The sequence below is a fragment of the Paludisphaera borealis genome, assembly GCF_001956985.1.
GTDB lineage: Bacteria > Planctomycetota > Planctomycetia > Isosphaerales > Isosphaeraceae > Paludisphaera > Paludisphaera borealis.
The window spans coordinates 4,893,790-5,124,475 of the sequence record NZ_CP019082.1 but is presented as its reverse complement, the minus strand read 5'-3'; the positions used below and the strand labels follow the sequence as shown (position 1 = coordinate 5,124,475).

172 protein-coding genes and 3 pseudogenes (1 of these 175 cut by a window edge) are annotated in these 230,686 nt (G+C 66.7%); 80 read left to right on the top strand and 95 right to left on the bottom strand.

Going from position 1 to position 230,686, the window contains the following annotated elements:
• Together BSF38_RS19725 and BSF38_RS19720 are read left to right on the top strand one after the other, a co-directional pair.
• Nucleotides 1-1,088, top strand: the 3' portion of a protein-coding gene (locus BSF38_RS19725; RefSeq protein WP_076348501.1) for a peptidylprolyl isomerase. It extends 265 nt beyond the left edge of the window; 1,088 of the gene's 1,353 nt are visible here — the last part of the coding sequence; its start codon lies off the left edge, out of view; the stop codon is at nucleotides 1,086-1,088.
• A 155-nt stretch (nucleotides 1,089-1,243) separates the two neighbouring features.
• On the top strand, nucleotides 1,244-1,999 hold the full coding sequence (locus tag BSF38_RS19720) for a DUF6655 family protein (protein WP_076348499.1): 756 nt from the start codon (nucleotides 1,244-1,246) through the stop codon (nucleotides 1,997-1,999).
• A 65-nt stretch (nucleotides 2,000-2,064) separates the two neighbouring features.
• Here the strand turns inward: BSF38_RS19720 and BSF38_RS19715 are convergent, their stop codons facing one another.
• The 4 genes from BSF38_RS19715 to BSF38_RS19700 form a co-directional block, all read right to left on the bottom strand.
• A complete protein-coding gene (locus BSF38_RS19715; RefSeq protein ID WP_083713102.1) occupies nucleotides 2,065-3,015 on the bottom strand; it encodes an antibiotic biosynthesis monooxygenase in 951 nt (316 codons plus the stop codon).
• Nucleotides 3,012-5,744, bottom strand: a complete 2,733-nt coding sequence (locus tag BSF38_RS19710; RefSeq protein WP_076348495.1) for a molybdopterin-dependent oxidoreductase — start codon at nucleotides 5,742-5,744, stop codon at nucleotides 3,012-3,014. The genes BSF38_RS19715 and BSF38_RS19710 overlap by 4 nt, the downstream gene beginning before the upstream one ends.
• A gap of 23 nt (nucleotides 5,745-5,767) precedes the next feature.
• Complete coding sequence (locus tag BSF38_RS19705; protein ID WP_076348493.1) at nucleotides 5,768-6,592, bottom strand: FAD binding domain-containing protein; 825 nt, start codon at nucleotides 6,590-6,592, stop codon at nucleotides 5,768-5,770.
• A gap of 370 nt (nucleotides 6,593-6,962) precedes the next feature.
• Nucleotides 6,963-7,922, bottom strand: a complete 960-nt coding sequence (locus tag BSF38_RS19700) for a carbonic anhydrase (RefSeq protein WP_083713101.1) — start codon at nucleotides 7,920-7,922, stop codon at nucleotides 6,963-6,965.
• Between the two features lie 366 nt (nucleotides 7,923-8,288).
• Between BSF38_RS19700 and BSF38_RS19695 the strand changes: the two genes are divergently transcribed.
• On the top strand, nucleotides 8,289-9,500 hold the full coding sequence (locus tag BSF38_RS19695; RefSeq protein WP_083713100.1) for an FG-GAP repeat domain-containing protein: 1,212 nt from the start codon (nucleotides 8,289-8,291) through the stop codon (nucleotides 9,498-9,500).
• Nucleotides 9,501-9,550: 50 nt separating this feature from the next.
• Here the strand turns inward: BSF38_RS19695 and BSF38_RS19690 are convergent, their stop codons facing one another.
• On the bottom strand, nucleotides 9,551-10,300 hold the full coding sequence (locus BSF38_RS19690; protein ID WP_076348491.1) for a hypothetical protein: 750 nt from the start codon (nucleotides 10,298-10,300) through the stop codon (nucleotides 9,551-9,553).
• Between the two features lie 456 nt (nucleotides 10,301-10,756).
• On the opposite strand from BSF38_RS19690, the gene BSF38_RS19685 reads away from it, so the two are divergent.
• The 4 genes from BSF38_RS19685 to BSF38_RS19670 all read left to right on the top strand — a co-directional run bounded on the left by BSF38_RS19685 (nucleotide 10,757) and on the right by BSF38_RS19670 (nucleotide 15,758).
• A complete protein-coding gene (locus tag BSF38_RS19685) occupies nucleotides 10,757-11,527 on the top strand; it encodes an ABC transporter ATP-binding protein (RefSeq protein WP_076348489.1) in 771 nt (256 codons plus the stop codon).
• The gene (locus BSF38_RS19680) at nucleotides 11,524-13,374 is read left to right on the top strand and encodes a gas vesicle protein GvpG (RefSeq protein WP_076348487.1); all 1,851 of its coding nucleotides are present in this window, start codon (nucleotides 11,524-11,526) and stop codon (nucleotides 13,372-13,374) included. Before BSF38_RS19685 ends, BSF38_RS19680 begins: the two co-directional genes overlap by 4 nt.
• Before the next feature lie 362 nt (nucleotides 13,375-13,736).
• Entirely contained in the window at nucleotides 13,737-14,717 is a 981-nt protein-coding gene (locus tag BSF38_RS19675; RefSeq protein WP_076348485.1) for an aldo/keto reductase, read from the top strand.
• 102 nt (nucleotides 14,718-14,819) lie between these two features.
• The gene (locus BSF38_RS19670; RefSeq protein WP_076348483.1) at nucleotides 14,820-15,758 is read left to right on the top strand and encodes an aldo/keto reductase; all 939 of its coding nucleotides are present in this window, start codon (nucleotides 14,820-14,822) and stop codon (nucleotides 15,756-15,758) included.
• Nucleotides 15,759-15,823: 65 nt separating this feature from the next.
• Here the strand turns inward: BSF38_RS19670 and BSF38_RS19665 are convergent, their stop codons facing one another.
• Both BSF38_RS19665 and BSF38_RS19660 read right to left on the bottom strand, forming a co-directional pair.
• Nucleotides 15,824-17,551 carry a CRTAC1 family protein gene (locus BSF38_RS19665; RefSeq protein WP_076348481.1) on the bottom strand — a complete coding sequence of 576 codons (1,728 nt, stop codon included), beginning with the start codon at nucleotides 17,549-17,551 and terminating at the stop codon, nucleotides 15,824-15,826.
• A gap of 36 nt (nucleotides 17,552-17,587) precedes the next feature.
• Nucleotides 17,588-18,124 (bottom strand): LUC7 domain-containing protein, encoded by a 537-nt coding sequence (locus tag BSF38_RS19660; protein WP_076348479.1) that lies wholly within the window; start codon nucleotides 18,122-18,124, stop codon nucleotides 17,588-17,590.
• A gap of 323 nt (nucleotides 18,125-18,447) precedes the next feature.
• On the opposite strand from BSF38_RS19660, the gene BSF38_RS19655 reads away from it, so the two are divergent.
• The 5 genes from BSF38_RS19655 (at nucleotide 18,448) to BSF38_RS19635 (ending at nucleotide 21,473) form a co-directional block, all read left to right on the top strand.
• Nucleotides 18,448-18,885, top strand: a complete 438-nt coding sequence (locus tag BSF38_RS19655; RefSeq protein WP_076348477.1) for an SRPBCC family protein — start codon at nucleotides 18,448-18,450, stop codon at nucleotides 18,883-18,885.
• An 89-nt stretch (nucleotides 18,886-18,974) separates the two neighbouring features.
• Nucleotides 18,975-19,433: a DUF1569 domain-containing protein gene (locus tag BSF38_RS19650; RefSeq protein ID WP_076348475.1), complete on the top strand. Its 459-nt coding sequence runs from the start codon at nucleotides 18,975-18,977 to the stop codon at nucleotides 19,431-19,433.
• A 44-nt stretch (nucleotides 19,434-19,477) separates the two neighbouring features.
• A complete protein-coding gene (locus BSF38_RS19645; protein WP_076348473.1) occupies nucleotides 19,478-19,657 on the top strand; it encodes a hypothetical protein in 180 nt (59 codons plus the stop codon).
• Between the two features lie 103 nt (nucleotides 19,658-19,760).
• Nucleotides 19,761-20,291 carry an adenine phosphoribosyltransferase gene (locus tag BSF38_RS19640; protein ID WP_076348471.1) on the top strand — a complete coding sequence of 177 codons (531 nt, stop codon included), beginning with the start codon at nucleotides 19,761-19,763 and terminating at the stop codon, nucleotides 20,289-20,291.
• A 60-nt stretch (nucleotides 20,292-20,351) separates the two neighbouring features.
• The gene (locus BSF38_RS19635) at nucleotides 20,352-21,473 is read left to right on the top strand and encodes a pyridoxal phosphate-dependent aminotransferase (protein WP_076348469.1); all 1,122 of its coding nucleotides are present in this window, start codon (nucleotides 20,352-20,354) and stop codon (nucleotides 21,471-21,473) included.
• A 207-nt stretch (nucleotides 21,474-21,680) separates the two neighbouring features.
• Here BSF38_RS19635 and BSF38_RS19630 read toward each other — a convergent pair whose 3' ends face one another.
• Both BSF38_RS19630 and BSF38_RS19625 read right to left on the bottom strand, forming a co-directional pair.
• Entirely contained in the window at nucleotides 21,681-22,652 is a 972-nt protein-coding gene (locus tag BSF38_RS19630) for a PIN domain-containing protein (RefSeq protein ID WP_076348467.1), read from the bottom strand.
• Nucleotides 22,653-23,759, bottom strand: coding sequence for a DUF4917 family protein (locus BSF38_RS19625; protein WP_076348465.1), 1,107 nt, complete (start codon nucleotides 23,757-23,759; stop codon nucleotides 22,653-22,655).
• Nucleotides 23,760-23,862: 103 nt separating this feature from the next.
• Between BSF38_RS19625 and BSF38_RS19620 the strand changes: the two genes are divergently transcribed.
• Nucleotides 23,863-24,708: an IS5 family transposase gene (locus BSF38_RS19620; RefSeq protein ID WP_076342952.1), complete on the top strand. Its 846-nt coding sequence runs from the start codon at nucleotides 23,863-23,865 to the stop codon at nucleotides 24,706-24,708.
• Nucleotides 24,709-24,892: 184 nt separating this feature from the next.
• On the opposite strand, the gene BSF38_RS19615 is transcribed toward BSF38_RS19620, so the two are convergent.
• Nucleotides 24,893-26,068: a type I restriction enzyme HsdR N-terminal domain-containing protein gene (locus BSF38_RS19615; protein WP_145952241.1), complete on the bottom strand. Its 1,176-nt coding sequence runs from the start codon at nucleotides 26,066-26,068 to the stop codon at nucleotides 24,893-24,895.
• A gap of 262 nt (nucleotides 26,069-26,330) precedes the next feature.
• Here BSF38_RS19615 and BSF38_RS19610 point away from each other — a divergent pair, with 262 nt between their 5' ends.
• A complete protein-coding gene (locus BSF38_RS19610; protein WP_237170527.1) occupies nucleotides 26,331-27,530 on the top strand; it encodes an acetyltransferase domain-containing protein in 1,200 nt (399 codons plus the stop codon).
• 84 nt (nucleotides 27,531-27,614) lie between these two features.
• Here the strand turns inward: BSF38_RS19610 and BSF38_RS19605 are convergent, their stop codons facing one another.
• The 5 genes from BSF38_RS19605 to BSF38_RS30830 all read right to left on the bottom strand — a co-directional run bounded on the left by BSF38_RS19605 (nucleotide 27,615) and on the right by BSF38_RS30830 (nucleotide 33,091).
• Nucleotides 27,615-29,234 carry a TAXI family TRAP transporter solute-binding subunit gene (locus BSF38_RS19605; RefSeq protein WP_076348459.1) on the bottom strand — a complete coding sequence of 540 codons (1,620 nt, stop codon included), beginning with the start codon at nucleotides 29,232-29,234 and terminating at the stop codon, nucleotides 27,615-27,617.
• A 478-nt stretch (nucleotides 29,235-29,712) separates the two neighbouring features.
• Complete coding sequence (locus BSF38_RS19600; protein WP_076348457.1) at nucleotides 29,713-29,904, bottom strand: hypothetical protein; 192 nt, start codon at nucleotides 29,902-29,904, stop codon at nucleotides 29,713-29,715.
• A gap of 457 nt (nucleotides 29,905-30,361) precedes the next feature.
• Nucleotides 30,362-31,186 (bottom strand): MOSC domain-containing protein, encoded by an 825-nt coding sequence (locus BSF38_RS19595; protein ID WP_076348455.1) that lies wholly within the window; start codon nucleotides 31,184-31,186, stop codon nucleotides 30,362-30,364.
• A 655-nt stretch (nucleotides 31,187-31,841) separates the two neighbouring features.
• On the bottom strand, nucleotides 31,842-32,669 hold the full coding sequence (locus BSF38_RS19590) for an FkbM family methyltransferase (protein WP_076348453.1): 828 nt from the start codon (nucleotides 32,667-32,669) through the stop codon (nucleotides 31,842-31,844).
• The gene (locus tag BSF38_RS30830; RefSeq protein ID WP_145952240.1) at nucleotides 32,666-33,091 is read right to left on the bottom strand and encodes a hypothetical protein; all 426 of its coding nucleotides are present in this window, start codon (nucleotides 33,089-33,091) and stop codon (nucleotides 32,666-32,668) included. The genes BSF38_RS19590 and BSF38_RS30830 overlap by 4 nt, the downstream gene beginning before the upstream one ends.
• Before the next feature lie 225 nt (nucleotides 33,092-33,316).
• Here BSF38_RS30830 and BSF38_RS19580 point away from each other — a divergent pair, with 225 nt between their 5' ends.
• Together BSF38_RS19580 and BSF38_RS19575 are read left to right on the top strand one after the other, a co-directional pair.
• Nucleotides 33,317-33,991, top strand: coding sequence for a sugar transferase (locus BSF38_RS19580; protein ID WP_083713099.1), 675 nt, complete (start codon nucleotides 33,317-33,319; stop codon nucleotides 33,989-33,991).
• Nucleotides 33,992-34,162: 171 nt separating this feature from the next.
• Complete coding sequence (locus tag BSF38_RS19575; protein WP_076348449.1) at nucleotides 34,163-36,034, top strand: tetratricopeptide repeat-containing sulfotransferase family protein; 1,872 nt, start codon at nucleotides 34,163-34,165, stop codon at nucleotides 36,032-36,034.
• Here BSF38_RS19575 and BSF38_RS19570 read toward each other — a convergent pair.
• The 9 genes from BSF38_RS19570 to BSF38_RS30825 form a co-directional block, all read right to left on the bottom strand.
• Nucleotides 36,019-36,825 carry a hypothetical protein gene (locus BSF38_RS19570; RefSeq protein WP_076348447.1) on the bottom strand — a complete coding sequence of 269 codons (807 nt, stop codon included), beginning with the start codon at nucleotides 36,823-36,825 and terminating at the stop codon, nucleotides 36,019-36,021. The genes BSF38_RS19575 and BSF38_RS19570 overlap by 16 nt on opposite strands.
• A 408-nt stretch (nucleotides 36,826-37,233) precedes the next feature.
• The gene (locus tag BSF38_RS19565; protein ID WP_076348445.1) at nucleotides 37,234-37,686 is read right to left on the bottom strand and encodes a hypothetical protein; all 453 of its coding nucleotides are present in this window, start codon (nucleotides 37,684-37,686) and stop codon (nucleotides 37,234-37,236) included.
• A gap of 210 nt (nucleotides 37,687-37,896) precedes the next feature.
• Complete coding sequence (locus BSF38_RS19560) at nucleotides 37,897-39,576, bottom strand: RNA polymerase sigma factor (RefSeq protein ID WP_083713098.1); 1,680 nt, start codon at nucleotides 39,574-39,576, stop codon at nucleotides 37,897-37,899.
• 233 nt (nucleotides 39,577-39,809) lie between these two features.
• Nucleotides 39,810-41,192 carry a GntP family permease gene (locus BSF38_RS19555; RefSeq protein WP_076348441.1) on the bottom strand — a complete coding sequence of 461 codons (1,383 nt, stop codon included), beginning with the start codon at nucleotides 41,190-41,192 and terminating at the stop codon, nucleotides 39,810-39,812.
• Between the two features lie 161 nt (nucleotides 41,193-41,353).
• On the bottom strand, nucleotides 41,354-41,575 hold the full coding sequence (locus BSF38_RS19550) for a hypothetical protein (protein ID WP_076348439.1): 222 nt from the start codon (nucleotides 41,573-41,575) through the stop codon (nucleotides 41,354-41,356).
• 70 nt (nucleotides 41,576-41,645) lie between these two features.
• A complete protein-coding gene (locus BSF38_RS19545; RefSeq protein ID WP_076348437.1) occupies nucleotides 41,646-42,689 on the bottom strand; it encodes a DUF1559 domain-containing protein in 1,044 nt (347 codons plus the stop codon).
• Between the two features lie 548 nt (nucleotides 42,690-43,237).
• A complete protein-coding gene (gene clpX / locus BSF38_RS19540) occupies nucleotides 43,238-44,605 on the bottom strand; it encodes an ATP-dependent Clp protease ATP-binding subunit ClpX (RefSeq protein WP_076351157.1) in 1,368 nt (455 codons plus the stop codon).
• Nucleotides 44,606-45,073: 468 nt separating this feature from the next.
• Nucleotides 45,074-46,174: an A/G-specific adenine glycosylase gene (mutY, locus tag BSF38_RS19535; protein ID WP_076348435.1), complete on the bottom strand. Its 1,101-nt coding sequence runs from the start codon at nucleotides 46,172-46,174 to the stop codon at nucleotides 45,074-45,076.
• A gap of 64 nt (nucleotides 46,175-46,238) precedes the next feature.
• Nucleotides 46,239-46,460, bottom strand: coding sequence for a hypothetical protein (locus BSF38_RS30825; RefSeq protein WP_145952239.1), 222 nt, complete (start codon nucleotides 46,458-46,460; stop codon nucleotides 46,239-46,241).
• A gap of 107 nt (nucleotides 46,461-46,567) precedes the next feature.
• On the opposite strand from BSF38_RS30825, the gene BSF38_RS19530 reads away from it, so the two are divergent.
• Both BSF38_RS19530 and BSF38_RS19525 read left to right on the top strand, forming a co-directional pair.
• Nucleotides 46,568-46,954: a hypothetical protein gene (locus BSF38_RS19530; protein ID WP_076348433.1), complete on the top strand. Its 387-nt coding sequence runs from the start codon at nucleotides 46,568-46,570 to the stop codon at nucleotides 46,952-46,954.
• A 93-nt stretch (nucleotides 46,955-47,047) separates the two neighbouring features.
• Nucleotides 47,048-47,914: a sigma-70 family RNA polymerase sigma factor gene (locus tag BSF38_RS19525; RefSeq protein ID WP_168189420.1), complete on the top strand. Its 867-nt coding sequence runs from the start codon at nucleotides 47,048-47,050 to the stop codon at nucleotides 47,912-47,914.
• 16 nt (nucleotides 47,915-47,930) lie between these two features.
• On the opposite strand, the gene BSF38_RS19520 is transcribed toward BSF38_RS19525, so the two are convergent.
• The 6 genes from BSF38_RS19520 to BSF38_RS19495 form a co-directional block, all read right to left on the bottom strand.
• Complete coding sequence (locus BSF38_RS19520) at nucleotides 47,931-49,112, bottom strand: DegT/DnrJ/EryC1/StrS family aminotransferase (RefSeq protein ID WP_076348430.1); 1,182 nt, start codon at nucleotides 49,110-49,112, stop codon at nucleotides 47,931-47,933.
• Nucleotides 49,113-49,286: 174 nt separating this feature from the next.
• Nucleotides 49,287-49,754: a sirohydrochlorin chelatase gene (locus BSF38_RS19515; protein ID WP_076348428.1), complete on the bottom strand. Its 468-nt coding sequence runs from the start codon at nucleotides 49,752-49,754 to the stop codon at nucleotides 49,287-49,289.
• Nucleotides 49,755-49,788: 34 nt separating this feature from the next.
• Nucleotides 49,789-51,420, bottom strand: coding sequence for an RNA polymerase sigma factor (locus tag BSF38_RS19510; RefSeq protein ID WP_076348426.1), 1,632 nt, complete (start codon nucleotides 51,418-51,420; stop codon nucleotides 49,789-49,791).
• Nucleotides 51,421-51,543: 123 nt separating this feature from the next.
• The gene (locus BSF38_RS19505; protein ID WP_076348424.1) at nucleotides 51,544-52,140 is read right to left on the bottom strand and encodes a hypothetical protein; all 597 of its coding nucleotides are present in this window, start codon (nucleotides 52,138-52,140) and stop codon (nucleotides 51,544-51,546) included.
• A gap of 39 nt (nucleotides 52,141-52,179) precedes the next feature.
• Complete coding sequence (locus BSF38_RS19500; protein ID WP_076348422.1) at nucleotides 52,180-53,364, bottom strand: FG-GAP repeat domain-containing protein; 1,185 nt, start codon at nucleotides 53,362-53,364, stop codon at nucleotides 52,180-52,182.
• Between the two features lie 28 nt (nucleotides 53,365-53,392).
• The gene (locus BSF38_RS19495) at nucleotides 53,393-54,268 is read right to left on the bottom strand and encodes a hypothetical protein (RefSeq protein WP_076351155.1); all 876 of its coding nucleotides are present in this window, start codon (nucleotides 54,266-54,268) and stop codon (nucleotides 53,393-53,395) included.
• A gap of 43 nt (nucleotides 54,269-54,311) precedes the next feature.
• On the opposite strand from BSF38_RS19495, the gene BSF38_RS19490 reads away from it, so the two are divergent.
• The 3 genes from BSF38_RS19490 to BSF38_RS19475 all read left to right on the top strand — a co-directional run bounded on the left by BSF38_RS19490 (nucleotide 54,312) and on the right by BSF38_RS19475 (nucleotide 57,897).
• Nucleotides 54,312-54,896 (top strand): VanZ family protein, encoded by a 585-nt coding sequence (locus BSF38_RS19490; protein ID WP_083713095.1) that lies wholly within the window; start codon nucleotides 54,312-54,314, stop codon nucleotides 54,894-54,896.
• Nucleotides 54,897-55,722: 826 nt separating this feature from the next.
• Entirely contained in the window at nucleotides 55,723-57,165 is a 1,443-nt protein-coding gene (gene tnpC, locus BSF38_RS19480; RefSeq protein ID WP_076342953.1) for an IS66 family transposase, read from the top strand.
• A gap of 168 nt (nucleotides 57,166-57,333) precedes the next feature.
• A complete protein-coding gene (locus BSF38_RS19475; RefSeq protein WP_076348416.1) occupies nucleotides 57,334-57,897 on the top strand; it encodes a hypothetical protein in 564 nt (187 codons plus the stop codon).
• A gap of 37 nt (nucleotides 57,898-57,934) precedes the next feature.
• On the opposite strand, the gene BSF38_RS19470 is transcribed toward BSF38_RS19475, so the two are convergent.
• Nucleotides 57,935-59,308: a DUF1501 domain-containing protein gene (locus BSF38_RS19470; RefSeq protein ID WP_076351153.1), complete on the bottom strand. Its 1,374-nt coding sequence runs from the start codon at nucleotides 59,306-59,308 to the stop codon at nucleotides 57,935-57,937.
• A gap of 254 nt (nucleotides 59,309-59,562) precedes the next feature.
• On the opposite strand from BSF38_RS19470, the gene BSF38_RS19465 reads away from it, so the two are divergent.
• Nucleotides 59,563-60,696 carry a mandelate racemase/muconate lactonizing enzyme family protein gene (locus tag BSF38_RS19465; RefSeq protein WP_076348414.1) on the top strand — a complete coding sequence of 378 codons (1,134 nt, stop codon included), beginning with the start codon at nucleotides 59,563-59,565 and terminating at the stop codon, nucleotides 60,694-60,696.
• 16 nt (nucleotides 60,697-60,712) lie between these two features.
• On the opposite strand, the gene BSF38_RS19460 is transcribed toward BSF38_RS19465, so the two are convergent.
• The 7 genes from BSF38_RS19460 to BSF38_RS19430 all read right to left on the bottom strand — a co-directional run bounded on the left by BSF38_RS19460 (nucleotide 60,713) and on the right by BSF38_RS19430 (nucleotide 70,442).
• Nucleotides 60,713-61,678, bottom strand: coding sequence for a sugar phosphate isomerase/epimerase family protein (locus BSF38_RS19460; RefSeq protein ID WP_145952238.1), 966 nt, complete (start codon nucleotides 61,676-61,678; stop codon nucleotides 60,713-60,715).
• Nucleotides 61,679-61,718: 40 nt separating this feature from the next.
• The gene (locus BSF38_RS19455) at nucleotides 61,719-62,996 is read right to left on the bottom strand and encodes a Gfo/Idh/MocA family protein (RefSeq protein ID WP_076348410.1); all 1,278 of its coding nucleotides are present in this window, start codon (nucleotides 62,994-62,996) and stop codon (nucleotides 61,719-61,721) included.
• Nucleotides 62,993-63,817, bottom strand: coding sequence for a 3-keto-disaccharide hydrolase (locus BSF38_RS19450; protein ID WP_076348408.1), 825 nt, complete (start codon nucleotides 63,815-63,817; stop codon nucleotides 62,993-62,995). The genes BSF38_RS19455 and BSF38_RS19450 overlap by 4 nt, the downstream gene beginning before the upstream one ends.
• Before the next feature lie 20 nt (nucleotides 63,818-63,837).
• On the bottom strand, nucleotides 63,838-65,205 hold the full coding sequence (locus BSF38_RS19445; protein WP_076348406.1) for a DUF1501 domain-containing protein: 1,368 nt from the start codon (nucleotides 65,203-65,205) through the stop codon (nucleotides 63,838-63,840).
• A gap of 24 nt (nucleotides 65,206-65,229) precedes the next feature.
• Nucleotides 65,230-67,728, bottom strand: coding sequence for a PSD1 and planctomycete cytochrome C domain-containing protein (locus tag BSF38_RS19440; protein WP_076348404.1), 2,499 nt, complete (start codon nucleotides 67,726-67,728; stop codon nucleotides 65,230-65,232).
• A 115-nt stretch (nucleotides 67,729-67,843) separates the two neighbouring features.
• Nucleotides 67,844-69,178 (bottom strand): DUF1501 domain-containing protein, encoded by a 1,335-nt coding sequence (locus BSF38_RS19435; RefSeq protein WP_076348402.1) that lies wholly within the window; start codon nucleotides 69,176-69,178, stop codon nucleotides 67,844-67,846.
• Between the two features lie 313 nt (nucleotides 69,179-69,491).
• A complete protein-coding gene (locus tag BSF38_RS19430) occupies nucleotides 69,492-70,442 on the bottom strand; it encodes a hypothetical protein (protein WP_145952237.1) in 951 nt (316 codons plus the stop codon).
• 1,146 nt (nucleotides 70,443-71,588) lie between these two features.
• Here BSF38_RS19430 and BSF38_RS32460 point away from each other — a divergent pair.
• The 18 genes and pseudogenes from BSF38_RS32460 to BSF38_RS19345 all read left to right on the top strand — a co-directional run bounded on the left by BSF38_RS32460 (nucleotide 71,589) and on the right by BSF38_RS19345 (nucleotide 109,871).
• Nucleotides 71,589-80,933, top strand: coding sequence for a hypothetical protein (locus BSF38_RS32460; protein ID WP_168189419.1), 9,345 nt, complete (start codon nucleotides 71,589-71,591; stop codon nucleotides 80,931-80,933).
• A gap of 173 nt (nucleotides 80,934-81,106) precedes the next feature.
• A pseudogene (locus BSF38_RS32770) lies at nucleotides 81,107-85,738 on the top strand (beta-ketoacyl synthase N-terminal-like domain-containing protein); the annotation flags it as partial.
• Between the two features lie 1,188 nt (nucleotides 85,739-86,926).
• Nucleotides 86,927-87,061, top strand: a pseudogene (locus tag BSF38_RS32765) (phosphopantetheine-binding protein); the annotation flags it as partial.
• A complete protein-coding gene (locus tag BSF38_RS32760) occupies nucleotides 87,050-89,794 on the top strand; it encodes an SDR family NAD(P)-dependent oxidoreductase (RefSeq protein ID WP_476703905.1) in 2,745 nt (914 codons plus the stop codon). The pseudogene BSF38_RS32765 and the gene BSF38_RS32760, both read left to right, overlap by 12 nt.
• Before the next feature lie 56 nt (nucleotides 89,795-89,850).
• Entirely contained in the window at nucleotides 89,851-95,064 is a 5,214-nt protein-coding gene (locus tag BSF38_RS19410) for a type I polyketide synthase (RefSeq protein ID WP_076348396.1), read from the top strand.
• Between the two features lie 25 nt (nucleotides 95,065-95,089).
• Nucleotides 95,090-95,395, top strand: coding sequence for an acyl carrier protein (locus tag BSF38_RS19405; protein WP_076348394.1), 306 nt, complete (start codon nucleotides 95,090-95,092; stop codon nucleotides 95,393-95,395).
• On the top strand, nucleotides 95,395-97,011 hold the full coding sequence (locus BSF38_RS19400) for an alkaline phosphatase family protein (protein ID WP_076348392.1): 1,617 nt from the start codon (nucleotides 95,395-95,397) through the stop codon (nucleotides 97,009-97,011). Before BSF38_RS19405 ends, BSF38_RS19400 begins: the two co-directional genes overlap by 1 nt.
• Before the next feature lie 17 nt (nucleotides 97,012-97,028).
• Entirely contained in the window at nucleotides 97,029-97,907 is an 879-nt protein-coding gene (locus BSF38_RS19395) for an alpha/beta fold hydrolase (protein ID WP_076348390.1), read from the top strand.
• 11 nt (nucleotides 97,908-97,918) lie between these two features.
• A complete protein-coding gene (locus tag BSF38_RS19390) occupies nucleotides 97,919-98,893 on the top strand; it encodes an SDR family oxidoreductase (RefSeq protein ID WP_076348388.1) in 975 nt (324 codons plus the stop codon).
• Between the two features lie 9 nt (nucleotides 98,894-98,902).
• Nucleotides 98,903-100,231 (top strand): glycosyltransferase, encoded by a 1,329-nt coding sequence (locus BSF38_RS19385; protein WP_076348386.1) that lies wholly within the window; start codon nucleotides 98,903-98,905, stop codon nucleotides 100,229-100,231.
• Nucleotides 100,232-100,258: 27 nt separating this feature from the next.
• Nucleotides 100,259-101,137, top strand: a complete 879-nt coding sequence (locus BSF38_RS19380) for an FkbM family methyltransferase (RefSeq protein ID WP_076348384.1) — start codon at nucleotides 100,259-100,261, stop codon at nucleotides 101,135-101,137.
• A gap of 56 nt (nucleotides 101,138-101,193) precedes the next feature.
• Complete coding sequence (locus BSF38_RS19375) at nucleotides 101,194-102,180, top strand: FkbM family methyltransferase (RefSeq protein WP_076348382.1); 987 nt, start codon at nucleotides 101,194-101,196, stop codon at nucleotides 102,178-102,180.
• Nucleotides 102,181-102,279: 99 nt separating this feature from the next.
• On the top strand, nucleotides 102,280-104,646 hold the full coding sequence (locus tag BSF38_RS19370; protein ID WP_076348380.1) for a hypothetical protein: 2,367 nt from the start codon (nucleotides 102,280-102,282) through the stop codon (nucleotides 104,644-104,646).
• Between the two features lie 412 nt (nucleotides 104,647-105,058).
• Nucleotides 105,059-105,727, top strand: a complete 669-nt coding sequence (locus BSF38_RS19365; protein WP_237170526.1) for a hypothetical protein — start codon at nucleotides 105,059-105,061, stop codon at nucleotides 105,725-105,727.
• 27 nt (nucleotides 105,728-105,754) lie between these two features.
• Nucleotides 105,755-107,038, top strand: a complete 1,284-nt coding sequence (locus tag BSF38_RS19360) for an efflux RND transporter periplasmic adaptor subunit (protein ID WP_083713085.1) — start codon at nucleotides 105,755-105,757, stop codon at nucleotides 107,036-107,038.
• Nucleotides 107,035-107,775, top strand: a complete 741-nt coding sequence (locus BSF38_RS19355) for an ABC transporter ATP-binding protein (protein WP_076348376.1) — start codon at nucleotides 107,035-107,037, stop codon at nucleotides 107,773-107,775. Before BSF38_RS19360 ends, BSF38_RS19355 begins: the two co-directional genes overlap by 4 nt.
• 10 nt (nucleotides 107,776-107,785) lie before the next feature.
• A complete protein-coding gene (locus BSF38_RS19350; protein WP_237170525.1) occupies nucleotides 107,786-109,000 on the top strand; it encodes an ABC transporter permease in 1,215 nt (404 codons plus the stop codon).
• A gap of 13 nt (nucleotides 109,001-109,013) precedes the next feature.
• The gene (locus tag BSF38_RS19345; protein ID WP_076348372.1) at nucleotides 109,014-109,871 is read left to right on the top strand and encodes an FkbM family methyltransferase; all 858 of its coding nucleotides are present in this window, start codon (nucleotides 109,014-109,016) and stop codon (nucleotides 109,869-109,871) included.
• A 33-nt stretch (nucleotides 109,872-109,904) separates the two neighbouring features.
• Here the strand turns inward: BSF38_RS19345 and BSF38_RS19340 are convergent, their stop codons facing one another.
• The 5 genes from BSF38_RS19340 to BSF38_RS19320 all read right to left on the bottom strand — a co-directional run bounded on the left by BSF38_RS19340 (nucleotide 109,905) and on the right by BSF38_RS19320 (nucleotide 115,391).
• Nucleotides 109,905-110,594 (bottom strand): HAD-IA family hydrolase, encoded by a 690-nt coding sequence (locus tag BSF38_RS19340; protein WP_210405623.1) that lies wholly within the window; start codon nucleotides 110,592-110,594, stop codon nucleotides 109,905-109,907.
• A gap of 37 nt (nucleotides 110,595-110,631) precedes the next feature.
• The gene (locus BSF38_RS19335; protein ID WP_076348370.1) at nucleotides 110,632-112,212 is read right to left on the bottom strand and encodes an alpha/beta hydrolase-fold protein; all 1,581 of its coding nucleotides are present in this window, start codon (nucleotides 112,210-112,212) and stop codon (nucleotides 110,632-110,634) included.
• Between the two features lie 66 nt (nucleotides 112,213-112,278).
• On the bottom strand, nucleotides 112,279-112,866 hold the full coding sequence (locus BSF38_RS19330; protein ID WP_076348368.1) for a hypothetical protein: 588 nt from the start codon (nucleotides 112,864-112,866) through the stop codon (nucleotides 112,279-112,281).
• Nucleotides 112,867-112,891: 25 nt separating this feature from the next.
• The gene (locus BSF38_RS19325) at nucleotides 112,892-114,487 is read right to left on the bottom strand and encodes an extracellular solute-binding protein (RefSeq protein ID WP_076348366.1); all 1,596 of its coding nucleotides are present in this window, start codon (nucleotides 114,485-114,487) and stop codon (nucleotides 112,892-112,894) included.
• Between the two features lie 217 nt (nucleotides 114,488-114,704).
• Nucleotides 114,705-115,391, bottom strand: coding sequence for a hypothetical protein (locus tag BSF38_RS19320; protein ID WP_076348364.1), 687 nt, complete (start codon nucleotides 115,389-115,391; stop codon nucleotides 114,705-114,707).
• An 806-nt stretch (nucleotides 115,392-116,197) separates the two neighbouring features.
• Here BSF38_RS19320 and BSF38_RS19315 point away from each other — a divergent pair.
• The 3 genes from BSF38_RS19315 (at nucleotide 116,198) to mgtE (ending at nucleotide 120,477) form a co-directional block, all read left to right on the top strand.
• Nucleotides 116,198-117,571 (top strand): dipeptidase, encoded by a 1,374-nt coding sequence (locus BSF38_RS19315; protein WP_076348362.1) that lies wholly within the window; start codon nucleotides 116,198-116,200, stop codon nucleotides 117,569-117,571.
• A 142-nt stretch (nucleotides 117,572-117,713) separates the two neighbouring features.
• Nucleotides 117,714-119,000, top strand: a complete 1,287-nt coding sequence (serS, locus tag BSF38_RS19310; RefSeq protein WP_076348360.1) for a serine--tRNA ligase — start codon at nucleotides 117,714-117,716, stop codon at nucleotides 118,998-119,000.
• 103 nt (nucleotides 119,001-119,103) lie between these two features.
• Nucleotides 119,104-120,477, top strand: a complete 1,374-nt coding sequence (gene mgtE, locus BSF38_RS19305) for a magnesium transporter (RefSeq protein ID WP_076348358.1) — start codon at nucleotides 119,104-119,106, stop codon at nucleotides 120,475-120,477.
• Between the two features lie 67 nt (nucleotides 120,478-120,544).
• On the opposite strand, the gene BSF38_RS19300 is transcribed toward mgtE, so the two are convergent.
• The 3 genes from BSF38_RS19300 to BSF38_RS19290 all read right to left on the bottom strand — a co-directional run bounded on the left by BSF38_RS19300 (nucleotide 120,545) and on the right by BSF38_RS19290 (nucleotide 123,122).
• Nucleotides 120,545-121,480 (bottom strand): hypothetical protein, encoded by a 936-nt coding sequence (locus BSF38_RS19300; protein ID WP_076348356.1) that lies wholly within the window; start codon nucleotides 121,478-121,480, stop codon nucleotides 120,545-120,547.
• Between the two features lie 27 nt (nucleotides 121,481-121,507).
• On the bottom strand, nucleotides 121,508-122,644 hold the full coding sequence (locus BSF38_RS19295) for a hypothetical protein (RefSeq protein ID WP_076348354.1): 1,137 nt from the start codon (nucleotides 122,642-122,644) through the stop codon (nucleotides 121,508-121,510).
• A gap of 73 nt (nucleotides 122,645-122,717) precedes the next feature.
• Nucleotides 122,718-123,122, bottom strand: a complete 405-nt coding sequence (locus tag BSF38_RS19290) for a BlaI/MecI/CopY family transcriptional regulator (protein WP_076348352.1) — start codon at nucleotides 123,120-123,122, stop codon at nucleotides 122,718-122,720.
• A 331-nt stretch (nucleotides 123,123-123,453) separates the two neighbouring features.
• Between BSF38_RS19290 and BSF38_RS30030 the strand changes: the two genes are divergently transcribed.
• Both BSF38_RS30030 and BSF38_RS19280 read left to right on the top strand, forming a co-directional pair.
• Nucleotides 123,454-124,005, top strand: coding sequence for a hypothetical protein (locus BSF38_RS30030; RefSeq protein ID WP_145952234.1), 552 nt, complete (start codon nucleotides 123,454-123,456; stop codon nucleotides 124,003-124,005).
• A 274-nt stretch (nucleotides 124,006-124,279) separates the two neighbouring features.
• Entirely contained in the window at nucleotides 124,280-125,539 is a 1,260-nt protein-coding gene (locus BSF38_RS19280; protein ID WP_076348350.1) for a M48 family metallopeptidase, read from the top strand.
• A gap of 39 nt (nucleotides 125,540-125,578) precedes the next feature.
• Here the strand turns inward: BSF38_RS19280 and BSF38_RS19275 are convergent, their stop codons facing one another.
• A complete protein-coding gene (locus tag BSF38_RS19275; protein WP_076348348.1) occupies nucleotides 125,579-126,457 on the bottom strand; it encodes a DUF1559 domain-containing protein in 879 nt (292 codons plus the stop codon).
• 96 nt (nucleotides 126,458-126,553) lie between these two features.
• Nucleotides 126,554-127,561, bottom strand: coding sequence for a D-2-hydroxyacid dehydrogenase (locus BSF38_RS19270; RefSeq protein WP_076348346.1), 1,008 nt, complete (start codon nucleotides 127,559-127,561; stop codon nucleotides 126,554-126,556).
• Nucleotides 127,562-127,695: 134 nt separating this feature from the next.
• Between BSF38_RS19270 and BSF38_RS19265 the strand changes: the two genes are divergently transcribed.
• Entirely contained in the window at nucleotides 127,696-128,181 is a 486-nt protein-coding gene (locus BSF38_RS19265; RefSeq protein WP_076348344.1) for a ferritin, read from the top strand.
• A 1-nt stretch (nucleotide 128,182) separates the two neighbouring features.
• On the opposite strand, the gene BSF38_RS19260 is transcribed toward BSF38_RS19265, so the two are convergent.
• The 4 genes from BSF38_RS19260 to BSF38_RS19245 all read right to left on the bottom strand — a co-directional run bounded on the left by BSF38_RS19260 (nucleotide 128,183) and on the right by BSF38_RS19245 (nucleotide 133,637).
• The gene (locus BSF38_RS19260) at nucleotides 128,183-129,352 is read right to left on the bottom strand and encodes a glycosyltransferase family protein (RefSeq protein ID WP_076348342.1); all 1,170 of its coding nucleotides are present in this window, start codon (nucleotides 129,350-129,352) and stop codon (nucleotides 128,183-128,185) included.
• Nucleotides 129,353-129,442: 90 nt separating this feature from the next.
• Nucleotides 129,443-130,552, bottom strand: coding sequence for a DMT family transporter (locus tag BSF38_RS19255; RefSeq protein WP_076348340.1), 1,110 nt, complete (start codon nucleotides 130,550-130,552; stop codon nucleotides 129,443-129,445).
• Between the two features lie 147 nt (nucleotides 130,553-130,699).
• Complete coding sequence (locus BSF38_RS19250; RefSeq protein WP_076348338.1) at nucleotides 130,700-132,016, bottom strand: putative sugar nucleotidyl transferase; 1,317 nt, start codon at nucleotides 132,014-132,016, stop codon at nucleotides 130,700-130,702.
• Nucleotides 132,017-132,299: 283 nt separating this feature from the next.
• Nucleotides 132,300-133,637 carry a DUF5009 domain-containing protein gene (locus BSF38_RS19245; RefSeq protein ID WP_145952233.1) on the bottom strand — a complete coding sequence of 446 codons (1,338 nt, stop codon included), beginning with the start codon at nucleotides 133,635-133,637 and terminating at the stop codon, nucleotides 132,300-132,302.
• Nucleotides 133,638-133,944: 307 nt separating this feature from the next.
• On the opposite strand from BSF38_RS19245, the gene BSF38_RS19240 reads away from it, so the two are divergent.
• Complete coding sequence (locus BSF38_RS19240) at nucleotides 133,945-135,705, top strand: FAD-dependent oxidoreductase (RefSeq protein ID WP_076348334.1); 1,761 nt, start codon at nucleotides 133,945-133,947, stop codon at nucleotides 135,703-135,705.
• A gap of 79 nt (nucleotides 135,706-135,784) precedes the next feature.
• On the opposite strand, the gene BSF38_RS31420 is transcribed toward BSF38_RS19240, so the two are convergent.
• The 8 genes from BSF38_RS31420 to BSF38_RS19200 all read right to left on the bottom strand — a co-directional run bounded on the left by BSF38_RS31420 (nucleotide 135,785) and on the right by BSF38_RS19200 (nucleotide 143,424).
• Nucleotides 135,785-135,961, bottom strand: coding sequence for a hypothetical protein (locus tag BSF38_RS31420; protein ID WP_168189417.1), 177 nt, complete (start codon nucleotides 135,959-135,961; stop codon nucleotides 135,785-135,787).
• A gap of 68 nt (nucleotides 135,962-136,029) precedes the next feature.
• Nucleotides 136,030-137,055: a DUF1559 domain-containing protein gene (locus tag BSF38_RS19230; RefSeq protein WP_076348330.1), complete on the bottom strand. Its 1,026-nt coding sequence runs from the start codon at nucleotides 137,053-137,055 to the stop codon at nucleotides 136,030-136,032.
• A 222-nt stretch (nucleotides 137,056-137,277) separates the two neighbouring features.
• Nucleotides 137,278-138,597, bottom strand: a complete 1,320-nt coding sequence (locus BSF38_RS19225; RefSeq protein WP_076348328.1) for a sensor histidine kinase — start codon at nucleotides 138,595-138,597, stop codon at nucleotides 137,278-137,280.
• Nucleotides 138,594-139,337, bottom strand: a complete 744-nt coding sequence (locus BSF38_RS19220) for a response regulator transcription factor (protein WP_099092002.1) — start codon at nucleotides 139,335-139,337, stop codon at nucleotides 138,594-138,596. The genes BSF38_RS19225 and BSF38_RS19220 overlap by 4 nt, the downstream gene beginning before the upstream one ends.
• Nucleotides 139,338-139,344: 7 nt before the next feature.
• Complete coding sequence (locus BSF38_RS19215) at nucleotides 139,345-140,019, bottom strand: DUF4956 domain-containing protein (protein WP_076348326.1); 675 nt, start codon at nucleotides 140,017-140,019, stop codon at nucleotides 139,345-139,347.
• A gap of 115 nt (nucleotides 140,020-140,134) precedes the next feature.
• A complete protein-coding gene (locus tag BSF38_RS19210; protein WP_145952232.1) occupies nucleotides 140,135-142,333 on the bottom strand; it encodes a CotH kinase family protein in 2,199 nt (732 codons plus the stop codon).
• 122 nt (nucleotides 142,334-142,455) lie between these two features.
• Entirely contained in the window at nucleotides 142,456-142,950 is a 495-nt protein-coding gene (locus BSF38_RS19205; RefSeq protein ID WP_076348324.1) for a thiol-disulfide oxidoreductase DCC family protein, read from the bottom strand.
• Between the two features lie 60 nt (nucleotides 142,951-143,010).
• Entirely contained in the window at nucleotides 143,011-143,424 is a 414-nt protein-coding gene (locus tag BSF38_RS19200) for a hypothetical protein (protein ID WP_076348322.1), read from the bottom strand.
• 201 nt (nucleotides 143,425-143,625) lie between these two features.
• On the opposite strand from BSF38_RS19200, the gene BSF38_RS19195 reads away from it, so the two are divergent.
• The 4 genes from BSF38_RS19195 to BSF38_RS31740 all read left to right on the top strand — a co-directional run bounded on the left by BSF38_RS19195 (nucleotide 143,626) and on the right by BSF38_RS31740 (nucleotide 148,019).
• A complete protein-coding gene (locus BSF38_RS19195) occupies nucleotides 143,626-144,249 on the top strand; it encodes a sigma-70 family RNA polymerase sigma factor (RefSeq protein ID WP_076348320.1) in 624 nt (207 codons plus the stop codon).
• A gap of 22 nt (nucleotides 144,250-144,271) precedes the next feature.
• The gene (locus BSF38_RS19190) at nucleotides 144,272-145,942 is read left to right on the top strand and encodes a serine/threonine-protein kinase (RefSeq protein WP_083713082.1); all 1,671 of its coding nucleotides are present in this window, start codon (nucleotides 144,272-144,274) and stop codon (nucleotides 145,940-145,942) included.
• A 63-nt stretch (nucleotides 145,943-146,005) separates the two neighbouring features.
• Nucleotides 146,006-147,355, top strand: a complete 1,350-nt coding sequence (locus BSF38_RS19185) for a hypothetical protein (RefSeq protein ID WP_145952231.1) — start codon at nucleotides 146,006-146,008, stop codon at nucleotides 147,353-147,355.
• 169 nt (nucleotides 147,356-147,524) lie between these two features.
• Nucleotides 147,525-148,019 (top strand): hypothetical protein, encoded by a 495-nt coding sequence (locus BSF38_RS31740; RefSeq protein ID WP_210405622.1) that lies wholly within the window; start codon nucleotides 147,525-147,527, stop codon nucleotides 148,017-148,019.
• 724 nt (nucleotides 148,020-148,743) lie between these two features.
• On the opposite strand, the gene BSF38_RS19175 is transcribed toward BSF38_RS31740, so the two are convergent.
• The 9 genes from BSF38_RS19175 to BSF38_RS19135 form a co-directional block, all read right to left on the bottom strand.
• On the bottom strand, nucleotides 148,744-150,210 hold the full coding sequence (locus BSF38_RS19175; RefSeq protein ID WP_076348314.1) for a DUF1501 domain-containing protein: 1,467 nt from the start codon (nucleotides 150,208-150,210) through the stop codon (nucleotides 148,744-148,746).
• Between the two features lie 22 nt (nucleotides 150,211-150,232).
• On the bottom strand, nucleotides 150,233-151,657 hold the full coding sequence (locus tag BSF38_RS19170) for a DUF1501 domain-containing protein (protein WP_076348312.1): 1,425 nt from the start codon (nucleotides 151,655-151,657) through the stop codon (nucleotides 150,233-150,235).
• Nucleotides 151,658-151,666: 9 nt separating this feature from the next.
• Nucleotides 151,667-153,823 carry a PSD1 and planctomycete cytochrome C domain-containing protein gene (locus BSF38_RS19165; RefSeq protein ID WP_076351135.1) on the bottom strand — a complete coding sequence of 719 codons (2,157 nt, stop codon included), beginning with the start codon at nucleotides 153,821-153,823 and terminating at the stop codon, nucleotides 151,667-151,669.
• 159 nt (nucleotides 153,824-153,982) lie between these two features.
• Nucleotides 153,983-154,633 (bottom strand): DUF6624 domain-containing protein, encoded by a 651-nt coding sequence (locus BSF38_RS19160; RefSeq protein WP_076348310.1) that lies wholly within the window; start codon nucleotides 154,631-154,633, stop codon nucleotides 153,983-153,985.
• A 154-nt stretch (nucleotides 154,634-154,787) separates the two neighbouring features.
• Complete coding sequence (locus BSF38_RS19155) at nucleotides 154,788-156,305, bottom strand: anti-sigma factor family protein (protein ID WP_076348308.1); 1,518 nt, start codon at nucleotides 156,303-156,305, stop codon at nucleotides 154,788-154,790.
• Complete coding sequence (locus tag BSF38_RS19150; protein ID WP_076348306.1) at nucleotides 156,302-156,883, bottom strand: RNA polymerase sigma factor; 582 nt, start codon at nucleotides 156,881-156,883, stop codon at nucleotides 156,302-156,304. Before BSF38_RS19150 ends, BSF38_RS19155 begins: the two co-directional genes overlap by 4 nt.
• Before the next feature lie 120 nt (nucleotides 156,884-157,003).
• The gene (locus BSF38_RS19145; RefSeq protein ID WP_076348304.1) at nucleotides 157,004-157,774 is read right to left on the bottom strand and encodes a DUF4058 family protein; all 771 of its coding nucleotides are present in this window, start codon (nucleotides 157,772-157,774) and stop codon (nucleotides 157,004-157,006) included.
• Nucleotides 157,775-158,044: 270 nt separating this feature from the next.
• Nucleotides 158,045-158,485 carry a hypothetical protein gene (locus tag BSF38_RS19140; RefSeq protein ID WP_076348302.1) on the bottom strand — a complete coding sequence of 147 codons (441 nt, stop codon included), beginning with the start codon at nucleotides 158,483-158,485 and terminating at the stop codon, nucleotides 158,045-158,047.
• A 576-nt stretch (nucleotides 158,486-159,061) separates the two neighbouring features.
• Nucleotides 159,062-159,547: a metallophosphoesterase family protein gene (locus BSF38_RS19135; RefSeq protein WP_076348300.1), complete on the bottom strand. Its 486-nt coding sequence runs from the start codon at nucleotides 159,545-159,547 to the stop codon at nucleotides 159,062-159,064.
• 388 nt (nucleotides 159,548-159,935) lie between these two features.
• Between BSF38_RS19135 and BSF38_RS19130 the strand changes: the two genes are divergently transcribed.
• The gene (locus BSF38_RS19130) at nucleotides 159,936-160,208 is read left to right on the top strand and encodes a hypothetical protein (protein ID WP_076348298.1); all 273 of its coding nucleotides are present in this window, start codon (nucleotides 159,936-159,938) and stop codon (nucleotides 160,206-160,208) included.
• Between the two features lie 171 nt (nucleotides 160,209-160,379).
• On the opposite strand, the gene BSF38_RS19125 is transcribed toward BSF38_RS19130, so the two are convergent.
• A complete protein-coding gene (locus tag BSF38_RS19125) occupies nucleotides 160,380-162,077 on the bottom strand; it encodes an L-lactate permease (RefSeq protein WP_076348296.1) in 1,698 nt (565 codons plus the stop codon).
• 291 nt (nucleotides 162,078-162,368) lie between these two features.
• Here BSF38_RS19125 and hpf point away from each other — a divergent pair, with 291 nt between their 5' ends.
• The 8 genes from hpf to hemL all read left to right on the top strand — a co-directional run bounded on the left by hpf (nucleotide 162,369) and on the right by hemL (nucleotide 172,570).
• Complete coding sequence (gene hpf / locus BSF38_RS19120) at nucleotides 162,369-162,725, top strand: ribosome hibernation-promoting factor, HPF/YfiA family (RefSeq protein WP_076348294.1); 357 nt, start codon at nucleotides 162,369-162,371, stop codon at nucleotides 162,723-162,725.
• 190 nt (nucleotides 162,726-162,915) lie between these two features.
• Nucleotides 162,916-163,386 (top strand): PTS sugar transporter subunit IIA, encoded by a 471-nt coding sequence (locus BSF38_RS19115; RefSeq protein ID WP_076348292.1) that lies wholly within the window; start codon nucleotides 162,916-162,918, stop codon nucleotides 163,384-163,386.
• Nucleotides 163,387-163,587: 201 nt separating this feature from the next.
• Complete coding sequence (locus tag BSF38_RS19110; protein WP_076348290.1) at nucleotides 163,588-163,920, top strand: HPr family phosphocarrier protein; 333 nt, start codon at nucleotides 163,588-163,590, stop codon at nucleotides 163,918-163,920.
• Nucleotides 163,917-165,887, top strand: coding sequence for a phosphoenolpyruvate--protein phosphotransferase (gene ptsP / locus BSF38_RS19105; protein ID WP_237170523.1), 1,971 nt, complete (start codon nucleotides 163,917-163,919; stop codon nucleotides 165,885-165,887). The genes BSF38_RS19110 and ptsP overlap by 4 nt, the downstream gene beginning before the upstream one ends.
• A gap of 337 nt (nucleotides 165,888-166,224) precedes the next feature.
• On the top strand, nucleotides 166,225-166,872 hold the full coding sequence (locus tag BSF38_RS19100) for a TIGR03936 family radical SAM-associated protein (RefSeq protein WP_076348288.1): 648 nt from the start codon (nucleotides 166,225-166,227) through the stop codon (nucleotides 166,870-166,872).
• A gap of 91 nt (nucleotides 166,873-166,963) precedes the next feature.
• Nucleotides 166,964-170,143, top strand: a complete 3,180-nt coding sequence (locus tag BSF38_RS31735) for an Rne/Rng family ribonuclease (RefSeq protein WP_210405621.1) — start codon at nucleotides 166,964-166,966, stop codon at nucleotides 170,141-170,143.
• Between the two features lie 83 nt (nucleotides 170,144-170,226).
• On the top strand, nucleotides 170,227-171,231 hold the full coding sequence (gene hemB, locus BSF38_RS19090) for a porphobilinogen synthase (protein WP_076348286.1): 1,005 nt from the start codon (nucleotides 170,227-170,229) through the stop codon (nucleotides 171,229-171,231).
• A 7-nt stretch (nucleotides 171,232-171,238) separates the two neighbouring features.
• Nucleotides 171,239-172,570, top strand: coding sequence for a glutamate-1-semialdehyde 2,1-aminomutase (gene hemL / locus BSF38_RS19085; protein ID WP_076348284.1), 1,332 nt, complete (start codon nucleotides 171,239-171,241; stop codon nucleotides 172,568-172,570).
• A gap of 14 nt (nucleotides 172,571-172,584) precedes the next feature.
• Here hemL and BSF38_RS19080 read toward each other — a convergent pair whose 3' ends face one another.
• Nucleotides 172,585-174,150: an ArnT family glycosyltransferase gene (locus tag BSF38_RS19080; RefSeq protein ID WP_168189416.1), complete on the bottom strand. Its 1,566-nt coding sequence runs from the start codon at nucleotides 174,148-174,150 to the stop codon at nucleotides 172,585-172,587.
• A 130-nt stretch (nucleotides 174,151-174,280) separates the two neighbouring features.
• Entirely contained in the window at nucleotides 174,281-175,264 is a 984-nt protein-coding gene (locus BSF38_RS19075) for a sigma-70 family RNA polymerase sigma factor (RefSeq protein ID WP_076348282.1), read from the bottom strand.
• Nucleotides 175,265-175,891: 627 nt separating this feature from the next.
• Here BSF38_RS19075 and BSF38_RS19070 point away from each other — a divergent pair.
• The gene (locus BSF38_RS19070) at nucleotides 175,892-176,491 is read left to right on the top strand and encodes an RNA polymerase sigma factor (protein ID WP_076351129.1); all 600 of its coding nucleotides are present in this window, start codon (nucleotides 175,892-175,894) and stop codon (nucleotides 176,489-176,491) included.
• Nucleotides 176,482-177,924 (top strand): annotated as a pseudogene (locus BSF38_RS32700) (protein kinase domain-containing protein); the annotation flags it as partial. The gene BSF38_RS19070 and the pseudogene BSF38_RS32700, both read left to right, overlap by 10 nt.
• 1,902 nt (nucleotides 177,925-179,826) lie before the next feature.
• Here BSF38_RS32700 and BSF38_RS19060 read toward each other — a convergent pair.
• Complete coding sequence (locus BSF38_RS19060; RefSeq protein ID WP_076348278.1) at nucleotides 179,827-180,537, bottom strand: PSP1 C-terminal domain-containing protein; 711 nt, start codon at nucleotides 180,535-180,537, stop codon at nucleotides 179,827-179,829.
• A gap of 236 nt (nucleotides 180,538-180,773) precedes the next feature.
• Between BSF38_RS19060 and BSF38_RS19055 the strand changes: the two genes are divergently transcribed.
• Nucleotides 180,774-182,936 (top strand): heavy metal translocating P-type ATPase, encoded by a 2,163-nt coding sequence (locus BSF38_RS19055; protein ID WP_076348276.1) that lies wholly within the window; start codon nucleotides 180,774-180,776, stop codon nucleotides 182,934-182,936.
• A 150-nt stretch (nucleotides 182,937-183,086) separates the two neighbouring features.
• On the opposite strand, the gene BSF38_RS19050 is transcribed toward BSF38_RS19055, so the two are convergent.
• Complete coding sequence (locus BSF38_RS19050; RefSeq protein WP_168189415.1) at nucleotides 183,087-183,968, bottom strand: alpha/beta fold hydrolase; 882 nt, start codon at nucleotides 183,966-183,968, stop codon at nucleotides 183,087-183,089.
• Nucleotides 183,969-184,000: 32 nt separating this feature from the next.
• Nucleotides 184,001-185,170 (bottom strand): aldose 1-epimerase family protein, encoded by a 1,170-nt coding sequence (locus tag BSF38_RS19045; protein WP_076348272.1) that lies wholly within the window; start codon nucleotides 185,168-185,170, stop codon nucleotides 184,001-184,003.
• 682 nt (nucleotides 185,171-185,852) lie between these two features.
• Between BSF38_RS19045 and BSF38_RS19040 the strand changes: the two genes are divergently transcribed.
• Nucleotides 185,853-186,215, top strand: coding sequence for a hypothetical protein (locus BSF38_RS19040; protein ID WP_076348270.1), 363 nt, complete (start codon nucleotides 185,853-185,855; stop codon nucleotides 186,213-186,215).
• 248 nt (nucleotides 186,216-186,463) lie between these two features.
• Nucleotides 186,464-187,498, top strand: a complete 1,035-nt coding sequence (locus BSF38_RS19035) for a DUF3500 domain-containing protein (protein WP_076348268.1) — start codon at nucleotides 186,464-186,466, stop codon at nucleotides 187,496-187,498.
• A gap of 445 nt (nucleotides 187,499-187,943) precedes the next feature.
• Here BSF38_RS19035 and BSF38_RS19030 read toward each other — a convergent pair whose 3' ends face one another.
• The 3 genes from BSF38_RS19030 to BSF38_RS19020 all read right to left on the bottom strand — a co-directional run bounded on the left by BSF38_RS19030 (nucleotide 187,944) and on the right by BSF38_RS19020 (nucleotide 192,037).
• On the bottom strand, nucleotides 187,944-188,429 hold the full coding sequence (locus BSF38_RS19030) for a hypothetical protein (protein ID WP_076348266.1): 486 nt from the start codon (nucleotides 188,427-188,429) through the stop codon (nucleotides 187,944-187,946).
• A gap of 124 nt (nucleotides 188,430-188,553) precedes the next feature.
• On the bottom strand, nucleotides 188,554-190,527 hold the full coding sequence (locus tag BSF38_RS19025) for a hybrid sensor histidine kinase/response regulator (protein ID WP_076348264.1): 1,974 nt from the start codon (nucleotides 190,525-190,527) through the stop codon (nucleotides 188,554-188,556).
• The gene (locus BSF38_RS19020) at nucleotides 190,520-192,037 is read right to left on the bottom strand and encodes an ATPase domain-containing protein (RefSeq protein ID WP_076348262.1); all 1,518 of its coding nucleotides are present in this window, start codon (nucleotides 192,035-192,037) and stop codon (nucleotides 190,520-190,522) included. The genes BSF38_RS19025 and BSF38_RS19020 overlap by 8 nt, the downstream gene beginning before the upstream one ends.
• Before the next feature lie 252 nt (nucleotides 192,038-192,289).
• Between BSF38_RS19020 and BSF38_RS19015 the strand changes: the two genes are divergently transcribed.
• The gene (locus BSF38_RS19015; RefSeq protein ID WP_076348260.1) at nucleotides 192,290-193,315 is read left to right on the top strand and encodes a YybH family protein; all 1,026 of its coding nucleotides are present in this window, start codon (nucleotides 192,290-192,292) and stop codon (nucleotides 193,313-193,315) included.
• 284 nt (nucleotides 193,316-193,599) lie between these two features.
• Nucleotides 193,600-195,723, top strand: a complete 2,124-nt coding sequence (locus BSF38_RS30400) for a tetratricopeptide repeat protein (RefSeq protein ID WP_145952230.1) — start codon at nucleotides 193,600-193,602, stop codon at nucleotides 195,721-195,723.
• A 26-nt stretch (nucleotides 195,724-195,749) separates the two neighbouring features.
• Here BSF38_RS30400 and BSF38_RS19005 read toward each other — a convergent pair whose 3' ends face one another.
• On the bottom strand, nucleotides 195,750-196,673 hold the full coding sequence (locus BSF38_RS19005; RefSeq protein ID WP_168189414.1) for an alpha/beta hydrolase: 924 nt from the start codon (nucleotides 196,671-196,673) through the stop codon (nucleotides 195,750-195,752).
• 368 nt (nucleotides 196,674-197,041) lie between these two features.
• Here BSF38_RS19005 and BSF38_RS19000 point away from each other — a divergent pair, with 368 nt between their 5' ends.
• Nucleotides 197,042-197,494 (top strand): hypothetical protein, encoded by a 453-nt coding sequence (locus tag BSF38_RS19000; protein ID WP_076348258.1) that lies wholly within the window; start codon nucleotides 197,042-197,044, stop codon nucleotides 197,492-197,494.
• A 139-nt stretch (nucleotides 197,495-197,633) separates the two neighbouring features.
• Nucleotides 197,634-197,873 (top strand): hypothetical protein, encoded by a 240-nt coding sequence (locus BSF38_RS18995; RefSeq protein ID WP_076348256.1) that lies wholly within the window; start codon nucleotides 197,634-197,636, stop codon nucleotides 197,871-197,873.
• Between the two features lie 194 nt (nucleotides 197,874-198,067).
• Here BSF38_RS18995 and BSF38_RS18990 read toward each other — a convergent pair whose 3' ends face one another.
• Nucleotides 198,068-201,040: a vitamin B12-dependent ribonucleotide reductase gene (locus BSF38_RS18990; protein WP_237170522.1), complete on the bottom strand. Its 2,973-nt coding sequence runs from the start codon at nucleotides 201,038-201,040 to the stop codon at nucleotides 198,068-198,070.
• A 577-nt stretch (nucleotides 201,041-201,617) separates the two neighbouring features.
• Nucleotides 201,618-201,935: a 50S ribosomal protein L21 gene (gene rplU / locus BSF38_RS18985; RefSeq protein WP_076348252.1), complete on the bottom strand. Its 318-nt coding sequence runs from the start codon at nucleotides 201,933-201,935 to the stop codon at nucleotides 201,618-201,620.
• Between the two features lie 846 nt (nucleotides 201,936-202,781).
• On the opposite strand from rplU, the gene BSF38_RS18975 reads away from it, so the two are divergent.
• The gene (locus tag BSF38_RS18975; RefSeq protein ID WP_145952229.1) at nucleotides 202,782-203,948 is read left to right on the top strand and encodes a hypothetical protein; all 1,167 of its coding nucleotides are present in this window, start codon (nucleotides 202,782-202,784) and stop codon (nucleotides 203,946-203,948) included.
• A gap of 39 nt (nucleotides 203,949-203,987) precedes the next feature.
• Here the strand turns inward: BSF38_RS18975 and BSF38_RS18970 are convergent, their stop codons facing one another.
• From BSF38_RS18970 to BSF38_RS18955, 4 genes are all read right to left on the bottom strand, one after another.
• Nucleotides 203,988-205,400 (bottom strand): TlpA disulfide reductase family protein, encoded by a 1,413-nt coding sequence (locus tag BSF38_RS18970; protein WP_076348246.1) that lies wholly within the window; start codon nucleotides 205,398-205,400, stop codon nucleotides 203,988-203,990.
• A 260-nt stretch (nucleotides 205,401-205,660) separates the two neighbouring features.
• The gene (locus BSF38_RS18965) at nucleotides 205,661-206,173 is read right to left on the bottom strand and encodes a PEP-CTERM sorting domain-containing protein (RefSeq protein WP_145952228.1); all 513 of its coding nucleotides are present in this window, start codon (nucleotides 206,171-206,173) and stop codon (nucleotides 205,661-205,663) included.
• A gap of 561 nt (nucleotides 206,174-206,734) precedes the next feature.
• Entirely contained in the window at nucleotides 206,735-207,973 is a 1,239-nt protein-coding gene (locus BSF38_RS18960) for a bifunctional 3,4-dihydroxy-2-butanone-4-phosphate synthase/GTP cyclohydrolase II (RefSeq protein WP_076348242.1), read from the bottom strand.
• A gap of 127 nt (nucleotides 207,974-208,100) precedes the next feature.
• A complete protein-coding gene (locus BSF38_RS18955; RefSeq protein WP_076348240.1) occupies nucleotides 208,101-208,838 on the bottom strand; it encodes a 3-keto-disaccharide hydrolase in 738 nt (245 codons plus the stop codon).
• A 223-nt stretch (nucleotides 208,839-209,061) separates the two neighbouring features.
• Here BSF38_RS18955 and BSF38_RS18950 point away from each other — a divergent pair, with 223 nt between their 5' ends.
• From BSF38_RS18950 to BSF38_RS18935, 4 genes are all read left to right on the top strand, one after another.
• Complete coding sequence (locus BSF38_RS18950; RefSeq protein ID WP_076348238.1) at nucleotides 209,062-209,691, top strand: hypothetical protein; 630 nt, start codon at nucleotides 209,062-209,064, stop codon at nucleotides 209,689-209,691.
• 31 nt (nucleotides 209,692-209,722) lie between these two features.
• Nucleotides 209,723-210,406: a hypothetical protein gene (locus BSF38_RS18945; RefSeq protein ID WP_237170521.1), complete on the top strand. Its 684-nt coding sequence runs from the start codon at nucleotides 209,723-209,725 to the stop codon at nucleotides 210,404-210,406.
• Between the two features lie 135 nt (nucleotides 210,407-210,541).
• Nucleotides 210,542-211,000 (top strand): BlaI/MecI/CopY family transcriptional regulator, encoded by a 459-nt coding sequence (locus BSF38_RS18940; protein ID WP_076348236.1) that lies wholly within the window; start codon nucleotides 210,542-210,544, stop codon nucleotides 210,998-211,000.
• Nucleotides 210,964-212,862 (top strand): M56 family metallopeptidase, encoded by a 1,899-nt coding sequence (locus BSF38_RS18935; RefSeq protein ID WP_076348234.1) that lies wholly within the window; start codon nucleotides 210,964-210,966, stop codon nucleotides 212,860-212,862. Before BSF38_RS18940 ends, BSF38_RS18935 begins: the two co-directional genes overlap by 37 nt.
• A 57-nt stretch (nucleotides 212,863-212,919) precedes the next feature.
• Here BSF38_RS18935 and BSF38_RS18930 read toward each other — a convergent pair whose 3' ends face one another.
• Entirely contained in the window at nucleotides 212,920-213,375 is a 456-nt protein-coding gene (locus BSF38_RS18930) for a pyridoxamine 5'-phosphate oxidase family protein (RefSeq protein ID WP_076348232.1), read from the bottom strand.
• 229 nt (nucleotides 213,376-213,604) lie between these two features.
• On the opposite strand from BSF38_RS18930, the gene BSF38_RS18925 reads away from it, so the two are divergent.
• The 5 genes from BSF38_RS18925 (at nucleotide 213,605) to BSF38_RS18905 (ending at nucleotide 217,840) form a co-directional block, all read left to right on the top strand.
• Entirely contained in the window at nucleotides 213,605-213,901 is a 297-nt protein-coding gene (locus BSF38_RS18925) for a YgaP family membrane protein (RefSeq protein ID WP_076348230.1), read from the top strand.
• A 226-nt stretch (nucleotides 213,902-214,127) separates the two neighbouring features.
• Entirely contained in the window at nucleotides 214,128-214,493 is a 366-nt protein-coding gene (locus tag BSF38_RS18920) for a hypothetical protein (RefSeq protein ID WP_076351123.1), read from the top strand.
• 119 nt (nucleotides 214,494-214,612) lie between these two features.
• Nucleotides 214,613-215,608 carry a GTPase gene (locus tag BSF38_RS18915; protein ID WP_076348228.1) on the top strand — a complete coding sequence of 332 codons (996 nt, stop codon included), beginning with the start codon at nucleotides 214,613-214,615 and terminating at the stop codon, nucleotides 215,606-215,608.
• 107 nt (nucleotides 215,609-215,715) lie between these two features.
• Nucleotides 215,716-216,558: a response regulator gene (locus BSF38_RS18910; RefSeq protein WP_076348226.1), complete on the top strand. Its 843-nt coding sequence runs from the start codon at nucleotides 215,716-215,718 to the stop codon at nucleotides 216,556-216,558.
• 49 nt (nucleotides 216,559-216,607) lie between these two features.
• Complete coding sequence (locus BSF38_RS18905; RefSeq protein ID WP_237170520.1) at nucleotides 216,608-217,840, top strand: sensor histidine kinase; 1,233 nt, start codon at nucleotides 216,608-216,610, stop codon at nucleotides 217,838-217,840.
• 39 nt (nucleotides 217,841-217,879) lie between these two features.
• On the opposite strand, the gene BSF38_RS18900 is transcribed toward BSF38_RS18905, so the two are convergent.
• The 9 genes from BSF38_RS18900 to BSF38_RS18860 all read right to left on the bottom strand — a co-directional run bounded on the left by BSF38_RS18900 (nucleotide 217,880) and on the right by BSF38_RS18860 (nucleotide 228,994).
• Nucleotides 217,880-218,578, bottom strand: coding sequence for a response regulator (locus BSF38_RS18900; RefSeq protein WP_076348224.1), 699 nt, complete (start codon nucleotides 218,576-218,578; stop codon nucleotides 217,880-217,882).
• A 40-nt stretch (nucleotides 218,579-218,618) separates the two neighbouring features.
• Nucleotides 218,619-221,309: a sensor histidine kinase gene (locus tag BSF38_RS18895; protein WP_076348222.1), complete on the bottom strand. Its 2,691-nt coding sequence runs from the start codon at nucleotides 221,307-221,309 to the stop codon at nucleotides 218,619-218,621.
• The gene (gene kdpC / locus BSF38_RS18890; protein WP_076348220.1) at nucleotides 221,306-221,899 is read right to left on the bottom strand and encodes a potassium-transporting ATPase subunit KdpC; all 594 of its coding nucleotides are present in this window, start codon (nucleotides 221,897-221,899) and stop codon (nucleotides 221,306-221,308) included. Before kdpC ends, BSF38_RS18895 begins: the two co-directional genes overlap by 4 nt.
• Before the next feature lie 17 nt (nucleotides 221,900-221,916).
• Entirely contained in the window at nucleotides 221,917-223,989 is a 2,073-nt protein-coding gene (gene kdpB, locus BSF38_RS18885) for a potassium-transporting ATPase subunit KdpB (RefSeq protein ID WP_076348218.1), read from the bottom strand.
• A 44-nt stretch (nucleotides 223,990-224,033) separates the two neighbouring features.
• A complete protein-coding gene (gene kdpA / locus BSF38_RS18880) occupies nucleotides 224,034-225,809 on the bottom strand; it encodes a potassium-transporting ATPase subunit KdpA (RefSeq protein WP_076348216.1) in 1,776 nt (591 codons plus the stop codon).
• Complete coding sequence (gene kdpF, locus BSF38_RS30800) at nucleotides 225,806-225,898, bottom strand: K(+)-transporting ATPase subunit F (protein ID WP_076348214.1); 93 nt, start codon at nucleotides 225,896-225,898, stop codon at nucleotides 225,806-225,808. Before kdpF ends, kdpA begins: the two co-directional genes overlap by 4 nt.
• Before the next feature lie 566 nt (nucleotides 225,899-226,464).
• Nucleotides 226,465-226,965, bottom strand: coding sequence for a hypothetical protein (locus tag BSF38_RS18870; RefSeq protein ID WP_145952227.1), 501 nt, complete (start codon nucleotides 226,963-226,965; stop codon nucleotides 226,465-226,467).
• Between the two features lie 72 nt (nucleotides 226,966-227,037).
• Nucleotides 227,038-227,745: a hypothetical protein gene (locus tag BSF38_RS18865; protein WP_145952226.1), complete on the bottom strand. Its 708-nt coding sequence runs from the start codon at nucleotides 227,743-227,745 to the stop codon at nucleotides 227,038-227,040.
• Nucleotides 227,746-227,965: 220 nt separating this feature from the next.
• Complete coding sequence (locus tag BSF38_RS18860) at nucleotides 227,966-228,994, bottom strand: DUF1570 domain-containing protein (RefSeq protein WP_076348208.1); 1,029 nt, start codon at nucleotides 228,992-228,994, stop codon at nucleotides 227,966-227,968.
• 327 nt (nucleotides 228,995-229,321) lie between these two features.
• On the opposite strand from BSF38_RS18860, the gene BSF38_RS18855 reads away from it, so the two are divergent.
• Nucleotides 229,322-230,377 carry a DUF1559 domain-containing protein gene (locus BSF38_RS18855; RefSeq protein ID WP_076348206.1) on the top strand — a complete coding sequence of 352 codons (1,056 nt, stop codon included), beginning with the start codon at nucleotides 229,322-229,324 and terminating at the stop codon, nucleotides 230,375-230,377.
• Nucleotides 230,378-230,686: the final 309 nt, after the last annotated feature.

Here is a 230,686-nt window from a genome sequence, read left to right as displayed (position 1 = left end):
AGCAGCTCGCCGACGAGTGCGTCGCCCGCAAGGGCAAGGAGATCCTCGAGACCCTGATCAACCGCCAGATCATCGATCAGGCCCTCAAGGCGCGGAAGCTCGACATCACCGCCGCCGAGATCGACGCCGAGATCGACAACGTGGCCAGTCGCTTCGGCATCGGCCGCGAAGCCTGGCTGCGGACGCTCGACAAGGAGCGCGGGATCAGCCCGCTTCAGTACGCCCGCGACATCATCTACCCGGCCCTGGCCCTGCGCAAACTGAGCACCGGCCTCGTCCAGGTCACGCCCGACGACCTCAAGAAGGCCTTCGAGGCGCAGTACGGCGACAAGCTCCGCTGCCGGATCATCATGGTCGACAAGATCACCAAGGCCCAGGACATCTGGGAAGCGCTCCGCAAGAACCCCGGCGGGTTCGAAAAGATCGCGCAGGAGCAGTCGATGGACCTGGGCACCCGCTCGCTCGGCGGCCTCCTGTCCGAGCCGATCACCCGCCACGCGCACCCCGAGAACGTCGCCGACGCCGCGTTCCAGCAGCTCGTCGACGGCGACCCCAACGACAAGGACCCCAAGCACAAGCCCAAGAACGGCGAGGTCACCGGCCCGATCCAGGCCAGCGAGTCGACCTGGGTCCTGCTGCGCCGCGAAGACCTCATCCCGGCCATCGCCAACGTCTCGCTGAAGGATGAGAACATCCGCAAAAAGACGTATGAGATCATCTACGAGGTGAAGCTCAAGGAGCAGATGGGCGTCGTCTTCGAGCAGTTGATCAAGCAGGCCGCGATCGAGAACAAGCTCGTCGGCTCGATCCAGATGGCCAACGAGGAGAACGATCCCGACTTCCGGGTCGACAAAGACGTCAAGCTGATGAGCAACGCGGCCGACGGCGTCCCGGCCTCCGACGGCAAGGCTCAGGCGGCCGCTGCGGCCGGCACGGCCCCCGCCAAGGCGAAGCTCCCTCGGCCCGCCGCCCTCTCATCCGACGCCGGCGCCCAGTTCGACAAGGGCCACCTGACCCCGGCCAAGGCCCCGGCCGCTCCGGCCGCGAACCCCGCCGCCGTGACCCCGACGCCGGGCTCGCCCAACTGAGCGAGCCGCCCCGACTCGATCCAGACCAGACGCCTCCCCTGGCGAGCGCGGGCGAACCCCCGCGCTCGCCGCGCGGGAGGCGCCCTCGGCTGGCGGGCTGGCTTGTCGTTCGTCCCTGGTCGTCCGTGTTCCTCTCAAGGCGGTAGTCGAAGCGTATGAACACGTCCGCCCCCCGATTTCGGTCGTCGTCCCTTGTGGGCCTTTGCATCGCGATGGCGGCCGCCGCGACCGGCTGCGGCACCACCAAGACGTCTGGCACCGTGCGCACCGGGACCGAGCAGCTCTTGCTCACCAACGCCTGGGACACCGCCCTGACGAAGATCGACTTCCGCCCGCTGACCGGCGTCCCGGTCTACCTCGACACCACCAACGCGACGGCCGTCGACCAGGGCTGGGTCGTCTCCAGCCTCAAGGAAGCGATGCTCAAGCAAGGGGTCTTGCTCCGCGCCAAGCCCGAGCAGGCCCAGTGGATCGTCGAGGCCCGCATCGGCGCGTACGGGACCGACGCCTCCAGCTTTCTGCTGGGCATCCCCCAGACCACCATCCCGCCAAGCTTCACGGGCGTTCCCACCGGCACCATCCCCGAGATCTCGCTGGTCAAGAAAAGCGACCAGAAGGCCGTCGCCAAGCTGGCTCTTTTCGCTTACGACCGAACCTCCGGCCAGCTCGTCTGGACTTCGGGCACGTCGCAGGCGAAGTCCAACGCCAAGGACGTGTACGTCGGCGGCGTCGGACCGATCCAGAGCGGCTCGATCTACCGCAGCCCCGAGTTCATCGGCATGCAGCTCCCCCTCGTCGGCGGGGCCTCCCCCGCGCTCGCGACCGACAAGCCCCGCGACGCCGCCGACGTCGCCGCCTCCCCCCTCGCCCCCTCCGCCGCCGCCAGCGACGCCCAGTCGTTCGCCCCCTGAGCCTCGGCTCGGCCGTCGACCACGCCGACGGCGAGGCCATGTCGAAAGCAACCGGCTCCTCGCGCCTAGCCGGAGTGCCACTTGAAAAGCCATACGAAGAATAGGATTTCGACGGCGAAGAGCGCGGCGAGGATCGCCAGGCCGATCGCGGTTGCGCGATCGCTCCGTTTCAAGTCCGTGAACAGCCACCAATCGAAGTTCCGAACAAGGAACGGCATCGTCAGAAAGCTCGTCGCCGCCACGCTCAACACGTTGCCGATAAAGACGCCCAGTGCTGGAACCAGGCCGGCGAGCAAGGGGTTCAGGTAAAGGAGTTCGAGCGCGACGACCGGATACAGGCCGAGGAGCACGAGCAGGGCCGTCATCCAGTCCGGCGGTCCCTTCCCTGTTTCGGGGTTGATTCGCACCCAGCCGGGGAAGGACGTCGCGAGCCGCAGCAACTCCTCGCCTTCGACGAACGCCTCGGCCTCCTTGAGCATGGCGGACCGTTCCGGAGCCGCCATCCACGCGTTCAGCTGCTCGGCCGTCTGGAACCGCAACATCGTGATCCAGTGGAAACCGCCGGGCGCCGGCGGCTGAAGATACGTTCCTTGATAACCCGGATAACGCGCCTGGGCTTGCTGCATCCGGGCGGCCCACTCGCGGTAGCCGTCCTCCATGCCGGGCTTGATTTGCGAGAAGATGACCTGCGTGACCGTCGTCCCGGGCCGCTCCGCGTCGAGAGATTCCGTCTGCATCACCTCGCCGAGGCCGCCGCCGATCGTCAAGGGCGTGAGTTCCGCCAGAATCGCCGCGCGTTCGCCGGATTGCTGCCACGCGGTGACGTGTTCCTTGGAATCGAAGTTCAGCAGGATCGTCCACGTGTCGTCGTGCTCTCCCGGCGGCAAGACGTCGCTGCTGTTGAAGCCCGGAAATGCGGCGACCACCGCGTCATACCGGCCTTTCCATGCGGCGAAGGCGTCCTCGGCGCCGGGACGGATTCTTGCAGTGGCGATCATGACGGCCGGTGAACTCATGGTGCGTCCGAGTCTCTTGGCGATTCCGCCAGACCTGAGAAAATCCGGTCGGCGCTCAGGGGGAGGCTGTGAAAGCGAACGCCCGACGCGTCGGCGAGCGCGTTACCCATGGCGGCGCTGACGGGAATGATGGGCGTCTCGCCGATCGGCTTTGCGCCGAGGGGACCGAAGCGATCGTGGGTCTCGACGAAGACGACCTCGGATCGGGGGATGTCGGCGAAGGCGGGGATGCGGTAATTCCGGAAGGTGGAATTCACGACGACGCCCGATGCGTCGATCACCATCCGCTCGAAAAGGGTCGTCCCGATCCCCTGGGCGATCCCCCCCTCAACCTGTCCCCTCGCCTGCATGGGGTTGATGATCTTGCCGGCGTCGACGGCTTGCACGCTTTGCAAGATCCGGATTTCGCCCGTGACGCGATGCACGGCGATCCGAAAACCATGCGCCTGAAAGACCGTGGAACGGGGAGAGCCGTACGCCTTGCGCGCGACGTGGAGTTTGTCTCGCAGCGGCGCCGCCTCGAAGAGTTGTCGCAGCGTGAGCGACCGATCGCCGCATCGCACGTGCTCGTCGTCGAGGCGACATCGCTCGACGGGCTCGTTCGAGATCGTGCTGGCCGCTTCAAGGAGGCTCTCCCGCAGCGCCTCGGCGGCCCTCTCGACCGCCAATGTCGCCACGCTGATGCCGGCGCTGGCGAAGGTGCCCGTGTCGTAGGGGGTCAGATCCGTGTCGGAGAAATCCATGGCGACGGCCGCCGCTCGCGTGTTCAAGACGGCGGCCGCGACCTGCCGCTGCGCATTGCGGATGCCGTTGCCGAATTCCGCGGAACCCACCGCGAGGTGGTAAGTCCCCTGGGATTTCAGCGACATATGGGCTTCCGTGCGGTGCTCCGAAGGGGCGGAGGTGTCCTGCGCGTGGATGGCGACGCCGCGCCCTTCCAGCCATTCGTCGCCGTAGGGTTTCTGCTCGCCCCGACCGCTCGCGAGCGCCTGCTCGACGAGATCAAGGCACTGATCCAGCCCGTAGCTGCCGATCACGCTGTCGTGCGGAGTCGGCCAGATGCTATGGACGGGATCGCGCGCCTGTATCATGTTCCTGCGCCGCATCGTGAATGGGTCGACGCCCAGCTTGCGGCCCAGTTCGTCGATGGCCGACTCGATGGCGAAGGCCGATTGCGTCGCCCCGTATCCCCGAAAGGCGCCCGAGGGGGGCGTGTTCGTGTAGACCGCATAGCCGGTCCCTTTCTTGTTGGGGCATCGGTAGGTGGCCATCGACGAACTCATCGACGCGCCAAGGACCTCGCCGCCGTGATTGCCGTAGGCTCCCGTGTTGGACACGGTATGGATCTGCATCGCCGTGAGGACGCCGTCCCGCTTCGCCCCCAGCTTGATCGTGATCTTCATCGGATGACGCGAGACCGACGAGGTGAACTCCTCGGACCGCGTGAATTCCCACTTCACCGGGCGGCCGGTCTTCAGCGCGGCCAGGACGCACAAGTCCTCGCTCAGCAGCTCCTGCTTGCCGCCGAACCCGCCGCCGACGTGCTCGGAAAAGACGCGGATCTGGTGGGGAAACATCTGGAACAGATAAGCGAGTTTAAGCTTGACGAGGTGAGGCGCCTGGGTGCTGGTGCGGACGTGGACGCGGCCGTCCTCGGCGCGCCAGGCGATCGAACCGTGGGTCTCCATGTGCGCGTGCTGGATCTTGGGCATCGAGAACGTGCCTTCATACACGGCGTCCGCCTCGGCGAATCCCCGGGCCACGTCACCGACCTCGGCCTCGATTTTCCGGAACACGTTATGCGCGGCGTCCTCGATCCGCGATTCGACGTTCTTGTCGCCGTGGAGATGCGGTGCGTCGGGGAGCATCGCTTCATCGGCGTCGAAGACGGCCGGGAGCGGCTCGTAGTCGATCTCCACCAGCCGGCAGCCGAGTTCCGCGGCGGCTTCGGTTTCGGCGACCACGGCGGCGACCCGCTGACCGACGTGGCGGGCGACGTCGTCGAGCATGTAGGTGTCGTTGGGATCGACGCTGAAGTCGTCGTGCGTGGCGGTCGTGAACGCACGCCTCGGGACGTCCTCCCAGGTGAAAACCGCGTGAACCCCCGGAACGGCGAGCGCCTTGTCCTTGCGGACGGCCGTGATCCGTGCGTGGGCATGCGGCGAGCGGACGACCTTGAGGTGAAGCATCCCGTCCATCGCGACGTCCATCGTGTAGCGCGCCTCGCCGGTGACGATCGCCTCGCCCTTCGGATTGGCGAGGCTGGCTCCGCAGGCCTGACCGGCCTTGTCCTCAGCGACGGAAGCGACGCCCCGAACGGCGTCCTCGATCGAGTGATAGCCGGTGCAGCGGCAGAGGTTCCCCTTGAGATGGAACGGGAGGTCCGTCTTCTGCTCGTCGGAGAGGCTCGCCGACGTCATAATCATCCCCGCGGCGCAAAAGCCGCACTGGAACGCCTGGGCGTCGAGAAACGCCTGCTGCATCGGATGGAGTCCGCCGTCGATGGCAAGCCCCTGAAGCGTGGTCACTTCGCGGCCCTCGGCCCGGAAGGCGGGGACGAGGCAACTGTGGACCGGCTTGCCGTCGAGCCAGACCGTGCATGCGCCGCAATCGCCGGCGTCACACCCTTTCTTGACTCCAAACCAGCCAAGGTCCCGCACAAACGTCCGCAAGCACTGACCGGGACGAGGTTCCGCCGCGAATGCTTTGCCGTTGATTCGATAGCTCATGGCGGTTTCCCGGTTCGATGACTTTAGAGGGAGAGTTCCGCGCGGATCTGTTCCCCGAAGTAGTGCGTCAGGTGCTTGCGGTGAGCCGGTGATCCGTGCACGTCGTCGAGGTAGAGACGGAACGGCGCGGCGGCGTCGATCGCGCGTTTCAACTCCTCCGCGTCCGGCATGCCTTCAAAGCGGAGTTGAACCGGTCGGAGCGTGGCGGCGGTGATGGTGAGCAGGAATTCGCCGTGCGCGGGGCACCGCGTGCCGATGAGCAGCGCCTCGGATCGGCCGAGGTGCGTGAGCGCGAACCGTCGGAAGGCGAACTTTTTGCGGAGCGCGTGAGCGGGAAGGAAGATCGATCGCAATAATTCGCCGGGGGCGAGGATATTCTGGTGGTCGCCCGTCACGAAATCGACGACGGCCGCCCGACGCGGTTCGCCGCCGCGCGGCCAGAGCGTGCAAACGCCCTCGAGCGCGGCCGTGAGCGAAATCATCGGACCGGCCGGCAGCGACATGCAGATGTTTCCACCCACCGTCGCCTCGTTCCAGATCTTGAACGAGGAAAGAAAGGACCTGCAACACTGGCGGAACAGCGGGGCCGCCGTCCAGTCGGCCGGCGCTTCGGCGACGAACTGATCGAGTTCCACGACCCGGCACGTGGAGGCGATCTCCAAACCCTTCTCCGAAGATCGGAGCGAGGGCCAGTTCATCGACTCCAGATCGATCAGCGTGTGGACGTCGGGCTGTGGCTCCGAAAACAGCCAGGTCCCTCCGGCAAGCCATGCGAATCCGGCTTCCCAGGAGGCGATCTCCTCCGCGCGAGCGGGGCGGCGAACTTGTTCTACGGCGTGCAGGTCCATCAATGAAAGCCACTAAATAAGGGCCTAATACTCATGACTCCGACGCACCAAACCACTCGTTGGGCGTGCCTCAACGGGGACGGGCTGACGGCGAATGCTCCGATTGGAGTCGGCGAGCGCCGTGAACGAATTCCGCCTGTCAAGATATAGAACATGGTGGGCGAGACGTGAACTGGGCGGGCTCGGAATCAAGCGATCGCGTCGAGCGGATGTCCCTCGCCGACGTTCCACCATCGGATTGCTCGCGGGCCATAGCCCTACCAAAGGGAGGCCGAATACAAACCATCATGAGGCCCGGGGTCCCCACGGCGTCATGATGGTTTGTATTTCGTTCCCCGATCGTCCCGCAGGTTGTCCCACGACCTGTCGATCAGGACGTGGCGTCGTCCAACTCCGTGGCATGGAGCGCGTCTTCGGCTTGCCCGTCTGCAATCGAGTGCTTATGGCCGTGGCGAGGAACACTGCTCGGCCTGAGGATCTCCGCCATCTGGACGGCGAGGGCTTGAAATTCCTTGGGGTTGGAGGGCGCCAGGACGAGCTGGACGTTCTCGTCGGAGCGAGGCGCGGTCGGGTCCACCGGCATGCAGACCTGGTGGTTGCGGATGTTGTGGACCCCGTACAGCACCTCGACCTCCCACTGGCCGTTGCGCTCCACTTCCTGCCGGAGGCCGAACGCCGCCTGGGCGGCGTTGATGCAGACGGCCGACTCGATCAAGGCTTCCCGGTATCCGGGCACTTCGCGGGCCCCGGGCCCCCAGACCTCCTTCAACCCGTTCGCCGCCTCCCGGACCGCCACGAAGATGCGCTGGGTGAGCGAGCGGAGCATCGGGGAGAGGGACTTCGACCAGAACTTCAGCGGACGAAGATAGGCGTCGACCGCCCCCGTGACGGCTCCGCAGCCGCTGTGGCCGAGCACCACGACGACGCGCACGCTATGGCTCAGGTCGGTCAGCGCGAAGTCGACGCTCCCCTGGCAGACGTCGCCCATGACGTTGCCGGCCACACGGATCACGAAGAGGTCGTTGAACCCTTGCCCGAACAGCATCTCGGTCGGAACCCGCGCGTCGGAGCATCCGACCACCACCGCGAACGGCGACTGCGTGGGCATCTCGCCGTGGGTCCGAGGCATCCCCACCTCAAGGCCGTTGCAGGACACGATGTACCGCGGCTCGCCCTGAGAGGGGGTGCCGGTGCGGCAGCTCTCCATCCACTTCGAGAACATCCGGTTCCCGTCCTCCAGGACGCGCCGGGCCACTTCCGCGTCGTGGGGCAGAGGCTTGGCCGAGGGGTTCTTCGGGTCAAACCTGTAAATATAATCGATCGTATTCATCTATCATCCTCGACGAGACGAGATTTTTCGCAGGCGTCCCGCATGGCCGGCCGACACGCGGGAGGGGCCGGGGCCGGCCGCCGCCTCGACGACACGGCAAGCCCTTCTTAAATGATCCTACATGCCCCTCCCGACCGCAAGCCACGCCCCGTCTGCTGGCGGCGGCGGCACGGGCCGGGACGCTTCGTTTCACGGAACCGCCGCTCGCGTCCTCCCTCCGCCTCGCCCCCGTTTCTCCGCCCCGCGCATCTTGGGAAGCGCTCGCTGCCCACTGGCATCCCGCGCAACTCGGAGTATCTTCTTAGGAATTCACCTCCCAGCGAGGGAGGCCCGTTCACCTTCAGGACCCGCCGGGGATACATCACCATGAGCGTGCGAAACTGGGCTGCCATCCTCGGCGCATCGGCGATCCTCTTGACCTCGGCCCGCGCCTCGGAGCCGGGAGCGGGCGGGCGAATCTCCTGGAAGAAGACGACGATTGAGGGGAAGTTCCGATCCGAGGGCGTCGCGACGGCCGACGTGAACAAGGACGGCAAGCTCGACGTCCTCATCGGCGACTCGTGGTATGAAGCCCCGTCGTGGGTCAAGCACGACATCCGCAAGCCCGGCGATTACGGCGACGGCCTGCGGTCGTACAGCGAGTGCATGACCTGCTGGGCCGACGACGTCGACCGCGACGGCTGGCCCGACCAGATCGTCATCGGCTTTCCGGGCGGCGCCGCGGCCTGGTACGAAAACCCCAAGGGGAAGGACGGCCACTGGGCGCGTCACGAGATCGCGCCGAGCGCCTGCAACGAGACGCCGCTGTACACCGACCTCTTCGGCGACGGGCGTCGCGTGCTGGTCATGGGCTCGCAGCCGAAGGGCAAGCAGGACGAGGGGCGGATGGCCTGGTTCACCCCCGGCTCCGACCCCAAGCAACCCTGGGAGATGCACCCGATCAGCGAGGGCAAGGGAGGCCCCGGCACCCAGCAGTTCGCGCATGGGCTCGGCGTCGGCGACCTCAACGGCGACGGCCGCAAGGACGTGATCTGCACCGGCGGTTGGTGGGAACAGCCCGAGTCGAACAAGACCGGAACCTGGGCCTTCCACCCCGCCCAGCTCGGCGACGCGGTGGCCGACATGATCGCCTACGACGTGAACGGCGACGGCAAGGCGGACGTCATCGCCAGCTCGGCGCACCGGTTCGGCATCTGGTGGTTCGAGCAGGGAGCGACGAAGGACGGCTCGCCGACCTTCACCCGCCACGACCTGTTCCCCGACCTCGTCTCGGAGACGCACGCCCTGATCGCCGCCGACATCGACGGCGACGGCCTGAAGGATTTCGTCACGGGGAAGCGGTTCTGGTCCCACGGCCGGAGTGAGGCGGGCTCCGACAAGCCCGCCCGCCTCTACTGGTTCAAAGCCTCGAAGGGGACCGACGGCAAGACCAGCTTCCAGCCAGTCGAGATCGACGACCAGAGCGGCATCGGCACCCAGTTCGAGGTCCTCGACTTCAACGGCGACAAGCTGCTCGACGTCGTCACCTCGAACAAGAAGGGCGTGTTCCTCTTCGAACAGGTCCGCGCGAAGGAGTGACAAACTGAGGAGAACGAGCCAATCCGTCGACTCCTCTTCCTCCCCGAAGCTCAGATCCAGAGCCACGGGGCGACGTAAAGGGCGATCCGCCTCGCCATGAACTTCCACCGCCCCGACTCCTCCATGTAGTTCTTGTTGTCGAAGCCGCGGATGCCGTCGATGTAGGGGATCTGGCGGAACCGGGGGACGATCTTGTAGTGTCGCCCGGCCTCGTCGATCACGCGCCAGAATTCCTCCTCGGGCGAGCCGGCGCCGGCGTCCTGGCGGAGCCGAGGGGCCAGGCCCTTGAGAACGCCCTCGTATCCCACGCCGGTCCAGGCCAGGAGGTACATATCCGCCCAGCGGGATGGGTAGTTCCGCATGTTGCAGTAGAGGTCGAAGGTCTCCGGCCGCTTGGCGATGATCCGAGGGAGGTTCCTCACCAGATACCGCCCGGTCATCTTCCAGATGATCCGGTCGCCGCCGCGGAGGGTCTCTGAGCGCTCGGTGGCGTGATCGATGGTCCTGAACTCGCTGTAGGCGCGCCCGTATTCGGGCGGGAAGTCCTGGCCGAAGAAGGAGATCAATTCCACCCGATCCGCGGCCCCCGCTTCGCGCGCCAGGCGTTCGAGGTCGGTGAGGTCCGAGGCGGAATTCTCGACGAGGACGATCTTGTCCAGGGGCCGACCGAGCAGGCCGAGGTAGAAGCGGAAGGCCCTCGCATAATCCGCCCGGCGCTGGTCGGGATCGAGTCGCGAGAGGGCAGGAATCCCCTTCCGCGAGTTGATCGTAGCGGTCAACAGGAGAATATTCTGGCTCATGACGGGACGTCTCGCTCCGGGACCCGGTCGCCTCGCCGGTCGCTGTCCAGCGACGCCGCGTTGATCCGCGAACGCCCATCGGGAGATGGCGCATCATGTCCCCAGGCCGGGTATTGGGGAACGCGGTCGCTCGGCTCGAACTTCGGCACACACTATTTACATAGGCCACGACGGAAATCGGGGGCCGGACTTTGTTCCTGGTTCTTGTTGGCGCGGAAGGACGCGGTCGCTCCTCATTTTCGACGTGGTTTCATGACGAATCGTCCGCGCCGGCTCGTGGGAGCGCCGCGCCCCAATTGGGGGCTGGGCGTGCGTGCGGACGTCCCTTCCCGCCATGGGCTCCTCCGCTTCGCCAGGGACGCCCACTCACGCCGCCGCGATGTGATGGCATGGTCGGCTCGGGTCTGATATGGTCATGTCGCCCATGACCCCATCATCTTCCGGCGAGAGACGTCGATGACCCTGGCGATCGAGACGCACGAGCTGACGCGTTACTTCAACGACTTCCGCGCGGTGGACGGCATCGATCTGGCCGTCGAACGTGGGACCGTTTACGGGTTCCTGGGGCCCAACGGCGCGGGGAAGTCGACCACGATCAAGATGCTCACGGGGCTGCTCGCCCCTTCCGGCGGCCGGATGAGCGTGTTGGGCCGCGACATGCTCGACTCGCGCCAGGCGTTGGAGGCGAAGCGTCGCGTGGGGGTCATCCCGGAAGACCTGGCGTTGTTCGACAATCTGACCGCCCGGGAATACCTCACCTTCGTCGGACGCATCCACTTGATGCCGAAGGAGACCATCCGGAACCGCAGCGACGAACTCCTCTCCGTCCTGGACCTCCAAGGCGAGGAGAAGAAGCTCACGCTGGAGTACTCGCACGGCATGAAGAAGAAGCTGGCGATGGCCGCGGCGCTGCTGCCGAACCCCGACCTGCTGTTCCTCGACGAGCCGTTCGAGGGGGTCGACGCGGTGACCTCCAGCGTCATTCGCGACCTGCTCGCCGGGTTCGTGGCGCGAGGGTCGACGGTCTTCCTGACGTCGCACGTGCTGGAGATCGTCGAGCGGCTCTGCACCCACGTCGGCATCATCGTGAAGGGGCGGCTGGTCGAGCAATCGTCGCTGAACGACCTCCGTCAGGGGGCGACTCTGGAAGAGTGCTTCCTGAAGGCGGCGGGGGCGGACCAAGTCGCGACCCGCAAGCTCGACTGGCTTGAGGGGGTGTCGTCGTGAACTGGCGTCATTTCCAGGCCTTCGTCTGGCTGCGCTGGCGGCTGACCGCCAACCATTGGCGACGCGCGGGCAAGCTCAACGCAGTCCTGATGGCCGCCGTCGTCGTCCTGACCCTCGTCATGGCCGTCCCCCTGTTCATCGGCTCCTTCGCGCTCGGTTTGTATGCGATCCCGAAGGCCACGCCGGACCAGCTCATGTACGTTTGGGACGGGCTGATCGTCGGATTCCTGAGCTTCTGGGCGATCGGAGTGCTCGTCGAGTTGCAGCGGAACGAGGACCTGCCGCTCTCGAAATTCCTCCACCTGCCGGTCTCGGTCAACGCGGCGTTCTTGATCAACTACCTCAGCTCGCTGCTCCGCTTGACCATCGTCGTTTTCGTCCCCGCGATGGCCGGGTACGCGCTGGCCCTTGTTTACGTCAAGGGCGTGTCGCAATTGCCGGTCGTCCCGGCGCTGGCGGCCTTCCTGCTGATGGTCACGGCGCCGACGTATCTGTTCCAGGGATGGCTGGCATCGCTCGTGAGCAATCCCCGCCGCCGCCGGACCGTGGTGGTGGCGGCGACGATGGTCTTCGTGCTCATCTTCCAGTTGCCGAACCTGCTGAACCTCTACATCCCGCGTATGTCTCGCATGACTCTGCGGGAGTCCTCCCGGTCGATAGCGCAGATGCAGGCGGAGCAGGCCTCGCTGGGGAAGTCTCTCGAGGCGGGAGAGATCAGCATCGAGGAGTTCAAGCGGCGAAGCGAAGAGGCTCTCGACACCTTCAAGAACGAGACTCAGCGGCTGTCCGCCGAGGGACCGCAGCAAATCGCGAGGATCGTCGGCATCGCCAACACGGCGCTGCCCGTGGGATGGCTGGCGCTGGGCGTCAAATCCGCGGCGGAGGGCCGAATCGCGCCTTCCCTCCTCGGCCTGGCGGGCATGTCGCTGATCGGCGCGGGGAGCCTCTGGCGGGCGTATCGCTCGACGGTCCGCCAGTATCAGGGGCAGGCTTCGAGTCGCAAGAGCCGGGCGCCGGTGAAGCCGGCGTCGCCTGTCGGAAAGCCCGGAAACCGGTTGCTCGAACTGACTCTCCCCGGCCTCTCGGAGCCGGCTTCGGCCATCGCGCTGGGCGGGTTCCGGTCGTTGCTGCGGTCGCCCGAGGCGAAGATGTCGCTGCTCTCCCCGCTGATCATGGGCGGGGTGTTCGGCTCGATGCTGCTCAATGGACGCCAGGGCATGCCGGAGCTGTCCAGTCCGCTGCTCGGCGTCGCGGCGATCGCCTGCGTGCTCTTCGGAATGGCGCAGCTCATGGTCAATCAGTTCGGCATCGACCGGGACGGCTTCCGCGTTTTCGTGCTGTGCGCCGCGCCCCGGCGGGACATCCTCCTGGGCAAGAACCTGGCGATCGCCCCGGTGGCCGTCGTACTCACGGCGATCATGCTGACCGCCGTGCAGATCCTCCGCCCGATGCGGCTCGATCACGCCCTGTCGATGATCCCGCAGTTCATCTCGATGTATCTGATGTTCTGCTTCATGGCCAACCTGTTCTCGATCTACGTGCCGGTCTACCTCGCCCCGGGCACCTTGAAGCCCGCCAACCCGAAGGTGACCACCGTGCTGCTTCAGGTCGCGATGTTCCTCCTCGTCTTCCCCCTCTGCCAGTCGCTGACGCTGATCCCCCTGGCCGCCGAATCGGTGTTGAACGTGTTCGGTCTGGCCGGACGCGTGCCCGTATGTCTGCTCCTGTCTCTGGCCCAGTGCGCGGCGGCCCTCCTCCTCTACCGCAGCTCGCTGGACTGGCTGGGCGACCAGCTCCAGGAGCGTGAGCAGCGGATACTTGAGACCGTGACGAACCGAGCCCTCTGAGCTGATCCGAACAGGGACGGTCAGGGTTCACGAACCGTGATCGTTCGATCCGCTTCGACTTGAACGAGGGTCGTTTGCGGCCTCCAGGCCATCAGCTTCGAGCCGCGGGAGATCGACGATCAAAGCAGCGTCGACACCCAGTCCGAGGTCCTCTTCCTGAAGCAGGCGGCGCTTCGGCCATCCGGGGCGAAGCGGTCTTGCCGACCGCCCGACCGCCCCGGTCTCGCCGGTTTCTATTTGCACACGAGGCGGACGTTGATTAATGTTCGTTCAGAAAGACGGGGCGTGGCCCCGGACGACGAGGTCGACGCTCAGCCAGGAATTTCCGGCGAAAGAGGCCACTCGACACGAGGAGGAAGCACATGGAGTCGCGACGACTCGGCAAGCAGGGATTGATCGTCTCCGCGCTGGGACTCGGCTGCATGGGAATGAGCGACGCCTACGGGCCCGCCGACGAAGCCGAATCCATCGCGACCATCCACCGGGCCCTGGAACTGGGGATTAATCTCTTCGACACGTCGGACGCCTACGGTCCATACACAAACGAGGAGCTGGTCGGCAGGGCGATCCGCGACCGTCGCGACCAGGTGAGCGTGGCCACGAAGTTCGGCTTCGTGGGCGGCACGGATGGTAGGGGGGGAGGGAGCATCGACGGCCGGCCGGAGCACGTGCGCGAGGCCTGCGACGGCTCGCTCCAGCGCTTGGGGGTCGATCACATCGACCTCTACTACTTGCACCGCGTCGATCCAGCCGTCCCCATCGAGGAGACCGTCGGCGCGATGGCGGAGTTGGTGCGACAGGGGAAGGTGCGGTACATCGGCCTGTGCGAGGCCGCAGCCGCGACCATACGTCGCGCGCATGCCGTACACCCGATCTCCGCCCTGCAGACCGAGTATTCGCTGTGGAGCCGCGACCCCGAGGACGAGGTGCTTCCTACCGTCCGGGAATTGGGCATCGGCTTCGTCGCGTACAGCCCGCTCGGCCGCGGCTTCCTCACCGGCCAGTTGCGCCGCTTCGAGGACCTGCCGGAAAACGACTGGCGGCGCCACAGGCCGCGATTCCAGGGAGAAAACTTCCAGAAGAACCTGGAGCTCGTGGATCGGGTGAAGGAGATCGCCGCCACGAAGCAGGTGACGCCGGCCCAGTTGGCCCTCGCGTGGCTTTTGGCCCAGGAGGGCGTCGTTCCCATCCCGGGCACCAAGCGCCGCAAGAACCTGGAGGAGAACGTGGCCGCGCTCGGGATCGCCCTGACGCGCGAGGACCTGGAACGGATCGACGAGGCGGCGCCGAAAGGCGCGGCCAGCGGGGAACGGTACGAGGACATGAGCGTGGTGAATCGCTGAACCGATCGTCCCTGCCACTCTTTCCGTACTGAAGTCGGCGGCCTCACTCGACCCCAGTCACTGACGAGACGGCGGCGGAATGATATTCGGAGGGGTGAACCAATGGTAGAGAGCGACGACCTTCGCTTTACGAGGATGGCCCTCAACAATGGATCCGGCGCCATCCCCGCCCTCGGCTTCGGCACGCTGATTCCCGACCCCGTGGCAACCAAAACCGCGACCAAGGCGGCGCTGGAGGCGGGATTTCGCCAGCTCGACGCTTCGGAACGCTACCGGAATGAAAAGGAGGTCGGCGAAGCGATCCAGGAGGTGTTCAAGGCGGGGAAGATCAAGCGGGAGGAAGTGTTCATCGCCACGAAGCTATGGAACAACAATCACCGCCCTGAACGCGTCAAACCCGCCTTCGAGGCCAGTCTGAGAAGACTCCAACTCGACTATGTCGATCTCTATCTCATCCACACGCCCTTTGCTTTCCAACCCGGAGACGAGCAGGACCCGAGGGACGCGAACGGCGATGTGATTTATGACAAAGGCGTGACATTGCTAGACACATGGAGGGCGTTGGAGGGGCTGGTGGACGAGGGCAGATGCAAGGCCATCGGATTGTCCGACGTCAGCCTGGCCCAGACGAAAGAGATCTTTGAAGCGGGGAGGATCAAGCCTGCAGTCGTTCACGTCGAATCCCATCCATATCTCCCGCAATGGGACCTCTTGGACTATTGCAGGCAGAACGGCGTCGTGTTGCAAGCGTTCGCGGCGCTGGGGCATAGCAGCAAGCCCAATTTGCTGGAAGATCCGGTCATCACCGCTATCGCCAAGCGAGTCGACAAGACCCCGGCGCAGGTGCTGCTCGCCTGGGCCATCCAGCGCGGGACGGCCCTGCTGACCACCTCGAAGACCCCCAGTCGGATCAAGGAGAACTTTGAAGTCTCCACCCTTCCTGAAGAAGCCGTGCAGGAGATCAGCGAAGGAATCAAGTCGCGGGTCAGGTTTAATTCCGTAGTGGAGACCGGCGTTCCCGGATTCATCCCCAGAGGATAGGGAGCGTGTAAACCACGCCGTCCTGGCGGATGGCTGCGGCTATGAATTGATCCCAGCAGCGATGATCAAGGCTCACGAACCGTGACCGTTCGGTCCGCTTCGACGTGATCGAGGACCGTCTTGCGGCCGCCGGGCCAGACGATTTCGACGTGGTCGACGGTCGCGGAAGGGCCGAGGCCGCAGTGGAGTTCCAGGGCGTTCTGCGATTGGTGGGATGAGCCGCTGCGGATTTCCCGATGCTGGGCCTTGCCGCCGGCCGTGAATATCGCTCGGGTTCCGATGGCGGGGCTGCCGTGGCGGTTGAGCAGGCGCAGCTTCAGCCAGTGTCCCGATCGGGGGGTGTCGTTGCGGAGGAGGAGCGGCGGCGCGTCCATCGCGGTGACGAGGAGGTCGAGATCGCCGTCGTCGTCGTAATCGCCGACTGCGAGCCCGCGGCCGGAGACCGCGATCTGCATCCCGGGGCCGGCGTCGCGCGAGACGTCGGTGAGTCGGCCCTTGTCGTTGCGGAGCAGGAAGGGGAGCTGGCGATACGACTCGTTCAACTCCGGGGCCTGGTCGACCTGGGGGTAGATGTGGCCGTTGGCGATGACGACGTCGACGTCGGCGTCGTGGTCGGCGTCGAAGAAGGCGCATCCCCATTTCAGGGCCTGGTAGGTGATTGCCTTGAGGCCGATGGAGGCCGAAACGTCGCGGAAGGCGAGGTCGCCGTCGTTGTGGTAGATCGAGGCCGAATCCTGGGCGAACGTGGTAACGAGGACGTCGGGGCGGCCGTCGCCGTCGAAATCGGCCGCGTCGACGCCCATGCCGGCCTGCGCCACGCCGTTGCCGTTGACGCCGGCGCCGCTCCACGCGCCGATCTCGGTGAACGTGCCGTCGCCGTTGTTGCGATAGAGGAAATTGGGGTTCGAATCGTTGGCGACGAAGACGTCGACGTCGCCGTCGAAATCGAGGTCGGAGGCGAGCACGCCGAGGCCGTACGATTCGGCCGTGTCGGTCATCCCGGCCTCATCGGTCGCGTCGCGGAACGTGCCGTCGCCGTTGTTGCGGTAGAAGCGGTCGCGGCCGCCTCGCATGCCGAACGGGCCGGAAAGCACCTTCACCTTCTCGCGCCAGACGGTGGTGCGGCGGGCCGAGAGGACGTCGTCCATGGTCGCGTCGATGTAGTTGGCGACGTACAGATCGAGGTCGCCGTCGCCGTCGGAATCGAAGAAGGCCGACCCCGCGCCCCAGCCCGGATCGGCGACGCCGGCCTTCTCCGCGACCTGCTCGAACGTGCCGTCGCCGCGATTGCGGTACAGGCGGTTGGGGCCGAAGTTGGTCACGTAAAGGTCGACCCGGCCGTCGCCGTCGTAATCGGCCGCCGAGACGCCGCAGCCCCAGCTCTCGTCGCAAACCCCGGCCTTGTCGGTCACGTCCTCGAACGTGCCGTCGCCCTTATTGCGATAAAGGGCGTTGCGCCCCTTGAGCCGAACCCGCGACGGCTGCTCGTCGAGGGCCCAGGCGTTGACGAGGTAGACGTCCAGCCGGCCGTCACCGTCGTAGTCGATGAACGCGCCCCCCGTACCGACCGACTCAAGAATGTGGTCCTTGTCGGGGCCGCCGCAATAAAGAACTCTCTTGAGCCCGGCGCTCTCGGCGACGTCGACGAACTGAGGAATGACCGGTCCCGGCGGGGCGGGCGGCGGCGCATCCAGAACCGATCGCGGGACCGGTTCGATCGGGGCGTTGGGCTTGGTGCATGAGAGAAGCGCGGACGATAAGGCCGCCGCCAGGATCAATCGCAAACGGAGCATGAGCGGTTCCTCATCCCGGCGGCGGGGCCGGTCGGCTTACTCGGGGGCGATCGCGGCTTCGAAGCGGCGGGCGAGTTCGGCGCCTAGCTCGTCCAGCTCGCCGACCGTCGCGTTCGCGCCCGCGCGGCCGATCTTGGACGCCAGGTCGAGAAGCCCCTTCTTCTCCTTATTGGTGACGAACAGGTAGTCCGACTTGGTCTCGACGTCGGTGTTGTGCGTGTGGCCGGCCTTGGCCAGGCGCTGGCGGACCGCCTGAATTCGCTTGTCGCCTTCGTTGCCGATGTTCGTGACCTCGGCGGCCGACGCCTCCAGGTGCCCGACGCGCCCCTGGGCGTCGCGGGCGGCGGCTTTCAGGTGTCCCTGGGCCGCGCTGTGGTAGCCGATCAAGACGCTCTTGACCAGCTCGTCCTCCGTCGCCTCGATCGCGATGATCGCCGTGGCGAGGTGCTCATAGGTCGAGGCGGCGACCTGGGCCGCGGTGTCGGCCTTCGGGGCGGTGGCCTGCTGCGACCGCGCGGCCTGGTAGCCGAGCATGCACACGCAGAGCACCGCGGTCGGAATGAACGTTCGCATGGGCCGGATCCTTGTCGAGAGAAGGGAGGATGAAATCGTTCCGAGCGGTCGTCGCGGCGGCCAGGTCCTCCCTGGCGACATTGGAAAACGCGTCGACACGGCTCGGCATGTCCGCGAGCCTCCGGCGTCGTTTTTGAATTCAGTGGATTCCCCGCCTCGCGATCCTTCAGAACAGGTTAGTCCCGTTGCCAGAGGGGCACAAGGCGCTCGCCGAGTCGGCGCGAGGCGTGGGATGAAGCGCCGAGCGACCGGATGCGTCGGCGACGCCTTTGGTGGTATAATCGCGCGTTGCTCGTCCAAAAGCAGCCTTCAAGGAGCCCTGGATGACGACTTTCTCGACGAAGCGAGCGATCCCTGCCAGCCCGTCCTCCGTCTTCGCCGCTTTTCAGAATCCCGATCGCCTCGCAAGATGGTGGGGCCCCCATGGTTTCACCAACACATTCGAGACCTTTGAGTTCCAACCGGGCGGCAAGTGGGTCTTTTCCATGCACGGCCCCGATGGAAAGACTTATCCCAACGAATCCATGTTCGTCTCAATCGTCCCGAACAGCGAAATCGTCATTCGGCACGTCTGCCAGCCGCATTTTCAACTCACGATCACCTTGCAAGAACATCCTGCCGGCACGCTCTTGGCATGGGAACAGGCGTTTGACGACGATTCCGTCGCCAATGCGATTCGCCACATCGTCGAAACCGCGAACGAGCAAAACCTCGACCGCCTGTGCGCCGAAGTCCAATCCGACGCTCTGTCCGCTTCCTGACGGATGCCGGCCGCCGTGCAACCGGCCCGACAAAGTCGCGCCAGTCCCTACACCCCGTTGAACGGCTGCCCGCCTGAGAGGACCTCTCCATGACCCCGGGACGAAGAACCATCCGTTACGGAAGCCTTGACGAAGTCATGCCCGACGTCGAGCGGCTGCTGGAAGGCCACACGACGGTCGGCGCCTGGTCGCTGGCCCAGATTTGCCGCCACCTGGCCACCGTCGCCCGCCGCGTGGTCGACATGCCCGCCTCAACCCCCAGCGATCCGTCGCAATGGGTCGGCGAGGATAAGAAACGGCAGGTGCTTGAATCGGGTGCCATCCCCGAAGGCTTGCCCGGGCCGCCGGAAATCATGCCCTTGGAAACGCTCGACGCACGCGAGGAGGCCGAGGGGCTCCGGCAGGCCATCGCCCATTACCGGGCCTCGGCGGGCCCGGTGATCCCCCACCGCCTGTTCGGCCCGCTGACCAAGGCGGAATGGGACAGGTTGCAGCTCATCCACCTGGCCCATCACCTGAGCTTCGCCGTGCCGACCTCCCCGAAGTGAGGTGCCGACGCGCAAGATCGACCATCGAAACAACGGCGACGCACATGCTGGACGACGACCGCCGCCGGGAGTTCGCGAGGGTCGTCGGCCGGCGCGAGGACGAAATCAACGCCTGGCTCGACAGCTTGGGGAACAGCCGCGACTGGCCGGAGGCGGGCGACCAGTTCATGTATCTGGTCAAGGCGTCGACCGAAGCGGCGTGCGAGTTCCACGAGGAGGAGTAACGCCGACCGTTCATCGACTGGACACGCGGCGTATCATGATTCATAGTGGACGCTCCGAGCCCGTCGGGGTGGTTCGCCGCTCGTTCCCTGGAGTTCCTTGCTCATGTCAGCGTCCGCGTCTATCGACGTCCGCGACTGGATCCGCGACATCCCCGATTTCCCCAAGCCGGGCGTCCTGTTCAAGGACATCACGCCGCTTTTGAGCAATCCGGACGCCTTCCGGACCTCGATCGACCAGCTTGAAGAGCAGTTCCGCGACCGGGGGGTCGACGTCATCGCCGCGGCCGAGGCGCGCGGGTTCATCTTCGGCGCGCCGCTGGCCGTCCGGATGAACGCCGGCTTCGTGCCGATCCGCAAACCGGGCAAGCTCCCCTACGCCACGATCGCCCAGGAATACGCGCTCGAATACGGCAACGATCGGCTCGAAATCCACTCCGACGCCCTCGCGCCCGGCCGCCGCGTCCTCCTGATCGACGACGTGCTGGCCACCGGCGGCACCATGCGCGCCTGCTGCGATCTGGTGAACTCGACCGGCGCCGAGCTGATCGCCTGCGCCTTCATCATCGAGCTGTCGTTCCTGGGCGGACGCGCCAAGCTCGAACCCTCCGAAGTCTTCAGCCTCATCACGTACTGATACTGATACTCATACGAATCATACCGGCCGACCAGGCCGACGACGCAAAGGAATCGGATCGTGGACGACCGCTGGATCGCCGAACGGATGTCGCGGATCGACGCTTCGGGCATCCGCAAGGCCTTCGAGATGGCCAAGGCGATGAAGAACCCGATCAACTTCTCGATCGGGCTGCCCGACTTCGACGTCGCCGACCCCGTCAAGGAAGCCGCCTACGAGGCCATCCGCGCGGGCCGCAACCAGTACTCGGTCACCCAGGGGGTCCCCGAGCTGCGGTCGAAGATCCAGGAGGCCGTCGACGCCACGTTCCACCACGCCGACCGCCAGGTGATGGTGACCTCGGGGACCGCCGGCGGCCTGCTGCTGGCCGTCAGCGCCGTGGTCGACCCCGGCGACGAGGTGATCGTCTTCGATCCGTACTTCGTTATGTACAACCACCAGGTGACGCTGGTCGGCGGCAAGACGGTGTTGATCGACACCTACCCCGACTTCCGCATCCGGGCCGAGGACGTCGCCCAGGCGATCACGCCGAAGACCAAGGCGGTGATCGTCAACAGCCCGGTGAACCCGACGGGCGTCGTCGCCACGGCCGAGGAAATGCAAAAGCTCGCCCTGCTCTGCAAGGAGAAGAACGTCCTGCTGATCAGCGACGAGGTGTACCGGGCCTTCTGCTTCGACCGGCCGTTCTCGACGCCGGCCGAGTGGAACGAGGACGTGCTGGTCGTCGACGCCTTCAGCAAGTCGTACGGCATGACCGGCTGGCGGTTGGGCTTCGCCCACGGCCCGACCCGGCTGATCCAGGAGATGGCCAAGCTCCAGCAGTTCAGCTTCGTCTGCGCCCCCACGCCGTTCCAGCACGCCGGCGTCAAGGCGCTCGATCAGGATTTAACCCCGCACGTCGAAGCCTACCGCCGCAAGCGCGACCTCGTCGTCGCCGCCCTGTCCGAAGGTTACGACCTCCCCTACCCCGAAGGCGCCTTCTACGCCTTCCCCCGCGCCCCCTGGGGAACCGCGTCCGAATTCGTCGCCGAAGCCATCCGCCGCGAACTCCTCATCATCCCCGGCAACGTCTTCTCCCGCCGCGACACCCACTTCCGCATCTCCTACGCGGTTGGTGACGACACCCTGAAGCGCGGGCTGGAAGTGCTTCGCGATTTGGCCAGGCACTGCGAGCGCAGTTGACCACGGGTGAGGGTATGCCCTCAGATGAGAACCCCGTGACGATTTACCGCAAACCGGGGTACAAGCACATGGAATACTCAATCGCCACACGCATTTAGGAATAGTCCTAATACCAGGCTAACCAAATCAATGGGGTCGGAGGATATTACAACGGTGACTCAACATGATCTTCGTCTCCATCCCTCGCGCTCTCGGCTTGGTTACAGTTCAGCCCGCCTTTAAAGATGTGCTGAAGTATTCGTCGTACTTTCCCTTAGTCTCCGCATCCAAGCAATCCAGCGCCCCTCCGATCAATTTGCCCATCAGAAGCTTAATGTCCGCATCCTTGCCAATCCAATAGACCTGCTCGTTCCTGGTCGCGACTTCAGCGATTTCATTGATCTGAGAACTCGTGAAGTCACTGTATTTGGATAGGCTGTTGAGAACTCTGCGCGTCGTCTTGAACGTTCCACTCTTGCTCAATTCATCGATAAGCAGTTCCTTCTCCAACTCGGTTGCCAGCTGGATGTGCGGATACCTCTCTTTGAAGAAAGTCGAGAGCCTGCGGTAGTATCGGACCTCGCTTTCCTTTGCGTGCTTCCATTCATATGCGAGGAATGGCGAGAAGGCAGTGTCACTACCTTTCTCGCGAAAATCCTTGTCTTCGGCGATCATATAGAGATCCTCCTTCGATGGGACGACTTCCAATAAGCATTCCCAATTAATCGCATCGCCATGCGAGTTGTCTTTGCCGGGCGGGTTGCCCCGTATAACACGCATGCGGGCAGCTGCTAGGGCCACCTCACTGACGGCTACATTCTCGGCCTTCGCAAACAAATCGCTGATAATGCCGTCGGCCTTCAGCTTCCACCGTCGATAATCTCTCTCCAATTTCTGAAGGATGCGTCCCTTCGCCTGCTCATAAGCGTCGATTGCATCTCGCAGGACCCTGTAATCCTCCTCATAGGCATGGAAGATTTGAGGAAACCCCTTGTCCAAACCCTCTTTCTTGAACTTACTGATCGCGTCGGCGAACTTCACCTCTCGATTGCGGCGGAACTCGAACCGTACCTGATCGGGCACATGAAGCGTCACTTGCTTCCGTTCAATCAGAACACCCAGCTTCCGCAGTTCCTCGAGTTCATCGCTCGAATAGTGATAAAAGGAGAGCCAGATGTTCGAGTCGAGAAAGAGATGCAATCAGCACACTCCTGTCTGAATCTTTTCGGCGACACGTAGGCTGTCGGCTCCCAACGGATGGGTCGTCGAGTCGAAGAAATAGAGCTCATAGTGATCCGCCAACTCCCGGCGGAGCCTCACCTTCTGGGCAATGATCTGAGTCTCGTCTTCCCAGGGAACCATGGAAAATGCAATAACTCGTCGAATCGTGTTGCCGCGATGACGTTTCTGGTCGTATCGCCTCCATTTCTTCATCGCTTCGACCAAGTGTTGGTCGTACTGCTCGCTGAGCGCATGGCCGAAGACTACCAGTGAGCCTCTATGCTTTGAGAATTTCTCATACGCGAACGATAAATACTCGTTCCTGACGATCGCTGAGTGCTTGTCTTTGTGAGTCCCTTCACTTATAAACAATGGAATCGCCTCACCCTGCACGTCGAATTGGTTGAGCAAATTCCCCGCCTCGCCACCGATGATCTTGAATGTTCCTCGCGGCTCCTTGCGAAGATGAAGCCCGCCGTGCAGGTAGAACACCTTGGTTGTCTTGTCGTCCCACTCGTCAGTGTCGCCGAGGTCGAACCAGTTGCGTTCGTCCTTATCGTCACTCACCCAGAAGAAATCTTTGAAGGCGCGAGGATTGTCCATCATAGCCCAGTAGAGCATTAGGTCGTAATTTGTCGAATACACGTAACCGAATTCCTTTAAGGCCTCGGACACTGTTTTTTTTCGTTCGTCATCGAATTGGTCGTAGGGAGCGTGAACAGACTTTACAGCGGAGATGAGGCAGTGCTTAATTCTTGAGTAACTCTTCCGTAGATCCCCGATGTCCTCCTGCGGTTTGTTGAAGACTTTCCAAACCTTACCAGCCATGACAATCGCGGATAGCACAGCTTCGAAGTTGACAGTACCGAGCTGATCGAACACCCGCTGGTCATACCCCTCAAGGTGAGACTCCCTAGATGGATCACACGCGATCGAGAAGAGCGTCGAATAGCGGAATTTGTGCCAGATGGCCGTGCTAGCCCCGTTGCCTATTAGGATGCCACGCCTGTTGTAATCAACGTGGGGAGGAAGCAGTTTTTCGATTTCCGACCAGGTTCTAAGACTGCTATTTTCGTGAAGCGGCATGATTCCTCCAATAACTAAGAGGCTATCCCGTAATTCTAGAAGATCGTAAACTCTTGTCCTCCCAGGAGGTTCGCAGGATTCATCGCCGCAGGAGCACCGTTCGATGCGTAAGCCCTACCCGTCCGACCTGACCGACGAACAGTGGGCGATCGTCGAGCCCTTGATCCCCGTTCCCCAGGTCGGACGGCCCCGGACCAACGACATGCGGGAGGTGCTCAATGCCATCCTCTACCTCAACCGCTCGGGGTGCCAGTGGGATATGCTGCCGCACGACCTGCCGGCCAAGAGCACCGTCTACAACCACTTCGCCCAGTGGCGGGACGACGGCACATGGCAACTCATCCTGGACGCCCTGCGCCGCCAGGTCCGCACGACGGCCGGGCGGGAGCCGTCCCCAAGCGCCGGGAGCATCGACAGCCAGACGGTCAAGGGGACCGAGACAGGGGGCGAACGGGGCTACGACGGCGGCAAGAAGCTGACCGGCGTGAAACGACATATCATCGTGGATACGCTGGGGTTGCTGCTGGTCGTGGCGGTCTCGGCGGCGTCCGCCGACGACGGGACGCACGCCCCCCAGGTGCTGGGGCGGCTGACGGCCGAGCATCGAAGCCGGTTGGCGTTGGTCTGGGGCGACGGCAAGTATCGCAACCACCACCTCGACGGCTGGCTGGCGGAGGCCTCGGCCGGGTACAGGATCGAGGTCGTGGAGCGGCCGCCGGGAAGCCAAGGGTTTGTGAAGCTGCCGAGGCGCTGGGTGGTGGAGCGGACGTTCGCCTGGCTGGGGCGGCATCGGCGACACAGTCGGAATTACGAGCACCACGCCGAGAGCAGCGAGTCGATGATCCGCATCAGCTCTATTCATCGCATGCTCAAGTTCTTGAAGCCCGATCGCTCAAGGCCGGCGATCCCGTTCAAGTACCATAAAAACCAGGACATCATTACGGGATAGCCTCTAAGACGAGCCCGCGGGCTACGGCCAAATGCTTGCTTGAGCATATACGATCATCGCCAAGGTCAATGATAGTGTTCTAAAGCAAGGGCCGCCACGGAATCGGCTTGAGTAATCAACTATTCTGTAATCGTCGATTAATACAGAAGAAGACTTGCTGGGTTCTCAGGCTCGGACTTTGGTTTTATTCGCCCTGACTCACTGACTCGGCTGTGCTTAAATTTGGTTGAGTCTGGCTTTCTGGTGCATCTGGATCGGTACCGTCGTCGCCTTTGGAATGGATTGCCCTTTGTGAATCCCAGGTGGCGCGGAGGACGTCTCCGAGGCGCTCGATCTCGCTGGCGGCGGCGAGGGTGATACAGGTCCAGCCGGCTTGGGGCGAGTTGGTGACGAATCCGGGGGCCATGGGCTGGACCTGGTCCAATGGCAGGGGGACCCAGACGGTCGGGCGCTTGCGGCCGAGGTAGAGGCGGCACATCACCCAGGTGTAGCGTTCGGCGAGGTGGATCTTGAAGTACGACACCGTGTCTTCGTAGGCGACGGGGCGGCTGGGGCCGAGGTGTCGCCGGACGATCTCGAATGCGGCCAGCTCCTCCTGGGTCGTTTCGATCCGGCTGGATTCCGAGCCCTCGGCGGCGGCCTGGTTGTCGGATCGGGCGGGGTTTTCGAGCACGGCGGTAAGGGTGCGCTGTCGCGCCCACTCGTTGATCGCGTTGGAGAGGACCGGCTTCCAGTCGTCCACGACCTTGTCGCTGATGCGGCGGGTTTCGATGTTGGCGATGGCGAGCTTGACGAATTCACTGGCGGGCTCGAGCAGGCGGTTCAGCTCGGACACGAGCAGGTTCTGCGCCCGCTTCCGTTCGGCGAACGTCCGGATGAGCTGCGTGTTGTACTGCGCCTTCTGGATGAGCGTCAGGAAGTCGAACGGCGGCTGCTCGTCGGTGAGGACGTCCCATTTGACGAACGGCTCCTTGTCCATGATGTTCGGGTTCACCACGTCCGTGAAGAACCGCCATTGGACACCGTTGGTCAGGATTCCCAGCCTCGCCTCGGGCGCCTTGGCGAAGTAGTCGGCGAGCTGCTCGTCGTAGCTGCCGAGCCGCTTGCCGACTTCCTTGGCCTCGACGAAGAAGATCGGCCGGGTCGCCTGGAAGAACGCCCAGTCGATCGGCTTCACCGAGCGATTCGCGCCGAAATCGACCCGGTACTCGGGGACGCATTCGCGCGGGTCGGTCAGGTCGTAGCCCAGGAGGGTGAGCAAGGGCCCGACCAGGCTTTGCTTCGTCGCCTGCTCGTTTCCACGAACGTGCTCCGCAAGCTCCTGGACGCGCTTGACGTACTGCTGCAACGCTTCTCGCATGGCCTTCTCCGGCGAAGTGTTCACCAATCGGCGATGATTGGCGCCATCCATAGCATGCCAGTACCAGGAGCGAGCCGCCAGCGAGTAACTTCGGATTCATGCTTTTTTTCACGGAAACCGGTTGCTCATTGCGCAAATGAATCCCCTACGGTTGATTGGCGCACAGGTTGAGTGTTGGCTTTGGCGGTTTCCATCGAGTATGTTGCTGATCTGGCTTTGCGGGGCTGCTCCCCAGGGCCTTGACTCTGGTGCGGGTGATTCGATGGCTCAAGCGATCTCCGACGTCCCGCGCGTCCGTACCGGGTCCAGGCTCGAAGGCGTGGACTTGCTGCGCGGGCTGGTCATGGTCGTCATGGTCCTCGACCACACGCGGGACTACTTCGGGGACGGATCGATCAGCCCGACCGACCTGAGCAAGGCCGGCGCGGGGCTTTTCTTCACGCGCTGGGTCACGCATTTTTGCGCCCCGACGTTCGCCCTGCTCGCGGGAGTGGGCGCCCGGCTCGCCGGGGAGCGGGGTCTAGATTCCGGGGCGCTCGCGCGATTCCTGCTGACGCGGGGGCTCTGGCTGATCTTCCTGGAGCAGACGGTCGAGAAATTCGGGCTGTTGTTCCGGCTCAACCCGAGCCTCTTGCTCGGCATCGTCCTCTGGTCGATCGGCGGGTCGTTCGTGCTGCTCTCGGCCTTCGTGGCGGCCCGCGTCCCGGCGCGGTTCGTGGGCGCCCTGGGTCTGGTCGTCATCGCCTGCCACAACCTGTTTGACCTCGTCCCTCCCGACGTCGGCGGACTGTTGCGGCCACTCGTGAACTTCCTCCTGAGGCCGGGGATGACCGAGCTGCCGGGAGGCATGACCGTCTTCATCGGCTACCCGCTGATCCCGTGGTTCGCGGTCGTCGCGGTCGGCTACTGGCTCGGTGGCGTCTACGGCCTGGAGCCTCGCCGACGCCGGGCGGTGCTCCTGACGTTCGGCCTGGCGGCGATCGGGCTTTTCGCGGCCCTGCGAACATCAAACGTATACGGCGATCCGCGCCCGTGGCCGTCTGAGGCGGACGGGCTGACGACCGTGCTTTCGTTCGTGAACTGCACGAAGTACCCGCCGTCGTTGCTCTACCTGCTCATGACGCTCGGCCCCGCGCTGGTGGCGCTGTCGGCGTTCGACGGGGGAATCGGAGCCATCGGAAAGCCGCTCGCGACGCTGGGACGGGTGCCGCTGTTCTACTACCTGCTCCAGTGGTACGTCATCCACGGCCTGGCCGTCGCCGTGGCGTTCGCGCGAGGGGAACCGATCGGCTGGCTGTTCGTCGACTCCTTCCCCGTCCAGCCCCCCCTCTCGTCGTCGTTCGGCCTCCCCGCCGTCTACGGATGGTGGCTCGTCGCGCTGGTCATCCTGTACTTCCCCTGCGCGTGGTTCGACCGATACAAGCGCCTCCACCGCGAATCGACCTGGCTGAGTTACCTGTGACATCCAGGCAAGGTCTCTGAGACTCTGGATGAGAGCGACGTTTCCGTCATTCCGAGCCTGCAGGAGGTGGATCGGCAGGAGACTTCAGCGGCCGAAGCAATCAAGGCAGTATTCCTTGATTTTGGCATAAGAGTCCTCAGCGATTTTTCCTTCGGCCAGGTCTCTCACGGCTCGATCGTGGAGATCCAGAACTCGCACGCCGAGCGAGCAGTACTCTTTGATTTTCTCGCATGCGTCTTTATTGATTCGCCCATGAGCGAAGTCGCTGATCACAAGATCGTGCAGCGAATTGATCTGAGTGATCGCATCCGGGAAGGACGCCGCCCCAGGTTGACGGATGTCCTCAAGGACGATGGCGCCGACCAGCGCCCTCACCTGGGAGACGACTCGACGGCTTCTCGTGAGGCTCTTCTTCTCGCGCATCAGCGACGTGATGTAGACGATCTGGCCGATGATCAACCCCATTGAACCTATGATGAGCGGTGAGGAGCTTAACGCCGGCGGAGGTCCTCCTTTATGGAAGGCGAAGGAGGCGTCATGCATCGGGTAGAAGAATTTCTGGTCGGCGGGGGGACGAGGCGGCAGCTTCACGACGTCTCCCATGCGCAAATCATCGTAGAGACCGTGGAGGATGGCGGCGACGACGCCGTCGGCCATGTTGCTTGAGCACGCGAGGATCGTCTGCGTCTTCACCGTAGTGATCCCCAACGAGTGATTAGGAGTCGTGGTTTCAGCGGTTCCCCTCCGTCCCACACCTCCGACCAGGAAGCCCCCCCACGGCAGCGTCGTAACCTCGGCGTAAGGCAGCGCCTGGGCGATCGCCGGCGCCAAGTCGACGTTCAGTAGATGAAGTTCGTGCGGTTCGATGGGCGTTGCCTCATCCATAACTGCGCGGAGATCCTCGGACGACGTGAGCAGGAACACCACGTCGAGACGCCCGCTCTTCAGGTCGTCGAGTTGATCACGCAGCGGGTAGGGATCTATTTCGATGAGCCGCGCGTCGTCTTTTTTGCAGTCGCTTAATACTCCGTAAGTGCGGAGGATCTCGCACGCTATCTCGTTTTGGACGCCACGGCCGGCATGGAACTTCGCCGTGGGTGGAAGATCTTCGATCTGCTTGAACTTCGGCTCGCCGTTCTCAGTCGACCCAACGATGACGTAGAGATACGAATCGTACAAATCGGCGATGGCCCGGACGTTGAGCCGCTCGAGCTTGGATGCGCCCGAGGGTCGAATTCCATCCTGGACGATGATCAAAGCACTGGGATCCTCGTCGAGCCTATGAAGGCGGGCCTCGGTCGTGCGGACGTCGGCTCGCGGGCGCCTGGAGTCGTTTGGCATGCCAGAAGCTTCATCCTTCTGAGCGACATTGACGAACCACTTGGGAAGCTGGTACCAGAGCTTCTCGCCCTGATACCCTTTCCTCTCGAAGAGCGACGCCATCAAAGTAGGGACTCTCGAAGCAGCTCCTTTTTCTGGGAACGCCGAGCCTAGAATCTCCTCCAGCTTCGCGCCGAGCTTCCCTGTCTGCGAGTCGATCGGGCCGGCATAGATTTTGACGACGGACGCCAGGTTGTCGTAAAAGCAAACGTGGCCGAGCAGGACGATCGCCGCGAGCAGGATGTAGAGCCGCATCTGACGCATGAAGATGGGAACAAATGCCATTTGGCGCAGAAGCCACTTTTCTTCTGACTGATGCGCCACGCGGTCGTCATCCCATGCCAGCCTCCAAGTGAGGCGGACTTGAGCCCCGAACTGCCGAAGTTTCGTCCAGAACCCTGATCTCTCATCAGCCGTCGGTTGGGCGCCTGGCTCGCTCTTGACTTACTCCGCTCGGTTGCTGAAGCCGTCGATGACGCCGACGGCTTGCCACATTAGGAATGCTTCATCCGACTGGTGGTCCACCTGACCGCCAGATCGCCCAATCGACGATGGCCCCCGAGGCAAACACCATGAGCAGCCACGAATCAATCGTCGAGACTCAAATGAAGCTCGTAGTCAGGGTTCCTGCACGCCGCCCAAATCATCCGTCTAGTCTTGCCGCGGAGGCAGAACAACATTTTCGTACTGAGTTCGTACTGAGGCTGACCCGTCCTGACATTAATGAACACCATCTTTGTTTGACTGAAGTGAGCTAGGAGATCGTTCGGCCTCTAAAACGGGAGATTGCCGAGCGAAACGATCACGCCGCCAGGTTCGAGTTAAAGGAAAGCGCAAATTGATCCGGCGGCAGGGTGGCGTGCGAGGCGGGCACCGCAGCCGCCATCACCTGGGCTTGGGGAGTTTGCTGGTAAGTCACCTGGGCGAAGCCGCTCAGCTCGGCCGCCACGAGCGCCAGGCCAGCCCCAAACGAGAGTCGCTTCCGGTAGAACATCGTAAGACCTCCAAAAGACAGAGGTAATAAAGAGCGACCCTTCGGCCGCGATGATCAGAATCCCACCGCTCTTGATACAATCTCACCTGTTTCCGATTATTACAACGCCTTGCTCCGCCCACAAGCGATTTTTGTCATTCCGACGCTACTTTTGAGTAACAAAAAGGCACTTCCATATCCAAAACCGCCTAGCCGGCATTAAATTTAATTCACAAACAGGTTTGCTCCCCCACCATTATCGCCATAGTGCGTTTATTGTCCGCGAGGACGAATTCGCCCCACATGGCGAACGGGTGCCATTCCGAAACCCTGTCGGCCTTATTAGGGAAACCAGGCGACGGGATCGACGCCGGCGCAATCGTGGTCGCCAAAGGACGAACAGTCGGCCAGGAACCACGACATCGACGGTCGCGAAGCCTGCGTGGGCCGCGACGGACGGACTTCCGACTCCAGAACGCTAGAGCAGACTGACGGCGTCTCCCACGGCGGTCGTTCCGGCTTGGACGATGGAGGCGTAGACGCCGGCGTTTCCGGCGTTCTTCTGGACGATGGTGCGGAGGATGGCGGGGTCTTTGGGGAGGTCGGCCTGGGGGAGCGTGGTCATGACGCATCGGGGGCATGGGGAGTCGATGCGGAGGAGGACGGCGCCGATCTGGAGGGTCCGGCCGATCCAGGCGTGCTCGGCGAAGCCGTCGATCCCTTCGGCGGGCTCGATCACGAGGTTCGGGCGGAACCGCCGGACGTCGAAACGGCTGTCGGGCGCGAGGGCCTGAAAACGGTTGAGCGTGGCGGTTGTGATGAGGTGGATCATCGCGCCGTCGAAGAACGACCCCGGCGGAAACTCGAATTCAAACGCCTCGTCCGGAGCGGGGAGCCATTCGTGGTCGGGCCAGTAGCCTTCGGCGATCGCTCCCTCGAAGGCCGACCGCGCCAGCCGCACGGGGCGGCCGACGGCGTCGGACAGCCGCGCATCCACGTCGGCCTGGTCCGTGGTCAACACGTCGCCGCCCGGCAGGGTGATCCGAACCGGAGGCGGCGACGAGGCGTCGCCGGACGGCCCCACGATCGCCGCGCGGAACTCGAAAAGGTTGGGCCACCGCCTGGGATTCTTGGCGCTGGCCACCTTGCCGGTTTCGAGATCGACCAGGGCGTAAGCCCGATCCCCTCGCAGGCCGCGCTCAGTCACTTCCGCGACGTCCAGTTCCTCACCGATCATCGACTTGATCGGATAGCGACGCATCGACCCGACACGTCCAACGACAGTCGCTTGCGCATTTGCCATCTGGATGTTCCTTTGCTACAGCCTGTTTCCCCACGAAAAGGATCGTGAATCGGCCGTGCCGCAACGTCCAGGATAACCAAAGGCCGGGCGTCTGGCGCGATTTACTGTTGGGTTGCACACGTGGCGATGGCTCTATTCCCTTCTCGCCGCGCGGGGAGAAGATCCCCCGAAGGGCAATAAGTGTTCGGCACGAGATTTGAGATGGCGTTGGAAGCGAACCGATTTTTAGCCGGCCTCTGTGAGGCCGGTCCCATGCCGATCTGGAGTGTGACGGCTTGCCGCCGCGCGTAACACGCGGCCCATCCGGAAAAACCCCCGCACTCCAATAGAGGAGGTGGGAGGCCGATCCGGTCCCAAGGCGCGCGTGCCGGGGTCACAGCCCCAACTACAACCATGCAGGCGGTCCCAAAGCGCGCGATCGACTTCGAGCTTCTGCGAGCGAATGTCGAGCCGAACACGATTGCCCCGAAGGAGAGGATTCGGGGACTTCGATCACCTCGGCCTTCGAAAATCCCCGTGATTCCCCCCCTCATCCGGTCGTTCCGACTGCGTTCTCCCTCAAGGGAGAACGCATGACCGCGACAGCATGTTGTAATAGCTGTATGCAACCCAAACGGAAGTCGCGCTAATGGCACCAATGGCCGCGCGGCGACGCTCAGGCGATCCCGGCTCCATTCTTCCGCGACGCCCGTTCTTCGCGCTGGATTCGAGGCGCGGGTTCGTCGGCGAACGGCGGAGCCCGGAAGACGAAGCTGGCGTTGCTCTGAGGGTCGGCGAAAGCGCCCAGGTCGTCGTCGATCGGCTCGGGGTCGAGGAGGTAGCCGCAGTCTTCGAGGAGGGCGAGCACGTCGTCGCGGGGGACGTCGCGATGGATCTCCAGAACGACCTTGGGCCGGTGGGTTTCCAGCAGCGAGCGCATGCCGCGCAGGGCGTCAAGCTCCATGCCCTGGACGTCGATCTTGATCCCGTGGACGACCGGATCGTCGCCGGCGACGCCGTCCCAGATCGCGTCGAGGCCGACGGCGGTGATCACGATCATCTCGACGTGGCCGTCGGCCGGCAGTTGCGAGTCGATCATGCCGCGCTCGGTCGCGAACCGCGAGACGGTGGGCCGGGGGGCGTCGGACAGCGCGAACGGCAGGCAGACGAGCTGGTCGAGCCGGTTGGCGCGGCCGGTCCCTTCAAGGCAGGCCGCGGTGGCCAGCGCGGGCTCGAACGCGAAGACCCGGCCGTTCGGCCCGACGGCCCGGCACATGGCGAGGCTGGTGTAGCCGCAGTTGGCGCCGACGTCGAGCCAGGTCTCGCCCGCCCGGGCGTTGTCCAGCAGCCAGTTGGTCAGCTTCCGCTCGGTGTAACCGAGGATCGCCGCCGGGTAGTCGTGCCACGAGGTCACGATCCGCATGCCGCGAAGCGGGCCGCTGAAGATCCGGTGGGCCGAGGCGCGGCGGGGGAGCATTCGCCTGACGAGCGACTTCGCGTTCATAGATGACGACTCCTGGGAGCGGGTGTATCGAGATCCATCTCAAAGCGAGAGCGGCGCGACGGCGCAAGGCATTTCTCTTCGACGTGGCAATCCATCGCGCGTTGGATCGCCTCGTTCACGACGTCGTGGCAGCGGGGCCAGTCGTGGGACGAAGCGGCGTATGAGGCGAAGAACGCGACGAAGACGCCGCGCTCGGACGCGAGGTCGAGGTCGACCTTGCGGCTCGGGATCTCGGGGTCCCGCCGACGTCGCAACACCGGTTCCCAGCGCGCGAGCCGTCGGCCCGCGCTGGAAACGACGCCGTCGCCGCTCGATGCAACGCGGTCCAAGCCTGAAACGCGCGCCGAACGTGATGGAGCGGCAAAGGTGCGCACGCAATCATCCTTGATCGAAGGTGCATCCATCCTGAGGTCGGCCCACACTATGGCACAGCGTCGAGCGGAACGTCAAGGCGGGAAGGATCGAAAACGGTGGACGCGAGATCGAGAGAGCGGGCGCGCGCCGGAGTTCGTGGCGGAAGCCATTGACGCGGTCGCAAGTCTGCGGTACGACCTCCTGCGCAGCCCTGCCGACATGCATTAAACAGCGTTAATCTCAGCCCTGGAAGAATTTGCATCCGAGCCACATAACCATTCAGGGACATGCGAATGTCATCAATAGAATTTCCGCTCGTCGGCCCGCACACGGCCGCTAGGTTCGACGATCTCCTGAGCCGGCCGGTGAAGCGGTTGATGGACATGGCCGGGGCGGCGCTGGGATTGATCCTCCTGTCACCCGTCCTGTTATTGGTTGCGATCCTGGTGCGGCTCGACACTCCCGGGCCGGCCGTCTTCCGCCAGCAACGGATGGGCCGGGGCGGGCGTCTCTTCTGGTGCCTGAAGTTCCGCTCGATGACGGTCGACGCCGACGAACTCCTGGGCCAACTCGAAAGTCGTAATGAGTCGCCCGACGGCGTCATGTTCCAGATGAAGGACGACCCCCGGGTCACTCGGGTGGGCCGATTCCTTCGCCGCTCCAGCCTGGACGAACTGCCCCAGCTCTGGAACATCCTGCGAGGCGAAATGAGCCTGATCGGGCCCCGCCCGCTCTCTCTTCCCGAGTGCCGGAAGCTGGCGAGCCTCGATCCCGAGCCCTTCCGGACGCGGCTCGCGGTCCTGCCCGGCCTCACCGGTCTGGCCCAGGTCTCCGGCCGGCGCGACCTCTCGTCGCTCCGAACCCTCGAACTCGATCGTCGATACGTCCGCGAGTGGTCGCTGGGAATGGACCTGACGATCCTCGCGCGCACCGTCGTCGTCGTGCTAAGCCGCGACGGAGTCGATTGAAGCCCTTCCGCCTCCCCGCGAAACGCCCCGTTCTCCTCGCGCGTTTTGTAGGATAGTCTCACCCGGTCATCGCGGGTTGTCGCTTAATGGGGAATACAAGCCGCAACGGCGCGATTCGGACCGGCGGCGCGTTCGCGAGGCTTCCACGGTTCTTGCCAATGGGTGCGAGCCATGCCAGTCGACCTGAGCGACGCCCTGCTGCAACACGGGTTGGGCCATCTCGATCGAGCCGCCCAAGACTACCAGGCGGCGCTGGACGAAGATCCCGATCGGCCCGATGCGCTCTATCTGCTGGGCCTGGTGGCGCTTCAACGCGGCGACCCGTCGCGGGCCTTCACGCTGATGGGCAAGGCGGTCGCCTTCCGTCCCGAAGAGGCGGATTATCACGCGGGGCTCGCCGAGGTCCACCGGGCTCTTGGCCAGTTTGACCACGCCGTCGCCTGTTGCCGGGAAGCCGCGCGGCTCCGGCCCGACAGCCCAGAGCACCTCGGCAACCTGGGGGCGATCCTGGTCGACCGAGGGGAGGTCGACGCCGCCGTCGGCTGCTTCCGCGAGGCGCTTCGGCTCCGTCCCGAATTCGTCGCCGCCCACAACAATCTGGGCAACGCCCTGCTGATCCAGGGGGACGCGACGGCCGCGCTCGATCATTTCCGGATCGCCGCGCGGCTCGATCCGGAGTCGGGCGAGCCTCACCTCAATCTCGGGGCGATCCTCATGGGCCGGGGAGAGTTGAAGGAGTCGCTCGTCCATTGCCGGGAGGCGGTCCGCCTCCGTCCCGACCTGCTCGCGGCCCGAATCCACCTCGGCAACGTCCTCCTGATGCTCGGCCGGCTCGACGAGGCCGAGGCCTGCTTCCGCGAGGTGATCCGACTCCGCCCCGATCTGGCCGCCGCCCACGCCAACCTCGCCGGGATTCTGGAACAGCGCGGCGATTTCGAGCAAGCGATGGAGTCGCTCCGCGCGACCTTGCGGCATGCGCCTCGACACGCCGGGGCGCTCGCCCTGCTGGCGACTCGATTGCGCGGCAAACTCCCCGACGCCGACCGGGCCGTGATCGAGGGGCTGCTGGCCGACCCGGGCCTCCCGCCGGATCAACGCTGGCCGCTTCAGTTCGGGCTTGGCCAGGTGCTCGACGCCCAAGGCGAGTTCGAGCGCGCCGCCGGGGTCGCCGCCGAGGCCAACGCATTGCAACGGGCCGATCTCAACAGGCGGGGGCTTGGCTATGATCCCGGAGCCTTCAAGGCGTTCGTCGATCCGTTGCTCTCGTCCTTCACGCCCGCGTTCTTCGCGAAGGTCCGGGGGTGGGGTTTGGAGTCGGACCGGCCGGTCTTCGTCGTGGGCCTCCCTCGGTCTGGCACGACCCTGATCGAGCAGATCCTCGCGAGCCATCCGCGCGTGTTCGGGGCCGGCGAGCTGAGGCTGGCGAAACAGACATTCAAGGCGATGACCGAGGCGACGGGCCGCGCCGGAAACCTCCAGGAATGCCTGGACGGCCTCGGGCGCGACGCGTTGAACCTGCTCGCCCGCCGACATCTCGACAAGCTGGCGGCCTTGAACGGGTCGGCCGACCGGATCGTGGACAAGATGCCGGAGAACTACCTGTACCTGGGCCTGATCGCCGCGCTGTTCCCGAACGCGAAGTTGATCCATTGCCGGCGCGACCTGCGCGACACCGCCGTGTCGTGCTGGATGACCAACTTCGGGCAGGTTCGGTGGGCCTGCGACCTAGAGCACATCGCGGCGCGGGCGGCCGAATACCGGCGCGTCATGGACCACTGGCGCCGCGCGCTGCCGACCCCGATCTTCGAGGTCGACTACGAAGCGGTCGTCGCCGATCTGGAAGCGACGTCGCGGACCCTGGTCGATTGGTGCGGCCTGGAATGGAACCCCGCGTGCCTGGACTTCCACACGACCCGTCGTTCCGTGCAGACCGTGAGCGTCGCCCAGGTGCGCCTCCCGATCTATCACAGCTCGGTGGGTCGTTGGAAGAACTACGAGCCGTCGCTCTCCTCATTGTTCGCGAAACTCTATTGCGACGAGTAAGCGACCGACCGGGCCGACGACGTTTGCCCGGCCGCCTGCTTCATCAGTTCCGCACGAACCTTGGGGATGAGCATCACGACATGGAAGGCGAGCAGCAGGCAGAGGAAAATGCCCGCGATGATTCCGACCGCGTAGCCCGACGAGAAGCTCCCGACCAACGCGGCTGACATGATGAGCGCCGGGAAGACCTTCTGGCTATGCTCCTTGAGCTTCGAGCGGTCGCGGATCGTCGCCAGATAGATGGAGGCCGCCAGAACGAGGTAGAAGGCGTTGCAGCTCATCGACGTCCCGATCCGCCACGGAGGGAAGAACGCGACGACCGCAACGATGCAGCCGATGAGCGAGACCGCCAGCATCGCGGTGTGTCGCGGGTTCCAGACCAACGGGTTGGTGAACGGCCCGACCGAGCTGAGGAGGACGAGCGATCCCCAGTAAGCCAGGGTCGCGCCCGCCGCCATGAATCCAAAGGCCTGCTCGCGCGCCCAGTCTCCGGTGGCGTGCACGATCTCGCGAGTGAAGGGCGAGTTGCGTCGCGGTTCGCCGCGCGCGTCGCGGCCGCCCGACTCCAGTACATAGTTGTATTCGCCTGTCCGGATGATGTTCCGGCCCATCCTCCAGAGGCCGTACCCCGCCCCCAGGCACAACGCCGCGATGAACAGACGCTGGAGCAATTCCACGAAGAACGACCGGCGCGGGAGCACCTTCACCACGGCGGCCGAATCTCCGGCCGAATCTGCCGGCGGCGGCGATTCGTGGCGCGGGCTCGTCCCGCTCTTCCGCCGCTTGCTCATGAGTCATTCCTGCTCTATTCGCTCGTGGAGCCTGACGGAGAACCGATTCGCACGAGCTCTCCGAGTCGATCGCGCCTGGCCTATTCCGGCGACACCTCCACCAATCCCCAGTGATTGGCGGCGTCCACAGTTTGCCAGCTTCGGCGTCAGGATGCGAGGGAGGCGTCGATTCGAAGCGTCCCAGGTCGCTCCCAGGGTGCGTCTTGCCAATCCCCGGAATTTCAGGCCCGCGTCCGGCGTTTGAGCGGTTTGCGTTTGGATTGCACACGTGGGGGCGTCCCTTGTGGGCGGTCGATCGGCGTCGGCGACTGCGGCGACCCCCGCAATTCGGGCGCCCACAAGGGACGCCCCTACAGTAATGCGGTCTTTCGGACACCCCGGCTGTGCGCAACTCAAAGGTGAACCGCTCTAGAACGCCCCGATCTTCTTCCTCGCCTCTCCCGCGGAAGTTCGGCAGTCGACGTCTGGGCCGACGACGATTTCGAGTTCCTTGACCGGCTCGGGAGCCGCGGGAGAGGAAAGCTCGGGAGCCCCGCTGAGCCGGCCGTACTCATCCCAGGCGGTGAGGACTCGACCTCGGCCGTTCTCGAGCGTGAAGACCTCGCGATAGAGCTCGACTCCGGCTTGATGCATGGTCAGAAGATGATCGCCCGGCGGCAGTTCGCAGCTCACGGGGTGTTCCCAGGGGCGATCGACGGTGAACCGGAATTCGTCGATCCGGATCTCCACATCCGGCACGCCGACGTGGACGATCACCTCGGATTCCTCGCGAACCGCTCCGCTCGACGCCTGCCAGGCGAGCAAGACCGTGAGCGCGGCGGCCCCCGTCCACTTCGCCACATGGATCAGCAACTTGATCACGGCTGTCTCCCTTACTTCTGGAGGAACGGTTCTCATCGAACGACGGCTCCGGGGACGCCGCGCACAGCGCGCGGAGGCCCCGGGTCTCGACGGATCGAGACATGCCAACAACCTGGGTCGAAGCGCGCCGGGGCGCGGCGGAGCGGCGCGAACCGAGATCCACGAATCAGGACGACCGGAATGAGAACGCCATCGCTTCCGGGGAGGAGATCAGCGAGGGCCGTCGAGGATCAGCTCGCCGATCGTTCGGGCGTCGAAACCCTTGAATACGCCCTGGTAGGGGGCCCAGGAATACCACGACGCGAGCTTGCGGTCGCGGTCGCGGTCCACGAGGACCACGTCGAGCCCCAGCCGTTTACCGGGCTCCAGCCGTGACGGTCGATCGGGGTAGTGATCGAACGGCTGGACGGCCCATTCGTAGGTCGTAATTCCATTTTCGTGTCGGCGAGTCTTCATCTTCGTCTTGGTCTTGGACGTATCACCATAAAGGAGCGCGGGATTGGCCATCTCGGCATTGTTGTATGCGGGCGCTTCGCCGGGCAGACCCACGTACTGGATCACGGGCATGATCGCGGCGTCCAGAACGCCAGGAACCACGGACGCCGGGGAGGAGTCGTTCTGATCGCTGAGCATGCCTTGGAGGTAGATTTCGGTCGCGTCCGAACTGACTTGACTCTTGCCGCTGACGACGACGTCGGCGTCGTGAGTTTGGACGGCCACGTAGATCAGGGACGTCTCACGGTCGTACCCCACCATGAAGTAGGAGTCGGGGTCTTCGTCGAATTCGCCGCCTCCCGGGTCGTAATCGCCGGACCCCTGAAGCCGATGCTCGATTTTGTACTTTTGCATGTTGCTCGGCCAATCGTCGAGCGAGCCATCGATCGTGATGCCGCGAAGCGGGAAGGCGATCGCGGAGGGAGAGCGGCTGGGGGTCGTGTCTTGGCTCGTGGGAGGCGTATCGCCCTGAGGAGGCTTGGGGGCGTCGACGGCCGAGAGGACGGACGTGGCGATCCGGGGGCCCAGGTCGCTGTAGGCCGCCGTCGCCAGCACTCCCGCCCCGGCGCCGATCATCGCGAACGCAGCCAGGCTGATCCGGGCGGCGACGGCCGATTTCAGGATCATGAGACGCGGGATCGACGTCGCCGTGACGGCCGCCAGGGCCGTCGTGACGGAGCTTGGAGCGGTCGCCAACCGGCAGACCTGGTCGACGAGCGGGGTCATGGCCGCCGCGGATTCTCGCGAGGAGAGGGCGGCCGCCAGAACGCTCGCCCCCGGGGCGACCCCCCGCCTGACCAGCCGGGTCCGGAGTTGTTCCTTGGCGCGAGAGAGACGGCTCTCCACGGTTCCAACCGGGCAGCCCAGGCGATGGGCCACTTCCTGATGCCTCATCCCCTCAAGGTGACAGAGGACCAACGGAAGCCGGTAGTGCTCCGGCAGGCGGTGGATTTCTTCGTCGATGATCGCCCGAAGTTCGGCCTGCTCATGGTCGTGCGCCTGCTGGTAGGGTCGGTTGTACGACCGCTGCTCCACCACGAGGCGACGGGCCGCGGCGCTCTTGGCCTTTCTTGCGACCCGATTCGCCACGCCGTGGAGCCATCCGCCCAGCAATTCGCGATTGCGAAGGCCCCGGGCTTTCTTCACAAGGATCATGAACGTGGCCTGAAAGGCGTCGTCGGCCGCGGCCGGGTCGTCCAGAATCCGTCGGCAGACAGACAGGACCATCGGCCCGTGACGGATCACGAGCGCTCGAAACGCGGCCTCGCTCCCCTCGCCCGGGATCAAGAATCGCGCCACGAGCTGACCGTCGTCGACCCCGCCCGTGGCCCCGAGTTGAAACAGGGTCTCGACGTCCCTCGCGATCTTTCCCAATCCCCGAATCGGCATTCCCATGCTCCTGGATCCTGAACCTCCCGATCCTTGCCCTACTCTGCCGCGAACCCCGGAAAACCTTCCACGAATTTTCTCAAACCGCCGGCAGCCCTGTAGACGGCAGTTCGCGTTTCTTATTCGGGGATTCGCGATTTGGAGGAAAAGAGCACGGAGAAACTGCGCATCCCCTGCCTTCGGAGGTCCTCCAGGCAATCTGGGCGACTTCGCGCCGGGTGGGTTCGCGGACGCCGGATTCAGGCCCAGGCGGTGGCCGCGGCGGCGAGCGCGAAGACGGTGGACGTCTTGAGGAGCGTGATGGCGAAGATGTCGGGGTAGGATTGGCGGTGGGTCAGCCCGGTGATCGCCAGCAGGGTGATGACCGCGCCGTTGTGCGGGAGGGTGTCCATGCCGCCGGAGGCCATCGAGGCGATCCGGTGGAGCCACTCGGGGCTGATCCCCTGCGCCTTGGCCGCTTCCAGGTAATGCGCTCCCATCACCTCGAGAGCGATCGACAGGCCACCCGAGGCGGAGCCGGTGATCCCGGAGAGGATGTTCACCGCCACCGCTTCCGAGATCAGCACCGACTGACTCAGGCCGAGCACGCCGTTGCGGATGACTTGAAAACCTGGCAGGGTCTTGATGACCGAGCCGTAGCCGACTTCCGACGCGGTGTTGAAGATCGCCAGCAAGGCGCCCGAGGTCGCCGCCGTCAGCGAGACCGTGAGCGAGCCCCGAAGCCGCCGCGCGTTGAGCGCGAGCGTGGCCGTGATCCCGATGCCGAGGGCCGTGATCAGGGCCCAGGTCGGCGAGGCCGTCCGCACGTTGATCGTTGGAAACGTGCTTCGGAGGACGTCTTCGGAGTACCAGCCGGCGATCGACCACGACGTCCGGCTGGCGACGAAGTTGGCGGCCAGCACCAAGAGCAACGGCAAGACCGCCACGGGGAGACTCGGCAGGTCGAGGTCGGGCTTCGGTTCGGGCTCGTTCGCGTGGCCGGCGCCATAACCTTCGCCGGCCGACGCGGCCGACGCGCGCCGGCGGTCAAGCCAGATCAGGCCGCCGATCAGGATCACGGCCCCGCCCAGGCAGCCGAGCACCGGGGCGGCATAGGCGTCGGTGCCGAAGGTCCGCGTCGGGATCAGGTTTTGGATCTGCGGCGAGCCCGGCAGCGCGTCCATCGTCAGCGTGAACGCCCCCAAGGCGATCGCGCCGGGGAGGAGTCGCTTGGGAATCCCGGCCGCCTTGAACAGGGCCGCGCCGAACGGGTAGACGGCGAACGCCACCACGAAGAGCGAGACCCCGCCGTACGTCAGCACGGCGCAGGCGAGCACCACGGCCGGGATGGCGCGCCGCGAGCCGAACGCGCGGACGATCGCCCGAGCGATCGAGGCCGCCGCGCCCCCCGCTTCCATCAGCTTTCCGAAGATCGCCCCGAGCAAGAAGACGGGGAAAAACGCTCGAACGTAATCGGCCGCGCCGTTCATGAACGAATCAGTATACCCCGGCAGGATCGGAACCCCCGACAAGGCCAAGGCTGCCGCCGCGCAGATCGGCGCGAAGACGATGACCGGCAAGCCCCGGTAGGCGATCGCCATCAGCAAGACCAGCGAAAACACGATCGCTGCGACGCCCAGCATCCTACTCCCTCGTCTTGATGAGCCCGATCGCGTTGGGCTTCACGAAGGCGCGGCCCACGACCCCGGCGACTCGGAGAGCATAGTCCGCCGCCAGCGGCCCCACAAGCCGTCTCCCCCCGGCGGAGGAGACGGCCGCAGTCGCATCGACCGAGACGCCTTCGTCAATGCTTGGGGATGGGGGGCGGCCCACCCAACCCAGTGGGAACCTTGCTCTTGGCCGCCTTCTTCGACTTCGCCGGCTTCATCAGGTCGTCGGTCGGCGCTTTGGGAGGCGCCCCCGAGATGCCTTCCGACGACTCGAGGCCCGCCGTGCTGCCGCCGCAGCCGGACGCGATGACGAGCGCCAGGCCCACGATCCCGCATCGAAACTTGGTCGTTCGCATGAAAAAATTTCTCCTCGACGCCGCCCCGCGCGAGGTCGGCGAGCCGGCGTCCGGGAAGCTTCGGATCGAATCAATACGCGTCGGCGCTCACGACTTCGCCGCCGTTGCGGCTGGCGAGCGCCCACCAGGTCTGCATGTTCACCGAATCCTTGACGAACCGGACCGAGCCGTCGGCGAAGCCCATGTTGACGCCGCCCGAATGGTGGCTGTTGGCCGTCGGCGCCGCGTGGATCGTGCTGGGGTCGGGCCCGTAACCACTGCACGACGTTTTATTCGGCGTGTTCCAGTGAACATAGGTCGTGTTGGCCGATTCGTAGGGCATGTTCTGCGTGTAGCTCCAGCCGAAGACCCAGGTCCCCGCCGAAGGCGTCGTGTTGGGCAGCGAGTTGCAGCCCTGAATGAAGTCGAGGGCGAGCTGGGTGCCGTTGGGAGCGTTCGGCGCCCCCGAGGTGAAGCCCGGGACGGCGTAATAGCCCTTTTTGCTCTGGTTCGAGCTCAGCAGGATGACGGGGTTGCCGTTGAGCCCGCCGGTGTGCTCGCTCAGGAGAGCTGTGTTTGACGTGCCGTCGGTGATCGATGCGATCGTGATCGGACCGCCCCCGGTGGGGTACCATAAGTTCGGCACCGCCGGCACGATCACGCCGTTCCAGAACTGCATCGGCACCGGCCCGCCCAGGTTGCCCGCGTAAGTCGACGTCGCCCAGTAACCGCTGGGCCGGACGGTCGTGTCGTCCGATGGGCACAGGAACACGCTCGGTTGCACGATTCCGGCCGTCGTGTTCGCCATGTCGTTCATGTACAGGTTGAAATTGATCGTGTTGAAGACCGTGCCTTGCTCGAGGCCTCCGAGGATCGACGCCATCCAGCCGGTATACCCCGGCCCCCACCCGCAGCTCGGGCAGTTCTGCATCGACATCAGCGGTAGTACGTCATTCGACGAGATGTAATTGTGGACCGCCAAACCGATCTGCTTCATGTTGTTCACGCACTGCGCACGCCGGGCCGCCTCGCGCGCGGACTGGACGGCTGGTAACAGCAGCGCAATGAGCACCGCGATGATCGCGATGACCACCAACAACTCGATTAAAGTAAAGGCGCGACGCGGCTTCGCCATGGGCGATACTCCCCTGACTCGATCTGGTACGACGGGCCTTCCATGAAGACCCAATGAAGAGGGCACGATACGGAGAACCCTAATTCAATAACACACGCCATGCAAGACATTCGCCGCGCAATCAAGGGAAAACCAGGAACTCTTAAGCCGCCTGGCGCTGCGGGCTGCTCCGGAAATCGCCTGTGGGACGATCGGGGAGCGAAATACAAGCCATCATGACGCCGTGGAAACACCCGGCCTCATGAAAATGGGGAGGTGACCGGGTTTGGGTGGCTGTGGCAGAAATGCCACAGCAACGAGGGCCGAGGCGTCTCTCCTGGGGTATCGCTTCGCTCCACCATAGCCATTCAGTCGTACTCGGCATTGAGACGAGGGGGTGCCCCCAACCGTCCGAGTGACGCAGGTCCACGGAGTTCGTGGCGCTAACCAAGGTGGGTCGTGGCGAAGGCTCGCAAGCGCGCGGCAGCCCACGGGTCGCCGTCGCGGGGAGCGAGGCGAGCCGGGGCGGCGCATTGGTTTGGCTCGGTTCGGCGGTCAGCCGAACTAGCTCAGGCGCTTTCTTTCTTCCGGTCGGGCTTGGTGGGGGTGAGCGGGACGGGGGCGGCGTCGAAGAGGTTCTTCTCTTTGCGGACGATCTCGCCGGTGACGACGAACTTGCCCTTGTCCTTGGCGGGTCGGTCGGGCAGCTCGAACATGATGTCGAGCATGATCTCCTCGACTATCGAGCGGAGGCCGCGGGCGCCGGTGTCTTTGGCTTTGGCCTTCTTGGCGATCTCCTGGAGGGCGTCGGGCGTGAACTCGACGTCGGCGCCTTCCATGTCGAAGAACCGCTTGTATTGCTTCACGAGCGCGTTGCGGGGCTCGGTCATGATTTGCACGAGCGCGCTCTCGTCGAGCGGCATCAGCGGGCAGATGACCGGCAGGCGGCCGATGAACTCGGGGATCATGCCGAATTCGAGGAGGTCGTCGGACGTGACCTTGCCCAGCAGTTCGCCCAGGTCGGTGTGCTGCTCGATCTGGGTCTGGCTGCCGAAGCCGATGGTCTTGCGGCCGACGCGGCGGGCGATGATGTTTTCGAGGCCGACGAACGTGCCGCCGCAGATGAACAGGATGTTGCTGGTGTCCATCTGGATGTACTGTTGCTCGGGATGCTTGCGGCCCCCCTGCGGCGGGACGTTGGCGACGGTCCCTTCGAGCATCTTCAAGAGGGCCTGCTGGACCCCTTCGCCCGAGACGTCGCGGGTGATCGAGACGTTGTGGGTCGTCTTGCCGATCTTGTCGATCTCGTCGATGTAGATGATCCCCCGCTGCGCGGCTTCGAGGTCGAAGTCGGCGGCGTGGAGCAGCTTGAGGAGGATGTTCTCGACGTCCTCGCCGACGTAGCCGGCCTCGGTCAGCGTGGTGGCGTCGCCGATGGCGAACGGCACGTTGAGGATGCGGGCGAGGGTCCGGGCCAGCAGGGTCTTGCCGCAGCCGGTCGGTCCGATCAAGAGGATGTTCGACTTGTCGAGTTCGATCTCCTGGTCCGGCTCTTCGCCATGGACCAGCCGCTTGTAATGGTTGTGCAGGGCGACCGAGAGGACCTTCTTGGCGCGGTCCTGGCCGATCACATAGGCGTCGAGCTGGGTCTTGATCTCGCGAGGGGTGGGGATGTCGGTGAACAGGGTCTTGGGAACCCCGCGACGGCGACGCTCTTGGTCGAGGATCGACTGGCAGAGCTCGATGCACTCGCCGCAGATATACACGTCGCCGGGGCCTTCGACAAGCGGGCCGACGTCGCGAAAGCTCTTGCGGCAGAAGGAGCAGTAGGCGTTCTTCTTGGTGCTCCCCGACGAGCCGGAGGTGAGGCCCCCGCCCCCTCCTCGCTTGCCACCGCTTCCCGAGCCCCCTCCCGTGACGTCTTTACCTGACGGCATGCCAAGCCCTTTCATCCCTAGCCGGGGACCGGGTCCGCGTATCGTGACCGACCCGGATCGTTGCCATGAAGTGAGTACGCCCGCTGATCATCGCAATCGCCGCCGGCGTGGCGCGGCACCTCGGAACGGGAGGGTCGAGACGGACGAACCGACGCCCGAAGTGAAGTTCAGGGCGATCCGAACCCGTGTCGGCGTCCGCCGACGGCCCGTGACCATCCGTTGTCAGGGCGGACCATGAAAGGTCCGTTCATCGATTTCAGATCGTGAACGGCTCACCTGCGTTTCCCAAACGCGCCCTTCCCGGCTCATTCTTATTCTAGAGCACCCTTCCAGTCCTAGCAAGTCCGCTCGCGAAGTCGAACTTCCGGCGCGACACACCCACGCAGGTACTGCGGGTTGGAACGCCAGGCTCTCTTGAATCGGCTGGCGCACAAGATTCATCCCGCTTACGCAAACCCCGCGTAAGCCTCATTCAAGACCCCAGGCGGCCGGATTCTCGGCGACGGCCGACGCCAGCCGCCTTCCCGCCGAGCTGAGCGTGAGTTCGGTAAGCCCCTGAGGCTCGATCCACCGCGCTTCCGAGAAACCTGGCCCGGGCTTCGGCTCCCCGGTCGTCGCGGTCGCGTTGTAGACCTCAAGCGCCACCCTGTGCTTGGTGACGCTGTAGGTCAGCGTCCTGGCCAGACCGCCTGATCGAACGCGAATTCCCGTCAACCGGCGGACGCCTTCGGCCAGGTCGACGGGTTCGCCAAACGAGCGGCCCGCAGGGTCGGCACCCTCGCGGTGAATCGTCGGAAACTCCCAGAAGCCGGCCCAAAGGCCCGGCGCTTGCCGACGAACCACCAGCACCCGCCCTTGGCTCGCGACCACGGCGCAGGCTTCCGACACCGCGAGCGGCGCGGGGCGCGGCCCGACCTTCGGCAGTTCGTCCTGAAGCCCCCGCCGCTTCGCCTCGCACTGCGCCGACAGCGGACAGACCAGACATCGAGGCGACCTGGAAGTGCAAACGAGCGCCCCAAGTTCCATGAGCCCCTGGTTGAACTCGCCCGCGTGGCGCGGGGGGACGAGGCGGGCGGCGGCCTCCCACAACCGGGACTTCGTCGCGGCGGCTTTCAGGTCGCCGTCCCAGGCGAGGAGTCGCGCCAGCACGCGCTGGGAGTTGGCTTCGAGGATCGGTTCGGGACGGTCGAACGCCTGCGAGAGGATCGCCCCGGCCATGTACCGGCCGACCCCCGGCAAGGCCAGGACGGCCGCCGGATCGTCGGGCATGACGCCGCCGTGCGACTCGACGACCATCCGGGCCGCGGCGTGAAGCTGGCGGGCCCGGCGGTAATACCCCAGCCCTTCCCACGCCTTGACCACCTCGTCCTCCTCGGCCCTCGCCAGCGCCTCGAAGTCGGGAAAGGCTCGGAGAAATCGCTCGAAGTACGGGATCACGGCCGTCACCGTCGTCTGCACCAGCATCACTTCCGAAACCAAGATCCGATACGGGTCGCGATCGACCCGCCAGGGCAAATCGCGCTTCGCCTCGCCATACCAGGCGAGCAGCCGAAGCCGCACCGCTTTCACCCAATCCTCGCCATCATCTCTTTCCACAAAATCACGCCTTTCCGCCTTACCCAATCAACCCTGCTTAAACCGTCTGATCCCATGAAAAATCCGCCGCGTTTCCCGACTTGGTTTCAACAAAACCGTCAACTCGCGACATTGTTGCATTAGCAGGACAGAGACCATAGAACACGCAGTTTAAAAAGACGCCCACGTTTCCCCAAAATTCCCAATTTGGCCAGTTGACTTCCTCAACCCATGCACCATATTTCGTTGCCGGGATAAACAAGCCTAAAATATCCTTCACCAGAAATCAACATCCCTTATAAGGGAATTTCCCGGTTCGTCCCGTTTACGGCCGGAGATCTTCGGACGTACGACGGCGGGCCACGATTCCTTTCACGGAGAGTTCCAATGCTTCAAGAGACGGTTTCGCGTTCGAACATCGCTCTGGCCGACGCGACGGCGAGGGAACGCTGCGGGTCATGCATTCGGGCGGCCGGCGTGATGGGGACCCTTTCCAGTTTCGAGCTGGCGGAGCGGCTTGTCCAGGTCTGGATTCGGAGCGACCAGCATCTGAGGACGCTCGACGACTTGAACGACAAGCTGGCCGTCGCCCGGCGCTACCTGGCTTCGGCGACCCCGCACCGGGCGCTCGCAGGGGCGTACCTGGAGCGGCTGCGAGACAAGCGGACCCGGTGCCTGGCCCATTTGCGATCGGAGCGCCGGACGGCGTTGGCGCTCATGAAGGAGAGTGACGAGCGAGCGACCGGCGGCCGTCGCCGGGCCTGCGGCGCGTAGAGCCGGCCGAGTTCGCCCACTTCCAATGATGATCGTCCCGCAACCGCCATGGTTGAATTGAGCCTTCACCCGAACCTGACGACGAGGTGGACCGTGAACGATGCGATGCGACGCAGCCCGTTCTCTCAGCGACAAGAGAAGACCGGATTTTCAGACCGGACCAATCCGTGCCGGCCGCCGCAACCCCGGGACGCCGAGCGCTCGCCGGGCCGGTGCGCCGACGCCTCGTACCCCGCGAAGTGTGATCCCCGAAAACCGAGGACGCCGCTGAACGACGACCAGCGCGGTTTGACGGTGCGCTACCTGCCGCTGGCCCAGATCCTGGCACGGCGGACGGCCCGAAGCTGGCCCGCCGGCAGCGACGAATTCCAGTCGGCGGCCTTCCTCGCCCTGGTGGAAGCGGCCCAGGCGTTCGACCCGTCGCGGAACGTCGACTTCGCGACCTACGCCCGGCACCGAATTCGAGGCGCCCTGCTCGATGTCCAGCGCGAGCTGTTCGCCAGAGGCTGGCGGGGAAAGGCCGATCGCATCCCTCGGTTCCAATCGCTCAGAGCCGACTCCGAAACCAAAGGCCGGGTGGTCGGCGTCCAGGCCGAGGAGCCGGTCGGCACCGATCTGGAAGCGGCCGACGCGATCGAGACCTGGCTTAAAAAGCTCCCCGCACGGCACGCGACGGCCTTCCGCCATCTCTACCTCGACGGCAAGACGGTTGAGGAAGCCGCCGCCCTGGCCGGCTGCTCGAAGGGGGCGATGTCGCGCCTGCACCGCGAAACGCTGACCTGGTTCCACCAGGCCGGGAGGCGATCGACGACCACGATGAAGCCCGAGCGCAAGCCGTACGCCAGACCAGAACCGACCGCGGCCGTTCCAGCGAACCGTCGCGATCGGATTCCGGCCTCTTGGTCGTCGCGGTCGAACTCGACGGCTCAGCCGCGCGCCTTCCTCGGCGTCGCGGGCTGAGGCCGGGTCGATCCGATCAGGCGGCCCGGTGGTCAGTGGACAGCGACGCGTAAGCGTGCTCGTGGAGGAATTTCCGCATCGAGCCGACGACGTACCGCTGTTCTTCCTCGGACAGCTCGGGGTAGATCGGCAGGGCGATCGTCTCGCGGGCGGCGGCCTCGGAGTTGGGGAAGTCGCCGAGCTTGTAGCCGAGCGACGCGAAGCAGACCTGGAGGTGGAGCGGGATCGGGTAGTAGATCTCGGTCCCGATCCGGCGTCCGACCAGGAACTCGCGGAATTCGTCGCGGATCGAGCCCGGGACGCGGACGACGAACTGGTTGTAGACGTGGAAGTTGCCCGGCCGCTCGACGGGAAGCTTGACCAGCTCATCGAGCCCGTGCGAGGCGAACAAGCTGCGGTAGCGGTCGGCGACCTCGCGGCGGGCGGTCGTCCAATCGTCGAGGTGGCGAAGCTTGACCCGGAGCACGGCCGCTTGCAGAGCGTCGAGCCGCGAGTTCAGGCCGACCTCGTGGTGATGGTACTTCGGCTCCATGCCGTGGACCCGCAGCCGGGCCATGCGATGGGCCAGGACCGGATCGTCGGTGCTGACCATGCCGCCGTCGCCGAACCCGCCGAGGTTCTTCGAAGGATAGAAGCTGAATGCGGCCGCCGTCCCCAGCGTGCCGGCCCGAGCGCCGTGATACGCGGCCCCGATCGCCTGCGCCGCGTCTTCGAGCACCATCAGGCCGTGGCGATCGGCGATCTCGCGGATCGGCGCCATGTCGGCAGTTTGGCCGTACAGGTGGACCGGGATGATCGCCCGGGTGCGCGGGGTGATCGCGGCTTCGATCTTGGCCGGGTCGATATTGTACGTGTCGGGCTCGATGTCGACGAACACGGGCCGGGCGCCGGTGCGCCAGATCGAACCGCCGGTGGCGAAGAAGGTGTAGGGCGTGGTGACGACCTCTTCGCCGGGGGCCAGGTCGATGGCCATCAGCGGCAGCAGCAGGGCGTCGGTGCCGGACGCACAGCCGACAGAGTGGGCCGCGCCGACGTATTCGCTGATCTCGGCTTCCAGGCTGCTAACCTCGGGGCCCATCACGAAGCCCTGGGTCTCCAGGACCTGCCGGACGACCGGCTCGATCTCGTCGCGGATCGTCTGATACTGGGCGCGCAGATTCAGGGCCGGCACATTGACCGGTTCATAGGGAACGGACATGAACAGTCACTCCTTCGACGCTCTAGGCAATCGTGCCCTGGGGCACGCGCGTGCGAAATGCACTCGAGGTAGCGTCTCCCTCCTTGGAGTAGATCGGCCTGAAGCTTCTAGCCCTTCCATGAATTTCTGTCAATGCCGCCCCAAGGCCCACCATGCGTGCCAGGACCGAATCACTCAGCCCGACCCTTCCATCCGGTCTCCCATCGGCCGATAGCGGTCGGCGTTTTCTAGAGCCGAGGCCGTGACGGCGCCGACATTACGGCCGATCTCGTCGATCCGAACCTCGACCAGTTGATCGAGCAGCGGGTGCGGACCCAGCGGCGCGCCGAGCAAAAATTCGACTTTGGGATGCGCCACGGCGAGCGCGTCGCGCGCCGCCGTCAGATCGCGGAGCAGATGAACTCCGGCCGACAGGAAATATGGGATCAAGAGCACCCGCCTCGCCCCCCGGGCCACGCACCGCCCCCCCCCGGTCGGAATGTCGGGCTCGGCCAGCTCCAAAAAGCAAGCCTCGACGATCGCATGACGTCCCGTTTCCGACAGCCGCGCGGCCATCGCGTGCAAGTCGTCATTCGCCGGCTGATGCCGGCTGCCGTGGGCGATCAAAAGGATGGTAGTCGAATCGTCGGGGGGGGCGTTCAAGAGTCACCTCGTTTACTCATGATTCGGCGCTGGGTCAGCTTTTAGGCTCATCTCGTCCAGGTGTTCCATCTTGGACTGGAATCTGTGGAGCTGAATTCTGTGGCTCGGCCTTCATGAGCTCTTCCTCTAGCGCTTCCATCTCGGACTGGAGCACCTTGAGCTGGCCTCTCATTTTCATCATCCGGACCTTATTCGGATTCAGGAATTGAAGCCTCTTCGGCGCGCCCTTGATTGTAGCTAGCTCGGCAGGCGCGATGGGCGGCGGAAAGGAATCGAGGTCCATTCCGGGTTCTGGGACGAAGATGCCACTGCTCGTGCTCACGGTGAACCTTCCGAGAGGCCCCGTCTCGACCGCCTCGACGACCCGTTGGGAAGTTCGCGTTTGGGCCCCGTTTACGACGGCGCGGACGTTCGCGAGCAGCGAGGCAACTTGTTTGTGAGTCTCCTCGGTGTGTCGCACGATGAGCGAGATGCTCAGGAAAAAGGGCGTGATGGTTCCGATTCGGCGTTTCGGCCCGCCATCCTTTCTTTGTCCAAGCCCGAGGCTCGCGCTCATGTCCTTGCCGGCAGAGTCGTGGACCTCCCAAGTTCCCGGCGCGATGGTCTCTTCGATCAATTTGATGACGGGCAGAAGGTCGAAACCGGCGGCGGGGCTCGGCCCAGGCTTTCCGCCCTGTTGCCGATCCGGGGGGGCCGAGCGGATGACCAAGTCGCCCACGTAATACGTTTGTGCGACGGTCTGCGGTTCCTCCGGCTCGGCCACGTACGTCCTGCCGCCGACTACGATCTTATCCTGGTCTCCCGCCGCCTGCTGGTACGCCTGCGCGGCGCCAACCGCGACGACGCCGCCCAGCGGCAGCGCCACCGACAACGCAACCAACGCCTTCTTGAGGTTCATCATCCTGACGACTCCGTTCGCGAGGGAAAGTAAGGAAGCCGAGACGACGCCCGCCTCGGGCCAACGGACATGGGAACTCGCCACAAGCCGCATCGTCAGATCGATGAGCCGGAGCGGCGGGTCGACCGATTTCGACGAGAACAGGACTTCGAGCGGGGCGACGGACGGCGCAACTCCCCGGATCGAGAGCCGGCGATGCAGCAGTGATCGGGCGCGGGCCAAGCGGCTGCGGACGGTCCCCACGGGGCATCCCAGACGCTCGGCGGCGCGCTCGTGGGTCAGGCCTTCGAGGTAGCAACAGACGACCGGCCGACGGAGGCGTTCGGGGAGCCGGTTCAGTTCCTCGTGCAGCGCGAGGGCGTTTGAATTCGCATCTGAATCCGTCGACGCCGCCGCTTCCAGTCCGTCGGTCGTCTTCATCTTGTTCAGGCGGATCCGATTCGCCCGGGCGCGGGCGGCCACGCGGTACGCCACCGTCGACATCCACGGGCCGAGCGATTCGCCGACGCGCAGCCGGGGAGGCTTGCGGACGAGCACGAGGAACGTCGCCTGGAAGGCGTCCTCGACGTCGCGCGGGTCGTGCAGCAGCTTGCGACCGAGGTTCAGTACGAGCCGGCCGTACCGCGTCAAAAGCACTTCGAAAGCCGCGTCGTCGCGCCGCCTCGCGAATTCGTCGAGCAGTTCGCGGTCCGAGGCCGCCGACAGCGTCCCCGACTCAAACAGCCTCGTAAATTGACGCAGCGCGACGCCCTGGAATCCTCGTCTCATCGCGTTTGATGCCCTCCTCGTGATACGTCACCGAAGAGTCTATACGCGAAGCCTCGATTCCAATCGCGCGGAGTCGAGAAAATCGTCCGGCTCGCCGGGCCGGAGCCCCTCAGGCCGAGTTGATTAAAACAGCCAGGGGGCGATATCGAGGACGCGACGCGTCAGGTACGCCAGAATCCAGAGGAGTCCGAGGCCGAGGCAAAGCCGCTCGAACCCGTTGGACGATCTTCGACCCACCCCGGTCAAGGCGAGGGTCAGCCAGGCGGCGGTGATCGCGACGACCGAGCACTCGACCGCGACTGGCGCGGCTATATCCATGTAGACGGGCCAATATCGCCCCGGCATGGAGCGGTATTGCTGGGAGAACCGGAACAGCACGGAAAGAGTTTGCAGAGCCGCGAAGCCGAGGCCCGTCGCCGTCGCGAGCACAGCCGAGGCGCCGTACGAACGGCTGAACTCGCGGCCCTGAGTTCGACTTCGGATTACCACGAGCGGCGCGAGCACCACCGTCCCCAGAATCAACGCGACCACGGCCCCATGATGGAGGATTGCAAACCAGCCCCAGCCGGCGGCACCGGCCTGTTCGCTCAATTTGACGAGAGTCGGCGAGCCGACGACCATCACCGCGACCAAAGCGACCAGCGTCCAGATGTAGAACGGCCTCAAGCCCTGCCGCGTCGGCCGCTGATCCGACTTGAGATCGCGCGATTCGTCGAGCATTTCATCCCCCTCCCGCCAGCGTGATCGTCATCCGGTTCTCTACCGCGATCGATACAGGACGATGTTGTGCGTCGAGCCGCCGATCGTGACGACGTCGGGCTTGCCATCGCCGTCGACGTCGCCGCCGCGCAAGTCCTGGGGGGCGACGGCCTGATCGACGATCGTGCGGCGCCAAGATTGGGAGTCGGCGTTGTAGTCATACAACGCCACGCGATGGTCCTTGCCGCGATGGCCGGCGAGGACTTCATCCTGGCCGTCGCCGTTGAGATCGGCGACCCAGAGGGCGTGGCCGTCGGCGAGGGTGTCGTCGAGGACCGTGCGCGGGCCGAATTCGAGGTCTCCGGTCGACTTCCGGGGCCAGACCACGACGTCGGTCCCGTGCCACGGCTCGACGGTCGCCAGGAACGTCCGGCCGTCCTTGAACTTGCCGCGATGAATCTCGCTCCCCCCGCGCTTGGGACGATCGCCGGCCGCGCCGGGGACGAGGTCGCGCGCGACGGCCTTGTCGTTGCTGGCCTCGATCAGCGTCACGCCCTGGTTGTTCGCCGCCAGGACGACGGGCCGCTTGATCTCGTCGAACGACGGCAGGATCTCGATGGCGTGTGTCACCGGGCGGTTCGCCAGTGGGCGGAGCCGCCATTTGGCGGGGTCGCGGACGTCGACCGAAGTGAAGGCGACGATCTGAGCGGGATCTTCGTAGACGGGCGGTTTCGCCGCCGGGCCGAAAATCGGCGCGACAAGCAGGTCGAGCTTGCCGTCGCCGTCGAGATCGCCCCAGCGGAGCCGGTGGATACTGTTGAGATCGGTGATGGGAGTGATCTTCCAGGGATCGTCGAGCCCCTCCCCTTGCGACGCCAGCAAGAGCTTGCCGCGCCGCGGCTGGTTCATCTCGAAGTCGTAGGCGACGGCGATCTCGGCCTTGCCGTCGCCATCGAGGTCGGCCGTCGCGCTGCTGATGATCCCCGGCGAGTGCCGCTTGTCGGTGACGATCCGCTTCTTCCAGTTCGGGTTCTCGTACCAGGCGCAGACATCGCCTCCCAGCCCAATGACGTCGAGCTTGCCGTCGCCGTTGACGTCGGCCGTTTCGACCTGATACCCGCCAGGGAAATCGGCGTCGATCACGATCCGCTCGAATTCGAAAGCCCGAGGCGCGTCGGCCTCGCCCGCGACAAGTCGGCCGGCGATCGCGAACACCCAGTACGCCGCGATGATGGTTTTCTTCACGATGATCGGTCCTCTCCGTCGTTCGTTATTACGGCTCGGCGCGCTTGGCGGTCCAGCCGGCGGGGATGCCGGCGGTGTTTTCGGGCTTGACCATGACCTGGTTGAGGTCGACGTCCTGGCTGATATCGTTCTCGGCGAGCTTGATACGGTTTTCGAGCTGGGCGACCTTCAGTTCGAGCAAGACGATGCGGGCTTCAAGTTCGTCGGGCCGGCGCGCGCGGGGGACCTCGGGATAGCCGAGCTGGCGTTGTAGGGCCGAGAACAGGTACATGGGGTCGCGGCCCCGGTTGGCCCGCGCGATCTTCCCTTCCCGTTCGCCGAACAGAGCCGGATACTTGGGCTCGAAGTCCGGCTTGAGCCGGCGTCGTTCCTTCACGAAATAGGCTGAGCGGACGAAGATCAGGTCGGCGAAATCGACGTCGCCGAGCCGGGTCTGAAGCGTCAAGATGTAATCGCGCCAGTCTTCGTCGTAGAGCGGGTCCTGAGCCATCGCCGCAAGCCCTTTGGTGTAGCCCAGCCGGTTCCGCGACAGCGACTCGAATTGATAAATGAACAGGCCGGCGAGCGACGGCCCCTTCGCCTTGTAATCGGCCTCGCGTTCGAGGACCAAGAGCGCCTGGTCCATCGCGAACCGGCTGAGGTCCGTCTCGGCCTGGCTGACCACGTGCGTCTGGAACGCGGTGAAGTAATGGTCGATCCGCGCCATGGCCGGCGACATCAGGCCCGAGACCTTGCTCTCGGTGTGAAGGAAGCCCACCGCCAGCGGGAGCTTGGTCGTCGACAGCAACTCCTCGCCGATCCGCGCGAGGATCTCCTGCGACGGCAGCCCGTCGGCCAGCCGCTCGCGGAACGCGTGGAAGAAATACGCCTGCTCGATGAATTCCTCGCGATCGAGCACCGGCATCTTCGACTCCGCGTTTGTACTATGATTCCGAAAGACGGCGACGATGCGTCCGTCCCGCATCAACGATCGTAACACCAAAACGCCCGGGAGGCACGCCTTGGTCCGGTCGCTGTCGATCGCCGCCTTCTCGACGTACCTGTTCCTGCTCCTGGCGATGGTCTGGGCGCACCAGCACCCGGGCTACCGGCCGGTCGAGCATCGCTACAACCTCGCGCCGTTCCGGAGCATCATCCGCGACGTCCCGAGCGGCGGGCGCGGGCTCTGGCTCAACATCATCGGCAACGTCGTCGTCTTCACGCCAATCGGCCTGGCGGTCCGGGCCTTCCGAGGCCCGCGATCGCTCATCCCGGCCGCGTTCGCATCCGCCGCGCTGAGCGCGCTCATCGAGATCGTCCAGTTCCAGTCGGGCCGACGCTACAGCGACGTCGACGACGTCATCCTGAACACCCTCGGCGGCGTCCTAGGCTACGCCGCGGCGGTCGCGATCGTGAGCCTCCACAACTCATGGAGACGACTCGTCACGCGCCGGCCGACGGGTTCCGAGGCCGGCTCGCCCTCGTCCAACCTTCGACGCATTTGTCGATCGATCTGCCCCTTTGCTTCGAAAGACAAACCGAGACTGAACTAGAGATCCCTCTTGACACCGCGCCCACGCACTTGCATTCTAAAAAAACACAAACCAGAGACCGACGTCACAAAAAGCATGTTTTCTCGCCTTTTGCGCCAACGCGTTCTTCTCGCTCAAGTCTGAATAGCACCATGTTGGAGTTGGTCTGGGGCGACGGGAAATATCGCAACAACCACCTCGACGACTGGGTGGCGGAGTCCCGTGCCGGGTACAGGATCGAAGTCGTGGAGCCGCCGCCGGGGAGTTAAGGGTTCGTGAAGCTGCCGAGGCGTTGGGTGGTGGAGCGGACGTTCGCCTGGCTGGGCCGGCATCGGCAAGACAGCCGGAATTACGAGTACTACACCGAGAGCTGCGAGTCGATGATCCGCATCAGCTCCATTCACCGCATGCTCAAGTTGTTGAAGCCCGTTCGATCAAGGCCGTCGATCCCGTTTAAACACCGTAAAAAATCAGGAAATCATTATGGGATAGCCTCCAAGCCATCTGTGGAAGCTTACTGTGGCGTACAAGTTTGCTACTCCATCGAACGGATGCGACAACCCAACGGGCGACGTGCTCGCGCCTGCCCCGAATGGCACCAAGTTTTTCACCACTTCCCCCCCCTAAAGCCCTAAAGATTTCTAATCTTTTGGTCCATCGGTTTGGCAATTGTGCGGCCTGCCGCGGCGGACTGCACTCCTTTCATAGTCGCGGATTCGGCCCCGATCAGACTTGTAATCACGATTGCTCGTGGAATGCGGATTCGATTGGTCCCAGTGGATTCGCACGCCGTAAGCGGTCACGGCCTGGTATTGAACTTTGCCGTTGAGGGCGCTATACCGTCGTAATGACGAACGCGCCGCCGATCCCCGAGGAGCTTTGGAGTAAAGTGCCGCCTGACGCGCAGGCGGCCGTCGCCGCCGTGTTTCTGGCGACACAGCGGCGGATCGACGTTCTGGAGCGGCGGATCGCCGATCTCGAGGCGCGGCTGAACCAGAACTCGACCAACTCGTCGAAGCCGCCGTCGTCGGACCCGATCGGGGTGAAGCGGAAGCCGCCGGCGCCGCCGTCGCGACGCAAGCGGGGCGGACAGCCCGGGCATCGCAGGGCGGTCCGGCCGCTGGTTCCGCCGGAGCAGCTCGACTCGTCGACCGACTGCAAGCCGACGTCGTGCCGGCGGTGCAAGGGGCCGCTCGACGGCGTCGATCCGGCGCCGTTGGTCCATCAGGTCGCCGAAATCCCCCGGTTCGATCCGTGGGTGGATCAGTATCGGTTGCATCGTCTGACCTGCCCCGGCTGCGGCGCGTCGACTTGCGGCACGCTCCCCGAGGGGGGCTCCGCGAGTTGTTTCGGCCCGCGGCTCCAGGCGGTGCTGGCGACCCTGGCCGGGGCCTATCGGCTGAGCAAGCGGCAGATCCGCCAGTTGGCCGGCGACTTGCTGGGGCTGTCGATCTCCACCGGCATGATCGCCAAGTTGGAGCGGCGGTCGGCCCTCGCCCTGGCCGAACCCCACCGCGAACTGGCCGCGGCGGTCCACGAGGCGGCCGTGGTCAACGTCGACGAGACCGGCTGGCGCGAGCAAGGCCGTCGGGCCTGGCTGTGGGCGGCGACGACCCCGACCGCCACGGTCTTCGCGATCGCCGCGAACCGCTCCGGCGAGGTCGCCCGAAGCCTGCTCGGCGACAGGCCGGACCGGACCGTCGGCAGCGACCGCTTCAGCGCGTACAACTGGATCGCCGCGGCGGACCGGCAACTGTGCTGGAGCCATCTCCGCCGCGATTTCCAGGCGATGATCGACCGCGGCGGGGTCGGCGCGAAGTTCGGCGGCCGGCTGCTGGGGTTGTCGAACCGGCTGTTCCGGATCCATCGCAAGGCGCGCGACGGACTGCTCGGCGGAGCGACATATCAAAAAGCGATCGGCGGTCTGGAACGGCTGGTCCACGCGACGCTGGAGGCCGGCGCGCGGTGCGCGAGCGAGCGGGCGGCCGGTACGTGCTCGGAGCTGTTGCGGCTGGAAGCCGGGCTGTGGAACTTCGCGCGGCGGCCGGGCGTCGAGCCGACCAACAACGTCTCGGAACGCGCGGTGCGTCACGCCGTGATCTGGCGACGGATCAGCGGCGGGACCGCCAGCGCTTCGGGGAGTCGGTTCGTCGAGCGGATGCTGACGGTCGTCGCCACCTGCCGACGACAAGGCCGCAACGTGCTCGACTATCTGACCTCCGCCTTCCAGGCCCATCGCGCGGCCCTCGCCGTCCCATCGCTGACCCCGCCCTCAGTCGGCTCGTGCTGATTCAACAGCGCCGACCCGTGAACGGTTACCGCACGCCTATGATTACGCGGGAATTTGGTCGAACCCAGCCGAAAGGAGCGGTTGGCGTTGCACAACAATATCGATCGCCCCCGCTCACTCGATTCGCGGACTTCGTGAACACGACGCCCCCTTTTTCGGGATAGAATCATGATGGCGATGCATGTCAAGAAGTCGGGTCTCTTGATCGGCGTGTGCGTGCTCAGCGCGCTGACAGCCTCGCGGCTCATGGCCCGCAAGCACCAGGAACCGCGGGACGCCTCCCAGCCCGCTTTTACGAAGAAGGGGGCGGTGAACGGCTTGCCAGACGCAATCCCTGAGGGGGCGATCCCCGTCACGTTCACGGCCGAGTTCAAGATGAGCGATATGACCGTCACCGGGGGGGCGGGACAGTTCGGCGTCGACGCGGAAGTGGAGTACCACGACTCGCGAGACGGCACGTCGTACATGTGGTCCCTGTTCGTCATGGATCACGTCGACTCGAAAATCCTCTCTCGCATCGACTACCAGGAGCAAATCTTCTCGGCCCCGGCCAAGGGCGAGCCCCTCAAGGCGAGATTCCAGGAGATCGTCCCCTTCCGTCCGGGGACCTACAACGTCGCGGTCCAACTGTCCGAGGTGACGGGGCTGGAAGACGTGTCCGTGCTGAAGAACCCGGATCGGGCGGCCGCCTGCTCTCTCGCGACGGACGTCAAGGAAGTGACCGTCGAGTAAGGGCGTCGAACCCGGCCCCGCCGCCGCTCTTCGCGATTCAGCCGACCAGTTCCCGGATCGGCTCGCCCTTGTCGAGCAGGTAGACGGGGCGGCCGGCCCGGTCTTCGAAGGTGATGGAGCGGGCGTCGATGCCGAGGTGGTGGTAGACGGTCGCGGCGACGTCCTGCGGGTCGATGGGGCGGTCGACCACGTGCTCCCCGCGCTCGCTGCTGCGGCCCACGACCTGGCCCATCTTCATCGATCCGCAGCCCATAAGAACGCTGAAGGCGTTGCCCCAGTGGTCGCGGCCTGCGTCCTTGTTCATCCGAGGCGTCCGGCCGAACTCTCCCATCGCCACGACCAGGGTCGAGTCGTACAGGCCGCGCACGATCAGGTCGTCGATCAGGGCGCCGATCGCGCGGTCCAGGGGCGGGATGAGCTTGCGGGCCCCATCCTCGGTCGTGAGTTGCGGGGCTGTGCCGTGGTGGTCCCAGGGAACGCAGTTGACCGTCACGAACGGCGTGCCCGCCTCGACCAGGCGGCGGGCCAGAAGAGCGCTCTGGCCGAAGGTGTGGCGGCCGTACTTGTCGCGCAGCCTCGGATCCTCGGCGGAGATGTCGAAGGCCTTCGCCACGCTCCGGCCGGTGAGCATGCTGAAGGCGCGCTCGTGGTAGGCGTCCAGGTCGCGGAGCTTCGTGTCGGCGTCGAGACGGACCTGGTCCATGGCCGCCAGCATCCGGCGGCGATCCTCCAGGCGGTCGAGCGTCACGCCTTTGGGCAGTGACAGGTTCCGGACCCGATACTTCGGGTCGTTAGGGTCGGACTCGACGACGAACGGGTTGGAGCCGCCCCCGAGATAGGACGCGTAGTGGAACAGGTTGTCGGTCCCGCCCCGCAGGTTCGGGACGGCCACGTACGAAGGCATCCCCGAGCCGCTGTCCGGCGTGAGCCGGGCCACCGCCGAGCCGATCGACGGCCGGCGCTGGACGGTGTTGTCCGGCGCGTTGAAGGCCGGGCCCTCGTAGCCGGTGAGCATCCAGTGGTTGCCCTTGGTATGGTCGCCCGTGCCGTGGTTGACCGTGCGAAGGACCGCCAGCTTGTCCATCCGCCTCGCCTGCTCGGGCATCAGCTCGCCGAGGTGGACGCCCGGCAGGCTCGTGCCGATGGCGCCGAAAGGCCCGCGGAAGCCGCTGGAGGCGTCCGGTTTCGGATCCCAGGTCTCCATGTGGCCCGGTCCGCCGCTGAGCCAGATCAGGATGACGCTCCGCCGGGCGCCTGCGCCTGGGCCGGCACCGCGACCCGCCGCCTGGGCCCGGAGCCGGAAGAACTCGGGCAACGCGAGCCCGCCAAGGCCAAGCGTCCCGACCTGGAGGAAGCTCCTCCTCGTTAGACCGTCGCAATCGCGTGCCGACTCACCGGGAATCTTGAGCATCGCGCGCTCCATTCCACCTGGCCTTGATTCAACCCTTGTCAATTTCTTCGGCTGTCGACCGCTTGTCAAGGCCGAGCCGATCCGGGACGGTAAGCCACGCGCCCGGCTCGGGGGTATCGACGGCGCGCCTCTCTGCGTATCCTTTACCGATGCGTCCGGCCCGGGGATCACCCGGCCGAAGGAATTGCTTCCACGCCCCGGGAAATCACCGACTACCCGACGGGCGCCATCGGATCTGCGAGAGGTTTGCCATCGTGAAGATCACGTCGATCGAAGTCTGTCCGCTCACCGGCGCCACCGTCGACGGCGGCTGGCCACAGGGGCACGAGCCGCAGGAGAACCTGCACACGCTGGTGTTGCTCCGGACGGACGAAGGACTGGAAGGGTACGGGAGCTGCTTCACCTCCGGCCGACTCGTGGCCGGAGCGGTCGAACTCCTCTGGCCGCTGCTGCGCGGCGAGTCGGCCGTCGAGCCCGAGCGCGTGTCGGAAACGCTCCGCCAGGCGAATTTCTGGCAGGGGCGCGGCGGCTCCGTCGAGCACGCGATCAGCGGGATCGACATCGCCCTCTGGGACCTGATGGGCAAGGCCTGCGGCCAGCCGATCTCCCGGCTGCTCGGAGGCGACTATCGGACGAGCATCCGGCCCTACGGCTCGATCCTCTTCGACGAGCCCGAACCCCTGAGCCGGAAGCTTGAGGCGGTCGTCGGGCGCGGGTTCCGGTCGATCAAGCTCGGGTGGCGGCCGTTCGGACGCCGGAATCGGGCGTTCGACGAGCTGCTGGTGAAGACGGCCCGCGCGACCGTGGGCTACTCCGTGGAGCTGATGGTCGACGCCGGGGGCAGCGAGCAGTTCTGGCCGCACGGGGTGAACTGGGCCCGGAACACGGCGGCGATGCTCGCAAACTATGGAATCGTCTGGTTCGAGGAGCCGCTGCCGCCGGACGACCTCGAAGGGTACATCGAGCTGACCCGCACGTCGCCGGTGCCGATCGCCGGCGGCGAGGTGCTGACGCGCCGGCAGTCGTTCCGGCCCTGGATCGAGCGGCGGGCGGTGGACATCCTCCAGCCCGACTGCACGAAGAACGGCGGCCTGAGCGAGTCGCGGCGGATCGCCTGGCTCGCCGCCGATCACAACGTGCAGGTCGTCCCGCACGGCTGGAACACGGCGGTGGGCCTGGCGGCCGACCTCCAGTTCTCGGCGGCGATCCCGGTCGCCCGCTACGTCGAGTACCTGACGCCGTCCGCTTATATGGACGAGCTGACGACCGAGCCGTTCCGCCTCGACGCCGAGGGCAAGCTGACGATCCCGTCGGGCCCCGGCCTCGGCATCACGATCGATCCCGAAAAACTGAAGCGGTTCTGCCCGGAGCGGGTCACGTTCCGCTGAGCCCGCGCCTCGCCGATCAGGCCTGGAGTCCCTGGATCACCACTTCCAGGAACTCGCGGGCCCGGCGAGCCAGGGCGTCGACGCCTTCAGGGTCCGAAGGAGGACGGATCAGCGGAGCGGAGATGTTTTCGCAGCACAAGGGTAGGTCGCGACCGGTGAAGGCCACGAGCGACAGCAGCTTGTAATGGTCGATCTCGCCGAAGCCGGGGCCGCAGTCCTGATCCTTCGGGAAGTTCCGGTGGTCCTTGATGCAAAAGCTCCGGACCTCCCCGGCGCAGGCGCGGAGGTCGGGGATCGGATCGACGTCCAGGTAATCCATCACGTTGCCGGCGTCGTAGTTGACCCGAACGCCTGGGTCGGCCACCTCGCGAACGATCTCGGCGCAGGCGGCCCCGGTGCCCGTCTCGCCGCCGTGCTGCTTGACGACGATCGTCACCCCGTGGTCGCGCGCGATCGGGCCGAGCCGGCGGAACCGCTCGACCCAGAGCCGGCGGTTGCCCCCCCTGGTATGGCCGAAGGTGAGCACCTGAGGCACGCCCCCCGCCTCCGCCTGGAGGATGCGGGCCTTCAAGACGTCCTCGCCGTCGGTCGCCTCGGGATAGACCTCCGAGAACATCATCAGCGGCTCCAGGCCCATGTCGCGGCACCGCCGTCCCAGCTCCTTCGCCCGGCCTGGCGGTGCATCGGCGGCGAGGATCGGCGCTTCCCCGCCGGCCTCCTGGTGCGTCGTGCCCCAGGCGACGTATCGATAGCCCGCCCCCTGGATCCCGCCGAGCGCCCGCTGGAGCGGGAACCGCGCGTACGGCAGGGTCATGCAGGCGATCTGAAACCGGGTCGGCCGGCCCCGATCGGCAGGGGACTTCGAGCCGTCCTCCTTGGCGCCGGCCGTCCGGACAGCCCCCGCCACGACCCCGGCGGCCGCGATCCGTAGCCAGGCGCGGCGGTCGAGAGAATGAAGGCGGATTCTGGGATTGAGCGTCACCACATCGCCTCCAGTTGCGTTCCAAACGGGCGTCGTTCCCTCAAACGAAGGGGGTCTGCCCCGGGACGGCGATCCGGCAGACAGGGGGCGCGACGTCCCAATCGTACCGCGTCGGGCTGAGGTCTTCCCGGGAATTCAGGGCCATCTCCCAGGTAACTTCCTGGCCGGTGTAGGCGGCCATGCGGCCCATGATCGCCAGCAGGGTGCTCCTGGCCATGTACTCGCCGTTGTTCACGGGACGGCCGTCGCGGACGCTGGCGAACAGCACGTCGTGTTCGGTCTGGTACATTGCGTTCGTCGGCCCTTCGAAGACCCACTCCCCCCCCTCCGACCGGATTCTCATGCCCTTGCGGCGCTCGGCGAAATCGGCGCGCCCGCGAGTCCCGATCGCCCGGGCGCTCATGTCGTTCTTGCAACCCGGCTGCTGCCGGCAATTGCTGATGAGTACCGCGCCGTCGGCGTACTGGTAGGTGACCGAGAAATGGTCGTAGATCTGGCCGTACTCGGGACCGGTGAGCGCCTGGCGCCCTCCCATGCCGACGGCCGAGACGGGATACTGGTTCTTCATCGCCCAGGCGCAGACGTCGAGGTAGTGGACGTGCTGCTCGACGTTGAAGTCGCCCGAAAGCCAGGTGAAGTTGTACCAATTCTTCATTTGATAATACATCTCGGTCCAGCCGGGCTGCTTCGGCTTGCTCCAACGGCCGCTCCGATAGTCGTTGGCCAGCAGCGTGACCACTTCGCCGATGGCTCCGTCGTGGATGCGCCGGACCGTCTCGCGAAAGCCGTCGTCGTACCGAAGGCAGAGGCCGGAGACGACCGAGAGTCGCTTGGCCTTCGCCCGCTCGCAGGTCTCCAGCACCGAGCGGACGCCGGGGGCGTCGACGGCCACGGGCTTCTCGGCGAAAACGTGGACTCCGGCGTCCACCGCCGCTCGTAGGTGCTGAGGTCGGAAATGCGGCGGCGTGCAAAGCAGGATCAGATCGACGCCGCTCTCCAGGAGCCGCTTGTACGCGTCGAAGCCGACGAACCGCTTCTCGGGCCGGACGTCGACCCGGCCGCCGATCTTCTCGTCGGCCTTCAGCAGCTCCAGGCTCGCGTCCAGCCGGTCCTGAAAGGCGTCGGCCATGCCGACGAGCCGTGCGCCGGAGTCGGCGGCGAGCGCCTGCGAGGCCGCCCCCGTGCCGCGGTCGCCGCAGCCGACCAGGCCGACTCGAATGACGTCGTTGCCCGCCGCGTGCGCGTTCGGCATCGCTCCCAACGTCCCGGCGACGGCGGCGGCCTGGAAGAATTCCCGACGGGAGCGTCTCGGCGTCATGACGGGCCCTTTCCCGGTTCGACGGCGTGGAGTTCAAACGTGCGCACGAACAGCTCGAAACCCTCGGATTGGAGCAGGATCTTGCCGGCCGCGGGGGAGGCGTCGTAGGCTCGGTTGACCACGACGCCGTTGACACGGACGGTGATCCGGCCCCCGACGCATTCGGATTCGACCTTGGTCCACTCGCCCGGCGGGCTCTCCACGTCGTCCTTGCCGCGCGTGTCGAGCAGCTCGCGGAACTCCGGATCGTGCTTCGACCACCAGAGCTGGCCGTGGGTGAAGGTCCGCGGGGCGCCGCCGTCCTTCCAGCGCGGGCGGTTATCGGGACCGAGAACGACGTCGCTGGTGAGTCGCACGGGGATCGGTCCGCCCGCCGAATCCAGGCCAGGGATGACGATCAAGTCGCCGACGCACCCCTGGGCGAGCTGGCACTCGATCGACGCCATCCACGTCCCGCCGGCGCCGCCGTCGGGTCCAGTCGCGTGCAGGAGCAGGCCCGAGTTGCGAACGGAAGCGCCGTCGTCGTCCGTCCGCGAGCCCCACTTGTATTCGACGACCACGCGGTAATCCCGGTACGCCTTCTCGGTGGCCAGGTAGCCGAATCCGTCGCCGGTGATATGGAGCAGGCCGTCGGTCACGCGGAAGACCCTGCGCGGGTCGTCCCGCTTCGTGTCTTTGAGCCAGGTGGTGAGCCCGGTCAGGTCCTTGCCGTTGAACAGGCGTACGACCCTGTCCGGCCGCGCCGCCTCGCCCGGCGGCTCGTCGCCTCGGAGACCGCCGGGCGCAAAGGCCAGGACGGTCGCGGCGAAGACGAGCGCCATTCGCAATCGATCCGGCCCGGTCATGCGATTACCTGCTTCATGACGTTCCCGTGAACGTCGGTCAGGCGGAAGTCGCGGCCCGAATAGCGGTAAGTCAGGCGCGTGTGGTCAAGGCCCATCAGGTGGAGGATCGTGGCGTGGAAGTCGTGGACGTGGACGGGGTCCTCGGCCGGGGCGTCGCCGTACTCGTCGGAGACGCCGAAGCTGAAGCCGCCTTTCACGCCTCCGCCGGCCAGGAAGCAGGTGAAGCAGCGGCTGTGATGTCCCCGGCCGCGCGGGGTCAGGTCCTGCCAGGGGGTGCGGCCGAACTCCGAGCAGCCGACGATGAGCGTCTCGTCGAACAGTCCCCGTTGCTTCAGGTCGGCGACCAGCGCGGCGATCGGCTGGTCGACGTTGCGCGCCAGAGAGACATGGTCGTCGATGTTATTGTGGCTGTCCCAGTTCGTATTCGAGCCGACGTCGAACAGCTCGACCACCCGCACGCCCCGTTCGATCAGCCGGCGGGCGGTCAGGCACTGAGCGGCGAACGAGCTGGGGGCGTCGGCCGACGCGCCGTAGAGATCGAGCGTCGGGCGCGATTCGCGGCCGAGGTCGAACGCCTCGGGGGCCTCGCGCATCAGGCCGTAGGCGGTGTCGAAGGTCGTCATCCGCGACGCGAGGAGCTGGTCGGCGTCGTGGGCCGACAGGTGGGCCTGGTTCAGATCGCGAAGCATCCGCGCTTCCAGATCGCGCCGCGAGACCGAAGGCACGGGGCTCCTCACGTCGGGCAACGGGTCGGGGCCGGGGACGACCCGCACGCCCTTGTGATAGCCGGGCAGGAAGTTCGCGTCCCAGACCTGAAAGCCGTTGTACGGCTCCTTGGCCGCGAGCACGACGAACGACGGCAGGTTGGTGTTGAGCGTTCCCAGGCCGTAGCTGATCCACGAGCCGAGGCTCGGCAGCGGGATCGTCACCGAGCCGGTGTGCATGCCCAGGGTCGCCGCCGAGTGCCCGGCCGAGTCGCCGTGAACGGTGTGCAGGAAGCAAAACTCGTCGACGACCCCGCCGACGTGCTCGAACAATTCGCTCACCATCTTCCCGGACTCGCCGCGCGGGCGGAACCGGTAGGGCGAGGCCAGCACCTTGTTCTTGCCGACCGTCTTGTCATGGTCGCGCTGGAGCTTCGGCTTGTAGTCGAACGTGTCGAGATGCGAGAGCCCGCCCGTCATGAAGAAGACGATCATATGCTTCGCCTTCGCCGGGAAGTGGCCCGGGAGCGGCGCCAGCGGGTGGCCCGCGCTCGCCGCGGCGGCGATCGAGAGCCGGCGATGGAGCCCCAGCCCCCCGGCCGCCGCCAGCGCCGAACCTCGGCGGAGCAACGTGCGGCGATTCAGCGATCCATCCGTCATGTTTCGACCCTCGGAGATCGTCGGTCAATCGACGTAGAGGAACTCGTTCGAGGCGAGCAGGGCCCGGGTCAGACCGGCCCAGGCTTCCCCCTCGCGGCGATCGGTGGGCAGGCCCTCGTCGGCGAGGCTCCGCTCGTAATCGCGCAAAAACGCCTCCGCCCGGTCGCGTTCGGCACCCGTCGGCGGCCTGCCGAACGCCTGAGAGTAGGCCAGGCGGAGACGGGCCGAAGCGTCGGATTCGGCCGCGAGCAAGCGCCCGGCGAACCGCCGCGCCTGGTCGTGCACGAACGGGTTGTTCACCATGTAGAGCGCCTGCAGCGACACCGTGGAGCGATCCCGCACGGCTGTCGTCACGCTCGTGTCGGGCCCGTTGAAGAGGGCGAGATACGGGTGCGGGTGAAGCCGCTGCACCATCAGGTAAATACTCCGGTGCTCTGAGGGATAGACCGCCTTGAACTGGTGGTGGGCGGAGAAGGCCCAGGTCCCCTCGGCCGGGAACGGATGGGGCCCCGGCCGGTCGATCCGGAGGTTGCCTCCCAGGGCGAGCAGGCCGTCGCGCAGGGCCTCGGCGTCGAGCGGCCGGCGGTCGAACCGCCAGTACCAGGCGTTGCCGGTGTCGATCGCCGCGTTCTCCGAGTCGTGCTTCGAGGCGAGTCGGTATGTCTCCGACAGCATGATCCGCCGGTGCATCGCCTTGATCGACCAGCCCGACGCCACGAAGTCGGCGGCCAGCCAATCCAGCAGTTCGGGGTGGGTCGGCGGGGTGCCGCGAAGCCCGAAGTCCGAGGGCGTCGGAACGATCGCCTTGCCGAAATGATGCTGCCAGATCCGGTTGACCATCACCCGCGCGACCAGAGGGCGGGGCCGGCCCTCGGTCAGCCAGCGCGCCAGCGCGGGCCGGCCGCTCCCGGTCGGGGGCAGGTCGATGGTCCCGGCCGGATCGAACACCTTCGGAACGCCCCGAGGAACCAGGTCGCCGAGCTTCTGGGGATCGCCGCCGATCTGCAACTTCACGTTGGTCGGCCCGCCGTCGCGGACGGCGTAGGCACGCGGGGCCAGGGCCGTCGGGCCCCCCTGCTCCAGCCGCTTGATCTCAGCTTGAAGTCGTTGGAGCTGGCTTTCGCGCCGGCGGGCGGCCTTCGCCAGTTCGGCCTTCGCCGCCTCGGCCTCTCTGGCTGCGACAGCTCGATCGGTCGGCCCGGCGGCACCGGCGACGAACTCGGACACGGCGGCCGTCAGGGCCAGATCGCGCACCTTCGTCGCAGCCTCGCCGCGGGATTCGGCCTCGTCGAGGCGAGCCTGGAGCCGGGCGAGCTCTTCGCCATACTGCTTCTTGTAGTCCTGCAACTGGTCGGGCGCGACCAGGGGCGCGAACTCGCTCGGCTTGTGGTCCTCTTCCGATCCGGCGAACGGATACTTGGTGCCGGCGAAGAAGCCGTACAGGGCGTAGTAGTCGCGGGCCGTGATCGGGTCGTACTTGTGGTCGTGGCACCGGGCGCACCGCAGCGACAGGCCCAACACGACCTGGCCGGTCGTGTTCAGAGTGTCCTCGATGATCTGGTGGGGGTCTTCGAGTTTCACCGTGCCGAACCGCTTGGACTGGGCGAGGAACCCGGTGGCGATCACGCGGCGGGCGTAGTCGTCGGGAGGGCCGTCGGCGGCCAATACGTCGCCGGCGAGCTGCTCGTGGAGGAAGCGATCGTACGGGACGTCGGCGTTGAAGGCGTCGATCACGTAGTCCCGGTAGAGGTACGCCTCGCGGATCGGGTAGTCGGAATTGTCGCCGGCGGTGTCGGCGTATCGGGCGAGGTCGAGCCAGTCGCGGCCCCAGCGCTCGCCGTAGTGGGGCGAGGCGAGCAGCTCGTCGACCAGGCGCTCGTAGGCGTCGGGACGCTCGTCGGCCGCGAACGCCTCGACCCGTTCGGGCTCGGGCGGCAGGCCGATCAGATCGAAGGACGCCCGCCGAATCAACGTGCGACGGTCAGCCCGCGCGACGGGGTGAACGCCCTGGGCTCGGCACCCCGCGGCGACAAGCCGATCGATCGGGGAGGAGGCCCAGCCGGTCGGGTCCTCGGGGGGCGTGATGGGCCGGAGCGGCTCGAAGGCCCAGTGGGCCTGACCCTCGATCGGCCGGGACGCGGCGGACTCGGGCCAGGGCGCGCCGGCGGCGATCCAGGCGGCCAGGTCGTCCTGGACGGCACGGGGCAAGGGCCCGGAGGGGGGCATCTTGAGATCTTCATCGGCGTGGCGGATCGCCCGGAGCAGCGAGCCGCCGTCCGGGTCGCCCGGGACGACGGCCGGGCCGCTCTCGCCCCCGTCGAGCAGAGCCTGCCGCGAATCGACGCGGAGGCCGCCGCTAGCCTTCTTCTGGCCGTGGCATTTCACGCATTGGCCGGCGATCACCGGCCGCACGCGAAGTTCGAAGAAGTTCTCCGACGCCCCCTCGGGGGAGTCGGCGCGGGTCGTCGTCCAGCCCTGGGCCAGAACCATCGACAACAACAGGCTGAGGATCGTCCGGTTCATGTCGCGCACCTCCGCATCCACGCCGGGGGAGAGACCGGATGTTGAACAATGCTTCAACGAACATACCATCGGCGAGGCCGCGACGGAAGCCCGAGCCGAGGGTTCGCCGACGGCGTCAGGCCCGGGTCAATTCGGGGATCGGGCTGCCTTCGGGCAGCGCGAGCACCGGTCGGCCGGTCCGGTCATTGATCACGAGGCTTTCGGCGTCGATTCCCAGGTGCCGGTAGATCGTCGCCAGGAAGTCGCGCACGCCGACGCGCCGGCGCGTCACATCGGCGCCGTGCGGGTCGGTCGCGCCGACGACCTGGCCGCCGGGGATTCCGCCCCCGCTCATCAGCAGCGAGACGGCGCGGGGCCAGTGATCGCGGCCCGGCTGCTTCACTCCGGAGGCCGAATCCTTGTCATAGCTGATCTTCGGCGTGCGGCCGAACTCGCCGGTCACCACCACCAGCACGCGGCGGTCGAGCCCCCGCGCGTGAACGTCCTCGATCAGGGCGCTGACCGCCTGGTCGAAATACTGGCACCGCGTCTTCATCGCGTCGAAGACGTGGTGGTTCACGGCGTGGTCGTCCCAGTTTCCGATCCGGCCGCAGAGGGGGCCGTCCAGGCTCGTCGCGACGAGGTCGACGCCCGCCTCGACCAGCCGCCGCGCCAGCAGGCAACGCTGGCCCCAGGTGTTGCGGCCGTAGCGGTCACGAAGCCGGGGGTCTTCCTTGTCGAGATCGAAGGCTCGCCGCGCCTCCGGGCCGGTCGTGAGCGCGAACGCCTGCCGCTGGAACGAGTCGAAGGCCTGCGACTGAGCCGGGTCGTCCATCGCGCGGAGGAGGCCGTCGAAGCCCGTCGCGAGCCCTTTCCTTCGCTCCAGCCGGGCGATCTCGGCCGGATCGGCGAGTCCGATCCCGGGGACCGAGAACCCAGGCGCGTTGGGATCGCCGTACACGCCGAACGGCTCGAAGGCCGGGCCGAGATAGGCCGATCCGAGGTAAGGGATCGGATTGACGCCGACGTACGAGGGGACCCGTCGGCTCGGGTCGGACCTCGCCCGGTGCGCGATGCACATCAGGTCGGGGTGGTCGGGCTTGAGCTTGAGCGTCTGCTCCGGGTGCCCCGTGAACATCTGCTGGTTGCCCTGCTGATGGCAGAAGCCCGAGTGCGACAGCGAACGCAGGATCGTAAATTTGTCGGCCACCGCCGCATGGAGCGGCAAGAGTTCGCTGATGCGTACTCCCTCGGCCTTCGTGGCGATCGACCCGAACGGGCCGCGAATTTCGGCCGGCGCGTCGGGCTTCGGGTCGTAGGACTCCAGGTGGCTCGCCCCGCCCTGGAGCCAGACCACGATCAACGCGGTCCGCTCGCCGGTCGAAGGCGTCCCCGCCCGCGCCCTCATCGCGAGGAGCTGCGGCAGTGAAAGGCCGGCCAGGCCCGTTCGCAAGAACTCGCGACGTCGCATGAGGCTCGCTCCGCTCCGCCGAAGCCCGATCGCGTTCGGAAGAGAGCTGCATGTTAAACAATTGATTGCTCTGGGCCAAGGGACGTGAGCCGTTTCTCGAAGCGAGCGCGACAGCCCCTTCGCCGAGCACGCGACGCCGCTCGTACCGAGGGTCGGCCACGCTGTCGCCGGAGCAGACCGACGCAGCCCATGACGTCCCCGGCGACGTCTACCGCGAGCAGGATGCAGCCGCGTCACGGACTGTTGAGGCCGGCTCGTCGACCTGAGCATCGGCGAACGTCGTCGCTGGTTCGGTCGCGACCGCTGCAGTCCATCACCGGCGACGACGCGTGGCGGCCAGGACGCCCAGGGCTCCGAACGAGAGCATGAGGCAACCGCCGGGTTCCGGAATGGGGGTGATAAACCCGTGAGTGACGCCGTTTACGGTATAGCTCCCCACCAAATGGCCGTAATCGTTTATGTCCGAGATGTAGGTCGAAGAACTCCCCGGTATGACGAAACTCGTGACCGCGCCATCGGGGTCCCGCACGAAGCCGGTGGCGATCGTCACGAACCCGCTGCTGGTGAAGAAGCTTACGACGGAGTATCCGACGGCCTGGCCATCGTTGTTGGTGCCGCCCCCGAACGTCGACATGCTCTGTGGGACGTCGAAGGTGGTGAAACTGCCGTCGGCGGCGCGGACGTAGCCGTGAAACGCCAGCCCGTCGAAGTAGAACCCCGAGACCTGGCCTTGATCGTTGATGCCCTGCGCATACGTCCATGAGGCTCCGGGCACGTCGAAGGTGGAAAAGGTCCCGTCGACGCCGCGGATGAAACCATGGAAGTCGAAGACGCCGCTGAGCGAGTACGTGCCGGCGATCTGTCCGAGGTCGTTGACGGCGCTGCCGTACGTCGAGGCGGCCCCGGGCACGAAGAAGGTGGTGATCGTCCCGTCGACGCCGCGCTCGTACGCCTGGAATCCCAGCCCGGTGTCGTAGTAGCCGACGACGACCCCGCCGTCATTAATTCCATTTCCATATGTTGACATGCTTCCCGCCACGTCGAACCCGCTGATCGCGCCGTCCGCCAGACGTATGAAGGCGTGCGAGGTAGCGCCGACAGCGTAAGTCCCGACCGAAACCCCCAGATTGTTCAGGCCGGCGACGCTGGTCGACGTGCCGCCCGGTACGTCGACGGTCGCGTACGAGCCGCCTCGCACGTCGTTCGTCGCGAAAACCACCGAGAAGAGCAACACTCCATTCACGACCAATCCGATTCGTCTCATCGACGATTCTCCATACGAGCCCGCGTCGGCGGGCCCGCTCCAAAGGCGTCGCTCACACAGGATGAATTCACCGTCAGGCATTCTTTGAAGCCGAAAAGAGACGGAGCTGCGACGCCGATGGAAACCTTGATGTGCAGCCCTCGGGTCCCCACGACCCTCTGCGGCCAGGTTCGGAAGCGCCTGTCAGACCACAGGCGCGCGACCCGCAAGCCGCGTTTCACGATCCGAGCGGGAAACGCCGCCCTTGCGACCTCACATGCACGGTTGTGACCGACATGCTCCGTGTCAATAGGCTGCCGTCCCGAACGACGAGCAACCCAAGCTCATGGCGACGCAGCAAAAAACATTTTAATCTTCATCGACACGACTTGGTTGGCACAAGTCGATCAGCCGGCGCGTCTCCGACGAACCAACGCCGCACACACGCCGCTTAAATCGATATGTTTCCCGCCAGGCTACGGCCGAGCACTAGATTCAATGCGAAGCTCAGGCAAAACAAAACCTCCAATAGCCACCATAAGCCGCCGATCAACCGCCAACCGCCAAGCTATATTTCGCCATATAGCCAACGAAGCCATGGAGACACCTCACGCAAATTTGTATTTGATTGTTATATTTCATCCGCTTTGAATGTTGCGAAAAATAAACATGGACTTGGAACAAAAAGGGGGATTTTGCTTGACTCGCCTCACGCCCGACGATTTACTGTGCCCATTGAACATGCTGGTCCCTTAGACCTACTCGTTCATTAGACATTCTATTTCTTTAATCCTGCAGTGTTCTTGGATATGCTGTCGCCTTGAATCGACTGTCTCGTTGACGGCGACCTGTTCACACCGGTCGAAGCCGTCGCGATGAATGTTCGTATTCACACTTTGTGACGCATCGCCGCGAGCCCTCTCTCGCACTCCTGCGGGCTGCGGCGGCCCTTGCAGAGCCAAACGCTGGTTTCTCGGGCCAGGACGCCCATTCCTCGCCGCACGCACGCGGGGCCTCTTGATCTGTTCTCACGACGATCAACCGAGCGAAGCGCACGGTCGCGCACGCGCTCCGTCTGCATCTTGCTAACCGATCCAGGGAAGGCGAGCGTCGCCAGACGAGCAGCGGTTCGGCCGGTGTCGGCCGAGGTCACCAGGAGATTCACCCATGTCCCGCTCCGTTACGCAGCGATGGTTGGGCAGCTCGTTGAAGACTCGTGAACGCAGTCGTCGTCGGAATCGCGCCCGGGCGGCGATCGGCTTCAGGCCGATCGTGCTCGGCCTCGAGGATCGGACGTTGCTGTCGACGCTCATCGTCACGAACGATTCGGACAATGGGCCGGGATCGTTGCGGGGCGAGATCGCAGCCGCGGCCTCGGGAGACACGATCACGTTCGACAACTCGCTGGTCGGCCACACCATCACGCTGACGACCGGCGAGCTGGCGATCTCCCGAAACCTGTCCATCATCGGCCCGGGCTCGAATCGCCTGACGATCAGCGCGGCCCTGAATTCCAGGGTTTTCGACGTAACGCCCACGCAGGGCGCCCAGCTCAACGTGGCGATCGCGGGCCTGACGGTCACCCTCGGTCGGGCGACGAACAGCTCTCCGCATGGGAGTCAAGGCGGGGGGATCTATGCCAGTTCCGCCAATCTCAGCCTGACGGATGTGATCCTCGCATCGAACGAGGTCAAGGGGTCGCCAGGCTCGATCGGCGCCGCTGGGATCAACGGCGTCAACGGCGTCAGCAATACGAACGGCAACGGGACGGATGGGACCAACGGCGCGAGCGGCGGCTCGGGGGGCTCCGGCAGCAGCGCGGTCGGCGGCGGGATCTACCTCGTGGGCGGGAACTTGTCGCTGACCAACAGCACGGTGACGTCGAATGCGGCGTTCGGCGGCCCGGGCGGCGACGGCGGAGCAGGCGGAGCAGGAGGAGCAGGCGGCAATGGCTCGCTGACGCTGACCACGGCCGGATCAGGCGGAAACGGCGGAAACGCGGGAAACGGCGCCAACGCAGGATCCGGCGGAGCCGGCGGCGCTGGGATCGGGGGTGGGATCTACTTCGCGGGAGGGACGCTCACGGTCTCCCTGACCCTTGTGACGTCGAACCAGGCGGTCGGCGGCCCGGGCGGGCGCGGGGGCGTCGGCGGCGCGGGCGGAGCCGGAGGCAACGGTTCGCTCTCGGCGAACATCGCCGACAAGAGCGGGGACAGCCAGGGCGGCAACGGCGGCGACGCGGGCAGCGGGGGCGCGGGGGGAGCCGGGGGTGGCGGCGGCGCGGGCTTGGGCGGCGGGATCTACGTCGCCAGCGGGAACCTCGCGGTCGGCGGGAGCATCGTATCCGCTGATCAAGCCCTAGGCGGCTCCGGTGGACAGGGCGGGAATGCGGGCAATGGAGGGAGCGGCGGTTCGGGGACGCGGTTCGAGGTCGTCTTCTCGTTCTCTGTGAACACTTCCTTCGCCGTTCCGGTCAACGGAGCGGGCGGCAACGGCGGAAGCGGCGGCGACGGCGGGGCCGGCGGAGCCGGCGGAGCCGCCGCCGGCGGCGGGATCTATTCGGTCGGCGGCTCCGTCGTCATCGCCAAATCCCAATTGACCGCCGATCAAGCCGTCGCCGGAGCCGGCGGCGGCGCGGGCTCCGGCGGCAACGCCGGGGCCGGCGGTGGAGGGCTGGATTTCTCGTTGACCGTCAATGTGGCCGTGAACGTCAATATCAGCGTGGGGGCCAGCGCCGATCAGGTCTGCGACCTCTTCGTCGCGGCCGACGGCGTCCAGGAGATCATCAGCAGAGAGACGGGCGAGGTATGCACCGCGTGCAACTCGTCGTTCGACTTCGCCGTTCTGTCCGCGAACCAGAGCGGAAAGGGAGGCAACGGCGGCAACGGCGGCAACGGCGGAGCCGGTGGACTCGGCGGAGGCGCCGACGGAGGAGCCGTCTACGTAGCGAGCAGCGAGTCCAACACCAGCCTCGTCTCGATCACCGACACGACGATCGCCTCGGCACAGGCCCTTGCGGGCGCCGGAGGCGCCGCGGGCAACGCCGGCTCCGGCGGGGCCGGAGGATTCGGCGCCCAGATCCTCGACACGATCACCATCACGGTCGATGTGAACGTGAAAATCACAGTCGTCGTGGATTTTTGCCTCTTCGTGCCCGTCGGGACCCATGTGGAGACCAACGTCACCACGACCACGAAGATCACGGACAACCCTGTCATCGACGGCGTCGGCGGCCTCGGCGGCAGCGCGGGGACCGGTGGACAGGGAGGCGACGGCGGCGACGCTCGGGGCGGCGCGGTCTTCACATCGGGACGGGGCGTCAACTTCGCGGGAGACCAGGTGAGCGCATCCCAAGCCGTCGGCGGGCTCGCGGGTGCCGGCGGTGACGGCGGCTCGGCGGCGAACGCCGGGCTGACCGTGCTCAACTTCAAGACCCTTTCCGTCGGCAATGGAGGCGCGGGCGGCGATGGGGGCGTCGGCGGCGACGCCCTCGGCGGCGGGCTCTACGCCGTGAACGGCCCTCTCGCCGTCTCCAACAGCACGATCGCTACGTCCTCGGCCCTGGCCGCCGCCGGAGGGGCTGGCGGGGGCGGAGGCGCCGGCAACTTCGCCGTCAACAGTGGCACCTCGGCCGCCGACGGAGCGAATGGAGGCGCCGGCGGTCGAGGCGCCGGCGGCGGGATCTTCTACTCCGGGGCCCTGCTCTCGATCGGCGGATCGACGCTCTCCAATAACGCCGCGACGGGGGGCGCCGGCGGCGCCGGCGGCGTGGGCGGCTCAGGCGGCACCGTGCTGATCTTCGACGGCTCGACCCAACTCGTCAAGAACGGAGCCGGCGGTACCGGCGCGTCCGGCGGCGACGGGCTCGGCGGCGGCCTCTTCAACGGCGCCACGTCCGCGACGGTGTCGGCCAGCACCTTCCAGGCGAACACCGCGACGGGCGGCACCGGCGGTTCAGGGGGCGGAGGCGGAGGCTTCGGCCTCCTCCTTAACACTTCGCCCCAGCCCGTCCCGATCAACCCCGGCGTCCAGTCCGGCGTCGGTGGCGACGGCGGGGCCGGCGGACTCGGCGCGGGCGGCGGAATCTACAACGCCGGGAGTTTCCGCCTTCCCGGTTCGCTGGTCCTCGCCTTGCCCGTCACACTGACCGGCGACGCCGCGGTCGGCGGCGCCGGCGGCGCGGGAGGCGCAGGTGGAGCGCTCAATATCAAGGTGAATGCGGGAGCGGCCAACGGTTCCAATGGCGGCCTGGGCGGCGCGGGCGGCGCGGGTCTCGGCGGCGGCCTCTTCAATCCCGGTTCGCTGGTCACCTTCTCATCGGCGGTCGGCCCGGGCACAGCCGCGGCCGCGGCTTCGACGCCCGCGATCTTCACGCTTACCGGCAACACCGCGACCGGCGGCGCTGGCGGCACCGGCGGGGCGGCGAGTTTCATCGGAGGCGTCGTCGTCGGCGCATCGGCGAACGTCTTGGGCGCTACGGGCGGCATGGGCGGAGACGGCGGCGCGGGCCAGGGCGGCGGCATCTGGAACACGACCAATGGCTTCTCGCTCCCGGCTTCCTCCGTCGTGACGACCAATGCGGCGAACGGCGGCGCCGGCGGGTCCGGCGGGTCCGGCGGCCTGCTGAGCAGCATCTCGACGACCCCCGCCAATCAGAGCCCCGGGACCCTCGTAACGGGCGGGGCCGGCGGACTCGGCGGACTCGGCGGCGCGGGTCAGGGAGGCGCCCTCTACAACCTCGGCAACAATCTCCAGATCCTGGCCCTGACCGGCGCAACCGGCAACACCGCGACCGGCGGCGCGGGGGGCTCGGGCGGCCCGGGAAGCTTGATCGGCAGCTTGCTGGGGACGCCCTTCGTGATCGCCGTCGGCGGTCCAGGAGGCGCCGGGAATACCGGCGGCGACGGCGACGGCGGCTTCATCTTCAATACGGGTGCGAACCTGCTCGTCCAGTTGAGCGAGTTGAGCGGAAACGCGGCGACCGGCGGGGCCGGCGGCGCGGGGGGCGCGGGCAGCCTCGTCGCCAGCCTCATCAGCATCCCGTTCAGCAGCGGCGTCGGCGGGGCCGGCGGGAACGGCAGCGCCGGCGGAGATGGCTCCGGAGGAGCCGTCTACAATTCGGGAAGGGGCCTCCAGATCATATCCAGCACCCTGGCGAACGACACGGCGACCGGCGGAGCCGGCGGAGCCGGCGGACTCGGCGGCACGGGCGCGATCATCAACATGGGCAATGTGCCTGTCGGGTTCATCCTCGGCAGCGCCAACGCGGGCCCCGGCGGGAACGGCGGCGGCGGCGGCGACGGGCTCGGCGGCGCGCTCTTCAACTCAGCTTTGGGCCTGGTCGTGAATAGCGGCCTGTTCACGGGAGACAAGGCAGCCGGCGGGGCGGGCGGCTCCGGCGGGCTCGGCGGCTTCGGCGGCTCGATCACCATCCTCGCACAGACGGGAAACGCGTCAGGCGGCAGCGCCAACGGCGGCGGCGGCGGATCCGGCGGCAACGGCGGCAACGGCCAGGGAGGCGCGATCTACAACGTGGCGGACGGCGCGTTCATCCTGAACAGTCCCCTCAACACCAACTCGGCGACCGGCGGCGCGGGCGGCTCCGGCGGGCTCGGCGGCTTCGGCGGCGCGATCAGCGTCACGGCGTATCGCGGCAATGCCGCAGGCGGCGACGCCAATGGCGGCGATGGCGGTTCCGGCGGGCTCGGCGGCGGCGGCCAGGGCGGCGCCCTTTACAACACTGGCGCCAACCTGATCTACAACATCTCGGTTCCGTCCTCGGGAATCCCAAGCCCGATCAGCCAGCCGGTTCCCGGCGCGGGATTCAACCCGTCCAACCTCAACTTCCTGATCGGCAACACGGCGACCGGTGGCGCGGGAGGAAGCGGCGGCGGCGGCGGAGCCGGCGGAACTCTGGGCGTCCAGTCGTTCACCGGAAGCATCAGCCGCGGCGCTTCCAACGGTGGCAACGGCGGCTTCGGCGGCTGGGGCGGGTTCGCCCTCGGCGGCGCCATCTACAACACCGGGGCGAACTTCACGGTCTCCGCGTTCACCCCACTGGGGAGCGGCCCGGTGCCAGCGCCGGGGAGCCTCGGGTCCCTCATCCAGTTGAATCTCCTGAACGGCAACGCGGCTGCCGGAGGCGCGGGGGGAGTGGGCGGCAGCGGAGGGAACAACGGTTCCTTGACCTTCATCGGGACCGAGGCCAACGGGCCGGTCGGGGGTGACGGCGGAGGAGGAGGCAACGGCGGCTCGGGCGGCGGCGGGGCGATCTACAACACCGGTTCGTCTTTCTCCGTGCTGGGCTTCTCCTCCCTGACGACCACCCCGACCCTCGACTTCTGGACGCCGATCGCGGTCGCCCAGGGATTGGCGTCCGCCGCGTTCTTCACCATCCAGTTCAACATGTTGGACGACAACTCCGCCACGGGAGGCGTGGGCGGCGGCGGCGGCGGCGGCGGCGGCAACGGCGGGCTTACCGCCTCGGGCGGAAATGCGAACGGCAGCAACCTTCACGGCGGCAACGGCGGCGGCGGCGGTTGGGGCGGGTACGCCTTCGGCGGCGCCATCGACAACATCGGCGACAGTTTCACCGTCGCGGCGTTCAGCACTCTCGCCGGCGGCCGAAGCGCGGGCTCGACCGCCGCGCAGGCCACGGCGTCCCCCAGCCCACTGACGTTCTTGAGCGTGGGGCTCAGGTCGCTCTCCGGAAATAAGGCGACCGGCGGAATCGGCGGGGCCGGCGGGTCCGGCGGGGCCAACGGCGGCGCGACCGCGAGCCTGGGCAACGCCGACGGCGGGGTCGGGGGCTACGGCGGCTACGGCGGCTACGGCGGCGGCGCGTCTGGTGGTGCCATTCACAATTTCGCCAACAACTTCCTTGAAGCCGTCTTCAGCACGACGCCGTGGTCTGGCGGCGGGACCGGGGGCGGCCTGGCCGTCACGACCCCGCTCATCGACCTCTTTTCGCTCTCCATCAACGTGACCGACCTGTCCGACAACTCGGCCAACGGCGGAGCCGGCGGTGCCGGGGGTGGTGGCGGCGGCAACGGCGGCGTCGGCGTGATCGGCCAGGCTCGTGGCGGCCTCGGCGGCAACGGCGGCGGCGGCGGATGGGGCGGTGCCGGATCTGGTGGAGCGATCGAGAACACCGGCGCGAGCTTCCACTCCCTGCTCTTCAGCGCCGTGGACGCGACGCTCAACTCGCAGTCGTCGGTCCAGAAGCTCTATGTGCACTTCCCGAGCCTGAACGTCCGGAACCTCTCCGGCGACACGGCCAACGGCGGAGCCGGCGGAATCGGCGGGGCCGGCGGCGGTAACGGCGGCGTCTACCTTCAGAACCCCGGTACGCCGAACCCCGGCCCACCGATCTCACTGAACACGCCGGGCGGCCTCGGCGGCGCCGGCGGCTCGGGCGGACGCGGTGGAGACGCCTCCGGAGGCGCGATCGACAACACCGGCGACGGCTTCCTGGTCGCGGTCTTCAGCACCGTGATGAATTCGTCGAGTAACACGGGGGGCGGCACGACGCTCGGCCCCGAAATCTTCATCGACTCCCTGAGCATCGTCCTCACGACGTTGTCTGACAACTCGGCCAACGGCGGGGCCGGCGGAGCCGGCGGGCTGGGCGGCGGCAACGGCGGCCTGACCTTGACCACCCTCCACGCGAACGGCGGAGTCGGCGGCGACGGCGGTTCTGGCGGCAACGGCGGCAATGCCGCGGGCGGCGCCATCAACAACAGCGGCAACGGCTTCATCGTCTCCAAGTTCAGCACCCTGGCCGTCGGAACGTACACGACGCCTCGTCTGAACATCTCGATCGTCACGGCGAGCATCACCATCCGGGAACTCTCCGGCGACAAGGCCAACGGCGGAGCCGGGGGCGCGGGAGGCAACGGTGGGGGCAACGGCGGCGCGGGCGACGCCGACGGCGGGACCGGCGGCAACGGAGGAGCCGGCGGTAACGGCGGCGCGGCCATCGGTGGGGCCATCCGGAACGGCGGCAACAACGACGACAACGGCGAGGGAACCTCACAGTCCGCCGGCGGCGACGGATTTACGATCGCCGATTTCAGCTCGATCACCATGGTCAAGTCTGGGGGCGTGGTCGTCGCCGGGCAGGTCGCCAGCCCGCCTTACAGCCCGCTGTTCAACGTCTCGGTCGCCAATCTGAACCTCTCGGACACGAATCTCGTAAGTGATTCGGCGACCGGCGGTGCCGGCGGAAACGGCGGCTTGGGCGGCGGCAACGGCGGCCAGAATCTGGGCGCCGGCAACGCGAACGGCGGAGTCGGGGGCGGCGGCGGAAACGCTGGCTCCGGCGGCGACGCCTCCGGCGGAGCCATCGACAACACGGGCAACAGCTTCATCATCTCCAAGTTCAGCACCCTGACCAATGCGGTCCCCACCGAGATCATCGGCGTCGCCAATATCGTTCCGGTCTCCATCAACCAGAGGGTCAACCTGAACATCAGCCTTGGGCTGCTTACCGACGACTCGGCCGTCGGCGGCGCCGGAGGGACAGGCGGGACAGGCGGCGGCAACGGCGGAGTCACGGCGGGCAACGACGCCAATGGCGGTACGGGGGGCAACGGCGGCGACGCAGGCGCAGGCGGATCGGCCCAGGGAGGCGCGATCTACAATCACCCTGTGGTCGACGTCACTCCGTTGAGCATCGTGGTCGGCGACGTCGTCACGGCGGTCGCCAGCGGCAACTCGGTCAATCCCTTCTACACGGCGGTCTTCAACATCGCAGCGCGGTTCGACGCCCTTTCCCGCGATTCGGCGATCGGCGGCACCGGCGGCAAGGGTGGTCTGGGAGGCGGCAACGGCGGCCAGACCGGCGCGGGCAACGCCAACGGCGGCATGGGAGGAAACGGCGGCGCGGGTGGCGACGGCGGCAACGCGATCGGCGGCGTGCTGGACAACACAGCCGCCAACTTCGTGATACCGGCCTATTACAAGCTGCTCGGCAACCGGGCGACCGGCGGAATCGGCGGCGACGGTGGCAATCACGGCGGAAACGGCGGCTTCACCTTCTTCACCGGCCACAGCGACCCTGGAATCGGGGGGAACGGCGGTTCCGGCGGAAACGGCGGAAACGCGCTCGGCGGAGCGATCTACAACCAGGGCACCGGCTTCTCGATCGGGACGCAGGCGGCGTTCACGAACGACCAGGCCAACGGCGGAAACGGCGGCGTGGGCGGCCAGGGCGGAGCTTTCTGCGGCGATACGCGCATTCGCGGCGACGGTGGAAACGGCGGAAACGGCGGCGCAGCCGGGGGAGGCGCGATCGCCAACCAGGGCAACAACTTCACCATCGCGGCCCCCAGCTCATTCACGAGCGACCAGGCCAACGGCGGGGCCGGAGGCAAGGGAGGCGACGGCGGACCTTCGCCCCAGGGTGGGACCAACGGCGGAAACGGCGGAAACGGCGGCTCCGCTAGCGGCGGCGCGATCCTGAACTCGTCCTTCAACTTCAACGCGTCCACTATCAGCTTCCTCTTCGACAACGTGACCGGCGGCAACGGCGGAAACGGCGGCCGGGGCTTCGGCAGCGGCGTCGACGGAAACGGCGGAAACGGCGGCGACGCCCTGGGCGCCGCGGTCGCCTCGTTGGGCTCGATGACGCTCGCGGGGGGCTCGATTTCGCTCGGCAACGCCAACGCCGGCAGCGGCGGCAGCGGCTGGGCCGGGGGCAACGGCGGCGCGGCGATTGGCGGCGGCATCTTCGCGGCCGGCCTTCGCGAGTCCGGCGGCCTGAGCCTGAGCAAGTTCACGATCAACTTCAACGGCGCCCGAGGCGGCGCGGGGGGCAACGGCACGATCAAGACTGGAGGCGCGGGGGGGCGCTCGACCGGCGGAGGCGTCGCGATCCTGTCGGGCGTGGCGACGATCGACGCCACGACCGTGAGCAGCAACTCGGCGCTCGGCGGCTCGGGAGGAACCGGCGGGCCGGGCGCGGCCGGCGGCGCGGGCGGCGGCGCGACCGGCGGCGGCATCGCTTCGGGCGGGACGACCACGATCACCGGCAGCACCGTCTCCGCCAACCTGGCGCAAAGCGGCAACGGCGGAAACGCGGCCACCGGCGGGACCGGCGGCAACGGCGGCGACGCCCTCGGCGGCGGCATTGCGGTGACCGCCGGGACCCTGACGTTCTCGGGCGGCTCCGTCGTCTCCAACACGGCCCGCGCCGGCAACGGCGGCAGCGTGGGCCTCAAGGGGATCGGCGGCAACGGCGGCAACGCCTTCGGCGGCGGCATTTACGTCGCCGCCAACGCCCTGCTCAACCTGCTCAACGCGGTGATCGGCGGGTTCTTCGCCGGCAACTCGGCCGTCGGCGGGTCCGCCGGTTCCGGAGGCTTCCTGGGCACGAACGGGCAGAACGGCCAAGGCGTCGGCGGCGGCCTCTACCTCACCACCCCCGGGTCGACGAAGCACAACACGACGGTCAGTTTCAACGCCGCGTCCACGAGCGACAACGACATCCACGGGCCGATCACCGACGTATGAGGTGCTGATCCTGTAATGACACGTTATCTCCACATTTTCCAGTTGGTCTTGCTGACCTGGGACGTTCCGTCCCCCCGCGTCCGCGTCTATCGGCCGGCCCGGGGGGATAGGGAGGTCGGGCTACTAATCGAGAGGCGAGGACGTTGAAGAAGAGCGGACCGGACTTCGATTGGATGGTTCTGACGCCCGGGGGATTCCCGGACCCGTCGCTGGCGATCGCCGGCAGTCGGGCCGGGGCCGTCGGGGTGCTCAATCTCGAATTCGTCGAGGCTTCGGAGCCCGCGCTGGCGGCGTTGGCGCGCCTGGCGACGCTTGGAAAAGGCCGGCTTGGCGTTCTCCTGGATGGAGGCGCGGACGGCCTGCTGCGGGCGATCCTGACGCAGCTTCCTGCCGGTCTGGACACGATCCTGCTCACCGCCTCCGCCATCGATCGTCTGAAGCACCTCGTGGGGCTGATCCACGAAGCCGGTTTGAAAGCCTTCCTGGTTGCGACCGGGCTGGAGGAAGCTGTCGCGGGGCAGGATGCAAAGGTCGACGCGATCATCGCGAAAGGAAATGAAGCCGGAGGCTGGGTGGGCGAGGAGACGATCTTCGTCTTGCTCCAGCGTCTGATCCCTCGACTGAGCGTCCCGGTGTGGGCGCAGGGAGGCGTCGGCCCATGCACGGCCGCCGCTTGCCAGATCGCCGGCGCCGCGGGCGCCGTCCTCGACAACCAGCTCCTCCTCACCAAGGAATCGCCCATCTCCGATCGGATGCGGGCACGGCTCCGCGTGATGGACGGAAGCGAAACGATCTGCCTGGGAAGCGGCTTCGGGGCGGGGTTCCGGGCCTACTCTCGGCCGGATTTGCCGACCGCCGTCGAACTGCGACGACTGGAAGCCACGGCCCTGCTCGCGGTGCAGCCGGTGGTGGCGGTGCGTCACGCCTGGCGAGCCGCGATCCGACGACGGGTCGACTGGCAAACACCCGAGACGTCCCTCCTCGCCTTGGGGCAGGACGCGGCGTTCGCCGCCGGCCTGGCGCGGAGATTCGGCACGGTCGGCGGCGTCCTGGCCGGACTGGCGGAGGCGATCCGCGAGCCGCTGTCGGGAGGAATCAAAGAAGCCGGCCCATTCGCCGAGGGTTCGCCGCTGGCCCGGTCGCACGGGACGAGGTTCCCGATCGTCCAGGGACCGATGACTCGGGTCAGCGACCGGGCGGAGTTCGCCGCCGCGGTCGCGGAAGCCGGCGCCCTGCCCTTCTTGGCGCTGGCGCTGATGCGCGCCCCCGAGGCGCGTTCGCTTTTGGAGGAGACGCGCCGTCGCCTGGGCGACCGGCCCTGGGGAGTGGGCATCCTCGGCTTCGTGCCGCAGGAGCTGCGAGCCCAGCAGCTCGAGGTCGTCCGCGCCTACCGGCCTCCCTTCGCCTTGATCGCGGGCGGCCGACCCGACCAGTCGAAGGTTCTGGATGAGGAGGGCGTCCCGACCTACCTTCACGTCCCATCGCCGGGACTGCTCCGGATGTTCCTCAAGGAAGGCGCTCATCGCTTCGTCTTCGAAGGACGAGAGTGCGGAGGACATGTCGGGCCGAGGACCAGTTTCGTCCTCTGGGAAAGCATGATTGAGGTCCTCTCCGAGCACCTGACGCCCGGCGTCGACGCCTCCGCGTACCATGTACTGTTCGCCGGCGGCGTACACGACGGGCTCTCGGCCGCTATGGTCGCCTCACTTGCGGCCCCCCTGATACGGCGAGAAGTCCGCGTCGGCGTGCTCCTGGGCACGGCCTACCTCTTCACCCACGAGGCGGTCCAGACCGGCGCGATCGTCGCCGGCTTTCAACAGGCGGCCCTCTCTTGCGAAAGCACGGTTTTGCTTGAAAGCGGTCCGGGGCATGCGACCCGATGCGTGTCGTCCCCCTTCGTCGCGGATTTCGCCGGCGAGAAACGACGCCTGCTCGGGCATGGCCTGCCTCCCGAAGAGCTGCGTCATAACCTGGAGGCGCTGAATATCGGGCGGCTGCGGGTCGCGTCGAAGGGCGTCGACCACAACCCCTGTTTCGGCGAGGATGCCGCCGCGAGCAAGCTCGTCGAATTGGGGCCCGAGGCTCAGTGGGCGCGCGGGATGTACATGATCGGACAGGTCGCCGGGCTGCGAGACGGCCTCTGCACGCTGGCTGAGCTTCACGAGGACGTCTCGGCCGGGAGCACCCGACGCTTGAAGTCGTCCGTGCGACCTCTCGTGGCCTCCGAGTCGCCTTCCCCGTCTCCCGCCGCAATCGCGATCGTCGGAATGGCCTGCATCCTACCCGGCGCTCCCGACCTGAAGACGTTCTGGTCGAACATCCTCAACAAGGTCGATGCGATCACGGAAGTGCCCGCCGACCGCTGGGATTGGCACCGGTATTTCGATGCGTCACGGTCAGCGCGTGACAAGATTTACTCGCGCTGGGGCGGGTTCATCGGTGATGTCGCGTTCGACCCCGCGGTCTTCGGAATGCCTCCCAGCTCGCTCCGCTCGATCGAGCCGTTCCAGCTCCTGGCCTTGGCCGTCGTGCGGTCCGCTCTCGAAGACGCCGGTTATCTCGACCGGCCGTTTCCCCGTGAGCGCACTTCGGTGATCCTCGGGGCGGGCGGCGGAGGAGCCGACCTGACCGCCGGGTACATGGTCCGTTCCAGCCTGCCCGATCTATTCAACGGGGAAGCGGCCGCCGTCGCCGAGCGACTCGGCGACCGCCTGCCGGAGTGGACGGAGGATTCGTTTCCCGGAATCCTGATGAACGTCGCCGCGGGACGCGTCGCGAATCGGTTCAATCTGGGGGGGGTGAACTATACGGTGGACGCCGCATGCGCGTCGTCGCTCGCCGCGGTCTATCTGGCCGTGCGCGACCTCGAGGCGCGCACCAGCGACGTGGCGATAGTGGGTGGGGTCGACGCCATCCAGAATCCCTTCGCCTTCCTCTGTTTCAGCAAGACGCAGGCGCTCTCGCCCAACGGCCGCTGCCGCACGTTCGACGCCGAAGGTGACGGGATCGCCATCAGCGAGGGTTTCGCCGCCGTCATCCTCAAGAGGTTGGACGACGCCGAGCGCGACGGCGATCGGATCTACGCGGTCATCCGGGGAGCCGGCGGGTCGAGCGACGGCCGCGACCGCAGCATGACGGCCCCTCGCCCCGAAGGCCAGGTCCGGGCCCTCCGACGGGCTTACGCCCAGGCCGGGTACTCGCCCGCGACCGTAGGGCTGATCGAGGCCCATGGGACCGGCACGGTGGCCGGCGATCTGGCCGAGATCAAAGCCCTCACGGCGTTCTTCGGCGACGCCGGCGCGGCTCGGCAGGGGTGCGCGGTCGGTTCGATCAAATCGATGATCGGACATACCAAGGCCACCGCGGGAGTGGCCGGACTGATCAAGGCTTCACTCGCGCTCAGCCACCACGTGCTTCCTCCGACGTTGGGAGTCAGCCTCCCCAACCCGAAAGCGAACTTCCCAGAGAGCCCGTTCTACGTCAACACCGAACCGCGCCCCTGGATCCACGCGGAGCGTCCGGAGCCTCGCAGGGCCGGGGTCAGCGCCTTCGGCTTCGGGGGCACGAACTTTCACATCGCCCTGGAAGAATACACGGCGGGTTTCCTCGCCGATCGCGGCGTGACGCGAGACCCCTGGCCGGCCGAACTCTTCATCTGGCGCAGCCGATCGCGGGCGACGCTCATCGAAACGATCTCCCAACTCGCCACGTCCCTGAAGGCTGGAGCCCGCCCTCACATGGGCGACCTGGCCTGTGCGCTGGCCCGCGCGGCGGAAGGGGCGGGGGTCGGCGGCCCATCGCTTTCGGTCGTAGCGACCTCCCTGGAGGATCTCGCCGAAAAACTGACCGCAGCGCGGGACCTCATCGGCGCCGGCGTCGAGCGCTGCCACGACTCGCGCGGCATCCATTTCTCGGAGCGGCCCCTGGCGATCGACGGCCGGATCGCGTTCCTGTTCCCCGGCCAGGGCTCGCAGTACGTGAACATGACGCGAGATCTGGCCGTGGCGTTCGAGGAGGTGCGGGAGTGTTTCGAACTCGCGGACCGCACCCTGACCGCCGAGCTGGGATGTCCGCTCAGCCGCTGGATTTTCCCGCCGCCGGTCTTCAGTTCGGATGAAGAGAAGCAGCTCCAGACCGCGCTGACGGAAACGCACATCGCGCAGCCGGCCCTCGCGGCTACGGACCTAGCCGTTCTTCGCTTGCTCCACCGGATGGGGATCGAGCCCGATATGGCGGCGGGCCACAGCTTCGGCGAGTTCGTCGCCCTGTGCGCGGCGGGCTGCCTGAGCGAATCCGACCTACTGGAGATCGCGGCGGCGCGAGGGCGTTTCATCCGCGACTGCACGACCGATGAGAGCGGAGCGATGGCGGCGGTCGTCGCCTCTCCTGAGGAGTTGCAGCCGCTGTTGCTGACCGCCCCCGGCCTGACGCTCGCCAACCTCAACGCCCCCCGGCAGACCGTCGTCGCCGGGACGCGGGCCGCCGTGGAGAAGGCGATGGAATGGTGCCGGTCTCGTGGGTTGCAAGCCCGTCGGCTGCCCGTCGCGTGCGCCTTCCACTCCCCGCTGGTCGCCCCGGCGCAGCAGCGACTTTCCGAGCGGATTCGCCGGCTTGCCTTCGCCGCTCCTCGGATTCCGGTCTACTCGAACACCACGGCCGCTCCCTATCCGGATAATTCTTCCGCCGTCGCCGACCTGCTGTCCGAACATCTGGTCCGCCCCGTTGGATTCGTGCGCCAAGTTGAGTCGATGTACGGCTCCGGCGCCCGCCTGTTCGTAGAGGTGGGGCCGCGCCAGGTCCTGAGCGGACTCGTCGGCCAGATCCTCGACGATCGCCCTCACGTCTGCGCCTCGTTCGATCGCCCCGGCGGGGACGGCATCGTGCTCTTGCTCCACGGTCTCGCGGCCTTAACGTCCGAGGGGGTCTCGATCCGGGACGACGGCCTCTTCCAGGGCCGGTCGATCCGCCCGCTCGAGCTCTCGAAGCTGACCGAGGGGATCGACCCCGTGCAGTATTCGCCGACGACCTGGCTCGTCAACGGCGGTCGGGCTCGTCCCGTCTACCGCAAGGGGGGCGAGACCGGGACGCCGGCGCCGCCGTCGCGGTTCAGCGTGATCGACGGCCGCAAGCCGCCGGCCGCGCCGTCCGCCGAGACGGTCGTCGCGCGAGGACCATCCCCCTCCCCCGCAACGAGGGGGGGGAATGGTCACCAGCCTCGTGAGGTCCTGCCGGAGGCTCTGCCTTCGGGAGCGGCCCACCAAGTGCGGACGCCGTCTCAGAACGACGTGCTGAACGGCGAGGGCGTCACCTGGGGCGGACCGGGCGCTCGCGCCCGCCGCCCGATTCATCGAGGATCAGCAGACGAGGGAGGGTCCATGACTCGATCAACCGTCCAGAGCCCGCGCTTCACCGGGGCGGCGCCACCGCCGCCCTACTCGGTGGCGGCTCAACCACAAGATTCCCCGGCCGCATCCCAGCCGCCGGCCCCGCCCGTTCCAAACGGGCACGGCTCGGTGGACCTGGCGCGACAATTCCAGCAGGTCATGATGCGGTTCCTCCAGACCCAAGAAAACGTGATGCACGACCTGCTCGTGTTCATCGGGTCTCAGGGGACGCCCTCCGCGGCCGCGACCGCCGGGCCACGACCTTACGGGGGCGAGGCGAACGGGAACGTCGCCGCGGCCTTCGACGGGGTGAGTATCGCGGCGACGGCGATCCCGACGGCTCACGCAGGCTTCGTCGACGAAGTTGCAACGACCCCCGCGCCGGTCTCTTCTCCGGTCGGCCAAGTCGTCTCCTCGCATCCGTACGAGCCCACGAGCCTGACGGAACCGGTGCTCCCAGAGGCCCCGATGACGACGGACGGCGGGTGGAACAAGTCGGCCCCACTCAACGGGATCGAGCACGGTCCGTCAGCTCCGCCGGTCACGGCCGGCCGGATCGCCGAGTGTTCCCCCGATCGTCGGCAGATCACGGAGCGGCTCTTGGGCATCGTCAGTGAGCGAACCGGGTATCCCGAGGAGATGTTGAGTCTCGACGCGGATCTGGAGGCTGACCTGGGGATCGATTCGATCAAGCGGGTCGAGATCGCCGGCACCCTCGTCCGTTCGCTGGCGATGCCCGAGGGCCGATCGCCTGACATCGAGAAGCTGACCGTGAGTCGGAGTCTCCGCGAGGTCATCGATCATCTGGATTCCTTCATCCATCAGGCTGGCGAGGGTGAACGAGAGGCGACGGAGGACGATCATCGCCCTTTTGACGAAGCGCGGACCGGGCATGGCGTCGGCCGGTTCGCGCTCAAGTCGGTCGTCGCACCGCCCATAGCGGCGACGGCCGACCTGGCCCGCGGCGGTCCCGTCGTCATCGTGGACGACGAGACCGGCGTGGGACGACGCCTGGCGAGCCTCCTGAGCGACCAAGAACGTCACGTAGTCCGGATCGTTTCAGGAGCCGGCGCGCCGACCAACGAATCCGGCGTCGTGACGGCTGACCTGCGGCGTCCCGACGAGGTGGCCCGGCTGGTCGGCGAGCTGCACGATCACGGGCCCGTGGCTGCCCTGATCCACCTCTCGGCGCTCCGGACCGACGTCCCAGCAGCCGAGGCTGGTCTGACGTCCCTCTACCTGATGTCTCGGGCCCTGGGGCCGGACCTGGAACGCGCGGCGGCCAACGGCGGCGGCGCGGTCCTGGCTGCCTCGAGGATGGGCGGCTCCTTCGCCGTGGACGGTCCCGCTCAGCATTTCTCTCCTGAAGCCGGCGGCCTCGCCGGCTTCCTCAAGTCACTTGCCCACGAGCGCCCGACGGTTCGCATCAAATCGGTCGATCTTCCGCCGGCGGAGCCGGACGTCGTCGCGGACTGGCTGCTGGCCGAGCTGATGGCGAACGACCGTCTGGTCGAGGTCGGATACCGCGACGGCCGTCGGTCGACGCTTGAGCTGGCCTCCACGCCACTCCTCTCCAGGAACGTCGACCTTCCGCTCGACGAAGACTCGGTCGTCCTCGTGACCGGCGGCGCCCGCGGGATCACCGCCAGGGCTGCGTTCAGCCTGGCGGAGGCCGTTCCTTGCACCTTCGTCGTGGTCGGCCGCACACCGCCGCCCGCCGGGCCGGAGCCCGCCGAAACAGCCGGGATCGAAGAGCCGAAGGCGCTTAAGCGGGCGATCATGGAGCAGCTTCGCGCGACGGGGAAGCCGGTCGCTTTGGCGTCGGTCGAAGAGCGATACCGCCGGCTCCTCCTCGAGCGCGAAGTCCGCACGAATCTCGATCGACTCCGGCGGACCGGCGCCCGGGTCGATTACGCCGCTTGCAACGTGCGCGACGCGGAGGCGTTCGGGTCGCTCATCGACGAGATCTATCGGGTCCACGGCCGAATCGACGGGGTTATTCACGGGGCCGGCGTCATCGAAGACCGGCTGGTCAAGGACAAATCTCCCGAATCGTTCGACCGCGTGATGGAGTCCAAGGCGGGAAGCGCCGTGGTCCTCGGCGCACGTCTGCAGCTCGACTCACTGCGGTTCCTCGTCTTCTTCAGCTCGGTCTCCGGAAGGTTCGGCAATCGCGGCCAGGCGGACTACGCGGCCGCCAGCGAAGTGCTCAACAAGCTCGCCCAGGACCTTGACCGGAGCAGCCCGGGTCGCATCGTCTCGATCAACTGGGGGCCCTGGCTTGAAACCGGGATGGTCTCGCCGGAGGTTCAGCGTCAGTTCGCCGAGCGCGGCGTCGCGCTCATCCCCCCCGCCTTGGGCTGTCGCTTCCTGCTGGACGAGCTGCGATTCGGCCACAAGGGGGATGTGGAGGTCCTCATCGGCGGGGCCGAGGGGCCTTCGGCGGCCGCTCCGGAGGCGTCCGTGCCAGGGCGCAACGACGGGCCGTGGACCGAGACGGTGAACAGCCCGTTGCTCATGGCCGCCGGCGTTCTGTCGCGAGGCGAGGGCCTGGTCGAACTTGTGCGTCCCATCGACCTGGAGATCGATCTCTACCTGAGGGATCACCGCCTTGATGGTCGACCTGTCTTCCCGTTCGCGATGGCCATGGAGCTCATGGCCGAGGTCGCCGCGTCGGGGTGGCCGGACCTGGACCTGCTGGCGATCGGCGACATCCAGCTTCACCGAGGCGTCGTACTCGATGGTAAGAAGGAAGATGTTCGGGTCGTCGCCCGCCTCCGCCCCGCCCCCGACCCGCGGAAGGACGACCCCGGCTCGGATCGCACCCTGGACGTCGCGATCCTGAACGCGGGGAATCCCGATCGGGTCCATTATCGAGCCTCGGTCCATCTGGGTCGCCGGGCGAGGAACCATGCTGGAACCGCTCGCCCTGGGTTCATCGCCGACCCGAGCCTGCTCGAAGGAGGTGGGTTGAATACGATTCGGGTCGAAGAAGCCTACAGAGATTGGCTCTTCCACGGCCCGCTCTTCCAGGGGATCGCCTCCATCGAAGCGATCGGCCCCAAGGGGGCGCGGGCGATCCTCCGGCCCTCTTCGCCCCGCGCGTGTCTGCGCGGCGAGCCGCCCGGGGAATGGCTGATCGATCCGATCCTGGTGGACAGCGCCCTCCAAATGCAGGTCCTCTGGGCGCGGCTCCACTGGGACGTGACCTTGCTGCCCGCGAGGATCGCGGAATACCGACTCTTCGGTCCGGGAATCGCGACGCCCGCGGCGAGGCCGCCGGGACCGTCCGGAAACGGCGGCGACCCGTATGGGATTCGCTACGAGCTGCGGATCAGCTCGGAGAGCCAGGTCCCGACCTGCCATGCCGATCACTACTTCTTGAGTCTAGATGGTCGCCTCCTGGGGGTGCTGACGGGAGTGGAGGGGACGGGGAGCAAGGCGCTGAACCGGCTGGCGGGCACCTGTCATCGTTGAGGGCGGCCCCGGCGCGTATAAGCGGATTCGCGAAACGATCTGGGAGTGACACCACCATGTTCGATCTAAGCTCGAACGACTCCGACCGGACGACGGGTCGAACCGAATTCAACCGCAGGTCGAGGCTCTCGCCACATAAACACATGCCCAGAGACGGACAAGCGGCCTCGAACGCCGTGGCCATCATCGGTATGTCATGCCTCTTCCCGGGCGCCGAGGGGCTCGACGCATTCTGGCGGAACATCCTGGGGAAGGTCGATGCGGTGACGGACCCGCCGCCGGAGGCCCGCGAGACGGGACAGTATTTCGACCCCGACTCGCACGAGGGCGACCGGGTGTACTGCAAGCGAGGCGGATATCTCGGCTCGTTGGCGGCGTTCGATCCGTTGTCTCATGGGATTCCGCCCGTCGCCGTCGGCGGCGAGCCCGACCAATGGCTGTCGCTCCAACTGGCCCGCGACGCGCTGGCCGACGCCGGCTGCCTTCGAATGGATGAGGCAGTGCGGCGGAAGACGGCGGTGATCCTCGGCAAGGGGACCTATCTGAACGGGGGCAACGCGATCGCCGTCCAGCACGGCCTGGTCGTGAACCAGACGCTGGAAATCCTCAAGACGCTGCGCCCGGAGTACACTGACGACCAGATTGAGGCCCTCCGTCGCGAGCTGAAGCAAGCCCTGCCGCCGTTCAACCCGGAGACGATGCCGGGGCTGGTCCCGAACATCATCGTCGGGCGGATCGCCAATCGGCTCGATCTGATGGGCCCCACCTACACCGTCGACGCAGCCTGCGCGTCGTCCCTGATCGCGGTCCAGCAGGCCATGCGTTGCCTGGTGAGCGGGGAATGCGACGTAGCCCTTGCGGGCGGTTCCCAGGTCTGGATCCCGATGCCGACGCTCAGCATCTTCTGCCAGCTCGGGGCCCTGTCCCGAACCCAGCGGATTCGTCCGTTCGACGAGGAGGCCGACGGCACGCTGCTGGGAGAGGGGATCGGGATGATCGTGCTGAAGCGCCTGCGGGATGCGGAGCGAGACCAGGATCGCATCTATGCGGTGATCCGGGGGGTGGGGGTCGCGAGCGATGGTCGGGGCCTCAGCGTGATGGCGCCCCGCGTCGAGGGAGAAGAGTTGGCCCTCCGGCGCGCCTACGAAGCGGCCGGCGTATCACCCCGGACGGTCGGCCTGATCGAGGCCCACGGCACCGGCACGCCCGTAGGAGACGTGGTGGAACTACAGGCGCTGACCCGGGTCTTCGGAACTCGGGAGGGAGACCTGCCCCGGTGCGCGCTGGGGACGGTCAAGTCGATGATCAGCCACACCATTCCCGCAGCCGGGGTGGCCGGGATCATCAAGACGGCCCTCTCGCTCTACCACAAGATCCTGCCGCCGACGCTCCACTGCGAGAGGCCGAATCCGAAGCTGGAACTGGAACAGACCCCCTTCTATCTCAACTCCGAGACGCGGCCCTGGATTCAGGGCAGCCTCGAACCACGCCGGGCAGGCGTCAACGCCTTCGGCTTCGGCGGCATCAACGCGCACGCCGTTCTGGAGGAGCACAGCGACCCTCTCCGGGCCGCATCGTCCGATCCGGCCGCAAAGGATCTCTCCAACCATCTGCCGGCCTGGGACAGCGAGGTCTGCCTCCTGGGGGCCGAGTCGCCGGCGGAGCTGCTTGAGGAAGTGCAACGGCTGGCGCGGCGGCTTGATTCCGCCGGGGACGTCGCGGCCGGGACGATTCGTCTCGCCGACCTCGCGTTCACGCTCAATCAGGATCTGATGACCTCGGGCGCGGCCGCCCCGTGCCGGCTGGCCTTGGTGGCCAGCTCAATGCCCGACCTGCGGGAGAAGCTCGACCGGGCGGCCAAAAAGTTGGCGACGGCCGGCGGCTGCCGCCAGATCCGGGACGTCTCGGGCGTTTACTTCGCCGCCGAGCCGCTGGCGCGTGAGGGAAAGCTCGCGTTCCTCTTCCCCGGGGAGGGCTCGCAGTACCCGAACATGCTGGCCGACCTCTGCCTCCACTTCCCGGAGGTCCGGGAATGCTTCGACCAGATCGATCGCGTCTACTTCGATCACCCGCGAGGCTACGTCCCCAGCGATCACATCTTCCCAAGGCCGGCATCCTCGCGAAGCGGTGAGATCCGGGTGGAGGAGCGGCTCTGGGAGATCGCCGGCGCCGTCGAGGCCGTCCTGACGGCCAATCAGGCCGAGTTGACCCTGATGTCGGGGCTGGGACTTCGACCCGACGTCATCGTCGGGCACAGCACCGGAGAGTTCTCGGCCCTCCGCGCGGCTGGCATCTTCGATCCGGACAAGGAGGAGTTCTTCGAGCTGAGTTTGAAGCTCTATCAGAATTATGAAGAGGCTTCCCGAGTCGGCCTGCCCCGGGCCGTGCTGCTCGCGGTCGGAGCCGATCGCGAGCGCGTCGAGGCGATCGCACGCGAGGCCGAGGGCGAGATTTACGTGGCCATGGACAACTGCCCCCACCAGGCCGTCCTCGTCGGCGGGAACGAGGTCTCTGATCGGGCGCTGGCGATCGTCCGCAAGCAAGGATTCCTCTCCGAGCAACTCAATTTCGACCGCGCCTACCACACGCCTCTGTTCGCCCCCTACGTCGACCACCTGCGACAGATCTTCGAGGAGGCGCAGATCCGTCCCGCTCGCGTCCCAATCTATTCGTGCACGACGGCGGCGCCTTACCCGGACGACCCCGCCGCCATTCGCAAGCTCATGGTCGACCACTGGCTGCTTCCGGTCGAGTTTCGCCGAACGATCGAGACCCTCTACGACGACGGGGTGCGAATCTTCGTCGAGGTCGGCCCTCGCGGCAATCTGAGTTCGTTCGTCGACGACATCCTCCGAGGGCGGCGATTCTGCGCCGTGCCGGCGAACGTCCAGCGACGCTCGGGGATCATGCAGCTCAACCATCTCGTCGCGATTCTCACTGCTCACGGGGTGGACATGGACCTGAGATACCTTTACCGCAGGCGGCACGTTAAACGAGTCGACCTCGACAGTTCGTCGGCCGCCGCGTCCCAGCCGCCGTCGCGAGCCCCGATGAAGCTCACCACCGGCTTCCCGGCCATGCGGGTTTCCGCCGAGTTCGCGAGTCGGCTGCGGGCTGACGCTCCCGTTCCTCGAAACCAGCCGCTCTCCACTCCGCGCCGCTTGCAGGATGCTGGGGCGGCCATCGACGAGCCGTCCGCAAGCATCGGTGAATGCCCTGCTCCGGAGCGAGCGGCGTCGTCCGTTCCGATCCACACCAACGGCCATGCTCCCGTTTCCCCGTCGAAGCCTGTTGTGCCGTCTCAAGCCTCCAACGGCTCGATGGGCTCCCCGATGATCCAGGACTTCCTGCGGACGATGAACGAGTACCTCGTCGTTCAGGATCGCGTCATGCAAGACGGTCTCGGCTCGGGCGATCGCACCGCCGTCGAGCCCGAGCCCTCGACGCGGACGACGACGCCCGACCGCTCCCCCAAAAAGTCGCCGTTCCCGCTGCTCGGCGAAGTCGTCTCCGGGAAGACCCGAGAGGAGCTGATCGCCCGGCGCGTGTTCGACCCCGCGATCGACTTCTACCTGCGCGACCACACGCTCGGCCGCGACGTCTCCCGCACCGACCCGGATCTGCTGGCGCTGCCCGTCATGCCCCTGACGATGAGCATGGAAGTCATGGCCGAGGCCGCATCCTTCCTGGCACCGGGCCGGAAGGTCGTTGGATTTCGCAATCTCCGGGCCTTCCGCTGGATCGCTTTCGACGAAGGCCCGCAGGAGCTGCAAGTGACCGCCCGCCGCCAGCCGGGAGACTTCGACCGGGTCGCGGTCCAGATCCGGAACCTCACCGAAGACCGCCGGGGGGATTCGCCGCCCGCCAGCCCGGCGATCGAGGCGAGCGTGATGCTTGCGGATTCGTACCCGCCGAGGCCTCCCGGAGAGTCGACCGCCCCTCGGGACGGCCGACCGTCGCGGCTGCGTCCCGAGCGGCTGTACTCGGACGTCATGTTCCACGGACCGTCATGGCAGGGGGTCGCTTCCATCGAGCGAGTCGCCGACGACGGCTCGCTCGCAAGGCTGCGAGTCCTCCCCTTCGACGGCCTACTCGACGGCCGACCAAACCCCGATTTCGTCCTCGATCCGATGCTGCTCGACGCGGCCGGCCAGGTGATCGGCTTCTGGACGGCGGAGCATCTGACGACCGGCAAGGTGATCTTCCCATCGGGCCTGGAGTCGCTCGAGATTTACGGCCCGAACCTCGCGCCAGGCGCGATGCCCATGTGCGAGGCGACGATCCGGCTGGAGGGGGACCGGCGGCTTCGATCCGACATCGAGATCGTCGCTCGCGACGGCCTCCTCCTTCGACTCGCCGGATGGGAGGACTGGCGATTCGATCTGCCGGCGACGTTCCACCCGCTCATCCTGCCAACCCGAGGCGACATCTCCGAGCCGTGGCCCGATCCGGTCGAATCCTTTCCCAGTCCCCGGTTTTTCGCCTGTCGCCGGCTCTGCACGAGCCTTCCGGCCGACCTCGGCTTATGGCGCCGCGTGTGGGCGCATCAGGTGCTCAGTCGGGCCGAACGCGAAGAGTTTCGCCGGATGGCCGCCCCGGAGATCCGGCAGCTCGAATGGCTGGTCGGGCGGACCGCGGCGAAGGAAGCCGCGCGGGATTTACTCCGCTCCCACCTGGGGCTGGAACCGCCTCTCGCCGACATTGAGATTCGCCAGGACGAGCGGGGCCGCCTGATGGTCGACGGAGCCTGGGCGGGTGAGCTGAACGGCGATCTCGTCGTCTCGATCTCACTCGACGCGCACCTGGCGGTCGCCCTGGCCGGGCTCCTGCCCGCTCCGGTGGAACTCGAATGCGACGGCGGGTCGTACGTGGGAATCCACACCGAGTCATCACGGGCTCGCCGTGAGGAGGCCGGCGAGCCGGTTCTGTCGGAAGCGGAGCTGCGACTGCTACGGGATCGGCCGCTCGACCGCCTCGAAGAATGGTGGTTTCGCTGCCAGTGCGCCAAGAAGGCGGTTGCGAACGCTCTCGGAGAGCGGACGACGGACGCGTTATGGTCCATCTCCATCGCCGGCGTAGCGCCGGAGATGGAGGCGGTCTTCGTCCGGCTGACCGATCGGCTGGCTAAGGCCCATCCGAGGCTCGCGGCCGCGCCGCTCGTCGTCTTCACCTCCGTTCACGACCGCTCGGTCGTGGCGACGACATTGTGCCAAGGCGCCGGCTCGGCGGACGTGCTGGCGGTTGCGGGGACGGACCGAGAGATCGGATAACGGTCGAAGGACCAGAGGAGCGATCATGACGTTTACCCATAAGCAAGTTCTCGAAGAAGTGCTCAGCCTCATGACCGAGCTCTCAGGGGATTGGGAATACTCGGACGAGATCACGGCGGAGACGCGCCTCCTGGGCGATCTCGCGATGGACTCGCTCGATCTGGTGATCCTCGGCTCGGAGCTTCAGGAGCGGTACGGACAGCTCCCGTTCTCCGAGTTCCTAGCCGAGCTGGGGAAGCAGGAAGCGGATCAGAGGGACGTCACCATCGGCGAGCTGGTGGACCTGATCTGCGGGCAGCAGAGGGCGACGGCGCCCGGAGGCGTGGTGTGATGGCGAAGACGATCCTGATCGGGCTCGACGGGGCGACGTTCACCGTACTCGATCCCTTGATGGCTGGCGGCGTCATGCCCTTTCTCCGCGACCTCGTCGCCGAGGGAGTCCGAGCGACCCTGCGCTCGGTCATCCCTCCGCTTACGCCGCCGGCCTGGACGTCGCTGATGACCGGAAAGCGGCCGGGCGAACACGGCGTCTTCGACTTCTTCCAGAAGGAGACGCCGAACAGCCGGTACTTCCGGTTCACCACGTCGCACGACGTCCAGGCCGCCACGATCTGGTCGATGGCCGGCGAATGCGGCCTGCGAAGCAACGTGCTGAACTTCCCCCTCATGTTCCCGCCGCCGGCGCTCAACGGCTGCTTGGTGCCGGGCGGATGGATGCCCTGGCGACAGCTTCGGCTGGGTTGCCGGCCGGCGGCCCTCTTCGATCGCTTAAAGGAGCTCCCTTCCTTCAACCCGCGCGAGCTGTCCCACGACATGGCGCTCGAGGAGAAGGTGCTCGAGGGGTGCGCCGCCGAGGAATACCTCGATTGGATCATGCTTCACACGCGTCGAGAGCGGCGCTGGACCGAGATCTTCCTTTACCTCATGCGGGAGGAGCCCGCGGACTTCAGCGCGATCCTCTTCGACGGCGTGGACAAGCTTCAACATCTCTGCTGGCGGTTTCTCGACCCGTCGCTCGCGCCGGAGCGACCGACGCCATGGGAGCATGAAGTCCAATCGGCGTGCGAGAATTACTTCCGCGAGCTCGACGGGTTGATCGCCGAAATCGTCTCCAGCGCCGGGCCCGGCGCGACCGTCGTTTTCGCGTCCGATCACGGATTCGGGCCGACCTCCGACATCTTCTACATCAACACCTGGCTCGAACGGCAGGGCCGTCTGGCCTGGGCCGGCGATCGGGGCGCGCGGCCGGACGCGACGCACCAGGTCGGCATCAATCAGATCGCCCGCCACGTCTTCGAGATGGACTGGGAACGGACGACGGCCTACGGCGCCACGCCGAGCAGCCAGGGAATCCATATCGTCCGGCCCACGTCGGACGGAACCGTGGGCGTGCCGGCCGAAGCCTACGATCGGGTCCGCGACGAGCTGGTGGAGGGATTAATGGGTCTCCGTCATCCCGAGACCGGCCGTCCTGTGGTGGCCGAGGTCTGGGCGCGCGACGACGTCTTCGCCGGCCCGTTCGAACCCTGGGCCCCGGACTTGACCGTCCGACTGGAAGGCGACGCCGTGGTCTCCATCCTCCGGTCGGACTCCGTCATGGGTCGGCGACCCGAGCCCGCGGGCACCCACCGCCCGGAGGGCGTCTTCCTGGCGAGAGGGCCGGGCGTCCATCGCGGCGCGTCCGTCGCGGAGCTTTCGCTGCTGGACGTCGCACCCTTCGTGCTCCACAGCTTGGGGATGCCAATCCCCGACGACCTCTCCGGACGCCTCCCTCTCCAAGCGCTCGAAGCGGGATCGTCGCCGAGGCGAGTCGTGAAAGCGACCGGAGTCCGCACCCCCGTCGCGGCGGTCATGGCACCCGAGCCGATGGGCGCGGACGCCGCCCTCGACGCGGAAGAAGAGCAACTGGTCCTGAAGCGACTGTCGGCCCTCGGATACCTGGAATAAACGGCTGGGAGGATGGAATGCCAAAAGCGACCCTTCAAAGCGGTCTGAAACTCCATTATCAGCGCACCGGCCGGGGCCCTGATCTTGTGATGATCCACGGCCTCACCGGCAACCTGGCCGTGTGGCACCTGAAGATCGTCCCGATGCTCGCGGACCACTTCCGGATCTTGACCTACGATCTTCGAGGCCACGGCTACAGCGACATGCCCCCCTCTGGCTACACCGCCACAGACATGGCCGCGGACCTGGAAGGTCTTCTGGATGACTTGGGGATCGAGCAGGCGAACCTCGTGGGGCACAGTTACGGCGCGGACATCGCGCTCTATTACGCCTTTCGAAATCCAAGCCGCGTCCTTCAGGTCGGAGCCGTCGAGGCCGCGCTGCCGGCCTTGATCCACCTCCGCACCCGAGAAGATTGGGTGGGGTGGACCTACTGGGTCGAGGTGCTGGAACGGTCGGGCGTCACGGTACCGCCGGAGCATCGTTGCGACCTTGAATATATGGTCCGGCTCAGCATGAGCCTGCCCAAAAAGTGGGGACCCCTTCGAGGCCTGCCGCGCAATCCCGAGAAATTCCTGCGCGTCCTGGACTCGACCCCGCTGACCAGCGATTACGAAGTAGTCGGCGACCTGACCCTCGAGAACATTCCCCGCGTCGAGGCTCCAGTCCACCTGATCTACGCCGAGGGGTCGGCGTTCCTCGGGAGCCACGACTACCTGCTCGAGCACTTGCCCAACGCCCGGTCGGTGATGCTCCCCTCGTCTGAGTGGGGCCATTTCGGGCCGCTCGAACAGCCCGAGGCTGTCGTGGGCCACTTGATCGAATCCTTGGCCCCGCCTTCGGCGGCGGAGGACGGTCGCGTCGCCATCCCTCGCCCAGCGCAGTTGAGAGCATAAGGAGCCCGCGCATGGACAACGTCTTGGTTACCGGCAGTTCGACGGGCTTGGGGCTTGAGACAGCCCTATACCTCGCCAGGCGCGGCTTCAGGGTCTTCGCGGGAGTCCGCGACCTCGGACATCGGCCGACCGTGCTCGAGGCGGCTGGGGAACGCGGCGTCGAGCTCACCGTCGTCCAGCTCGACGTGACCGACTCCCAGAGCGTCGACCGAGCGGTCGAGACAATCGTCGAGTCGGGAGGCGGCGTCTACGGGCTCGTCAACAACGCCGGCATCGGACTGCGCGGGTGCTTCGAGGATCTCCAGATGTGCGAAATCCGCGACGTCTTCGAGGCCAATGTGTTCGGCACGATGAACGTGACACGCCGGGTCCTCCCTCATATGCGAGCCGCCGGGCGAGGCCGGATCGTGACGATCTCCTCAGTCGGCGGCCGGATCGCGACCTTCGGCCTGAGCGCGTATATTTCCACCAAGTTCGCCCAGGAAGGATTCGGCGAGGCGCTCGCCCTCGAGGTCCAGCCGTTCGGCATCCGTTCGATCCTGATCGAACCGGGGATCATCAAGACCTCGCGGTGGTCGGTCAATCGGGGAAACGCCGCCCACGCGCTCGATCCCGCGAGCCCCTATCACGCGATGTTCGTGAATCACGAGGCGCTGGCCGACCGTTTCGTGGAGACGCGCAAGACCAGGCCGCACCACGTGGCGAAGGCCGTGCACCGCGCGTTGACGAGCCGATGGCCTCGGATGCGATACGTCGTCGGACGGCCCGCTTCGGTCGCCATCGCCCTGCGCGGGCTGATGCCCGACCGGGTCTTCGACTGGCTCTATTTTGGAACGTTGCTCCGGCATATCAAGAACGACCAGGCGGCCGGGCCCGCCGCACATCCCCGCGACCCGGAGCTAGGCGCCTCCGTCGCCGCGTCGCGTAACCGGGCCGCGTCAGGGGCCATGGCCGAGGCGACTTACGACCAGATTGAATCGGAGTAGGAGGGCGACATGGCTCGTTACTTGTTCACCGTATGGCCGTTCGTGGGTCATATCAACCCATTCATGAGCGTCGCCAGGGCGCTGAAGGCGCGGGGGCACGAGGTGGCCTTCTACAGCAGCGAGAGCACGCGGGCCACGATCGAGCCCCAGGGCGTCGTCCTGTTCCCGTTCAATCACCTGCGAGAAGCCCCCATCTGGGAGGCGGTCCAGGCGGCCGAGACGAGAGCGACGCTTGGGTGGCACTCGCCCCGCCTATTGATCCGCGCGTTCCGCGACTGGCTGGCCGGGACGCTCCCCGAACAGGTCGCCGACATTCAGGAGATCATCGAGGAGTGGCGGCCCGACGTCGTCGTGACCGAGACGGGGATGTGGGGGCCGATCGTGATCCTCGGCGAGACGTCGCCCGTGCCGGTGGCGATCCTGACGACGCTGATGGGCTGCCTCATCCCCGGCCCCGACGCCCCACCGGGGGGCCCGGGACTGCCATCGCCTCGGACTTTTCGCACCCGCCTGCTGGCAAAGGCCGTGACGAAGCTCGGCGACGTTCTGGCCGTCGGCGTCCGCCGGCACGTCAACATGATTCGCGCGTCGCACGGGCTGGCGCCGATGGAAAGCTCGGTGAACGCGCACATGGCGAGGCTGCCGCTCTACCTGATCCCAAGCGTGCGCGAGATCGACTACGACCGCCGCGACCTCCCGCCGAGCGTCCACTACGTCGGGCCTTGCGTGTGGAACAAGGCCGACGGCGCGCCCGCCCCCGCGTGGCTGGACCAACTCCCGACCGACGAGCCGTGGGTGCACGTCACCGAGGGCACGGCGCATTATCAAGATCCGGTCGTGCTCCGCGCCGCGGCCAGGGGGCTAGCGAACCTCCCCATGCAGGCCATCCTGACCACCGGCTCTCAGCGCGATCCGGACGAGCTCGGCCTCGGCCCGATCGCCCCGAACATCCGCGTCGAACGGTGGGTCAGTCACAGCGACTTGCTCCCTCGTTGCTCGGTCCTGGTGACGACGGGGGGGGCCGGCACCGTATTGACCGCGCTCCAGCTCGGCGTGCCCCTCATCATCGTGCCCACGCACTGGGACAAGCCGGACAACGCCCGGCGCGTCGTGGAGGCCGGCGCCAGCCTGAGGCTCACGCCGCGCCGTTGCACGCCGGCCGGCCTCCGCGCCGCCGTCGAGCGCGTCCTGAACGAGCCGAGCTTCCGCCTCAACGCCCGTCGGATCGCCCGGATCATGGCCGACCATCCCGGCCCAGTTGGGGCCGCCGAATTGCTGGAATCTCTCGCGATGCGGTCGTCGACCGCGAGCGAGCGGGCGGAGACCCTCGCCCACTAACCCTCTCCCTCGATGAGGAGAATCGTGATGAAGATTCGCATGCCCAACGGGATGGTGATTCACGGTCACAGTCGGGGCGAGGCGCGCCTGCTCTTCGACGAGATCTTCAACAAGCAAGTCTATGTCAGGAACGGCATTGAACTCCAAGAAGGAGACGTCGTCGTGGACGTCGGGGCGAACCTGGGGCTGTTTTCTCTCTTTCTGGGCGAGACCCTGCGGGACGTCACTCTTTACGCCTTCGAGCCCGTTCCCGACATCTTCGAATCCCTGCGCCTCAATACGAGCCGCCTGGAAGGAAGAATCGTCCTGCGGAACGCGGGCCTTTCGGACCGGGAGGGCCAGGCGGTTTTCACCTATTACCCGCACCTTCCTTGCTTCTCGACATCGTGCCCCGACCGCCTGGAGAAACGCTGGGCGGACCTGAGAGACATTCTGATCCGCATGGGCGACCAGAGAGCCGGAGGCGGCGGACGCCTGCGAGAAGCGCGCGAGAAGGTCCGTTCGTGGGGAGTGAGCGGGCTGCTCTATTACGCCTCCCGGAAGAAAGATCGCGTCTGTACGCTCACCCGACTCTCGAAGACCATCTCCGACCACGGAATCGACAGAATCGACCTGCTCAAGGTTGACGTGGAGGGGAGCGAGTGGGACGTCCTGCGAGGAGTCGACGAGGCGGACTGGAGGAAGATCAAGCAGTTGGTCGTGGAGGTGCACGACGTGGAGTCGGGGGCGGAAGGCATGTCGGAGTGGCTCGAAGACCGGGGCTATCAGGTCGCGATCGACCACACCAACGAGGACCGTCGATCCCCGGTGTCCCTGCTCTATGCCCGACGTCGAAAACCGGGGGCCGGCTCCTCAGCCCGATCGTCCCAGGCGCTCGTCCAGCCAGGCGGCCCGGTGGCGGTCTAGCTGACGGTTCAATCGGTCCGGAGCTTTCACCCCGAGGACGAGAGGAGTCGATCGCGATGCAACGCAAGTCTCCGAAGACCATGCTGCCCAACGGCCTGGCGGCGCACGGGGCGACGCCCAATACCGTGCGACTCTATCAACTGATCCTCGATTATTTCCATTACGGAGTCGCCTTCGTTCCCGGCATGACGGTCGTCGACGTCGGAGCGAACATCGGACTGTTCTCGCTGGAGGTGCTCCAGCGGTGCGGGGGCGACGTCAACCTGATCGCTCTCGAACCCGGGCCGCTCGCCTACGCGGACCTCGAGCGCAATCTTCGCGAACACTTCCCGACGTCACCGGCCAGGCCCCTGCGCTGCGCCCTTTCCGACCATCCCGGTGAGGCGGTCTTCTACGACCGTCCACTCGCCTCCGCTCTCTCATCCCTCGAACCGGGCGGCCTGACGGATCGTCGACAACTCGTCCAATCCTTGCTGAGGCCCGACCCGCCGGCTGACTTCCAGTCGATCACCCCCCGATGGCTGAAGCGGTTGCCACGGCCGATCGCAAGCCAGGCCCTCGACTGGCTCATCCGAAGGGTCGAGTCGAAAGTCGTGCCGGCACCGTGCAGGTTGAAGACGCTTTCCCAGATCATCGCCGAGGAGTCGATTACCCGGGTCGATTTCCTAAAGGTCGACGTCGAGGGGGCGGAACTGAAAGTGCTCGGCGGCGTCGTCCCGGCCGATTGGCCCAAAATCGAGGCCTTGGCGGTCGAGGTCCACGACATCGACGATCGCGTCGAGGGCGTGCGCCGGATGCTCGAAGACGCCGGATTCGCGCGGATCGAGGTCGGGCAGGAGTGGCTGTTCGAGTCAAGCAACGTCTACATGGTTTTCGCCGGCAGGGAGCGCCCCGACGCGTCGGCGTCGAGGGATTTCCATTCCGCGGCCTCGCCGGTCGCGGTCGGCTCGATCGATCGACGCCGCCACGCGCGTCCGAGCGACCCCGAGACTCTGACGGCCCATACCTCCGATCGTCGGGGCGATGGAGGCCCTGTTCGTTGAATCGTACTCCACGGTGGAGTACGAGCGCTTCGCGTTTCGTCCCAGCAGAGCGAGTCGGCCGCGGATCGCGGCAGGACTAGGCGACCCGAGGAGTTTGCGATGCCACTTCTTTCCCGTCCGATCGGCTCATATCGGTCATTTCCATCTCGTCGGATCTGGGGTCTCGCGGCCGTCGCGCTGCTCCTGCTTACCCGGGCCAGTCCTGGTCAGATCGCCCAGTCGGGATTCAAGCAGATCAGTCTCCCCGGGTTCGGAGATCGCCACAACAGCTACTCCTGGTCGATGAAATGGTTCAATGGAAACCTGTACATCGGAACGAACCGGGATTTCCAGTGCGTTGAAAACGCGACGATCGCCTTTTACTACCCGATCGTCATTCCGCTCCAGGCGATCTTCGCGGAGCCCGACGTCCCCTGCCCCTCGAATCCCGCGGACCTCGACCTGCGGGCGGAGATCTGGCGGTTCTCTCCGAGCAACGGGCAATGGACGAGGATCTACCAGTCGGATTTCGTGCCCGGCACGACCGTGGCTCGCGACATCGGGTATCGCGACATGGTCGTCTATCAAGAGGCGGATGGGACCGAGGCTCTCTACATCGTCGGCTGCACGGCCCGAGAATTCACTCCAGGAATGCCGCCGCCGCGGATTCTCCGCATGACGATCGCCAACGACCCCGTCACAGGGCAGCCCGGCGAGGTCTTCGAGGCGATCCCCCAGGACCCCGGGACATTCATGGGCGACACGAAGGCCGTTACGTTTCGCGCCACGGCCGTCTACAACAATCGACTGTACGTCTCGGCCAGCCTCGGACTGACTGGAAACGGCTCCGTCCTGGAGTCGTCGAATCCTCGACTGGGGAACAACAGCTTCCGCCAGGTCACTCCGTCGCAGCTTCAAGTTTATGAGATGTCCGTCTTCAACAACTCGCTGTATTTTGGTGCGGGCGATCAATCGACCGGCTATTCCGTGTGGAAGACGAACGCCTCGGGGAATTTACCCTACACGATAACCCCGGTCGTGACCGGCGGGGCGGGCCGCGGGCCGATCATGACGTCGGTCGTCAGCATGTATCCCTTCCAGGGCAGGCTCTACGTGGGGAGCGCCGGTTGGTATTCGACGCTGCTCCCCTCTTCCGAGCTGATTCGAATCAACCCCAATGACTCCTGGGAGCTCATCTCCGGAAACATCCGACTGACGTCCAACGGGCTCGTGTTCCCGCTCAGCGGCCTGGGCGATGGTTTCGGCAACCCGTTCAACGCGCACATCTGGCGGCTGGAAGAGCACCAGGGGGTGCTTTACGCGGGGACGAACGACGACAGTTGGGCGCTGCGGTTCACACCGTTGGCGCCCTTCTTCCGCTCCGAGTTCGGGTTCGACATCTTCGCGAGCCCGAACGGCGTCGCCTGGTCGCCGATCACCCGCAACGGCCTGGGCGACATGTACAACTTCGGCCTCAGGACGTTCGCTTCGACACCGGTCGGCCTGTTCGTCGGGACCGTCAACTACGTCCAGGGCACGGAAGTTTGGCTGGGCGGTTCGGTCGCGTCAACTGCGGCGAGCGCAGCCGTTGCGATGAGCGGCGCTGCGGCGGCGGAAGTAATGTCGCCCGAGCCGATCAGACGACGAAGGTCCTCGCGTTCGGCTCCGCAGCAGGCGACCCCCGGAACCGTGGCGACGGGAGGATCGCAGCCCGCACCGTCGACCAACCAGCTCAGCGGGGGCGACGGCGTGCCTCACTCTCCTCTGCTTCCCGAAGGACTGGAAGTGGAGAGTCACGGCAAGAACGCCCTCGTCTCCTGGAGCCCTCAGCCGGAAGCCGCCCTGTACCATGTCTTCCGCTCGACCTATCGGAAAACCGATCTCGGCTTCCTGCTGGGCATTGGAGCCGAGGCCGAAGGCCAAGAGGATCCGTTGCGACCGGGCGAAGCGCCGGGCGTCTTCTCGGTCCCCGGGCCTTACGTGGAGATCGGGACCGCCACAAAACCGCTCTTCGATGATCGCAACATCGTCAAGAAGGGGGCGTACGCCTATTACGTGCAGGCCGAGGACCGGAAGGGGAAATTGTCCCCTCCTTCGAATATCAAGATGATCCCGGATCTCGGCCCTCCGGCCACGTTCGAGCGAATCCGGACGGAACTGATCGACTTCATCCTCGCCGACAAGGCGCGGGCGATGGAGAGAGCCGGGCTGCTGGACCTCCTGGATCAGAGCCGGACCGCGGCGGCCGGGAAAGACCTCGCCACCGCCAAGGCGCGATTGAACGAAGTTCAGCAAAGGTTGACGCGACTCCGGGAAAGCAGCCCGGCGGCCCCCCCCGCCAGCCCCCTGAACATCCTGATCGCCAGGCTCGCCAGGCGGATCGACCTGAGCCTCACCGGAGTCCTGCCGGGCGACGACCTGACTCGTGAGGAAGGCGCCTCTCAGGACCGAGCGAGGCCGCGCGTCGCCCCGGAGAGGACGCGATGACCGGGGCGACCCCGCCCCTCGGCGCGGACGTCGGTTGAAGGCCGGATCAAGTGTGCTGGACGAGCGACCGCCGGACTTCGGAGATCAAGTCGTGCCATCGTTTAGGGATCGACGTGAGGCCATGGCCGAACTCCGAAACGGCGAGCCGAATCCTGGGGCCGTTGCCGTCGCCGACTTATCGGTCGGGGTGGAAACTCACGCCGCCTCGGCAGTCGGCGTGCCGGACCGGAACAGCCTACAGGTGGCCGTCCCTGACCTGACGATCGGTCTCGGCGGATCGTCGGGGGAATCCGTCCGTGAGACCGGAGCGGCTTGCGACTCCGAGTCGTTCTTCGAGCCGACCGAACGGCCCCGAACGGTCGGCGGCCTCGAGTCCCGTCGATCCGCCCGGTCCATGAAGCGAGTCGGACCGATGCTCGTCCTGTGGGCGGTCCTCATCATCGACCTCCAGGGAGCGCTCTGGCTCTCGGGGGTGAAAACCTTGGCGTTGCAACAGGCCGTGGAGCAGGGGGTCGCTCGCGCCGAGTCGCGCACCGTCGGCGAGATGGCCGACAATCAGATCCATAAGGCGATCCGGGACCAGCGCGCCACGCTGAGATTCTGGACGATCCTGGCCCTGATCGGCGACTTCGTCGTCGAACCGTTGGCGCCGGCCGTCAGGGCCCTCGTGGTGGCGACTCTCCTGAGCGCCCTGGCCGCCTTGGCCGGCCGCCCGATCGGATTCCGCCTCGCCCTGGACGAATGCGCCGCCGTACAGGGCTACTGGGTGCTGGGCCTGGCACTGCAGACGACGCTGGTGTTCGCCCTCCGGACATCCGAAGTCGACGCCTCGATGGCGTTGTTGCTCCCCTCGGGGACGTACCGAGCCGCGCCCTGGGTCGCCTGGCGTCAGGCCGACGCCTTCGCGCTCCTCGGCTGGTCCTCCTTGATCCTCGGCGGCTGGCGCCGAGGTCAGGCCAATCTCGCGACCGCAACCGCGGCCTGCTCGGTCGTGGCGGCGGTCGAAGCGGCGATTCGAATTGGATTGACACTCATCACCGGTGCAGCAATGCGTCTCATATTGATGCCCGGTCGTTTCTAGGGCGGGATCGACGCTCGGGAGGAGCGAATGCTTCGGTTCATAGCATGGCTTGGATTGGTCGGCTCCCTCATAGCCGCCGTGACTATCGCCAAGATCCACCGTGATCCCGGATCGATCGTGGTCGACTGGCGGGTCGTCAAGGAACCACCGATCGAGGTGCGGGTCGAGTCGCCGTCGCGAGGCCGGATCGCCCGCAAGATCACCGCGCCCGGGGTCGTCGAGCCGGTCGAAGAGGTGAAAATCGGCTCCCAGATGCTGGGGCGGGTCGTCGCGGTCAACGTCAAGGAAGGCGACGTCGTCAAGGCGAGCGACGTGCTCGTGAAGCTCGACGACACCGACTCCAACGCTCGGCTTCTCTCCTCCCAGGCCCGATTCGATCGGCTCCGCGCGGCGATCACTCAGGCCGAGGACGACCTGGCGAAGGCCAACCGCGACGAGGCTCAGCACGGGCGGCTCGCCGGCAGGGGATATTCGACGCCGACGGAGTTGGCCGACGCCCGGACGCACGTTCACAAAGCCGAGGCCGCGCTCCAGATGAGCCGGCGCGAGTTGCTTGAGAGCGAGGCCCTGAAGACGATCAGTCTTGAGGAAGTGAAACGCACCGAGATCCGGGCCCCCATCGACGGGGTCGTGGCCGGTCTGTCGGTCCGGGTCGGCGAGGTGGTGATCGCAGGAACGATGAACCTGCCGGGGACCATCATGATGACGATCACCGATCCGACTCGCATGCGGGTGAGCGCCGACGTCGAGGAATCCGACATCCCCTTGGTGCAACCTGGCCAGGCGTCGCACGTCTACCTCCAGTCCGACGGGCGCACCGCGTTCGAGGGGGTCGTCGAGAAGATCACCGCGAAGGGAAGGAAGTCTGGCGAGTCGGTCGGCTTCGAGACCCAAGTCCGGGTCGACCACCCTCCCCCTTCCCTACGCGCCGGCATGTCGGCCACGGTCGAGATCGAGGTGAGCCGAACGGCCGATGCGCTGGGGGTCCCCTCCCACGCCGTGGTGCATCGCAGGCGCAAGGATCTCCCCAACACGCCCGCCGTGCGCGCCTGGGCCGAGCGGAACACTCGTTCGCCGGGCGAGAGGGCGCGCGACGCGGAATCGCGCTACGTCAAGGTCGCCTTCGTGGTCGAGGGAGGAGTGGCTCGCGCCCGGCCTGTCGAGCTGGGGCTCACTGACGAATTCCGCGTGGAGATCCTCGCGGGCGTAACAGCCGGAGAGCAGGTCGTCGTCGCGCCCTTCCGCGCCCTCGACCAGCTCACGGACGGTCAATCCGTGCACGTTGTGAGCGACGCCGAGGACTCGTTATGACGCCCTCTCCCGAGCCGGTCATCCACCTCGAACAGATTACCAAGGAATACCGGATGGGCGAGGAGACCGTCCGAGCCCTCCGGGGGGTCGACCTGCGCATCGCCCCGAACGAGCTGATCGCGATCATGGGCCCTTCGGGGTCGGGCAAGTCGACTCTCATGAACATCCTGGGGTGTCTCGACACGCCCAACTCGGGACGCTACTGGCTGGAAGGCCACGACGTCGCCAGGCTCTCGCAGTCGCAACTCGCACGGGTCCGGGGCGATCGGATCGGGTTCGTCTTCCAGACCTTCGAACTGTTGCCCCGCCAATCCGCCCTGCGCAACGTCGAGCTTCCGTTGATCTATGCCGGCGCCAGGGATCGTCGCGAGCGGGCCGTCGAGGCCCTCAGGCGGGTCGGTCTGGGCGATAGGATGGAGCACCGGCCAGCGCAGTTGTCGGGCGGCCAGCGCCAGCGCGTCGCGATAGCACGGGCTCTCGTCCACCGCCCGTCGATCCTCCTCGCGGACGAGCCCACAGGGAACCTCGACACCCAGACCGGCGACCAGATCCTCCGGCTCTTCACCGCCCTGCACGCCCAGGGGCAGACGATCGTGATCGTGACCCACGAGCCCGACGTCGCCGCGCGCTGCCGTCGCGTGGTGCGGGTCCGCGACGGCCGGGTCGAGTTCGATGCGGCGAACGTCGGCCCGGCGCTCGAACGCCCCCGAGCCCACGTATTCAGTCTTCAACCATAGAAGAACCATCATGTTTATGTTCAAGAACTTCCCGATCGCCATGGAACAGCTCTGGGCCAGCAAGTCGAGATCGCTGCTGACAATGGTCGGGATGGTCATCGCCGTCGCGTCCACGATCACCGTGGTCAGCGTGGTCCTGGGATTCTCCCGCTACGTGGCCGAGTTCCTGAAAGGGTGGGGCACCAACGCGGTCTGGGTCGCGCCCGAGCGTCCGGCCGGCGAGGCGGGGCGGACGCTCGGGCGCGCCGAACTCGACATCCGCGACGTCGAGAGCGTCAAAGAACGGTGCGAGGCCCTGCGCCTGGTCTCGCCCAACACCCGGCAAAGCGCGGTCTCCGTCCGGTACGGCAGGGACGAGGTGAATGCGCCTCTGGAAGGGGTGTCGGTCGAGTATCACGCGATCCGGAAGTTCGAGGTCGAGACCGGGCGGCCGTTCGCCGTGGTCGACATCGAACAGTCGCACCAGGTCTGCCTCGTCGGCCACGAGGTCCTGCGCAAGCTCAGCGTCGACGAGGAATTGGTCGGGCAGTCGCTCCTGCTGGACGGCCGCCGGTTCCAGGTCATCGGCATCCTGAAGGAGAAAGGGGCGCTCATCGGCACGAGTCAGGACGATCTCGTCCTGGTCCCCTACACGATGGCGTTGAAGATGTACCCCTCGCAACGGCGGAAATTGGCCTTCGTGGCGACGGCGACCTCCGAGGATCAGGTGCCCGAGGCCCGGGCCCAGATCACCAACCTCCTCCGACGACGCCACGGCCTGGAGGCGCACCAGCCGAACGACTTCAGCATCAGGACCCAGGACGAGATCCTCGAGGCGTTCAACGCCATCAGCCTGGCGGCCACCGCGATGCTGGCTGGGATCGTCGGCATTTCGTTGCTCGTCAGCGGCATCGGGATCATGAACATGATGCTCGTCAGCGTCACGGAGCGGACCCGAGAGATCGGTTTGCGAAAAGCCGTCGGGGCGGGCCGGCGCGACATCCTGGCGCAGTTCCTGGCCGAGGCCGTGACGCTGAGCATCCTCGGCGGAGGCATCGGAGTCGCGCTCGGATTCTGCCTCTGCGCCCTGGCGAGCCAGCACCCGAAGATGGTCGACGTGGTCGTGCCGTGGTGGGCGGTCGCCCTGGGATTCGGGATCTCGGCCGGTACGGGAACGGTCTTCGGCCTGCTCCCCGCCGTCAAGGCCGCTCTGCTCAATCCCATCGACGCCCTGCGTCACGAATAGGAGGAGGATCGAGATGAAAGTTCGCCTGCCCAACGGCCTGAGCATCTATGCACCCAACAGGATCGATGCCAGGTTCTTGTATCACGAGATCTTCGTGCAGAATTGTTACCTCCGACGTGGCATCGAGCTCGGCGAAGGTGCGACAGTCTTCGACGTGGGGGCGAACATCGGGATGTTCGACGTGTTCCTCGCGCAGGTCGTGCGGGACTTCACCCTCTACGCCTTCGAACCCATCCCCGAGACCTTCGACCTGCTACGGCTGAACACCAATCGCTTCGCCGACAAGGCCAAACTCTTCAACATGGGCCTCTCCGACCACGCCGGTGAGGCGACCTTCACCCGGTATCCCCGGGCCTCCGCCCTGGCCACCTGCTCTCCTGGCCACATTCCAAAGCTGCGGGCCGCCCGCAACGACTTCGTCGCGAGAAGACGTCCCCAGCAAGCCGGAGATATCGGACGACGAGTCGGCGAATGGCCTCGATCGGTCCTCGCGAAGATGCTCGACTTCTATTTTTTCTCGGGGGAAGAGACGGTCCAATGCCAACTACAAACAATAAGTCACATCATAAACCTGCATAGTGTCGAGTCGATCGACTTGCTCAAGATCGACGTCGAGAACAGCGAGTGGGAAGTGCTGGAAGGAGTGAGCGAAGCGGACTGGGGCAAGATCAAGCAGGTTGTGCTGGAGGTTCACGACATCGACGGCCGATTGCAGCGCATCCTCAAGCGTCTCGATCAGCATGGCTTCGAGGTCGTCGCCGACCAGGAAGAGTGGAGCAGCGGCTTCGGCATCTTCAACGTCTACGCCAGGCAGCGCGCCGCCCCGGTCGGCTCATGTCGGACGCAGGGCGGACGACGCGACGCCGAGTAGCGCCGAGGTCTCAAATACGCGGCTGGTTCTGATTTAGTCGAGCACGTCGAACGGCGCAGCCTCCAGATTCGCGGCCGTCCAGTCGGCGCCGGCGGCCATGAGGAATTCGGCGGCGAATGAGGTCGTCAGGCCCAGGCACCGCGCGCCAGCGGCCCGAGCGGCGGCGACGCCCGAGACGGCGTCTTCGACCACCAAGCAGGCGCGCGGGTCGAGGCCCAGGCGGCGGGCGGCTTCGAGGAAGATGTCGGGGGCTGGTTTCTTGTTGATCACATCCTCGCCGACGACGATGGCCTGGAAGCTCGACGCCGGCAGGTGGATCTCCTTGAGGTTCCCCTCGACCTTCATCCGGTCGGCGCTCGACGCGACGGCCGTCTTCAGGCCCCGGCGGCGGCACTCGGTCAGGAACCGCTCGACGCCGGGCAACGCTTCGAGTCGGCCGGCGATCAGGTCGAGGTAGATCGCGTACGTCCGCACCTTGTCGCGGGGCATGTCGAGCGTCACGCCCCGCGCTTCGGCCACACCGCCGAGGAACCGGTCTTCGCCCGTGCCGATGAACGGCCGGAACTCTTCCGGGATGACCGTGACGCCCTTCTCGGCGAACATTTTCACCGCCGCCGCCGCGATGAACGGCTCCGATTCGAGCAGAACGCCGTCCATGTCGAAGATCACCCCGGCGATCGGGAACGCCGAGGTCTTCGGCCCAGTCGAATCGGAATCGGTCACGCGTGAAACTCCGTCATGCCAACGAACACATAAGCGATCAACGATCCTTGAGCAGCGGCGCGACGGCGGCTTTCATGCCTTGATCGATCCGCTCGGCGAGGTCGGCGTTGAGGATGTTGCTGTGGTCCTTGTCGGGGATGATCTCGATGTCGGCGTCGCTGCCGAGCTTCGCCTGCGACTCCTTGAGGAGCTTGACGGCGCCGTCGAGGTAGAAGGTGTCGAGCGAGCCGGTGATGACGTGGAGCTTGCCGGCGAGCTTGGGCTTGAGGGTCGGCCAGTTGCGTTCGAGGACGAGCCGGATGTCGTAGGCTTCCCAGGTCTTGGCCGTCTCGGGGTCGATCACGCCGGTCTTGCGATCCCAGAGCTTGCGCGGCTGGCCGTCGACGGCCTTAGGGCTGAAAACGGCCTCGAACGAGCCGAGCTGGCCGCCGTAACCCATCACGGCTTCCATCTTCGAGAAGCTGTCGTAGAACAGGAACGGCTTCGTCCCCATCCGGGCGACGGGCCGGCGCTCGCCTTGCGGGTCGCGGAAAGCGTTCTCGCCGGATCGATAGAGGTCGATCCGCTGAAAGTCGCGGAAATCGACCGGGTCGGGGCTGGTCGACCACACGCCGCCAAACGTGTCGGGATACGTCACCTGGAGCCAGAGGCTGCTCCAGCCGCCCGACGAGTGGCCGTTGAGCAGCCGCGCGCGGGGGTCGGCGATCAGCGGGAAGGTCTTTTCTAGGTACGGAATGAACTCCTCGATCAGCGCTTTACCGCGCGGACCGTTGTTGGCGCTGTCGGCGAAGACGTGGTGGCCGGTCCCGCAATCGGCGTTGAGCACGATGCGGACCATGTCGTTGGCGAAGTTCATCCCGGGCGATTGTAGATATCGGGGAGCCGAGTGGTGGTCGCCGCCGAAGCCGGTGATCGTGTACACCGTCGGCAGCTTGCCCGTGGTCGGAGCCTTGGGAAGTATCACCGCGGCCTGATGCTTGATCGGCCGGCCGAAAAAGGCCGAGAGGATCGGGCTGGGGCACTCCGCTAGTTTGATCCGGTCGGTCTCCTGAAAAGGCTTCGGCGGCACGATCTGGTCGACAGTCAACTTGATCGAATCGGAGGCTTTCGCCGGTGACGTGAACTCGACGATCGGCCCGAACAGGTTCCCTTCGCCCGTGCCGATCTCGGCCGTATCGGGATTGAGCCGCACGACGGCCTGAGCGCGGTAGGCGCCGGCTTCAAGCTGGCTGAGAGGCGCGGGGAAGCCGTCCGATTCGGCGTCGATGTGAACCGAATCGCCGGGCTTCCAGTCCTTGACGTCGCGAGCGAAGAACGGCTCGGGGCGGAACCAGTTCGGCCCGGTCCTCGGGTCGACTTTCGATCCCTGCCGCCCGAGCATCACATAGACCCGCGCGGAGATCGACTTGCCCTCGGCTACCTTCGCCGGGTAGTCGACCGAGAATTCGATCCCCGAAAGGGCCTGCACCACCTTCGAAGCTTCGGCCTTCCTGGAAGCCTCCGGGGGGGCGACCTGCGCCCAGACTGGCGCCGCGCACAAAGCCGTCAACAGGGCGGCGCCCAGGAGGCTCGCTCCGAGGCGTGGGTTCCAGGCTCGTTCGTCGCGATCGTGAATCATGGGGACCGTCTCGCTCGGGTTTCGGGAAGTAAGGCGGACCGGGGACGTTGTCGACGCGTCCCAGTTTCACCCGCCGGCCAGCTCGGGAACAGGGAGCAGAGGGTGATCGGCGAGGATCGAGGCGATCGACAACGGGGCGACGGGCTCGAAGAACCGCGAGGCCAACCGCGCCGAACTCATGACGCATTCTTTCTCGATGACATAATAAATATTGTACTGCTCGATCATCGCGTTGAGCGGCTGGAGGTCGTGCTTGGCGACCTGCCGCAGCCAGCGGTCGTTGAAGCGTTGGACGCTGGCGACGAGGTCGCGGGCGATCGTCCGCCGCTGACGCGTCGGCGCGGCGGATGCGGCCCATTGCGGCGGGTCGGCCTGGCTCAGGGTCCAGAGGACGTCGATCGAGGCGCGGAAGGCGTCGTTCCCGTCGTCGGGGCCGACGGCCGCGCGCGACCACTGGCGGAGGCGGACGTGGACCATGTCGAGCATCCCGGCGCGTTGCAGGCGGCAGCGGTTGTGCAGACCGCTCAGGGCGTACTCCATGTCTTGCCCCCGGCGCGCGAACGCGGGGGCGTCGAACATGCCCATCAGCTCCCGAACGTCGCGGTCGGTCGCGAGGTTCGGGCCCGGGTCGTCGGCGGCTTCTCGTTCGCTCATGGGATTCACGCGCCCGACCGCATCGTCACTTGCCCCGGTCCGGCGGCTGGGGGAGGGTCGCCAGGGTGTTGAGGCTGCGACGGTAGTGCCAGAGCTGGCGCTTCGGACCGAGCGCCTGAGTTCGGGCCGACCAGGCCGCCGCGACTTCGTGGAGGGCCGCCTCGGGCGCTTTGCCGCCGAGGGCCGTGGCCCGGCCTTTCGATAGGTCGTCGAGATAGCCTTCCGCCTGGGGAATGCGGAGCCCGGGAAGCACCCGCAGGGCCATCAGGCTCTGGCTGACCGCGTCGGACCAGAGCCGGGCGTCGACGTCCGGGGCGGAGGTCGGGTCGGGCGGCCCCTGCCCCATCTGGCTCGATCGGACCGGCGCCATCGGGAAGTCGCGCTCGGCGCGGAGCCGGGTGGAGACGTCGGGCCCCGCCAGGTAGCGGACCAGGTCGAGCGCGGCGGCCTTCTTGGCGGTTTCCAGCCCGCCGCGCACGCCGATCAGCCAGCCGCCGCCGACCGGCAGATAGGCCGGCTTGTTGAGGGATTCGGCGGTCTCCCAGACCTTGCGAAGTGGCTCATACACCCGCTCCGAGCCCGGCAGCGCCGCGACGCCGATCGGCTTGCCCTCCGCGTTCGCCCAGTCGCCGGCCCGCTCGGCCCGGTCGATAAGGAGAGCCGCCTTGCCCTCGCGGAATGCCTTGCGGGCGGCGGCCGCGTCGAACGATTCGGCCCCCGGCGGCCCTAGGGTCTTCCACGAGGCGACGGCACCGAGCGCCTCGACGAATGGCGGCGAGTCGACTCGCGGAGTCATATCGTCGGCGTCGAACAGGAACGAGTACTGGTCGCGGTGCTGGCCCAGACCGGCCGCCCGGGCCAGGAACGTGGCGTCGGCGACCCCTTCGGCGTCGGTGCCCAGGGGGGCGGCCAGGCCGAAGTCGGGCTTGCCGTCGCCGTTCCAGTCGCGCCCCTGAAAGAACCGCGCCAAGACGTCGAGCTGAGCCCAGGTCTTGGGGGCTTCGAGCGTCAGCCCTTGCTCCCTCGCCGCTTTCTGGTTGGCCGCCGAGGTGAAGGCGTCGCGGCGATAGGCCAGCACCAGGACGGTCCCGCCCAGGGGTAGCGCATACCGTTCGGTCCCGTACTTGGCGATCTGATCGCGGAAGACCGGTGCCAGGTCGTCGTTCTTGAACGTGTCCTCGGGCGTCTCGTCGGTCGACTCGTTGCGGGCGTTGGGCCTCGATGGGTCGGTTTTCGGCGCGGGAGGGAGCACGACGGCGTTGGGGATCTTGTCCAGGAGTTCGCGATCAACGAGTTCGCCGAACGCCTGACCGGGGAAGACGATCAGGTCGACGTCGCCGATGGTCGCGAGGTCGCGGATCGGGTCCAAGGCGATCGTCAACTCGGCCTGGCGCGAGGCCGCCCACTCGCCGCGGGCGGCCGTGACGCCCGCCAGGATGGCCGGATCGCCGACGACGCCGAGGTTCAGCTTCACCCCCGGGAAGGTCGGGGGACCGACCGGTTTCTCGGCCTCCGGCGTCGAACAGCCGGCGAACTGGCCGACCGTCAAGGCGACCAACACCCACCACGCCCAGGCCGACCGGCCGCAATCACAGACGCTCCATGCACCCCGCAACCGCATTCCAAGTCTCCACGTTCCAGGCGACCGCCCCCGGCCGAACTTCCCGACGGCAGGCCGGCGCGACGTGGAATTCATGGTACGTGACGCCGGCTCCCCGGGTCAAACGCCGAGGACGATAGAGCGACGCGCAAAAAAGAACGGGGCGGCATCAAAATGATGCGTCGCCCCGTGCGATAAGGGGGAGTCGATCCTCGGCGCCCAGCGTGCGGACTCAGGTTCAGTGGTCGTCGATTCCCAGCCGGTAGAGCAGCTCGTCGAACTCGTCGCGGTGCTCGTCGTCGGTCGAGTGCAGGTGCTCGGCCTCGGAGATGAACTTGAGCGTGTCGTCGCGACGGAGGCCGTACTGCTTGAGGATCTCCTCGAACGGATCGAGGTCGTGGGCGTAGACGAAGAGGAGCTTGTGCTCGTCGAACTGGACTTCCATCGGCCCGCCCGGGTTGAGGGCGGCGAGGCCGGTGCAGCCGTCGTTCATCAAGAGCGACTCGTAGTCGTAAAGCGTGCTCTTGAGAATGACCGTGTCCATGTGCTCGCGGTACATGTCGGAGTGTGAGCCGGGCTCGGAGTCGTGGCTTGACTCCATGACGACGTCGACCACCTCGCCGAGCGGGTCGAGCAGGTCCATGAAGACGTCGAACAGGCGGTCGGCCGACACCGAGGCGGCGAGCACCGGCATTTTGTTGCCGGACTCGGGGTCGCAGTAAACGTCGCGACGGTAACCCTCGCGAGGGATGACGTCGAGACCGATCGACGGCCGCACGGCCTCGGTCAGTGAGAAGCTTCCGTAGCGTCCGACGCGGAGATGGGCGTCAAGCTGTTCCTGGCTCAAGTCGTCGAAACTGGTGCGGGGCATGCGAGTAGGATTGTTACGAAGCACACGCTCAAGGAAGCGCTGGATAAAGCTCATTGGAAAGGACCCCTCCTATACCGCATCGAACAAAGGGAATGTTTCGCTGAACGTCCTCGGCTGCCGCGCCAAGCGGTCTCGGGTTTCAAGGCCCGAGCCAAACCATCCCAGGAATCCGCTTGACACCGCGCCCAAAGGGAGCCGAAACCCACCCCGGGGACGGTCGCCTTTCCATTGGCAACGCTTCACTCGCCGCACTAGTTCAATATACCATGCGTGACACGCGTTTTTCGCCCAAGCCGCCGCTCTTACTGAAACGCCTCTCGGGCTACAATCGACCCACGCCGACAACTCCTCAAATCCTCCCTGACCGCTCCGCCAACCCCAATTCCTTCAGCCGTGCGGGTTGCTACTGCAATTTCGATACCACCCTCATGAATCGGCTTCGGAAAACCGTCGCCCGGCCTCTTTCCACAGAAACTTGAGTCAAGTTTTGGAAAATATGGGCTCTGCCGGAGAGAAGTCAACCGTACAAGAAGGGAGGAATCATTTTGTAATCCTTGCCGGTGCTGATACAAGTCCGGCGCTTCAAAACTACGCGTTGTGGTGACGCGAGACAACTTGCACTCGCGACCCCTCCCGGTCAGCGTCCCCTTGCCGGAGATAACGGCCCGGCCGCCTGGGGTGTGACGACCGTTGAGAAGGTTCACCGAAGCCGTTTCCGGCGAGCGACGATAGAGGCGTCGCTCCGTCGTAAGGGGGGTGTTATACTGGACGTTTCGCCCAGCGAGATGCATGCGGGCGCGACGGTTCAACCTCGGCTCAGCCGCGCGGCGCGGCGTGAGGATCGGGAAAGGTGGTCGTTCATGGGTCGGGATCGGATCGACGCATATCTGGAAGCACATCGCGGTGATTTCGAGGAACAGCTCAAGGAACTTATCCGGATACCCAGCGTCAGCGCCCAGCCGGACCACGACGCCGACACCCGGCTCGCCGCCCAGTTCGTCCACGACGACCTCGCCGCCATGGGCCTGAACGCCCAGATCATCCCGACCAAGCGACACCCGATCGTCTACGCCGAATGGCTGGGGGCCAAGGGGAAGCCGACGGTCCTGATCTACGGCCATTACGACGTTCAGCCTCCCGAGCCGCTCGAACCCTGGAACTCGCCGCCGTTCGAACCGACCGTTCGCGACGGCAACCTCTATGCGCGCGGGGCCACCGACGATAAGGGGCAAATGTTCACCCACCTGAAGGCCGTCGAAGCCTGGCTCAAGGCCGAGGGCTCGCTGCCGGTGAACGTCAAGTTCCTGATCGAGGGCGAAGAAGAGATCGGCGGGGCCAACCTGGAGACCTACGTCGCCGAGAACCACGCGAAGCTCGCCTGCGACTACGCCGTGATCTCCGACAGCAGCCAGTTCGCGCCCGGCATGCCGGCGATCACCTACGGCCTGAAGGGCCTGGCCTACTTCGAGATCCACGTCCAGGGGGCGAATCGCGACCTGCACTCGGGAACCTACGGCGGCGCGGTGGCCAATCCGCTCAACGCGCTGGCGACGATCCTCGCCAGCCTGAAAGGTCCCGACGGCAAGATCGCCATCCCTGGATTTTACGACGCCGTCAAGCCGCTCGAAGACTGGGAACGCGCTGAGTTCAAGAAGCTGCCGTTCTCGGAGGCCGAATTCCAGGCCGACCTGAATGTCGGCGAACTCGTCGGCGAGGCCGGCTACACGACTCTTGAACGCAAGTGGGCCCGGCCCACCTGCGACGTCAACGGCATCTGGGGAGGCTACGCGGGGGCCGGGCCCAAGACGGTCCTCCCCTGCAAGGCGGGCGCGAAGTTCAGCTTCCGGCTCGTCCCCGATCAGGACCCCAAGACGGTCGAGGCCCTGCTCCGCAAGCATCTTGAAGCGGTCAAGCCGCCAGGCGTGACGGTCGAGCTGAACGTCTCGCAGGGCGCGCCGGCGGTCCTGGTGAACGTCGACAGTCCAGGCGTCCACGCCGCCGCCCGGGCCATCGAGCAGGGCTTCGGGGTCAAGCCCGTATTCATCCGCGAAGGGGGCTCGATCCCGGTCGTCGGCCTGCTCAAGCGCAACCTGAACATCGACACGCTGCTCCTGGGATGGGGGCAGAACGACGACAACCTGCACGGCCCCAACGAGAAGTTCTCGCTGGCCGACTTCCATCGAGGGATCAAGTCCAGCGCGTACCTCCTTGAGGAGCTGGCCCGGCCGTCGTGATCCGTCGGCCCGACGCCGCGCATCTCGGCACGACCCAAGACGACCCGATCTTCGATTCCGACCCGCCCACGAGGCGACGCACCGTGAGCCCCGGTCGTTCCCCGGCCCAAAAGGCCGCCGGGGCTCGTTCAAGGAAACCGCCATGCTCGACCTGAAATACGTCATCGCCAACATCGACGCGGTCCGACAGAACTGCCGCAACCGCAACGTCCCGGCCGACGTGCTCGACGACATCGACCGGATCGCCGATCTTGAAGCCGACCGCAAGCAGGTACTCTCCGCCGTCGAGGACGTCCGCCGCCGCCAGAACGAGGTGGCCCAGTCGACCGGCAAGGAGAAAGACCCCGCGCGGCGGTCCGAGCTGATCGAGGTCGGCAAGCGGCTCAAGACCGACGTCGTCGACCAGGAGGAGCAGCTCCGCCGGCTCGACGACGAGATCAAGCAGCGGCTGCGGCGCATCCCCAACCTGACCCATCCCAGCGCCCCGGTCGGCCAGACCGAGGACGACAGCGTCGAAATCCGCAAGGTCGGCGCCCCGCGCGCCTTCGACTTCCCGGTCAAGGACCACGTCGAGCTGGGCAAGAGCCTCGACCTGATCGACTTCGAGACCGGCGGCAAGGTCGCCGGCGCCGGGTTCTACTACCTCAAGAACGACGCCGTGCTGCTCGACCTGGCGCTCCAGCAGTTCGCGCTCCGAAAATTGATCGATCGCGGATTCACGCCCATCACCACACCCGACCTCGCCCGTAATAGTATCCTGGAGGGAGTCGGCTTCACGCCTCGCGGCGAGGAGACCCAGGTCTATTCGATCGAGGATAGCGACCTCAGCCTGGTCGGCACCGCGGAGATCACGCTCGGGGGCATGCTCGCCGACGAGCTGCTCGACGAGTCGGCGCTGCCGATCAAGTACGTCGGTCTGTCGCACTGTTTCCGGACCGAGGCGGGTGCCGCCGGCCGGGCGAGCCGGGGGCTCTACCGGGTCCACCAGTTCACCAAGGTCGAGATGTTCGCGTTCTCGACCCCGGAGCAGTCGGACGACATCCATAAGGAGATGCTGGCGATCGAAGAGGAGATCTTCCAGACGCTCGGGATTCCGTACGTCGTGCTCGACATCGCCACCGGCGACCTGGGGGGGCCGGCGTACCGCAAGTTCGACCTCGAAGCCTGGATGCCGGGACGCGGCGAGCATGGCGAATACGGCGAGGTCACCAGCACGTCGGATTGCACCGATTACCAGGCCCGAAGGCTCAACATCCGGTATCGGCCGACCGGGCAGAAGGGGACGCGGTTCGTGCACACGCTCAACGGCACGGCCGTCGCCGTCAGCCGGGCCTTGATCGCGGTGATCGAGAACTACCAGCGCGCCGACGGCCGGATCGACGTCCCCGAGGCGCTTCGCCCCTGGATCGGCAAGGACGTCATCGGCTGATCGCGGTCGAGTCGCGATCCAGAAACGCCGAAGTTTGGAACCAACGGAGTATTGTACTCATGCCGTCGCGTCTCGCGGGTGCGGGTGAAACGGAGGGGGTCTTATGCGAAATCCGCTGCTGGTGCCCGACCTCCGCGAACTGATCCAGGGGGGTGAAGTCCACGCGCTCCGCGATTTCATCTCCGACCAGCACCCCGGGCGCGTGGCGGAGCTGATCGAGGATCTCGACGACCACGACGGCGACGCCTTTTTCGGCGTCCTCGAGGCCCGAGACCGAGCCGAAGTCCTCAGCTACCTCGACATCGACAAGCAGAACCGGCTGGTCGAGGCGATGCCGCCGCAGGCCGCTGCCGAGCTGCTCCGCCTGATGTCGCACGACGAGCGCGCGGCCCTGGTCAATCGACTCGACGAGGATTTCGTCGACGAGGTCCTGCCGAACCTGGCCCAGGCCGAGCGCGACGACATCCGCAGACTGACCAGCTACGAGCCCAGCACCGCCGGCGCGGTGATGACGACCGACTACGTCACCCTGCCCCCGCACATCACGGTCCGCGAGGCCCTTGAAAAGCTCCGGCACGAGGCGCCCGACCGCGAGACGATCTATTACACCTACGTCGTCGACCACAACCGGCGGCTGATCGGATTCGTCTCGCTGAAGCGGTTGATCCTGGCGCGGCGGTCGGCGGTGATCGAAGAGATCATGCAGCGCGACGTGATCTTCGGCCGGGTCGACGAGGATCAGGAATCGGTCGCCCGCCAGATCGACAAGTACGACCTCCTGGCCCTGCCGATCATCGACGCCGACGACCGGCTGGTCGGCATCGTCACCCATGACGACGCCATGGACATCCTCCGCCAGGAGCAGACCGAGGACATCCTCAAGTTCGGCGGCGTCTCCCCCGACCCCGAAGCGGATACCGCGCCCTACTGGCAGAGCAGCGTCCTCTCGGTGGTCCGCCGCCGCATCAAGTGGCTGTTGCTCTTGTTCCTGGCCGAGAACTTCACCTTTCCCGTGCTCGAATACTTTCAATGGGTCACCGAGCCGAAACGATACCCCGACCTCGCATTGTTCGTTCCTCTCTTGATCGGCACGGGGGGCAACGCGGGCAGCCAGACCGTCAGCACGGTGATCCGAGGGCTGGCGCTCGGCGAGATCAAGTTGCACAAATCGGGGCGCGTCCTGCTGCGAGAATTGCTCACGGGCGTCTGCCTGGGCCTCATCCTGGGGACGATCGGAATCGCCTACGCCCATCTGTGGCGCGGTCAGCCATGGGGCGTGTCCAGCGTCCTCGGGCTCTCGCTTTTCGGCATTTGCGTTTGGGCCAACACGATCGGAGCGATCGTGCCGCTCACCGCCCGCCGCTTCAAGATCGACCCCGCCGTGATCTCCGCCCCGTTCATCACGACCCTGGTCGACGCCACGGGACTGGTGCTCTACTTCACCATCGCCATCGTCCTGTTGGGCCTGACCCGCTGAGAACGCGCGTCTGATCGCTTGCGCCCGCGTCCCCCACGACGGCCGACCCGACGAACGTCGAGGACACTCAGGAATTCGCGTAGATCCGGCCCGGACGGCCGCCGGTGGCCCATCGAGGGCGGCGACGGAACCAGTAGAGGTCCATCGCGTGGGCGTGGTAGGTCAGGCCGAGCATCCGCAAGAGGACCATTCCGGTGTACAGGAAGAACACCCAGAACGCCCAGAGAGCCACGGCTTCCATCCACATCTTGGGCATTCGAAACAGCAGGCTGTAAACGCTGAGGCATGTCAGCAGCACGGCGACGGTGGTTGCCGCGCACGGCAGGAGGTACGCCCAGCCGATGCGACGGACCGCGGCGACGACCGTGACGGGGTTGGCCGCGGTGATCGTTTCATGCATCAACGAGGCGGCGAGGGCCATCTGCGTGAACCCGACGCCTAAAAACAGCAGTAGGCCGAACACCGAGAGGGTCGGCCAGTCGATCGCGCCGAAGTAGTTCCAGAACACCACCGCCGGCAGCCCGCCGACGACCGTGCCCATCAAGAACGCCCAGATCCAGCGGGCGATCCCCTCGGAAATGTCCTCGGGCGACAGCTCGGGCCAGTGCGGATGGTCGTTCTCGCCCATCGCACTGGCCACCAGGATGCGCCCAAGGAAAATCAACAGGTAGCTGACGACCGTCCCGAAGCTGAACAGCAGCGGGATGAACACCGGCACCACCACCAGCCCGAGCGCCCAGTCGCTCTTGGTCATCGGCTCAAGCACGGCGATGAAGTCGAACACCGGCAGCGACAGCAGCCAGAGCACCGGCGGAAAGAGCACCATCAGCCCCAGCCCGGGGCCGTCCGAGAGCGGATACAACAGGCACTCGAGCAGCCCGGGGCTCGTCCGGGGGTGCTTCCAGCGCAGCGATGCGTACGACTCGTGGTCGTCCTTCGAATGTTGCACCAGAAGCAGCGAATCGCCGGCTCCCGGATCATACCAACGCTTTGGTCGCGACATGGTCAGCCCTTGCCCGTCAAGCGTCCATCAAGAAGGGGAACGACCGCTCCCGCGAAACCAGTCCAGCGCGCGTGCGTTGCGATGATATTCGAGTCCCAGCAGGTGCATCGCCGTCAGGGCTGCGTAAAACGCGACGCCCCAGAAGATCAGCCACGACCCGATCGCCAGGAACGGATTCGAGATGTGCAGGATCATCACGAGAAACCCGCCGACCAACGTCGCGGCGACCACCGTGAACGCGAAGGGGCGCAAGAAGCTCAGACCCGTCCGCCAGACCGCCAGGCCGACCGTGACCGGATTGGCCGCGAGCAGGTCGTCGAACAGGAGCAAGGCCACGAACGACACCTGCGCGTAGAACGCGCCGGCCGCCAGCATGGCTCCGAAGGCGATCCAGTCCAAGGTTTGCGGCTCCTCGCAAGAACTCAGCAACATCCAGGCGGGCACTCCACCCACCAAGAACCCCGCCAGCAAAACCCAGGCCCATCGGATGACGGTCCGTACGAGCTCCCAGAGATCCAGGTCCGGCCAGCGCGGGTGTCGTACGTCTCCCGTCGCGCTCGACAGGAAAACTTGGTTCAGATACGCGAGGGTGTAGCCGGAGACGATGATCAGACCCATCAGCGACGGGATCAGGAACTTGACCGGCGGACCGATCGCCCCCGTCTCGCCGCCGACCACGGCGCTCAGGTACTCGAACGTCGGCAGCGCGATCAACCACCACATTATCGGGAAGATCACGAGAAAGGCCAACCCATTCGCGTCCCAGAACGGATACAGGAGGCCGTTCCAGAAGCCCGATTCCGACGGCTCGGGCCGGCGAACAAGCCCTTCCCACTCCTCAAGCCGCTCGATCAGGCCGACCGGCTTCTTGTTCTTGCGGCGCTTGACGTCGGCGCTTCGCGACTGGTTATCGGGTGGAACGCCGCGATCCGGCGTGCGCGTGACCGGCGCATCCATCACGTGATAGACGAGCGGGCTCGCCGAGGAAGGCGTGGGCGCGTCGGCCGATCGAGGGACGGTCGGCTCGGGCTCCGGGGTGGAGGCGGAACCGTGAGGAATCTGCAGAACGGCCCCGCACGCCGGACATTTACCGACGCGCCCGGGCGTCGCGCCGTGGGCGCTGATCCGCTTGCCGCAACGGCAGACCAGGACGGTCACGGCCATTGGGCTTCGGTCCTCGAATAAAGAGCGTTGGGCCGTCGATACGGGGAGGTCGGTCGGCGACCGATCGGACTGGTCAGCCGTTCTTCTTCTTAGGCTTGCCGGCGGACATCTGATCGAGAACGTCGCGGACTTCCATCGCCTGGTTGGCGTCGAGCGGGTGCGACTTGAGGAGATGAAGCACGAGCAGCCCCGGCTCACCCTGGTAGAGCTTGTCGACCAAGCTGCTGACGCGCCGCTGGCGGACTTCCTGAGAGCTGATCGTCGGGCGATAGACGAAGGCGAGTTCGGAACGGTCGCTATCAACCAATCCCTTGGTTTCGAGGCGGTCGAGCAGGGTCGCCACGGTGGCGTACGACCACTGTCGGCCCGCCGCGCGGAGGGTCTCCAAGGATTCGCGAACCGTGGCCTGGCCGCGTTCCCAAAGGACTTTGAGAACGTCGAGTTCGGAGTCGGGTATGGTGGGGGGGCGTTTAGCCATCGGAAGTCGTCTCTAATGGCGAGAAGGGTTCGAGCTGGAGGTGCCTGCGCGGCAGCGAACTCAACGCCTTTTCAATGACAAGGCGGTATTCAAAAAGCGCTCTCGGCCGCGCTGACAGACCGTATCCTAAGACAACTGTCTCACAAGGTCAATCCCCTCACGGGATTTCCCTTAAAAAGAATCGCCGGCGCGACGTACCGAATCGCACCTTGCAGCCCTTATAATATACAGTGAGAAGCGAACACTCTCCGTAACCTTCGCGCGGCGGCTTGTCGTCGAGCGGGTGCGGAACGGCGTGAACTGGGATTCAGCAGGAGCAGGAGCACAGTCTATGAAACGGCATGTACGGTTGGCGTCACTTCTTGCCTTGCCCATGGCCCTGGCCGCCTGGGGATGCAGCGGCGATCAGGTTGAGTCGGGCGTGGACTCGACCGGCAAGGGCCTTCAGAAGGCCGGCGACAAGGTCGAAAGCGCCAGCCACAAGCTGGGCGACAAGGTCAAGGAAGCCGGCGAGGGGGGCAAGCTCGAAGGCGCGGCCGCGGCCACCGGCCATGCTCTCGACAAGGCCGGCGAGGCGACTGGCAAGGTCATCGGCAAGGCTGGAGAGAAGATCAGCGACGTCGCCCCCACGGTCGGCAACGCCGTCGAAAAGGCCGGCGAGAAGATCAAGGACGTCGAGCACAAGGTCGGCGACAAGTTCAAGGACCTCAAGGAGAAGGCCGGCGAGAAGCTCAACGAGCTCAAGGGCAAGACCAGCGACGCCGTGAAATCCGGCGCCGACAAGGTCGAGGAAGGTGCCAAGAGCGCCGCCGACAAAGCCAAGGACGCCGTCGAGAGCGCCGCGGACAAGGCCAAGGACGCCGTCGACGCGCCCAAGTCCTGAATCCTTGGATCTGATCCCGGCGGGCGGCGAGCGTCAAGGCCGTCGCCCATCGGGGAAGGATCGGCGTCGACGACGCGACGGGCGGGCTGGACGGCTCGCCCGTTCTTTTTCGCATCGAGTCCGATTTCAGGTCGCCGTCGAGCCTCGTTCTCGCGGTCGCCAGGGCGTCGCCACTTGAACTCCGAAATCGATCGGAGATACAGTGACGGTTCGAAGGCTCGACCTCACAACGATTCGGGCCGGGGATGAACCGTTGGGTACGCGGAGACCGGCGATGGGTCGTGCTCAGGCGGGAGTCTCGCGGGAATTGCAGTGTCCCGACTGCGCGGCGGGTCTGGAGCCGGTCGATTCGGTCGTGGATGCGGACGAGCCCTCGCGGTTCACGTGCCCGCTCTGCCGCGGCGTCTTCCGGGTCGAGCGCGTGCGGCCCGAGCCGTCCCGAAAACCCGGGCCGTCGCACCTGGCGCCGCCCCTCGCCCCCTCGCCCGTCGGCTCGCTCAAGCTTGTGTGGCGGGCGCTGGTGTTGTGGATCCTCGAAAAGCTGTTCTGGTCGGTCAACCTCGTCGGCGCGATCGTCTTTTTACTCCTCGGCGGCTTCGTGCCGGTGCTCGGCGGCTGGCTCCGCAACGAGGTCGAGAGCTGGGCCGACGTCGTCGAGACCCTCGGGGGCGTCTGGTTCCGGAGCGAGACGAACGACCCCGACGCCGACCTGGGGCCGGTGCTCGCGCGGGTGGACGCCCCCTTGCTGTTCGCGGCGATCGACGTGGTGTCGCGGCGGCTTGGGGTCAAGCCTCCCGGCCAGGTGCGGCTGACGTACTTGCCGTGCTGCGGCGTGGTCGCCTGGCGGCGGTCGCAGGCTCTCTTGATCGGTCTACCGTTACTCCGCGTTCTCACGCAGGCCGAGCTGCGCGCGATCCTCGCCCACGAGCTGGCGCACCTGGCCTGCGGAGACGCCACCCGCGCAGCGCGGCTGGCCCGGTTCGTGCAAGGCCTCGAACTGGCCGTCGAGCATCGGGCCGACCGCCTGTACGGCCCCCTCGGCGCCTGGGCGCGGTACTGTCTGCACGAGGCCTCTTGGCTGATCGAGCCCGTCGCCTGGGGACAGGAAGCGCGGGCCGACCGCCTGGCGGCCCTGATCGCCGGCGGCGGCGCGGCGGCCTCGGCCCTGGTCAAGGTCGCGATGGTTCAGCCGCTGTTTCGCGAGGTTCTCGAATACTACGACCCGGTCTCGGCCGAGACCAACCTCTACGCGTTCTTCCGCATCTTCTGGTTCCGCCTGCCCGCCGAGATTCGCTCGGCCATGCGGATGCGCATCCTCACCACCAATACCGGAGGCCGCGACCCGGCCCACCCCCCTCTGCCCGACCGCCTGGCCTTGCTCCAGTCCTACCCCGACCATGTCAGCACCAACGGCGACGGCCAGCCGGCCAACACGTTCCTCGGCGACCTCGAAATCTTCGAACAGATGCTCCACAACCGACTCTTCGCCATCAACTCGGTCGAGCCGTCGGTCTTCCACCGCGCTTGCTCCTGAGACGAGGCGAGGCGGGGAGAGCGACTTCGGGCGGCGACGTCAGTACGAGTCGTTCTTGATGATCTCGTGGCCGTCTCGGGTGATCAGGGCGTACCAGGTGAGGCGGTCGATGGTGTCGCGGATCGGCTTGACCGAGCCGTCGCAGAAGGCGAAGTTGACCTGGCCGGGGTGGTACGATCCGGTGACGATCATCCGGTTGCTGGGCGAGTCGGCCGACAAGGGCGACGGTGCGACGTCGAATTCGCTGCCGGCGTAGCCGCCGACGTTCCAGCCCTGGCTGTCGCGCTTCTCGCCGAACAGGATCGTGTTCGACATGCCGTCGCGGACGTCCTGGGCGCGCAGGCAGGTGGTCGGCCCCCGCAGCGTCATGACCCGGACGGTCACCATCACCCCGCGGTACGACGACTTGGCCTGGTCGAAATCCTTGCCGAGAATCGTCCGGCTGCCTCCCCAATTGGCCGCGTAATGGCTGCGGGCGAACGCCGACCCGGCCGGATAGTTCGTCCCGTCCGATTTGACGACCAGCTCCGACGGATTCAGATCGGTCGCCAGGGGATTCTGCTGGCAGAGCAACGTCGAGAGCTTCGTCCCGACCACCGTGCTGTTGACGAGGGCGTAGTTCTCCACCAGGAAGTTGTACGAGTTGTACATCTGCCGCTGCTCGAGTTCGGGGAGCAAAAGCGCGAAGCAGCTCTGGTTCACCCCGTGCCCGGCGCCCGCCACGGCGCTCATGGGATAGACGGTGTGAGCGCCGAGATAGCTCGCCGCCGCCAGACCGAGCTGCTTGAGATTGTTGATGCAATGGGTCCGTCGGGCCGCCGCGCGGGCCGATTGCACGGCGGGCGTCAGGAGGGCGATCAGTACTCCAATGATGGCGATGACGACCAGGAGCTCGATCAGAGTGAACGCCTTCCGCATGGCACCCTCCGAAGCTTGAGTCGTGAGCCGGCCGCGCCGGGCGGCGCTGGCCATCGATACATACCTACCTATTTTAAGTGTAGGCCTGTGACAGGCTCAAAACCAGAGCGCCTTGTCGACCACGTTCAAAAGCGGCTCATTACGAACGAACCGGCGGACGTTGTCGACGAGCAAGGCCCGGTGCCGCTCGGCGACGACCGGGGAATAGCCGGCGGTGTGCGGGGTGAGGATCACGTTGGGGAAGCTCCACAGCGGGTGCCCCGGGGGCAGCGGCTCGACCTCGTAGACGTCGAGCGCCGCGCCGGCGAGCGAGCCGGCGCGCAGGGCCGCAACCAGGGCGTCAAGCACGACGATCGCCCCCCGGCCGACGTTGATGAGATAGGTCGACGGTCGAAGCGCCGCCAGAATCTTCGCGTCGAACAGCCCCTCAGTCTCGGGCGTGTGCGGCGCGGCGATGACCGCGAAATCGCTCCAGGTCAGCAGGTCTTCGAGCCCGTTCAGGCCGTCGACCCGGTCCACGCCCGACGGCGGCGAGACCCGATCGGGGAAGCGGTCGACTCCCCGAACGGTCATGCCGAAGGCCAACGCCCGCCGCGCGACTTCGCAGCCGATGCCCCCCATGCCGATCACGCCCATCGTGGCGCGCGGCAGGTAGATCGTCGCCCGGTCCATGGCGTTGACCACGCCCGGCCCCGACGCGAAGTCGACCCGGGCCGACTCGCCCCCCTCGGGCTCGTACCGCCGCTCGATCCGCCGCTCGACGTATGTATGCAGGTTGCGGGCGAAGCACAGCACATAGCCCATCACCTGGTCGGCGATCACGTCGCCGAACAGGCCCCGGGTGTTCGTCAGCACGCACGGATGGGCGGCCAGGGCGGGGAACAGATAATGTTCCAGGCTCGCCGTGAACGACTGCACCCAGCGGAGCCGGTCGGCCCGGGCGAGCATCGCCGGCGTGATCTTGCCGAGGAACCCGTCGACCCCCGGCATGGCGGCTTGCGCCTCCGACGACGACACCGCGTTGATCCACTCGGCCTCGGGGGCGGCCGACCGCAGCGCCTCCAGGCGATCGGCGTCGACCGCCGGATGAACGACCAGCTTCATGTGTTTCTCCCCTCGCCCCGGATCGGTCCCACAGGTAAGATGACGAATTGGTCCCAGAAAGAGGGAGTTTGGATGGGATTCGCCCATTCCGACTGAGAGCCACGATACCACGATCGCCCGATGGAGGGGCCTCAATGCTAATCAGCGAGAAAATCAACGCCGAGTTCAACCGCCAGATCGGACACGAGCTGGGCAACGCCAACCAGTACCTCGCCATCGCGACTTACTTCGAGCAGGACGGGCTCTTCGGCCTGGCCAAGATCTACTACAAGCAGTCGGACGAAGAGCGCGACCACGCGATGAAGTTCGTGAAGTTCCTGATCGACGCCGGCGGAACGGCGAAGATCCCGGCGATCGCCGAGCCCAAGAACGGGTTCGATTCGGCCGTCGACGCGGCCCAGCTCGCTTACGATTCCGAGGTCAAGACGACGAAGCAGATCTACGACCTGGTGGCGCTGGCGACCGAGGAGAAGAGCTATATCGCGCTCAACTTCCTCCAGTGGTTCCTCTCCGAGCAGCTCGAAGAGGTTTCCAGTGCCGAGACCCGGCTGTCGGTGATCCGCCGCGCCGGCCCGAGCGTCCTGATGGTCGAGGCCTACCTCGCCCACGAAGGCGTTTAATCTAAGCCGAATCCGCTCGTCGCGCGGGCGTCCCGGCCGGCCGGCAGACTTCGGTCAGTCGGCGGGCGACCGTCGCCGCGCCGTCGACCGGATAGGGGGACTTCAGCGGCTCGACCTGGAAGGCTCGATCGAGCGCCCGGTCGAGCCGCATGCCGGCGAAGTCGCGCGACGAGAGAGGTACTCCGCCCCCCCAGGCGCGGAGGGCGCGGTCGAGCGCCCGGTATTCGGAGAATCCCTGGCGCGGCGGGTAGAGGATCGGCCGGCCATGAGCCATCGCCTCGCTGACCGTGCCGTAGCCGGCCTTGGCCACGACCGCGTCGGTCGAGGCGATCAGATCGCCCCCCGACCATTCGCTCGCCGACACCAGATGCAGGTTGGCCGGCGTTCCCACCGGGGCCGCGTGATAGCCGACGAAATGCACCCCGCGCCGGGCGTACGAACCGAGCCGTTCCCAGTCGAGGTCGTCCTGGCCGTATCGGCCGATGTAGAAGTAGACGAGCTTCTCGGCCTCCCCCAGGCCCAGCAGTTTCCGAAGCTCCTTCGAGCGGTCGCGGCCGGGATTGGCGACCAGACCGACGTCGATCTGGTTCGGCAGCCAGCTCATCTTGAGCGCCGGCTCGGCCCGAAACACGCCTTCGGCCTGGCGATACGCCTCGCGGTAGTCGGCGACCAGGCGCTTCGCATCGGCACTCGCCGACCGCGCGTAGGGCTCGTAAATGTCGTACCAGGTGAAGTTGGCGAGCAAGAACCCCGGCACCCCCGCGCGGCGGGCCGCGACCAACGGGAGCGGCGGCGCGTCGCAGAGCACGGCCCCGGCGTTCGCGGCTTGAAGGTAGGCGACGTCGTCGTCGAGCCGGAACAACGCCTTATTATGCACGCGCAAGGCGCGTTCGAGGGTCGCCGCCGCGTCGGTCGCGCCGCTGCCTCCGGCGGGGTTGACGGCTCCGGCGTCGGAGGCGTGCGGCACAAGCTCGGCCGGCCGGAGCAGCCGCTCGCGCCAGTTCGGGAACAGGTCGGGATGCGACCGGATCACGACCGGGACATCGACCGGCACCTGGTTGATCACCGCCACCGTGCGGTTGAGATGGCCGAAGCCGTGGCTCGTCACATGCACGATCAACGCGCCCCCGGCCTGCTTCGCCCGGGGGTCCGCACTCTGCCTCTTCGCCATCGCGTCATCCTGATCAAGCCGTCACTCACCATGATCGAGAAAAGCGCAAGCAAATCTCGTCCTCTGACAGGAAGGCAAGATACCGCGCCTTCAATCGATCGGGCAAGCCGCCGGGGCTTCGCCCGCCAGCGACGTGCGCGGGGTGGTACGCCGCGAGGCCGGCGCGGGGCGGCTGGTCCAGATCACGCCGCCGAGAGTCAGCAAGCCGCCGACCACCAGGGCCGGCGAGAGGGCTTCGTGGAACAGCCAGACGCCCCAGACCACGGTCAACACCGGCGCGACGTTGCTGAAGGTCGCAACCTGGCTGGCGTCGAGGCGGCGGAGCGACAGGTTCTGGAGCGCCAGGTTCAAGGGGGTGAAGAACCCGGCCAGGACGATCAGACTGATCCAGGCGGACGGAGTCGCCAGCTTGAGCATCGACGGCCACTGCGTCGCGGTCGCCAGCGCGATCGGGATCTGGAGGAAGAAGCCGAACAGGAACGTGCCGGCCAGAACCGGCATCGCGCCGTGGCGGAGGACTAATGGCCGGCTCAGGGCCACATACGCCCCCCACGAGATCACCGCGCCGATGAGGAGGAGGTCCGAGAGCATCACCGCCCTCGTCTGCTCAAGCGACGACGATTCGCCCCCCAGCAGGTTGCCGACGCCGATCACCACGACCCCGCTGATGCTCACAAGAATTCCGCCGAGCCGACTGAGGTCGAGCCGTTCATGCCCGAGCCGCCAGGCCAGGACCCAGACGACCAGGGGGACCATCGCGTAGAACAGCCCAACGTGCGCGTTCGTCCCCAGCCGAGCGGCGTTTAGAAAAAACCACTGGTTGATCGGCACGCAGAAGGCCGCGACCACCGCCAGCCGCCGCCAGTCGTGGCGCACCAGCTCCTTCAAGGGGTTGAGGCCCCCGATGAACGGAATCAGGCACAGACCCGCGAAGCCGAATCGCAAGAGCGGCACCAGCCCGACCGGAAGCTGCCTGACGACCAGCATGGCCAGGGGCGACGTCGTCGACCCGACGAGGATCATGATCCCCAGGTAAATGTACCCGCGCAGGTCGGGAGCGTGCGACGCGTGGAGTGCGGGAGCCGCTGCCGCCGGCTCGCTCAAGGCTTTCGACGGCTGCGCGGTTTTGCGCCGGTCGTCGATCTTCGCATGGGACGCATCCTGAATTCCTGGCTCCGCTTGCGCGACTAGCGTTGGCATCGGGGTTCTCAATGGGCGGGCATCGTTGCGACGGCAGTATTCCCAATCGTAGAGCGCTCGGCAAGTGGCGTGAACGCTTTTCCCTGGGAATCCGCCTTTAAGAGCCGCCCTTGATGGACTCGGCCCGGGCCGGCCGGGTTCGGAACCTCACCGCGAATTCGCCTGGGCGATCGGCCAGAGGTCGTGACGCCGCTCCCGCGTCCGCTGGAAGGCGCGCTCCCGCTCCAGGCGGGTCTGCTCGTACAGGCCGCGATAGAGCTGTTCCTCGTGCTCGTCGAAGACCTTTCCGCGCCTCGACATGACGATCCGGGCCGTGGCGAACAGCTCGTCGATCGTGAACCCCGGCTCGACGCGGCCGTACAGGACGGCCGTGAACGACGGCACGTGCTTGGGCAAGAGCAAGCCGGCCGGCAGCACGTTGCACATCACGCCGATCGCCGTGCCGGTGTTGAGCATCGAGCCCATGCCGGTCCGCGTGTGGTCGCCGATGTAGCAGCCGACCTTCGCCTGCCCGGTGGCGATCGGATCGCCCTGCAACGGCACCATCACCTCGCCGTAGTCGTTGCGAAGGTCGCTGTTCGACGTGATCGCGCCCAGATTCACCCACTCGCCGACGTAGGCGTGGCCCAGAAAGCCTTCGTGGTACTTGTTCGAGTGCCCCTGGACGATCGACGCCTCCACCTCGCCGCCGATCCGGCAGTTGGGGCCGATCGAGACCGCGCCCCGGATGTTCGCCCGGAAGAGCTGCGAGTCGGGGCCGATGTAGCACGGCCCCTCGACCCGGGTGAACGGCTGGACCCAGACGCCCGCGCCGATGATGATCGGTCCGTTGGTCGTGTCGAAGACCGTGTACGGGTCGATCCGGGTGGTCTCATGAATCCAGAGCCGATTCGACGGCCCGACCAGAGCGAGCGAGGCGAGCTGGCGGTTGCTGACGGCGAGCCGCCCGCTGGTCGCGAAGTCGCGCTCGATGTGGGCCGCGTTCCGGGCCACGAGGTCCCAGGGACGACCGATCCACTCGCCGCCGACCTCCTCGTTGGGGTAGCGCGACGCCATCTTCTCGAACCAGTCGTCGACGCCGTTCAGTTCCAGCGACACCACATCGTCGGGGCCCGCGTAGACGAACGCCGGCTGGCCGTCGCACAGCCCGACCCAGGGGACGCTGGCGTCGGGCGCCTCGAAACCCAGCGGCGGAACCCAGCGGCCGCACGCCGCCACCACCGGCCCGCGCGCCAGCCAGTCGCGATCGTTAAGCACCACGTGGGGGTCGCGCCGGCTCTGCACCGCCGTCAAGTGGTTGCGGATCAACGCCCCCCGCCGGTTCGGCCCCGTCCCGACCCCGAAGGCGCGGGCGATCTTGGCCCCCAGCGTCGAGCAACCGAGCCAAAGCTCGTACACGGGCCGGGTGAGAGTCAGCGGTTCGAGTCCGGCTACGGCGAGATCCTCGACCAGGCAAAGACGCATTGTTGCACCCCCAATCCGTGCGGTCCCCGTGCGCATCAATCCTCGGCGCGATCACTTCGCAATCAGCCAGCCAACCACGCACGCATAGCGCAAGCCGATTCCGCGGGTCGCCTGATTCTACTCTGGGTCATTTTTTTCAGATAGTCAGGTCGGACCAACTCTTTCCCGTCCTATCGACGTCCACGACGAATCAGAAAGTCGACGCTTCGCGGGAATATTACGTCGGTGAGATATCAAAGTCCAAACGATCTGATCGTCGGAGAACGACGGGTTCAATCCGTGCTCACAGCCGCACCCGAAGTCCCAGGCGGGCGAGCAGCCCGGTCAGGGCGCAGACGACCACCGCCATGGCGAACGAGCCGGCGACGACGACCGCCGGGTTGTGTGATCCTTGGTATCCCAGGAGGGCGTCGCCGAGGCCCGAGGCGGAGACGGCCCCGATGACGATCGGATGGAGGAAGTAGGCGACCAGCGGGTTGGCGCCGGCCGGGCGGACGAGGATCGACCACGCGCGCCAGCCGGCGACGTCGATCACGAGGTACAGCGCCAGCCAGACCGCCGCGGCCAGGGCCGCCGACCAGAGGCACCATGTCGGGGTCGCGGCGATCTTGTTGATCCCCTCGAACGTGTCGGTCGCGAATCCGGCGATCAGCAGGCCGACCACGAAGGTCGACGTCCACGTGACCCGTTCGTCGGGCGCCGCCACGTCGCTGTCGCGGCGGAGGATCGAGCCGAGCAGGCAGCCGGCCATCGTGATCGCCGCCAGCGAGCCCGTCGCATCGCCGAGCCCGACGTATTGATTGAGAGAATCGACGCCGTGACTCAGGCTCTGCAGCAGAGGCAGCAGCGGCCCCAGCCACGCCTTGCGCTCCAGATGCGCGAACAGGCCGCCGTGATTCATGGCGAGGTGGAGCAGGATTAGCACCCCGATCGAGCCGGCCAGCCACTCGCGACGCCGGCCCAGCCAGAGGGTCAAAAGCGCGACCGTCAGGTAGGCCCAGCCGATCAGGCCGAGGATTCCCCACCATTCGGTTCTCATCCAGACCCAGCCCTCGACCGGGCCGTAAAACGGCAAGCTTGTATCGACCGGCTTGCGGCGGAAGATCGCCAGCAGAATCAAGAGCCCGACGACGCCGACCGCCTTCAACGCCAGGAACAACGTCCGCTTCGTCCCTGTTTCTTTGGGAACGCTCGACCAGGCCAGAAGGATCGCGATGAACGCGAGCAGGCTCCACTGCGAGCCGCCGAGGCCTTGGTGCTCGTCACTGTTCATCCCGATCACGCCCAGAAGCAAGAGCGCGGCCGTGCGAATCACGATATGACCGACCTGCCCTCTGACGGACGCGCCGGCCGCGAACGCACGTTCGAAGGCCAGCGGGATCGACACGCCGACGATGAACAGAAACCACGGAAAGACCACGTCGGCCAGCGTCATGCCGTCGGCCGACGGCGGCTCGATGTGGTGCATCCACGACGGGGCGGCCGGCCCCAGGTCGTTGACGAAGACCATCAGCAGGATCGTCAACCCCCGCAGCGCGTCGACCGAGTCGACCCGGCGGTTGGTCGGCACGGCCCGCGGCTCGATGGGTGGACCATCGATCGGATCGGCTAGGTACGTCACGTCGTCCTCGGTCACGGTTGAATCGGATTCTCAGATCAACACTCGCGAGCGAACGCCACGAGGCTACTCGCGCGCGAGCTTTTTCTGCAAGCATCCCGGAAACTCGATTCGGCCGGATTCCCCCGAGCGCCCCATGCCGTAGAGCCGCCTATCGATTAATGAATTAGGCTTCACAACCCATTCCATTTTAGTGAGATCCGTCGCAAGACGCGTCTCGACCAAGAAGATCGGCGGGTGATAGACTCGCGAAGGGGATTCACGGCGCGGATCCAACGGAAGTTCGACGCGGACCATCGAGGAGAAGGGCATGCGACGACGAGGGTTTCTCGGAGCGGGGTTGGCGGGGCTGGCGGGGCTGGCGGCCTCGGGAGAGTGGCACGGCGCCCGGGCGGCGGGGGAGGAGGTCTTCCGGGATTTCGACGTCGTGATCGCCGGCGGAACCACGGCGGCGTTCGCGGCGGCCGTGGCGGCGGCGGAGAGCGGCGCGAGGACCTGCCTGATCGAGCCGACCGACTGGGTCGGCGGCCAGCTCACTGCCAGCGCCGTGTCGGCGATCGACGAGGCCTGGCACAAGGTCAAGGACAAGAAGACGGGCGCCGAGTACGACGTCGCCGCGATCGCCCGCGACCGCGTGAACATGACTCCGAACTTCCGCGCGATGCTCGACGCCACAGGCAACCCCGGCAAGGGCTGGGTCAGCAACTACTGCTTCGAGCCCCGGAACTTCCTCGACCAGCACCTGCTCCCCCTCGAACGGTCGCTGGTCGCGAAGGGGACGCTCGTCGTCTTCCGCGACACGGTGGTCAAGCGGGTCGAGGCCGACGCGGGCAAGGGGCTCGTGACCGCGATCGTCGCCGTCCGGCGAACGCCGAGGCCGGGAGTCGCTCAAGCGGGCTACGACCGGCATTTGTCGCAAGACCTCGCCGACTGGTACAGCCCCGAGCCGTCCGATCGGTTCGCGAAGTCGGTGCTCCGGTTCGAGGCCGGCAAGGGCCGCCACGTCGTCTTCATCGACGCGACCGAGTGGGGCGAGCTGCTCGTGCTGGCCGGCTCGCCGTACCTCCAGGGGGTCGAGTCCGAGGACGGCGGCCGCTTGGGCGACGACCGTTGCGGGCAGTCGACCGTGTTCGACTTCGTCCAGCGGCTAAACGCCGGACCGGTCGACGAGCCCCCGGGGCCCGAGGGGGTCGGCGGCTTCGGCTTCGACGAGTTCCACGGCCAGGGCGACGCCTGGAACCAGGTCTGGACCTATCGCCGGATCAAGAGCGCCAAGGGGGGCGGGGCGGCGGCCGTGGGAGACCTCTGCCTGCAAAACTGGGGGTATTCGGCCAAGCTGAAGGCCGGCGGCAACGACTATCCGTTCGGCTACCTGTTCCTCTCCCGCGCCGAGACCGACGCCCAGGGCGGCGACTGGCGGGGCGGCGTCGACCTCGCCGTCATGGCCGCCGCCGAGCAGCGGGCGCTCGGCTGGCATGATTGGTTCAAGGCCCACGCGCCGGAGGGGATCGACCCTCGCCAGGTGACGCTCGACCGCGACGCGCTCGGCACCGGCCACGGCCTCGCGAAGATGCCGTACATTCGCGACACCCGCCGCTCGGTGGGCCTCGACGGCTTCGTGCTCAAGGGGGGCGACCTCGCCGGCTCGGCCGGCAAGAAGACGGGCCGGCGGTTCTTCGACCGCGTCGCCCTGGGGGCGTATCCGTCGGACGTCCATCCGCTTTCGACCTGCGCGATGCCGGCCTACATCGTCGCCGCCCACGATACCTTGCCGTTCTACATCCCGTTTCGCGCCCTGACCAACGAGCGGTTCGGCAACCTGCTCGCGGCCGGCAAGACGATGGCGCAAAGCTTCCTGGCCAACGCGGCGACCCGGCTCCACCCGATCGAATGGTCGAGCGGCACGGCGGCGGGCGTCGCCGCCGCCGACATGGCGAGAAACGGCCGCTCCTCGCTTGACGAGATCGGCCGGATTGAGGAACTCCAGGCTCTCGTCCGCCGCAAGACCCCGACCGAGTGGACGATCGACGGCAAGACCTACCCCGGCACTGGCACAGGCGGCGGAGCCTGACCGCCGCAACGAAAACGGGCGAGGCGAGGGATTCGCCCCTCGCCTCGCCCGGCGTACTCGATCGGCGGTCGCGGTCGCGTCAATGCTTCTTGGCGGCCTTCGACGTCTTCGGCGCCTTGGGCGCCTCGGGTCCGCTGGTGGGGACGCCTGGAGGCTTCGGGCCTTCCGAGCCGGAGGCGGGCGCGGAGGAGTCGCCGCAGCCGACGATCCCGCTGGTGAATGTGGCGAGCACGGCGATGAGGACGAACTTGCGCATCGGGGCGGTTCCTTCTTTCGCTTTCATGTGACGGCCTGATGGAATGAAATCGACGCGGGGCGGCCGGCTCACATGGCGTCGGCGCTGATGACCTCGCCACCGTGCGTCGTGCTCAGGGCACGCCAGGTCGGCAGCGAGATCGAATCCTTGATGTAGTGGACGCTGCCGTCGGCGTAGACGGAGTTCACGCCCCCCGGGTGGCGGCTGCGCGCGGCGTACGTGTCGCCGTTAATGCCCGGCGTGGTGTCGCCGGGGTAGGCCGGCGGCGAGGCGGTGCGGAACTTGCACGGCGGGTTGTTGCTGTACGGGTAGGCGCAATACGTCGCGTCGTTGAGCAGGTCGGGCTGCTTGGAATTCGGCGCGAGGTAGGTGGCGAAGCCGCTCGACGAGCCGTACTGGATGAAGCCGCGCAGGTCGAACTGACTGCCGTTGCTCTGGCCCTGGATCACTTCGGCAAGAAGCATCGTGTTGCTCGTGCCGTCGGTGATGCTCGCAACGCCGTAGGTCCCCGCGAACGACTGCACCGGGGCCGTGCCGACGGCGATCCACGCGAACGGGGCGCCGCCGAAGACCACGCCGTTGTAAGACGTGCAACAGTAGGGGCTCGACGCCGTGATCTGGAACAGGCCGGTTCCGGTGTTGCCGTAGTTGGCCGCGTAGTTTCCCGCGGTGACGCCGCCGATCGGCGCCGTCGCCTGGTCGCTCGGGCACTGGAACGCGGCGAGCCGGATCGTCGTGGCCGTCGAGTTCGCCACATCAAGATAGCCGAGCTGCGGCGTGGTGATGTTCGACCCCATGAAGTTGAACGCGTTGAAAACCGAGCCCTGCTCCAAGAACGGTAGCGAATAGTGATACCAGGTTCCCCAGCCGACGTAGCGAGCGCCCGGAGGGAACGTGCCCAGAGCGTCGTGATAAGTCGACATCGCCAGGCCGAGTTGCTTGAGGTTGTTGGTGCACTGGATGCGGCGGGCCGCCTCGCGGGCCGACTGCACCGCCGGCAGCAAGAGCGCGATCAAAACCGCGATGATCGCGATCACAACCAAAAGCTCGATCAACGTGAACGCTGCGCGCACGGAAGCACGACGACGTGCCATGACGCCTCCCTGTGAAAATCTCGGATCAACGAAGAAGAGAAACAAGCAACTACGGAGAGGATGAGCGCAAGGAGTCAGGTTGAAGGGGGCGACCGGATCGCGTGATGATCACGCGAGGAAGCGCGGACCCCTCAACTCCTAACGATTTCATTTTCATCAAACCTCCATGAATCCCGCAAGACCAGTTGCAGGCACGCAAGGAGGCCAGGCTCGGACGAATTCTTACGGAGATGAATCACGGTCTGTGACGACGGGCAGTCGAATATTGACTTGGAGCCCCGGGTGGGCGTTGGCAGCGGCGATGGTGCCGTCGTGGAGGCGCACGGCGCGTTCGGCGATGGCCAGGCCCAGGCCGACGCCGCCGCTCGATCGGCTGCGGTCCCCCTCGATCCGGAAGAACGGCTTGAAAACGGCGGTCAGGGCGTCGTCGGGGACGCCGGGGCCGTGGTCGCGGATCGTGATCGTCGCGGTCGAGCCGTCGGAGCGAAGGTCGATCTCGACGGGCATGTCGGCGGGCGAGTGGCGGACGGCGTTGCGGAGCACGTTCTCGACGGCCCGTCGGACCAATTCGAGGTCGCCCAGGATCGTGGCGGGAGCGGCGATGCGGAGTTCCAGGCGGCACCTCTTGGCGTCTGCCTCGACGGCGCAGTCGTCGACCAGCGACCGCAGCAGGTCGTGCAGCGGGACCTCGTCGCGGCCGCGCGACGCCGCGTCTTCCTCGGCGGAGTTGAGCCGGAGCAACTCGTCGACGAGGCTGGAGAGCCGGTCGGTCTCGCGCTTGATCCGATCCATGGCTTTCTGGCAGTCGCCGCCGTCGCGGCCCAGGCGGACGGCCAGGCCGAGCCGGGTCAACGGCGACCGCAGCTCGTGCGAGACGTCCTGGATCAGCCGCCGCTCGGCGGCCATCAGCGACTCGATCCGCTGCGCCATCAGGTCGAACGCGCGGGCCAGCTCGCCGATCTCGTCGCGGCGCTGCGAGCCGATCCGGGTCGACAGCTCGCCCCGGCCGAAGCGGTCGACCGCCCGCCGCAAGCTCAACAACGGACGCGCCAGGTGGACCGCCAGGGCGTAGAGGAGTCCCAGCACCGGCACGATGATCCAGAGGTAGTACGGCAGCGTCGTCGTCCACCGCGGCGGCCGAGGAATGAGGACGAGCAGGCGGGGGCCGTCGTCAATCGCCAGCTTGGTCGCCTGGCCGCCGTTGGCGCGAGGCGCGGGGGGATGAGGGGGGTTCGATGCTCGGGCCAGATCGTCCGAGCGGTCGCGGCCGTCGACCAGATCGACCCCGTTGCGGTCGACCAGATGGTGTTCGACCCGGAAGTCCTCGTTGAGCGTCCTCAGGTACGCCGCGAGCCGATCAGGGCCGCCGTCGGCGAGAGCCCTTCTCGCCCCTTCAAGCTGGAGGCTCATCAGCCCGTTGATGAACCCGCGACGCCCCGGATGTGGCTCCTCCAGATACGAGAACGTGGCGATGAATCCGACCAGCGAGAGGACCGACACGCCGACGGCCCAGAGCACGAGTTTGGCGTAGATCGACCTCATCGCTCGGCCTCGCCCGACGGACCGGCGCGGAACAGGTAGCCGGTTCCCCGAACCGTGAGGATGCGCGTTCCGTACGCGCCCAGCTTCTTGCGGAGCCGGCTGACGTGGACGTCGATGGCGCGGTCGAACGGCGAGCTGCGGCGGCGGTAGAGCGCGGCGGTCAGCTCGTCGCGGGTGATGATCCGGCCGGCGGAGCGAATGAGGAATTCGAGGATGTCGTACTCGATCGTCGTCACCGGCACGATCTCGCCTTCTCGCCAGACCTCGCGGGCCGAGGGGATGAGCCGGATGCCGTCCACTTCCAACCGATCGACGGCCTGCGCCGGCCGGCCCGAGCGCCGGAGCACGGCCCGCGCGCGGGCGAGCAGTTCGTCGGGGTCGAACGGCTTCGGCACGTAGTCGTCGGCCCCCGCGCCGAGTCCCGCGAGCCGGTCGGCCTTGGCGGTGCGGGCCGACAGCATGATGACCGGAACCTGGCTCTGCCGCCGCACCAGCCGAAGCACCTCGAAGCCGTCCAGGCCCGGCAGCATCCCGTCGAGCAAGACCAGGTCGTGCCGGCCCTCCAGCGCCAGGCTCAGGCCGCGGCGGCCGTCGTCCGCCGATTCCAGACGCACGCCCTGGCCGGCGAAGAACTCGCGGAGCAGCTCGCAAAGCTCGACGTCGTCGTCGATGAGCAAGATCGAGACCCCCTGGGCGAGGGGCTCTTTCTCGGCGGCGGGAGTCGTTTCGTGCGTCATCATCTCGTCCTCAATCGGCGCGGCGCAGCTCCACGCTCTCAACTCCTTCCAGCGAATTCAAGTCGGCCACGACCTGCGCCGGGGCCAGGCCGGGCCGGAGGCGGATGCGGTAGACCAAATCGAGCGAGACGCCCTGCCGCGCCGTTCCGGCCGAGACCAGCGACGACCGCGAGACGACCGCCGCCACGGCTTGCTCAGCCACGGCCTGGGCCCCCGGCGTCAGGGCGACGCGAATCGTGAGCACGCAGTCGGTCGCGCGCCAGTCGCCCCCCTGCCGATGCGGCCAGAGGAAGCACGACGCCACGCCGACGATCCCCAAGCCCACGAGCGCCACGGCGAGATTGTTGGCGCCCGCGGCCATGCCGACGACCACCGCCAGGATCACGAACGCCGTGTCCTGCGTATCCTTGACCACGGTCCGAAACCGGACGACCGACAAGGCGCCGACCAGGCTGAACGCCCGCGCCACGTTGTCGCCGATGACCTGGGTCGCCATCGCGATCGCCACGGCCAACAGCACCAGCGTCGTCAGGAACGTCGTCTGGACGAGTTGTCCCCGACGCGCCCAGCGGTAGATCCCCGACACCGCCACGCCGAGCACCAGCGCCGCCCCGATCCGCCACGCCAGCAGCGACGGAGCCGACGCCTGACCGTTCGACAACGACGCACCGAGCCATTCCGGCATTCAAAATCTCCTTGTATCAGTGCGGTTCGCCGTTGAAATACGAGCCCGACGCGCGACGAGGTTCACATGGGGATTCACTCGCTGGCGCTTCGGGCTCGTACGTCGTCTCTGTCGTTCACTTCGGCTCGTCGGCCTTGGCTTTCTTGATCTCCGCGTTGTCGAGCAGAGCGCGCCTGCGGCCGTCGGCGAACGCCTTCAGGCTCAGTTCGCGACGTCCTCGACCGGGGCCGGCTCCGGGTGCGGGCGCAGGCTCGTCGGCCTCGGCCACCGATTTCTGGAACGCGGCGAGGGACGACAGCTTGCGCGTGTCGGCCTCGATCTCCTTCTCGATCAGCGCCCGATAGCGTTCGACGATCGGCCCGAGCGTCTTCCAGTCGAGCCAGGTCTCGGCGATCGTCTTGACATGGCTAAGATAACGAGCCTTCAACGCGGGCACGGCCAGCAGCTTGCTTCGAAGCGGGGTACGCTCGTTGTCGAGCCCGACCAGCGGATCAAGATCGACCCCCGCGGCCCCCATGCCGCCAGGACCGCCAGGACGCCCGCCAGGACCACCGCCGGGACCGCCGGGGCCGAAGCCAGGACCACCAGGACCGCCGCCGGGGCGTCCACCCCGCCCGCCACGCCCACCGGGGCCTCCTGGAGGGCCGAACATCATGGCGGGCTGGAAGGTCTCGTTCATGTCGTGTGGCACGACGTGGAACTTGCCTTTGGGATCTCGGTAAATGCTGTAGTCGCTGGCGCGTGTCCAGTAGCCGTCGCCGTTGACGAGCACGTTCTCGACGGCCAGAAACCAGAGCACGCCGTCGACGTCGAGGATCGGACCCAGAGCGGCTTCCAGCTTGTCGGGCGGAGTCTGATTGAGAGTCCGGCACAGATCGATGAGGGCCTTCCAGTCGTCCTTACCCTTCCCCTTGACGCTGGGCGATTTCAGCTCGAACCGGCTTTCATACTCCTTGAGGTCGTCGCCAAGGTAGCGAAGCCCGCCGTCGGCGCCGGGGTTGCCCGGAACCTTCCAACGCGCGCCCTTATCGGTCCCGAAGTTCTCGGCGAGGAATTGCTTGTCGAACTGCTGGACGTTGGTGTACAGCCCCCAGCTCTCGCCGTCGATAACGACCCGGACGAAGTTGGCCTTGGGCGTCGGTAGGTAGTTACGGGCGATCTCGGAATAGAGAATCGTATGCAGGAAACTCGAATCCTCATGCGCGTTGAGGAGGTTGAGCGTCTTGTAGCCGTCGAGCTTCTGGTCCGGGTTCACGAAGTCGAGCGAGACGTTCAACGACCGTTTGTGCCCTTCTTTGACGGTGAAGAACGACGACATGCCGCGGAAGTGGACGCCCACGCCCGGCAGCTTGCGGCCGTCGACGGTGAGCGTGGCCGGAATCTCGACGTCGGATTTATAGAAGTCGGCCATCTCCCCCTCCCACCCCTTGTCGTCGAAGTCCAGGAACAGGGTGCGGACGATGGTCGGGTCGTAAAGCGGCTTGCCGGAGTACGTCGCGACGTCGCCGGGCGCGATGCGTGGACCGGGCTTCACGGGCTCTTCCTTACCGCCGCCGAATCCCGGAGGAGGGCCGAAGCCGCGACGGCCGCCGCCAGCGGCCTTGTCCTTCTTCAACGACTCGCGGGCCGCCACCCGCTCGGCCAGGTTCAAGCGGCCGTCGCCGTCCTTGTCGAACGCCTTGACGAGCTTCTTCTCCTTGCCTCCCGGACCTCCCGGACCGCCGAAGCCCGGCGGCGGGCCCATCCGCTGGCTCATGGCCTTCGCCAGCGCGTCGGCGTCGAGCCCGCCTTTCTTGTCCGCGTCGGCGTCGCGGACGAATTTCTCAGCGGCCTTGGCGGCCTCCTCGGGCGAGAGTCGGCCGTCCTTGTTCGCGTCGGCGGCCTCGACGATCCCCGGCGCCATGAACGTCCCCGGTCCGAACTCGTCGGACGGTTCTTCAGGACCGAAGCCCGGAGGAGGCGGCGGCATCCGCCGATTCACCGCGCGGCCGAGCGCGTCGGCGTCGATCGAGCCCTTCTTGTCCTTGTCGGCGTCGCGAATGAACTTCTCGGCGGCCTTGCCGGCTTCCTCGGGCGAGAGCTTGCCGTCCTCGTCGGCGTCGGCCTCCTTGACCACCGTCGGCGCCAGGAACATGCCGGGGCCGAAGCCGGGACCGCCGAAGCCGGGAGGCCCGCCGGGGCCCGGCGGCGGCCCTTGTGCCAGCGCCGGAGACGCCTCGAAGGCGCCCGGATCGTCGATCACGCCGATGGCGGCGAGGCCGATCAGCACCCCCGCGATCACCAACAGAAAAATCCCCAGAGTCGTTCTCGGCATGGCGGCACCTGAGAAAGGATTGCGACGCAACGTCGTTCCACGGTTTCGGTCGTCACGCTGATTGTAAAGAAGCGATGAAGGCAGAACTGTAACAGAATGTAACCGTCGCCCCCCCGACCGCGTCAGGGGCTCGCGTCGATTTCGACGAACCCGCGCGGAGACGAGCCGGCGGTGGAATCAAAGACGTCGGACGGCGTCCGGGCGCACGACGGCGCGTGGACGTGGCCGAGCGTGTCGGCGATCTCGACCTCGCTGGCGAGGCTCAACCACCGCGAGATCCGCGGCCGCTGCCGCGAGAGGAGCGCGAACCCTTCCCGGGCGAGCGGCCGGAGCAGCGGATGCGCCAGGCGCACGGCCCATTCGCGATACTCCTCCAGCGCGTACAGGCACATGATCCAGGCGTTCTCATTACGATAAACCGCGCCGTCGTCGCCGACGACCACCAGCTCTTGCTTGGGCTCGTCCGGCCGGCTGAGGCCCGGGAACAGCCGCGCGGCCGTGTCCGACCCGGCCGGGATGAAACGGAGCGGCAGAAACGCCGGCTGCTGGATGATCCAGCGCCGGGCCCAACTGCAAAGGCCGCAGTCAGCGTCGTAAAGAACATAAAGTTTCTCCATCGGGATGTCTCCAAGTGGGCGGCCGACCGGTCGACGGCCGCCCTGGCCGGGGGTGATTGTTCAGTCGAGCGCGACGACGGCCGGGTCCGGCGTGATGAACTGCTCGGCCCGTACTGGGGGCTTCTGGTTCTTCAACAGCGCCCGACGCCGCATCCGGGCGAAGACGTAGAGGTTGAAAAAGTGCATCGCTCCCAGGAATAGCAGGACGCAACCCACCTTGGTGCTGATCGTCTCGATGGCGCCGGCGAGGTCGACCGGGCGGTCGCCGTACTTCAGGGCCAGCGCGACGTAGCCGACGTTGAGCAGGTAAAACCCGACGACGAGCAAATTGTTCACGGCGTCGGCCACTTCCACGTTTTGGTGGAACGTGTCGATGAGAAACACTCGACCGTTGCGGGCCAGGGTCCGGGCGACCCAGACCGTCACGGTCACGCTGATGAACAGGTACGCGAGATAGGCTTGAACGGTGTACATTGCGATCTCCTTCGAGGATGTCGGCCATTTGAATCGTCGATTGGCACGCGACAAACTCTCAACCGCAGGGAGAGGTCCGGGATTAACAGGACAGCTCAAGTTTGTGGCTGGCCTCTGTGAGGCCGGTCCTACGCCGAGTGGCGGAAGGCCGCTATACTGGCGGGGTGAGACCGCAGCTCTTCCCGACCGAGGTAGTCGACGATGTGGCCGGACGCGATCGAGACGCAGCGGCTCCTGGAGCAGGTCGAGCGGGCCGACCCCTGCGCGGTCGACGAGCTGTGGGAGCGTCACCGCCCTGCCCTCCGGCGGATGATCGACGCCCGCCTCGACCGCACGCTCGGCCGGCGGGTCGACGCCAGCGACGTCGTGCAGGACGTGCTCTTGCGAGCCAGCCAGCGGCTGGGCGACTACCTCCGCGACCCCCGCATGCCGTTCCATCTCTGGCTCCGTCAAATCGCGCGCGATCATGTGATCGACGCCCATCGCCGCCACCGGGGCGCGGATAAGCGCAGCCTCGACCGCGAGCGGCCCGCCGTGGCGTTTGCCGACCGCTCGTCCTTCGAACTGGCCGCTGACCTGAGAGACCCCGCGCTCACCCCGGCGGCCGAGGCCCTGCGCGACGAGCTGAGGAAGCGGTTCCGCGAGGCGATCGACCTCCTCGACGACGCGGATCGCGAGATCATCCTCCTCCGCCACTTCGAGCAGCTCGCCAACGGCGAGGCCGCGCAGGTGCTGGGGTTGAGCGAGGCCGCGACGGGCATGCGGCACCTCCGGGCCCTCCGGCGGCTTCGCGGAATCCTCGGCGAAGCCCCTTCCCTCTGCTGACCGCCCCGGCGAGAACTCCTCCATGACCCAGCCCGAACGCCCCCGGTCTTCCGCGATCGAGCCGCCGCCCATCGACGACGCCGACGCTGCGCTCCTGGTCGGGCTGATCGATTCACTCTGCGCCGCCGCGCGACAGGGCGAGGAGCCGGACGTCGAGACCCTCGCCCAGAGTCACCCGCGCATCGCCGACGAGCTGCGGTCGCTCTGGGCGACGATCTGGGTCGCCGAGACGCTCGCCTTCGCCGACCGACCCGAACCACGAATTGAGGAAGTCGACGACCATGATGAGTTGGGCCGCTTCGGGGAGTACCTGCTGCTCGACGAGCTGGGCCAGGGGGGCATGGGGGTCGTGTTTCGCGCCCGCGAGCCGGGTCGAGATCGGATCGTGGCGCTGAAGCGGCTGCTGCGCGGGCTGGGCTCGTCGCCGCGCGACGTCGAGCGGTTCCGCGCCGAGGCGACGGCCGCGTCGCACCTCGCACATCCGCACATCGTGCCGGTGTTCCGGGTGGGCGACCACGCGGGCCAGCCGTACTTCACGATGCAGTACGTCGAGGGGACGACCCTGGCGAGCCGGCTGGCGGAAGGCCCGATGCCCGAGTCCGAGGCGGCCCGGCTCTTGGTTCCCATCTGCCGGGCGATCCAATACGCGCACGAGCAAGGCGTCCTCCATCGAGATCTGAAGCCGTCGAACATCCTCCTCGATCGCGGCGGCCACCCCTACGTCAGCGATTTCGGCCTGGCCAAGCGGCTCGATCTCGACGGCGATCTTTCGCTCACGCCCACCGGCGCGATCCTGGGGACGCCGGGCTACATGCCTCCGGAGCAAGCTCGCGACGCGCGGCGGACGCCGCTCGGGCCGGCGTGCGACGTGTACAGCCTGGGGGCGATCCTCTACCAGATGCTGACGGGGCGGCCGCCGTTCCAGGCCGCCAGCCCGATCGAGACCATCCTGTTGGTCCTCGAACACGACCCGGTCCCGCCGCGCGTGCTGAACCCCGGCGTGAGCCCGGACCTGGAGATGATCGCGCTGCGATGCCTCCAGAAGCAGCCCGAGCTGCGCTACCCGACCGCCGGGGCCCTCGCCGACGACCTCGAAGCGTTCCTCCGCGACGAGCCCGTGAGCGCCCGTTCGATGAGCCTCCGCGCCCTGGCGAGCCGCCTCCTGGGCGAGAGCCACCACGCGGCCGTCCTCGAGAACTGGGGCCAACTCTGGATCTACCACAGCGTCGCCCTGCTCTTCTTCTTCGGCGTGACCAACGCCCTGCACCTGGCCGGCGTGACGGATCGCCTACCCTACGTGTTGCTGTTCACCGTGGGCCTGGGCGCGTGGGCCGCGTTCTTCTGGAGCCTCCGCAGGAAGGGAGGGCCGATCAGCTTCGTCGAGCGCCAGCTCGCCCATATCTGGGGCTCGGGAATCGTCGCGATCAACCTGGTCTTCCTCGTCGAATGGCTCCTCGGCCTGCCGGTCCTCTCGCTCTCGCCGATGATCGCCGTGACCAACGGCATGCTGTTCATGACCAAGGCCGGCATCCTCTCGGGCTTCTACTACTTCCAGGCCGCCGCCGTCTTCCTGGCCGTCTTCCCCATGGCCTGGTATCCTCGCTACGCCCCGATCATCTTCGGGGTCGTCGCCGGCGCCTGCTTCTTCGTCACCGGCCTGAAATACAAGCTGAGGCGACAGCGTGGCGCATAAGCATTAAATCAGCATACCGACTGGCAACTTTTAATACATCTTATTCAGCCACGAGTGATTTCAATGAAGCTGGATCTATGCCCACGCGTCAGGAACCTGCCCCCCTTCGCCGTGGTGGAGCAGGTGTTCGCGAGGCCGCGTGTGTCGGATGTGCGTGCGGCGGTGTTTCAGGAGATGCACAAGATCTTTCCGGTCCCCGCGCACTTGGTCGACAAGATCGTCGGGCTCACGATGCCCAGCCGCGGAATCCGCGACATCCAGACCGTCGTCCGCTCGGCCGTCGAGTTTCTGAAGCCGCGTTGCAAGGAGGTCCGAGTCCTGACGGCGATGGGCACGCACGGCGGCGGGACGGCGGACGGCGAGCTTGAGATGGCGGGCTCGCGCGGGGTGACCGAGGCGTCGGTCGGCGCGCGCGTCTGCTCGCGGATGGAGACGCGTCATATCGCCACCGTGGACGGCGTCGAGGTCCACGTCTCGGAGGACGCGCTGGCGTGCGATCTCGTGGTCCTGGTCAACCGCATCAAGGATCACACCGACATCGACTGGCCCGTCCCGCTCCCTGCGGGGCGCTACGGCCTCGAGTCCGGCTTCGCCAAGATCCTGGCCCTTGGGCTGTCGAAGATGCAGGCGATCGAGATGCACAAGCACATCCCGGGCATCGGCCTCGGAGCCGCCATCGAGACCTCGGCCCGCCGCACGATCGGCGGAACGGAACTGAAGATCGCCGGCGGCCTGGGCATCGTCGAGAATGCGTTCGACGAGACGGCCGAGATCATCGGCTCGCCCGTCGAGACGGTGGACCGCTTCTTTGCCACGGAGGCGGCGGCGCTCGGACGCTCCAGGGCGCTGATGCCTTCGCTCCCCGTCATGGATCTCGACCTGCTCTACTGCGTCTATCTCGGCAAAGACAAGTCCGGGCAAGGCATGCATACGAAGACGATCGGTCGGTCTCCCTACGGATACATCCAGGGACAGGCGTGGAAGCCGTCGATGCCGCGTATCCACACCATCATCGGCGGTCGGCTCACCGAGGGAAGCCACGGCAACGCGATCGGCGTCGGGCTTTGCCAGTTCATCACGCGTCGTTTCGACGAGGCCGTCGACTGGGAGCGGACGGCCGTGAACTGCCTCTCCGCCCTCACCCCGAACCAGGCGATGCGGCCGATCGTCTGCGAGAACGATCGAGACGCCCTGCAACTGGCGCTCGCCGTGTGCCCGTCGGGCGCCACCGGCGTCCGCGCGGCCGTCATCTTCAGCACCCTCGAAATGACGCGACTGCTCCTCACACCCGCCGCCATGGACGACATCGCATGCACCGTCGACGCCCATGTCGTCGCGGAGCCGGCACCGCTCCACTTCGACGCCGAGGGACACCTGGAACTCGATCGCTACTGGAGCGAGAACGCGTCCTGACCGATTGAATTATGCGGCGACGGGTGGCCCGGTCTCCGAACCCGGGCCACCCATCCGTCCATCCCGGGCGCGTATACGGTGGTGAGAAGTTGCCTGGCGTCCTATCAGGGAGGCGCACAGAGTGCGGCGATCACAAAGATATTTGGCTGTATGTTTGACTTCAGCCGCAATGGTCCCGCTCGGCTGCGTCAAACGGCATGTGGAAGGAGATACATCCACTTATACAATTGAGACCTGGCTAATCGCAGTCGTGGCCCTGGCGGCCGCATCGGCCTGCGTGGCGGGGTGGTATATACGAAAGAAGCGCAAATGGCTGGGTTCCATCGTGCTCGGCGGTGGAGTCCTCGTCCTCTGCACGACAGTCCCCGGCCTATCCGTAAGCCGAACAACGATTGACCCCAATCATGTGGAGTGGAACCGGGGCTTCAATTACTTCAATTTCCAATTTGATGAACTTGGCGGGATCGAACACACAGTCAAGAAGATCCCGATCGGTAGGACGGTCCAGGATGTTCATTATCTGGATTTCACGAAAAAGACTGGTGAAAGAGTCCACATCCAAGTCAACCCCGGCTCGGACCGTTTCCTCCAGGATGCCATCCCCGAGATTATCAGTCGGGCAAAGGAGCGAGGGGTGCCATGCACGGAGGAGGCTCCAAACTAGGTCCACCCTACTTGAGACCGCCTAGCCTCGTTGAGCAGCGGGAGCCTCCGGGTCAGCGCGTCCGAGCTTGGCAGTGAAGCCACGGCCCACGTCCCCGGGGTCGAGTACGAACTTGGGCCGCCCGCCGATTATTCCTGGCTCCATCGCCTTGAATCCCCGCGATCTCCCTGCGAAGATCCTGACAATCGAGATTCAGTTCACGTTTCCACCGGCAGTGCGTCAGCCGCCAAGACGCCGCAGAATGGGTGTTTGGATCGAGGTGAAGGAAGGCGAGCTGATCGCAGAGACGCTCCGCCGATTCCGAAAGCGAATCCGCGCCGAGGGAGCCTATCCGCTTAATCACTGCAAGTGGCACAAGCCACGGCGCAACATTTACTTGAAGCCAAGCATCTTGAACCGCCGCCGACGGTGGAATGACCGTGTCAGAAAGCGGGGCGGCGGCCTCTATAGTCAAGATTGGGAGCTTGACTGGGCAGATGATATCGAGATGAGGCCCCGCAGAGCGATGGGGCCGTTGGGGCGTTACGTCGTGACGTGAGCACGGGAACCGGCAGAGGCATTCGTCAACTGCCGGTTACCCTATCCCTCGTCCGTTGTAATAGCCACAGGTGGACCAGGTCCGGCGCGTCCGAGCTTGGTAGAGAAGCCACGGCACGCGTCCCCGGGGTCGAGTACGAACCCGGGCCACCCCATTGCCGGAATCACACGGGCAAGCACGAAGCGATCAGAATAATTCCGCGATCGGCTCGCCACGGTCGACGATGAAGCGGGGGCGGCCGGTGCCGTCGGGGTAGGTGGCGTCGAGGGGAACGCCCATGTGGCGGTAGATGGTGGCGGCGAGGTCGCCGGGGGTGACGGGGCGCTCCTTGATGTGGCCGCCGTCGGACTCGGTCGAGCCGATCACCTGGCCATGGCGCAGGCCGCCGCCCGCCATTGCCATCGACATCACGACCGCCCAGTGGTTGCGGCCGTCGGTGCTCCCTTGAGTGCCCATCAGCGGCGTGCGGCCGAATTCGCCCATGGCGACGACCAGCACGTCGTCGAGCAGCCCGCGCTCGCCGAGGTCGGAGACCAGCGTCGTGATCAAATGGTCGAAGATCGGCAGGAGCGGCTTGAGCCCCTTGCTGATGCCGCCGTAGGGCGGGATGTTGTCGCCGTGCGTGTCCCAGGTTCCCGACGCCGTGTGATAGCTCAAATCGAGCGTCACGAAGGCGACGCCCGCCTCAACCAGCCGCCGGGCCAACAGCGCCTGCTGACACCAGAGGTGCTTGCCATAGCGGTCGCGGACCGCTTCGGGCTCATTGCTGATATCGAACGCCTCCTGCGCGCGACGGCCGACCAGCAGCTCCATCGCCTCGTGGCCGTAACGGCCCATCGCCTCGACGTCGGCCGAGCGGTCCAGGTCGCGCCGCAGGCCGTCGATGTCGGTCAGGAGAGCGCGGCGGTCTTTGAGCCGGTCGTGGGTGAGCCCTCGGGGAAGGTGAAAGAAGTCGGCCTCGGTCATCTTGCCGGTGTCGACGCCGACGTCGTTGTAGATCGGCAGTCGACCCGCCCGGTTGGCGATGAACGGGTCGTACCTTCGGCCGAGGTGGCCGCCGTAGGCGATGTGGCTGCGCGAGGTCTGAAAGGCCACGTACGGCGGGATGCCCGGTTGGTTCGCACCGTGGTGCTTGGCGACGATCGAGGCGATGGCCGGATACATCTCGGCGCTCGGGCCGGCCAGGCGGGGCTCGGCGTCGAGGTTGGCCGTCTGGAAGACCTTGTTGGGCTCGTGGTTGCTGAACTTGGCGTCGACGGAGCGGATGATCGTGAACTTGTCGAGCATCGCCGCCTGCTTCGGCAGATGCTCGCAGACGAAGACGCCCGGCAGCTTCGACGCGATCACGCCGAACGGCCCCCGGTTTTCGAGCGGCCGGTTCGGCTTCGGGTCCCAGGTGTCGATGTGGCTGGGACCGCCCGTCATCCAGAGCAGGATCACCGCCTTGCGCCCCTTGACCGGCGTCCCCGCCGCCGAGGCCCGCGCGCGGAGTTCGAGCAGGTCGGGCAGGCCCAGGCCGGCGAGGCCCGCCACGCTCGCCTTGAGCATGTTCCGCCGGCTGGCCACGACCAGGCCCTCGCGCTCGAGCGCATTGAAGCCGGTGAAAGCGTGCCCGTGGTCGTGCTTCGGCTGCGGTCGTTTGTGACGGCTCATGAGGGCCTCCTTTCCATCAACGTCAAGCGAGTACGCCCTTGACGATTTCGCCATGGACGTCGGTCAAGCGGTAGTCGCGGCCGGCGTGGCGGTAGGTCAGGCGCGTGTGGTCGAGGCCCATCAGGTGGAGGATCGTGGCGTGGAAATCGTGGATGTGGACGGGGTCGACGACCGCCCGAACGCCGTGCTCGTCGGTCGCGCCGTGGACGACGCCCGGCTTCACCCCCGCGCCGGCCAGCCACGAGCTGAAGGCCCACGAGTGATGCTCGCGCCCCTTGTTTTCGACGGTGTTGTTGAACGGCGTGCGGCCGAACTCGGTGGTGAAAACGACGAGCACCTCGTCCATCAGCCCGCGCGATTTCAGGTCGCGCAGCAGGCCGGCGACGGGCCGGTCGACGTTCTTCGCCAGGCGGCCGTGGTCGGCCATGTCGCCGTGCGAGTCCCAGTTGCCGCTCGATCCGGTGTCGATCAGCTCGACGAACCGAACCCCGCGCTCGACCAGACGCCGGGCCGCCAGGCACTGCCAGCCGAAGCCGTCGGCCTGGCCGCGCGCCAGACCGTAAAGAGCGAGCGTGGCGTCGGTCTCACGCGAAACGTCGAGCGCCTCGGGCATGGCCGACTGCATGCCGAAGGCGGTCTCGAACGACCGGATGCGAGCCGCCAGCCGGCCGTCGTCCGACCCTGCTCGCGCGGCCAGGTGCGCGGCGTTGACGTCGCGGATCGCGGCCAGCTCCATCTCCTGACGGGCGGACGATGGGACGCGGCGGGCGAGGTCGGCGATCGGCTCGGGGCCGGGGGTCAACCGCGTCCCCTGATGCGCTCCGGGGAGGAAGTCGCTGGCCCAGACCTGCGAGCCGGCGTACGGCACCTTGGGGGCGATCACCACGAACGACGGCAGGTCCTTCGACTCGCTGCCGAGCCCGAAGCTCAGCCACGAGCCCAGGCTCGGCCGGGCGAACGCGAACGAGCCGGTGTGCAGTCCGAGCGTGGCGTTGTAGTGGTTCGAATGCGAGGTGTGCATCGATCGGATCAACGCAAAATCGTCGACGCATCCGCCGATCTCGGGAAACAGGTCGCTGACCTCGGTGCCGCTCTCGCCCCGAGGCGAAAACGTCCAGCCGGGCCGCTTGAGATAGAGCTTCTCGTAGCCCGGCCGGTTCTTGGTCTCGGGATGGTCGAGGGTCACCGACTTGCCGTGGTCGGCGAACAGCCGGGGCTTGGGATCGAACGAATCGACGTGCGAGACGCCGCCGCTCAGGTAGACGAAGATCACCGACTTCGCCTTGGCCGGATAGTGCGGCGGCCGAGGGGCGAGCGGGTCGACGCCGCGCGGGGGTTTCGAGGCGTCGGCGGCGGTCAGTTCGTCGATCAGTGCGGGCATCAAGATCGAGCCCGCCACGGCCGAGCGGAGGAAATGTCGGCGGCCCGGATTCGGTTCGGTTCGCATCGTCCCGCCTCACTCGACGTAAAGGAACTCGTTGCCGCCGATCAGCACGCGGGCCAACGCCGACCACGGGGCCGTCGGCTTCTCCGCGTCCGACACCGCGCCGGCGTAGTCGGCGACGAACTTCCGCCCTCGCTCGCGCTCTTCCATCGACGGCGACCGCTGGAGGAGGATTTCGTAAAGCCGCTCGATCCTTTGATCCTCGGACCGATCCGCCCCCAGCCGCCCGGCGATCCGCTCCGAGCACTCGTGGACCAGCGGCGAGTTGAGGAAGAAGAGCGCCTGGGTGGGCACGGTCGACTCGTCGCGGACCGGGGTCGAGGAGTTCGGGTCGGCGCCGTCGAACAGGCTCGCGAACGGGTCGCGGCGGTTCCGCAGCGTCATCTGGTACACCGCTCGACGGTCGTTCGGGTACGTCGCCGCGAACGGGTCGTGCTGGGAGAAATGCCAGGTGCTCTCGGGGGGGAACGGGTGCGGCCCGCCGGGGGTGCGGTCGAGGCGGTCGGCCGCGACGAGCAAGGCGTCGCGCAGCTCCTCGGCCGAGAGCCGCCGGCGCTCGAACCGGGCGACGCGGGCGTTCTCAGGATCGGCGTCGACGGACGTCTCGCACGACCGCTGGTAGGCGTCGGACGACACGATCAGCCGGTGCATCGCCTTGACGCTCCAGCCCGAGGCGATGAACTCCGACGCCAGCCAGTCGAGCAGCTCGGGGTTCGTCGGCGGCCGGCCGCGCGAACCGAAGTCGGACGGCGTGGCCACGATACCCCGACCGAAGTGGCCGAGCCAGATCCGGTTGACCATCACCCGCGCGGCGAGGGGGTTTTCGGGGGCCGTCAGCCAGCCGGCGAGGGCGAGCCGGCCGCTGCCGCCGCCGGGCGGGACGGGCTGGCCGCCGAGCACTTCGAGCCATCGCCGCGGCACCTTCACGCCGGGCTTCTCGGGGTCGCCGCGCATATGCATCGGCACGTCGCCCGGCGTCCCCTCGGCCACCGCGAAGGCCATCCCGCCGGTCGCCAGCGGCACGAGATCGCGCGGCGCGGGGGTGGGCTCGCAGCCGGGGAACGGCAGCCGGGTGCCGGCGAGAATCCCGTAGAGCGCGTAATAGTCGTCGGCCGTGATCGGGTCGAACTTGTGGTCGTGGCACCGCGCGCAGGCGATCGTCAGGCCGAGGAACGCCTTGCCGGTCGTGTCGATGACGTCCTCGCGGGTCAGGTGCACGTCCTTGTCGATGTCGTGCCCGAACCGCCGGGCGATGGCCAGGAACCCCGTGGCCACGATCCGGTCGGCCGTCTCGGTCGGGCTACGACCGGCCGTCATCAGGTCGCCGGCGATCTGGAGCCGGACGAACTCGTCGTACGGCAGGTCGGCGTTGAACGCCGCGATCACCCAGTTGCGGTACTTCCAGGCGTGGGGCAACGGCCGGTCCGAGTTCTCGCCGGCCGTATCGGCGTAGCGGACGACGTCCAGCCAGCGCCTTCCCCACCGCTCGCCGTAATGCGGCGAGGCGAGCAGGCGGTCGACGACCTTCGCGAACGCCCCAGGCGATTCGTCGGCCTCGAAAATCTTCACCTCGTCGAGCGTCGGCGGCAATCCGGTCAGGTCGAACGTGACCCGGCGGATCAACGTCCGCTTGTCCGCCCGAGGCGCGACGGTCAACCCGGACGAACCGATCCGGGCGTCGAGGAACGCGTCGATCGCGTTTCCGGTCAAGCTCTGCCTCGCGGGAACGACTGGACGAGCGACGGGCCGCAGCGACCAGAGCCGGGACGCCTCGTCACGGGTCATGCCGCCGATCTGGGCGACCCCTTCCCGAGGATCGGGCGCGCCTCGGCGGACCCATTCGACCAGGTCGGCGACCTCGCGGTCATTCAGCTTGGCGGTCTCGCTCGGCGGCATGGCGAGGTCGTCGTCGCGGCGCACCGCTGCGATCAGCGGGCTTTGCTCGACATCCTTCGGTACAACAGCCGGCCCACGACCGCCCCCTCGCCGCCAGGCTTCTTTCGAGTCGAGCCGCAGCCCCCCTTTTTGCTTCTCCGGCCCGTGGCACGACTGGCACTTCTCGACGAGGATCGGACGAATCCGCTGCTCGAAGAAATCCAGATCGTCGTCGCCGCGCGCGGCCGTCGCCGCCAGCAAGAACAGGGAGGATAGGAGGAGACGGATCGTCATGGCGGGATTTCCGTCGGCCGGCGAGACGTCGCGGGAGGGATGGACTCGTTCGACCACACCTTACGACCTGCCGGCCCCGCTCGCAATCAAAAATTCAACAAGGAGTCAACCAGGAGGCTGGCGCGTAGCATCCAAGACACATGGCTCAGATTCGATGCATCACGGCTTCGGTTTGACGTACGTCTCCTCCACCTGCTTGAGGTATTCGGCCAGGGGTTGCATGCCGCATTCCTTCCGCTTTTGATCGACGTTCGCCTCGTCTTCGATGGGAAAGGGGACGGCCTTGCCGTTTTCGAGTCGGGTCTGGGTGCCGTAGATCTGCTTCTTGCCTCGGTTGGTCAGGGTCCGGTCGGTCAGGTAGGCGACGTCGCGGGGGGCGACCTCGCCGGCGGGCGCGGCCTTCATCTTTTGCAGGCAGTCGTCCTGGAAGTCCTTGTGCGCGTCGGCGTGCTGAACCAGCAGCCAGGCGTCGTGAGCGGCGGATTCGCCGATCAGCGACTTCCCCGGCCAACCGTGTTCGCGAACGATTTCCGCCAGCCACGCCGTGTTGTCGTCGTCGGCCTTCTTGACACGTTTGATGAGTGTTTGAAGCTCCTTGTTCTGCTCCGGCGACAGACTGACGGCGGTCCGGCCGTCGGCGGACTTGGCGCCCGTCTGGTGCTTGGCCATGAAGTCGATCATCGCGAACCGGGCCGCCTGATCCTCCTTGACCCTGGCCTGCAACTCGTCTCGCAGCTTGGGAGCCTTGACGGGCGCCGGTTCGGGTTTCGGGGCTTGCGTCAGTAGACAGGTCAGGAAGACGAGGATCATGGGTCGCTCCAGATGAATCGGGATTCCCGGGCGAAGTCGTTCCCCGCAGGATACTCGATCCCACCGCGCAACGGCACGGGATCTCGACGAGTGTGAAGCCCGCCGAGATCCCGTGGCCGCCGTCGAGGTTTTCAGGACTCGCCGAACAAGCCGCTCAGGGCGAGACCGGTAAGGGGAGTTCGGACGCGGAGGCGTCCTTGATGCTGAGATCGCCGTGGATCACGCGATAACCGGACGCGTTCTTGAGGCGGTACCAGGCGACGATGCGGTCCTTGTCGCCCCGCTTCACCCCCTTGCCGAGGTACTTCCAAGATCCCGGCGCGATCTGATCGCGAAGGAAGACGTGAACCGGGCCGGGGCCGGGGATGCCCGTGGCGTACCACCGCCGCATCGCCTCGATCAGGGCCGTTTCGGCGGCGGAAGGATTGGCCTTGGTCAGCACCGCCCGCTCAGCCTTGGCGTAGCGTTTGGAGGCTTCCGGATCGCGACTGAAGTGCGGGAAGCGGTCGGGGAAGTTTCCGTCGAAGAAGTCGGCGACCACGCCGAGAAATCCGGTCACGTCGGTTTCGACGATCCGGGGGGGCTGGGCGGCCTTCACCACGTACCCTTCGGGCGCATCGAGTTGGAACAGGGCGTCGTCGAGCGGCGGGTTGAAAACGATGTCGTGAAAGACGTGGCCGGAATACGCGGGCCGATCAGGCGCATCCGGCGCCAGAAAATAGGCCCGCCCGCCGTCGTCGACTCCTTGCTCGCGCGGGATCGGGAACGCGACCGCATTCTGGGCGACGTCCGACTCGTCGAACAAATCAGCGCCCGGCCACCGGCACTGGACCAGCGTCTTCGACTTCGCCCCGAGCCAGAAATCAAAGGCGATCCGATCGTAGGGATACGGCGTGCCGTCGGGCGGCTCCTTGCGGAATCCCACGGCGTCGACGCCCTCGATCTTGCGAGCGGGCAAGGCGATGAGGTCGGGGCTTTCCATCGCGTCGAGATACATGGCGAACGGCCCCTTGGGATCATAGTGCGACTCGAACGCGATCCCCATCGTCGTGAGCGCGGCCGTCTTGTTGAGATGGTTGATCTCGATTCGGGTGCCGCTCGCCCGGTCCTCGATCGCCACGAAAACGACCTTACCGTCGGGCGACAGGTGCTCGCACCGATACCTGCCCGGGGCCTTGTAAGAGTAGCTCTTATCGCTGTTCGCGTCGCGGAACCAGCGGCCCGAACGCCCCCCTTTGGCGAACAGCTCCTGATAGAAGGATACCTTCCAGGTGGCGGATGCGGCGTTCTCCATCCCGGCCTTCGCCTCCTTCAAACCGGCCGCGTGTACCCGCGCCCCCGGACGGCTCGGGCCGAACGCCAGGTAGCCGACGCCCAACGCGATCACGATCGAAGCCGCCGCGGCCCGCGACACCCTCCCGACGAACGCTCTTCGCCGAGCTTGGACGATCGTCCGGCCCGCGATCTGGTCCATCACCGGCGCGACCAGCGAACCGACCGGCCGGCCTCGCTCGTCGCCGGAAAGCCGGCCCACAAGGTCGCGGATCTCGGCGAGCAGTCCGCGACACTCCGGACACGTCGCCAGGTGAGCTTCGAGCCGCGAGGCCGACGCCTCGTCGAGCAGCCCCTCGTCCCATGCGACGACTTCATCCGCGAAATCCGAGCACGTCATCTTGGCGCCTCCGCATCGTGTTCGAGTCCGAGTCTCAAGTGAGAATCCCGAAGCGCCTGGCGCAGCAAAGCGTAGGCGCGCGAAAGCCGGCTGGTCACGGTCCCCGTCGACACGTTGAGCTTGTCGGCGATCTGGACGCAGGACAGTCCGGCGTGGAAGCGAAGCAAGACAACCTCGCGATACAGCTCCGGGAGTTCGGCGACAGCCGCGTTCAGCGCCCCTTCCCGTTCGGAGCCTTCATCGTCCGGAGAGTCGAAAGCCGGCGACGCGCGGCCCGAGGCCGTGACGACGCTCAGCGCGACGGCGGAGCGCCTTTTGGCCCGCAACGTCTCCTTCAGCACCCGTTCGGCGATCCCCAGCAGCCAGGGCCGGAAGAGCGCGGGCGATTGCAGCTTCGACAGCGCGAAGTACGCCCTGACGAAAGCCTCCTGAGCGACCTCGACCGCCAGATCCCCCCGGCCCGACTGCCCGGTGAGATACCGGATCAACGGCCCTTCGTGGCGACCGACCAGCCCCCGAAAAGCGTCCCGCTCCCCGCCCAGACATCGCCCGACGTCGTCCTCGTCATCTTGACTCACGGTCGCTCACCCCCGACTGAGGAGCCGTCTTTCCTCGCTTCCACGAACAGGAGTGACCGACGGGGCTGTTTTGCTGCGTGGATTCGCAATGAATGCTGGGGGAAGGGACCGGACGAGCGGTCAGGACACCTCGGGCAGGAACGACTCGGCCCATTCCGCGTCTTCCGGCGCGAGGGCGGGGTTGGGATTCCCCTGATAGATGAAATGAACGTAACCGGCGTCGTCGTAAACCTGGTCGAGGGCCGCCTGGAGATCGACCTGGGCGTCGCCGTCGGGCGATCGCAACGGGATCGGGACGACTGGCAGGCGATCACGGACGTCGATCGGCCAGAAGTCGACGACCGGACGCCGTTCGGCGCGGCTGACGAGGACGGAGTAATCGCACTCGGGACGATCTTCGAGCGGCATCGGAGGGTAGCCCCGCAGTAGGTCGATCTCGACCAGGTGAGCGGTCCCTCTGCGAACCGCGCGACGCTTTTCGAGATCCTTCCACCGATCCTCGCCGGGTCGCTTGTTCGATGGACTGAGCAATTCGATAACGGTCACCAGTTCCCGATTCTCGCGATCGCGGATCTCCAGGTAAGGTTGCCTCTCAACCTCTTCTTCCGGCAGACTCGGATGATACGGCGCCTCGATCTCCGCGACGCCCACCGCGGCGCGAGGCTCTCGCCCGCGTTCGGGTCGCGTGATCGCCAGGTCGGGGCGCATGCTCCGAACACGAGAAGCCGGCACCTCATGGATGGAAACCTGCTCCTCCATCAGGACGATGTATTTCGGCAAAACCTGCTGAGCGAGTTGTCGCCGGATCGCAGGGATGAACGCGGCATGGAAATCGACCCAGATCCCCTCCTGCTCGATCCACGGATTCATTCCCGGAAAAGGTGACGGCATGGCCTGCTCCTTGTCCTGGTCGGCGACGGTTTTGCATGCACGTCTTTCAATATAGCTTGAGGCAACGAATCCGGCGCGCCAACCCAGTTCATCGCGCCGGAACCTGTCGCTCAAGCTTCCTGCCCCCGCACACCCCGGATACACGGCCCAGGGGCGGGACGGTCAGGCCTAGCCATGCCGGAGGGGCGCAGCGGCTCGAGCGCTTCCACCTGTGCCGTGGCCTCCGCCTTATCGATTAGGAGGAACCGCACACCGGCAGGAGCCACTCGGTCAGATCTGCTCAACGCGGATCGGCTCGTCACCATCGCCATCCCAGAATTGAATAGGCTTGCCGAAAAGCCCTACCCTTCGGGCGGCGTCAAGAAACCGATCGATCCACTCTCCTTCTTCGCGAATTATTTCGGCGACGAAAGCTTCGTCATTTAGGCCAGAATCGGCGATAAGTTCGTACGCCGAGAGAAGGTCGCTGAAAAAGACTTGGCATGCTGCTTTCTCGATTCGAAGCGGATTTAAGGTTGATGCAGGATACACGATCATCCGCCCCGAATCGGACCACATCTCGACACGCAGATAATCCCAGGCGACCGAGTCATTCTTCGGCGTGACTTGCGTCTTAATGTGTTGACAGAATTCAGCCATGGCTTGATCGACCGAATCGCCCGAATCGACCGTCGCCATGGAGTAGTTGGGTTCGGTGTATTTCCAATCCATATTTGATCCCTCCGATGGACTCTTGAGGCTCCAGAGGACGAGGTCCCATTCGGGATGCACCGATTGTAACGCCAGTGGTTTCGGCCCCAAGAAAGAACGACGGACTCGGCCGATTGTTCGACTCGGTTCGGCGTCATCGTGTCGTAAATTACAAGTGGGATATTGCGCCCGCATGCTCGTTGGCAACCCGGAATCGGTGAGAATCAGCCGCTCGACACAAGGCGGGTCGGTCCGGATGGAACCCAAAAAATGGACGGACGAACCCAATTTCTCGGAGAGACCGTCGAACGAGGAGGGCAGGCCGAGCCGGGTGCGGAAAGGACCGTTGCAGGCGTCGGAACAAGGGCCTTTCGGCGCGAACGAACCCAAACCAGAAACGAAACGCAAACCGCTTGGATACAGTGCTTTACACCGCGCCGACCCACCATTGCGGCGGCGCGAACGAACCCAATTTCGGCCGGGTCGGAGGTCGGCTCGACGGCCTGAAAACATGCGGGTCGGACGGAGGCGGCGAGGCGTTTCGGGGGCTCGGGCGTAGTGGTTTGCGGCGCGAACGAACCCAATTGCGGCCGGGGGTCATTCGGTCAGGGTGAGGGTCTGGAGGTCGTCGGCGGCGAGGTCGAGGAGGGCGACGGTCCAGGACGAGGCGCGGTAGAGAGCGCCGGGGTTGATGAACCGGGTCTTGCCTTCGCGGACGTCGCGGCGGTGGTGGGTGTGGCCAGAGAACAGGTAGTCGGGTTCGAGGTCGGTCAAGCGGCGCAGCTCGGCGTCGGAGTGGCCGTGGGTGACGGCGATTCGACGGTCGCCGAGGGTGATCAGGCCGCCGAGGCCGAGGTAGTTCGCCCCGATCCGCTTCATGGCCCGGCGGAGGTCCGCCTGGTCGTAGTCGCAGTTGCCGAAGACGAACGTGGAAGGGACGCCGATGAGTTCGTCGACGACCTCGGGGATAGTGAGGTCGCCGCAGTGGATCAGGGCTTCGGCCCCGGCGGCGGTCAAGATCGAGACGGCCCGCCGGGTTCGCGCAACCTGATCGTGGGTGTCGGAGAGGATGCCGATGCGCATGAAATTCGTGTCCTGTCTCACAAATGCATCAAATCGCGGCATTCCCAGGCCGGATTCGACTCGATTGATGCATCCGTTATCGCAAACGGAACTCGACAAGGCAAATTCCGGACGTCCGAGACTGGCCGAAGTCGCGCCCGTCCGGTAGACTTCATCACTAGAGGACCAGGGGTCGGCTTGTGCGGATGATTCCGTACGGAACACGTCGGAACACCGCTCTTGGCCAACATCCCCGGCTTCGCACCCCATCAGTGGTGATGGGTGCGCGATCGACCCTACTTTGGGACTGGGCGATCGCGGGATGCGTTCGATTCGCGCGGGCGTCAAGGCCCCAACCGTCGATCGTGCGCCTCCCAGCTTTTACCCGCGCCGCGCGGGGAGGTGTCCAGTGGCCGTCGGACTTGAATCGCGTACTAACAAGACCGTCAAGAAGGTCGCTCGCCGCAAGCCGGCGAACCCGGTCCAGGAACTTCCGCCCCAGGAAGCGACCCCGGCCCCGCATGTCGTCGGGAAATTGAACGAGCGGGAGCCCGATGAAAACGCCCACCGGCCGCGCGAAGAGCCGGAAGCCGCCGCGCGAGGAGCCGAAGGGCTCGACGCCGGCTACGCCCGCTACACCGAATCGTCAGACTTCTCCAACCGGGGACGCGACCGGAGCTGAGCGGTCGGGCCAGGACGTCCTGGTTTTCCCGAAGGCCCCACCGCACCGCTCCCCCGGCGGCTCTCGTTCCCGAAGCAGGAGCCCAGCCGGCCGGAGTCCGTCCCACCGGTTTGAAGCAAGACGGGGGGCCAAGGCCCCCTGTCTCTCATTCCGCCCCGCCCCGGCCGGCCCCTACCGAGGGGCGACCACCACCCAAGGGGTGACGTGGGCGTAGATCCAGACGATCGCCCCGACCATCAAGACCAGGGCGATGCTGTGCCGGAGCACGGCGCGGAGGATCTCCCCCTCCCGACCGTCCTCCCCCGTCGCGGCGGCGGCGACCACGATCGACTGGGCGTCGATCATCTTGCCCATCACGCCCCCCGTCGAGTTGGCCGCGGCCATCAAGATCGGGTCCAGCCCCAGCTTCGTCGCGGTAATCTTCTGGAGGTTGCCGAACAGCACGTTGCTCGACGTGTCGGACCCCGTCAGGGCCACCCCCAGCCAGCCCAGCAAGGTGCCGAAGATCGGGTACAACAGCGGCCCCGTCCGGGTGAACGCCAGCCCGAGCACGGCGTCCATTCCCGAATATTTCGTCACAAACCCTAGCGCCAGCATGCAGAGGATCGCGAAGATCGCCGGGATCATCCGGACGACCGTCTTGGCGAGGATGCGGGCCTGGGAACCGGGCGACACCCCCAGCAGCAGGCCGCTGAGGACCGCCGCGGCGAAGACCGCCGTCCCCGTGGCCGAGAGCGGCACGACGTCGAGGACCGCCTTCTCCAGGTCGGCCGGGGCGGGAGTCGCGCGGCCCGTCACCGCCCTCCCCTTGGCGACCTGGAGGTGGAGGACCGGGACCTCGGGCTTCCACGACCACCGGGCGTCGAGCCAGTCCTTGGTCGCGGTCGTCCCCAGCGACTTGATCGCCGGCAGCCCCCAGATCAGGACCATGACCGTCAAAAGCGCGAACGGCATCCAGGCCCGGGCGATCGTCCGGGGGCTGAGCGCCACCTGGCCGTCGGCGGGCCGGCCCCCTCGCGAGCCGTCGTCGTCGCCGTCATGCTCGAACCGCCAGACGTCCCGCGGCTTCCAGACGTGGAGGACGACCACCCCGGCGATCATGCTGGCGACCGACGAGGCGATGTCAACCAGCTCGAACCCCACGTAGTTGGACCAGAGGAACTGGACCGCCGCGAACGCCCCGCCGATCACCAGCAAGGGGGGCCAGACCGCGAAGGTCGCCCGCAACCCCGCCACGACCGACACCAGCCAGAACGGGATCAGAAGCGAGAGGATGGGTAAAATGCGGCCCGCCGTGGCGCTCAGGGCCTCGACGTCCAGCTCGGTCACCACGCTGAGGGTCCGCAGGGGGATGCCGACGCTCCCCCAGGCCACCGGCGCGGTGTTGGCGATCAGGCATAATAAGGCCGACTGAAAGGGGTGGAAGCCCAGGCCGACCAGGAAGGCCGCCGAGATCGCCACGGGGGCCCCGAAGCCGGCGCAGCCCTCGATGAACGCCCCGAACGAGAAGGCCACCAGGACCGCCTGCAACCGGCGGTCGGGCGAGAGCCCGGCGATCGTCCGCTTCATGACCTCGAACTGGCCGGTCGCCACCGCCAGGTCGTAAAGGAACACGGCGGCGACGATCAGCCAGACGATCCGGAACAGGGCGAAGACCATCCCCACCCCGGCGCTGGCGAGAACCATCGGCAGGGGCATCCCGAACGCCCCCCAGGCCATCACGCAGGCCAGAGTCAAGCCGGCCAGGGCCGACTTGCCGGCGCTGACCTTGCCGGAGACCAGGAGGCCCAGGAGCGTCAAGACGGGGAGCGCCGCCAGGAGGGTCGAGACCGGCCAGCTTCCCCTCGGGTCGTAATTCTGAATCCACACGCGAGGCGTCCCTCGTCAAAGCCCAGGAAAGGGGAAGGTGCAGGAGGCGGCCGACGGCGAACGGCCGCCGGATCGTCCACGATACGCGACCCGAAAGGTCGACGACAGAGGCGCGCGACGCCCCTCGACCGGGTCGGAGGCGGCCTTCGAAGACCGAAAGCTCGCAAGCGTTTGGGTGGGATGCATCTTGACCTTGGGGTCGAAGCGGGGTTAACCTTGAATCGTCTGTTGCGCCGCTTTGGACGGGTGCCTGCCCGGCGCTCACGGAGCGCACATGCAAGGAGTCGATGGGTGCAAATCGAGATCTCGACGCGACACGGCGAACTGAGCGCGGCTCAGCAAAAATATCTGAGCGACAAGGCGGAGAAGCTGACCAAGTTCGGTCGCCTGATGGCCATCGAAATCGCCGTCGCTCACGAGAAGAACGCCTGGGACGTGGAGATCCTGGTTTCCGCCGAGCACAAGCACGACTTCGTGGCTCGCGAGGTGGGGCCCACGCCCGAGGCGGCGACGGACCAGTGTCTACACAAGATCGAGAATCAGCTTCGACGGTATAAAGAGAAATCGCAGAACCACAAAGGCGACGTCCCTCAAGGCGGATACCCCTCGCGATCGGGAGACCAGGCGCAGCCTGGCGAACCGTCCTGACGGGTGTTCGACGAAGTGGAAACCGGCGCGCGTTCTGACGCGAGCATTTCTCGGCATCGCCGCCTAGTGCGAAGCCTCGCGGGCTGGCCTCTCGCCATCCCCCGACGGCGGTTGAGCGCCTGACGCGTCACCGTGACGACGCCGGAAGGACGCGATCAGCCAGCCTGGCGGCCCGTCGATGGAGGGGCGGATGAAGCTTTTGGATTTCGTGGTCCGAGACAGCATCATCGTGGATTTGCAGGCGACCACCAAGGAAGCCGCGATCCGCGAGATGGTCGGCGGCCTGAACAAGGCCGGCCAGCTCGCCGACGGCGAGGTGGAGAGCGTGATTCGCGCGATCCTGAACCGTGAAGAGCTGGGCTCGACGGGGATCGGCATGGGGGTTGCGGTGCCCCACACCCGGCACCCGACGCTCCAACGCCTGGTCGGCGCCGTGGCGCTGTCGCAGACCGGCGTCGACTTCGCGGCCCTCGACGGCGATCCCGTCAACATCTTTTTCCTGCTGGTCTCCCCCCAGAACCAGCCCGGCGACCACCTGCGGGCGCTCGAGAATATTTCCAGGCATTTGAAGGACGAACGGTTCGTGAGGTTCCTGCGGCAGGCGAAGACCCGGGAAACCGTGGTCGAGGTGCTGGAGGAAGCCGACGCGAACGCGCACTGAGAGCCGCCGGGTCGGCGCTCGCTGGAGTCGACGGAACACGTACCGGAATCGCCGTTCCGACCCGGCAGGGGCGGCGACCTCGCGCAGAGGGTTCACGAACCACACCATCGCCAAGATCGACGACCCCGGGCCGGCGCTGCGAACCGCCGGCCGATCCGAGGGTCGATCGTCCAAGGCCAACGCACGCCGATCGAGCCGCTGATGACCCACGAAACGACTGTCGCCCGCCGCCAGATCGAGATCACCAACAGCCTGGGGCTTCACCTGCGGCCCGCCGACAAGTTCGTCAAGCTGGCGATCCAGTTTCAGTCCGACGTCCGGGTTCTGTATAATGGTAGTCACTTCAACGGCAAGAGCATCCTCGACCTGACCTCGCTGGCCGCCGAGCGCGGCACTCTGCTGGAACTCGAAGCCCGAGGGAACGACGCCGAGGAGGCCGTCGAAGCGCTCGCGAAACTGGTCTCCGCCGGGTTCTACGAGGACGAAAACGGCGAAGCGATCCAACAGCCGACCGTTGCGGAGCCGCCCCGATGACAGTCGGGAATGAGGGCACGTCCTGGAACGGGAACGCCTCGCCGAGACGGCCGACGCTCGACGCGGGCGAGGTTTTGGTTCTCGACGCCGACGCCGAAGCCGGCGGCGGACTCGACCAACGCGACGGGAACCCAGGGATGCAGCCGAAGGCTTCCTCGACCAGCCCGTGCGACCCGGACCTCGACGCCTCGGCCATGCAGGTCGTCAAGGGGATCGCCGTGAGCCCCGGCATCGCGATCGGCCCGGTGGTGGTGCTCGACCCCCTGGGGATGCGCCTGCCCCCCCGCAAGGTCGCCCCCGAAGCCCTCGCCGCCGAACTCGTCCGGCTCGAAGAAGGGCTTGCAGCCGCCGGCCTTGAGGCCGCGCAGGCCGAGGCCGACGCCCGCCATCGGCTCGGCCCGCAATACGCCGACATCCTCGCCGCCCACGCCCGGATGATCACCGACGAAACGCTCCGGGTCGACGCTCGGGCGCGGATCGAGCGCTACGGGATCTCGGCCGAGCACGCCGTGATCGAGGTCCTCGAAACGCTCGCCAGCCGACTCGACCAGCTCAGCGACCCGCACCTGTCGGCCCGGGCCGCCGACGTCCGCGACATCCAGGGGCGGATCGTCGGCCAGTTGATCGGTCAGCGTCCCAAGTCGTTCCAGGAGGGGTTGGCGGCGCCGTCGGTGGCGGTCGCCCACGACCTGACGCCCAGCGAGGCCGCGCAGCTCGACCCCGACCGGGTCCTCGGCTTCGCGACCGAGGCGGGAGGCCAGGCCAGCCACACGGCCATCGTGGCGGCCGCCCTGGAGATCCCGGCGGTCGTCGGCCTGGGGTCGATCGTCGACCGGGCGCGGTCGGCCCGGCTGATCGTCATCGACGGCGACGAGGGCCTGGTCGTCCTCAACCCCGACGCGCCGACGCTGGAGCGTTACCGGGCGGCGGCCGTCGACCGCTCGGCGCGGTACCGGGTGCTCTCCGAGCAGGCCGGCCTGCCGGCCGAGACGCTCGACGGCGTCCGGGTGGAGCTGTTCGGCAACATCGAGTTCGTCGACGAGGTCGCCGCCTGCCTGAAGTGGGGCGCCGCGGGGGTCGGCCTGTACCGGACCGAGTTCCTCTACCTCCGCGCCCCGACGCCCCCCACCGAGGAAGAGCAGTACCAGGCCTATTCGGCCGTGATCCGCTCGCTCCAGGGCAAGCCGATCATCATCCGGACCCTCGATCTGGGGGCCGACAAGTTGACGTCGTACCGCGGCGCGGGCTCGCTTGAGGCGAACCCGGTGCTGGGGCTTCGCAGCCTCCGGTTCTCGCTCCGCCACCCCGAACTGTTCCGCACCCAGTTGCGCGCGTTGCTCCGCGCGGCGGTCCAGGGGGACGTCCGCATCCTGTTCCCGCTGGTGTCCACGCTCGACGAGCTGCGCCGCGCCCGCGCCGTCGTGGGCGAAGTCGCCGCCGAGCTTCGGGCCGAGGGCCACTCGCTCCGCGACGCGGTGCCGCTGGGCGTGATGGTCGAGGTGCCGGCGGCCGCCCTCATGGCCGACCAATTCGCAAAGGAGGTGGATTTCTTCTCCATCGGAACCAACGATCTGATCCAATACACGCTGGCCGTCGATCGGACCAACGAAACCGTCGCCGACCTCTACAGCGCCGCCGACCCCTCGGTCCTCCGCCTGATCGCCATGGTGGTCGAGGCCGCCGAGAAACGAGGGATCGAAGTCAGCGTCTGTGGATCGATGGGGGGTGAACCGCTTTACGCCTTGTTCCTCCTGGGCCTTGGCCTTCGATCCTTGAGCATGCCTCCGCACCAACTTCCCGAAGTCCGCCGCGTGATCCGCGGCGCGCGGCTCGACGCCGCGCGGGTGCTGGCCGCCGAGGCGCTCCGGCTCGACACCGCGCGGGAGGTCGTCGCGCTGCTCGAAGCCGCGCTGCGGCCGATCCTGACGAACGCCAAGGCGATGGAGACTCCCACGACCTCTCGTTGAAGCGTCGCGAACCGGGCGAACGCCCGCCGCGCCGACGCCGTCCGACCGGTCGACCGTACACTGACGTCCCCAGGGTTCGCCCCGGGCGCCCTTCGAGGCGACCGCGCCGAACACACACGAGCAACCCGAAACAACCCGAGCCGATTCCACCCACGACGCCCTTTGCGACCAGACGGCAACGCCCTGGTCGGTTCCCGGACGATCGCCGAAGCACCGGGCCCCCGCCCGGCCCCGATCGACGACCGTTGAGAACCGCCGCGCCGACCGGGCCTCGCCCGCCAACGGCGACCCCAGCCGCTCGTCCGCCGGCCCTCGTGGAGTGATCCACCGCATTGTTATGACCAAAGCCACCAAGGTCCGTCTCCGATTCGCCAAGCGCGGCGATCTCCGCCTGACCAGCCACCACGACGTCATGCGCTGTCTTGAGCGGATGGTCCGTCGCGCCGCGATCCCCGTCGCCGCCAGCCAGGGCTTCTCGCCCCGTCCCAAGATCGTCTTCGCCCTGGCGATGGGTCTGGGGATCGAAGGCCGTCGCGAGATCGTCGATTTCGAGCTGACGGAGCCGACGGACCCCGCCGAGCTGCTCCAGCGGCTGTCGGCCGTCTCGCCCGCCGGCTTCGAGTGGCTTGACGCCGAGGCGCTGGAGCCTTCGGCCCCCCCTCCCCGTCCCCTGTGGGTCGAGTACGACCTGCCGATCCCGGAGGGTCGCCGCCAGAACGCGGCGGCCGCCGTGGAAGCGCTGCTCGCCAGCCCGTCCTGCGACGTGACGCGGCGGCGGCCGGACCGAGACCGCGACGTCGTCTTCGACATGCGACCGTTCCTGATCGACGCCCAACTGACCAACGAGGGATTATTCCGCGCCCGCCTGAAGGTGACCCCCGAAGGCTCGGTCCGACCCGAAGAGCTGCTCGCCAGCCTCGGGATTCGCGACCTGCTCGACGACGGCGCCGTGCTCGTGCGAACCCACGTGGAGCTGGCCCCGTGACCGAATTCCGCCGCGCGAACGCCGCCATGCGGCCCGCCGGCGCCTGACGAAACAACCAACCGCAACCGCGATAAATTCCGGAAACAACCGCATGAAGAAAGAAATGCTGATCAATGTGCTCCAACCCGAGGAGTGCCGGATCGCCATCATTGAGAACGGCGTTCTCGAAGAACTCTACGTCGAGCGCACCAGCCACGAGAGCTACACCGGGAACATCTATAAGGGTAAAGTCGTCAACCTGGAGCCCGCCATCCAGGCGGCGTTCGTCGACTTCTCGGTAGGCCGCAACGGGTTCCTCCACGTCTCCGACGTCGAGCCCCAGTACTACGACCGCCACCAGGAGGGCGGCGACGAGGCCGACCTCGGCGCCGAGCCCGGCGCCGGCCCCAGGCCCCGCGAGCCGCGCCGCGACCGCGACGACCGCCGTCGCCCCAAGGCCGACCCCGACCTGGGCCCGACCTCGTTCCCCCCGCGCGCCGAAGACCGGCTCCGCGACCGGCCCGAACGCGAGCGGCCGGATCGTTCGGTCAAGGGCCAACGCGACCGTTCGGAGTCGCCCCGACGGTTCGGCGAGGGACTCGTCGACGACCGCGATCAGCCGGCCGCGCCGCCGAGCCTCCCCGAGCCGCCTCCCCGCGCGGCGGACGTCCGCGAACCCGAGCAGCGCGCGGCCGCCGGCCGCGACGAAGGCCCGACCTCCTGGTCGCAGCCGGTCGGCTTCGACTGGGGCGTCGAGCGGGAACGAGACCGCGACCGGCCGCGCGAGCGGGAACGCGACTTCGGCCCGGCCGAGCCGGTCGACCCCCTCTGGGGCAGGTCGCGCACCGGAGCCGAGCCGGTCGACCCCGACCTTCCCCCCAGTCGCACGCAGGGCAGGAAGCGGCCCCCGACCTCGTCCGACCCGGACTTCGAGTTTGACGATCGGGGCCGCCCCCGGTCGTTGTTCGGCGCCCCGGAACCGACCGTGGAACGGGCCGAACGCGCCGAGCCCCAGGACGTCGACCCCGAATCGCCCGCTTCCGGCCGCCGCGAGCCGCGTCGCGGCCGAGGTCGAGGCCGTTCGCCGTCGCAGCCGGCGGCCCAGCGACCGGCCCCCCCGGCCAACCAGGACGTCGAGCCCGACGAGATCGAGCTGGGTCTGGAAGCGGCCGAGGAATTCTCCGCGCCGGAGCCGGACGAGTTCCCGCGCCGTCGCGGCGGCCGCGCCGCGATCCGTTCGCGAGGGGGCGATCGTCCCGAGCCGGAACGCCCGCGCGAGCATCAGCCCCCCGAACGTCCGTCCCGGCCGGCCCCCGCTCCGATCGAGCCCGAGGCCGCGCCCTTCCGCCCCGAGAGCCTTGACCGTCCGACCGAGCCCGAGCGCGATCGGCCGCGTCCTCACAACCGGGCCGGCGAGCCGGGCTACGTCCCGCGCCGCGAGCGGCAGAAGGGCGTCGAGCCGGAGTTCGGAGCCAGGCCCGGCCCGCGCGCGCCGGAACCCGACGACCGCCGCTTCGACCCGCTCGCCGAACTCGACCAGCGCGACCTCGCGGGGGCCGACGACGAGGGCGAATCGGAAGCCGGCTCGGCCCAGGCCAAGACCGAAGGCCGCCGTCGCCGTCGCCGTCGCGGTCGCAAGCGGGACCGCCCCGAGGGCGAGCCGACGACCGGCCGCGAGCCCGAGGTGTTCGACGCCGAATTCGACGAGCCGACCGGCTTCCGTGAGCCCGCTCCGGCGTTCGCGCGGGGCGACGACCTCCACGACGATCTGCACGACGACCTCGACCTCGAACTTGACGAACTGGAAGAAGTCGACGACCTCGACGACGACCTCCACGCCGAGGCCCCGCGTCCGGCGGTCGAGGAAGAGATCGACCCCGAACTCGAACAGGAGATCCGCAGGGAGATCGAGGAGATCGAGGAACTGGAGCGCGAGATGGGCCTGCGCGGCCCGGTCGAAGCCCGTCCTCGGCGCGGCGACGCCGCGGGCGCCGGCAAGTTCGGCCGTGGTCGGGGGCTGGTCAAGCCGCCGCTCCAGGAGATCTTCCGGCGCGGCGACGAGGTGCTCGTCCAGGTCATCAAGGAAAGCATCGGCACCAAGGGGCCGACCCTCTCGACCTACATCAGCATCCCCGGTCGCTACCTGGTCCTGATGCCGGGCCTGAACCGCGTCGGCGTTTCGCGCAAGATCGTCGATGAAGGCCAGCGCCGTAAGCTCCGCGAGATCATGCACGAGCTGAACCCGCCCAAGGGGCTCGGCTTCATCGTCCGCACCGCCGGCCTCGAACGGACCAAGCGCGAGCTGGCCCGCGACCTGGCCTACCTGCTGCGACTCTGGAAGGTGATCCTCCGGCGGATCAAGAAGGCCAAGTCCCCCGCGCCGATCTACCAGGAATCGGACATGATCACCCGGACCATCCGGGACATCTTCACGTCCGAGATCGACACGATCTGGATCGACGAGCCCGCCGCCTTCGAGCGCGCCCAGGAGTTCCTCCGCGTCGTCATGCCTCGGTTCGTCAACCGGGTCAAGCTCTACGACGAGAAGGTTCCGTTGTTCCACAAGTACGGGATCGAAGACGAGATCGCCAAGATCCAGCGCCGGCACGTGCCGCTGCCGGAAGGCGGCTCGATCGTCATCGACCAGACCGAGGCGCTCGTCGCCATCGACGTTAACTCGGGCAACTTCCGGGTCGAGGACGACGCCGAGCGGACCGCCTACGAGATGAACCTGCGGGCGGCCAAGGAGATCGCGCGACAGCTTCGGCTCCGCGACCTCGGCGGCGTGATCGTCAACGACTTCATCGACATGCGTGAAGAACGCCACCGTCGAGGCGTCGAGCGGGCCCTCCGCGAGGCGATCAAGCGCGACCGGGCGCGGACCAAGATCCTCCGCATGAGCGCGTTCGGCCTGATCGAGATGACCCGCCAGCGGATTCGGCCGAGCCTCAAGCGGTCGGTCTACGAAGACTGCTCGCACTGCACCGGGGCCGGCGTCCTGAAGACCGCCGAGAGCATGGCGATCGACGTCATGCGGCTCCTGGCGTTGGCCTCGCACCGCGAGGACATCCGCCGCATCAACGTCACCGTCGGTCCCAACGTGGCGATGTATCTCAACAACCGCAAGCGCAAGGAGATCGCCCGGATCGAGAACGAGAGCGGCATGAGCGTGCAGGTCCAGTTCAAGGACCACGTCGCCGCCGAGCATCTCCAGATCGAGTGCTTCGACGCCAACGGCGGCGAGGTCCGGCTGATCCCGGCCCCCGCCCCCGGCCACCGTCGCGGCCACTAAGGCAAACCGGTCGGGCGAGGGGTCTAAACGCCCCTCGCCCGCCCCGCCCGCTTCGTCCCACCCCACCGATCAAGGATCGCCCCATGTTCGATCCCGCCGCCGGCTTTCCGGTGCAACGCCCCCGCCGCCTTCGCGCCCACCCCCGGATTCGCGACCTCGTCCGCGAGAACCGGCTGACCGTCGACGACCTGATCTACCCGCTGTTCATCTACCACGGAACGAACCTGCGCCGCGAGATCGGGTCGATGCCGGGGCAGTACCAGCTCTCGCTCGATCGGCTCGGCGAGATCATCGACGAGGTCGCCGATCTGAAGATCCCCGGCGTCCTCCTCTTCGGAATCCCCGAGCATAAAGACGCGCTCGGATCGGCCGCGTCGCGCGACGACGGCGTCGTTCAACAGGCCGTCCGACTCATCAAGAAGCGCGCGCCCGAGCTGCTGGTCGTCACCGACCTATGCTTCTGCGAATACACCGACCACGGTCACTGCGGACCGCTCGTCGAGGTCGCCGGCCGGTACGACGTCGACAACGACGCGACCCTGCCGATGCTGGCCGAGCAGGCCGTCAGCCACGCCCGCGCCGGGGCCGATCTGATCGCCCCGTCGGGCATGATGGACGGCATGGTCAAGGCGATCCGCCAGGGGCTCGACGCGTCGGGCTTCACCCAGACGCCGATCATGTCGTACTCGTCGAAGTTCGCCAGCGGCTACTACGGTCCGTTCCGCGAGGCCGCCGAGAGCGCGCCGGGGATGGGCGACCGCCGCGGCTACCAGATGGACCCGGCCAACGGCGACGAGGCGATTCGCGAAGCGGCGATCGACCTCGCCGAGGGAGCGGATATCATCATGGTCAAGCCGGCCCTGGCCTACCTCGACGTCGCCCGCCGCCTCAAGGACGCCTTCCGCGTGCCGCTCGCCGCTTACAACGTCTCGGGCGAATACGCCATGGTCAAGGCCGCCGCCGAACGCGGCTGGATCGACGAACGGCGGATCGTCCTCGAAACCCTGACCGGATTCAAACGCGCGGGTATTGATATCATCATGACGTACCACGCCCTCGACGTCGCCCGCTGGCTCAAGGAAGGCTGACACTCCCATGCCGACTCCGCCCCCCACCCCCGCCCTTTCGCGTCCCGATTTCCAGCTCCCTCGCAGCCACGAGGCGTTCGTCAAGGCGAGCCGGGTCATCCCCGGCGGCGTGAACAGCCCGGCGCGGGCCTTCGGCGCGGTCGGCGGCGAGCCCCCGTTCATGGCCCGGGCCGAGGGGGCCTACCTGTACGATATCGACGATCACAAATACATCGATTACATCGGCTCGTGGGGGCCGATGATCGTCGGCCACGCCCATCCCGAGGTCCGCAAGGCGGTCGTCGAGGCGCTCGAACTCGGTTCGAGCTTCGGCGCGCCGACGGTCCGCGAGATCGAGATCGCCGAGGCCGTCGTCGCGGCGTCGCCGTCGATCGAGAAGGTCCGGTTCGTGTCGTCGGGAACCGAGGCGGCGATGTCGGCCGTGCGGGTGGCGCGGGGCGTCACCGGCCGCGACAAGATCGTCAAGATGGCCGGCTGCTACCACGGGCACATCGACGCCCTGTTGATCCAGGCGGGCTCGGCCGCGACCACGCTGGGGACGCCCAACAGCCCCGGCGTCACCAAGGGCGCGGCGGCCGACACCCTGCTCTGCCCGTTCAACGACGCCCAGGCCGTCGCCGCGATCCTCGAAGCCAACAAGGGCCAGGTCGCCGCCGTCCTGCTGGAGCCGGTCGCCGGCAACATGGGGCTCGTCCCGCCCAAGCCCGGCTACCTTGAGAGCCTCCGCGAGCTGACCGAGAAGCACGGAACGCTGTTGATCTTCGACGAGGTGATGACCGGCTTCCGCCTCTCGTACGGCGGCGCGCAGGAGCGGTTCGGGATCACGCCCGACCTCACCGCGCTGGGCAAGATCATCGGCGGCGGGCTCCCCGCGGCGGCCTACGGGGCGTCGTCGCGGATCATGGACCAGGTCTCGCCGGTCGGGCCGATCTACCAGGCCGGCACGCTATCGGGCAACCCGCTGGCCATGGCCGCCGGACTCAGCACGCTGAAGCTGCTCCGCGAGCCTTCGTTCTACGACCGGCTCGAAGCGCGTTCGGCCCGCCTGGCCGAAGGGCTCGAAAAGGCCGCCCACGACGCCCGTGTTCCGCACATCGTTCAGCGCGTGGGAAGCATGCTGACGCTCTTCTTCCACGACGGTCCGGTCCACGACTACGAGGACGCCAAGCGTAGCGACGTCGCCCTCTTCGGCCGGTTCTTCTGGGAGATGCTGGCGCGGGGCGTGTACTTGCCGTGCAGCCAGTTCGAGGCCGCGTTCGTCTCGGCCGCCCACACCGAGGCCGATGTCGACCACACCATCGCCGCCGCCCGCGAGTCGCTCGCCGCGATCGCCGGCTGACCTTCAACCGAGCTTCACCGCACGACCTCGAACACGCGGACCGAGCCGTTCCGATCGCGGGCCGACATGACCTGTCGGACGGCCTCCGGCCGCTCCTTCACGAACCGATCGAGCGGCGATGCGACGGCCGCCGCATAGCGCAGGTCGTCGACTAGCAAGTAAGCGACGCCGTACCGGGCGATCGTCTCGGCGATCGCCTGGGGGTCGGCGTCGACAGCCCCGGGGCGCTCCGACGTCGTCGCTTCGAGCGCCTGGCGGCCCGTCCGCAGGAAGACCTCGCCGGGGTGCCGGGTCAGGACCGGGCCGGGGCGGCCGGCCTGGCTCTGAATCCAACCGCAGGCCGCGTCGAATCCACGGTCGGCCTCACCTCGAATCCGACGATCGGCCGTCGCCATCGCATAAGCCGTGAACGGCAGCGAACCGCCCAGTATCAGGCAGGCCGAGACGACGCGTGTCCGCCGGTTCGACCAGTCCGACGCCCGGCCGACCACTCGCCGCGCCGACTTCGCGACCAGCGACAGCCCCTCGACGGCCCCGACGATCAGGCACGGGACCAGCGGGATCAAGAACCGACCGGCCTCGGTGTACGGCCAGATCAGCAGCAGCGCGAGTGTCGCCAGCGGAACCAGGCCCGCGAGCCGTCGTCGCGGAACGGCCAGCACGGCGATCCAGCCCGCCACAACGAGGGTCGTCGCCGGCCACGCCAAGCACCGCGCGACGACCCTGAGGGCCGGCGGACGGCCAGGCGTCGTGGCGACTTCCACGAACGGACCGGTCAACTGATCGGGAATCCGGTCGGCGTAGAATACCGCCTGGTCGACGAGCCCGCCGAACACGCTTCGGCCGCCTTGTACCAGCAGGCCGAGTTGGCTGCCGCCGGTTCCCGTGAGCCCGAGCTGCCAGACGACCCAGGGGGTCGCAAACGCGACCAGCACGACGGCCGACGCGGCAAGGGTTCGCCACTGCCGGCGAACGGCCATGTCGACGAAGACCGCCGCGGCCAGGGCCAGGCCGACATGCCGGGTCAGAACGGCCGCGCCGAGGAGCGCGCCGACCACGAGGCCGCGACGGGTTTCACCGCGAGGAAACGGCGCGACCGCGCCCAGGATCGCGATCTGGCCGAGCAGCTCGAACAGCGGCTCCGACTGCACGCCCGCGCCGGAACGACTCCAGACCCAGTTGCAGGCGAGGGCCGTCGCCATCGCCAGGGCGACGGGCCGCGCGTACATCGTCCGGAACCAGAGCCAGGCGGCGAGCGTCGCGGCGACTGTGCAAAGTCCGGAGGCGACGTGCGCCGCAAAGTCGGATCGCCCCGTCGCTGACCAGACGAGGGCGAGGAACGCCGGGTATCCAGGGGGGAAATGAGCGTGCCGGGGTTTGTCGGGGTGATCGATCGCGCGGTAGCCCTGGCCGTCGAGGAGGGCGGTCGCCAGCACGGCGTACCCCGCGCCGTCGTACCGAGGAGGGGCCGCCGGGTTGGTCTGAACGGCGACGCAAAGGGTCGCGGCCGCCGCGATCAAGAGGCCGGCGAGCCACGTTCGCGCGCCGGGGGAAGCTCGCCTCGGGATTTGCACGATCACCGCCGCTCCGGCTCCCCGTGATGGGAGACCCTGACAACCTTCGTCCCTTGAACCCGTTCCCGATTGGAGCACCCAGGGAACGGCCAAAGCAAGAGGAGTCCGGAGAGGACGATGAGCGAGGGATCGAAGCTCAGCACGCGGCGGCGACCTGCGCCGGGCGGGCCGAGTACGACATGGGCCGCGACTTCGGGGCCGTTCGGACCGAGTTCGATGCGGACTGGCGCGACCTGCGGTGAGCGAGGCCTCGGGGGGCGGCCGGCTTCGTGGTCGCGGGGGCGGCGGCGGTGGCGTAGGCCGCGGTTTCGAGCTTGTTCACGGCGCGAAGCTCGATCTTCCGGACCCACTCGCGAGTGATGCCGAGCCGCGAGCCGATTTCCTTGAGGGTCAAGGGCGTGGCACCTTCGAGCCCGTAGCGGAGCCGCACCACAAGCCGCTCGCGGTCGTCGAGGCAGTCGAGGCGGCGGAGCACGTCGGAGCGTTCGTCGGACGATTCAAGGGCCGTGGTCGGGCCGACGGCGGGGTCGATCGAGTCGTCGGGCGACCAGTATTCCTCGTCGTCGCCGACGCCGCTTTCGAGCTTGAGCTGGTTGGCCCTCCGGGCCTTGGCCACGAGCCCCTTCTGGGTCTCGGTCAGCTCCAGGTGTTCGGCGATCTCGTCGAAGGTCGGGGCCTGGCCGCGTTCGCGGGTGAGCAGCCGCTCGGCGCGTCGCCACCGGGTCAAGAGGCCGACCATGTGGGCGGGGAGCCGGATCGTCGCCGTCGTGTTGATCAAGGCGTGGCGGATCGCCTGCTTGATCCAGTAACTGGCGTAGGTGCTGAATCGGGTGCCGAAGCGAGGGTCGAATTCCGAGACGGCCCGGATCAGCCCGATGTTGCCTTCACCGATCAGATCGTCCAGCACCAGACCTCGCCCCAGGTAGTCGCGGGCGATCCGCACGACCAGCCGGAGGTTCGCGCCGATCATGCGGGTCCGGGCGTCCTCGTCACCCCGGGAGATCGCCTCGGACAGCTCGCGCTCTTCTTCGGCGGAGAGCAGAGAAACCTCGTTGATGTCGCGGAAGTAGGTCTGAAGATCATGCGAGACCACGCATTCCCTCGCCTCGGTGCGGTACATGGAAGAACTCCCGGCTCGCGATCGCCATCAATGGGTGTATCAGGAAGAGATTCCGCTCGGCAGTCGACCGCTCCTTGCAGGATTTGAGGTTGAGCAGGCTCGCTGATCGCACCCCGGATCATCACCGGGCGCCCCTAAGCAACCTTGCGAACCGTCCACGTCTCAAGTCGTCCAACCTTGGAAAGGAGCATCACATCACTCAGTTGCAATCGCTTTTCATAACCGGACAAGATTCCGAGAACATTCCCATAACGTCCGATTCGGCGAGTCGTGACGATCGCAACCACGCAATTACGACAAACTCTAAATTACCCAATCTACGTGAAACGCGAAGGAGAGTGGTGAACTCTTCGCACAATCCGGGAAAACCGCGTCCGCGACCGATCGACTCCGAATTTTTGGTAATTGTCTGGAAATCACATGGCCGAGGATGTTTAATTAGCTACCAGGGCCGCCATTGCTCGCATGCGCTCGCGCCAGTGGACTCCACCGAGGAGTCAGGGGCGGAGAGCGTTGTGGGTTTCACGGTCGCTTGAATCTTGATCGGCCCGCCATGACGCGGGACGAGCTGGCACGTTCCGATATCAGGGGGACGACCCAGTGAGAAAGCCGGCGGAAGAAGAGGGCTTGGTCTCGCGAGACGAGCTGGACGTCCCCGACCTGATCGCGCGCGCCAAGCTCGGTGACGAGGCCGCGTTCAATCAGTTGCTGCACCGGTTCGAGGGCGAGGTGCGGATGATGGTGCGCGGTCGGCTGCCGAAGACGATGCGCGGCCAGTACGACTCGATGGATTTCGTCCAGGCCGTGTGGCAGAGCTTTTTCGCGGATTTGAAGGACAGGCCGCAGGAGTTCGAGAACGCCCGTCATCTCCGCAAGTTTCTCGACGGCATGGCCCGCAACAAGGTGTTCGAGCAGCACAGGCGGCTCACGAAGACCGAGAAATACGCGGTGAAGCGGGAAGAGCGGCTGTACGTCCGCCGCGGCGACCGCGAGGTCGAGCGCGAGCTGATCGCGCGCGGGCCGTCGCCGAGCGAAACCGTGCAGGCCGGCGAACGCCTCGCCCAGCTGACCTCGGGCTGCAACGCCCGCGAAATCGAGGTCATCACACTCCGTTACCAGGGTCTCACCCTGGACGAGATCGCGGCGCGCACCGGGATGTGCGAGCGGTCGGCGCGGCGGATCATCGATTCGGCCCGGGCGCGGATGGAGGCCCGGGGATGGCAATGACGTCGGACCGCGCGTCGCCGTTGGATTCCACCCCCGCGTCACGGTCGCGATCAAGCGGTCTGCTGCTGGAACCGCGCGACGGCCGCTTCGGCGCGGCGGCGTTCCAGACCAACGGTTCGTCGACGCTGACGATCGGGCCGACGTCGCGAGCCTACCTGGAAGCGCTGGCCGATCTGACCGAGCGCTGGGAGCGAGGCGAGACGCCCGGGGCGGAACTCTACCTCGACGGTCTGTCGGACTGGACGGCCAGCCAGGCCGTCGAGCTGATCTACCGCGAATTCCGGCTGGCCGAGGTCGCCGGCCGCCGACCCTCGCCCGACGCCTTCCTCGCCCGGTTCCCCGAGCATCGCGAGGCCCTCGAAACGCTGCTCCGGCTCGACGGGGCGTGCTCGGATTCGCTGCTCCGGCGGCTCTCCAAGCCGCGCGACGACGACGCGCTTCTGCCCCGGGTGGGCGACGAGATCGGCCCTTACATCCTCAAGCGCGAGCTGGGTCGGGGCGGGTTCGCCCGGGTCTTCCTCGCGGAGCAGGCCGACCTCGAATACCGGCTCGTGGTGGTGAAGATCTCAACGCGTCCCACGCGCGAGCCCTGGCTGCTCGCCCGGGCGCGGCACGCCAACATCGTCGAGATCGTCTCGCACGCCGAGGTCGACGACGGCGCCTTGCAGATGATCTGCATGCCGTTCCGTGGCGGCGCCACGCTGTCGGCGATCCTCGGCCGGCGCCGCGAGCGGCCGACGCTCAAGAATTCGGACCGACGGCTGCTCGACGACCTCGACGCCGTCGCCGCGCCCGAGTATCCCGCGACGCAGCCCGCCCGGCCCGCCCGCGAGCTGCTCCGCACGATGACCGACGTCCGGGCGTTCGCCTCGATCGTCGCGAGGCTCGCCGAGGCGCTCGACCACGCGTACAGCCAGGGCGTGGCCCACGGCGACGTCAAGCCCTCGAACATCCTGCTGACGGCCGACGGCGTCCCGATGCTGCTCGACTTCAACCTGGCCCAGGACTGGTCGTTCCACGACCCGGAATCGCCCGTTGAAGATCCCGGCGGCACGCTCGCCTACATGGCCCCCGAGCGGCTTCGAGCGCTCGCCGCGACGTCGCTGAAGCGTCGACGAAGAGAACCGATCGATTCGCAAGGGCCCACGCCCCCGGACGCGACGGCCGCCGGTCCCCACCGCGCCGACGTGTACTCGCTGGGGATGGTGCTCCTGGAAGCGGTCGCCGGATGGTCGCCGACCGACGACGACGCCGACGGTCGAGAACCCGGGCCGGCCGGCCGTTGGGCGTTCGGCGAGGCGGCCGAACGCTACGCCGCGATTCGCGAACGCGGCGCCGCCGAGGTCGTCCGCCGCGCCGAGCAATCGGGAGGCGCGACCGTCCCCCCAGCCCTGCGATCGATCCTGACGCATTGCCTCGAAGCCGACCCGTCGGCCCGTTACGGCCGCGCTCTGGAGCTGGCCGAGGACCTCGACCGCTGGCGCGCCGATCGGCCGCTCGCCTTCGCCCCCGAACCCTCGCGACGGCGCGCGATCGGCCGCTGGACGCGGCGCAACCGCCGAGGGGTCGCCATCGCGGCCTTCGCGGTCACGCTGTCGACGCTCACCGCCGCGGTCTTCATCGTCCAGGGAAGCCGGGCGATGGCCGTCGCCCTCGAACACCACGCCGTCGACCACCTGGCCCTGTCCTGGGACGACGTCGCGTCGCCGGCCTTCCACTACCAGCGTCCGGGGTTTCCCTCGCCGCGGGGGCGCGACTCGGTCGAGGAGACCGGGTCGGCCCTGCGGGCGTTGAAGGACTACAAGATCCTCGAGTCGGGCGACTGGCGCGAGCAAGACAATTACCGATTCCTGCCGGCGGCCGACCGCGACGATCTGGAGCTGTGGCTGGTCGAGCAGACCTTCCGAGCCTGCCGCGCCTTGGCGAATCGTCCGGACTCGCCCGACGACTGGCTCCGCGCCCGAACGCTGATCGACCGCGTTTGCGGCGCCGCCGCGCCGCGCGTTCTGGCCGCCCTTCGGAACCGGCTCGACGGCCAGCTCGCGACGGTGGGCGTCGCGACCGCGACGAGGCCGGACTCGGTCCCGGCCTCCCCTTGCGTCGAGGAATACCTTCAGGGGGTCGCCGCCGAGCTGGACGACGGCGCGGCGGCCGGACGCGGCGACGGCAAACCGGGGATGAAGCTCCTGGACCCCAAGGCCGACCCTTGGGCCGACGTCCGCCAGGTGGAGAATCCCGACGCCGGCCTGACCACGGCCCTGGAGCATTACCGCCGGCTGCTGAGCATGCGTCCCGACTCGTTCTGGGGGCACTACCGATCGGCGACGATCGCCTTCCGCCTGAGACGCTGGGCCGAGGCGGCGGCCGGCATCGAGACCTGCCTCCGCGGCCGCCCCAACAATCCGATCCTCCACGGCTTCCTCGCGACCTGTCTGTTCAACCTTGATCGCTCGCACGCCGCCCTCGCCGCGAGCAACCGGGCGCTCGACGCGGCCCCCGACCACGCCGAGTTCGTGCAGACCCGGGCCTTCATCCGGGCCGGACTGCCCGAGTCCGGCGGTCTGGAAGCGGACATCCGCCGCTATGAAATGCTCAAGAGCCTGATCCCCGAATCCTTCTTCCGCAGCCCGCCGATCATGGATCTGGCGAACCCGATCGCCGCGTCCGTCCCCGCGTCCCGGCGCGGGATGCCGCTGGCGAGGCCACGGAAATCGCGGCCGGCGGCCGGCGAGTCGTCCCAGGATTCGGAGGAAATCGATCCCGGCGAGCTGACCGCTCGGGCCGTCCTCGCCGCCAAAATCCGCCAGGGGGGCAAGATCGCGATCGCGGCGGGCGAGATCGACAAGATCCTCGCCATCGACCCCCTCTACATCGTCGCGCGCATCGATCACATGTGCCTGGCGATCGAGACGCGCCGGTTCAACGACGCCCGCGACGACCTGGATCTCATCCTCGACGACCCCAGGCTGATCGAGTACGTCGTTTCGAGCGTCCACCGCGCCGAGGCGCTGTTCGACGCGAGCCGCTGCCTCGCCGTCGAAGGTGAGGTCGGCGACGCCCTGAGGCTCGCCAAGAAAACCCTGAAGCTGATCCTGGCGGCGGGCAAGTCGTCGGGCCGCGCCTACTATACAGTCGCCGCGGTCGAGAGCCTGGCGGCCCGCACCGAACCGAACTGGATTCCAAGCGCCGCAGACCACTTGCGACTGGCCATCGCGGCCAACCGCGACTACGAGCAGTGGTTCCTTCAAGACGAAGCGTTCACGCCGGTCCGCATCCCGATCCGCGCGATCCTCAATTCCAAAAAAGGCCGTTAAAAAAGGCCGAACGGCTCCCGGCTACGACGCCGCGGTCGGCGCGCGGCGACGGTCTTTCAAGAGCGCGGCCACGCCGCAACTGGAACAGCCCGAATGCGGGGTCTCGGCGCAATCGGTCGCGGCGGCGACGGCCTCGCGCGGCGGCTTCGAGGCGGTGGAACAGCCGCCGGCCCCGCAGTCGCAATCGCCGCAGCCCCCTTTGCGAGCCGCGGCTGCCGCGACGGGGGGCGGTTCGTCCGCCTTCGCCGGTTCGGCTCGCAGATCTTCAAAGTTCACGTCGAAGTCGCACGAGGCGCGAAACCGCGCGCGCACCGGACCCAGGTCAAGCTCGTCGCCGCCGAAATAGAAGTAGTGGAGAACCGTCGTCAAGTCGAGCAACGGCTCGACGTCGATCAGCTCCAGAGGCCAGCCGGCATCCGACACGATCCGTCGACAGGCGTCGAACCGCGCTTCGCGAAGCCGCTCGACCTCGCGGCCGAGCGCGAGATCGTCGGCGTCGGCGGAGCGAAGCACCCGAAACGTCCCGATCGAATCCTCGGCGGCGCGACGACGGGTCGGGTCTGCCGACGCTCCCGGCACGACCAGGACTTCGCCCAGCTCCATCCCCCGGCTGGTGCGGATCACGACGGCCTGCCCGCGCTCGAACCGCGACCCGAGGCCGGCGTCGAGGGCGAACCAGCCCACGTGCCCCATCAGTCCGTACCGGACCAGACAATCCGATTCCGGATCCATGCTCGAACCTTCCCTCGTCAGAAATGTCGAGCCACGCTCGAACGCCCGTCGACATGATGGGATGGGAATCGGTCCGCCGCCGTTCCCGACGACGCCCGCTGAACCTATAATCGACTATACCCACTCAAGTAAGAAAACTGTGCCCGACCGGATCGGGGGCGTCAAGGCGTTTACGACGGCAACGGACCTCGCAACGTCGAGAGGTCGTAACCTTCGCACTGTCGGACGAGGTGGAAATGGCAAGCGGTTCTCGTTGTACGTTCCACGTCCGCGGCCTCGATTGCGCCCATGAAGTCGAGTTGCTCCGCGCCGCGGTGAAGGATGCGCCGGGCGTCGAAAACCTGGGGTTCGACCTGATCAACGGCATGATGACCGTCGATTACCAGGACGGCCAGGTCGATCCCCGCCGCCTCGCCGAGCGGATCACGAAGAACAGCGGCCTGGAGACGACCCTCGTCGGCGACGTCGAGCCCGGTGCGGAAACCGCCGCCTCGTGGTGGTCGCATCACGGCCGGACGTTCACGACCGTCGTCTCGGGAGTCGCGCTCGCGGCCGGGATTCTCCTCGGCTGGCTCGGCTCTCATCGAGCCGCGATGACTTGCATGGCCCTGGCGGTGGTCGCGGGGGGCGTCTGGTTGTTCCCCCGGGCCGCGCGCAGCCTGCGGCGGCTGCGGCTCGACGTCGACGTCCTGATGGGCCTGGCGATCCTCGGCGCCATGGCCCTCGGCGAGTGGGACGAGGCGGCGACCGTCGCGTTCCTTTACGGCGTCTCCGAATCACTCGAAGCTCTCAGCGTGGCCCGCGCCCGCCGCGCGATCCGCAAGCTGCTGGAAGTCGCCCCTGACACCGCCGAGCGGATCGGCCTCGACGGCCAGGTCGCGACGATCCCGGCCGATCAGGTGGTCGCCGGCGACCGCATCTTGATCCGGTCCGGCGACAAGGTGCCCATCGACGGCTCGGTGCTCAAGGGGCGGTCGAGCGTCGATCAGAAGGCGATCACCGGCGAGTCGGTCCCCGTCGACCGAGGTCCCGGCGATACGGTCTTCGCGGGGACCGTCAACGGCGACGGCACGCTCGAAGTCGAAGCCTCGGGCCCGGTCGGCGACGCCCTGATCTCGCGGATCGTCGAGCAAGTCCGCGCCGCGCAGGCCGGCCGCGCGCCCGTCGAGCGGCGGATCTCGCAATTCGCGCTCGTCTACACGCCGATCGTCGTGGCCGTCGCCTTGCTGGTGATGGTCGTCCCCCTGCTTTACGCCTGGGCGACGGTCGGCGGCTCGGCCGTGACCTGGGAGCTGGGCCGCGAATGGTTCGGTCGCGGGCTCGTGATGCTGGTGATCGCCTGCCCGTGCGCCCTGGTGATCGCCACGCCGGTCGCCGTGGTCAGCGGCCTGGCCTCGGCCGCCCGTCGCGGAGTCCTGATCAAGGGGGGCGAATTCCTCGAAGAAGTCGGCCGGCTGCGGGCGATCGCCTTCGACAAGACCGGAACGCTGACGCTCGGCCAGCCCGACGTCGTCGAGGTGGTCTGCGCGCCGGGCCACGACGATCAAGCGAAGGTCCTGCGGATCGCCGCGGCGCTCGGCGATCGAGGCGGCCACGTGCTCGGCAAGGCGATCGCCCGGCACGCGCGCGAGCTGCGGATCGACGTCCCCGCCGCCGACGACTACACGGCGATCCCCGGCAAGGGAGCGCTCGGCCGGGTCGACACGATCGAGTACCACCTGGGGAGCCACCGCTACATCGACGAGGCCGGCCTCTGCCGTCCCGAGTTCCACGACGAGTTGGACAAGGCCGAAACCGCCGTCGGCACATCGGTCGCGCTCACGGCGACGAGCGGTCCGCTCGGCTGGATTCGACTCGCCGACCAGCCGCGCCCCGAGGCGGCGGCCGTGCTCGCCGAGCTGCACAAGCTGGGCCTGCGGACGATCATGCTGACCGGCGACAACCGGCGCACGGCGGCGGCCGTCGCCAGCGAGTTGGGGGTCGGCGAACAGCGTTCCGAGCTGCTGCCCGCCGACAAGGTGAGCGCCATCGACGAGTATTCATCGCTGCACGGGCCGACCGGCATGGTCGGCGACGGCGTCAACGACGCCCCCGCCCTGGCCGCCGCCCGCGTGAGCATCGCCCTGGGGGGCGTCTCCAGCGGCGCGGCGCTCGAGACGGCCGACGTCGTCCTCATGGCCGACGACCTCCGCCGGCTCCCCTGGCTGATCCGCCACAGCCGCGCCACGCTCCGGATGATCCACCAGAACATCGCGCTGGCCGTCGGCTCGAAGCTCGCCGTCTTGATCCTCGCCCTGTTCGGTCTCGCCAACCTCTGGATGGCCGTCGCCGCCGACGTCGGCGCCACCTTGGTCGTCGTTGCCAACGCCCTGCGCCTGTTGCGGCCGGCCGAGGATTGAAAGCCGCTCAGCGAGCGAAACACAAGCCCGAAGCGCCAGCGAGTGCATTCCCGGTAGGGTTGCCGAATGAACAAACGCAAAACCATGCACTCGCTTGCGCTTCGGGCTTGTATTCGGTGGTCGCCCGCGTGACCCCTCAATGTTTCATCGTCAATCATGCCCGTCGAGTTGCCGAACAAGCCGGTCGATCACCTGATCGGCGATCTCGATCGCCACGAAGTGGCCGCCAGGGACCAGGTGGGCCTCACGGTTCGGCAGGACCTGGGCCAGCCGCCAGGCCATGGTGGGGGGCGTGATGTTGTCGTCGAGCCCCTGCCAGAGCGTCACCCGCTTGTCGGCCGGCAGGTTCTCGATCGCGAAGCCGTACTTGCGATAGAACTTCAACTCTTGCGCCAGACCCGCCGCGGCGGCGGACGAGTCGAAGACTTGGTCCAGGTCTTTAAGAAACAGATTGAACACGTCTTCACGCTCGAACAGCCGGCGATCGGCGGCCGACCACGTGCGGACGAGCGACTTGAGGAATCGCGGCGGATCGGCCCGGTAGCGCACGCCAGCCTGCTCGAACGCCTGGCGCGCGAGCTTCGGCGACCGCGAACCCAGCTCGAAAAACAGCCGACGGCGACGTTCCATCCCTTGTAACGCCCCGCGCAGCCGCGCCGGCCCCATTCCGCTGAGCACCGTGATCGTGCGGATTCGTCCGGCGAGCCGATGCAAGACCGCCAGGGCGTACGGCGCGCCTCCCGAGATCCCGATCACGCTGAAATCGTCGATCCGCAGGGCCTCGGCCACGTCCTCCACGTCGTCGACGGCGTCCAGAACGCTCGCGCGCTCGACGAACTCCGACTCGCCGACCCCCGGCCGATTGGGCGCGATGATCCGCAGCCCCCGCGCCTTGGCCTGATCGGCCACGTACGACGCCTGATAATGTGATCCGATCAGCCCGTGAAAGAAGAAGATCGGCCGCCCCCCCGGATCGCCGTACTCGCAAACCTCCAGAAGCCGGCCGGTCCGCATCGTGAACATCGTGGACATGGCGGCGATCCCCATAAAATCCGACTTCGGCCTCAGCCCTCGGCCGCGAACGGCTCTCTGGGCGATAAGTGGACGACAGGCGCGGCGTGCGCTTGCAGCCGACCGATCTCGGCCTCGACCTTGGCCACGGCGCTGCGGTCGTCAAGGGCTTCGAGGACCGTCTCGGCGACGTGGCGACCGTTGACCGGCAGGGTCAAGACGCGCCCCCTGGCCTTCTCGAACGGTCGCGGATTGGGGTAGTTGGCGGCCGGCTCCAGGCCGGTGACGTAGCCGTCGCGAGCGCCCGCCGTGTTCTTCCAGAGCGTGAAGCACGGGAGCTGGGCGAGCGGATAGCGAAGCGCCACCCCCTTGTCGCCGCCCTGGTTGCGGAGCATCGCCACCGTCTTGCCGGCGTCGCCGTCAGCGAGCAGTTCGAAGAAATACGCCTGCTCGGCGAAGCCCGGCTCGGGCGGCCCGTAGACGTCGTACGCGGCCAGCCCCTCGACGGCGCGCGGATCGCGCGGGATCAGCGTCTTGACCGGGGCGACGAACCGCGAGCCTTCTTCCAGGTACGGCGGGCCGAAGTTCCAGTGGTAAAGGATCTGCATCTCCACCGGCTGATCCTTCAGGTTCTCGAATTCGTCGCGGACCGTCAGCCGCTTCGAGCCCGGCACCGTCGAGATCCGGGTCGTCATCCGCACCCCCGCCCCGAACAGGAACGACTCGTCGACGCGGCCCTCGACCACAATCTCGTGCGGCGGCTTGTCGTCGATGTGGATCGCGACGTACGACGCCGGGATGTTGGCGATCCGGCCGTGCAAGGGAACGATCGTATCGCCGTCGCGGTGCGGCGCGCCGTTGCTCATCAGACCGCAACGCGCCAGCAGCTCGTCGAAACCCGCCAGCCAGCCGATTCCGCCCAGATCCAACAGGTTCACATAAGCCGGATTGACGGGACCGTCGGCGGTGGGAGAATCCCAGCCGATCCGGTCGCCGCCGCACGACGCCTTCCAGATGTTCATCCCGCGGGTCGGGATGATCGAGAACGCAAGCGCGCCGTTGTCGATCTCGATCAAGTCGACGCCCTCGCGCCGGCCGCCGTGGAGCCTCCGCTTGGCGACCGAGCAGCCCCGAAACGCCGGCGACCCGAGCGCCTCGCCTTCGATCGCGAACGACTCGACCCAGGCATCGTGAGACACATCCGTCAGCACAAATGTTCTCATCTCGCAGATCCTCGCATATTGAATTCGCGGCCCGTCGGGCGGCGGGAGAGGTCGTCTCGCGGCTTCCGGCAGTCGAAACGGCCGGCAGTCGCATCAACAACTGACGTTTCGGCATGTTTTTCGCAGTCTTGCTTTCCGAGTCAGGACACGATATCAGGAAATCCACGCGAAGCCAGCATCGAGTAACGACTTCGCGCCTACTCCTTTGCCCTGTCGCTTGAAAACAGGGAGGATGACTCCGATGACGACTCGAACCCGCACAAACCGAAAGCCGAACTTTCAGCTGGAGAGTCTCGAATCCCGCGAGGCTCCGGCCGTGGGAATCTCAAGCGCCTGGCAAGCGGCGCTCGCCCAAGCTCAAAATCCGGGGGCCCGGGCGTTTCACTTTCAGGGAATGCAACAGACGCTCCGCATCGCCCGGTCCGGTACGACGTTTCAAGGCCCCACCGCCGTCTCTCTCGGCGAAACATCGAACGTCAACTCGGCCGCCAGTCTCCCGACCGGGCGAGCCGCGCTGCTCGCCCAGGCGCAGGCCCGCCGCGCCGCGCAGGCTCATTCTTCGTCCGTGGGTGCCGCGACGCCGAACCACGCCTGGATGACCGCCTCGTCCCTTCGCTTTCCGACCAGTGCGCCGGCAATACCCGTCGTAACCCCAACCCCAACCCCCGTGCCGACTACACCCATGACGCCACCTAACCAGACGAACAATGCCGGGACCGCCGCGCAAAACCTGCCGCCTAACGTCAGTGGCGAGCTCAACGTCATCTACCAGAACTTCCTGACGAACAGCAACCAACCCATCGAGACCGGCCCGGGCTCGATCCCGATCGACGGATCGAACGTCGGCGTGAACATCCATGGCAACGGGCAAGGCGACTTCTCGGACTTCCTCAGCACGCTCCGGAACCTCGGCATGGAGATCACCGCCACGAGCGACGTCACCTGGACCGTCGTGGGCATGCTGCCGATCAGCCAACTGCCCACCGCCGCGCAGACGCCCCAGACCTTGAGCATCACGCCGCAGTACAGCCCCAAGACGAACTGAGATTCAACGATCGCCCGGCCCTCCGCTCTCGAACGTTTCGCCTACCTGAACCCGACGCGCTCTCGACCGACCCGAGATCGCGCCGGGCTTTTTTTGTGGGACGACGCGCGGTATTCCGCTCGTGACGTGGTTGACGGAGGGAAGCGGCGGGATTAGGTTGAACCGATGTTGAAACACTCCGACGGTGCCTGGTCGTCGCCCGCTTCGGTGGCGCGGCGGTCCCCTTCTCTCCCAAAGGAGCCCAGATCATGGCGCGGTTCGACGATCGCAAATCGGAAACACCGGCGGATTGCGAGGGTTTCTCGCGTCGTGATTTCGTGAGGACCCTGGGTGCCGGGGTTCTGGGCGCGTCGGTCCCCTGGATCGGACTGCCCGCCTGGGCGGCCGACGCCAAGCCGTCGAAGGACCGGCCCAGCCCCTCGGACCTCTCCGAGACGGCCGTCGCGCGGTTCTACAAGACCCTCAACAAGACCCAGCGGGAGACGATCTGCTTCCCGTTCGACCACAACCTCCGCACCGTGGTCAAAAACAACTGGAGCATCGTCAAGCCGACGATCAAAGATCTCGACAAGGAGCAGCAAGCGCTCTGTCGTGAGATCATGAAGAACCTTTGCAGCGAAGAAGGCTACGAACGGTTCATGAAGCAGATGAAGGACGACTCGGGCGGCTTCAACGCTTACCACGTCGCGGTCTTCGGCGAGCCCGAGACCGACAAGCCGTTCGAGTGGGTGTTGACCGGCCGGCACGACACCTTGCGCGTCGACGGCGACAGCGTGGCGGGCTCGGCGTTCGGCGGGCCGATCTTCTACGGCCACGCCGCCGGCGGTCGCGACGAAGAAGACGCCAAGCACACGGCGAACGTCTGGTGGCACCAGGGCGAGCTAGCCAACGACATCTTCAAGACGCTCGACGACAAGCAGAAGGCGCGGGCGCTGGTCGACGACGCCGAGGATGACGACCAGAAGACGATCAGCCTGAAGGGCGCGAAACTCCCCCCCACCGGCCTGGCGATCGCCGACCTCGACGGCCAGCAGAAGGCCATGACGACCAAGCTCGTCGACGCCATGCTCCGCATGTTCCGCGAGGTCGACGCGGCGGAAGTCCGCCACTGCCTCGAAGCCGCCGGCGGCGTCGACAAACTGCGGATCACCTTCTTCAAGGAAGGCGACATCGACGACGACGGCGTCTGGGACATCTGGAAGCTCGAAGGCCCCGCCTTCTCCTGGTACTTCCGCGGCTCCCCCCACGTCCACGCCTGGCTCAACGTCGCGCGTCCCGCCTGATTTCGAGAAAGCCTCGTGCGGGCGGGCGCGTCTCGCCCCACGAGGCTCTAACCATCGTCGAGCAGCAAACCGCTCGGGGTTATGGGGTGAACAGAAGGCTCGTCTGAACCACCAGGGACGCGTGGCGTCCGACCGAACCGTCTCTCCCTCTGGAGTGCGGGAGCTTGCTCCCGCGCCTAACACCTTCATGCGGCGGCAAGCCGCCGCACTCCACATCCGAATCCGACTCGAACGCTCGGGCGACTTTTCTTCTTGCGAATCCCCAAGAGATCTTGTAGCCGGCCTCTGTGAGTCGGTCCCACGGCCGGCGAACGATTCCGCCCATCACCCCGAAACCCATCTTGAGCCGACCACGAAGCCGCCGAAGCGACGATCTCAAATCCCGATCAGGTTTTGCGGGCTGGCGAGGAGAGAGTGAAGGTTCGCTCCCCTCGCCAGGTCAAGGCTAGTGAACCACCGGGTAGTAGAAGTAGCTCGCCGTGGCCGGATTGTAGTACAGCGGATAGCGGTAGCCGTCGCCCGGCTCGTAGGTCTGGTCGGTGAGGTACGGGGCCGCGGCGGTCGTCGGGGCCGACGAGTAACCGCTGGAGTAGTAGTAGTCTGGATACGCCGCCCCGTAGCCGTAATTCCCGTACCCTCCATACCCGCCGTAGCCATAGCCGGGATAGCCAAGGCCGTAGCCGAACCCGCCGAAGCCGAAACCGCCGTAGCCCAGTCCGCCGTAACCTCCGCGATGGACGTAACCGCCGCCACCGTGGTAGCCTCCGCCACCGTGGTAGCCACCACCGCCCATATGCCCCCCGCCGCCGTGCCCACCACCACCGCCGTGTCCGCCGCCGCCACCGCCACGTCCGAAAGCCGGCGAGATCGCGCAGGCCAACACCACAGTCGCCGCCGCCACTTTTCGGGTGAATCCACTCATGAGTTTCATCGGTACTCTCCCACGTATCGAGGACGCGTGAAGGGCTCCGGAGTTGGGCCAGGTCGCCCTCGCACAATCTTGGTACGTCGGAGGTGCGGTCGAGGGTCGCGGGTTGTACAAGTTCCTCGCGTTGTTAGAGGCCGCCGAGGAGCGAGATGAGCGAGTCGAAGTCGACCGGCTTGACGAGGTGATGGTTGAAGCCGGCGGCTTGCGACCGCCTGACGTCGTCCTCCTGACCATAGCCGGACACGGCGACGATGACCGCGGTCGCGAAACCCTCATTTCGCAGAGCCCTCGCAACCTGGTAGCCGTCCATCCCCGGGAGTCCGATGTCGAGCAGGACGACGTCGGGACGGTGCGATCGCGCCGCCTCAACGGCGGTCGGGCCGTCCTGAGCGACGGCGACGTCGTGACCGAGGAGCTTGAGCAGGCGCGCCATGCCAGCGGCCGTGTCGGCGTTGTCATCGACGACCAGGATGCGCACGCCGCGCTTTTCCGCGTCGAGATCGGCCTCTTTCCAGCGCGTTCCCTCCGCGACCGCGACTTCGGCGAGGGGCAGGCGGACGGTGAACTCGCTGCCTTCGCCCGGGCCGGCGCTCGACGCCGCAACCGTGCCGCCATGCAACTCGACGAGGCTCTTGACCAGGGTGAGGCCGATGCCGAGTCCCCCCTCGGCGCGGGCCGCCGCGCGGTCTCCCTGCGCGAACAGGTCGAACGCCCGGGCGAGCAGCTCGGGCGTCATTCCCACGCCCGTGTCGCTCACGCGGACGACGACGAAACCGTCGTCGCGGCGCGCCGACAACCCGATGCGTCCGCCGGGATTCGTGTATTTCGCGGCGTTGTTGAGCAAGTTGACGAAGGTCTGTTCGAGCCTCGTCGCATCGCCCTGGATTTTCATCCCTTCGAGGTCGAGGTCGATATCAACCGAAAGGGTCTGTTTCTTTTCCTCGATGAACGGCCGCGCGGTTTCAACCGCCGAGTAGAGGATGGACGAGAGTTGGAGCGACTCCGCGCGAAGGTCGATCGCGCCGCGCGTGATCCGCGACACGTCGAGTAAGTCGTCGATCATCCGCGAGAGATGCCTGACCTGCTTCTCGATGACCTTCAGGCTCCATTCGACGTGCTGCTTGGACTGGCTTCGCTTGGCGACCTCCGTGGAGTTGGAGATGGCGGAGAGCGGGTTCCGAAGCTCGTGGGCGAGCATGGCCAGGAACTCGTTCTTACGTTTGTCCTCCGTCTTGAGCCGTTCGACGTTCGTGCGGAGGGCCTGCTCCGCCTGCTTTCGCTCGGTGACGTCCAGGCTCACGCCCGCCATGCGGACCGGCCTCCCCCGCTCGTCGAACGCCGCCCGGCCGCGGATGTGAACCCAGTGTTCCGAGCCGTCGGGCCAGACGATGCGATATTCGACATTGTATTCCGCGCCCCGCTCAAGCGACGCTCGAATCTCACCCTCGACGCAGGCCCTGTCATCGGGATGGATGAGTTTAAGGAGCGTCGCGTGCGTGAGCTCGGCGTCGGCCGGCAGGCCGAAATTCCGCTTACCGAGGCTCGAGCAGGAAATGTCGCCCGTCTCGAGATCGAGCTGCCACGAGCCCAGTCTCCCGGCTTCGAGGGCGAAGGCCAGCGAGTCTTTCGCCTCGCGGAGCATCTCGGCCTGGAGTTCGCGTTCGCGGAGATAGTCCCTCGCCTGATACTGTCGGCGACGGTCTCGCAAGGCCGACAGGACCGTGCTCACCAGCGTCGAACGTTGCACGGGGCGTTTGACGAACGTCGTGTGGCCGATGGCCCGCAGTGCGGCGAGCTTGGTCGGCGAGTCGGCGCCGGACGCGGTGAGGACGATCAGCGGGAGGTCGGACCACGGAGGCTGATCCCGCAAGAGCGCCGCGACGCCGCCCGATTGGTCCGACAAGGCCGCTTCCTCGGTGAGGATCACGGTCCCCGCGCCGCGCCTCGCTTCCTCGCAGAGCTGATCGACGCTCCGGCACGCGCGGCAGGCGACGTCCACGCCGCGGAGGACGGCCTCGGTCGCAACCGCGTCCCGCGTCGTCGGGGCGAGGACGAGTACTCGCTCGGCAAGATCGTCATCGACGCCGCCGGACTCAGTCATCGCCGCGCCTCATCAGCGAATCGTTTGGACCGCTGAATTGGGGCGTCCCGGTCAAAATGCCCTGGAACTGCTCGAGCGGCCCGCCGACCTCGATGCCTCGGTGGCTCAGCCGGAGTTCGCGGATCGTCCGCTCGTGCTCGCCGATCCGCTTCTTGATGACGGAGATCGCCTGCCGGACATGTCCCTTCGCCTCGAAGAATCGAAAGAGGATGACCGCGTCGGCGACATAGCTCGTGTCGACCGGGGTCTGCATGTCTCCGACGAGACCATACTGGGCGACGACGAGGAAGGTCACGACCCCCTTGTTTCCGAGATACGTGAGAAGTTCGTGGAGCTGCGCCGTGAGGAACTGCTCCTCGGGCATCGCGTTCATGTAGCCGTTCAGGCTGTCGATGACGACGACCTTCGCTCCGGGCTCGCCGGCTTCGCCTTCCACGGCTTTGCGCACCTGGTGGGCGAATTCTCCGGGCGAGAGTTCCGCCGGGTCGACCTGGGTCACGGTCAAGGTCCCCTCCTCGATGACGCCCGACAGGTCCATGCCAAGCGCCCTGGACCTTTTGAGAAGCGTCTGACGCCGCTCGTCGAACGCGAACACGGCGGCCCTCATCCCCGCCTCGGCCGCGGATTTTGCAAACTGGGTGGAGAGCGTCGATTTACCGCTCCCCGCCGGGCCGACGAGAAGCACGCTCGTCCCGAACTCGATGCCGCCGCCCAGCAGGGCGTCGACCTCGTCGATACCGCTCTTGAGCGGTTCCACGCTGTCCTCCGCACCGTGATTGGCGGCGATGAGCCGAGGATAGACGGCAAGCCCGCCGGGACGGATGGTGAAGTCATGATATCCTCCCTGGTACAACTGGCCACGGAGCTTGGCGATCCGGAGGCGTCGTCGCTCGGCACCGTATTCTGGCGAAAGCTGCTCCAAGGAGACGACGCCGTGGGCGATGCTCTGAAGCTGCAAATCTTGTACCTCGGACGTCTTGTCGTCGAGGAGAAGGACGGTGCAGCGTCGGCCGATGAAAAATTGCTTCAAGGCGAGAACCTGGCGCCGATACCGCAACGAGCTCTGCGCGAGCAGCCGAATCTCCGAGAGTGAATCGATCACGACCCGGCTGGGCTTACGATTCTCGACCTCGGAGAGGATGGCCCTCGCCATGGCGCCTTGCTCGATTTCGGAGGGCTCGAACATAGCGTACTGGTTGTCCGGCTCAAGGTCCGCTTCTTCAGCGATCAACTCGACGATGTGGACGCCGTCCAATGACCACCCGTGCGACCTGGCGACGGCGGTGAGTTCGGCCTTGGTCTCGGACAGAGTGACGTAAAGGACCGACTCGCCGCGCCTGACGCCGTCGAGCAGACATTGTATCGCGAGAGTCGTTTTCCCCGAGCCGGGGTTCCCTTCGAGGAGGTAGACGCGGTTTGGAGTCAACCCGCCGCCCAAGATCTCGTCGAGCCCTTCGACGCCCGTGGCGACGAGTCGCCCGTTCTCAGGGGCCGCCTGCTCCACGCTCATGATCGGATTCCTGCTAAAAGTACGACGTCATGGCCACGCGCGGCCAAGGCCGACCAGCCCAGCCTGATCGAGAAGCTATTGTATCCACTCGATCGCGGATGAATAGGAATTCCGACCCGAAGCGGGTGCGCACTCCCTGGCATCGCCCCTAGCGTACTATGCTATCTGGTGGACGTCGCGCGGACGACGTCGGAAGCGGCGGTGAATCCCATCCAGGCCGGGCCCGGCCAATCCAGTCCGTGAGACACACACATGCGAACCTATGTATTCAAAATGCTCGCCATGACGTTCGCGGCCGTCGGCTTCATGACGGCCGCCGCGCATTCCCAGGAGCCCACGGGCGCAGCGCCCGCGCAGGCGCCCGCCGCGACGAAGCCGGCCGTCGCGGAAACGCCGCCGGTGAAGCCGTTCCGCCCCGCCAACGCCGCCGAGAAGGCGATCGTCGACCAGATCGGCGCCTTCACGAAGGCCTACGCCGAGGCCAACGCGCAGGCCCTGGCCGACCTTTACGCCGACGCGGCGATCATCGTCGACGCCGACGGCGGCGAAACCCGGGGCAAGCCGGCCATCGCCCAGATGTACGCCGATTCGTTCCAGGAGCTCAAGGGCCTGAAGCTGGAGTCGCACATCCAGGCCGTCTCGTTCCTCACCAACGACGTGGCGCGCGTCGAGGGCCAGTCGCGGCTGTCGACGCCCAACGGCGACGCCTCCGAGTTCACCCGGTTCAGCACCCTGGTCGTCCTGAAGGACGGCAAGTGGAAGATCGCCGAGATCCGCGAGCACGCGGCCCCGGCCGAGGACGTCGCGCCGTACGAAAGGCTCAAGGAACTCGAATGGATGGTCGGCGACTGGATCAACGAGGGAGCCGACGACAAGGTCACCGCCAGCGTCCGATGGGCCGACGGCCAGAGTTATTTGATCCGAACCTACACCGTCGAGCTTCGAGGCGAGAAGCGGTCGTCGGGGACCATGTTCATCGGCTGGGACCCGCAGTCCGGCCAGATCAAGTCGTGGCTGTTCGACTCCCAGGGGGGCCACGGCGAAGGCTTCTGGACCCGCACGGGCGAGGACCAGTGGGTCGTCAAGGCCCAGGGCGTGCTCCGCGACGGCCTGCCGACCTCGGCCACGCAGGTCCACACCATCCTCAACAAGGACTCGGCCAAGACCAGCTCGATCGACCGCATCATCGGCGGCCAGGTCGCCCCCGACATCAACGACGTGGTGATGGTCCGCAAGGCGCCCGCGCCCGCCGCCTCCCAGCCCGCGGCGACGAAGTGACGACCCTCGGCCCGTCCTGAACCGCCCCGTTCCGTTCCGAGCGAAGCGCGTTGATCTACAAGAACCAACCGCGATCGATCCGACCATCGGCTTTACTTCATCGTGTGAGGACACCCATGTTCAGGCATCGACGTCTCCTTCCCGTCGCGGCGCTCGGCGCGTGGCTCGTCGCCGCCAGTCCAGCCTTCGCCCAACGGCCCGGGGCCGGAGGCATGAGAGGTGGAGGAGCACGGCCGGGCGGCGCCCAGGCACGGCCCGGGGGAATGGCCCGGCCGGCGATGCCCATGAACCGGCCCGCGAACATGTCCCGCCCCATGGGCAACATGAATCGCCCCGCGCCGGGCAACATGGCGCGGCCGAATTTCCAGGGCAACATGAATCGGCCAGCCGGCCAACCCGGTCAGGTCGGGATGAACCGGCCGGGGCCCGGCGTCAACAGGCCGAACCCGGGGGGCGGCTTCCCCGGCGGCGCCATGCGACCCGGCCCTGGAGGACTTCCGGGCGCCTCGACCCGCCCGGCGCCTGGAGCCGGCCTGCGTCCTGGACCAGGTGGAAACCGTCCCGGACCCGGCGGAGGGTTCAACCCGGGGGCGGGAACCCGACCCGGCCCCATCGCGGGTGGAAACCGCCCCGGCCCGATCGGCGGCGGTGGCAACCGTCCCGGCTTTGGTCCCGGCGGCGGGGTTCGGCCAGGCTGGAACGGCGGCGGCCAGCAGTGGGCCGGCGGCGGCAATCGACCGGGATGGAACGGCAGCGGGGTTCGACCGGGCTGGAACGGCGGCGGCCAGCAGTGGACCGGCGGCGGCAACCGACCGGGCTGGAACGGGAACGTCCGACCCGGATGGAACAACCGGCCGGGGGTCGGCCAGATCGGCGACAACCTCGGGGTCGTCAACCGTCCCAGCTTCAACAACAACATCAATAACATCAACACCAATATCAACAACGTCACGAACGTCAATAATATCAACAACAACGTCTTTCGCGGCGGCAACAACTACAACTTCAACCGCGGAGGATGGGGAGGCGGAGGATGGGGAGGAGGCGGCTGGGGAGGCGGCGGGAACTGGAACAACGGCTGGGGCGGCGGCGGGAACTGGAACAACGGCTGGAGAGGAGGCGGAGGCTGGGCCTCGCCGTACTACGGCAACTGGTATCAGGGCGGCTGGGGCGGAAACGGCTTCTGGAGCGGCTTCGGCGCGGGGGCGTTGACCTCGTTCGGCCTGAGCGCGCTGGGCTCCAGCTTCGGCTCCGTCAATTACGGCGTCATGGGATATCCCGCGTACGGCTACTCCACCATGGGAGTGTACGACTACTTCCCGACCTGGAGCGTTTCCAACTTCAATAGCTGGGGTCTCGGCGGGGTCGCGAACAGCCTCGTCTACAGCAACTACACAAACCCGTATTACGCCACCGTGGTCGCGGCGCAGCCGGCGCAGACGGCCGTCGTCTACGATTATTCGCAGCCGATCAACGTGGCCGCCCCGGCCCCCGCCGAGGATGTCGCGGAGAGCACCGAGCAAGTCTTCTCGGCGGCTCGCGACGCCTTCAAGGCCGGCGACTACCAGCACGCGCTCGACCTGACCGATCAGGTCTTGAAGAAGACCCCCGACGTTCCGGTCGTCCACGAGTTCCGGGCGCTGGCGCTCTTCGCCCTCAAGCGGTACGACGAGGCGTCGGCCGTCGATTACGCGGTCCTCTCGGCCGGACCGGGCTGGAACTGGGCCACGCTGGTCGGCCTGTATCCCAGCGTCGAGACCTACACGAGCCAGGTCCGCGACCTCGAAGCCGTGGTCCGCAACGCGCCCACCTCGCCGTCGCCCCAGTTCCTGCTCGCCTATCATTATCTGGTGCAAGGACACAAGGAGGCCGCCGCGGCCCAGTTCGAGAAGGTCTCCCAGCTCGCGCCCGACGACAAGCTCGCCGCCTCGTTCGTCAAGGCGCTCAAGAAGGTCGCCGGGCAGCCGGCCGCGGCGCCGGCCTTGGCCCAGGCGGCGCCCGCGCAGCCCGCTGCGACGCCGGGACAACCTGCCGCCGCAGCAGCCGCGCCAGCTCAGGCGCCTGCCGACGCCGTGGCGACGGAGAGCAAGGATGAGAACGCCAAGCCGGCCGAGCCTCCTCCGCCGCCGCCGGCGAATCTCGTCGGTACGTGGAAGGCCCAGCCCGCGGCGGACGTGGCGATCGCGCTGACGCTCGAACAGGACGGCAAGTTCTCGTGGGAGGTCGACAGCAAGGGCCATAAGGAGACTCTCACCGGCCAGGCGGGATTCAAGGACGAGACCCTTGCCCTGTTCCAGGTCGAGGGGCCCCCCCTGGCCGGCAAGGTGACCCAGAACGAGCCCAACAAGTTCGTCTTCAACCCCTCCGGCACCGGCGACAAGTCGCCCGGCCTGACGTTCACTCGCTGACAGGCCGGGCGCGGCGGGGAATCAAGTTACTTGGCGGCGTCGGCCTTGGGGATGAACTTCATCACGCGGAGCCATTCCTCGCACCGCTTCGGCCAGGTCGAGCACGGGTCGGCGCTCGGCCTCAGGCCGAAGCCGTGGCCGCCGGTCGCGAACACGTGCAGCTCGGCCGGCACACCGGCTTTCTTCAAGGCGGCGTACATATCCACACTGTTAAGCGGGCTGACCTTGTCGTCGCCGGCGTGGGCCAGGAACATCGGCGGGGCCTGCGATGTGACGTGGGCGATGGGGTTAGCGGGGTCGTCTTTCTTGTCCATGCCGCCCGGGTAAACGAGCACGGCGAAATCCGGCCGCGCGCTCTGCTTGTCGATCCCGTCGGTCTGCGGGTAGGTGGACTCGTCGGAGCGGGTGGCGGCGGCGGCCGTCAGGTGGCCGCCGGCCGAAAAGCCGAGCATGCCGATCCGGTGCGGGTCGATCCCCCATTCGGAGGCCTTGCTACGAACCACCTTCAGCGCGCGCTGTGCGTCCATCAAGGGCTGGGCCGGCGACTGGTTGTCGGGCGTCCCCTCGCGGCGGGGGACGCGATACTTGAGCACGATCCCGGTCACGCCGATCGAGTTCAGCCAGGCGGCGACCTCCTCGCCCTCCAGGTCCCACGCCAGGATGTGGTATCCGCCGCCGGGGCAGATCACGACCGCCGCGCCGGTGTCCTTGGCGGGATCGGGGCGGAAGACGGTCAGCGTCGGATGCGAGACGTTCGTGAGCCGCTTGACCTCGCGCTCGCCGGGCTTGGCATCGACGAAATGCTCCGGACCGACCGCGCCGACCTCGCCGGGCGCAGCGCCAGGCCAGACGTCCAGGGTCGTCGTCGGCTTACGATCGGCGGCGGTCGCGACGGCGGAGAGGCAGAACAGAAACGACAGGCAAATGCAGATCGTAAATCGGCGCATCATCAAGAGTCCTTGGAAGAAAGGTCGAGCCGAGGAGAGCACGGGCACCAACAGCATGCAGCCATCACGGCGCAGCAACAACGAAGAATTTCATCGTTTTCTCGGGCTTAGCGCGCCCTGTCGGAGCGTTTCGACGCTTTAGGCGTTGTGTAGGGCTCAAAACGCCCCTCATCCGGATTCGTGTCGGGACCTCGACGGAGAATTCGATTAAGCAAGTTTCATGCGAATTCGCCTTGAGGCGACTTTCAGTTTGGTATCTAATCACCCCAATCACCTCGATTCAAGCATGGGCTGACTCCCCAAGCCCCTCAGACGTACGGAATTCTTCTTTCCGCCAACCGCGGAACGATCAGGGATCGATAGGTGTGGTCATGGATGAGACCCCAAAGATCCGCGCGTTCCTCCGTCGAGCCGTAGTCGTCGCGTTCGCCCTCTCGGCGTTGACGCCCGACACACTCGACCTGACGCTCGCCCTCCGCGCGGAATCGACCGGACGGGCCGCGCCGGCCGTGGAGTCGCCAACGATCCCCCGCGATCTCCGATGGAGCGCGGACACGACGACGCCCCTCGACGACGCCTGGAACGACGGGTTCGCGCCGCGGGGTTTCGAACACGAATCAAGCGACGTCTGCCCGCTCGTATGGCCCGAACTTGGTTTGGCGTACCAGGTCTCCAAGCCGCCCAAGTCATGGGACGGCGCGATGAATCCCGCCTCCCACCTCATTTGGATCGGCCGCCGCGACGGCCGCCCTTCCCTCGATCCAGCGCCCAACCTCGCCCGATCACCCGGCCTCTATTCCGTGCTGTGCCGACTCGTCTGCTGAGCGTCTGGCCCGACAGGCGTCTCCGCCCTCGCCAACGTCCGCCAGCGACGATGAAACCACCTCCGCCGGCTCGCGATCACCGCGCCGGTCCGCGCCCGGTCGATCCCTTCCAAATCCCTTGCCTGAAGGATTATGCAAAATGTTCACATCATTCATGGTTCTTGCGTATTTCGGCCCCGAGACGGTCTTGCCGGTGACGTCGATCGTCGCCACGGTGATCGGCGTCGTCATGATGATGGGACGGAGCTCGCTGCACTGGATGTTCGCCGGCGTGAAGGGAGCGGTGCGGTTCTGCTTCCGGCGCGGTTCGTCGTCGTCGCCGGCTCCGCACGCGATCTCGGCCCGGTCGGCGAAGCGGGAAGCCGTTGAGACCCGTTGAGCTGAGACTCGACGAAGCAATAAATCGAGCAGGAACGGATAGGAAAGAGCAACTTTCTCGATGGGTCGAGGGTGCCACGGGTCGTACTCGCCCCGTGCGCCGAAAGCCTCGGTCCGCGCCCGGAAACGCGAAAAGGCGCCGACCCTTGCGGATCGGCACCTTCGGATGGTTTTCGCGATTTTCAATGAGTCGGATCAGGAGCAGCCCATGCTGTTGCCGCAGTTGAAGCAGCGGTAGCAGGTGCCGCAGCGGACGGTCAGGGCGCCGCAGTTGTCGCAGGCCGGGGCGTCGCTCTGGAAGTGAGCGAACTGGCGGTCCTGGACGCTGACCGACGTTTCGGCGGCCACCGGGGCGACGGGCTGGATCTTGGCGGAAGGCGCGGTCCCCATGACGGCCTCGGCGTGTTCGAGGTCGGCGATAGTGGCCGTGCGCTGGCCGTTGACCTTCAGGACCGGGGCGGACGCCGGGGGCTCGTCGGGAACGCCCCGGTTGGGGGCGTTGGCCTCGCGGTAGCCCTCGATGAACTCCATGCCGAGCCATCGGAAGATGTAGTCGGCGATGCTCTTGGCGATCGGGATGTCCGGGTTCTTGGTGAATCCGGCCGGCTCGAACCGGCTGTGAGCGAACTTGTTGACGAACACTTCGAGCGGCACGCCGTATTGCAGGCCAATCGAGATCGACGTCCCCAGCACGTCCATCAGGCCGCCGATCGTCGAGCCTTCCTTCGCCATCGTGATGAACAGCTCGCCGGGCCGACCGTCAGGGTAGAAGCCGACGTTGATGTACCCCTCATGCCCCTGGATGTCGAACTTGTGGGTCATGCTCCTCCGGGTGTGCGGCAGCCGCTCGCGATGAGGCCGGACCACCGAGGAAGCCGAGGCCGTCGAAGGGGCGGTCGGTCGGACGTCTTCAACGACCGGAACCACAGCGACCGGCTCGGGCGCCGGGGCGGCAGCCGCGGCTGCGGCGTCAGCGGCGGCCTTCGACTTGTCGCCGGACGATTCGCTCGACGTCGAGACCGGCTGGCTCCCCTTCGAGCCGTCGCGGTAGATGGCCAGCGCCTTGAGGCCGAGCTTCCAGCCTTCCAGGTAGGTGTTGCGAACGTCCGCGACCGTCGCCTCGGAGGGCAGGTTGCAGGTCTTGGAGATCGCCCCCGAGAGGAACGGCTGAACGGCGGCCATCATCTTGAGGTGGCCGCGATAGTGAATGCTCCGGCCCCCCTGCGGCGGGGCGAAGGCGCAGTCGAAGACCGAAAGGTGCTCGTCCTTGAGGCCGGGCGCTCCCTCGATCGTGTCGTGCTTGTCGACGAAGTCGAGGACGCCGCGGATCTCCGGCTCGTCGTAGCCGAGCTTGGCCAGCGCGGCCGGGACGGTGCGGTTGACGATCTTGAGCATGCCGCCGCCGGCCAGCAGCTTGTACTTCACCAGCGCGATGTCGGGCTCGATGCCGGTGGTGTCGCAGTCCATCATGAAGGCGATGGTGCCCGTCGGCGCGAGGACCGTCACCTGGCTGTTGCGATAGCCGTTCTTGCGGCCGATTTCCAGGCACTCGTCCCAGACCGCGTGGGCCGCGGCCAGGATGTTGGCCGGGGCGTCCTTATCGATCGCCCGGGCGGCGTCGCGATGCATCTCCATGACCCGGAGCATCGGCTCGCGGTTGAGCGCGAAACCGTCGAACGCGCCGACCTGGCCGGCGTGCTCGGCGCTGCTCAGGTACGACTGGCCGTGCATCACGGCCGTGATCGACGCGGCCAGCGCCCGGCCGGCGTCGGAGTCGTACGCCAGGCCCATCGACATCAGCAGGCTGCCGAGGTTGGCGTAGCCCAGGCCGAGCGGGCGGAACCGGTGGCTGTTCAGCGCGATCTTCTCGGTCGGGTAGCTCGCGTGGTCGACCAGAATTTCCTGCGCCGTGATGAAGATCCGGACCGCCGCGCGGAACTTCTCGATGTCGAACGAGCCGTCCTCGGCGACGAACTTCGCCAGGTTCAGCGACGCCAGGTTACAGGCCGAGTCGTCGACGAACATGTACTCGCTGCACGGGTTCGACGAGTTGATCGGCGCGGTGTTGGGGCAGGTGTGCCAGTGCTGGATGGTGTCCTCGTACTGGACGCCGGGGTCGCCGCACAACCAGGTCCCCTCGGCGATCCGGTCGAGCAACATCCCGGCCTTGTACGTCTCCATCGGCCGGCCGGTCAGGACGGCCCTGGTGGTCCAGTCGCCGCCTTTCTCGGCGGCTTCCAGGAAGTCGTCGGTGCAGCGGACGGACAGGTTGGCGTTCTGGAACAGCACCGTGCTGTACGCCTCGCCGTTGAAGTTGGCCTCGTAGCCCTCGCGGATCAGCGCCTGAGCCTTGCCTTCTTCCTTGATCTTGCACTCGATGAACTCAAGGATGTCGGGATGCCAGACCTTGAGGGTCTGCATCTTGGCGGCGCGGCGGGTCTTGCCCCCCGACTTCACGACGCTGGCGACGGCGTCGAAAACCTTCATGAAGCTCACCGGGCCCGACGGCTTGCCGCCGCCGGCGAGTTTCTCGCGGCTGGAGCGGAGCGTCGACAGGTCGGTCCCCGTCCCCGAGCCGAACTTGAACAGCATGGCCTCGCTATGGGCCAGCTTCATGATCCCTTCCATGTCGTCGGAGACGCTCTGGATGAAGCAGGCGGAAGCCTGAGGCGTCTGGTAGGCGCCCGTCGCCGCGACGATGGCGCGGGCGTCTTCGTCCCACCGCCAGTTGTTGGCCGGGCCGTTGATCCCGTAGCTGTGATACAGCCCGACGTTGAACCAGACCGGCGAGTTGAACGCCCCGTACTGGTTGAGGCAGAGCGACGACAGTTCGTCGTGGAACCGCTCCGAATCCTCGACCGTCGCGAAGTAGCCGTCCTCACGGCCCCAGTCGGCGATCGTCCGCGTCACCCGGCCGACGAGCTGCCGCACCGAGAACTCGCGCTTGCCGTCGCGGGGCGAGCCGTTGCCGGCGGACACGTCGCCGTAAAAGTACTTGCTCGCCACGACGTTGGTCGCGAGCTGGCTCCAGGCCTTGGGGATCTCGCAGTCAAGCTGCTGGAAGATCGCCCGACCGCGCTCGTCCTTGATCTCCGCCGCCCGGAAATCCCACTCCACCTGGTCGAACGGATTCACGCCCTCGGCGCTGAAGACGCGAGGAACCTGCATGCCAGACCGCTTCTTGGCCTGGTCCTTCGTTTTGGCCGCATGTCCTTCGGCCTGCTCCGTAGAGGATGTTCCTGTCCGCTCGCCTGCTCTCGACATTGACGCACTCCTATGGGACGCTCGGGTTGCGAGTCAGATGGACCCTTACCCATTTAACCAGGTGGCGTGTCCGGCAGTCCAGGTGTTCGTCTGTCGAGGTAAAATCGGCGTCTGGACGGACGAACATGAGTCATAACCAGCAAGCCGAATGCCGCTGGTCTTGTTGATCCTGTCCGGCTTCGATGATGGGGCCGCGTCGGTCGCTACAACCGAAACTCGGTCCGATCGGAATTCGTAGGGTGGGCACCGCCCACCTCCCTCGCGTTCGCGGCTTATAAAACCCGGTGGGCGGTGCCCACCCTACGAATTCGAGGGCGTCATCCGACGGCCGACGATGGCGACTCCCATCTTGGTGGTTTCGAACCCTCAACTCTTGCTCTCAGATTCGGAGGAGCAAAAAAAAAACCGCTCGCGGCAAGAAGTCTTGCCGGGCGAGCGGTAAATTCTGCAAAGCCGACGAATCAGGCGTGCGAGGCCGCAATCAGGAGGCGGCGGCCAGGCTCATTATCTGGACCGTCGTGTACGGCTGACGGTGACCACGGCGACGGCGCATGTTCTTGCGACGGCGGAACTTCTGGATGATGATCTTCTTGGCGCGGAACTGGTTGACGATCTTGGCGACCACGCGAGCGCCGGCGATCTCGGGAGCGCCCAGGGTGGGCTCGCCCTCACCGACGATCAGCAGGACCTTGCCGAAGATCAGCTCGTCGCCGGCCACGCCTTGGCGGTGGTCGACCTGGACGAAGTCACCTTCCTGAACCCGGTACTGGTGGCTTCCGTCTTCAAAAACAGCGTACATTCCGAGAAACTCCTGGCGGACACAGCAGGCCGCACGACGGGATGAACGGGAAACTCCGGAGAGCCTGCCCCGCGACGTCTTCTTATTTCGAGATCTCGCCTGCCGGCTGCCATTCCGCTCCGTCGGCGAAGAAACCGCAAGCATACAATATCCTAAGAGTCCGAATCAAGAGACGTTCCAGGCTTCGGCGGGTCTCGCGGCGCTCGAGTTCTCCACGTTTTGATTTGAGCCGCCCCGATCCAGAACGTCGCGCCCACGAGGAATCCGAAGAGTACGCCCAGCCCGATCATGGAGGCAACCATCTCGAAGAGCCGCCACGCTCTCGGTTTGACGGGATGAGCGGAAAAGGATTCGCCCACAAAGCACACAACGGCGAATCCGACGTTAGTCGCCACCGCGCCCGTGATGCTCCCCGGGATGACCTCCCCGTCGCGCGCAATCTGAATCGCACCGCCCACCACAGGACCGATGAGGAGGAGGGCGATCGGCCAGGACAACCTGAACAGGCCCAAGAACAGGGCGACGCAGGCTACGAACGTCATCAGCGAGCGCAAGCTGAACTTCAACCCCCGGAACGACGCAAGGACAGGTGGGGGATCAGGGGCTCGATTCGAAATCGCCATGATCGGTCCAGCTTACGGATCTCGCTCGAAAGCCGTCCAGCCGGCCGAGCTTACCATCCGATGAATTGATGGTGGGCCGGTCTCGTGTCGGAGTGCCGTTGACGGGAATCGGCCGAACGGGTAACAAGCCATCGCCTGTCGAACGGTCGAGAGTTCACGCACGCGCGGACGCGTCTTTCTTACTCATCTGCTCCACCCTACCAACCCATTCAAGGGTGACCTCGTGGCAATCCCGGCTCTCCTGACCGCGTTCGCCAGTTTGACACTGGCCTTCCCGGTGGATGGGAGGGCGGAGGGGAACGCGAGCGTGACGGCGGCCGAGGTCGTCGAAGCCCGGGTCGTGGCCGAGAACCTGGAGGTCTTCGACCAGCCGAAGGACGCCGGATACGTCGTCGCCGGGTTGAAGCGGGGGGACCGGGTGCGGATTCGCTGGAAAGAGCCCGCGCCGGCGGGCTGGCTGGCGATCGAACCGCCGCCGACGGTCGTCTGCTGGATCGAGGAAGCGGCCGTCGAGCGTCCCGAGGACGCCGGCCCGGCCGATCACGTGGGGGTTTCGACGCGGACCCGGGTGCGAACGGCCCACGCGGTGGTGCGGTCGGGGAATCCCGAGGCCCGGCTCCCCGGTCCGCCTTGCCAGACCCTGGAGCGCGGCGAGCCGGTGCTGCTGGTCGATCGCCCCGCGCTGACGTTCGGCGGCGGTCGCGGGCGGCGATGGCTGGCGATCGCGCCGTCGTCGAATCAGAGTTTCTTCGCGGCGGCGGACGGGATCGGCTGGGATCGACCGACTTCGCCCGCTGCTCCCCCGCCGGTTGACGCGGTCCGCGCCGGGTATCAGCCGGCGGCCGATTCGGAGTCGGCGGTCGACCCCGAACTGAGGCGGATCGACGGCATGCTCCAGGCGATCGTCACGGGCCAGCCGGTCGAGAACTGGAAGCTCGCGGACGTCCGCGCCGAGTACCAGACGCTCTTGAAGTCCCGCCCCGCGCTGGAAGAGTCCCTGCGGAGCCGGCTGGCGCAGGTCACACGGTACGAGCAGGCGGCGAAATCCGCGCAGCGGATCATCGCGATCGTTTCCAAAAGCCGACGGCGCGACGAGGAAGTGGCGAAGGTCGAGCGGAAGATGGCGACTTCCGCGCAGGAGAGTCGGCGGCTTTTCGACGCCGTCGGGTTCGTGCAGCCGTCGTCGCGGATGGTGAACGGCCACAAGGTTTACGCTCTGATCGGCCGCGAGGGGACGGCCGTGGCCTACCTGGACATCCCCCCCGGCCTCGACCCCGAGCCACTGCTGGCCCACCGGGTCGGCGTGCGCGGCCACTCCCGTTTCAACGGCGAGCTGGGAACCCGCGTGATCGCGGTCAGCGACCTTGAGAACCTCGAGCCGAAGCGATAGAAACCGCTTGGCCCGAGGCGTCGTTGCGATCGGGCTGGATTACTTCTTCTCGGCCGGGGCTTCGGGCTTCTTGGCGGCTTCCGTCGCCTTCTTCGGCTGGGCCAGAGGCTTGCCGGCGAGGAGGGTGTCGATCTCGTCGGTCAGCTTCTTGCGGATGTCCGGGCTGTAGCCGACGTGGGCCGACTGGACGACGCCCTTGCCGTCGAGCACGACGAGCGTCGGCAGGCCTTCGACCTGGAACGCCTCGCCGACCGAGTTGCTGGGATCGAGGGCGACGAGGCCGACCGAGCCGGCGCCGAAGTCGACCTTCTTCTCCTTGAGCGTCTCTTCGACGAGCTTGCGGACCTCGGCCAGCTCTTTCGGGTCGCGGTCCTGGCTGAGGGCGACGACCAGGACGTTCTTCTTGTCCTTGGCAAGTTCGTCGACGAGCTTCTGGATCTCGGGAAGCTCGATCAGGCAGGGGCCGCACCAGGTCGCCCAGAAGTCGATGACCACGACCTTGCCGGCCAGCTCGGCCTTCTTGAGGGTCCGGGTCTTGCCGGGGCCGTCAAGGACGGTGAGCGTGAAGTCGGGGGCGGGCTTGCCGACGGCGTCGTTGACCGCGAACTTCTGTTCTTCGCCGTCTTCGCCGCCGGGCTGCTGGAACGACTCGACCTTGGCGAAGCCCGCGGGGGGCTGGTAGGCGAACGACCGGTCCTTGGCAACCGCGGTCGAGACGACCCCCGAACTCCATCCCAGCCGCTCGACCTTGATCGGCCGACCGGCCTGGGCGCTCTGTTCGAGCTGCTTGGGATCGATCACGAGATCGATGGCCTTCAGCAGCTTGGCGCCGCCGTCGACGACGAGCCGAAGGTCGGGGCCTTCGGTCTGGTCGATGAGCAGGGTCTGCCCCTTCGGGTCGGCGGGGTCCAGTTGTAGCGACCCGCCGAGTTGTTCGACGACCTTCAATGGCTCGGGAGACGTCAGCAGGTTGACGAGGATGTACATCGGCACGCCCGACGGTCCGCCGAACAGCGCCGCGCCGATCGGGCCTTCGCGGAAGGTCTCGACGCTCAGCTTCTCGGGGGCGTCGGCGGAGATAAACTTCTTCTGCGGGATCACGGCAGTCGTGAGCGTCTTACCGTCGCTGATCATCCGCACCGGGCCGGCGTCGAGATCCAGCTTGTTGGGCCGGACGAAGGTCAGCTTCAACGGAACGGTCTGCTTCTCGGCCTTGTCCGCGACGGTCATCGACACGATGAACTCGCCCTGGTCGGAGTAGCTGCCGAGCGCCTGGTACGCCTTGACGACCTCTTCAAGCAACGCCCGGGCCTTGGGATCGGCCGGTTTGGCCGGGGCTTTGATCGTCGGCGGCTTGGGGTCTTGCGCCAGGACCGCGCCCGAGACCAGCGTCAGGCAGATCGCCGTCGCCAGTCGCGTGAACCGGGCGTGCGTGCGGAAAGTCGAAGCCATGAATCGTCCTTCACCTTGATCGTTCGAGAGGACGGATCGGCGACCGCGCTCTGGAGCCCGCCCGCAATTCCGGTCCAGTCAATAAGAGCCTTCATCGTAGCCGGCCGGCGCGCGTTCCGTCGAGGTACGAACCTGGGCTCGTGAATTCCTCGGCGCGCCGGACGGCGACGTCCCGGCATTGACCTTCGAATCGATCTTCCGCGGCTCGGGGCCCGGCCCGAAGGCTTGGCCCCGGCCATCCGCTGGGAGGCTCGCAACGATCAGCGAACGACCCGGCGGGATCGAAGAACCGCCCCGCCCATGGAGACCATGCCCAGCAGGCCCATCACCAGAGCCGAGGGTTCCGGCACGGCCGGCGCGCTCGCGGTGACGATCTCTGGGATGTTATAGGAGCCGAGCCGCGCATCCGTCGAGTAGATCGTCGCCGAGGAGAAGGAGGTGGTCGAGATCAAGCCGGCGAAGACGAAGGTCGAGGTGTCGTAACTCGCGCTGCCCGTGACCGCATTTCCGACGGACGTCGAAATCCCGTAGTTCCCTGAATTCGGATTGACGTTGAAGAAGATTCCGAAAGCGTTGACCGGGGTCGCGAAGGTCACGGTGAACGAGTCGCCACCGAAGAAAAACTGAGCGCCGCCGCTCTGTCTCCCCCCGAGGCTCAGCCCCGAAAAGCTGTTGTACAGACTGGTAATGTCCCCGCCGAGCAGGGTGCCGGACGGCCCCGCTGTGAAGGCGCTGTAAGTCAGCCCATTAAAGGAATCGCCGGCGTTGATCAAGTTCCCCGCCGTGAACCCCGCGTAGTTTTCGGTCGCGACGGCGAACCCGCCGAGGCCCGCCGTGAACGCGGCCGAGCTTGTATAGGTTGTTACAGCCGCGTCGGCTCTCCCGGCCGAGACGATCCCCAACCCGATCAACGCCGCAGTCGCCATCAATCTTCGCACCGAAGAACCAACCATCGACCATCTCCTCTCGGGCAGAGAGCCCGTGACGCTTCGCGCCATATATTAAGTAGTTCAGCGCCCCGAAACGACCTTGGGATTTCACCCCGGCGACGACGCCGAGAATCAGGGGGGCCAAGCACCAGAGGAGGATAGTGCGAGGTACGGGCGAAACCTAATTAACATGTCGAGTGATGCATATTATCGTCGCCCAGGCGGCATCACAGCGCCTTAACGTCTCGAATATCCAACACGGCGCGCCGACGAGGATGGCTTGAAGCATCGATCGCATGGAGCCGCAATACGGAATACGAGCCGTGGACCGCCACGGTCGCCTGAACGCCGCCGGCCGACGCGTCCTGAATTCGCCTCGGCCGGCCGCGACTTGCTTGCCGCGGTTTATTCGGCGTCGTCGGCCGCGCAGCAGGGGCGGGAGGGGAGCTTGTGGCCGAGCTTGTCGCGCTTGGCGTCGAGGTAGCGCTCGCGCTGGACCTCGTGGGGGGCGATGATCGGCACCTGGTCGACGACCTTCAGGTCGTAGCCGTAATAGACGAACGCGCTGGTCTTCTTGGGGTTGTTGGTCAGGAGCCGGACCTTGGTGAGCCCCAGGTCCTTGAGGATCTGGAGACCGATGCCATAGTCGCGCATGTCGGCCCGGTGGCCCAGGGCGTTGTTGGCCTGAACGGTGTCGAGCCCCTCGTCTTGCAGGCTGTAGGCGCGGATCTTCTCGATCAGACCGATCCCCCGGCCTTCCTGCGGCAGGTAGATGAGCGCGCCGACCCCTTCGTTCCCGATCATCTCCAGGGCCATGTGGAGCTGGTCGCCGCAATCGCAGCGGAGCGAGTCGAGCAGGTCGCCGGTGAAGCACGAGGAGTGGAGGCGGACCAGCGGGGCCTCGACCGACTGGAGGTCGCCCATCACGAAGGCCACCGGCTCGTTGCCGGGCTCGTGCTGGACCCGGTAGCCGAGAATCCGACCCTGGCCGTACCGAGACGGCAACGCCGATTCGGCGACGCGGTCGACCAGCTTCTCGCGAATCCTGCGGTACTTGATCAGGGCCTCGATCGAGACGATCGGCAGGTTGTGCTCGCGGGCGATCGCGTGCAGCTTCTCGGCGCGGGCCATGTTCACGCCGTCGGTGATCTCGCAGAGCACGCCGGCCGGCGACAGCCCGGCGAGCCTCGCCAGGTCGACGGTCGCCTCGGTGTGCCCCGCGCGGCGGAGCACGCCCCCTTCCTTGGCGACCAGCGGAAACAAATGCCCGGGCCGTAACAGCTCGCTCGGCCGCGTGGCCGGATCGACCACCGCGGCGATCGTCCGGGCGCGCTCCGTGGCGCTGATGCCCGTCCGGCACGAAACGTGGTCGATGGGGACCGTGAACGGCGTCTCGTAGGGCGCCGTGTTGTGATCAACCATCGCCCCCAGATGCAGCCGCGCGGCGACTTCGGGCAAGATCGGCATGCACACCTGCCCGCGCCCGTGCGTGATCATGAATTCGATGATCTCGGGGGTCGCCTTTTCGGCGGCGACCACGAAATCACCCTCGTTTTCGCGGTCTTCGTCGTCGACGACGATGATGACGCGACCTTCCTTGAGGGCCTGGAGGGCGTCGTCGATCGTCGAATATTCGTCAGCCATCGGCCGTGCAACCTCCGGAAGTCGTCTCGCGAAGCGGTCCCGCCTCGGGCCGGTCGCGGGATCGGCCCTTGCTTGATCATTCTATTGTACGCGCGGGACCGCTTCGAAATCACGGCCGGGTCGTGGATCAGGGCAGCTCGCGAAGCCGGATCTCCTTGAATTCGACCGGCGAGCCCTCGGATTCCAGGCAGAGGAAGCCCGACGCCGGCTTGCATTCGGACCCTCCCGAGACCTCCTCGCCGTTGACCCAGAGCCGGATCTCGCCGTTGACGCCCCGGACGTAGTAGTGGTTCCACTGGTTCAGGCCGAGCGACAGTTGCTTGGTCGGGAAGCTCCGCGAGCCGTCGGGCGAGAGCGGCGGGAACGGCTTCATCTTCGACGTGCCCACCGGGAAGACGTCGCCGTGGGTCGTGAACCAGTCGGGCTTCTTGCCGGTCTGCTTCTCGTACTGCTCGGCGTAGCCGTGGTCGAGGATCTGGACCTCGATCCCCCCCGGCGGCAGGTGATTCGGCTTGAGGCCCTCAAGCGCCTTCTCGGGCGCCCAGACGAAGACCCCCGAGTTGCCGCCCGATTTCAGGTGCCGCCACCGGAGGACCAGCTCGAAGTTGGTGACCGGCTTCTTGATCCGGATCACGCCCACCGGCGTCCCCTTGCAGTGGAAGACCCCGTCCTTCCAGGTCCAGGTGTCCGGGTCGCCGTTGACCGGCGCGAAGTCGGCTTCCTTCAGCTCGCGCCAGCCCGGGCCCGTCCCGTGCAAGACGTACCCCGGCGCGCGGGCCGGCTCGTCGGCCGTCGCCGCCGTCGCAAGCGTCATCATCATCGCGACCGTCGCGGCCCAGCTCCAGATCGACCATGGGCGTTTCATCTTACCAGGCTCCTTGCAGGCTAGTTTCTTGATGTTCGGCGCGCTCCGCGCCGTCGCGTCGCGATCCGGTTATACCCGGAACGCAGGACGGTCACGAGAGGCCGGCGGGTTCCGCGCGATCGCCCGCTTCGATCCAATCTTGCGACGATCTCGACGAACTGCCTCCGCCTGGATATGTGTAGGCGATCGGACTCGGGCCGGTTCCAGGCGGGAGAAACGCAACGTGATCCACAAGCCCCTGAACATCCTGTTGCTCGTCGCGATCGCCTCCGGCGGCTTCCTGGCCTGGCGGAGCGGCGACGAGCGCGGCAGGCTGACGTCGACCTACCTGCGGCTGAAGCAGATCACCGGCGACTTCCCGATCGAAGACCCGTCGAACGTGCATTTCCTGGCCCTGGATACGGGGGAGAAGCTGAATTTCGCCTGGCGGGTCTACATACCGCCGAACTACACGCAGGTCGTCAAGCTACTCCAGGGGAATCAGAACACCTCGTGGTCGAGTTCCTGGTCGAGCGGCGCGGTTCAGGCGATCGCACGGGTGCGGATTCGCGAGAACAACCAGGGCCAGCTCATGATCTACACGCAGATGCCCGGCGGCAGCAGCCTGATGAGCCTCGGCGACCCGGCGCTCGCCGGTTTCCTGCGAGACCGCTGGAACGAGGTCCGCGTCGAGCAACTGGGGACGGACGGCGTCGCGACGATCGCTCCCGACAAGCCGGCGGTGGTGCTCCGGATGACGCTTCCCGATTCGATGGCGGACGAGGCCCGGAAGAAGCTCGAACCGTTCATCGTGGAACGACACGTCCCCGTTCTGATCAACATGCAACTCGACCCCAACGCGCCAAGGCCCTGATCGACCCGCTCGGCATTGGAAGGAGACGCCCGTGTCGGAATCCTCGGAAGCGGCGGCCCCGGCCGGCCACCGGCCCGGTCGGAAGCCCTGGCAGTTCGGGCTGCGGACGGTGTTCCTGATCACGGCGGCGATCGCCGTCTGGACCGCCGTCTTCGCCAACCGACGCGAGAGCGAGATGCTCCAGTCGCGCATCGCGGCTATGCGTCCGCTGGCGAGAGAGCTGGTGATCGACGACCCGAATCGGATCGCCGTCGTGAAGCTCGACGAGTTGTGGTACGACGAGAACGTCTGGGACGTCCACCTGCCCACCGGCCGCTATCGGTTGTGCATGGTCACGCGCGGGGTCGGCCAGGAAGGAGTCGCGGCCGCGACGAAGAGCGCGCCGATCGCGGCGGGCCGGCATCGCCTCGCCCTCGACCAGACGCAAGAAGGCGACGTCCGGCGGATCAGCGTCGCCTGCGACGGCGCCAAGCTGCTGGAGACGACCGAGCCGAAGGAATGGGACGCCGGGGTGGGGTCGACGGGCGGCAGCCAGTACTCGATCAGCGCGCAATCCCCGGCCGACCAGCCGGCCGTCCTGTTCCGCCGCCGCTTCCACCTCTCGACGACCGGAGGCCGGACCTCAGCGCCCGCCGAACCGAGCAACGGCCTCCTGGTCTGGATCGAGCCGGCCGACGCGCCGAAGCCCGAGGCGATTCCACGAAAGATCGACTGACCGGACCATGATTCTCAGCTTCGCCGCCGAGCCCAGGCACTTACTACGGGTTCTGCCGTTGACAACTACGGCGAAACCCGTAAACTCCCGACTGTCGCCTGGAACCGCGTCCTGAAGCTGGGAGTTCTTGCCGTCATGGTACGTCCGCGAGCCGAACAGCCGACGCCGGCTGAGCTGGAGATCCTCAAGGTCCTCTGGGAGCGCGACGGGCCGGCGACGGTGCGCGACGTGCTGGAGGTGGTGAACCGGCGGCACGATCCGCCTCGGGCTTACACATCGGTCATGAGCCTGTTGAACGTCATGGTCGAGAAGGGCTTGCTGGGCCGCTTCCCCAAGGGACGCGCCTTCGTTTACGTGCCGGCGGAGCCGCGCGATCAGACGCTCCGTTCTTTGCTGGGCGAGACGCTCGAACGGGCCTACAGCGGTTCGGCCAGCCTGCTCGTCGCGCACTTGCTCGACCAGTCCGCGCCTTCGCCTGAGGAACTCGACCTGATCCGATCGCTCCTCGACGACTATCAGGACCGCAGCTCGAGCGAAACCACGGAAGGAGGCGATCGATGCAAGCCCTCGCGATCGAAGCGGCCCCAGGGATGAGCGGGGGCTTGCTCTGGCTCGCCCTGCTGCACGGCCTCTGGCTCGGCCTCGCCGCGGCCGGCGTCGTCGCGCTGGTCTTCCAGGCCCGCTGGACGCTCTCGCACCGGGCTCGGCACGCGATCCTGCTCGGCGCGCTCGGGCTGGTCGCGATCGGCCCGCCGGTGCTGTCGGCGTTCCAGCGTCTCGCCGACTGGCGCGACCCCGGAGTCGACCCGATGGGCATGGAGACCTTGGTCGCCATGTCGTCCGACCCTTCCGCGATTTACGCGCCGGCCGCGACTTCGGCCCCCGCGACGCTTCATCCTGGAGAGGTCTCTCCCGTGGCGAAGCTCCGTCGTTCCCTGAGCGCCGCGCTCGATCGCATCAGCGCGTTCGCGCAGGCGGCCCGACCGGCGGCGCTGGCCGTCTGGTCGCTGGCCGTGTTGGGCCTGACGGCGGTGCTGGCCCTTGGCGTGAGGGGGTTGAGTCGACTCCGCCGTGAGGCGTCCCCAGCGCCGATGGCCGTGCGGAAGCGCGCCCGAAGGCTGGGCCGGCTGTTGCGGCTCGGGAACATCCCGGCGATCCGGGTCCACGCGACGCTCGCCGAGCCCTGCCTCTGCGGCGTCTTCCGGCCCGTCGTCTTGCTGCCGGCGCGATGGCTGGCTATGGCCCGCCCCGAAGCGCTCGACGCGGTCCTCGCCCACGAGCTGGCCCACGCGAGGCGGTTCGACCACCTCGTAAACCTGGCGCAGCGGATTCTCGAAGTCTTGCTGTTCTTCCACCCGGGCGTCCACTGGCTGTCGCGCTCGCTGCGCCGCCAGTCCGAGCACTGCGCCGACGCTCTGGCCGTCCGCCTGACCGGCGACCCCTTGGCCCTGGCCCGGGCCCTGGAATCCATGGCGAGGTTCCGCGCCGGCCCCTCGACCCAGCGTCCGCTCGGCGCGTCGTTCGGTGGCGAAAGCACGTCCCTTCTTCCTCGTATTCAGGAGCTGATCGGCATGACGCCCATTCGTCCCCGCTCTCAAGTCTGGCCCTTCGCCGCCCTCCCTTCGGCCGCCGCCGTCGCCCTCGTGGCGGCCTCGATTGGATTCGCCGACGATCAACCGGCGGCGGCCTCACCCAAGGCCGCGCAAGCCGCCAGCCCGACGCCCGCCGTTCGGGCTCCCGCCACGCCGCCGGCCCCGGTCGAGGACGACCGGCAAATCTCATATGAGGTCCGCTTCATCAACTTGGCGGCGCGGCCCTGGCGCGACGGCCTTAAGGGTCGGATCACGCACTTCGGGCCCGAGTCCGACGACCACGGGTGGGTTGTCGACGAAGAGGGGATGAAGCTCTTGACAAAGCGACTCTTGAGCGACGCCACGTTGAACATCCTCCAGGCTCCGAAGGTAACGTCGTTCTCAGGTGCCAGAGCCCGGATCTTCGTCGGTTCCGATGGTTCTCGTGATCGCGGCCCCGTCGAAGTGAAACGGGTGAACGACGAGGAACTCAAGAAATTCCAACTCGGTCTCATCGACTTCGAGAATTCCAAAGTCGACGTCACGGGTACTTTCTCACCACGTGGGACGCGCATTTCGGTCGACCTCGACGGCCCATCTCGCGGCATCAAGCGACGTAGTCGGACAGAGAGCCCAAAGGCCGAAACGACGCCCAGCCAGCTAGACGTCGACGCGTTCCACTATGAAGGCTCAGCCGAGGTCCCAACGGGCTCCAGCCTGCTGGTCAGCATGGGGCGCCACGAGAGCCGGGTCGGCGGCGAGTCGGTGACCCGCGAGCAATTGATCGTCGTCACGCCGCGCCGCATCGAGATCGAGGACGAAACTGCGCCGATCAAGCCCGCCAAAGTGTTTCGCAGCCCGGCCGATCTTCCCAGCCCTCGTTGATCCTCGCCAGCCTCCTCTCGACGGGCCGGGCCGGCGATGGCCCGGCTCGCCGCGTTTTCAGCGGTCCGCCTCTTCCTCGGTCGGCATCGTGACCATGCCGCCGGCGAGCATGTCCCAGTACGCGACCTTGCGGACGTCGACGCGGAGGAGGGCGACGTCGGGGTCGTCGAGGCCCTGGGCGAACCAGGGGCGGTAGACGGGGCTCCACAGCTCCTCGATCTTGTCGCGGTCGCGGACCAGGGCGGCCTTTCCGGAAACCGAGACGTAGCGGTGGTCCTCCGGCGCGGCGTAGCTGACGTTGACCTCCGAATCGTGGAGAATCTCGTCGACCTTGCCGGAACCGGACTTCGTGAAGAACCAGAGCGCGCCGTCGAACTCGGCCTCCTGGGTCGCCATCGGCCGGCTGTGCAAGGTTCCGTCGGGAGCCGTGGTCGTCAGCATCGCGACCTTCACCCCCCGGATCATGAGCGCGACTTTGCGCACTCCCGCGGCGGCAGCAGTTTGAGTGTCCATGACGTCGCCTCTTTCCGTCTCGCTCGTTGTGGTGGATGCGTCGGGCGCGGCGTCCCACGTCCAGGGGCCGGACCGTCCGCGTCTCTCGTCTCGAGTGCAATGCAATTCCCGTACCGCCGACAGCTTCAGCCGGATCGGCAAGCGGTTTGCATATCAAAAACCTGGGGTATGACATCGAACGATCGCGTACCACGATCTTTCCTTGAGACTGAGACGAGGAGTGACGACCATGAGCCATGACACGATGTCCACAACCAGTTCGACCAGCCGGAAGATCTGGCCGGCCGACATGAGGCAGTGCAACCGGGTGAACGTGGGCGAGGCGGAGCGTCTGGCGTCGGTGATGGGGGGCGGCGTGCTCGCCCTGCTGGGCCTGGCGCGAGGCGGATTGACGGGCTCGGCGATAGCCCTCGGCGGCGGCGCGCTGGTGTATCGCGGGATCACCGGGCATTGCGAGGCGTATCACGCGCTCGGCCTGGACACGCATCGGCATCACTCGAAGGGCGAGACGCCCATCACCGCGTGATCGATCGACGGTTCGAGCCGGCGGCGGCGACGGAGAAAGCAGGAGCGGCGAAGGCCGTGCTTTCTCATTCTCCGGTAAGACGATCGATTTTCTTTTGCTCGGCGCTTCAGACTCCTTACCATAAGGGATCGCCTTGGTACGACGCGGCTTTCCGGATCGCTCCTCGGTCGAGAAGCGGGAAGGCCGGGCCGTTCGGGCGTCGATTTCTTTCGAGGAGGTTGCGCGGATGCTGAATCGACGTGGGTTGCTGCGGACGCTCGCCACCCTGGGTGTGGCCATGGTGGTCGTGATGGGCTCGGTCTTCGCCGACGAATTGCTCGGCGTGATCTCGAAGGTCGACCGCGACACGAAAAAGCTCACGGTGATCGAGAAGGGGACCGACAAGGAAGTGGTCGTCGAGATCAACGACGACACCGAATACGTGACCCCGAAGGGCACCTCGAAGGTGGATCTCGAGAAGCTCGAGACCCGCATCACGAAGGCCAAGGAGAAGGGTGCCAAGGGCGTCCGGGTCAAGATCACCCACGAGAAGAACGTCGCCTCGAAGATTGAGGCGGTCGCGAAGAAGAAGGCCGAAGCTCCAGCCCAGTGACGACCCGTCCGCTTCCCGCCGCCGGCTCGCGAAGACGCCGGCGGCGGCGCCTTGCTTCGGACGGCGGGGCTCGCTACGGTTTCTTGCAGTGTCACGTCGCGCCGGGGAGAGTTCTCGCAATGCCGGCCAATCTTCCCCCCCAGTACCTGAAAGCCGAGCTCGAGTACCGGGCCCTCGCCAATCCCGGCGACCGCCTGGAAAAGCTTCGCGAGCTGTACCGGATGCTGCCGAAGCATAAGGGGACGGAGAAGCTTCAGTCGGACCTGAAGCAGAAGATGAGCCGGCTGAAAGACGAGATCGAGGGGGCCGGGCCGGGGGCCAAGAAGCAAGGGCCGAGCCATCGCCTGCCTCATGAGGGCGCGGGCCGGATCGTGCTCGTCGGGCCTCCCAACGCGGGCAAGAGCGCGATCCTGGCGGCGCTCACCAACGCCAAGCCGGAGATCGCCGCGTATCCGTTCACCACCCGGGCGCCGCAGCCGGGAATCCTTGACTATCATGGAGTCGCGGTGCAGCTCATCGACCTGCCGGCGATCTCGCCCGACTTCCTCGAACCCTGGGTCCCCGGAATGATCCGGTCAGCCGACGCCGCGATCCTCGCCGCCGACCTGGCCAGCGACGACGTGGCCGAAGGGCTGGACGCCGCCCTCGATCGCCTGGCCGCCGAGCGAGTGCAGCTTGTGGGCGAGCTGCCGTTCGACGACGACGACGAATCGACCCGGCACGTCAAGACGGTGATGGCCGCGACCAAGCTCGACGCGCCCGGGGCGGGCGACCGGCTCGAAATCGTCCGCGAGTGGTTCGGGACGCGGTTTCCGATGCTGCCGGTCTCGGCGGAGTCGGGCGAAGGACTGGAAACGCTCCGCGAGGCGGCATACCATTCATTAGGGCTTCTTCGCATCTATACGAAGATCCCAGGAAGACCGGCGGATCGGACGAAGCCGTTCACGGTTCCCATCGGCAGCACCGTGCTCGATCTGGCTCGCGAGGTTCATCGGGATTTCGAGTCTTCGCTCAAGTTCGCCAAGATCTGGGGGAGCGGCGTCTTCGACGGTCAGAGCGTGAAACGGGATCATGAGCTGCACGACGGCGATATCGTGGAGCTGCACGCGACATGACGACGAAATGCAATCCTACGGCTTCCTCGCAGTGCTCTCAGGCCCGTCCAGGTCGGGACGACGGTCGTACTGAAACTTGGGCTGCGACTGGCCCAGCGGGAAACACGATGAAGGCAACAGCTCTGATCGTGGAGGACCATCCGGAGCAGGCGGGGCTCGTCTCCCGGATACTCCGCCTACGCGACTTCTCGTCGATGATCGCCGCCGACGGCGAGACGGCGCTCGTGCTGGCCCAGAAGCACATGCCCGACGTCGTGCTGCTCGACCTGATGCTCCCCGACATCAACGGCTTCGACGTCTGCCGACGCCTGCGGACCGATCGGGCGACGATGCTCGTCCCCGTCGTCATGCTCACCGCGCTCGACGACCGCCAGCACCGCGTCCACGGCTTCCGCGTCGGCGCCAACGCCTACGTCACCAAGCCCTACGGCGTCGACCAGCTTTTCGAAGCGATCGAAACCGCCCGCGCCTGGCGCGAAAGCATGCTCCTACGCAGCCTCCACGGCGAGGTCCACGTCGAACTCAACAGCGAGATCACCCTGCTCAAGGATCTCAACGACTTCCTGATGAACGTCTGCCAAACCACGCCGCTCTCGAACGACCAGGTCATGCAGATCCGCCAGGCCGTCATGGAGATGGCCCAGAACGCCATCGAGTGGGGCAACCAGCACCAGTCCGACCGGCTGGTGAGCATCACCTACCGGGTCCACGAGGACCAGCTCGAAATCGTGATCCGCGACCAGGGCTCGGGCTTCGACCGCGGCGACCTGCCGCACGCCGCGGCGCCCGACGACCCGTTCTCGCACCTCGACGTCCGCGATAAGCTCGGCCTCCGCGCCGGCGGGTTCGGTATGCTGATCTGCCAGGGGATGGTGGACGAGATGAAATACAATCGATCGGGCAACGAAGTCACCCTTCTGAAGCGTTTTCCCAGGTCGGAAACCTCCTGAAATCGGCCCCGACGCGCACCGTCGATGCACGGCCGATTGGAGTACCGCGTTGCCGCCCATCATCGAAGGTCAAGACTTTCAGACGACGGCCCTCCGCGAGGCCGCCGAGCCACCGCGCGCGCGGCGACGGCCGATCGTGCTCGTCGTCGACGACGAGGTCGAGGTCCTGCAATCGCTCCACGACCTGCTCCGCATCGACTACCAGATCGTTACCCGCGACAACGGCGAGGAGGCCCTCGCATTCCTGGCCGCGACCCCCGACGTGGCGGCGATCCTCTCCGATCAGCGGATGCCGGGGATGACCGGCGTCGAAGTCCTCCGCCGCGCGGCGGCCGTCCGTCCCGAGACCACCCGGCTCCTGTTCACGGCCTTCTCCGACCTCCGCACCGTCATCGACGCCGTCAACCTGGGGCACGTGTTCCAGTACCTCGCCAAGCCCTGGGACCCCGACGAGCTGCAACGGGCGATCCGCCAAGCCGTCGAGCGCCGCGACCTGATCGTCGAGAAGAACCGGCTCATGGCCGAGCTTCAAGCCGCCAACGCACGGCTGACCGAAGCCAACCGCCTCAAAACCGCCTTCCTCCAGGTCGCCAGCCACGAGTTGAACACGCCGGTGACCGTCATCCTCGGCCTGGCCGACCTCTGGAAGCTGTCGCAAGGGCCGACGGCCTCGCCCGCGGAACACGCCTGGATCGAGCGGATCAACGCCGCCGCCGGCCGCCTGGCCCGGACCGTCGGCCGGATGTTCAAGCTCGTCGAAAACGACGACTTCACGCACACCCTGAGCATCGAGACCGTCCACCTCGAAACCCTGATCCAGTCCACCCTCGCCGCGTTGGCCCCTTATCTCGAAGCGCGCGGGCAAGACGTCGCGGTCGACGTCCAGGCGGATCTCGAACCCATCGCCTGCGACCCCGCCAAGATCCACGACGTGCTGATCAACCTCGTGGCCAACGCGATCAAGTTCACGCCCGACGGCAAGACCATCCGGATCGAAGCCCGCGACGACCCCGACGAGTCGGATTCGGTCCGCGTCGAGGTTCAGGACCAGGGCGCCGGCGTCGCCCTCGCCGAACAGCGCCACCTGTTCGAGCCCTTCTTCACGGGGTTCGACACCCTCCACCACTCCTCGGGCGAGTACCAGTTCGACAAGCGGGGGATCGGCCTGGGCCTCTGCCTCGTCAAGACGTTCGTCGAACTCCACGGCGGCCGGGTCGAAGTCGCCACCGCCCCCGGACGCGGCTCGACCTTCGCCTTCGTCCTCCCTCGTCGTCAGCCTTGACCTTAAACCGACACTGTCAAGACCGCCGTGGGCCTTCGCTCACTCGGCGGCGAGGCGGTAGCCGACGCCGGCTTCGGTAAGGAGGATCTGGGGGCGGGCGGGGTCGGCCTCGATCTTGTGGCGCAGGTGGCCCATGTAGACGCGGAGGTACTGGGTCTGCTTCGTGGCGTGCGGGCCCCAGACTTCTTTCAAGAGCTGCTGGTGGGAGACGACCTTCCCCGCATGCTTGATCAGCGTCGAAATCAGGCGGTACTCGATCGGCGTGAGGCGAAGCTCCTGGTCGTCAAGGAAGACCAATCGCCGCACGAAATCGACGCGAAGGTTCCGGACGACGAATTCGGGGTTCTCAGTCGCGTCGCCGCGGCGATTCCCGTGACGCAGGGAGACGCGAAGCCTCGCGAGCAGCTCGCCGACGCCGAACGGCTTGGTCAAATAGTCGTCGGCGCCGGCGTCGAGCGCCGCCACCTTGTCGGCTTCCTGCCCACGGGCCGAGAGCACGATGATCGGCACCGACGACCACTCCCGCACCCTGCGAATGACCTCCAGGCCGTCGTGGTCGGGAAGGCCCAGATCCAGGACGACGAGGTCCGGCTGCTGCGTCGCGGCCTCGCGCATGCCCCCCTGGGCCGTATCGGCCTCGATCACGTCATACCCATTGGCGTTGAGCGACGCGCGGAGAAAGCGCCGGATCGGCGGCTCATCCTCGATCACCAGGACGCGAGTATCGTTTGCAGACATGATGTTCCACCTGAATTGTTCATGCGTTTCGCTCCCGAAATCAGGAGGCCTCCGCTTCCGGTTCCATGGGGGCCGCGTCGCCCAGCGGAAGGCTGAACCGGAAGACGGCGCCCCCCCCGGGACGGTTCTCCGCCCAGATCCTGCCGCCGTGCAGGTTGACAACCCCCCGGCATATGGCGAGGCCGAGCCCCGCGCCGGTGCGGTTCAGGGAATGCGGCGCGCGGCGGAACTTCTCGAAGATCCGCTCCCCCTCGCCTTCCGGCAACCCGGGGCCGCGGTCGGCGACTTCTACTACGATCGCTTCGTCGCGCACCTCCACCTTCACGTCGATCGGCGACCCGCTCGGCGAATACTTCGCGGCGTTCTCCAGGAGGTTCTGGAGCACCTGCTGAATGAGCGTGCCGTCGCCCGCGAACAGCGGGAGGTCCGGCGGCACGTCCGACCGCACCGGGTGGTCATGAAGCGGACGCGCGAGCCGCCCGTAAACCACGCCCAGCAGTTCCTCCATCGACTGCCAGTCCTTGTTCGGCAGGAGCGCGCCCCCTTCGAGCCGCGTCGCGTCGAGGAGATTGCCGACGAGACGGTTGAGCGCCTCCGATTCTTCGAGGATCGACTCCAGCAGCTCGCGGCGCATGCTCGAGGGGATGGCGTCGCCGGCCTCGACCAGGGCGCTGCTCGCGCCGGCGATCGCCGTCAAGGGAGTGCGCAGGTCGTGGGAGACCGAACTCAACAGTGTGTTCCGCATCCGCTCGGTCTCGACTTCCACCTTGATCCGCTCGGCGTCCTCGGCGTACCGCAGTCGCCCAAGAGCGACGGCCGCCTGGCTCGCCAGGGTCTCGACGAGGTGGAACCGTTCCGGTTCGTTCAGCAGCTCGGGGCTCGACGGCCGCACCCCCAGCACGCCGACGGCCTGCCCGGCGTCGATCAGGGGGAGAAACAGGGCCTCGGCCGAAGGCAACGTGTCGGTCCCAAGCCCGGCCGTCCGCCGGTTGTCGTGGACCCACCGGGCGACGGCGAGGTCGCGCTCGGAAAGCGTGAATCCACCCGGCGACGGGTGGGCCGCCAGCCCTTTCGACGGGTCGGGAAGCAAGACGACGACCTGAGCGTCGCACGCCGCGCCGGCGTCCCGCACCACCGCCCGGACGACGTCGTCCAAGGTCAATAGGCCGGACAGCGCCTTGGTCAACGAGTAAAGCGCCGAGGTCCGCTGCTCGCGACGCCTCGCGAGGTCGGCCTGCATCCGAACGCGACTCATCAGCGAGCTGATCACCAGCCCGGTCGCCAGCATGACGGCGAACGTGAACAGGTATTCGGTGTCGCCCACCGCGAAATTCATCTGCGGTTCGACGAAGAAAAAATCGAACGCGGCCACGGCCAGCACCGAGGCCAGCACCGACGGCCCCTGGCCGAACTGGAGCGACGCCAGCACGACGCCGATCAGATAAACCATGATCACGTTCACGGATGCGGATCGCATCGAGACCAGCCAGCCCACCCCCGTGCAGACCGCGATGATGAGGGCCGACCCGAGGTAGGGGAGGCGGCTCGAAGTTTTCTGGGCGGCTGGTCGACCGCGCGGCGATCCGCCGTCGGTCTCGCCGCTGATGACGTAGACGTCGATGTCGCCGCACTTGCGGGTCAGCTCGTACACGAACGATCCCCGCAGCAGCTCCTTCCAGCGCGGCTCCTGGGGCTTGCCGACGAGGATCTTGGTGACGTTCTGCCGACGCGCGTAGTGCAGCAGCTCATCAATGACGTTCACCCCGCTGAGCGTCGCCGTCTGCGCGCCCAGGCGTTCCGCAAGCTGGAGGTGCCGCTGAAGCCGTTCCCAGTCGACGCCCCCGAGGCCCACCGTCGCCGGGGTCTCGACGTACACGGCGATCCACGGGGCGTTCAGGCTCGACGCCATGCGCCGCCCGGCCCGGACGAGCCGGCCCGAGAGCGGGCTGGGGCTCACGCACACCAACAGCCGCTCGCTGCTCTGCCAGGTGCCGGAGATCGCGTGGGCCTGGCGATAGCCCTGAACCTGGGCCCCGACCCGCTCGGCCGTCCGCCGCAGCGCCAGCTCGCGAAGGGCGAACAGGTTCCCCTTCTTGAAGTAGTTGTCCATGGCCCTGGCCGCCTGGCCCGGGATGTAAACCTTCCCTTCCCGCAGCCGCTCGATCAGGTCGTCGGGGGGCAGGTCGATCAGCTCGACCTCGTGCGCGGCGTCGAAGACGGCGTCGGGCACCGTCTCGCGGACCACCACGCCGGTGATCCGCGCGATGACGTCGTTCAGGCTTTCCAGGTGCTGGACGTTGAGCGTTGTATAGACATTGATCCCCGCGTCGAGCAGCTGGTCGACGTCCTGCCAGCGCTTGGCGTGCGTCGACCCCGGCGCGTTCGTGTGCGCCAGCTCGTCGACCAGGATCAGCTTCGGCTTCCGCTTGAGCGCCCCTTCGAGGTCGAACTCTTCGAGCGTCGTCCCGCCGTGCTCGACGCTCCGCCGGGGCAGGAAGTCGAGGCCCAGGGTCAAGGCCAGGGTCTCGCGACGCGCGTGCGGCTCGACGTAGCCGATCAGGACGTCCTCGCCCTCGGCGGCGACCTCGCGGGCCGCGCCGAGCATGGCGTACGTTTTCCCAACCCCCGGCGCCGCACCGAAGAAGATTTTCAACCGCCCGCGCGTCGAGTGTTCGCCGTCGGATTCCACCTGGGCCAGCAGAGCGTCGGGGTCGGGTCGGATTTCTCTCATCGAACCGAATCGCTCCCGCGGCCGAGTCCGTCGAGCGCGAGGTTGAGCTTGAGGACGTTCACGCGCGCTTCTCCCATCAGGCCGGAACTCCGGCCCAGGACGTGCTGGGCGACGAGCCCGCGCACCTGCTCGACGGGCAGGTGCCGTTCACGCGCCACGCGCTCCACCTGGAACTCGGCCGCCGCCGGACTGAGGTCCGGGTCAAGGCCGCTGGCGGACGCGGTGACGAGATCGATCGGGACCGGTCGGTTCGATTCCGGGTCGCTCTTCCGCAACGTCGCGATCCGCTGGCTGACGGCCTCGACCAGGGCCGGGTTGGTCGGCCCTAGGTTCGAACCGCTCGACGCGGCGCCGTCGTAACCGTTCGGCCCGGCCGCCGAGGGCCGCGACCAGAAGTAGCGCGGGTCGTCGAACGGCTGGCCGACGAACTCCGAGCCGACGACGACGCCGTCCCGAACGATGAGGCTGCCGTTCGCCCGGTATGCGAACAGGGTCTGTGCAATCGCCGACACGATCAGCGGGTAAGCGACCCCGGTGACCACCGTGAGCAGGATGAACGTCGTCAGCGCCGGTCTTAGTTGAGCTCTCATGGCGATCTCCATTATGGCTAAGCCAGGTTCAGGGCGACGAGGGCCAAGTCGATGAACTTGATCCCGACGAACGGCACGATCAGGCCGCCGAGCCCGTAGATGAGCAGATTCCTTCGCAATAGGGCCGACGCGGCCACCGGACGATACTTGACGCCCCGGAGAGCGAGCGGGATCAGCGCGATGATGATCAGAGCGTTGAAGATCACCGCCGAAAGGATCGCGCTCTCCGGGGTCGCGAGCCTCATGATGTTGAGGCGGGCGAGCACCGGGTAGGTCCCCGCGAACGCCGCCGGGATGATCGCGAAATACTTCGAGACGTCGTTGGCGATACTGAACGTCGTGAGCGCGCCGCGCGTCATCAGCAACTGCTTGCCGATCTCGACGATTTCGAGCAGCTTCGTCGGGTTGGAGTCGAGGTCGACCATGTTGCCGGCCTCCTTGGCGGCCTGGGTGCCGGAGTTCATCGCCACGGCGACGTCGGCCTGCGCGAGCGCCGGGGCGTCGTTGCTGCCGTCGCCGGTCATGGCGACGAGCCGGCCGCCGGTCTGGTACTCGCGGATCAACTTGAGCTTCGCCTCGGGAGTCGCCTCGGCGAGGAAGTCGTCGACGCCCGCCTCGGCGGCGATCGCGGCGGCCGTGAGGGGGTTGTCGCCGGTGATCATCACCGTCTTGATCCCCATCCGCCGCAGCTCGGCGAACCGCTCACGAATGCCCCCCTTGACCACGTCTTTCAACTCGACGACGCCCAGCACCGACTTGCCGTCGCAGACCGCCAGCGGCGTGCCCCCCTGCTTCGCGATCAGGTCGACGCGCGACCGGACCACCGGCGAGAATTCGCCGCCGAGCGCCTGGACGTAGTCGCGGATCGCGTCGGCGGCGCCCTTGCGAATCCGCCGGCCGTCGAGGTCGACGCCGCTCATCCGCGTCTGGGCCGAGAACGGAATGAACGTCGCGCCAAGCTCCTGGACGGGACGGCCTCGCAGATTGTACTTCTCCTTCGCGAGAACCACGATGCTCCGCCCCTCGGGAGTCTCGTCCGCCAGCGACGCGAGTTGCGCCGCGTCGGCGAGCGCCTCGACGGCGACTCCGGGCGCGGTGTAAAACGCCGACGCCTGGCGGTTGCCGAACGTGATCGTCCCGGTCTTGTCCAGCAGCAAGACGTCGACGTCCCCCGCCGCCTCGACCGCGCGGCCCGACACCGCGATGACGTTCGCCTGGATCATCCGGTCCATCCCGGCGATGCCGATCGCCGAGAGCAGGCCGCCGATCGTGGTCGGGATCAGGCAGACCAGCAGCGCCACCAGAACCGTGATCGTCACCACGCTCCCCGCGCCCGACGCCTGAACGGCGTAGTGCGAGAACGGCAGCAGCGTGGCGCAGGCCAGGACGAAGACGATCGTGAGCGCGGCGAGGAGGATGTTCAGCGCGATCTCGTTCGGCGTCTTCTGCCGCTTCGCCCCTTCGACCATCGCGATCATCCGGTCGAGGAACGTCTCGCCGGGGTCGGCCGTCACCCGGACGATCAGCCAGTCGGAGAGAACCCGCGTGCCGCCGGTGACGCTGCTGCGGTCGCCGCCGCTCTCGCGGATCACCGGCGCGCTCTCGCCTGTGATCGCGCTCTCGTCGACCGACGCCACCCCCAGGACCACCTCGCCGTCGGCCGGTACGACGTCGCCGGCCTCGACCAGCACGAAGTCTTTCTTGCGGAGCGAGGCCGCCGCGACGGCCTCGACCGCCGCGTCGGGCTGGGGCTCCAGGATCCGCTTGGCGATCACCTCGCGGCGGGTCTTCCTCAATTCGTCCGCCTGCGCCTTGCCCCGCCCCTCGGCCATCGCCTCGGCGAAGTTCGCAAAGAGGACCGTGAACCACAGCCAGACCGAGACCGCGCCGATGAACCACGCCGGGGCCTCGCCGCGGCCGAACAGGGCTTGCGCCAGGAGCAGCGTCGTCGCCACCGCGCCGATGAAAACCGTGAACATCACCGGGTTTTGAACCTGGTGACGGGGATTGAGCTTCCTTACGGACTCCCAGGCGGCGCGGGCGAGCATCGCCGGGTCGCCGAGGGGTCGAGTGTGTGCCGAAGTCGTCATCGCCTTATATCCAGTTCTTGTGAATCGAACGCTCTACCGATGCGTCAACGTCCGCCGATCATCTGCAAGTGCTCGACCGCCGGTCCCAGTGCGATCGCCGGGATGAACGTCAACGCGCCCAGGATCACCACGGCGCCGACGAGCAGCACGACGAACAGCGGCGTGTGGGTCGGCAGCGTGCCGGCCGTCGTGGGCGTCAATCGCTTCTTCGCCAGCGAACCCGCCAGGGCCAGCGTCGGCACGATCAGCCAGTACCGGGCCAGGAACATCGCCACGCCCAGCGCCATGTTGTAGAAGACGCCGTTGGCGCTCAGGCCGGCGAACGCGCTGCCGTTGTTGTTGCCGCACGACGAGAACGCGTACAAGACCTCCGAGAACCCGTGCGCGCCGGGGTTGTTGAGCAGGCTCTTCGACGCGCCGTCCGATCCGACCGTGTTCAAGCCCGGCCCGAGCACCGCGATCGCCGTGCCGACCAGCACGACCATGGGCGGAATCAAGACGACGAGGGCCGCCATCTTCATCTCGTACGCCTCGATCTTCTTGCCAAGGTATTCGGGCGTCCGGCCGACCATCAGCCCGGCGATGAACACGGCGATCACCGCGAAGACGATCATCCCGTACAGTCCGCTGCCGGTTCCGCCGAAGACCACTTCGCCAAGCTGCATGAGCCACATCGGGACCAGGCCGCCCAGCGGCGTGAACGAGTCGTGCATCGCGTTGACGCTGCCGTTCGAAGCCGCCGTCGTCGCCGCGGCCCAGATCGCCGAACCGGCGATCCCGAACCGAACCTCCTTGCCCTCCATGTTCCCGCCGGCTTGCAGCCCGCCGGCCGACTGGTCGACGCCGAGTTTGTCGAGCGCGGGGTTCCCCCCCTGCTCCGCCCCGGCGCAGATCAGCAAGAGCGGGACGAAGATGACCAGCATCGCCGCCAGAATCGCCCAACCCTGGCGGACGTCGCCGACCATCCGCCCGAACGTGTAGCAGAGTGCGGCGGGGATCAGCAAGATCGCCAGCACTTCCAGGAAGTTGGTCAGCGGCGTCGGATTCTCCAGCGGGTGCGCCGAGTTCACGTTGAAGAACCCGCCGCCGTTCGTCCCCAGTTGCTTGATGGCGACCTGCGACGCCGCCGGCCCCATCGGCACGACCTGTTGTGAAACGGTGGTTCCCGAGGCGTCGATCGCGGGGTCGATCAGTTCGACGGTCCGATACGGCTGGAAGTTCTGAACCACCCCCTGGCTGACCAGGAGCACCGCCAGGACGAGCGAGAGCGGCAGCAGGATGTAGAGCGTCGACCGCGTCAGGTCGACCCAGAAGTTGCCGATGGTCGACGCCTCGCGGCGGACGAACCCGCGAACGAGCGCGACCAGGACGGCCATCCCCGAAGCCGCCGAGACGAAGTTCTGCACGGTGAGGCCGAGCATCTGGGTGAGGTAGCTCATCGTCGCCTCGCCCGCATAGCCCTGCCAGTTGGTGTTGGTCGCGAAGCTGATCGCCGTGTTCATCGCCGAATCCGCCCCGACGGCCGGCATTCCCTGGGGGTTCAGCGGCAAAAGGTGCTGAACGCGCTGAAGCAGGTACACGAAGCCCAACCCCAGGAAGTTGAAAACCAGCACCGCCGACGCATACTGTTTCCAGTTCATCTCCGCATCGCGGTCGACGCCGCCGGCGCGGTAGATCAGGCGTTCGAGCCATCCGAGAACGCGATCGGCCCCGCTGGACGTCCCCTCGTAGACCCTCGCCATGTAACCGCCGAGCGGCTTGACAAGCGCGACCAGCACCGTGAGGTAAAGGGCGATCTGCAAAAGCATATTGGGTGTCATGAGAACCATTCCGGCTTGAGCAGCGCAACGGTCAAGTATCCGAGAAGCAGGAGGACGACCACGCCTCCAATTCCATAAATCAACGTCATGCGATCATCCTCAATGGAGCCGATCGACCATCGCCACGAACGCCATAGTCGCGCCGATGCAAAGCGCCGCGACCCCGATCGCCAGAAAATCCATGCCAGCCCCCCCTCCCGCGTCCAGAACGTTCGACTGGGGCTCGACCCGATCGTTCGCCCCTCGAACTCCATTATTAGCCTGAGCCGCCTAAAGCCGCAGTAAAGACGAGCCCCTCGGGGATAAAGAATTCGTAAAACTCCCCGCCGCGCAGTGCATGACTCCGAATCCAAGCCCGAAGCGCAAGCGAGTGCATGGTTCGAGCGGTTACTTCACGCCGAAGGCGCTCGAGCGCGAATTACTCATGGATCGCGGAAATAAATCCAACTATGCATTCTAATGCATGGCTTCGTTTATTGCGGAAAAAGGTGGCCGGAACGGCAATCGTGTTCGGCACGAGATTTGAAGTGAGAAGCGGAAGAATCCGTATTTTGTAGCCGGCCTCTATGAGGCCGGTTCCAAGCGGATCTGGAGTGCGGCGGCTTGCCGCCGCGCGTGGCATGCGGCCCATGCGGGAGCAAGCTCCCAATCGCACTTACTTTTTTGGTTTAGCCTGACGGTCGATTTTTCTTCGGGGGTATTTTGTCGGCTTCACGAACGCCTCTCGGGAGTAGCTCCGGCCGGGGCGGTGAGGGATCTTGCACTGGGCGGCCATGCGGAGGACCTGGTCGATGCGCCCCTGGGCTCGGGCCGGCTCCATGGCCGAAAGCCGTTGAGGGAGCAGGGCTTTGACCAACGAGCGGACGCGGGCGAAGCTCAGGCGGCGGGGCTCGACCCGGGCTTCGGCGGCGGCCAGTTTGCGGACCAGGATGACCAGGTTGTAGGCGATCGTGGCCGCGGCCAGTTCCTTGCGGATCATCCCCGCGGACCGCGACCGGAGGACGTCCAGGCAGAGCGTCTGCTTTAAATCACGGAGGTCGGCCTCGATGTGCCGGCGCCCGTGATAGGTCGTCGCCAGGTCGGCCCCGGCGGCGTCGAGGCTGGTGACCAGCCAGAGGGTCAGTGTGTCGCAGACCCGGACCTCATGGAGTCGCACGGCGAGGGCCGCGTCGGCGGGCAACCCGGGGTTGTGCTTGCGGTCCCAGGGGCTGGGCGTCCAGGTCAGTCGTCAGGTCCCGGGGCCGACCGCCGTGGCCTTCCGGGCCAGGGCCTGGAAGCGGACCCGGGTGAGCCGCACGAGGAAATCGTGGCCGGCCTGCGAGGCCATCCAGGCCAGGAGAAAGACGCCGAAATTGCGGTCCCCGACCACGACCGAGTTCTCGGGCAGGCGCCGCAGGAGCGGGCCGGCCATCTCGACCTCGCCGACGGCCTTGGGGCCGTTGACCTGGCCGACCTCCAGGCGGACCGTGGCCCCCGTGGCCAGGTCGTGGGCCGCCACGACCCGCATCGCCGGCCGGTGGCCGGCGCCGTGCTGGTTCTTGGGGGGAGGATACGCCTGGCGCAAGGGTTCGGCCCTGGTCAACGCCAGGGTGGAGCCGTCCATGAGGAAGGTCGGCCGCCCCGCCGCCGGGGCCGACGCGCCGTGAGCCCTGAGGGCCTCGGAGACCCGATCGGCGGCGCGCTCGGCCGCCTCGACGTCGAGCCGCGAACGGGCCCCGGCGTACGCCCCGGTATTGGCCGAGAGGGTCTTCTCCCGGGTCCGCTTGTTCCGGGGGACCAGGTCGTCGTCCATGCCCGCCAATTCCGCCACGGAGGCAGTCCCGTTGAGCCGCTGATCGATCATCAACCAGGTCACGATCCAGGGCGTGTAGACCATCGCGCGGGTCGCCCCCTCAGTCGCGTTGAACTCGTGAGGGGGCACCAACTTCTGAAACATCCGGACGGCCTCGTCCAGGTCGATCGCCGCCCCGCCTTCGGCCCCCGCCTCCCCAAAAATAAGGAAGCGGTCGCGCAAATATGATGCCGGACTGGCTACGCATCAGGGAACTTCAAAGTAAGTGCCATTGGGAGCTTGCTCCCGCACTCCAAAATAGGAGGCCGATCGGGTCCCTCGGGCCGCGTCCCGGGGTCACAGACCCCGGCTACAATCTGCAGTCCTATCCGCGTGTGGGCTTCGGAAGCGCGGGGGCTTTCTGCGATTCGGGGAGCTTCTCGTAGAACTCCCACCAGCCAGTCGCGTAGGTCTGGAGATCCTTGTCCAGTTTGTCGAGGTCGCCGAGGTGGGCGCACGCGTCTTCGAGGCGGTGTTCAGAGTTGCGGCGGGCGTTGACGGCGTCGAGATAGCGGAGGAGTCCCGGGAGCCGCTTGGGGAATCGGATCAACAGGTGGATCAACATCCAGGCCTCCGCCTCGGCGAGTCGAATGGTCGAGGCGTCTTCGAACGCCTTGTCGTCGCCGAGCAGCCGGGAGACCGGGATCCACGGAGCCTTGCGATTGAGGACGAACTGGGCGATCTTGCCCCCATTCGCCTCGGCGGGGGGGAACCGGCCGGCGGCGGGGCGGTTCTCCAGCAGGCTGGCGAGCCCTTCGCGAATGGCGGTCGAGACGTCCGCGTCGGGGTGGAGCAGGCCGGTGTTCTCAAAGATGAGGAGACTCGCCTCGTGGCAGAGCGTGACCGTGTTGCCGCGCTCGCGAGCGCCTCGACGCCTCACGCCCCCGGCCCTGAGGTCGAAGAAGACGAGGCGGTTGGCGTCCGGGTCGAAAACCGGCTCGGCCTCATCGTCGGGGTCGTCGTCGCCCAGAAATTTGAGCTGCGCCTTGGGAGTAGGAAGGATGACCAACGTCATCCGCTGCTTCGGCGGGTGGATCGAGAACTTGCGGGCCTGGAAGTATTCCAGGTAGTCGGTCAGCAGGTTCTCGCAGATGTCCAACGCCTGCGTCATGAAGGCGTCGGGGACGTCCCCCACGGCGAGGAAGCGACCCGTGGTCCGTACCCTGAGGTGAGCAAGGCCGACTTCCTTGGCGCGCGCCAGGACCTCGTCCCACGCCCGCGACTCATCGGGGCTGAGCTTGGGTTCCTGAGCCCGGACCGACGCCATCGTTCCCAGAGCCGCAGCCGAGGCCGTCGCGGCCAACCAGTAGCGACGAGACACGCGGGGGAAGACGACGCCGTCACCGTTTCTCATCGCTCGGCCTCCCGGGTTCTGGAATCCTCAAACCAACCGTTCGACCTGGTTCGTCGACTCATTCCGTCGCTTCCAGGTGAAGCATTGAAATCGATCCTGCGCGACCGCTCAAGTAGGGACCATGGTCGCTTTCCGGCTGAAAGCCTCGGCTTCGCGGGACGAAGAACCGATGGCTTGATTTCAACCGGGACGGATGAGGATACGATAAAGTCGTCGCCTCCAAGTCTCAATTCCGCATTGAGCCCGGGGATGGTCTCGGGCTAAGATCTCGCCGTAGTCGAGGCCGGCCCGGGAATAAACGCCGTCCGTCACGGAATCGAGGCCCTGATGCCCCCCCTCCCCGCTCCCGATCGACGCGCGACGCCGGTTCGTCGCGGTTTCACGCTGATCGAGCTTCTGGTGGTGATCACGATCATCGCCGTGCTGATCGCGCTGCTGTTGCCCGCCGTGCAGAGCGTCCGCGAGGCCGCCCGCCGCTCGCAGTGCGTCAACAACCTGAAGCAACTCGCGCTGGCGGCGGCAAACTACCACGACATCAACGGCGTGCTTCCAGGCACCTCGTACGCGGCGGCGACCCTCGGCCAGTTCGTCCGCCTCCTGCCATATCTGGAGCAGACCTCGGCTTATAACGCGGCCAACTTCAGCCGGCAGGCCCTCTTTCAGGAGAACATCACGATCGCGGGGATTGCGATCGGGGGGCTTATGTGCCCGAGCGACGCCTCGCCGAGTTCCGCACCGGTCGACGCGAGCATCTGGCCGTACGGTGTTCCGCCTGGAGCCTGGCGGCAGTGTTTCTCCAGTTACGGCGCCTCCAATGGGACCTGGACGCTAAACCTGACCAAGGGCAACAACCAGTATGCTCGGCGCTACGCCAACATGAACGGCGTGATCTTCGGTGAGAGTACGGTCCGGCTGAGCGACATCACCGACGGAGCCAGCAATACCTTACTCTTCGCCGAGTATGCCCACGGCGTCCTGACCGGAGACGCGACGATCTCAAGCGGCCTGCGATGGCCCGCGGCAGAGTACCAGTGGTGGCAGGTAGGTGCCGGCAACAACACCTGTGTCGAGACGTTCTACCCGCCGAACGCGTACAAGAAGTTCGGCTCCGTCATGGGCGACTATGCGTCGCGGAACCCGGCGAGCTTCCACCCCGGCGGCGTCAACGTCGCCCTATGCGACGGCTCGATCCGGTTCATCAAGGAGACCATCGACAGTTGGCGGAACGACCCCAAAACCGGTTACCCGCCAGGGATCGGCTCCGAGCCGTATATAGAAGGCGACAACCTACTGTACACGATCGCCCCGGGGACGTACCTCGGCGTCTGGCAGAAGCTCTCGACTCGCAACTTCGGCGAGGTCGTCAGCGCCGACGCGTTCTAACACGGGGGCGGGCGACCGGGACTATGAGCGGTTACCGCACCTGCCAGCCCCCCGACCGGAGCCGGCCCCAGCCACTCGAAACCGTAGGCGGCCAGGTCCCTCGTCCTGGTGCGCCACGACTGCCCAGCGTGTGGGTTTTCCGGCCTGGCCGAGCCCACCACCTTACGAACGCTGGTACGGCGCTCCGGCCCACCAGATCTGCCGTGGTCGGGGACCGTGTCCCCCTGGAGCTTCGAGCAATACCTGAGGGAGTGGGTCCAGTCGGGCGGTGAATGGCTCGTTGAGTCGCTCAAACCGGAGGGGTGGGAC

Bases quoted from the DNA above. Each gene is read 5' to 3' on its own strand.
- BSF38_RS19720 (WP_076348499.1), top strand. From the start codon at position 1,244: ATGAACACGTCCGCCCCCCGATTTCGGTCGTCGTCCCTTGTGGGCCTT.
- BSF38_RS19715 (WP_083713102.1), bottom strand. From the start codon at position 3,015: ATGAGTTCACCGGCCGTCATGATCGCCACTGCAAGAATCCGTCCCGGC.
- BSF38_RS19710 (WP_076348495.1), bottom strand. From the start codon at position 5,744: ATGAGCTATCGAATCAACGGCAAAGCATTCGCGGCGGAACCTCGTCCC.
- BSF38_RS19705 (WP_076348493.1), bottom strand. From the start codon at position 6,592: ATGGACCTGCACGCCGTAGAACAAGTTCGCCGCCCCGCTCGCGCGGAG.
- BSF38_RS19700 (WP_083713101.1), bottom strand. From the start codon at position 7,922: ATGAATACGATCGATTATATTTACAGGTTTGACCCGAAGAACCCCTCG.
- BSF38_RS19695 (WP_083713100.1), top strand. From the start codon at position 8,289: ATGAGCGTGCGAAACTGGGCTGCCATCCTCGGCGCATCGGCGATCCTC.
- BSF38_RS19690 (WP_076348491.1), bottom strand. From the start codon at position 10,300: ATGAGCCAGAATATTCTCCTGTTGACCGCTACGATCAACTCGCGGAAG.
- BSF38_RS19685 (WP_076348489.1), top strand. From the start codon at position 10,757: ATGACCCTGGCGATCGAGACGCACGAGCTGACGCGTTACTTCAACGAC.
- BSF38_RS19675 (WP_076348485.1), top strand. From the start codon at position 13,737: ATGGAGTCGCGACGACTCGGCAAGCAGGGATTGATCGTCTCCGCGCTG.
- BSF38_RS19670 (WP_076348483.1), top strand. From the start codon at position 14,820: ATGGTAGAGAGCGACGACCTTCGCTTTACGAGGATGGCCCTCAACAAT.
- BSF38_RS19665 (WP_076348481.1), bottom strand. From the start codon at position 17,551: ATGCTCCGTTTGCGATTGATCCTGGCGGCGGCCTTATCGTCCGCGCTT.
- BSF38_RS19660 (WP_076348479.1), bottom strand. From the start codon at position 18,124: ATGCGAACGTTCATTCCGACCGCGGTGCTCTGCGTGTGCATGCTCGGC.
- BSF38_RS19655 (WP_076348477.1), top strand. From the start codon at position 18,448: ATGACGACTTTCTCGACGAAGCGAGCGATCCCTGCCAGCCCGTCCTCC.
- BSF38_RS19650 (WP_076348475.1), top strand. From the start codon at position 18,975: ATGACCCCGGGACGAAGAACCATCCGTTACGGAAGCCTTGACGAAGTC.
- BSF38_RS19645 (WP_076348473.1), top strand. From the start codon at position 19,478: ATGCTGGACGACGACCGCCGCCGGGAGTTCGCGAGGGTCGTCGGCCGG.
- BSF38_RS19640 (WP_076348471.1), top strand. From the start codon at position 19,761: ATGTCAGCGTCCGCGTCTATCGACGTCCGCGACTGGATCCGCGACATC.
- BSF38_RS19625 (WP_076348465.1), bottom strand. From the start codon at position 23,759: ATGCCGCTTCACGAAAATAGCAGTCTTAGAACCTGGTCGGAAATCGAA.
- BSF38_RS19620 (WP_076342952.1), top strand. From the start codon at position 23,863: ATGCGTAAGCCCTACCCGTCCGACCTGACCGACGAACAGTGGGCGATC.
- BSF38_RS19615 (WP_145952241.1), bottom strand. From the start codon at position 26,068: ATGCGAGAAGCGTTGCAGCAGTACGTCAAGCGCGTCCAGGAGCTTGCG.
- BSF38_RS19610 (WP_237170527.1), top strand. From the start codon at position 26,331: ATGGCTCAAGCGATCTCCGACGTCCCGCGCGTCCGTACCGGGTCCAGG.
- BSF38_RS19600 (WP_076348457.1), bottom strand. From the start codon at position 29,904: ATGTTCTACCGGAAGCGACTCTCGTTTGGGGCTGGCCTGGCGCTCGTG.
- BSF38_RS19595 (WP_076348455.1), bottom strand. From the start codon at position 31,186: ATGGCAAATGCGCAAGCGACTGTCGTTGGACGTGTCGGGTCGATGCGT.
- BSF38_RS19590 (WP_076348453.1), bottom strand. From the start codon at position 32,669: ATGAACGCGAAGTCGCTCGTCAGGCGAATGCTCCCCCGCCGCGCCTCG.
- BSF38_RS19580 (WP_083713099.1), top strand. From the start codon at position 33,317: ATGTCATCAATAGAATTTCCGCTCGTCGGCCCGCACACGGCCGCTAGG.
- BSF38_RS19575 (WP_076348449.1), top strand. From the start codon at position 34,163: ATGCCAGTCGACCTGAGCGACGCCCTGCTGCAACACGGGTTGGGCCAT.
- BSF38_RS19570 (WP_076348447.1), bottom strand. From the start codon at position 36,825: ATGAGCAAGCGGCGGAAGAGCGGGACGAGCCCGCGCCACGAATCGCCG.
- BSF38_RS19560 (WP_083713098.1), bottom strand. From the start codon at position 39,576: ATGGGAATGCCGATTCGGGGATTGGGAAAGATCGCGAGGGACGTCGAG.
- BSF38_RS19555 (WP_076348441.1), bottom strand. From the start codon at position 41,192: ATGCTGGGCGTCGCAGCGATCGTGTTTTCGCTGGTCTTGCTGATGGCG.
- BSF38_RS19550 (WP_076348439.1), bottom strand. From the start codon at position 41,575: ATGCGAACGACCAAGTTTCGATGCGGGATCGTGGGCCTGGCGCTCGTC.
- BSF38_RS19545 (WP_076348437.1), bottom strand. From the start codon at position 42,689: ATGGCGAAGCCGCGTCGCGCCTTTACTTTAATCGAGTTGTTGGTGGTC.
- clpX (WP_076351157.1), bottom strand. From the start codon at position 44,605: ATGCCGTCAGGTAAAGACGTCACGGGAGGGGGCTCGGGAAGCGGTGGC.
- BSF38_RS19530 (WP_076348433.1), top strand. From the start codon at position 46,568: ATGCTTCAAGAGACGGTTTCGCGTTCGAACATCGCTCTGGCCGACGCG.
- BSF38_RS19520 (WP_076348430.1), bottom strand. From the start codon at position 49,112: ATGTCCGTTCCCTATGAACCGGTCAATGTGCCGGCCCTGAATCTGCGC.
- BSF38_RS19510 (WP_076348426.1), bottom strand. From the start codon at position 51,420: ATGAGACGAGGATTCCAGGGCGTCGCGCTGCGTCAATTTACGAGGCTG.
- BSF38_RS19505 (WP_076348424.1), bottom strand. From the start codon at position 52,140: ATGCTCGACGAATCGCGCGATCTCAAGTCGGATCAGCGGCCGACGCGG.
- BSF38_RS19495 (WP_076351155.1), bottom strand. From the start codon at position 54,268: ATGCCGGTGCTCGATCGCGAGGAATTCATCGAGCAGGCGTATTTCTTC.
- BSF38_RS19490 (WP_083713095.1), top strand. From the start codon at position 54,312: ATGCGTCCGTCCCGCATCAACGATCGTAACACCAAAACGCCCGGGAGG.
- tnpC (WP_076342953.1), top strand. From the start codon at position 55,723: ATGACGAACGCGCCGCCGATCCCCGAGGAGCTTTGGAGTAAAGTGCCG.
- BSF38_RS19475 (WP_076348416.1), top strand. From the start codon at position 57,334: ATGATGGCGATGCATGTCAAGAAGTCGGGTCTCTTGATCGGCGTGTGC.
- BSF38_RS19470 (WP_076351153.1), bottom strand. From the start codon at position 59,308: ATGCTCAAGATTCCCGGTGAGTCGGCACGCGATTGCGACGGTCTAACG.
- BSF38_RS19455 (WP_076348410.1), bottom strand. From the start codon at position 62,996: ATGACGCCGAGACGCTCCCGTCGGGAATTCTTCCAGGCCGCCGCCGTC.
- BSF38_RS19450 (WP_076348408.1), bottom strand. From the start codon at position 63,817: ATGGCGCTCGTCTTCGCCGCGACCGTCCTGGCCTTTGCGCCCGGCGGT.
- BSF38_RS19445 (WP_076348406.1), bottom strand. From the start codon at position 65,205: ATGACGGATGGATCGCTGAATCGCCGCACGTTGCTCCGCCGAGGTTCG.
- BSF38_RS19440 (WP_076348404.1), bottom strand. From the start codon at position 67,728: ATGAACCGGACGATCCTCAGCCTGTTGTTGTCGATGGTTCTGGCCCAG.
- BSF38_RS19435 (WP_076348402.1), bottom strand. From the start codon at position 69,178: ATGCGACGTCGCGAGTTCTTGCGAACGGGCCTGGCCGGCCTTTCACTG.
- BSF38_RS19430 (WP_145952237.1), bottom strand. From the start codon at position 70,442: ATGAGACGAATCGGATTGGTCGTGAATGGAGTGTTGCTCTTCTCGGTG.
- BSF38_RS32460 (WP_168189419.1), top strand. From the start codon at position 71,589: ATGTCCCGCTCCGTTACGCAGCGATGGTTGGGCAGCTCGTTGAAGACT.
- BSF38_RS32760 (WP_476703905.1), top strand. From the start codon at position 87,050: ATGCCCGAGGGCCGATCGCCTGACATCGAGAAGCTGACCGTGAGTCGG.
- BSF38_RS19410 (WP_076348396.1), top strand. From the start codon at position 89,851: ATGTTCGATCTAAGCTCGAACGACTCCGACCGGACGACGGGTCGAACC.
- BSF38_RS19405 (WP_076348394.1), top strand. From the start codon at position 95,090: ATGACGTTTACCCATAAGCAAGTTCTCGAAGAAGTGCTCAGCCTCATG.
- BSF38_RS19400 (WP_076348392.1), top strand. From the start codon at position 95,395: ATGGCGAAGACGATCCTGATCGGGCTCGACGGGGCGACGTTCACCGTA.
- BSF38_RS19395 (WP_076348390.1), top strand. From the start codon at position 97,029: ATGCCAAAAGCGACCCTTCAAAGCGGTCTGAAACTCCATTATCAGCGC.
- BSF38_RS19390 (WP_076348388.1), top strand. From the start codon at position 97,919: ATGGACAACGTCTTGGTTACCGGCAGTTCGACGGGCTTGGGGCTTGAG.
- BSF38_RS19385 (WP_076348386.1), top strand. From the start codon at position 98,903: ATGGCTCGTTACTTGTTCACCGTATGGCCGTTCGTGGGTCATATCAAC.
- BSF38_RS19380 (WP_076348384.1), top strand. From the start codon at position 100,259: ATGAAGATTCGCATGCCCAACGGGATGGTGATTCACGGTCACAGTCGG.
- BSF38_RS19375 (WP_076348382.1), top strand. From the start codon at position 101,194: ATGCAACGCAAGTCTCCGAAGACCATGCTGCCCAACGGCCTGGCGGCG.
- BSF38_RS19370 (WP_076348380.1), top strand. From the start codon at position 102,280: ATGCCACTTCTTTCCCGTCCGATCGGCTCATATCGGTCATTTCCATCT.
- BSF38_RS19365 (WP_237170526.1), top strand. From the start codon at position 105,059: ATGCTCGTCCTGTGGGCGGTCCTCATCATCGACCTCCAGGGAGCGCTC.
- BSF38_RS19360 (WP_083713085.1), top strand. From the start codon at position 105,755: ATGCTTCGGTTCATAGCATGGCTTGGATTGGTCGGCTCCCTCATAGCC.
- BSF38_RS19355 (WP_076348376.1), top strand. From the start codon at position 107,035: ATGACGCCCTCTCCCGAGCCGGTCATCCACCTCGAACAGATTACCAAG.
- BSF38_RS19350 (WP_237170525.1), top strand. From the start codon at position 107,786: ATGTTTATGTTCAAGAACTTCCCGATCGCCATGGAACAGCTCTGGGCC.
- BSF38_RS19345 (WP_076348372.1), top strand. From the start codon at position 109,014: ATGAAAGTTCGCCTGCCCAACGGCCTGAGCATCTATGCACCCAACAGG.
- BSF38_RS19335 (WP_076348370.1), bottom strand. From the start codon at position 112,212: ATGATTCACGATCGCGACGAACGAGCCTGGAACCCACGCCTCGGAGCG.
- BSF38_RS19330 (WP_076348368.1), bottom strand. From the start codon at position 112,866: ATGAGCGAACGAGAAGCCGCCGACGACCCGGGCCCGAACCTCGCGACC.
- BSF38_RS19325 (WP_076348366.1), bottom strand. From the start codon at position 114,487: ATGCGGTTGCGGGGTGCATGGAGCGTCTGTGATTGCGGCCGGTCGGCC.
- BSF38_RS19320 (WP_076348364.1), bottom strand. From the start codon at position 115,391: ATGAGCTTTATCCAGCGCTTCCTTGAGCGTGTGCTTCGTAACAATCCT.
- BSF38_RS19315 (WP_076348362.1), top strand. From the start codon at position 116,198: ATGGGTCGGGATCGGATCGACGCATATCTGGAAGCACATCGCGGTGAT.
- serS (WP_076348360.1), top strand. From the start codon at position 117,714: ATGCTCGACCTGAAATACGTCATCGCCAACATCGACGCGGTCCGACAG.
- mgtE (WP_076348358.1), top strand. From the start codon at position 119,104: ATGCGAAATCCGCTGCTGGTGCCCGACCTCCGCGAACTGATCCAGGGG.
- BSF38_RS19300 (WP_076348356.1), bottom strand. From the start codon at position 121,480: ATGTCGCGACCAAAGCGTTGGTATGATCCGGGAGCCGGCGATTCGCTG.
- BSF38_RS19295 (WP_076348354.1), bottom strand. From the start codon at position 122,644: ATGGCCGTGACCGTCCTGGTCTGCCGTTGCGGCAAGCGGATCAGCGCC.
- BSF38_RS19290 (WP_076348352.1), bottom strand. From the start codon at position 123,122: ATGGCTAAACGCCCCCCCACCATACCCGACTCCGAACTCGACGTTCTC.
- BSF38_RS30030 (WP_145952234.1), top strand. From the start codon at position 123,454: ATGAAACGGCATGTACGGTTGGCGTCACTTCTTGCCTTGCCCATGGCC.
- BSF38_RS19280 (WP_076348350.1), top strand. From the start codon at position 124,280: ATGGGTCGTGCTCAGGCGGGAGTCTCGCGGGAATTGCAGTGTCCCGAC.
- BSF38_RS19275 (WP_076348348.1), bottom strand. From the start codon at position 126,457: ATGCGGAAGGCGTTCACTCTGATCGAGCTCCTGGTCGTCATCGCCATC.
- BSF38_RS19270 (WP_076348346.1), bottom strand. From the start codon at position 127,561: ATGAAGCTGGTCGTTCATCCGGCGGTCGACGCCGATCGCCTGGAGGCG.
- BSF38_RS19265 (WP_076348344.1), top strand. From the start codon at position 127,696: ATGCTAATCAGCGAGAAAATCAACGCCGAGTTCAACCGCCAGATCGGA.
- BSF38_RS19260 (WP_076348342.1), bottom strand. From the start codon at position 129,352: ATGGCGAAGAGGCAGAGTGCGGACCCCCGGGCGAAGCAGGCCGGGGGC.
- BSF38_RS19255 (WP_076348340.1), bottom strand. From the start codon at position 130,552: ATGCCAACGCTAGTCGCGCAAGCGGAGCCAGGAATTCAGGATGCGTCC.
- BSF38_RS19250 (WP_076348338.1), bottom strand. From the start codon at position 132,016: ATGCGTCTTTGCCTGGTCGAGGATCTCGCCGTAGCCGGACTCGAACCG.
- BSF38_RS19240 (WP_076348334.1), top strand. From the start codon at position 133,945: ATGCGACGACGAGGGTTTCTCGGAGCGGGGTTGGCGGGGCTGGCGGGG.
- BSF38_RS31420 (WP_168189417.1), bottom strand. From the start codon at position 135,961: ATGCGCAAGTTCGTCCTCATCGCCGTGCTCGCCACATTCACCAGCGGG.
- BSF38_RS19230 (WP_076348330.1), bottom strand. From the start codon at position 137,055: ATGGCACGTCGTCGTGCTTCCGTGCGCGCAGCGTTCACGTTGATCGAG.
- BSF38_RS19225 (WP_076348328.1), bottom strand. From the start codon at position 138,597: ATGAGGTCGATCTACGCCAAACTCGTGCTCTGGGCCGTCGGCGTGTCG.
- BSF38_RS19220 (WP_099092002.1), bottom strand. From the start codon at position 139,337: ATGATGACGCACGAAACGACTCCCGCCGCCGAGAAAGAGCCCCTCGCC.
- BSF38_RS19215 (WP_076348326.1), bottom strand. From the start codon at position 140,019: ATGCCGGAATGGCTCGGTGCGTCGTTGTCGAACGGTCAGGCGTCGGCT.
- BSF38_RS19210 (WP_145952232.1), bottom strand. From the start codon at position 142,333: ATGCCGAGAACGACTCTGGGGATTTTTCTGTTGGTGATCGCGGGGGTG.
- BSF38_RS19205 (WP_076348324.1), bottom strand. From the start codon at position 142,950: ATGGAGAAACTTTATGTTCTTTACGACGCTGACTGCGGCCTTTGCAGT.
- BSF38_RS19200 (WP_076348322.1), bottom strand. From the start codon at position 143,424: ATGTACACCGTTCAAGCCTATCTCGCGTACCTGTTCATCAGCGTGACC.
- BSF38_RS19195 (WP_076348320.1), top strand. From the start codon at position 143,626: ATGTGGCCGGACGCGATCGAGACGCAGCGGCTCCTGGAGCAGGTCGAG.
- BSF38_RS19190 (WP_083713082.1), top strand. From the start codon at position 144,272: ATGACCCAGCCCGAACGCCCCCGGTCTTCCGCGATCGAGCCGCCGCCC.
- BSF38_RS19185 (WP_145952231.1), top strand. From the start codon at position 146,006: ATGAAGCTGGATCTATGCCCACGCGTCAGGAACCTGCCCCCCTTCGCC.
- BSF38_RS31740 (WP_210405622.1), top strand. From the start codon at position 147,525: ATGGTCCCGCTCGGCTGCGTCAAACGGCATGTGGAAGGAGATACATCC.
- BSF38_RS19175 (WP_076348314.1), bottom strand. From the start codon at position 150,210: ATGAGCCGTCACAAACGACCGCAGCCGAAGCACGACCACGGGCACGCT.
- BSF38_RS19170 (WP_076348312.1), bottom strand. From the start codon at position 151,657: ATGCGAACCGAACCGAATCCGGGCCGCCGACATTTCCTCCGCTCGGCC.
- BSF38_RS19165 (WP_076351135.1), bottom strand. From the start codon at position 153,823: ATGACGATCCGTCTCCTCCTATCCTCCCTGTTCTTGCTGGCGGCGACG.
- BSF38_RS19160 (WP_076348310.1), bottom strand. From the start codon at position 154,633: ATGATCCTCGTCTTCCTGACCTGTCTACTGACGCAAGCCCCGAAACCC.
- BSF38_RS19155 (WP_076348308.1), bottom strand. From the start codon at position 156,305: ATGACGTGCTCGGATTTCGCGGATGAAGTCGTCGCATGGGACGAGGGG.
- BSF38_RS19145 (WP_076348304.1), bottom strand. From the start codon at position 157,774: ATGCCGTCACCTTTTCCGGGAATGAATCCGTGGATCGAGCAGGAGGGG.
- BSF38_RS19140 (WP_076348302.1), bottom strand. From the start codon at position 158,485: ATGGATTGGAAATACACCGAACCCAACTACTCCATGGCGACGGTCGAT.
- BSF38_RS19135 (WP_076348300.1), bottom strand. From the start codon at position 159,547: ATGCGCATCGGCATCCTCTCCGACACCCACGATCAGGTTGCGCGAACC.
- BSF38_RS19115 (WP_076348292.1), top strand. From the start codon at position 162,916: ATGAAGCTTTTGGATTTCGTGGTCCGAGACAGCATCATCGTGGATTTG.
- BSF38_RS19110 (WP_076348290.1), top strand. From the start codon at position 163,588: ATGACCCACGAAACGACTGTCGCCCGCCGCCAGATCGAGATCACCAAC.
- ptsP (WP_237170523.1), top strand. From the start codon at position 163,917: ATGACAGTCGGGAATGAGGGCACGTCCTGGAACGGGAACGCCTCGCCG.
- BSF38_RS19100 (WP_076348288.1), top strand. From the start codon at position 166,225: ATGACCAAAGCCACCAAGGTCCGTCTCCGATTCGCCAAGCGCGGCGAT.
- BSF38_RS31735 (WP_210405621.1), top strand. From the start codon at position 166,964: ATGAAGAAAGAAATGCTGATCAATGTGCTCCAACCCGAGGAGTGCCGG.
- hemB (WP_076348286.1), top strand. From the start codon at position 170,227: ATGTTCGATCCCGCCGCCGGCTTTCCGGTGCAACGCCCCCGCCGCCTT.
- hemL (WP_076348284.1), top strand. From the start codon at position 171,239: ATGCCGACTCCGCCCCCCACCCCCGCCCTTTCGCGTCCCGATTTCCAG.
- BSF38_RS19075 (WP_076348282.1), bottom strand. From the start codon at position 175,264: ATGTACCGCACCGAGGCGAGGGAATGCGTGGTCTCGCATGATCTTCAG.
- BSF38_RS19060 (WP_076348278.1), bottom strand. From the start codon at position 180,537: ATGGATCCGGAATCGGATTGTCTGGTCCGGTACGGACTGATGGGGCAC.
- BSF38_RS19055 (WP_076348276.1), top strand. From the start codon at position 180,774: ATGGCAAGCGGTTCTCGTTGTACGTTCCACGTCCGCGGCCTCGATTGC.
- BSF38_RS19050 (WP_168189415.1), bottom strand. From the start codon at position 183,968: ATGTCCACGATGTTCACGATGCGGACCGGCCGGCTTCTGGAGGTTTGC.
- BSF38_RS19045 (WP_076348272.1), bottom strand. From the start codon at position 185,170: ATGAGAACATTTGTGCTGACGGATGTGTCTCACGATGCCTGGGTCGAG.
- BSF38_RS19040 (WP_076348270.1), top strand. From the start codon at position 185,853: ATGACGCCACCTAACCAGACGAACAATGCCGGGACCGCCGCGCAAAAC.
- BSF38_RS19035 (WP_076348268.1), top strand. From the start codon at position 186,464: ATGGCGCGGTTCGACGATCGCAAATCGGAAACACCGGCGGATTGCGAG.
- BSF38_RS19030 (WP_076348266.1), bottom strand. From the start codon at position 188,429: ATGAAACTCATGAGTGGATTCACCCGAAAAGTGGCGGCGGCGACTGTG.
- BSF38_RS19025 (WP_076348264.1), bottom strand. From the start codon at position 190,527: ATGACTGAGTCCGGCGGCGTCGATGACGATCTTGCCGAGCGAGTACTC.
- BSF38_RS19020 (WP_076348262.1), bottom strand. From the start codon at position 192,037: ATGAGCGTGGAGCAGGCGGCCCCTGAGAACGGGCGACTCGTCGCCACG.
- BSF38_RS19015 (WP_076348260.1), top strand. From the start codon at position 192,290: ATGCGAACCTATGTATTCAAAATGCTCGCCATGACGTTCGCGGCCGTC.
- BSF38_RS30400 (WP_145952230.1), top strand. From the start codon at position 193,600: ATGAACCGGCCCGCGAACATGTCCCGCCCCATGGGCAACATGAATCGC.
- BSF38_RS19005 (WP_168189414.1), bottom strand. From the start codon at position 196,673: ATGATGCGCCGATTTACGATCTGCATTTGCCTGTCGTTTCTGTTCTGC.
- BSF38_RS19000 (WP_076348258.1), top strand. From the start codon at position 197,042: ATGGATGAGACCCCAAAGATCCGCGCGTTCCTCCGTCGAGCCGTAGTC.
- BSF38_RS18995 (WP_076348256.1), top strand. From the start codon at position 197,634: ATGTTCACATCATTCATGGTTCTTGCGTATTTCGGCCCCGAGACGGTC.
- BSF38_RS18990 (WP_237170522.1), bottom strand. From the start codon at position 201,040: ATGCAGGTTCCTCGCGTCTTCAGCGCCGAGGGCGTGAATCCGTTCGAC.
- rplU (WP_076348252.1), bottom strand. From the start codon at position 201,935: ATGTACGCTGTTTTTGAAGACGGAAGCCACCAGTACCGGGTTCAGGAA.
- BSF38_RS18970 (WP_076348246.1), bottom strand. From the start codon at position 205,400: ATGGCTTCGACTTTCCGCACGCACGCCCGGTTCACGCGACTGGCGACG.
- BSF38_RS18960 (WP_076348242.1), bottom strand. From the start codon at position 207,973: ATGGCTGACGAATATTCGACGATCGACGACGCCCTCCAGGCCCTCAAG.
- BSF38_RS18955 (WP_076348240.1), bottom strand. From the start codon at position 208,838: ATGAAACGCCCATGGTCGATCTGGAGCTGGGCCGCGACGGTCGCGATG.
- BSF38_RS18940 (WP_076348236.1), top strand. From the start codon at position 210,542: ATGGTACGTCCGCGAGCCGAACAGCCGACGCCGGCTGAGCTGGAGATC.
- BSF38_RS18935 (WP_076348234.1), top strand. From the start codon at position 210,964: ATGCAAGCCCTCGCGATCGAAGCGGCCCCAGGGATGAGCGGGGGCTTG.
- BSF38_RS18930 (WP_076348232.1), bottom strand. From the start codon at position 213,375: ATGGACACTCAAACTGCTGCCGCCGCGGGAGTGCGCAAAGTCGCGCTC.
- BSF38_RS18925 (WP_076348230.1), top strand. From the start codon at position 213,605: ATGAGCCATGACACGATGTCCACAACCAGTTCGACCAGCCGGAAGATC.
- BSF38_RS18920 (WP_076351123.1), top strand. From the start codon at position 214,128: ATGCTGAATCGACGTGGGTTGCTGCGGACGCTCGCCACCCTGGGTGTG.
- BSF38_RS18915 (WP_076348228.1), top strand. From the start codon at position 214,613: ATGCCGGCCAATCTTCCCCCCCAGTACCTGAAAGCCGAGCTCGAGTAC.
- BSF38_RS18910 (WP_076348226.1), top strand. From the start codon at position 215,716: ATGAAGGCAACAGCTCTGATCGTGGAGGACCATCCGGAGCAGGCGGGG.
- BSF38_RS18900 (WP_076348224.1), bottom strand. From the start codon at position 218,578: ATGTCTGCAAACGATACTCGCGTCCTGGTGATCGAGGATGAGCCGCCG.
- BSF38_RS18895 (WP_076348222.1), bottom strand. From the start codon at position 221,309: ATGAGAGAAATCCGACCCGACCCCGACGCTCTGCTGGCCCAGGTGGAA.
- kdpC (WP_076348220.1), bottom strand. From the start codon at position 221,899: ATGAGAGCTCAACTAAGACCGGCGCTGACGACGTTCATCCTGCTCACG.
- kdpB (WP_076348218.1), bottom strand. From the start codon at position 223,989: ATGACGACTTCGGCACACACTCGACCCCTCGGCGACCCGGCGATGCTC.
- kdpA (WP_076348216.1), bottom strand. From the start codon at position 225,809: ATGACACCCAATATGCTTTTGCAGATCGCCCTTTACCTCACGGTGCTG.
- kdpF (WP_076348214.1), bottom strand. From the start codon at position 225,898: ATGACGTTGATTTATGGAATTGGAGGCGTGGTCGTCCTCCTGCTTCTC.
- BSF38_RS18865 (WP_145952226.1), bottom strand. From the start codon at position 227,745: ATGTTTCAGAAGTTGGTGCCCCCTCACGAGTTCAACGCGACTGAGGGG.
- BSF38_RS18860 (WP_076348208.1), bottom strand. From the start codon at position 228,994: ATGAGAAACGGTGACGGCGTCGTCTTCCCCCGCGTGTCTCGTCGCTAC.
- BSF38_RS18855 (WP_076348206.1), top strand. From the start codon at position 229,322: ATGCCCCCCCTCCCCGCTCCCGATCGACGCGCGACGCCGGTTCGTCGC.